The 230686-nt window shown below is 35.9% G+C and carries 214 protein-coding genes, 1 other RNA gene and 1 riboswitch (2 of these 216 running past the window's edge); of the genes, 139 read left to right on the forward strand and 76 right to left on the reverse strand.

Annotation, left to right across the window (positions count from 1 at the left end; translation table 11 throughout):
• From BMX24_RS05230 to BMX24_RS05240, 3 genes are all read right to left on the reverse strand, one after another.
• Positions 1 to 425, reverse strand: the 5' portion of a protein-coding gene (locus BMX24_RS05230) for a hypothetical protein (RefSeq protein ID WP_089790997.1). Its footprint begins 19 nt before the window's first position; 425 of the gene's 444 nt are visible here — the first part of the coding sequence; it begins with the start codon at positions 423 to 425; the stop codon falls past the left edge of the window.
• A gap of 2210 nt (positions 426 to 2635) precedes the next feature.
• Positions 2636 to 3463, reverse strand: coding sequence for a twin-arginine translocase subunit TatC (gene tatC / locus BMX24_RS05235; RefSeq protein ID WP_170835663.1), 828 nt, complete (start codon positions 3461 to 3463; stop codon positions 2636 to 2638).
• 392 nt (positions 3464 to 3855) lie between these two features.
• The gene (locus BMX24_RS05240; protein WP_089790998.1) at positions 3856 to 4815 is read right to left on the reverse strand and encodes a KpsF/GutQ family sugar-phosphate isomerase; all 960 of its coding nucleotides are present in this window, start codon (positions 4813 to 4815) and stop codon (positions 3856 to 3858) included.
• 158 nt (positions 4816 to 4973) lie between these two features.
• Between BMX24_RS05240 and recQ the strand changes: the two genes are divergently transcribed.
• From recQ to BMX24_RS05270, 6 genes are all read left to right on the forward strand, one after another.
• Positions 4974 to 7178, forward strand: a complete 2205-nt coding sequence (gene recQ, locus BMX24_RS05245) for a DNA helicase RecQ (protein ID WP_089790999.1) — start codon at positions 4974 to 4976, stop codon at positions 7176 to 7178.
• Between the two features lie 412 nt (positions 7179 to 7590).
• Positions 7591 to 8673: a glycosyltransferase gene (locus tag BMX24_RS05250; protein WP_089791000.1), complete on the forward strand. Its 1083-nt coding sequence runs from the start codon at positions 7591 to 7593 to the stop codon at positions 8671 to 8673.
• A 77-nt stretch (positions 8674 to 8750) separates the two neighbouring features.
• Positions 8751 to 9101: a hypothetical protein gene (locus BMX24_RS05255; protein WP_089791001.1), complete on the forward strand. Its 351-nt coding sequence runs from the start codon at positions 8751 to 8753 to the stop codon at positions 9099 to 9101.
• A gap of 227 nt (positions 9102 to 9328) precedes the next feature.
• Positions 9329 to 10732, forward strand: coding sequence for a dihydrolipoyl dehydrogenase (lpdA, locus tag BMX24_RS05260; protein ID WP_089791002.1), 1404 nt, complete (start codon positions 9329 to 9331; stop codon positions 10730 to 10732).
• Positions 10733 to 10826: 94 nt separating this feature from the next.
• Complete coding sequence (locus BMX24_RS05265; RefSeq protein WP_170835664.1) at positions 10827 to 11675, forward strand: DUF4476 domain-containing protein; 849 nt, start codon at positions 10827 to 10829, stop codon at positions 11673 to 11675.
• 327 nt (positions 11676 to 12002) lie between these two features.
• The gene (locus BMX24_RS05270; RefSeq protein ID WP_089791004.1) at positions 12003 to 12827 is read left to right on the forward strand and encodes a CvfB family protein; all 825 of its coding nucleotides are present in this window, start codon (positions 12003 to 12005) and stop codon (positions 12825 to 12827) included.
• 36 nt (positions 12828 to 12863) lie between these two features.
• Here BMX24_RS05270 and BMX24_RS05275 read toward each other — a convergent pair whose 3' ends face one another.
• Positions 12864 to 16784 carry a DUF7948 domain-containing protein gene (locus BMX24_RS05275; RefSeq protein WP_089791005.1) on the reverse strand — a complete coding sequence of 1307 codons (3921 nt, stop codon included), beginning with the start codon at positions 16782 to 16784 and terminating at the stop codon, positions 12864 to 12866.
• Positions 16785 to 16966: 182 nt separating this feature from the next.
• Here BMX24_RS05275 and BMX24_RS05280 point away from each other — a divergent pair, with 182 nt between their 5' ends.
• The 4 genes from BMX24_RS05280 to BMX24_RS05295 all read left to right on the forward strand — a co-directional run bounded on the left by BMX24_RS05280 (position 16967) and on the right by BMX24_RS05295 (position 23906).
• Positions 16967 to 17560, forward strand: coding sequence for a TetR/AcrR family transcriptional regulator (locus BMX24_RS05280; protein WP_089791006.1), 594 nt, complete (start codon positions 16967 to 16969; stop codon positions 17558 to 17560).
• Between the two features lie 96 nt (positions 17561 to 17656).
• Positions 17657 to 19006, forward strand: a complete 1350-nt coding sequence (locus BMX24_RS05285; RefSeq protein ID WP_089791007.1) for a TolC family protein — start codon at positions 17657 to 17659, stop codon at positions 19004 to 19006.
• A gap of 43 nt (positions 19007 to 19049) precedes the next feature.
• The gene (locus BMX24_RS05290) at positions 19050 to 20303 is read left to right on the forward strand and encodes an efflux RND transporter periplasmic adaptor subunit (protein WP_089791008.1); all 1254 of its coding nucleotides are present in this window, start codon (positions 19050 to 19052) and stop codon (positions 20301 to 20303) included.
• A gap of 30 nt (positions 20304 to 20333) precedes the next feature.
• Entirely contained in the window at positions 20334 to 23906 is a 3573-nt protein-coding gene (locus tag BMX24_RS05295) for an efflux RND transporter permease subunit (protein WP_089791009.1), read from the forward strand.
• A 288-nt stretch (positions 23907 to 24194) separates the two neighbouring features.
• On the opposite strand, the gene BMX24_RS05300 is transcribed toward BMX24_RS05295, so the two are convergent.
• The 11 genes from BMX24_RS05300 to BMX24_RS05350 form a co-directional block, all read right to left on the reverse strand.
• Positions 24195 to 24641, reverse strand: a complete 447-nt coding sequence (locus BMX24_RS05300) for a KTSC domain-containing protein (protein ID WP_089791010.1) — start codon at positions 24639 to 24641, stop codon at positions 24195 to 24197.
• A gap of 115 nt (positions 24642 to 24756) precedes the next feature.
• Positions 24757 to 26754, reverse strand: coding sequence for a tetratricopeptide repeat protein (locus tag BMX24_RS05305; RefSeq protein WP_089791011.1), 1998 nt, complete (start codon positions 26752 to 26754; stop codon positions 24757 to 24759).
• A 117-nt stretch (positions 26755 to 26871) separates the two neighbouring features.
• Positions 26872 to 29196 (reverse strand): 5-methyltetrahydropteroyltriglutamate--homocysteine S-methyltransferase, encoded by a 2325-nt coding sequence (gene metE / locus BMX24_RS05310; RefSeq protein WP_089791012.1) that lies wholly within the window; start codon positions 29194 to 29196, stop codon positions 26872 to 26874.
• Positions 29197 to 29600: 404 nt separating this feature from the next.
• Positions 29601 to 29785, reverse strand: a riboswitch (cobalamin riboswitch).
• Between the two features lie 71 nt (positions 29786 to 29856).
• Positions 29857 to 30279, reverse strand: coding sequence for a hypothetical protein (locus BMX24_RS05315; RefSeq protein ID WP_089791013.1), 423 nt, complete (start codon positions 30277 to 30279; stop codon positions 29857 to 29859).
• 107 nt (positions 30280 to 30386) lie between these two features.
• The gene (locus BMX24_RS05320; RefSeq protein WP_089791014.1) at positions 30387 to 31187 is read right to left on the reverse strand and encodes a hypothetical protein; all 801 of its coding nucleotides are present in this window, start codon (positions 31185 to 31187) and stop codon (positions 30387 to 30389) included.
• Between the two features lie 23 nt (positions 31188 to 31210).
• Positions 31211 to 31789 carry a hypothetical protein gene (locus BMX24_RS05325; RefSeq protein ID WP_089791015.1) on the reverse strand — a complete coding sequence of 193 codons (579 nt, stop codon included), beginning with the start codon at positions 31787 to 31789 and terminating at the stop codon, positions 31211 to 31213.
• 88 nt (positions 31790 to 31877) lie between these two features.
• A complete protein-coding gene (gene nudK / locus BMX24_RS05330) occupies positions 31878 to 32459 on the reverse strand; it encodes a GDP-mannose pyrophosphatase NudK (protein ID WP_089791016.1) in 582 nt (193 codons plus the stop codon).
• Positions 32460 to 32504: 45 nt separating this feature from the next.
• Positions 32505 to 33413 (reverse strand): TIGR01777 family oxidoreductase, encoded by a 909-nt coding sequence (locus BMX24_RS05335; RefSeq protein ID WP_089791017.1) that lies wholly within the window; start codon positions 33411 to 33413, stop codon positions 32505 to 32507.
• A gap of 26 nt (positions 33414 to 33439) precedes the next feature.
• Entirely contained in the window at positions 33440 to 33784 is a 345-nt protein-coding gene (locus BMX24_RS05340) for a hypothetical protein (RefSeq protein WP_089791018.1), read from the reverse strand.
• Between the two features lie 6 nt (positions 33785 to 33790).
• Positions 33791 to 34393, reverse strand: a complete 603-nt coding sequence (locus BMX24_RS05345; RefSeq protein ID WP_089791019.1) for an HPP family protein — start codon at positions 34391 to 34393, stop codon at positions 33791 to 33793.
• A 3-nt stretch (positions 34394 to 34396) separates the two neighbouring features.
• Positions 34397 to 35299: an arginase family protein gene (locus tag BMX24_RS05350; protein WP_089791020.1), complete on the reverse strand. Its 903-nt coding sequence runs from the start codon at positions 35297 to 35299 to the stop codon at positions 34397 to 34399.
• 170 nt (positions 35300 to 35469) lie between these two features.
• Here BMX24_RS05350 and BMX24_RS05355 point away from each other — a divergent pair, with 170 nt between their 5' ends.
• The 7 genes from BMX24_RS05355 to BMX24_RS05385 all read left to right on the forward strand — a co-directional run bounded on the left by BMX24_RS05355 (position 35470) and on the right by BMX24_RS05385 (position 41011).
• Entirely contained in the window at positions 35470 to 35802 is a 333-nt protein-coding gene (locus BMX24_RS05355) for a single-stranded DNA-binding protein (protein ID WP_089791021.1), read from the forward strand.
• A gap of 14 nt (positions 35803 to 35816) precedes the next feature.
• A complete protein-coding gene (locus tag BMX24_RS05360; RefSeq protein WP_228404698.1) occupies positions 35817 to 36272 on the forward strand; it encodes an HRDC domain-containing protein in 456 nt (151 codons plus the stop codon).
• A 146-nt stretch (positions 36273 to 36418) separates the two neighbouring features.
• Positions 36419 to 37771, forward strand: a complete 1353-nt coding sequence (gene hisS / locus BMX24_RS05365; RefSeq protein ID WP_089791023.1) for a histidine--tRNA ligase — start codon at positions 36419 to 36421, stop codon at positions 37769 to 37771.
• A gap of 26 nt (positions 37772 to 37797) precedes the next feature.
• Positions 37798 to 38928, forward strand: a complete 1131-nt coding sequence (chrA, locus tag BMX24_RS05370; RefSeq protein WP_089791024.1) for a chromate efflux transporter — start codon at positions 37798 to 37800, stop codon at positions 38926 to 38928.
• A 27-nt stretch (positions 38929 to 38955) separates the two neighbouring features.
• Positions 38956 to 39597 carry a GNAT family N-acetyltransferase gene (locus tag BMX24_RS05375; RefSeq protein WP_089791025.1) on the forward strand — a complete coding sequence of 214 codons (642 nt, stop codon included), beginning with the start codon at positions 38956 to 38958 and terminating at the stop codon, positions 39595 to 39597.
• A 64-nt stretch (positions 39598 to 39661) separates the two neighbouring features.
• Entirely contained in the window at positions 39662 to 40198 is a 537-nt protein-coding gene (locus tag BMX24_RS05380; RefSeq protein WP_089791026.1) for a PH domain-containing protein, read from the forward strand.
• 15 nt (positions 40199 to 40213) lie between these two features.
• Positions 40214 to 41011, forward strand: a complete 798-nt coding sequence (locus BMX24_RS05385) for a class I SAM-dependent methyltransferase (protein WP_089791027.1) — start codon at positions 40214 to 40216, stop codon at positions 41009 to 41011.
• A gap of 45 nt (positions 41012 to 41056) precedes the next feature.
• On the opposite strand, the gene BMX24_RS05390 is transcribed toward BMX24_RS05385, so the two are convergent.
• From BMX24_RS05390 to BMX24_RS05400, 3 genes are all read right to left on the reverse strand, one after another.
• Positions 41057 to 41299 carry a YtxH domain-containing protein gene (locus BMX24_RS05390; protein WP_089791028.1) on the reverse strand — a complete coding sequence of 81 codons (243 nt, stop codon included), beginning with the start codon at positions 41297 to 41299 and terminating at the stop codon, positions 41057 to 41059.
• 99 nt (positions 41300 to 41398) lie between these two features.
• Positions 41399 to 42241 carry an isoaspartyl peptidase/L-asparaginase gene (locus BMX24_RS05395; RefSeq protein WP_089791029.1) on the reverse strand — a complete coding sequence of 281 codons (843 nt, stop codon included), beginning with the start codon at positions 42239 to 42241 and terminating at the stop codon, positions 41399 to 41401.
• Between the two features lie 271 nt (positions 42242 to 42512).
• Positions 42513 to 43400 (reverse strand): cyanophycinase, encoded by an 888-nt coding sequence (locus tag BMX24_RS05400; RefSeq protein ID WP_089792763.1) that lies wholly within the window; start codon positions 43398 to 43400, stop codon positions 42513 to 42515.
• A gap of 201 nt (positions 43401 to 43601) precedes the next feature.
• Here BMX24_RS05400 and cphA point away from each other — a divergent pair, with 201 nt between their 5' ends.
• Complete coding sequence (gene cphA / locus BMX24_RS05405; protein ID WP_089791030.1) at positions 43602 to 46229, forward strand: cyanophycin synthetase; 2628 nt, start codon at positions 43602 to 43604, stop codon at positions 46227 to 46229.
• A gap of 236 nt (positions 46230 to 46465) precedes the next feature.
• Here cphA and BMX24_RS05410 read toward each other — a convergent pair whose 3' ends face one another.
• The 8 genes from BMX24_RS05410 to BMX24_RS05445 all read right to left on the reverse strand — a co-directional run bounded on the left by BMX24_RS05410 (position 46466) and on the right by BMX24_RS05445 (position 55590).
• A complete protein-coding gene (locus BMX24_RS05410; protein WP_089792765.1) occupies positions 46466 to 47650 on the reverse strand; it encodes an ATP-grasp domain-containing protein in 1185 nt (394 codons plus the stop codon).
• Between the two features lie 219 nt (positions 47651 to 47869).
• The gene (locus BMX24_RS05415) at positions 47870 to 48703 is read right to left on the reverse strand and encodes a type 1 glutamine amidotransferase (protein ID WP_089791031.1); all 834 of its coding nucleotides are present in this window, start codon (positions 48701 to 48703) and stop codon (positions 47870 to 47872) included.
• Positions 48704 to 48737: 34 nt separating this feature from the next.
• On the reverse strand, positions 48738 to 49856 hold the full coding sequence (locus BMX24_RS05420) for a carboxylate-amine ligase (protein WP_089791032.1): 1119 nt from the start codon (positions 49854 to 49856) through the stop codon (positions 48738 to 48740).
• A 27-nt stretch (positions 49857 to 49883) separates the two neighbouring features.
• Positions 49884 to 50837, reverse strand: a complete 954-nt coding sequence (locus BMX24_RS05425; RefSeq protein ID WP_089791033.1) for an ATP-grasp domain-containing protein — start codon at positions 50835 to 50837, stop codon at positions 49884 to 49886.
• A gap of 48 nt (positions 50838 to 50885) precedes the next feature.
• Positions 50886 to 51599, reverse strand: coding sequence for an alpha/beta hydrolase-fold protein (locus tag BMX24_RS05430; RefSeq protein ID WP_089791034.1), 714 nt, complete (start codon positions 51597 to 51599; stop codon positions 50886 to 50888).
• A 95-nt stretch (positions 51600 to 51694) separates the two neighbouring features.
• Positions 51695 to 52906, reverse strand: coding sequence for an ATP-grasp domain-containing protein (locus BMX24_RS05435; RefSeq protein WP_089791035.1), 1212 nt, complete (start codon positions 52904 to 52906; stop codon positions 51695 to 51697).
• Between the two features lie 142 nt (positions 52907 to 53048).
• On the reverse strand, positions 53049 to 54464 hold the full coding sequence (locus BMX24_RS05440) for a leucyl aminopeptidase family protein (RefSeq protein ID WP_089791036.1): 1416 nt from the start codon (positions 54462 to 54464) through the stop codon (positions 53049 to 53051).
• Between the two features lie 4 nt (positions 54465 to 54468).
• Positions 54469 to 55590 carry an alpha/beta hydrolase-fold protein gene (locus tag BMX24_RS05445; RefSeq protein ID WP_089792768.1) on the reverse strand — a complete coding sequence of 374 codons (1122 nt, stop codon included), beginning with the start codon at positions 55588 to 55590 and terminating at the stop codon, positions 54469 to 54471.
• Between the two features lie 219 nt (positions 55591 to 55809).
• On the opposite strand from BMX24_RS05445, the gene glgB reads away from it, so the two are divergent.
• The 9 genes from glgB (at position 55810) to apaG (ending at position 67964) form a co-directional block, all read left to right on the forward strand.
• Positions 55810 to 57756, forward strand: coding sequence for a 1,4-alpha-glucan branching protein GlgB (gene glgB, locus BMX24_RS05450; RefSeq protein ID WP_170835665.1), 1947 nt, complete (start codon positions 55810 to 55812; stop codon positions 57754 to 57756).
• Positions 57757 to 57763: 7 nt separating this feature from the next.
• Positions 57764 to 59170 carry a glycogen synthase gene (locus tag BMX24_RS05455; RefSeq protein WP_089791038.1) on the forward strand — a complete coding sequence of 469 codons (1407 nt, stop codon included), beginning with the start codon at positions 57764 to 57766 and terminating at the stop codon, positions 59168 to 59170.
• Between the two features lies 1 nt (position 59171).
• Complete coding sequence (locus BMX24_RS05460) at positions 59172 to 59717, forward strand: FEKKY domain-containing protein (RefSeq protein ID WP_089791039.1); 546 nt, start codon at positions 59172 to 59174, stop codon at positions 59715 to 59717.
• Between the two features lie 3 nt (positions 59718 to 59720).
• Positions 59721 to 60989, forward strand: a complete 1269-nt coding sequence (locus tag BMX24_RS05465) for a glucose-1-phosphate adenylyltransferase (RefSeq protein ID WP_089791040.1) — start codon at positions 59721 to 59723, stop codon at positions 60987 to 60989.
• An 84-nt stretch (positions 60990 to 61073) separates the two neighbouring features.
• Positions 61074 to 62054, forward strand: coding sequence for a hypothetical protein (locus BMX24_RS05470; protein ID WP_089791041.1), 981 nt, complete (start codon positions 61074 to 61076; stop codon positions 62052 to 62054).
• Between the two features lie 59 nt (positions 62055 to 62113).
• Positions 62114 to 63154: an SRPBCC domain-containing protein gene (locus BMX24_RS05475; RefSeq protein WP_089791042.1), complete on the forward strand. Its 1041-nt coding sequence runs from the start codon at positions 62114 to 62116 to the stop codon at positions 63152 to 63154.
• 124 nt (positions 63155 to 63278) lie between these two features.
• Complete coding sequence (locus BMX24_RS05480; RefSeq protein ID WP_089791043.1) at positions 63279 to 66095, forward strand: 2-oxoglutarate dehydrogenase E1 component; 2817 nt, start codon at positions 63279 to 63281, stop codon at positions 66093 to 66095.
• Positions 66096 to 66217: 122 nt separating this feature from the next.
• Positions 66218 to 67483 carry a 2-oxoglutarate dehydrogenase complex dihydrolipoyllysine-residue succinyltransferase gene (odhB, locus tag BMX24_RS05485; RefSeq protein WP_089791044.1) on the forward strand — a complete coding sequence of 422 codons (1266 nt, stop codon included), beginning with the start codon at positions 66218 to 66220 and terminating at the stop codon, positions 67481 to 67483.
• A 106-nt stretch (positions 67484 to 67589) separates the two neighbouring features.
• Complete coding sequence (gene apaG, locus BMX24_RS05490) at positions 67590 to 67964, forward strand: Co2+/Mg2+ efflux protein ApaG (RefSeq protein ID WP_228404700.1); 375 nt, start codon at positions 67590 to 67592, stop codon at positions 67962 to 67964.
• Between the two features lie 42 nt (positions 67965 to 68006).
• Here apaG and BMX24_RS05495 read toward each other — a convergent pair whose 3' ends face one another.
• The 3 genes from BMX24_RS05495 to BMX24_RS05505 form a co-directional block, all read right to left on the reverse strand.
• Positions 68007 to 68561, reverse strand: a complete 555-nt coding sequence (locus tag BMX24_RS05495) for a 3'-5' exonuclease (protein WP_089791046.1) — start codon at positions 68559 to 68561, stop codon at positions 68007 to 68009.
• Positions 68562 to 68678: 117 nt separating this feature from the next.
• Entirely contained in the window at positions 68679 to 69653 is a 975-nt protein-coding gene (locus BMX24_RS05500) for a glycosyltransferase family 2 protein (RefSeq protein ID WP_089791047.1), read from the reverse strand.
• Between the two features lie 6 nt (positions 69654 to 69659).
• Complete coding sequence (locus BMX24_RS05505) at positions 69660 to 70544, reverse strand: lysophospholipid acyltransferase family protein (RefSeq protein ID WP_089791048.1); 885 nt, start codon at positions 70542 to 70544, stop codon at positions 69660 to 69662.
• Between the two features lie 79 nt (positions 70545 to 70623).
• Here BMX24_RS05505 and BMX24_RS05510 point away from each other — a divergent pair, with 79 nt between their 5' ends.
• Positions 70624 to 71193 carry a thioredoxin family protein gene (locus BMX24_RS05510; protein ID WP_089791049.1) on the forward strand — a complete coding sequence of 190 codons (570 nt, stop codon included), beginning with the start codon at positions 70624 to 70626 and terminating at the stop codon, positions 71191 to 71193.
• An 83-nt stretch (positions 71194 to 71276) separates the two neighbouring features.
• On the opposite strand, the gene rplI is transcribed toward BMX24_RS05510, so the two are convergent.
• From rplI to BMX24_RS05545, 7 genes are all read right to left on the reverse strand, one after another.
• Positions 71277 to 71777: a 50S ribosomal protein L9 gene (rplI, locus tag BMX24_RS05515; protein WP_089791050.1), complete on the reverse strand. Its 501-nt coding sequence runs from the start codon at positions 71775 to 71777 to the stop codon at positions 71277 to 71279.
• 129 nt (positions 71778 to 71906) lie between these two features.
• Complete coding sequence (gene rpsR, locus BMX24_RS05520; protein ID WP_007844708.1) at positions 71907 to 72209, reverse strand: 30S ribosomal protein S18; 303 nt, start codon at positions 72207 to 72209, stop codon at positions 71907 to 71909.
• A gap of 31 nt (positions 72210 to 72240) precedes the next feature.
• Positions 72241 to 72582, reverse strand: coding sequence for a 30S ribosomal protein S6 (gene rpsF / locus BMX24_RS05525; protein WP_089791051.1), 342 nt, complete (start codon positions 72580 to 72582; stop codon positions 72241 to 72243).
• 209 nt (positions 72583 to 72791) lie between these two features.
• Positions 72792 to 74144, reverse strand: a complete 1353-nt coding sequence (locus BMX24_RS05530; RefSeq protein WP_089791052.1) for a chloride channel protein — start codon at positions 74142 to 74144, stop codon at positions 72792 to 72794.
• A gap of 42 nt (positions 74145 to 74186) precedes the next feature.
• A complete protein-coding gene (locus BMX24_RS05535; RefSeq protein ID WP_089791053.1) occupies positions 74187 to 74807 on the reverse strand; it encodes a hypothetical protein in 621 nt (206 codons plus the stop codon).
• 206 nt (positions 74808 to 75013) lie between these two features.
• The gene (locus tag BMX24_RS05540; protein WP_089791054.1) at positions 75014 to 76330 is read right to left on the reverse strand and encodes a dihydrolipoamide acetyltransferase family protein; all 1317 of its coding nucleotides are present in this window, start codon (positions 76328 to 76330) and stop codon (positions 75014 to 75016) included.
• Positions 76331 to 76393: 63 nt separating this feature from the next.
• Positions 76394 to 77221 (reverse strand): SAM hydrolase/SAM-dependent halogenase family protein, encoded by an 828-nt coding sequence (locus tag BMX24_RS05545; RefSeq protein WP_089791055.1) that lies wholly within the window; start codon positions 77219 to 77221, stop codon positions 76394 to 76396.
• A gap of 134 nt (positions 77222 to 77355) precedes the next feature.
• Between BMX24_RS05545 and BMX24_RS05550 the strand changes: the two genes are divergently transcribed.
• The 7 genes from BMX24_RS05550 (at position 77356) to BMX24_RS05580 (ending at position 82736) form a co-directional block, all read left to right on the forward strand.
• The gene (locus BMX24_RS05550; RefSeq protein WP_089791056.1) at positions 77356 to 78315 is read left to right on the forward strand and encodes a PhoH family protein; all 960 of its coding nucleotides are present in this window, start codon (positions 77356 to 77358) and stop codon (positions 78313 to 78315) included.
• 143 nt (positions 78316 to 78458) lie between these two features.
• Positions 78459 to 79121: a porin family protein gene (locus BMX24_RS05555; RefSeq protein WP_089791057.1), complete on the forward strand. Its 663-nt coding sequence runs from the start codon at positions 78459 to 78461 to the stop codon at positions 79119 to 79121.
• 141 nt (positions 79122 to 79262) lie between these two features.
• The gene (locus BMX24_RS05560) at positions 79263 to 79772 is read left to right on the forward strand and encodes a hypothetical protein (RefSeq protein WP_089791058.1); all 510 of its coding nucleotides are present in this window, start codon (positions 79263 to 79265) and stop codon (positions 79770 to 79772) included.
• Positions 79773 to 79985: 213 nt separating this feature from the next.
• Positions 79986 to 80642 carry an outer membrane protein gene (locus BMX24_RS05565; RefSeq protein WP_089791059.1) on the forward strand — a complete coding sequence of 219 codons (657 nt, stop codon included), beginning with the start codon at positions 79986 to 79988 and terminating at the stop codon, positions 80640 to 80642.
• Between the two features lie 72 nt (positions 80643 to 80714).
• Positions 80715 to 81383 (forward strand): outer membrane beta-barrel protein, encoded by a 669-nt coding sequence (locus tag BMX24_RS05570; RefSeq protein WP_089791060.1) that lies wholly within the window; start codon positions 80715 to 80717, stop codon positions 81381 to 81383.
• Between the two features lie 39 nt (positions 81384 to 81422).
• The gene (locus BMX24_RS05575; protein WP_089791061.1) at positions 81423 to 82052 is read left to right on the forward strand and encodes an outer membrane protein; all 630 of its coding nucleotides are present in this window, start codon (positions 81423 to 81425) and stop codon (positions 82050 to 82052) included.
• 30 nt (positions 82053 to 82082) lie between these two features.
• Positions 82083 to 82736: a porin family protein gene (locus BMX24_RS05580; protein ID WP_089791062.1), complete on the forward strand. Its 654-nt coding sequence runs from the start codon at positions 82083 to 82085 to the stop codon at positions 82734 to 82736.
• 46 nt (positions 82737 to 82782) lie between these two features.
• Here the strand turns inward: BMX24_RS05580 and ffh are convergent, their stop codons facing one another.
• Positions 82783 to 84144, reverse strand: a complete 1362-nt coding sequence (gene ffh / locus BMX24_RS05585; protein WP_089791063.1) for a signal recognition particle protein — start codon at positions 84142 to 84144, stop codon at positions 82783 to 82785.
• A gap of 496 nt (positions 84145 to 84640) precedes the next feature.
• On the opposite strand from ffh, the gene BMX24_RS05590 reads away from it, so the two are divergent.
• The 36 genes from BMX24_RS05590 (at position 84641) to BMX24_RS05765 (ending at position 121140) form a co-directional block, all read left to right on the forward strand.
• A complete protein-coding gene (locus tag BMX24_RS05590; protein WP_139176745.1) occupies positions 84641 to 85012 on the forward strand; it encodes a hypothetical protein in 372 nt (123 codons plus the stop codon).
• Positions 85013 to 85071: 59 nt separating this feature from the next.
• A complete protein-coding gene (atpB, locus tag BMX24_RS05595) occupies positions 85072 to 86169 on the forward strand; it encodes a F0F1 ATP synthase subunit A (RefSeq protein ID WP_089791065.1) in 1098 nt (365 codons plus the stop codon).
• 49 nt (positions 86170 to 86218) lie between these two features.
• Positions 86219 to 86413 carry an ATP synthase F0 subunit C gene (gene atpE, locus BMX24_RS05600; protein ID WP_002979108.1) on the forward strand — a complete coding sequence of 65 codons (195 nt, stop codon included), beginning with the start codon at positions 86219 to 86221 and terminating at the stop codon, positions 86411 to 86413.
• 87 nt (positions 86414 to 86500) lie between these two features.
• Positions 86501 to 86998, forward strand: coding sequence for a F0F1 ATP synthase subunit B (locus BMX24_RS05605; RefSeq protein ID WP_089791066.1), 498 nt, complete (start codon positions 86501 to 86503; stop codon positions 86996 to 86998).
• Positions 86999 to 87000: 2 nt separating this feature from the next.
• Positions 87001 to 87540 carry an ATP synthase F1 subunit delta gene (atpH, locus tag BMX24_RS05610; RefSeq protein ID WP_089791067.1) on the forward strand — a complete coding sequence of 180 codons (540 nt, stop codon included), beginning with the start codon at positions 87001 to 87003 and terminating at the stop codon, positions 87538 to 87540.
• A gap of 18 nt (positions 87541 to 87558) precedes the next feature.
• The gene (gene atpA / locus BMX24_RS05615; protein ID WP_089791068.1) at positions 87559 to 89136 is read left to right on the forward strand and encodes a F0F1 ATP synthase subunit alpha; all 1578 of its coding nucleotides are present in this window, start codon (positions 87559 to 87561) and stop codon (positions 89134 to 89136) included.
• Positions 89137 to 89221: 85 nt separating this feature from the next.
• Positions 89222 to 90085 carry an ATP synthase F1 subunit gamma gene (gene atpG, locus BMX24_RS05620; protein ID WP_089791069.1) on the forward strand — a complete coding sequence of 288 codons (864 nt, stop codon included), beginning with the start codon at positions 89222 to 89224 and terminating at the stop codon, positions 90083 to 90085.
• A 266-nt stretch (positions 90086 to 90351) separates the two neighbouring features.
• A complete protein-coding gene (locus BMX24_RS05625; protein ID WP_089791070.1) occupies positions 90352 to 91710 on the forward strand; it encodes a hemolysin family protein in 1359 nt (452 codons plus the stop codon).
• A gap of 4 nt (positions 91711 to 91714) precedes the next feature.
• The gene (locus BMX24_RS05630; RefSeq protein ID WP_089791071.1) at positions 91715 to 92020 is read left to right on the forward strand and encodes an ATP-dependent Clp protease adaptor ClpS; all 306 of its coding nucleotides are present in this window, start codon (positions 91715 to 91717) and stop codon (positions 92018 to 92020) included.
• A 117-nt stretch (positions 92021 to 92137) separates the two neighbouring features.
• The gene (locus BMX24_RS05635) at positions 92138 to 93988 is read left to right on the forward strand and encodes a T9SS type A sorting domain-containing protein (protein ID WP_089791072.1); all 1851 of its coding nucleotides are present in this window, start codon (positions 92138 to 92140) and stop codon (positions 93986 to 93988) included.
• Between the two features lie 128 nt (positions 93989 to 94116).
• Positions 94117 to 94731, forward strand: a complete 615-nt coding sequence (udk, locus tag BMX24_RS05640) for a uridine kinase (protein WP_089791073.1) — start codon at positions 94117 to 94119, stop codon at positions 94729 to 94731.
• Between the two features lie 2 nt (positions 94732 to 94733).
• Positions 94734 to 95090, forward strand: a complete 357-nt coding sequence (locus tag BMX24_RS05645; protein ID WP_089791074.1) for an FtsB family cell division protein — start codon at positions 94734 to 94736, stop codon at positions 95088 to 95090.
• A 107-nt stretch (positions 95091 to 95197) separates the two neighbouring features.
• Positions 95198 to 96349, forward strand: coding sequence for a methylmalonyl-CoA mutase family protein (locus tag BMX24_RS05650; protein ID WP_089791075.1), 1152 nt, complete (start codon positions 95198 to 95200; stop codon positions 96347 to 96349).
• Positions 96349 to 96789 (forward strand): DinB family protein, encoded by a 441-nt coding sequence (locus BMX24_RS05655; RefSeq protein ID WP_089791076.1) that lies wholly within the window; start codon positions 96349 to 96351, stop codon positions 96787 to 96789. Before BMX24_RS05650 ends, BMX24_RS05655 begins: the two co-directional genes overlap by 1 nt.
• 91 nt (positions 96790 to 96880) lie before the next feature.
• Positions 96881 to 98074, forward strand: a complete 1194-nt coding sequence (locus BMX24_RS05660) for a class I SAM-dependent methyltransferase (RefSeq protein ID WP_089791077.1) — start codon at positions 96881 to 96883, stop codon at positions 98072 to 98074.
• A gap of 135 nt (positions 98075 to 98209) precedes the next feature.
• Positions 98210 to 98494 carry a hypothetical protein gene (locus BMX24_RS05665; RefSeq protein ID WP_089791078.1) on the forward strand — a complete coding sequence of 95 codons (285 nt, stop codon included), beginning with the start codon at positions 98210 to 98212 and terminating at the stop codon, positions 98492 to 98494.
• A gap of 558 nt (positions 98495 to 99052) precedes the next feature.
• The gene (locus BMX24_RS05670) at positions 99053 to 100432 is read left to right on the forward strand and encodes a dipeptidase (protein WP_089791079.1); all 1380 of its coding nucleotides are present in this window, start codon (positions 99053 to 99055) and stop codon (positions 100430 to 100432) included.
• An 80-nt stretch (positions 100433 to 100512) separates the two neighbouring features.
• Positions 100513 to 101415 carry a T9SS type A sorting domain-containing protein gene (locus BMX24_RS05675; RefSeq protein WP_089791080.1) on the forward strand — a complete coding sequence of 301 codons (903 nt, stop codon included), beginning with the start codon at positions 100513 to 100515 and terminating at the stop codon, positions 101413 to 101415.
• 197 nt (positions 101416 to 101612) lie between these two features.
• The gene (locus BMX24_RS05680) at positions 101613 to 102410 is read left to right on the forward strand and encodes a T9SS-dependent choice-of-anchor J family protein (RefSeq protein WP_089791081.1); all 798 of its coding nucleotides are present in this window, start codon (positions 101613 to 101615) and stop codon (positions 102408 to 102410) included.
• Between the two features lie 217 nt (positions 102411 to 102627).
• A complete protein-coding gene (locus BMX24_RS05685; protein WP_139176748.1) occupies positions 102628 to 103542 on the forward strand; it encodes a T9SS type A sorting domain-containing protein in 915 nt (304 codons plus the stop codon).
• Positions 103543 to 103622: 80 nt separating this feature from the next.
• Positions 103623 to 104327, forward strand: a complete 705-nt coding sequence (locus BMX24_RS05690; protein WP_170835666.1) for an SDR family oxidoreductase — start codon at positions 103623 to 103625, stop codon at positions 104325 to 104327.
• 150 nt (positions 104328 to 104477) lie between these two features.
• Positions 104478 to 105224, forward strand: a complete 747-nt coding sequence (locus BMX24_RS05695) for an electron transfer flavoprotein subunit beta/FixA family protein (protein WP_089791084.1) — start codon at positions 104478 to 104480, stop codon at positions 105222 to 105224.
• Between the two features lie 135 nt (positions 105225 to 105359).
• Positions 105360 to 106307, forward strand: coding sequence for an electron transfer flavoprotein subunit alpha/FixB family protein (locus BMX24_RS05700; RefSeq protein WP_089791085.1), 948 nt, complete (start codon positions 105360 to 105362; stop codon positions 106305 to 106307).
• Positions 106308 to 106606: 299 nt separating this feature from the next.
• Positions 106607 to 107206 (forward strand): bifunctional nuclease family protein, encoded by a 600-nt coding sequence (locus BMX24_RS05705; RefSeq protein ID WP_089791086.1) that lies wholly within the window; start codon positions 106607 to 106609, stop codon positions 107204 to 107206.
• A 21-nt stretch (positions 107207 to 107227) separates the two neighbouring features.
• Entirely contained in the window at positions 107228 to 108610 is a 1383-nt protein-coding gene (locus BMX24_RS05710; protein ID WP_089791087.1) for a nucleoside permease, read from the forward strand.
• 114 nt (positions 108611 to 108724) lie between these two features.
• Entirely contained in the window at positions 108725 to 109279 is a 555-nt protein-coding gene (locus tag BMX24_RS05715) for an RNA polymerase sigma factor (RefSeq protein WP_089791088.1), read from the forward strand.
• Positions 109245 to 109967 (forward strand): hypothetical protein, encoded by a 723-nt coding sequence (locus tag BMX24_RS05720; protein WP_089791089.1) that lies wholly within the window; start codon positions 109245 to 109247, stop codon positions 109965 to 109967. Before BMX24_RS05715 ends, BMX24_RS05720 begins: the two co-directional genes overlap by 35 nt.
• An 80-nt stretch (positions 109968 to 110047) precedes the next feature.
• Entirely contained in the window at positions 110048 to 111127 is a 1080-nt protein-coding gene (locus BMX24_RS05725; protein WP_089791090.1) for a hypothetical protein, read from the forward strand.
• Between the two features lie 148 nt (positions 111128 to 111275).
• Positions 111276 to 111659 carry a hypothetical protein gene (locus BMX24_RS05730; RefSeq protein WP_089791091.1) on the forward strand — a complete coding sequence of 128 codons (384 nt, stop codon included), beginning with the start codon at positions 111276 to 111278 and terminating at the stop codon, positions 111657 to 111659.
• An 11-nt stretch (positions 111660 to 111670) separates the two neighbouring features.
• Positions 111671 to 112126 carry a hypothetical protein gene (locus BMX24_RS05735; protein ID WP_089791092.1) on the forward strand — a complete coding sequence of 152 codons (456 nt, stop codon included), beginning with the start codon at positions 111671 to 111673 and terminating at the stop codon, positions 112124 to 112126.
• Positions 112127 to 112173: 47 nt separating this feature from the next.
• Positions 112174 to 113352, forward strand: coding sequence for an acetyl-CoA C-acyltransferase (locus BMX24_RS05740; RefSeq protein ID WP_089791093.1), 1179 nt, complete (start codon positions 112174 to 112176; stop codon positions 113350 to 113352).
• Between the two features lie 630 nt (positions 113353 to 113982).
• The gene (locus tag BMX24_RS05745; protein WP_089791094.1) at positions 113983 to 115473 is read left to right on the forward strand and encodes an MFS transporter; all 1491 of its coding nucleotides are present in this window, start codon (positions 113983 to 113985) and stop codon (positions 115471 to 115473) included.
• Between the two features lie 195 nt (positions 115474 to 115668).
• The gene (locus BMX24_RS05750) at positions 115669 to 117840 is read left to right on the forward strand and encodes a T9SS type A sorting domain-containing protein (RefSeq protein WP_089791095.1); all 2172 of its coding nucleotides are present in this window, start codon (positions 115669 to 115671) and stop codon (positions 117838 to 117840) included.
• A gap of 198 nt (positions 117841 to 118038) precedes the next feature.
• Positions 118039 to 118965 (forward strand): mevalonate kinase family protein, encoded by a 927-nt coding sequence (locus BMX24_RS05755; RefSeq protein WP_089791096.1) that lies wholly within the window; start codon positions 118039 to 118041, stop codon positions 118963 to 118965.
• Between the two features lie 10 nt (positions 118966 to 118975).
• Positions 118976 to 119905, forward strand: a complete 930-nt coding sequence (locus BMX24_RS05760) for a UbiA family prenyltransferase (protein ID WP_089791097.1) — start codon at positions 118976 to 118978, stop codon at positions 119903 to 119905.
• Between the two features lie 65 nt (positions 119906 to 119970).
• On the forward strand, positions 119971 to 121140 hold the full coding sequence (locus BMX24_RS05765) for a proline dehydrogenase family protein (RefSeq protein WP_089791098.1): 1170 nt from the start codon (positions 119971 to 119973) through the stop codon (positions 121138 to 121140).
• A gap of 375 nt (positions 121141 to 121515) precedes the next feature.
• On the opposite strand, the gene BMX24_RS05770 is transcribed toward BMX24_RS05765, so the two are convergent.
• The gene (locus tag BMX24_RS05770; RefSeq protein ID WP_089791099.1) at positions 121516 to 122064 is read right to left on the reverse strand and encodes a helix-turn-helix domain-containing protein; all 549 of its coding nucleotides are present in this window, start codon (positions 122062 to 122064) and stop codon (positions 121516 to 121518) included.
• Positions 122065 to 122916: 852 nt separating this feature from the next.
• Here BMX24_RS05770 and BMX24_RS05775 point away from each other — a divergent pair.
• Positions 122917 to 124026 carry a M14 family zinc carboxypeptidase gene (locus tag BMX24_RS05775; protein WP_089792770.1) on the forward strand — a complete coding sequence of 370 codons (1110 nt, stop codon included), beginning with the start codon at positions 122917 to 122919 and terminating at the stop codon, positions 124024 to 124026.
• Positions 124027 to 124233: 207 nt separating this feature from the next.
• Here BMX24_RS05775 and BMX24_RS05780 read toward each other — a convergent pair whose 3' ends face one another.
• The gene (locus BMX24_RS05780; protein WP_089791100.1) at positions 124234 to 124743 is read right to left on the reverse strand and encodes a DUF4920 domain-containing protein; all 510 of its coding nucleotides are present in this window, start codon (positions 124741 to 124743) and stop codon (positions 124234 to 124236) included.
• Between the two features lie 712 nt (positions 124744 to 125455).
• Here BMX24_RS05780 and BMX24_RS05785 point away from each other — a divergent pair.
• From BMX24_RS05785 to BMX24_RS05815, 7 genes are all read left to right on the forward strand, one after another.
• On the forward strand, positions 125456 to 126871 hold the full coding sequence (locus BMX24_RS05785; RefSeq protein ID WP_089791101.1) for an APC family permease: 1416 nt from the start codon (positions 125456 to 125458) through the stop codon (positions 126869 to 126871).
• Positions 126872 to 127035: 164 nt separating this feature from the next.
• A complete protein-coding gene (locus BMX24_RS05790; RefSeq protein ID WP_089791102.1) occupies positions 127036 to 127476 on the forward strand; it encodes a GPW/gp25 family protein in 441 nt (146 codons plus the stop codon).
• 23 nt (positions 127477 to 127499) lie between these two features.
• Complete coding sequence (locus BMX24_RS05795) at positions 127500 to 129383, forward strand: type VI secretion system baseplate subunit TssF (protein WP_089791103.1); 1884 nt, start codon at positions 127500 to 127502, stop codon at positions 129381 to 129383.
• 431 nt (positions 129384 to 129814) lie between these two features.
• Positions 129815 to 132646 carry an excinuclease ABC subunit UvrA gene (gene uvrA, locus BMX24_RS05800; protein WP_089791104.1) on the forward strand — a complete coding sequence of 944 codons (2832 nt, stop codon included), beginning with the start codon at positions 129815 to 129817 and terminating at the stop codon, positions 132644 to 132646.
• Between the two features lie 11 nt (positions 132647 to 132657).
• Positions 132658 to 133257, forward strand: coding sequence for a hypothetical protein (locus tag BMX24_RS05805; protein WP_089791105.1), 600 nt, complete (start codon positions 132658 to 132660; stop codon positions 133255 to 133257).
• Positions 133258 to 133486: 229 nt separating this feature from the next.
• Positions 133487 to 133888, forward strand: a complete 402-nt coding sequence (locus BMX24_RS05810) for a hypothetical protein (RefSeq protein ID WP_089791106.1) — start codon at positions 133487 to 133489, stop codon at positions 133886 to 133888.
• A 145-nt stretch (positions 133889 to 134033) separates the two neighbouring features.
• Positions 134034 to 134168, forward strand: coding sequence for a bacteriocin-like protein (locus BMX24_RS05815; RefSeq protein ID WP_089791107.1), 135 nt, complete (start codon positions 134034 to 134036; stop codon positions 134166 to 134168).
• Between the two features lie 41 nt (positions 134169 to 134209).
• Here BMX24_RS05815 and BMX24_RS05820 read toward each other — a convergent pair whose 3' ends face one another.
• Positions 134210 to 134737: a hypothetical protein gene (locus BMX24_RS05820; RefSeq protein ID WP_089791108.1), complete on the reverse strand. Its 528-nt coding sequence runs from the start codon at positions 134735 to 134737 to the stop codon at positions 134210 to 134212.
• 127 nt (positions 134738 to 134864) lie between these two features.
• Here BMX24_RS05820 and BMX24_RS05825 point away from each other — a divergent pair, with 127 nt between their 5' ends.
• From BMX24_RS05825 to BMX24_RS05835, 4 genes are all read left to right on the forward strand, one after another.
• A complete protein-coding gene (locus BMX24_RS05825) occupies positions 134865 to 135377 on the forward strand; it encodes a DUF421 domain-containing protein (RefSeq protein ID WP_089791109.1) in 513 nt (170 codons plus the stop codon).
• 6 nt (positions 135378 to 135383) lie between these two features.
• Entirely contained in the window at positions 135384 to 135878 is a 495-nt protein-coding gene (locus BMX24_RS05830; RefSeq protein WP_089791110.1) for a GNAT family N-acetyltransferase, read from the forward strand.
• Between the two features lie 108 nt (positions 135879 to 135986).
• Entirely contained in the window at positions 135987 to 136259 is a 273-nt protein-coding gene (locus BMX24_RS21000; RefSeq protein ID WP_139176751.1) for a hypothetical protein, read from the forward strand.
• Positions 136260 to 136415: 156 nt separating this feature from the next.
• Positions 136416 to 136601 (forward strand): hypothetical protein, encoded by a 186-nt coding sequence (locus BMX24_RS05835; protein WP_089791111.1) that lies wholly within the window; start codon positions 136416 to 136418, stop codon positions 136599 to 136601.
• 236 nt (positions 136602 to 136837) lie between these two features.
• On the opposite strand, the gene BMX24_RS05840 is transcribed toward BMX24_RS05835, so the two are convergent.
• The gene (locus tag BMX24_RS05840) at positions 136838 to 137152 is read right to left on the reverse strand and encodes a DUF4286 family protein (protein ID WP_089791112.1); all 315 of its coding nucleotides are present in this window, start codon (positions 137150 to 137152) and stop codon (positions 136838 to 136840) included.
• Positions 137153 to 137300: 148 nt separating this feature from the next.
• Here BMX24_RS05840 and gyrA point away from each other — a divergent pair, with 148 nt between their 5' ends.
• Together gyrA and BMX24_RS05850 are read left to right on the forward strand one after the other, a co-directional pair.
• The gene (gene gyrA / locus BMX24_RS05845; RefSeq protein WP_089791113.1) at positions 137301 to 139889 is read left to right on the forward strand and encodes a DNA gyrase subunit A; all 2589 of its coding nucleotides are present in this window, start codon (positions 137301 to 137303) and stop codon (positions 139887 to 139889) included.
• Positions 139890 to 139918: 29 nt separating this feature from the next.
• Complete coding sequence (locus BMX24_RS05850) at positions 139919 to 140950, forward strand: tetratricopeptide repeat protein (protein ID WP_089791114.1); 1032 nt, start codon at positions 139919 to 139921, stop codon at positions 140948 to 140950.
• Positions 140951 to 141255: 305 nt separating this feature from the next.
• Here the strand turns inward: BMX24_RS05850 and BMX24_RS05855 are convergent, their stop codons facing one another.
• Positions 141256 to 141471, reverse strand: a complete 216-nt coding sequence (locus tag BMX24_RS05855; protein ID WP_139176754.1) for a hypothetical protein — start codon at positions 141469 to 141471, stop codon at positions 141256 to 141258.
• A gap of 31 nt (positions 141472 to 141502) precedes the next feature.
• Between BMX24_RS05855 and BMX24_RS05860 the strand changes: the two genes are divergently transcribed.
• From BMX24_RS05860 to BMX24_RS05875, 4 genes are all read left to right on the forward strand, one after another.
• Entirely contained in the window at positions 141503 to 142339 is an 837-nt protein-coding gene (locus tag BMX24_RS05860; RefSeq protein WP_089791116.1) for a 1,4-dihydroxy-2-naphthoyl-CoA synthase, read from the forward strand.
• Between the two features lie 88 nt (positions 142340 to 142427).
• Positions 142428 to 143357: a 1,4-dihydroxy-2-naphthoate octaprenyltransferase gene (gene menA / locus BMX24_RS05865; RefSeq protein ID WP_089791117.1), complete on the forward strand. Its 930-nt coding sequence runs from the start codon at positions 142428 to 142430 to the stop codon at positions 143355 to 143357.
• Between the two features lie 12 nt (positions 143358 to 143369).
• Positions 143370 to 143816, forward strand: coding sequence for an SRPBCC family protein (locus tag BMX24_RS05870; protein ID WP_089791118.1), 447 nt, complete (start codon positions 143370 to 143372; stop codon positions 143814 to 143816).
• A gap of 226 nt (positions 143817 to 144042) precedes the next feature.
• Positions 144043 to 144729 carry a metal-dependent hydrolase gene (locus tag BMX24_RS05875; RefSeq protein WP_089791119.1) on the forward strand — a complete coding sequence of 229 codons (687 nt, stop codon included), beginning with the start codon at positions 144043 to 144045 and terminating at the stop codon, positions 144727 to 144729.
• Positions 144730 to 144836: 107 nt separating this feature from the next.
• Here BMX24_RS05875 and ffs read toward each other — a convergent pair.
• Positions 144837 to 144934: signal recognition particle sRNA small type (gene ffs / locus BMX24_RS05880), an RNA gene on the reverse strand.
• Positions 144935 to 145065: 131 nt separating this feature from the next.
• Between ffs and BMX24_RS05885 the strand changes: the two genes are divergently transcribed.
• From BMX24_RS05885 to BMX24_RS05940, 12 genes are all read left to right on the forward strand, one after another.
• Complete coding sequence (locus tag BMX24_RS05885) at positions 145066 to 145665, forward strand: DUF4199 domain-containing protein (RefSeq protein ID WP_089791120.1); 600 nt, start codon at positions 145066 to 145068, stop codon at positions 145663 to 145665.
• Between the two features lie 15 nt (positions 145666 to 145680).
• A complete protein-coding gene (locus tag BMX24_RS05890; protein WP_089791121.1) occupies positions 145681 to 146631 on the forward strand; it encodes a glycosyltransferase family 2 protein in 951 nt (316 codons plus the stop codon).
• A 1-nt stretch (position 146632) separates the two neighbouring features.
• Positions 146633 to 147025 carry a hypothetical protein gene (locus tag BMX24_RS05895; protein ID WP_089791122.1) on the forward strand — a complete coding sequence of 131 codons (393 nt, stop codon included), beginning with the start codon at positions 146633 to 146635 and terminating at the stop codon, positions 147023 to 147025.
• 19 nt (positions 147026 to 147044) lie between these two features.
• On the forward strand, positions 147045 to 147773 hold the full coding sequence (locus BMX24_RS05900) for a DUF3667 domain-containing protein (protein ID WP_089791123.1): 729 nt from the start codon (positions 147045 to 147047) through the stop codon (positions 147771 to 147773).
• A 7-nt stretch (positions 147774 to 147780) separates the two neighbouring features.
• Entirely contained in the window at positions 147781 to 148482 is a 702-nt protein-coding gene (locus BMX24_RS05905; protein ID WP_089791124.1) for a GIN domain-containing protein, read from the forward strand.
• A gap of 3 nt (positions 148483 to 148485) precedes the next feature.
• On the forward strand, positions 148486 to 149094 hold the full coding sequence (locus tag BMX24_RS05910; RefSeq protein WP_139176757.1) for a DNA topoisomerase subunit B: 609 nt from the start codon (positions 148486 to 148488) through the stop codon (positions 149092 to 149094).
• 158 nt (positions 149095 to 149252) lie between these two features.
• Positions 149253 to 150968 carry a phospho-sugar mutase gene (locus BMX24_RS05915; protein ID WP_089791126.1) on the forward strand — a complete coding sequence of 572 codons (1716 nt, stop codon included), beginning with the start codon at positions 149253 to 149255 and terminating at the stop codon, positions 150966 to 150968.
• 95 nt (positions 150969 to 151063) lie between these two features.
• Positions 151064 to 152317, forward strand: a complete 1254-nt coding sequence (locus BMX24_RS05920) for a pyridoxal phosphate-dependent aminotransferase (protein ID WP_089791127.1) — start codon at positions 151064 to 151066, stop codon at positions 152315 to 152317.
• 33 nt (positions 152318 to 152350) lie between these two features.
• Positions 152351 to 152713 carry a four helix bundle protein gene (locus BMX24_RS05925; protein WP_089791128.1) on the forward strand — a complete coding sequence of 121 codons (363 nt, stop codon included), beginning with the start codon at positions 152351 to 152353 and terminating at the stop codon, positions 152711 to 152713.
• Between the two features lie 25 nt (positions 152714 to 152738).
• Entirely contained in the window at positions 152739 to 153467 is a 729-nt protein-coding gene (gene kdsB / locus BMX24_RS05930; protein WP_089791129.1) for a 3-deoxy-manno-octulosonate cytidylyltransferase, read from the forward strand.
• A gap of 71 nt (positions 153468 to 153538) precedes the next feature.
• Positions 153539 to 154201, forward strand: coding sequence for a histidine kinase (locus tag BMX24_RS05935; protein ID WP_089791130.1), 663 nt, complete (start codon positions 153539 to 153541; stop codon positions 154199 to 154201).
• Positions 154202 to 154231: 30 nt separating this feature from the next.
• Positions 154232 to 154810 carry a glutathione peroxidase gene (locus BMX24_RS05940; RefSeq protein ID WP_089791131.1) on the forward strand — a complete coding sequence of 193 codons (579 nt, stop codon included), beginning with the start codon at positions 154232 to 154234 and terminating at the stop codon, positions 154808 to 154810.
• 80 nt (positions 154811 to 154890) lie between these two features.
• Here BMX24_RS05940 and BMX24_RS05945 read toward each other — a convergent pair whose 3' ends face one another.
• On the reverse strand, positions 154891 to 155547 hold the full coding sequence (locus tag BMX24_RS05945) for an NAD(P)H-binding protein (RefSeq protein WP_089791132.1): 657 nt from the start codon (positions 155545 to 155547) through the stop codon (positions 154891 to 154893).
• A 97-nt stretch (positions 155548 to 155644) separates the two neighbouring features.
• Between BMX24_RS05945 and BMX24_RS05950 the strand changes: the two genes are divergently transcribed.
• Together BMX24_RS05950 and BMX24_RS05955 are read left to right on the forward strand one after the other, a co-directional pair.
• Entirely contained in the window at positions 155645 to 155998 is a 354-nt protein-coding gene (locus tag BMX24_RS05950) for an MmcQ/YjbR family DNA-binding protein (RefSeq protein ID WP_089791133.1), read from the forward strand.
• A gap of 19 nt (positions 155999 to 156017) precedes the next feature.
• Positions 156018 to 159770, forward strand: coding sequence for a DUF3857 domain-containing protein (locus BMX24_RS05955; protein ID WP_089791134.1), 3753 nt, complete (start codon positions 156018 to 156020; stop codon positions 159768 to 159770).
• Between the two features lie 66 nt (positions 159771 to 159836).
• On the opposite strand, the gene BMX24_RS05960 is transcribed toward BMX24_RS05955, so the two are convergent.
• Positions 159837 to 160757 (reverse strand): bifunctional riboflavin kinase/FAD synthetase, encoded by a 921-nt coding sequence (locus tag BMX24_RS05960; protein WP_089791135.1) that lies wholly within the window; start codon positions 160755 to 160757, stop codon positions 159837 to 159839.
• Positions 160758 to 160997: 240 nt separating this feature from the next.
• Between BMX24_RS05960 and atpD the strand changes: the two genes are divergently transcribed.
• The 3 genes from atpD (at position 160998) to BMX24_RS05975 (ending at position 163738) form a co-directional block, all read left to right on the forward strand.
• Positions 160998 to 162506 carry a F0F1 ATP synthase subunit beta gene (gene atpD, locus BMX24_RS05965; RefSeq protein WP_089791136.1) on the forward strand — a complete coding sequence of 503 codons (1509 nt, stop codon included), beginning with the start codon at positions 160998 to 161000 and terminating at the stop codon, positions 162504 to 162506.
• Positions 162507 to 162554: 48 nt separating this feature from the next.
• Positions 162555 to 162836, forward strand: a complete 282-nt coding sequence (locus BMX24_RS05970; protein WP_089791137.1) for a FoF1 ATP synthase subunit delta/epsilon — start codon at positions 162555 to 162557, stop codon at positions 162834 to 162836.
• 80 nt (positions 162837 to 162916) lie between these two features.
• Positions 162917 to 163738, forward strand: a complete 822-nt coding sequence (locus BMX24_RS05975) for a hypothetical protein (RefSeq protein WP_089791138.1) — start codon at positions 162917 to 162919, stop codon at positions 163736 to 163738.
• A 230-nt stretch (positions 163739 to 163968) separates the two neighbouring features.
• On the opposite strand, the gene BMX24_RS05980 is transcribed toward BMX24_RS05975, so the two are convergent.
• The 4 genes from BMX24_RS05980 to BMX24_RS05995 all read right to left on the reverse strand — a co-directional run bounded on the left by BMX24_RS05980 (position 163969) and on the right by BMX24_RS05995 (position 169541).
• Positions 163969 to 166164, reverse strand: coding sequence for a B12-binding domain-containing radical SAM protein (locus BMX24_RS05980; RefSeq protein ID WP_089791139.1), 2196 nt, complete (start codon positions 166162 to 166164; stop codon positions 163969 to 163971).
• 40 nt (positions 166165 to 166204) lie between these two features.
• A complete protein-coding gene (locus BMX24_RS05985) occupies positions 166205 to 167083 on the reverse strand; it encodes a DMT family transporter (RefSeq protein WP_089791140.1) in 879 nt (292 codons plus the stop codon).
• A 69-nt stretch (positions 167084 to 167152) separates the two neighbouring features.
• A complete protein-coding gene (locus BMX24_RS05990) occupies positions 167153 to 168424 on the reverse strand; it encodes an aminotransferase class I/II-fold pyridoxal phosphate-dependent enzyme (RefSeq protein WP_170835694.1) in 1272 nt (423 codons plus the stop codon).
• Between the two features lie 79 nt (positions 168425 to 168503).
• Positions 168504 to 169541: a PLP-dependent cysteine synthase family protein gene (locus BMX24_RS05995; RefSeq protein WP_089791142.1), complete on the reverse strand. Its 1038-nt coding sequence runs from the start codon at positions 169539 to 169541 to the stop codon at positions 168504 to 168506.
• Between the two features lie 221 nt (positions 169542 to 169762).
• On the opposite strand from BMX24_RS05995, the gene BMX24_RS06000 reads away from it, so the two are divergent.
• The 9 genes from BMX24_RS06000 (at position 169763) to BMX24_RS06040 (ending at position 183770) form a co-directional block, all read left to right on the forward strand.
• Positions 169763 to 173248 carry a glycosyltransferase family 117 protein gene (locus BMX24_RS06000; protein WP_089791143.1) on the forward strand — a complete coding sequence of 1162 codons (3486 nt, stop codon included), beginning with the start codon at positions 169763 to 169765 and terminating at the stop codon, positions 173246 to 173248.
• Positions 173249 to 173342: 94 nt separating this feature from the next.
• Positions 173343 to 174830 carry a hypothetical protein gene (locus BMX24_RS06005; protein ID WP_089791144.1) on the forward strand — a complete coding sequence of 496 codons (1488 nt, stop codon included), beginning with the start codon at positions 173343 to 173345 and terminating at the stop codon, positions 174828 to 174830.
• Between the two features lie 98 nt (positions 174831 to 174928).
• Positions 174929 to 175453, forward strand: coding sequence for a DUF1697 domain-containing protein (locus BMX24_RS06010; protein WP_089791145.1), 525 nt, complete (start codon positions 174929 to 174931; stop codon positions 175451 to 175453).
• Entirely contained in the window at positions 175453 to 176319 is an 867-nt protein-coding gene (locus tag BMX24_RS06015) for a hypothetical protein (protein WP_089791146.1), read from the forward strand. The genes BMX24_RS06010 and BMX24_RS06015 overlap by 1 nt, the downstream gene beginning before the upstream one ends.
• A gap of 96 nt (positions 176320 to 176415) precedes the next feature.
• Entirely contained in the window at positions 176416 to 177225 is an 810-nt protein-coding gene (gene kdsA / locus BMX24_RS06020; RefSeq protein ID WP_089791147.1) for a 3-deoxy-8-phosphooctulonate synthase, read from the forward strand.
• A 148-nt stretch (positions 177226 to 177373) separates the two neighbouring features.
• Positions 177374 to 179596 (forward strand): TonB-dependent receptor plug domain-containing protein, encoded by a 2223-nt coding sequence (locus tag BMX24_RS06025; protein WP_089791148.1) that lies wholly within the window; start codon positions 177374 to 177376, stop codon positions 179594 to 179596.
• A 192-nt stretch (positions 179597 to 179788) separates the two neighbouring features.
• On the forward strand, positions 179789 to 180166 hold the full coding sequence (locus BMX24_RS06030; RefSeq protein WP_228404702.1) for an HYC_CC_PP family protein: 378 nt from the start codon (positions 179789 to 179791) through the stop codon (positions 180164 to 180166).
• A 111-nt stretch (positions 180167 to 180277) separates the two neighbouring features.
• Positions 180278 to 180751 carry a DUF3347 domain-containing protein gene (locus BMX24_RS06035; RefSeq protein WP_089791149.1) on the forward strand — a complete coding sequence of 158 codons (474 nt, stop codon included), beginning with the start codon at positions 180278 to 180280 and terminating at the stop codon, positions 180749 to 180751.
• Positions 180752 to 180977: 226 nt separating this feature from the next.
• Positions 180978 to 183770, forward strand: coding sequence for a multicopper oxidase domain-containing protein (locus BMX24_RS06040; RefSeq protein ID WP_089791150.1), 2793 nt, complete (start codon positions 180978 to 180980; stop codon positions 183768 to 183770).
• Positions 183771 to 183865: 95 nt separating this feature from the next.
• On the opposite strand, the gene BMX24_RS06045 is transcribed toward BMX24_RS06040, so the two are convergent.
• From BMX24_RS06045 to BMX24_RS06055, 3 genes are all read right to left on the reverse strand, one after another.
• Positions 183866 to 184297 (reverse strand): hypothetical protein, encoded by a 432-nt coding sequence (locus BMX24_RS06045; protein WP_089791151.1) that lies wholly within the window; start codon positions 184295 to 184297, stop codon positions 183866 to 183868.
• Between the two features lie 65 nt (positions 184298 to 184362).
• Positions 184363 to 185229, reverse strand: coding sequence for a sigma-70 family RNA polymerase sigma factor (locus tag BMX24_RS06050; protein WP_002979276.1), 867 nt, complete (start codon positions 185227 to 185229; stop codon positions 184363 to 184365).
• 770 nt (positions 185230 to 185999) lie between these two features.
• Positions 186000 to 186791 (reverse strand): S1/P1 nuclease, encoded by a 792-nt coding sequence (locus BMX24_RS06055; RefSeq protein ID WP_089791152.1) that lies wholly within the window; start codon positions 186789 to 186791, stop codon positions 186000 to 186002.
• Positions 186792 to 187224: 433 nt separating this feature from the next.
• Between BMX24_RS06055 and BMX24_RS06060 the strand changes: the two genes are divergently transcribed.
• From BMX24_RS06060 to BMX24_RS06075, 4 genes are all read left to right on the forward strand, one after another.
• On the forward strand, positions 187225 to 188166 hold the full coding sequence (locus tag BMX24_RS06060; protein ID WP_089791153.1) for a type VI secretion system baseplate subunit TssG: 942 nt from the start codon (positions 187225 to 187227) through the stop codon (positions 188164 to 188166).
• Positions 188167 to 188220: 54 nt separating this feature from the next.
• On the forward strand, positions 188221 to 189135 hold the full coding sequence (locus BMX24_RS06065) for a TssN family type VI secretion system protein (protein ID WP_089791154.1): 915 nt from the start codon (positions 188221 to 188223) through the stop codon (positions 189133 to 189135).
• Between the two features lie 12 nt (positions 189136 to 189147).
• A complete protein-coding gene (locus BMX24_RS06070; RefSeq protein ID WP_089791155.1) occupies positions 189148 to 190287 on the forward strand; it encodes a hypothetical protein in 1140 nt (379 codons plus the stop codon).
• Between the two features lie 216 nt (positions 190288 to 190503).
• Positions 190504 to 191682, forward strand: a complete 1179-nt coding sequence (locus BMX24_RS06075) for an aminotransferase class V-fold PLP-dependent enzyme (protein ID WP_089791156.1) — start codon at positions 190504 to 190506, stop codon at positions 191680 to 191682.
• A gap of 122 nt (positions 191683 to 191804) precedes the next feature.
• Here the strand turns inward: BMX24_RS06075 and BMX24_RS06080 are convergent, their stop codons facing one another.
• Positions 191805 to 192458, reverse strand: coding sequence for a metal-dependent transcriptional regulator (locus tag BMX24_RS06080; protein ID WP_089791157.1), 654 nt, complete (start codon positions 192456 to 192458; stop codon positions 191805 to 191807).
• Positions 192459 to 192543: 85 nt separating this feature from the next.
• Here BMX24_RS06080 and BMX24_RS06085 point away from each other — a divergent pair, with 85 nt between their 5' ends.
• Positions 192544 to 193575, forward strand: a complete 1032-nt coding sequence (locus BMX24_RS06085) for a threonine aldolase family protein (protein WP_089791158.1) — start codon at positions 192544 to 192546, stop codon at positions 193573 to 193575.
• A 61-nt stretch (positions 193576 to 193636) separates the two neighbouring features.
• Here the strand turns inward: BMX24_RS06085 and BMX24_RS06090 are convergent, their stop codons facing one another.
• The 7 genes from BMX24_RS06090 to BMX24_RS06120 form a co-directional block, all read right to left on the reverse strand.
• A complete protein-coding gene (locus BMX24_RS06090) occupies positions 193637 to 194140 on the reverse strand; it encodes a hypothetical protein (RefSeq protein ID WP_089791159.1) in 504 nt (167 codons plus the stop codon).
• A 296-nt stretch (positions 194141 to 194436) separates the two neighbouring features.
• Positions 194437 to 194994, reverse strand: coding sequence for a DUF4256 domain-containing protein (locus BMX24_RS06095; protein ID WP_089791160.1), 558 nt, complete (start codon positions 194992 to 194994; stop codon positions 194437 to 194439).
• Positions 194995 to 195005: 11 nt separating this feature from the next.
• A complete protein-coding gene (locus BMX24_RS06100; protein WP_089792774.1) occupies positions 195006 to 195410 on the reverse strand; it encodes a DoxX family protein in 405 nt (134 codons plus the stop codon).
• Between the two features lie 19 nt (positions 195411 to 195429).
• Entirely contained in the window at positions 195430 to 196008 is a 579-nt protein-coding gene (locus BMX24_RS06105) for a YdeI/OmpD-associated family protein (RefSeq protein ID WP_089791161.1), read from the reverse strand.
• A 17-nt stretch (positions 196009 to 196025) separates the two neighbouring features.
• A complete protein-coding gene (locus BMX24_RS06110; protein WP_089791162.1) occupies positions 196026 to 196499 on the reverse strand; it encodes an SRPBCC family protein in 474 nt (157 codons plus the stop codon).
• Entirely contained in the window at positions 196489 to 196827 is a 339-nt protein-coding gene (locus BMX24_RS06115) for an ArsR/SmtB family transcription factor (RefSeq protein WP_089791163.1), read from the reverse strand. Before BMX24_RS06115 ends, BMX24_RS06110 begins: the two co-directional genes overlap by 11 nt.
• 946 nt (positions 196828 to 197773) lie before the next feature.
• Entirely contained in the window at positions 197774 to 198205 is a 432-nt protein-coding gene (locus BMX24_RS06120; protein ID WP_089791164.1) for an Hsp20/alpha crystallin family protein, read from the reverse strand.
• Between the two features lie 340 nt (positions 198206 to 198545).
• Here BMX24_RS06120 and BMX24_RS06130 point away from each other — a divergent pair, with 340 nt between their 5' ends.
• The 10 genes from BMX24_RS06130 (at position 198546) to BMX24_RS06175 (ending at position 207677) form a co-directional block, all read left to right on the forward strand.
• Positions 198546 to 199592, forward strand: a complete 1047-nt coding sequence (locus tag BMX24_RS06130) for a glycoside hydrolase family 130 protein (protein WP_089791166.1) — start codon at positions 198546 to 198548, stop codon at positions 199590 to 199592.
• Complete coding sequence (locus BMX24_RS06135) at positions 199582 to 201903, forward strand: glycosyltransferase (RefSeq protein WP_089791167.1); 2322 nt, start codon at positions 199582 to 199584, stop codon at positions 201901 to 201903. The genes BMX24_RS06130 and BMX24_RS06135 overlap by 11 nt, the downstream gene beginning before the upstream one ends.
• A gap of 50 nt (positions 201904 to 201953) precedes the next feature.
• Positions 201954 to 202616 carry a BON domain-containing protein gene (locus BMX24_RS06140; protein WP_089791168.1) on the forward strand — a complete coding sequence of 221 codons (663 nt, stop codon included), beginning with the start codon at positions 201954 to 201956 and terminating at the stop codon, positions 202614 to 202616.
• A gap of 112 nt (positions 202617 to 202728) precedes the next feature.
• Complete coding sequence (locus BMX24_RS06145) at positions 202729 to 203118, forward strand: hypothetical protein (RefSeq protein ID WP_089791169.1); 390 nt, start codon at positions 202729 to 202731, stop codon at positions 203116 to 203118.
• A gap of 113 nt (positions 203119 to 203231) precedes the next feature.
• Positions 203232 to 203678, forward strand: a complete 447-nt coding sequence (locus tag BMX24_RS06150) for a thioredoxin family protein (RefSeq protein WP_089791170.1) — start codon at positions 203232 to 203234, stop codon at positions 203676 to 203678.
• A gap of 4 nt (positions 203679 to 203682) precedes the next feature.
• A complete protein-coding gene (locus BMX24_RS06155) occupies positions 203683 to 204609 on the forward strand; it encodes an FAD:protein FMN transferase (protein ID WP_089791171.1) in 927 nt (308 codons plus the stop codon).
• On the forward strand, positions 204606 to 204971 hold the full coding sequence (locus BMX24_RS21500; protein ID WP_394332533.1) for a DUF4266 domain-containing protein: 366 nt from the start codon (positions 204606 to 204608) through the stop codon (positions 204969 to 204971). The genes BMX24_RS06155 and BMX24_RS21500 overlap by 4 nt, the downstream gene beginning before the upstream one ends.
• Before the next feature lie 21 nt (positions 204972 to 204992).
• Positions 204993 to 206183, forward strand: a complete 1191-nt coding sequence (locus tag BMX24_RS06165; RefSeq protein ID WP_089791172.1) for a DUF3570 domain-containing protein — start codon at positions 204993 to 204995, stop codon at positions 206181 to 206183.
• A gap of 5 nt (positions 206184 to 206188) precedes the next feature.
• The gene (locus BMX24_RS06170) at positions 206189 to 206959 is read left to right on the forward strand and encodes a phosphatase PAP2 family protein (protein ID WP_089791173.1); all 771 of its coding nucleotides are present in this window, start codon (positions 206189 to 206191) and stop codon (positions 206957 to 206959) included.
• Positions 206960 to 206981: 22 nt separating this feature from the next.
• Positions 206982 to 207677, forward strand: coding sequence for a VIT1/CCC1 transporter family protein (locus tag BMX24_RS06175; protein ID WP_089791174.1), 696 nt, complete (start codon positions 206982 to 206984; stop codon positions 207675 to 207677).
• A 12-nt stretch (positions 207678 to 207689) separates the two neighbouring features.
• Here BMX24_RS06175 and BMX24_RS06180 read toward each other — a convergent pair whose 3' ends face one another.
• The 7 genes from BMX24_RS06180 to BMX24_RS06210 all read right to left on the reverse strand — a co-directional run bounded on the left by BMX24_RS06180 (position 207690) and on the right by BMX24_RS06210 (position 214666).
• Complete coding sequence (locus tag BMX24_RS06180) at positions 207690 to 208148, reverse strand: NUDIX hydrolase (RefSeq protein ID WP_089791175.1); 459 nt, start codon at positions 208146 to 208148, stop codon at positions 207690 to 207692.
• Between the two features lie 20 nt (positions 208149 to 208168).
• On the reverse strand, positions 208169 to 209539 hold the full coding sequence (locus BMX24_RS06185) for an MBL fold metallo-hydrolase RNA specificity domain-containing protein (protein ID WP_089791176.1): 1371 nt from the start codon (positions 209537 to 209539) through the stop codon (positions 208169 to 208171).
• Between the two features lie 62 nt (positions 209540 to 209601).
• On the reverse strand, positions 209602 to 209976 hold the full coding sequence (locus BMX24_RS06190; protein ID WP_089791177.1) for a Rossmann-fold NAD(P)-binding domain-containing protein: 375 nt from the start codon (positions 209974 to 209976) through the stop codon (positions 209602 to 209604).
• A gap of 79 nt (positions 209977 to 210055) precedes the next feature.
• Positions 210056 to 211108 (reverse strand): response regulator, encoded by a 1053-nt coding sequence (locus BMX24_RS06195; RefSeq protein WP_089791178.1) that lies wholly within the window; start codon positions 211106 to 211108, stop codon positions 210056 to 210058.
• Positions 211109 to 211117: 9 nt separating this feature from the next.
• Positions 211118 to 212308, reverse strand: coding sequence for a PAS domain-containing sensor histidine kinase (locus tag BMX24_RS06200; RefSeq protein ID WP_089791179.1), 1191 nt, complete (start codon positions 212306 to 212308; stop codon positions 211118 to 211120).
• Between the two features lie 107 nt (positions 212309 to 212415).
• A complete protein-coding gene (locus tag BMX24_RS06205; RefSeq protein WP_089792777.1) occupies positions 212416 to 213291 on the reverse strand; it encodes a universal stress protein in 876 nt (291 codons plus the stop codon).
• 4 nt (positions 213292 to 213295) lie between these two features.
• Positions 213296 to 214666, reverse strand: a complete 1371-nt coding sequence (locus BMX24_RS06210; RefSeq protein ID WP_089791180.1) for a L,D-transpeptidase family protein — start codon at positions 214664 to 214666, stop codon at positions 213296 to 213298.
• A 326-nt stretch (positions 214667 to 214992) separates the two neighbouring features.
• On the opposite strand from BMX24_RS06210, the gene BMX24_RS06215 reads away from it, so the two are divergent.
• From BMX24_RS06215 to BMX24_RS06240, 6 genes are read left to right on the forward strand one after another with little or no spacing between them, the layout of a single operon-like run.
• Positions 214993 to 215610, forward strand: coding sequence for a hypothetical protein (locus tag BMX24_RS06215; RefSeq protein ID WP_089791181.1), 618 nt, complete (start codon positions 214993 to 214995; stop codon positions 215608 to 215610).
• 18 nt (positions 215611 to 215628) lie between these two features.
• Positions 215629 to 216291, forward strand: coding sequence for a BON domain-containing protein (locus BMX24_RS06220; RefSeq protein WP_089791182.1), 663 nt, complete (start codon positions 215629 to 215631; stop codon positions 216289 to 216291).
• 30 nt (positions 216292 to 216321) lie between these two features.
• The gene (locus BMX24_RS06225) at positions 216322 to 217086 is read left to right on the forward strand and encodes an MlaE family ABC transporter permease (RefSeq protein ID WP_089791183.1); all 765 of its coding nucleotides are present in this window, start codon (positions 216322 to 216324) and stop codon (positions 217084 to 217086) included.
• Positions 217086 to 217865, forward strand: coding sequence for an ABC transporter ATP-binding protein (locus tag BMX24_RS06230; RefSeq protein WP_089791184.1), 780 nt, complete (start codon positions 217086 to 217088; stop codon positions 217863 to 217865). The genes BMX24_RS06225 and BMX24_RS06230 overlap by 1 nt, the downstream gene beginning before the upstream one ends.
• A 12-nt stretch (positions 217866 to 217877) precedes the next feature.
• On the forward strand, positions 217878 to 218936 hold the full coding sequence (locus BMX24_RS06235) for an MlaD family protein (protein ID WP_089791185.1): 1059 nt from the start codon (positions 217878 to 217880) through the stop codon (positions 218934 to 218936).
• Positions 218937 to 218986: 50 nt separating this feature from the next.
• Positions 218987 to 220450 carry an SLC13 family permease gene (locus tag BMX24_RS06240; RefSeq protein ID WP_089791186.1) on the forward strand — a complete coding sequence of 488 codons (1464 nt, stop codon included), beginning with the start codon at positions 218987 to 218989 and terminating at the stop codon, positions 220448 to 220450.
• 11 nt (positions 220451 to 220461) lie between these two features.
• Here BMX24_RS06240 and BMX24_RS06245 read toward each other — a convergent pair whose 3' ends face one another.
• Positions 220462 to 222966 (reverse strand): cation-translocating P-type ATPase, encoded by a 2505-nt coding sequence (locus BMX24_RS06245; protein WP_089791187.1) that lies wholly within the window; start codon positions 222964 to 222966, stop codon positions 220462 to 220464.
• 283 nt (positions 222967 to 223249) lie between these two features.
• Between BMX24_RS06245 and BMX24_RS21005 the strand changes: the two genes are divergently transcribed.
• Entirely contained in the window at positions 223250 to 223468 is a 219-nt protein-coding gene (locus tag BMX24_RS21005) for a hypothetical protein (RefSeq protein ID WP_139176759.1), read from the forward strand.
• Here BMX24_RS21005 and xth read toward each other — a convergent pair whose 3' ends face one another.
• Positions 223469 to 224242: an exodeoxyribonuclease III gene (xth, locus tag BMX24_RS06250; protein WP_089791188.1), complete on the reverse strand. Its 774-nt coding sequence runs from the start codon at positions 224240 to 224242 to the stop codon at positions 223469 to 223471.
• Between the two features lie 149 nt (positions 224243 to 224391).
• On the opposite strand from xth, the gene BMX24_RS06255 reads away from it, so the two are divergent.
• Both BMX24_RS06255 and BMX24_RS06260 read left to right on the forward strand, forming a co-directional pair.
• A complete protein-coding gene (locus tag BMX24_RS06255; RefSeq protein WP_089791189.1) occupies positions 224392 to 224619 on the forward strand; it encodes a hypothetical protein in 228 nt (75 codons plus the stop codon).
• Positions 224620 to 224765: 146 nt separating this feature from the next.
• On the forward strand, positions 224766 to 225350 hold the full coding sequence (locus BMX24_RS06260; RefSeq protein WP_089791190.1) for a YciE/YciF ferroxidase family protein: 585 nt from the start codon (positions 224766 to 224768) through the stop codon (positions 225348 to 225350).
• Positions 225351 to 225412: 62 nt separating this feature from the next.
• Here BMX24_RS06260 and BMX24_RS06265 read toward each other — a convergent pair whose 3' ends face one another.
• From BMX24_RS06265 to BMX24_RS06295, 7 genes are all read right to left on the reverse strand, one after another.
• A complete protein-coding gene (locus BMX24_RS06265) occupies positions 225413 to 226462 on the reverse strand; it encodes an alpha/beta hydrolase (RefSeq protein ID WP_170835667.1) in 1050 nt (349 codons plus the stop codon).
• Positions 226463 to 226633: 171 nt separating this feature from the next.
• Complete coding sequence (locus tag BMX24_RS06270) at positions 226634 to 226858, reverse strand: DUF2798 domain-containing protein (RefSeq protein ID WP_089791191.1); 225 nt, start codon at positions 226856 to 226858, stop codon at positions 226634 to 226636.
• Between the two features lie 26 nt (positions 226859 to 226884).
• Complete coding sequence (locus BMX24_RS06275) at positions 226885 to 227295, reverse strand: cupin domain-containing protein (protein ID WP_089791192.1); 411 nt, start codon at positions 227293 to 227295, stop codon at positions 226885 to 226887.
• Positions 227296 to 227359: 64 nt separating this feature from the next.
• Positions 227360 to 228646: an epoxide hydrolase family protein gene (locus BMX24_RS06280; RefSeq protein ID WP_089791193.1), complete on the reverse strand. Its 1287-nt coding sequence runs from the start codon at positions 228644 to 228646 to the stop codon at positions 227360 to 227362.
• A gap of 33 nt (positions 228647 to 228679) precedes the next feature.
• Positions 228680 to 229663, reverse strand: a complete 984-nt coding sequence (locus tag BMX24_RS06285) for a nitrilase-related carbon-nitrogen hydrolase (RefSeq protein ID WP_089791194.1) — start codon at positions 229661 to 229663, stop codon at positions 228680 to 228682.
• 64 nt (positions 229664 to 229727) lie between these two features.
• Positions 229728 to 230315 carry a TetR/AcrR family transcriptional regulator gene (locus tag BMX24_RS06290; RefSeq protein WP_089791195.1) on the reverse strand — a complete coding sequence of 196 codons (588 nt, stop codon included), beginning with the start codon at positions 230313 to 230315 and terminating at the stop codon, positions 229728 to 229730.
• A gap of 70 nt (positions 230316 to 230385) precedes the next feature.
• On the reverse strand, positions 230386 to 230686 hold the 3' portion of the coding sequence (locus BMX24_RS06295) for an Ohr family peroxiredoxin (RefSeq protein WP_089791196.1). It continues 128 nt past the right edge of the window; only the last 301 of its 429 coding nucleotides appear in the window; its start codon lies beyond the right edge, outside the window — the gene reads right to left on this strand; it ends in the stop codon at positions 230386 to 230388.

A 230686-nucleotide genomic window follows, 5' to 3' on the forward strand; every position in this document is an offset into this window, starting at 1 on the left:
GTGTTTCTTTTTTCGCTTGCTTCTGCATAACTGCCAAATACAAACATTTCTTTCTTTTTGACCCTGCCATTACGGATTTGCGCATCGGGTGAACTGAGATAGTTTGAAATTATCAGGTCTTCCATCTGTGCTTTTTCATCCTCGCTCAAATCGTGGGTTATATCTTGGATTCCTGAGACAAAGTTGGCTCGTCTTGTATCCATTCCATAATCTTCCTCAACAAGCAACCGAACGAATATGTATTGTTTTTGAGCTTTAGCGTGTGCTTCTAGCTTACGGTCAATCTCTTCAAACTGAATCCTTTCATTGGCTTTCATACGTGCCTGAATAGAATCTATGTACGGGTCGGGTTCTCTGGTGGGTTTGGATTTTTCACATGACAGTAATACTGTGAATAGCAGTGAAGAAAGCAGAATCTTTTTCATAGGCGGATGTTTTTTTATTCACCCGCCCTCCTAAAGTGATGTTGTTATTAAATGCAAAAAGCGTGAAGGACTAAACTCAATTTGCTATAGGAGGTTCTGGTAAACCATACATCACAAACAAGTTTTTGCCCAACACGCCATAAGCGAGGGCATCAACTGTTTATTCTGTGATGTATTTGAAATGTACCAGATTTCCTATAACAGAATAAAAGCTAACGCTTTATATTTTTTCGATAAAATTTGAGGTGCTAAGATAAGAATTTTTCCTTTTAGCTGGATTTAAAATGTTAGTACCATGGTCGGGCAGTAAAATTACCCCACTATAATACTATTATAAAGTACTATTTTATAGGGTATGATTATATTGGGGTAATTTTGCCTTACCTGAAACACCTCCCTACAAACGCATAAAGCACTCAAATTTCGATTGTCTTTATTTTGTAGTGTAGTGTTTGAAAATACAAAAACAAGTTAAAAAAGCCTTATTTTAGTTTTTGTATAATAGCAAAGCAGCAAGCAGGCTCGTACGACGCCATAAGATAGTCAAATTTTGACTTTCTTCCTGTTTTGGTGTTATCCCTTCGTAAGGCATAATAACGGTTTAAATGAACTTTGTTTAACGTTTGGATTTAAATCTGAGTAACAGTTTGTGTATGATGTTTCGATATGCGCGTTTTAAATAGCCAAATATCGACTTTCTTTCTGTTTTAGTATGTTGTAGGTTGTTTTGTGGATAAAATGCTCAAATTAACCTTATTTGAGGTTTTGTTATTATGTCTAGTTTTTTTTTGCGCGAAATCCGCTATCGCCCTGATACAAGATGTTTACAAAGATTCTACTAACATATAATGATATATAATAATACGGTATGTTGGTACGTTATCTTCCTTTGTACTCCCTGATAAGCTGGTAGTTAGTGAGATTAGAGAGTGTTTTTCGGGTTGGTGTGGGCAGAGCGCAGAATCTTTTTTCTGTGAGGCAGCTGTTAAAGATAACTACACTGCGATGTGTGGGTCTCTTTGGTTGGTTCGGGGCGTAGAAAAAATAGATTTTTAGCAGACATGATTTTTGTCAATATATATATCTACCTATTTACCCCAAAATGAAAAAGTCTTCCAATGAAGGAAGACCGTAAAAACACAAATGATGAAAAAAAAAATTATTTTTCGTTAAGACAAATATATCACAAATTTTCGACTTTTCAAAATATGTAAACAAAAACCATGCTGTACAGTTACAGCATGGCAAATATGAATAGTGAAAAGTGATTTCAGTAAAAGACCCCATTCTTTCTCATCATTACATTTTAAAAATAAGTGGGAACTGTCATTTGGGGTCTGTAATTAGGAATTTCAAACTTGTTTATTTCCCAACTTGTTCATATATATAGAGTGTTATTAGTGGATAGTGTAAATGTAATAAATCATTTTTATTAAACAATATTAATTTTATGTTATTGTATATTTAATTAAATGCGTAGCATAACGATTTTAATATAGTAAATTATCAATATGTTTAATAATGTGAAAAACAAAGGTAAACAGTTTGGAGAATTTGAATAGATTAATGTTTTTGCCTATGGATTTTGAATGCAGCTATATAATACTTGGGTCACTATTTACACCACCCGTCAAATTTGATGTAAAAAGTACACCCCCTATACCAAATCTCAAAATTTTCATATAGGCATCCCGACAATCCCTACTATACAAAGAGTGGATATAGGTCGATACGTTTTTTTCCAACCGCCCCTACCAACGATTTTAGGTTTTTTGACGGCTGTTTTTGATTTCCTGCGCTCCGAGTGGTTAAAAAAGTTTTTAATAGTTGATATTTTGGTTAAAAACTGCTGTGAATACTTGTATTTATGGGCTTTTTGTTGTATATTACACTACAGTGCTGACAGTGACAGCATGGATATTATTTCCCTGCATAGATTCTCTTTGATTAAAGTAAGTTCAAATAGATTAAAATATTTAGAGTCGGGAATTAATTCGGGAGCAAATATTTTTAATCAACTATAAATAAATAGATTAAATAATATTATACTAGCCCCGATTGGAACGACATCCTTTTGGGTTGCGGTCGGAGTGAAGCGGAGACCGTAACCCAAAAGATACAGTGGAAAGCGGGAAAAAGCTCCAAAAAAAATCCCGCAGAATCAATCTACGGGAATATATTTTAAATTTTAAAAAGTTTTTAACCGAAAATTATTTCTGTACAGCCGGTAAATTCCCCGCCGCTTTCTGAACTTTTTTATACGTGTAAGAACACATCAAAATACTGAATTCATACAATAAAAGCAACGGAAAAGCCGCCATCATCATACTCAAAACATCGGCAGGAGTGATGATTGCAGCTACAACCATGATTAAAACAATCGCATGACGACGGTATGTTCTCATAAACATTGGCGTCAAAATCCCGATTGTTGTCAGGAAATAAATAAGGATCGGAAAAAGGAAAATGACTCCCATACCCAAAACGACCTGTAAAAATAATGTTGTATAATCGCTCAAATCGTAAAGCGGAATGATAATGTCTGAAATTTTAAAAATAACTCCAAAATTAACGGCAAAAGGAAGGATTAAAAAATATCCGCATAAAACTCCTGTCATGAATAAAATCCAAACAGAATTGATAATAAAGATTGAATTTTTTCTTTCTTTTGGATGCAAAGCCGGGCTGATAAATCTCCACAATTCCCAAACAAGATAAGGAAAAGCAGCTACAATACCACCGAAAATGGAAACCGCCATCATCACATTAAACTGCTGATACAGTTTACTCGCCCTTACCGGAAAATCCTTCGGAAGATGAATGCTGTTTTCTCCCAAAACCATTCTGGAAAAGTGATTGACAAGCTCGAAAGTCGGAAAATCGTTTCTCGTGGGACCAAAAAAAATATGATCCATAATCCAGTTGATATTAAAACCAATAGCAACAGCCGCAATTATAATAGCAATAATCGAGCGGATGAGGTGACCTCTTAATTCCCCAATATGTCCCCAAAAAGACATGTCTTTACCTTCACTCACAGGATGAAATTTTTAAGGCTCAAATTTATGAAAAAAGTTTCAGTAAAGTGGTTTAAAGTTTTTTTGGTTTTGGGTTTAAAGTTTTGAGTTTAGGGTTTTGAGTTTGAAGTTTAGAGTTTAAGTTATAATTAAACAGATGCTTCGACGGAGCTCAGCATGACATCTCTAATACTAACTGTTTTATTTTAACAGCCAGTGTCATGCTAGGGTTCTCGAAACATTTATATATATTATTAAAGAACTTTCAGCCTCACAGTGAAATTTATCAGTACAACATATCTACTAACTGTTTTATTTTAACAGCCAATTTGTAGCGGTGTCATGCTGAGCTCCGTCGAAGCATTTATACATAATTATTAAAAACCTCCAGCTCCCAGCTTCATCCTTCCAGCCTAATTTATCCCCTCATCCAACAACTTATGCAGGTCGATAATTCCGAAATATTTTCCGTCTTCCGTTACGACAAGCTGTCCGATGTTATTTTCTTTTAAAATTTTCATGGCTTCTTTTGCCAGAGCGGTTCTTTCAATCGTTTTCGGACGTGCAGACATGATGTCTTTTGCCAGTACTTTTGATATATCATCGCCTTTCATCAGCATTCTTCTTAAATCTCCGTCGGTGATAACGCCGATAATTTCATCTTCATTCGTCACGACCGTGATTCCGTGTCTTGAACCGCTGATGGAGATAATTACGTCTTTAACGGTGTCATTTTCAGTTACCTGAGGCTTTTGAGAAGAAAGGAAGTCGTCAACTTTAGAAATTAAATTTTTGCCCAAGCTTCCACCCGGATGGAATTTCGCAAAATCATTGGCTTTAAAATCATTCATTTCCATCAGAGTTACCGCCAAAGCATCTCCCAGAGCCATCTGTAAGGTTGTTGAGCTTGTAGGAGCGAGTTTGTTCGGGCACGCTTCCATATCGACATGAGTATCTAAAATAACTTCTGAAAATTCGGCAAGTTTGCTGTTTTTATTTCCGGTCATTCCGATCAAAGCTGAAGAATAATCTTTCAGATAAGGAACGAGGTTTACAATTTCCGGCGAGTTTCCCGAATTTGAAATGCACAGCACTACATCCTGTCTCTGGATCACCCCCAAATCTCCGTGAATGGCTTCTGAAGCGTGAAGGAATTGAGATGGCGTACCTGTTGAGTTCAACGTTGCTACGATTTTATTAGCGACATGAGCAGATTTTCCGATTCCTACAACAATTAATTTTCCTTTTGCGGAATGTATAATTTCTACAGCCTTTACAAATTGGTCGTCAAGTCTGTTTTTTAGCTTTTCAAGTTCTGAAATCTCTATTTCTAAGGTAGTTTTCGCGATTGAAATGATGTTGGCTCTTTCCATTTTACTTTTATAGGCTATACAAAAAATCTCTTAAATAATGTTATATTTTAAAAAGAATATTTAATATAAATTTTATTTTTAATAAATTCGTTCGCTTTTATTATAAGCAAAAATTTTATAACTTTGGATAAGATGCAAATTTAGCAATAGAAAATTAGATGAGCGCAAAAAAAGCCAATTTATCAGGCGAATTGAAAAAATATTTCGGGTTTTCTACTTTCAAGGGTCAGCAAGAGCAAATCATAGAAAACCTGTTAGAAGGAAAGGATATATTTGTCTTGATGCCGACTGGAGGAGGTAAATCCCTATGCTATCAGCTTCCGGCACTTATATCCGAAGGGACAGCAATCGTAGTTTCGCCTTTAATAGCGTTAATGAAGAATCAGGTAGATGCGGTAAACGGTCTTTCATCTGATGACGGGGTGGCACACGTTTTAAATTCATCATTAAATAAAACACAGACAAAACAGGTTTTCGACGACATCAAAAGCGGGAAAACAAAGCTTCTCTATGTAGCTCCGGAATCATTGATTAAGGATGATTATTTAGAGTTTTTAAAGGAAGTGAAAATTTCTTTCTTTGCGATTGACGAGGCACACTGTATTTCAGAATGGGGTCACGATTTCCGGCCGGAATACAGGAATCTGAAATTAATTATTGATAAAATTGCCGATGTTCCGGTGATTGCCTTAACGGCTACCGCGACTCCTAAAGTTCAGGATGATATCCAGAAAACTCTGGGGATGGCCAATGCTTTGGTTTTTAAAGAAAGTTTCAACAGACCGAATCTCTATTATGAGGTACGTCCGAAAGTGAATGTAGATAAGGAGATTGTTAAATTTATCAATCAACATAAAACTAAATCAGGAATTGTTTACTGTTTAAGCCGAAGAAAGGTTGAAGAATTTGCTCAGCTTTTACAGGTGAACGGAATTAATGCTTTACCTTATCACGCAGGTCTTGACCAAAAAGTAAGGATCACAAACCAGGACAAATTTCTAATGGAGGAAGTGGATGTCATTGTAGCAACCATCGCCTTCGGAATGGGAATTGACAAACCGGATGTCCGTTTTGTGATTCACTACGATTTCCCGAAATCTCTGGAAAGTTATTACCAGGAAACAGGTCGTGCAGGCCGTGATGGCGGAGAAGGGCATTGTCTGGCTTTCTACGATCCGAAAGATATTGAAAAATTAGAAAAATTCCTGGCTCAAAAACCTGTTTCCGAAAGAGAAATCGGGTTGCAGCTTTTAAATGAAGTGGTAGGATATGCCGAAACTTCGATGAGCAGAAGGCAGTATATTTTGTATTATTTCGGTGAAAATTTTGACCCGGTCAATGGAGATGGAGCGAAGATGTGCGACAATTCTTCGAATCCTCCAAAACTGAAAGATGCCACCGATGATCTTAAAAAAGTGTTGGAGCTGATTAAAGATACAGGAGAAAAATTCAAGTCTAAAGATCTGATTTCGGTGATTGCGGGAAAAGAAAACGCAGTGACGAAGTCTTATAAACTCGAACAAAGCTCTTATTTCGGTTTCGGAAAAGAGGAAAAAGATAACCACTGGAAAACGATCTTAAGACAGGCAACCGTGCAGAATTTCTTACAAAAAGATATTGAAACATATGGTGTTTTAAAGATCGCTGAAAAGGGTAAATTGGTATTGGATGGTAAGCTTGAACATTCGTTTTTAATTGCTGAAGACAGAGAATTTGACCTGACTCAGACCAAAGCCGAAAGTGATCAGATTCAGATGCAGTCGGCGGGCGGTTTAGACCAGAATTTATTTACTTTATTAAAGGATTTACGTAAAAAAGTTGCCAAAAAACACGGCATTCCTCCTTACACGGTCTTTATGGATCCGAGTTTGGAAGATATGACGGTTCAGTATCCCATTACGGTAGATGAAATCACAAAAATCTATGGCGTTGGAGAAGGAAAAGCAAAAAAATACGGTAAAGAATTCGCCGATTTTATCCATAAATATGTAGAAGATAACAATATCGAACGTACTCAGGATATGGTTTTGAAGCAGGTAGCGAACAAATCCAGTCATAAAGTTTTCATCATTCAGAGTACCGATAAAAAAATTGATCTTGAAGACATTGCAAGAGCCAAAAATCTTTCGATGGATGAATTGTTGAAGGAAATGGAAAGTATTGTTTATCAAGGAACTAAATTGAATATTGATTATTATATTGAAGATAATTTCGACGAAGACATCGTTGATGGTTTCATGGAATTCATGACAGAATCTGAAAGCGACAGCATGAAAGTATTGCTGGATGAATTCGGTGACGAACTTTCGGATGAAGAAGTAAGAATGTTGAGAATAAAATTCATTAGTGACGTTGCAAACTAAGAGATGAAAAAATATTTGAAGTATACATTTTATACTGCTTTATTCTTTATAGGATGTTACGTTATGATATTTTATGTTTTTAATTTTTTAGTTCAATGGTTTGTACAAGGACGGAAATAAAATAACTTTAAAAGAAATTCTTCCTAAGAGAGTTTCTTTTTTTATTAATTAATTTAACTCTAAGTAATTCTTAATTTAAAAAATAACCATAAAGTTTGTCATGCTGAAAGCATCCCAACCCAACATTTCAGGTATGTTTAGATCCTTCCAGGATGACAAACATAGTGTTAATAATAAAGTGTTCGATTTTTAATTTAAATGAAAATTTTGATCATATTTAATTGTAAGTTAAAAATCATTAATTGTAAATAGAGATTAAAGGTTAATAAAACTTTTTACTAACTTTACAGTGATGAAAAAGATTTCTGTAATTTTTATTCTGCCGGATTTGGAAACCGGAGGCGCAGAAAGGATTGTAACTACGATTGCGAATCACCTCTCCCGAGATCGATTTGAACCTAAGATTTTGCTTTTACGGAAGAAAGGAGGCTATCTCAATTTCCTTAAAAAAGATGTTGAAATTATTGACATCAATACGGAAAGAATCAGGCACTCTTTGAAGCCTATTTTAGGTGAAATCTATCGCCGGAAACCCGATATTGTCTTTTCCGGGTTTGGTGAAGTGAATGCATATTTGTCCTTATTTATCAAGCTTTTCCCAAGAACGAAATTTATTGCCCGCGAAACCAATGTCGTTTCCCAGCATGTCACACGAAAGGAAATCAAATTTTTCTATAATTTTTACAATAATTACGATAAAATCATTGCTCAGAGTGATGATATGATGCGTGATCTGACGAGAAATTTTAAGATTAAATCAGATAAAATTATCAAAATCAATAATCCAGTAGATTTCGATTTTATTGAAGAAAAAATGGCATTTTCCCCTAAGCCCGAATGTTTTAAATATAATTATAAAAATGTAGTAGCCATCGGAAACTTATCGGCCAGAAAAGGGTTTGATAATTTGTTGAAAGTTTTTGCAAGGCTTAAAAATGAAAATATTTTACTCCATATTTTAGGAGACGGAAAAGATCGTGAGGTACTGCATCAGATGAAAGATTTTTTAGGGTTAAAAAATATCGTTTTTCATGGAAGGCAGGAAAATCCGTATCAGTTTTTGAAGTACGCCGATTTATTCATTCTTTCTTCGAGGTATGAAGGGTTTCCGAACGTTTTACTGGAAGCCGGAGCCTGCGGAACATATTCGTTAGCCAACAATTGTCCGGGCGGAATCAATGAAATCATTCAGAATAATATCAACGGCGAGATTTCGGATATCGATAATCCCGAAGATTTTTCCCAGAAAATTATGAGAATTCTTCATGGAAGTTATGATAAAGATTCAATAAAAAATTCTATTAAATCACGATTTTCAAAGAATATTATTTTGGATAGATATGAGAAGGTTTTGTTGGATTTAATGAAAAAATAATGACTGAATTTGCGTTATGGACTCTTATTTTTTTACATTTGACCTTCATTAATTTTATTTAAAATCAATATTTATCAGTGAAGAAAATTCCTCAAATCGGATGTGCCTGCGAAAAGCCTTCCTCGCACTATACTGAATATAGAAGTTCTGAATTGGGCATAGATCATACCAATGGAAGATATGCGGAAGTAACTATTCAGCAATGCAAGCTTTGCCAAAGAATTTGGATTCATTATTTTGTTGAGTTTGAAAGTTTTTCCAAATCCGGAAGATGGTACAAAGGAATCGTTTCTAAAAAAGACCGTCCTAACATAACTCCTGAAAATGCTGTAGAATATTTGGAAGGCCTTGAATGGTATGTTTACGGTGGTTCTTATTTTGAAAGTACGGGAACTATTGGGCAGGGTAAAGTGAATGTTGATTTATAAATTGGCTGGAAGTCTGAAGCTGGAGGTTGGAAGATAATGTATGAATAATTAGACTTAGTGTAAATTTTTAAATTAAAATCAAAATATTCGCAATACTTTAAACTTCCATCACCCATCATCTGTCTTCCATCTCAAAAATTTGACAAATCTCACTTTCTCACGTGGTAATTAATCGTTAAATTTGTAAGAATAAAGAAAGTTAATAATAAACAAATTCATAAAATAACATGAGTCAATTCGATGTTACCGTAATCGGTTCTGGTCCTGGTGGTTATGTTGCTGCAATCCGTGCTGCACAATTAGGTTTCACAACAGCAATTATTGAAAAATATCCAACTTTGGGAGGAACTTGTCTTAACGTGGGATGTATTCCGTCAAAAGCGCTTTTGGACAGCTCTGAACATTTTGAAAACGCAAAACACAATTTTGCAGGTCACGGAATCATTATCAATGAGCCGCAAGCTGACATCGCAAGAATGATTGAGCGTAAAAACGAAGTGGTAAAACAAAATACAGATGGTATCAATTACCTGATGAACAAAAACAAAATCACTGTTTTTGAAGGAGTTGGAAGCTTCGAATCTGCTACTCAGATAAAAGTTACTAAAAACGACGGTTCTACGGAAACGATCGAATCAAAATATACCATCATCGCTACAGGTTCTAAGCCATCTTCTTTACCTTTCATCACATTGGATAAAGAAAGAGTGATCACTTCTACGGAAGCTTTGAATCTTAAAGAAATCCCTAAACATTTGGTAGTAATCGGAGGTGGAGTTATCGGTCTGGAATTAGGTTCTGTTTACCTAAGACTAGGCGCTCAGGTAACTGTTGTTGAGTTTATGGATAAAATCATTCCTACTATGGACGGAGCTTTAAGTAAAGAATTAACTAAAGTTTTGAAAAAACAAGGAATGAAATTCATGCTTTCTACGGCTGTTTCTGCAGTGGAACGAAATGGAGATTCTGTAAAAATCACAGCTAAAGATAAAAAAGGTGAAGAGGTAGTTGTAGAAGGAGATTACTGTTTGGTTTCTGTAGGGAGAAGACCTTACACAGACGGTCTTGGACTGGAAAAAGCTGGTGTAGAGCTTGATGAAAGAGGAAGAGTAAAAACAAACGATCACTTACAGACCAACGTTGCCAATATCTACGCGATCGGAGACGTGATCAAAGGTGCGATGCTGGCTCACAAAGCGGAGGAAGAAGGCGTTTTCGTTGCTGAAACTTTGGCTGGTCAAAAACCTCACATCAACTATAACTTGATTCCTGGTGTTGTGTACACTTGGCCTGAAGTTGCGGGAGTTGGTAAAACTGAAGAACAATTGAAAGAGGAAGGAGTAGCTTACAAAGTAGGTTCTTTCCCGATGAGAGCTTTGGGAAGAAGCCGTGCAAGTGGTGATGTAGATGGTTTGGTTAAAATCATTGCAGACGAAAAAACAGATGAAGTTTTAGGAATGCATATCGTAGGAGCAAGAGCTGCCGACCTTATCGCAGAAGGAGTTATCGCTATGGAATTCCGTGCAAGTGCGGAAGATATCGCAAGAAGTTCTCACGCACACCCAACGTATGCAGAAGCGATCAAAGAAGCGGCATTGGATGCTACGGCGAAAAGACCGATTCATATGTAATATTTGATTAAATATTTTAATTATATAAAAGGAAATCATTTTTGATTTCCTTTTTTTTGGCATAAAAATGGGAAGCGTAATGATAAATTGTATTATGAAGAATATTTTTATCAGTTTGTTCTTTTTTGTAGGAATAAATTCGTTTGCTCAAGAAGCGGGAAGTGTAGGTGAACTTTTGAAAAACGAAGCCTCAAAAACGGAAATGCAATCTCCGAAATCTGGCAATAACAGAAATAATAATTCTAATAATTCTGGTTTTAGAAATCCTAACAAGCAACCGGATATGGGAAGAAACCCCAATTATCAATGGAATCAAAGAAATGGCTATGCTGAAGTTTTTCTGAGAATCCCCGAATATGGCTTTTTTACTGTAGAGCTGGGAGATCAATCTATTTCAAACAGTTCTGGTAAATATAGGTTTTTTGATTTACAGTCAGGAAGAATTCCCATCGCTATTTACAATGATGGATTTTTAGTTTACAGAACAACTCTGATGGTTCAAAATAATAACAGATTGGTTTTAGATTTCTTTACCAATAAAGGGTTGTTTCTGCTGGATTCCTATCCGGTAAAGAATCAATCTTACGGATTTAATGATTGGGATGATGTCTGGAATAATTTTTATGGAAACCCATCTGGAAATTATTTCAATGTGATGGATGATAATACTTTCCGTCAGTTTTTTGAAATGTTGAACAAAAATGCAAAATTTGATGATAATAGACTTTCATTAATCAACCAACAGATGCGCAGTTCAATGTTTACTTCTAAACAAGTATATGAATTGGTAAAATTGATGAGTTTTGATAAAAACAAACTGCAGTTGGCAAAATCTATGTATTCCAGATGTGTAGATAAAGATAGGTATTTTATCGTGTATGATGCCTTTGATTTTGAATCCAGCAGAAGAGATCTTTCAGAATTTATCACAAAAACAAGATAATAAAATTAGAGGCATTTTTGCCTCTTTTTTTTGATTATAATACATTAGTTTGAATCTTAGAAAGCCTACAAAAGGTTAAAATCAAAGATTTTTTTAAACTTATGTATTCTTACTTTGCGGTGTAATAATGAACTTAAATACTCATGTACTAATCTTTTGTATCTTTTGTGGTTAAAATAAAAAGTTTAAACAGACTTTTAAATAAATCTTGCGTTTAAACATTTATAAACCAGCTTTTTTATTACTCAAACTCTAAAACTCTCAAACCCACTCACCCAAAAACTTGCAATTATTTTCCGTACCTTTGTCAGCTAATTCTATCATTACATGCTACTCGGAAAAACTCAGACTTTAAAAATTTCAGAAAAAAACAGTTCAGGATGGATCTTGACGGATGAATCAGGTGAAAAAGCATTTTTACCTAAAATTTTTGCTCAGGATGAAAAAGAAATTGGTGATGAAATTGAAGTTTTCGTGTATCAGGATGATAATAAATTGAAGGCAACAACAGAAATTCCCTTGGCGGAAGTTGGCGAATTTGCGGTGATGAGTTGTGTTCAGAGTCTTCCAAGCGGGGCTTTTATGGATTGGGGAATTATTAAAGATTTATTCATTCCTTACAAACAGCAGAAAACCAAGATCATTGAAGGCAAAAGATACCTCGTTCATATTTATATAGACGACGAACTGGAATTGATCACCGGAACCACAAAATTCAAAAGAAACCCCCAATATCAGGATTTACCCTTCAAAAAAGGAGATAAAGTAGATCTGATTATGATGAATGAAAGCGAATTGGGCTGGAATGTCGTGATTAATAAAAAATACATCGGATTAATTTACACTTCTGATGTTTTCAAAAAATTATATCCTTTATCTGAAGAATCAGGCTATATCAAAGCGATCCGTGAAGATGGAAAAATCGACGTTTCCCTTCAGCCGGAAGGTTTTGAAAATATTGATGAATTCAAACAGAAGATTCTCGATAAACTGGAAGAAAACTACGGTTTGCTTTATCTTTCAGACAAATCTTCCCCCGAAGAAATCAAGGATGAAGTTCAGATGAGTAAGAAAAACTTCAAAAAAGCGATCGGCGGACTTTATAAAGATAAGATCATCGATATTTCAGAAGATAAAATCAAATTATTATAAAAATAAAAAGGAGCAGAATTTTCTGCTCCTTTTTTGTTACTCTCTATTTTTTATCAGTAACCAACCGGTATAAACCCTGCCGTCGGAAACTTTTATCGTGTACCAATAATTACCGGTAGGAATTGGAGTTCCATTTAATTTTCCATCCCATTCCATTGGTTTTTTAGATATGATTTGTTTGAAAACCGGAAGACCTCTTCTGTCGTACACATTCACTTCAGTTCCGGGATAATTTTCAAGACCTGCAATCTTCCATTTATCATTAAATCCGTCTCCGTTTGGCGTAATGGCATTCGGAATATTAAAGATGGAAAACGGCTTCTGACCGATGATGCAGCCTCCTTTTGTTCTTACATAAACGATGTATTCTCCGATATTTAAATTAGTGAAAATATTAGAATCCTGCCACGTAAAATTATCCAGTGAATATTCGAAATTTCCTGTTCCCGAAAGAATAACCGTAGCAGAATTATTATTAATATGTACAGCAACAATCTCGGGCAAAACAGTATAGCTTACCTCTGTATTATCTGTATTTTGACATCCAAAACTATTCGTGACGGTCACAGAATAATTCCCCGGTGTTGAAATTGTGATCGACTGCGTTGTCTCCCCTGTACTCCATACATATGATGAATAACCACTTCCAGCATCCAAAGTTACTGTTTTACCTTTACAGAAATCAATTTTTTCAGGAAGGCTGAATTCCGGTTTCGGATTTAATGTTAAACTTAATCTTATTATTTTAAAACATCCGTCCGGCGTTAAAACTTTTACATGAATCACCGTTGATCCCACATTCAAAGTATAGTTCGAAGGATTGGGAATCGGGTTTCCAAGATCGTCTGTGTAAACGAATGTATAACTTCCGGGATTGGCAATGATATTACTTTGATAGGATGTTAAATTTACGATCATTGAACCTCCTGTTGTGGCATTACATAATGTTGTAGAATAATCATTGGCAGGAACATTATTTGTAGAAAGTGTGACAGCAATAGCCAGTTTTTCTGACTCACAATTATTTAAAGTCTGAGTAACAAAATATGTCACTCCATGAACCAGAGGAGTTGTTAATGGCAGAACATTACCTGCAGCATCATAAAATATTAATGATGTTCCCGTAACAACCAGGTTAGCTAAAGTCGGGCTTGAAGATGCACAAAAATCCTGAGCCGAATTTCCTGTTGGTTTAGGTGTTTCGTTAATGGTTACCTGAATGGCTGTTTTATTACTTTCACAACCATTAATTGTTTGTGAAGCATAGTAAGTCTGTCCGTTTACAAGCGCTGTTGTCGGCGCCAGGATATTTCCCGCTGCGTCGTACCATTTTATATTTTGCCCTGTGATTTGGATATTTGAAACGGTTGGGTGATTGCTTGCGCAGAAGATTTGCTGCGGGTTTGCTGTAGTTGGCAAAGCTGGAGCTGTTACAATTACATTTTGGTTTTGTGTCGAAACATTTCCGTTTCCATCATTGTATGTCCAGTGAATGACATAAGTTCCCGGAAGAGAGTAGGAAAGAGGATCGGTGGTTGTCGCTGTAATCGTTCCTGCGCAATTGTCTGTAGCTGTAGGAATCGTTGAAACAACCGTGTGACAATCTCCAGTAATGTCAGCAAGTGTGGCTATATTAGGGACTGGTGCAACATTGTCACCTACGACTACGTTTACAGTGAAAGTACCATCACAAGCACCAGAACCAGCAACCTGGCAAGCATATGTTCCGGCATTGGCAGCTGTTGCATTCGGGATTGTTGGATTTTGCTGTGTTGAGGTAAATCCGTTTGGTCCTGTCCAATTATAAGTTGCCCCTCCTGTAGCATTAAGTTGAATCGTTGAATTAATACAAACCGGAGAATTTGATGAAACTACAGCAGAAGAAGTACAATCTTGAAATTTTGCAATAAATATATCATTTGATGGATGACCTCCTTGTTGCTGAAAGGTTCCGGGAGTAGCAATTCCTGTAGTATTGTTACTGGACATACCTGTAAAATATATATAACCTTCGTTGTCTTTTGTCACATATCCTAGCTGTGTACCTCCGTTTCCTCCATAAAAAGTTCCCCACTGTTTTACAATATTAGAATCATACTTTATCATGAAGGTCTTTAGATACGGTCCCGTATCTTCCATGTAAGCATTAGGTGTTGCAATATCTGTCTGATGAAGATGATGACATAATCCGGCAAAAAATACATTACCTGTGCTGTCAATATGCGCCGTTAATTGAACCTGATATTGAAAAGGCAAATTAGTTTTAGTCACAGCATTGGTATTTAAATCTATTTTCCATATTCCGGCAGGTCCATAGACAGGTCCCGTGAGATCAGGGAATTCCCCTGCAAGTATTAAGGTGTTGTTTATGATCCTTGCTTCCCACACATAATCCTGAATAGAATTTCCAAAATAACTTGATCTGAGCAAAGTACCAGTAGTTTTTGAAAATTTTAAATACAATCCATCGGTTACTCCAGCAAAAGTAGACTGAAAAGGATTTACCATCGGAATATTGGGAGATCGTGTTGCACCAATAACTTCCAGATCACCTGTTGAAGAGAAAATATTAAAAATTGAAGTTGAATGATCTGCTACTCCAAAAAATGTGGATCGCAATGTATTGCCAGTTAAAGCGTCTACTGTCGTAATAAATCCATCTGTATACCCATTCGGACTAAGTTTCGCAGGTTGTGGAGCATTCAAACTTGGAAAATCCGCACTCATTGTTTGTCCACCAAGAAAAACCTGATTGTTGTTATATGAAATTGTATAGAAATCTTCCGGAGAGTTTCCTATAAAATCTTTTTGATAAAGAAGTACGCCGTTGGTATCAAATTTTACCAGTACAACATCTTGGTTGCTTGCTTGTCTTAAAATCTCACCTCCTGCATAAATATTAAAATTTTCGTCAAATGCAACATCATTAAATGAATCATCTTTTATTGTTCCAAAATAAGTACTCCATAGCTTTTGTCCATTTTTTGTAATTTTCATTAAAAAAGCATCAAAACCGCCAGTAAGATTTTGCTGATAAGCTCCGGAAGTAGAAATATTTGTTGGACTTGCTGTAGCACCAAAAATATATCCTGTACTTTGAGAATCCGTTTTTATTTTTCCATAATCTTCTCCAAAACCTCCTGCATAACTTCCCCAAACTCTCGTGGGAACGGGATCGATTACAATAGTTTTATTAGAAGAATTGATAGGAGCATTAAAACCAAAAGTCTGATCACCTAAATCTCTAAAAGAAACATCAATATTTTCCTTTTTACTTCCCAAAATCCAGCTGTTTGGGATGTTTTCATACATTTCCCCAAAACGGACTTTCATTAAAAGTTTGTTATCTTTTATAGAAGTTGCAGCTCCGTTAAATTTCATTTTAATATCAGAAATTCTTCCGCCGGGATTGATGATGAAGTTATATTCAATGGGTTTTAAAGTATCTTTTGGTTTAAAAAAAACTAAATCAATATTCGGATAAATATTTTTATATAAAACTTTTTGAAAGCGATGAACATTGGTAATCCCTTTTGATTTGTTCGGAATATTATAATAGTTATCGTAATCTGAGGATTTTCCCTCTGCAATAATTGACACATTTTTATTTGAATTTAATAATTCAATATCAATTCGATGAAACTGATTTTCATATAAAAATTCATCTTTAAAGTATGTTTTTGCATTAAGAGATTGATCTTTTTTAAATTTTGAAGAATTCGGATTTACAGTTTTTTTTATTTCATAAACATCATATGAAAATCCATTTTTCTTCAGCTGGACATTCAATCCTGCAGAGTGAAAAAGATACTTTACATCAAGGTTTTCCTTTCCGTCCTGATCTATGATCTGTCCTTTGTTTTCGTAGAAAAAATACTCATTGTTTTGAGAAAGCTTTTTCTGAGAAAAGAAAAATCCACAGCACAATACTGTGAAAAGGAAGAATATTTTTCGCATTGGTTACCAATTTTCCGGCAAAGATATAAAAACACCTTATTCTATTGAGATTAAGAAATATTAATGTCCTGGTTAAATTCAAAAAACTGATGCAAATCATAATAATTCTATTAATTATTTTGTTTAACAATTTTGTCAAAACAGATGATTGATTTATATTTGCACAAATTTGTTTAACAAAAATGTCAAATCAAGCAAAAAAAGACCAAACACAAGAATTGATCAAGGAGACAGCAAAGAATTTGTTCTTTGTGAAAGGTAAGTTTGACGCTACTACCCAAGAGATTGCAGATGCAGCAGGAGTCAACAGAACACTTATAAACTACTACTTCCGCTCGAGAGATAATCTCATCCAGATTATTTTTGACGAAGCCCAGAAAGTAGAACACGAAAAATCTGAAATCATTATGAATTCGGATCTGCCTTTTAAGGAAAAAATAGGACAGTTCATAGAAGGAAGTTTGTCTACAAGTCTGCAGTATCCGTATCTGGAAACCTACATCGTTTCGCAGATCAACAAAGGAAACTGCCACAAAAAAGATATTGAAGAAGGTGAATTAAAAAAACTTTACACCGATATAGAAGCAGAAATGGAATTGGGAAAAATTGAAAAAATGAAACCCATCCAGTTTGTTCTGAATATGGTTTCTCTTTTGGTTTTCCCAAGTGCGGTAAGGCCTTTATTGATGGAGAATCTTATGATCAATGAAGAGGAATTTGATAAGATTATTTCCGAGAGGAAAGACATCATTCTGAACATGTTGTTTAAAAATTAAATAAAATGTTAAAGTATTTTAAGAAATGATTCGTCCTTTAGAAATAAAAACATTCAAGACAGAGATTAAATTAAAAAAATAAACGAAGTATAAATTATGGAAAGACAACGTATAACTGCAAAGCTGAAAATTGGGATAGCTGCCGCATTTATGATTTCCGGCTTTTTACAGGCTCAGCAAAGCTTTACAGTGGAGCAGAGTTTAGACTATGCTATTAATAACAATGTCGATGTAAAAAAGGCCAGAATAGATCAGATAAAAGCATCCCAAAAAGTGAAGGAGACTACCGGGATCGGGCTTCCTCAGATCAGTGCACAAGGTACTTACAACTATTATTTGAAAATTCCTGTACAACTTTTGCCAGCAGAAATTGCAGGAGGAACTCCCGGAACTTACATTCCTGTACAATTTGGATTAAAGCAAACGGTAGGAGCAGGAATTACCTTAAAACAATTGCTTTTTAATGGCTCCTATTTAGTTGGATTGCAATCTGCAAAAGCTTATAAAGAAACTTCAGCATTAGCGGAAGAAAAAACGGAAATAAGCATAAAAGAAGGCATTATGGTGTCCTATGCAGCGATAATCTCCACAGATGAGAACATCAAAACACTGGAAGATAATATGCGAATTGCCGAAAAAACCCTGAATGATACAAAAGAAACGTATAAAGTTGGTTTAACGGAAGAGCAGAATGTAGAACAATTGGAATACAGCTACAAAAACCTGCAAACCAATAAAGAAAACCTTAAGAGGACAAGAACAAAGCTTCTGATGGCTCTTAAATATTTAATGGGTTACCCTTTAGATCAGGAAATGGAGCTTTCTACAACACTTGATGAAATGGTTCAGAAAAATCAGGTTTTGGTTGATCAGAATAAAGATATTGACATCAGCAACCATATCGATTTGAGGTTGAAAAATAACGCATTAAAAGTTTCTGAATTACAATTGAAATATCAGAAATCGTTGTCTTTACCGTCATTATCAGGTTTTGCAAGTACAAATTACAACGGAAACAGCAATAGCTTTACTTTTTTTGATAAAGATCAGCAATGGTTTAATACTTCTATCGTAGGTCTGCAGTTGGATATTCCTATTTTCAGTGGGTTGCAGAGACATTGGCAGACACAGCAGGCCAAACTTGATGTAACGAAAGCACAATTGGATAAAGAAAATACAGAAAGAAGCCTGAAAAATGAGTATTATGGAAAATCCGTAGACTACAACAACGCCTTTGAAAGCTACAAAACCGCGCAGGATCAGATAAAATTGTCTTCAAGCATCTATCGTAAAGAACAGATAAAATTCAAAGAAGGTCTGGGAAGCAGTTTTGATCTTCAAAATAGTGAAACACAACTTTATAATTCTCAATCACAGCTTTATGAATCTGCCATTAATTTGATTCAGGCTAAAGTAGCTTTGGATAAAGCCAAAGGAGAATTATAATTTCCCAATCTTTTAATCATTCAAATAAAAAATAATATTCCACATGAAAAAAATATTTCTTCCACTAGCATTATTACTTACCCTTGCTGCCTGCAAGAAGGAAGGTGCTACACAAGATAAAACTTTAGAAGCTCTTATCAAAACCAAAGATGTAAAAGGGCTGCAAGCATATAAAGACCGTCAGAAAGCAAAAATGGACAGTCTGAACAATATCATGTCCGAGGTTGATAAAAACCTTACGGCATTAGGAGTAAGCCAGACTTTAGGATATGTTTCCGTACAGAAACTGGAGCTTACCTCATTTTCGCACAATGTTGAGATACAAGGAAATGTGACTACAGATCAGGATGTAAATGTACAGTCTCAGTTCAACGGGACATTAACGCTTTATGTAAAAGAAGGACAAAGAGTAAACAAAGGACAGGTGATAGGTAGAATTGCAGATGGAGGTCTTAACGATCAGCATAAGCAGGCTTTAATCCAGGTTTCTGCAGCCAACTCACAGCTTCAGCAGGTAAAATCTCAGGCTAATTTGTCGAGAATTACTTATGAAAAGCAAAGTGCCCTTTGGAAACAAAAAATCGGTTCAGAATACCAATATCTTCAGGCAAAAACCAATTACGAATCTGCTCAGAAACAGATTGCCGCTGCTCAAAGTCAGGTTGCTGCTACACAAAAAGCTGCTGATGCGATAAGAGCAAACTTGGTGAAAACTACGATCGTTGCTCCGTTTAGTGGGGTGATTGATAAAGTAATTACTCAGAACGGACAGGCTGTATCTGCTGCTCCGGCTACAGATATCGTAAAATTGATCAGCCTTGGAATCATGCGTGTAGAAGCCAAAGTTCCTGAAACTTATCTGGCAAACGTAAAACCGGGTACGAGCGTAGATATCAATTTCCCTGCACTTAACAAATCTGTTAAATCTAGTGTAAGATTGGTTGGAAACTATATTGATCCGGCAACAAGAACTTTCCTTATCCAGATTCCAGTTTCAAACGACGGAGGTTATATCAAACCAAATTTATTGGCTCAGATAAAGATTCAGGATTATGTAAACCCTTCTGCATTACAGATTCCGGCTCAGTATATTTATGAAGATGCAGCGCATAAAAGCTATGTTTTCATTGCTACCAACGTGAATGGTGAAAATGCAATTGCCAGAAAAGTATACATAGAAACAGGGCAGAAGTCTGAAAACAGTGTAGAAATTACAAAAGGTCTGAAAGCTGGAGATACCGTGATTACCGATGGTTCTAAAAATCTTACAGAAGGACAGAAAATTAAAATTTCTTAAAAATAAACTCATTGAAATAAATAAATAATTATGGGCGAAAATAAACACCACGAAAAAGAATCTTTCTTTTCAAGTTGGGCGGTAGACAATAGAACCACAGTATATGTACTTACATTTATCATTGTAATTCTGGGGATCTTTGCTTACACGTCTATGCCAAGAGAAAGCTTTCCGGAAGTGGTAGAAAATAAGATATATATTTCTTCTATATATCCGGGAAACTCGGCGGAAGATGTTGAAAAGCTTATCACCAAGGAGCTTGAAGATAAATTTAAGAACGTTTCGGGAGTAGATAAGGTAACCTCAAATTCATTTCAGGATTACTGTCTGATTACCGTAGAATTTGACGAAAAAGTACCTTTACCGGAAGCAAAGCAAAGAATTAAAGATAAAGTAGACGAAGCAAAAGGAGATCAGGATTGGCCTACGGTGGACTCCGGTTCGAAAGTGGAGCCAAGCGTTTTTGATCTTAATATTTCTGAGGAAATTCCAATTCTGAATATTAATTTAAAAGGAAATTATCCAAAATTTACGCTAAGACAATTTGCGGATGATATCAAAGATGACCTTGAAGACATTCCTGAAGTAAAGGAAGCTACCGTTTTAGGGGTTGATGATAATGAAGTGGAAGTTGCGCTGGATATCTTCAAGATGAATGCAGCGGGAGTAAGTTTTGATCAGGTGATTAATGCCATCAGAAACGAAAATATTACCATTTCCGGGGGTAATCTGATCACCGAAGGAAACCGTGAAAACGTCAGAATCAAAGGACAGATTTCCAATCCTAGCGACGTTAATAACTTCGTAGTAAAACCAGGTGTAAAGATCATGGATATTGCGAAAGTAGAGTTTAAAGAAAAAGAAAAAACTACCTACGCAAGAGAATCCGGAAAAGATGTGGTGATGATCAACCTTAAGAAAAGATCAGGAACCAACATGATTGCGGCGATCGAGCAGGCAAAAGAAAAAATCAAAAAAGCTCAGGAAACATACCTTCCGAAAGATCTTGATATTTCTTTGACATCCGACCAGTCTACAGACGTTGAGCATCAGGTAAACGAATTGGCAAACCATATTCTTATTGGTATCCTTTTGGTAATGTGTGTGTTGAGTTTTTCAATGGGACTTAAAAATGCATTATTCGTTGGAACCGCGATTCCGCTTTCGATGTTGATTGCCTTTGCGGTATTGAGCGCTTTTGGAGTTACCTTAAACACCATGGTACTTTTCGCGATGGTAATGGGACTCGGGATGCTGGTAGATGACGGGATTGTGGTGGTAGACAACGTGTACGCCAATATGGAGAAAGGGTACAAAAGGAGAGAAGCATCAAAATACGGTATCGGTGAGATCGCTTTCCCGGTAATTACTTCTACATTGACGACCGTTTGTGCCTTTTTACCAATGTTGATGTGGCCGGGAATTATGGGAGAGTTTATGAAATATTTCCCAATCACAATTAGTGTTACCCTTTTAGCATCACTTTTTGTAGCATTGGTTATTAATGCTTCCATGACAGGTGGGGGAATGACATTAGACAATAAAAACATTACGCCTTCACAAGCTAAGAAATACACCATTATTTTTGCCATTTTGGCGGTAGTTTTTGGAGTTTTAAGATTGGTAACGGGTATTGAGTTCTTCCTGGCAATCGTAACACTGTCTGTATTGGCAATTGCTGCGATATGGCTGTATAAAGGATTTTTCCATGATAGAATTGAGCATTTCCAGTATACTTTCTTCCCGAATCTGGCTAAAAAGTATCAGAAATTCTTAAGAAATTTATTACAGGGTAAAAAACCTAGATATTGGTTCCTGGGAGTGATCGGGGTTCTTATTTTCTCATTCTTCCTTTATGGAGTGATGATGGGAATCGGACGTTCCAAAGTTCTTTTCTTCCCGGAAAATATTCCTAAGCAGGTAATTGTTTATATGGAATATCCTCAGGGAACAGATATTGCCAAGACAAATACGGCTACAAAACAGGTAGAAGCGAGAATTTTAAATGTTTTAAAACAATATAAAGATAAGAAAACCGGAGAGAACTTCCTGGTAGAATCTATGGTGACCCAAGTCGGAAAAGGAGCTATCAATCCACAGGTTGATGCCGGTTCTGAAGCGGATACGCCATTTAAATCAAAAACGACGATCACTTTCGTAGAATTTGCGAAACGTCACGGTGTAGATACCGGTGAGGTGATGGAACAGATCAGAAAAGCGATTCCTAATATTCCGGGATTCACCTTTACGGTAGAAAAAGATGCAAACGGCCCGCCGGTTGGTTATCCGGTTTCTATCGAGCTTAAAGGAGACGACTACGATCAGTTGCTGACGGAAGCCAAGAATATGATCACTTATGTTAATAAACAGGGAATTTCGGGAATCGAAAAACTTCAGTCTGATATTAATAAAGAAAGTCCGGAGCTTATCATCGATATCGACAGAGAAGCGGCAGGAAATATGGGTGTAACGACGGCTTATACAGGAATTACGCTTCGTAGAGCTTTGTTCGGGCAGGATATTTCTACCTTTAAAGATGTTAAAGATGATTATGATATTTCGGTAAGATTGCAGCAGGATCAGAGAAGAAATACGAGTTTGCTGTTTAACCAGCCGATTACGCTTCAGGGGCAGACTGGTCCGATTCTGGTTCCGATGTCCACTTTCTCGACTATGAAAGAAGAAAATACTTTCAACAAAATCAAGAGAAAGGATAATACCAGAACGATCATGGTTTATTCAAACGTATTGAAAGGATATAATGCGAATGAAATCGTTCAGAAAATTCAGGCATCATTGAAAAACTATAAAACTCCGGAAGGAATTACCTATAGTTTCGGCGGTGAGCAGGAAGAGCAGGGCAAAAACATGAATTTCCTATTGTTTGCATTGTTCCTGGCAATGGCGTTGGTAACATCGATTATTGTATTCCAGTTCAACTCGCTTTCAAAAACTTTGATTATCATGACTACGATTTTCTTAAGTTTTGCCGGAGTATTCTTAGGATTGGCGATTTTCGGAATGGATTTCGTAATTCTGATGACCATGATGGGGATCATCTCATTGGCAGGGGTTGTAGTGAAGAACGGTATCGTATTGATGGACTTCTTCGTTCTTAAGCTCGACGAGATGGTTCATAAAAAAGGGGTGGAAACCCACGACGACCTTGAATTGGAAGAAGTGAAGGAAATCATCATCGAATCAGGAAAAGAGCGTTTAAGACCGGTATTATTGACGGCTACAACGGCTATCTTAGGTTTGATTCCGTTGGCTGTAGGTCTAAACTTTGACGTATTTTCTTTCCTTACAACATTGAATCCGCACTTCTCGGTAGGAGGGGACAACGTAATGTTCTGGGGACCATTGGCATGGACGATCATTTTCGGACTATCATTTGCTACCTTCCTTACATTGATCATCGTTCCGGTAATGTTCTACATTATCTCTAAACGTAAGATCAACAGCAGAAGAAAGTATGTTGCAAAACATGCTCACGATGCAGAAAGAGAAGCAGAAGAACAGGAAAGACTGAAAAAGCTGTATCCTCAGGAATTTGAAGAATACCACAAGAAAAAAGAAGATGATCTAGGTTTAGAATCATAAATATAACAACCTTTAATTAACCGAAAAGCGTGTCAGAAATGATGCGCTTTTTTTATTAATCACAAAGACGTAAAGTTTTTACTCTAACCATTTCTAAGGCGCAAGAAAACTAATTTTTCAGCAAGTTGTGCGGTCTTAAATTTTATCACAGATAAAATCTTTGCGCCTTAATACAATACTTTAATTTTAAATTTTGCGCCTTTGCATTTCACCAACAAAATCAACAAAAAACAAAAAAAGACTTCCAGAATTACCTGAAAGCCTTCATTTATTTTAATAGGGAAAATTTTATTCCGCCATCACCTCCCCGGCTTTTCTGTAGACAAAACTTCCATAGATATGTCTTCTTGCAAAACGGCTCGGAGAATCTGCATTCACCATTTTGATATAGGTGTTTCTTGGAACTCCGATGTATTCGTATATATTTCCGTTCAAATGCTGAACCGTAAGAACCGATTTCTCCAGATAAAAATCCTGAATATTAGATTTTGTAACGGTTTCGGTATATTCTTCCTTATATTTTTCCTGCGTTTCAGGATTAATGCTTACCAAAAAATGATAGGCTTCAATGACAGATTTGCTCTTTTCTTCCGCTTCCAGTTTTCCGGCTTCATCATTGATAAATTTATCAGGATGCGTATCTTTCATCGTATTCCTGTAAATGGTTTTCAGCTCCTTTAGAGTCACGGTTTTATCAACTTCAAGAAGCTTTCTGTATTCGCCTAATTTTTTCATAATGGATAATCCTTATTTCGGGGTGCAAAATTAAGGTTTTTAATTGAGAATGTGTAAGTTTTTGATTGTTAATTTATTTTGATAGTCAATAGTATGAAATATTACTGTCTAAAAATTATTTTTCTGATAATAAATGTAATTTACTATTCGCTACTTTTATAATACTTTCAATAATTTCATCACTAAACTTTTCTGGCATTAAATCTTCAACCCCAATTTTTGTTAAACCGAAAGATCCACATAAAAATCCATGTTGTCTTGAAATTTCTCTGAATAAAATCATTTTATATTCGATAATTGTTTGAGATAATATATTAATCTTTTCTTCTTTACTAAAAGTAGGGTGAGATAAAGGAATTAAAATATTAATAAGATTAATACTTTTTAGTAGTTCTTTATGAAGAATTTTGATAACATTTTTATTTTCAGAATTCTCGTTATTTAAAATATAATCTAATGCTTCACAATATGAAAAAGCAAATGTTAATTCCAATAAAGGTAAAAAAGATTCATTAATTTTAAATTGATCATAATCTAAATGTTCATAATAACTAAAAATAGAACATTTACTTCTATATTCTTGATAGTAGGAATAATATTTTAAAAAAGATAAATTTTCTTTTAAAGATATTTTACTGTCTTCAAGATTATCAAGGGTAATAAACCTAAAGATGTAAATATATTTTTGAAGCAATTGTAAGATTTGGTTGTCAGAATAATTATTAATAAGAGTAATATAGTATATTGCCCTTATATCCTCAAATCTTAGTAGTAATTCGAAAAATTTGTTTAAATATGACTCTTCAATTATTTTTTCATTTATTTTAGAATCAATTATGTCAAGTTTTAAATTGATTAAATATCCATCGTTCGGTATTGCATCAAGTCCTTTATCAATAAATTTTAAAGCTTCGGAAATATTATTAAGCCTGTAATTAACTAAACTTAAAGCATAATACCCTCTAGGGAAGTTTTTTATTAATGATTCTTCTCCTGACTCTATTGATTTATACATTAACTCCTTTGCTGAGGTGTAATCTTTAAAAATATTTAATAATGTTACACCTTTACTAAACAAAGCTTCGACTAAATTTGGGTTTATTTCCAGAGCTTTGTCGTAGCAAACAAGTTCTTCTTCATGATTTCCTAAATAATAATATGCTGTACCAAGATTTTTCCAAGCTTCAGCATAATTAGGATTTAATTTTAAAGATAATTTATAATGCTTGATAGCTTCTTCAAATTCTTGTAAGTTTGAAAGAGTGTTAGCATAATTATAGTGATAAGTAAATTTATTATTAGTATTTAAAATATTTCTGAAAATTTCTTTAGCATCAAGTAATTTATGTTGATTTGAAGTTGAAATACCTTGTTCCGCAAGTATGCAGGCTTTTGTTAAAAATAAGTTTTCAGATTCCTCAATTTCTAAACATTGATTAATATACAGAAGTGCTTCTTCATAATTATACATACTATAAAGGCTTTGTGATAATGCGTGTAAAATAGAAGCCTTATCTTGTAAATTTTCTATCTTTAATGCTTTTTTGAAATAAAATATTGCATCAGAGAAATTTTGCGTAAGATAATTTTTCCAAGCAATAATCTCAATTTTATCTAATGATTCATATTCAAGTTTAGTGAATGATTCAAATAAACTTTTTATACCAAAATGTTTTTGAACTTTAGATATTATATCATTCCAATTGATTTCTGTCAGTTTATTTTCTTTTGAAACTTTTAAGTAAATATTTTCCTTATTTTCTAAATCCTCATGATTAAATTCAATATCTTCAAACCATTGCCAATATGCTTCAATGTCTTGTTTTACGTAGACTATTATCATTACGGGCTCAAGCCTTGCTCTAAAAAAATTTAATGTAGATGTTTTAAATTGAATATTAACAGTATTTTTATTAGTGTCAATTTCTTTTGATTTTAGTTGTACTGAAAAATTTAATCCTGTAACTTCATTATTGACTACTATATTAGTAATATAGTCAATTCCATAGTCATTTTCTGGCTTATCAATAAACCAGTCTTCAGGAAGAGAGTTGTTGAAAAATTTGTTAGATAAATTTTCGAGAATATGGTTATTATGTCTTAAAGGTTTCAAATTATAGAATTAGATTATTCGTGATTTTATTAATTGTAATAAAGTTACTAAATTTTTTGTCAAATGGAAGGAGATAAATTTTTATAAACAAAACAGGAGCCTCTCGGCTCCCATCATCTAATATTTCAATTTTTCTTTCTTCAAAAACTCCTCACTCGCTTCCCTCGAAGCCTCCACCATCGCAATCAGTGCCTTTTCCGTTTCATCCCAATGACGAGTTTTCAAGCCACAGTCAGGGTTTACCCAAAGTTGCTGTGCAGGAATTACGGCTTGCGCTTTTTTCAGCAATTCCACCATTTCCTCTTTCGACGGAACTCTCGGCGAGTGAATATCGTAAACTCCCGGTCCAATCTCGTTCGGATATTTGAAATCTGCAAAAGCATTCAACAGTTCCATCTGGCTTCTGGAGCATTCAATCGTAATTACGTCGGCATCCATATCGGCGATGTTTTGGATGATGTCATTAAATTCAGAATAACACATGTGCGTATGAATCTGCGTCGCATCTTCCACACCGCTTGCCGAAATTCTAAAGGCTTCAACCGCCCATTTCAGATAATTCTGCCAGTCAGATTTTCTCAACGGAAGACCTTCACGAATCGCAGGTTCATCAATCTGGATGATTCTGATTCCCACTTTTTCCAAATCATTCACCTCATCACGAATCGCTAGTGCAATTTGTTTACAAGTCAATGAACGAGGTTGATCATCCCGCACAAAAGACCATTGAAGAATCGTTACAGGTCCCGTCAACATTCCTTTTACCCATTTTTGAGTTAAAGATTGCGCATATTTCGACCAATACACCGTCATCGGATTCGGTCTGTGAACATCTCCGAAAATCACAGGAGGTTTCACGCAGCGGCTTCCGTAACTTTGAACCCAGCCGTTTTGTGTAAATGCAAATCCAGCCAATTGTTCCCCGAAATATTCCACCATGTCGTTTCGCTCAAATTCTCCGTGAACCAAGACATCGATCCCAATTTCTTCTTGCCAGCGAATCGTTCTTTCGGTTTCCTGTTTCAATAAAGTATCGTATTGTTCGGCATTCAGTTCTCTTTTTTTGAATTTTGCCCGCCAGTTTCTCACCTCTTTAGTCTGCGGAAACGAACCAATCGTGGTCGTCGGAAATAAAGGAAGCTTCAATACTTCCTGCTGCGTTTGTTTTCTTATCGTAAATGGAGAGTTTCTTTGTGCATCTTCCTCAGTTGTTACATCAACACGGTTTTTTACGTCCTGATTGTGAATTAATGTTGAGGTTTTACGGTTTTCAATTGCTTTTTTATTTTCTGCTAAAGCCTGTAACGCGTTATAATCCGGATTTTCTGAAGCTAATTTTTTTAAATCAACAATCTCATATACTTTCTGTTTCGCAAAAGCCATCCATTGCTTGATTTCAGGAGATAAAATGTCTTCATTTTTCTCAGAATCCAGGTCAAAAGGAGCGTGCAGCAATGAACAGGACGGAGCAATGAAAATTCTCTCCGAACCAATTCTTTGAACTGCTTTTTCAATAAAATGTAATGATTTTTGAAAGTCGTTTTTCCAGATATTTCTTCCGTCGACGATTCCTAAAGAAAGGCTCAATGTTTCAGGAATAGTTTTTAAAACTTCATCCAATTGTTCAGGACAACGAACCAGATCAATATGCAAAACATCGATCGGAAGGGAAGTTGCCAGTGAAAGATTGTCTTTTAATCCTTCAAAATAAGTCGTCACAATAAATTTAAGTTTCGGAAACTGCTTTCTGATTTCAGCATAAATAAACTGATACGTTTCTTTCGCTTTTTCATTTAAATCTAAAGCTAAAAACGGCTCATCAAACTGAATATATTCCGCACCATGATTTTCAAGCTCTTTCAAGATTTGAATATAAACCGGCAGCAAATTTTGCGCTAAATCCAGTTTATCAAAACCTTCTTCTTTTTCTTTTCCTAATAATAAATACGTCAGCAAGCCAATAATTACAGGTTTTGCATTGATTCCCGCCTGTTTTGCATTGATGAATTCTTTAATAATTTTATTGGAAAATAATGTAAACTCCTGATTTTTTTGAAATTCAGGAACGATGTAATGGTAATTGGTATCAAACCATTTCGTCATTTCCATCGCAGTGATGTCCAAACCTTCTTTCTGGAAACCTCTTGCCATCGCAAAATAAAGATCGGTCTCAGATTTTTTGAAAGCGATTTCCTGATAACGTTCCGGAATGGCTCCAACCGTCAAAGTCATGTCCAAAACCTGGTCATAATACGAAAAATCGTTGCAGGGGATAAGATCGATTCCTACTTCCTGCTGCAGTTTCCAGTTGTTTTGAGTGATGGTTTTTCCTACTTCCAAAAGGTCGTTTACATCGATTTTGCCCGTCCAATATTGCTCGCAGGCTTTTTTGAGTTCTCTGTTGCTACCAATACGCGGATAGCCAAGAATGTGCGTTTGCATTTTCTTAAAACTTTTAAATTAAACAATGATTTTAAAAGCTCTTCAGATGCTTCGCAATGCAGTTGTAGAAAGAAATTTTGTGGAATAGAGTAGATACAATGAGGACGTAATTTTTCCTTTAATAAAAGGATTGGCTTAAATTTTTTATTTTTTTGACGCAAAATTTAATTAAAAACCCTTCAATATTCAAGAAGGCAAAGAAGAATCAATTCATTGATTTTAAGAAGCGGACGTATAAGAAACATTAGCTTCATCAGCGACAAAGTCGCAATTCTTTGCTCTCTAAAAATAAGAAGCTATAACAAAAAAATCTTTGCGTTTAAAAAATTAAGATTAAAATTTTAAACCAAAATACGTTCAAAAAGTATCATCTGTATGACCAAAAAGCTTCAAACCGCGAAAGCATTGTCAATTCGGAACAGGCAGGTCTCCTGACTTGTAACAGTCTTTGTCATCCTTCCCGTTTGCACAGTGGATATTCTTGGACAAAAACTTTTGGTATGTTACTTACAGTTGCGCGACAGCTCGTGATTCTCACACGATTCCCTATTAATCTACGTTATGTAAAACCTTTTCCGTTTGATGAAGTATGTTAAAGAACTGTTTTCGGGGCAAATGTAGGGAATATTTGTTTGAGTTTTTAAAATTTTGGATTTTAAATTAAATAAATGCCGCTCCTGTTAGCCAATCAAGTTTATTTAAAATGTTATAAATTTCACTAGGACACTTTTTGCAAATAGTAATAAATCTAAAATCTTTTTCTTTGATTAAAGTATCGAAAGTTGTAAGTTTTGTATTGCAAACAGTACAATTTCCATCTTCGCTAATAATATTAATAGATTCTAATTTTTCAATTTCAGTATTTAAATCATTAATTAAAAGAGAAATGCTAATAAAATTTTCTTTAAAATGGATTTCTGAGAACTCCTGTAATATCAAACCTTCAATTTTCATATCCTGAAAAGTGATTTTTCTTTCTTCAAATGTTTCTAAAATATATTTCCTGCAATAATTCCTAATTCTATCTGTGAATGTTCCTGCCTGAAAGATAAATTCAGATTCAGGATGATTTATGTCTATCATTTATAAGAAATTTCATATTTCAACTAAATTCAAATCGGGATTTCTAAAATACGCAGATTTTACCTTCTCTAAAGTCCAGATTCTCTCAACAACTGATAATATTGATACTATTTGTGAAAAGTATTTGTGAGATTAGTGTTTAATTCAATTCTGTCAAAAGGAATAATCTTGTCTTCAATCAATTTATTTTTTAGACGATCCGCATATTGATGTGCAAATTTTTCTTTTTCAACTTTAGGAATACTCATATAATAATCATCACGAGCTTCTTTTTCCTCATAATCCTCATCTTCATTTCCAGGTCGTTCCACAACTTCCAGATAATGAACGTAATGTCCGAATTCATGAAGTAAAGTTCTATAAAGTTGAGTATTTCTTGAAGAATATAATTTTAATTCAGCAATAAAATTCCGTGTATTTTCTTCAAAAATATAACCATCTTCTTTTAATCGTATAAATTCTTTTTGATCTTCAACAGTCAGTTTTTTAGACCAAATTAATTTTTTATTTAAATCAATAGAATCTAAAATGATAGCAGGAAAATATTCTTTTTCAATTTCAAAACTATAGATCAATCTTCCCCAAACCGGTGAGATTATCTCCTCTTTTCTTTTGGGTTGACGTAGAATAATAAATTTTAAATCTCCATAATCTTCTTTTGGAATATGTTCAATTATTTTTTCTAAATCCTCAACTGAACAGGAATGAAAGGAATTCTCACGCGTTTCTTCAATAACAAATAAAAACTCATGGTCATTAATGATTCTTACTTCTTTTTGATATTTTTCAATCCTTTCGTAGAAAGATTTTAACGTTCCGTAAGGTGTTGAGATTTTCAGTCTGTTATTTTGACCAAAGCCCTGATTTTCGGTTCCCATATTTCTGTTTCTTCTGGTCGGATTATACATGAAATCTTCGTTTTAAAATTTTTTTACTCCGTCTTCTGGTAAATATAAGTCAATTTAGAATTTTTAATAAACTCTTCAAGCGGAGTTTTGTCTGTTGCATTTTTATCGGTCAGTTCAAAATAATAGACCATGATATTTGGGAATTTAGGGTCTTTGCAGGAAATTTTAAATCTTTTTACTTTTACGTCTGAACTTAAAAATAATAACTCAGAAGCGTTGCTTAGCTTAATATTATTTACTTCGAAAGAATCTTTCCAGTTTTTCTGAAGGCGTACAAATCTTTTCTGGGTTCTGTCGCTGTCCTCATTTTCAAATTTATCAATCTGAAAATCAGTGAGAAGTTGAGGATAAACCAAACCTTCCTGTAAGATTAATTTTGTGATTTTATCAGATTTATCATAGTAAATAATCTTAGTGTCAAACAACACCTGATTGTCTTTTACACTGATATTTCCGCTAAATTTTTTATAATTTTTCTTTTTGTAATCATTCTTAAAATGTTCTATTGCAGCTTTATCTTTTGATGTAGGTTTTTCAGTTTTTTGCCCAAAAACATTGATAGACAGCAGTAAAGAAAGACTCAAAGAAAATAGAAGTTTCATAAGGATATTGATTTAATATAATTTTCCAGCAAAGCACTTGCCAATCGTGGTAAAATAAAGTGCTTTAACATAAATAGGTTTAAGAGTTTTATAAAATATTTTTAATTCGGATGTATTGAAGCAGCATAATGGTTTTTGCATCTTTAATGTCACCTTTGTCGATCATTGAAAGCGCCTCATCGAAAGGAAGTTCCAGAACTTCAATGTTTTCGCCTTCTTCTGCGAGTCCGCCGCCATTTGCGACTTTCATTTCCGTAGAATATTCTGCGATGAAAAAGTGAAGAATTTCCGTCACAGAGCCCGGCGACATATAGGCTTCAAAAATCTTTTCAACCTTCGAAATTTTGTATCCGGTTTCTTCTTCCGTTTCCCTTTTGATGCACTCTTCGGGGTTGTCGTTGTCGAGTAATCCGGCACAGGCTTCGATCATCATTCCGCTTGGATTTCCGTTGATGAAAGTCGGTAACCGGAATTGGCGGGTCAAAATTACTGTATTGGAAGTGGTGTTATAAAGTAAAATGACGGCTCCATTTCCTCTGTCATAAGCTTCACGGCTTTGTTTTTCGGTCGTTCCGTCTTTTTTTATGAGGTTAAAAGTTACTTTTTTTAAGGTATACCAATTGTCTGATAAGATTTCGGTATTTAATATATCTATTTTGGGATTTTGCATTATAAATTTTTATTTAAATAATATGGTGGAGTAAATCATTAATCATTAATTGTTTTTAAGTAAATCTTCCAACGCCATTTCCAGACGGGGAAATTCAAACTGAAAACCCGCATCCTGAATTTTCTGTGAAGAAGCTCTTGACCCTTCCAGCAACGCATCTGCCAACTCTCCAAAGATAAGCTTTAAAACAAATCGTGGAACATTAGGCATAAATAAAGGTTTCCTTAGTATTTTCGCAATATTTTTCGTTAAATCTTCATTAGTAATATGCTCTGGAGCCGTAGCATTATAAGCTCCATCCAAGTCTGAATTTTTTAAAGCAAATTCGTAAATCGAACAAATATCTTTAATATGAACCCACGGCATAAACTGTTTTCCGCTTCCCAATGGAGAACCAATTCCCATTTTTATGGTCGGAATCATTTTTTTTAATGCGCCGTCTTTTTCCGAAAGCACGACTGCAGTTCGGATTTTTACCACTCGTTCTGCCAGATTCTGTTCTTTAAAATTATCGGCGGCTCTTTCCCAAAGAACAACCACTTCACTCAAAAAATCATTTCCCGGAGCGTCTTTTTCGGTAAAAATTGTATCAGTTGTTTTAGTTCCATAGTAATTTATTCCTGATGCTGTAATGAACGATTTTAACTTAATTTTCTTTTTACGTAAAGTTTTTAAAATCAATTGAGCCGAATCTACACGACTTGAAATCAGTTCCTCTTTTCGCTCTGTTGTCCAGCGTTTTTCAGAGATATTGGCTCCTGCAAGATGAATGACATGGGAAACATTTTCTAAAACTGCTTCGTCAATTGTTCCTTTTCTGACATCCCATTCAAACTCGTTGCTGTGCTGTTTTTTTCGGGTCAGAAACCGTACAGTATAGTCTTTTTCAAGCCTTTTGGAGAGCTCCCGGGCAATCATTCCACCAGCGCCGGTGATCAGGACAATTTCTTTCATGTGAATAGTTTTAAGTATTTGTGTTTTTATGCTTTATTTTTTACAATCAAAACAAAATCGTCATCCAACATTTTATAACCGTAATCATAAATAAATTTGTATTCAGATCCGTTTTTATAAACTTTCAGATTTGTAAAGAAATCAAAATCAAAACCTAAACCATCCAGCTTGGATTTTGCAATTTTCGTTTTACCGTCGATGTTTACTTCTACCAGAATTCTGTAGTTTTTGCGAAGTTTGTTGTTGATATTTCGCATCAGATTGTTAGAATCCTTATTCTGCTTATTGTTGTAGGCGTTTCGGCAGGCATCGTTGCAGAATTTTTTATCTGACCTGCCCATAATTTTTTCGCCACATTCGAGACAATTCATAATTTTTTACTTTTTCATTTTGTGCGGATGTGCATGTTTTTTCTTCAATAATCTTTTCAACCTGTTATGGGTAGGATAACTTCTGTTTGAGGTAATATTGTTGAAAAATAATGCAGCAATTAAAAGGATGATACATCCGGTGAGAACTGGCGAAACAACGTACCAGTAACCCAGCTCCGGGATTTTCCCTGTTGAGCTCACTGCAATCAGAGCGGTTGCGCCGCCGGGAGGGTGTAAAGTTTTCGTGTATTGCATTAAAACAATAGAAAAAGCTACAGCTAAAGGCGCAGAAAGCCAAATAATATCAGGGACAATTTTATAAACGGTAACTCCCACCAATGCTGAAATTACGTGTCCTCCCACCAAATTTCGGGGTTGTGCCAGCGGACTTTGGATGGCTCCGTAGATCAACACACTTGAGGCTCCAAAAGAACCGATCAGAAAGATATTTTCTGTTGCAGAAAGCGTATGAGACTGGATAAAAGCAATGATTCCGATTCCGAAAAACGCTCCCAGAAACGACCAGAAATGTTCTTTATAATCTACCAGTGTTTCCTTGTAAATTACATATTTAGAAACCCTGAACGTTCTTTTTAATGTCTTCTTCATGTATTAATCTTCGTTGTTTATAATTTTAATTAAATTTTCTATAAAAGGTAAAGTATATTCACCATTTGGGTCATAATCCGGATCAAGGATAGTGATTTCAATTCCGAAACATTTTTCGTTATGAATCAAAGGTTGTAGAATTTCTTTCAGATTGTCATAATCGATTCCATCCTCCATTCGGCTGTCGACACAGGGCATTATTTTATCATTTAAAACATCGACATCAAAATGGATAAAGAAGCCGTCTAAATTTTTTTCGTTAATTAATGCTAAAAAGTCTTCTGAAGTTTTTCTAAAACCATTTTTTCTTACTTTATATAAATCAAAATAATTGATTTTAGAATTAATAATTTCTCCGACATATTCTTCATCATCAGTTTCCGCATTGCCTACGCAGAAAACATTTTCTGCCAGGAAATAAGGTTTTTGATTGTCAATATTCGTCAGTTTTTCATGTCCCAATCCACAGACAATGGCGAGATCCATTCCGGCAGCACCGCCACTGGGCGAAAGTCTGGCTGGAATATAATCGGTGTGCCCGTCAAGATAAAAAAGTCCGAAACTTCCCAGTTTTTTCAATGCAATTGCTGTGCCTATAAGAATACTGCAATCGCCACCGAGAATAATGTTGAAAGTATTTTTATCTGAATTTTTAAGGATAAGTTCAGATTGTTTTTTGGCATATTCAACAATTTGCTCCGGATTTTTTACACCTGTTTCTTGATCAAAATTCATTGCATAAGCGGGAGATTCCAGCCTGTAAATATGTTCAGGAGAAATTCTTTCGTGAAATCCTAATTTCTTGAGCCAGTCTGGAAGCTTTCTTACGCCCGGCTCTATCTCGTGCTCTTTTTTTGTGAGTCCCAGATTAAACGGAAATTCAAATAATGTAATTTTCCCTTTCATATTTATCTTTTACCAAAGATACAAAATTATCCGTTTGCAAACGACTACAAATGAATTTAAATAGTTTTATACCGACTTGTGTTTTCGTTTTCAACAATCTTTGCAACAGAGATTTGAGAAAACAGTGAGCGTCTCTTATCTAATATTATTAATCTTTAAAAAATAAAATTATGTCACTAAGAAACAAAGTAACATTAATCGGTTACACAGGAAAAGAAGTAGAAATGATGAGCTTCGAAAGCGGAAACGTAAAAGCAAGCGTATCTTTGGCAACGAGCGATCACTACACCAATGCTAAAGGCGAGAAAGTAGAGGAAACACAATGGCACAATCTGGTGGCTTTTGGGAAAACGGCGGAGATTTTTCAAAAATATGTAACAAAAGGAAAAGAAATTGCTGTCGAAGGGAAATTAACATACAGATCGTACGATGACAAAGATGGCGTGAAAAGATATATCACAGAGATTCGAGTGGATGAAATTCTGCTTTTGGGAAGTAAATAATTCTAAAAACACAAATGATGAAAGTAAAAGTTTTTAAAATAAGATTACCTGAGGAATTTCTTTATGAAGATCAAAAAACGCTGGATTCTTTCCTGGAATCGAACGATATTATAAAAGTGGAAACCGCTTTTGTACAGGATGAAAATTACTGGTCTGTAGTCTTGTATTTTGATGAGTTGAAAATTGTGCAAAACACAGTGAAAGATCCGAAAACAGCAAAATATTCTGCAGAAATTGAGACACTAAATGCCGATGAAGAAAAGATTTTATATGCACTAAAGGAATGGAGATCAGAGAAAGCTAAAGAACAGAATTTACCGTCGTATTTTATCGCAACCAATAAAGAACTGATGTCTGTGGCAAAATATAAACCTGCAAAAAAGGAAGAATTGCGTGATATTAAAGGTTTCGGAAAACACAAAATTGAAAATTATGGCGAAGAGATTCTAGAAATTCTGGATAGTATTTGATTTTTCATGAATAAACACAAATAATGAATAAAAATCCTAAGCTGGAGAAAGATTGCTTCTTCAGCTTTTTGATTTAACGGAAAAGTCCGTTCAATTCCTTATTTTTGCAAGACTTATAATATTAATCATCATTTATCAATTATAAAATGAAGCCAAGTTTAGCAAAAGGGACGAGAGATTTTACAGCACTGGAAGTTGCAAGAAGAAGATATATCATCAATACTTTACAGAAAAATTTCGAGTTATTCGGATTCCAGCCATTGGAAACACCGAGCTTTGAAAACCTTTCGACATTGACAGGGAAGTACGGAGAAGAAGGAGATCGCTTGATTTTTAAGATTTTAAATTCAGGAGATTATACTTCAAAAGTAAATCAGGAAGACTGGGAAAATAAAAATCATCAGAAATTGACTTCCCAGATTTCAGATAAAGCCCTTCGTTATGACCTTACCGTGCCTTTTGCAAGATTTGTAGCGATGAATCATGGCCAATTGACTTTTCCTTACAAACGTTACCAAATTCAGCCGGTTTGGAGAGCAGATCGTCCTCAGAAAGGGAGATTCAGAGAGTTTTATCAATGTGATGCAGATGTTGTAGGAAGCGAAAGTCTTCTGCAGGAAGTCGAACTGATTCAATTATATCTAAAATCATTTTCAGATTTAAAAGTTTCCGTGACGATTCACATCAACAACAGAAAAATTCTTTCAGGTTTGGCAGAGTATGCGGGAATTACAGATAAATTGATTGATTTTACAGTTGCTCTTGACAAATTAGACAAAATAGGGAAAGACGGTGTTGTAAAAGAACTTCTGGAAAGAGGAATTTCCCAGGAATCAATCGATAAGCTGGATTTCTTATTTACTCAATCTGACGATGCTTTGGAAAATCTTCTTCAGTTAAAAGAGAAATTTACAGGAAACGAAATCGGCTTAAAAGGAGTTGAGGAACTGGAATTCGTTATTACCCAATCTTTGAATTTGGGGGTTGATATCCAGAATCTTGTTTTCGACATTACATTGGCGAGAGGACTTGATTATTATACCGGAGCGATTTTCGAGGTAAAAGCTGATGAAGTTCAGATGGGTTCCATCGGCGGTGGCGGCAGATATGACAACCTTACGGAAGTTTTCGGGGTAAAAAATATTCCTGGAATCGGTATTTCTTTCGGTCTGGACAGAATTTATCTTGTCATTGAAGAATTAGGACTTTTCCCTGAAGAAGCGACTTCAAAAGTAGAATATTTATTTGCCAATTTTGGAGGTGATGAAATGCTGGAAGCTTTAAAATTAATTAAACAATTAAGGGAAAAAGGGATTTCCGCAGAAATTTATCCTGAAAATGCAAAGTTGGGAAAACAGTTCACCTACGCAGAGAAAAAAGGAATTAAAAACCTTGTTTTCTTGGGAGAAGAAGAAATAAAAAACAAAAAAGTAACTTACAAAGACCTTGAAGCCGGAGAACAGAAAACGGTTTCTCTGGAAGAATTTTTGAATAACTAAATACATGCTAGGAATTCTGTAATACCATGAAGAATACAGAAGACTTGAAAGAAATTGCCAGGCTTTTTCTCAAACTGGGAATCATAGGTTTTGGAGGTCCTGCCGCACATATTTCTATGATGCAGGAGGAGGTTGTTACCAAAAGAAAATGGCTGACTCAACAACATTTTCTTGACTTAATCGGAGCTACTAACCTGATTCCCGGACCCAACAGTACCGAAATGGCCATCCATATCGGACGTGAAAAAGCAGGCTGGAAAGGATTATTAATTGCAGGAATTTGTTTTATTTTTCCTGCAGTTTTTATTACAGGTATTTTTGCGTGGCTGTATAAAGAATATGGTTTGTTGCCGGAGGTTCAGCCATTTATATATGGTATTAAACCTGCCATTATCGCCGTTATTCTTGGAGCTATTTTTCCTTTAGCTAAAAAATCGGTAAAGTCTGTAAAACTGGCAATATTGGGAATAATAGTATTGGTAGGCTTATTATTACAGTACAATGAAATTTTTCTGCTTTTTGGAACAGGAATTCTGGCGGTTTTGATATTTTTTATACAAAATAAAAATTCAGAGGGTTTAAAGAATTTAATTCCTGTCATTAGTTTGCAGCATTCGGGAAACGATATTTTATCAGCCGCAAATATCAAGCTTTTCCTGATTTTCCTTAAAGTTGGTGCAATTTTGTATGGAAGTGGATACGTATTGTTTGCATTTTTGGATGCAGAACTAGTGTCTGAAGGATTAATCTCAAGAAAACAGCTGATTGATGCTATCGCAGTCGGACAATTTACACCCGGACCTGTTTTTTCTTCGGTGACTTTTATTGGATATCAAATCAACGGATTTACAGGCGCTGTAGTATCAACTATCGGAATTTTCTTGCCGTCATTTCTGTTTGTGGCATTGTTGAATCCTTTGGTGAAAAAAATGAGGAATTCAAAAATATTTTCAATTTTTTTGGATGCTGTCAATGTTGCTTCCGTTGCCATTATTATAGCCGTTTGCATCCACATGGGGATGGATACCATTACAGATTGGCGCACAAGTCTTATTGCTGTTGTTTGCATTGTTCTAAGTTTTGGATACAAAAAAATAAATAGTGCATTAATTGTTTTGGCGGGCTCAGGAATGGGATATTTATTGACTTTTCTATAGCTGAATGATTTTCTAAGTTATTAAAAAATGAGTAAAAATATTTCCAAAGATATTATTGAAAAGTGGCTGAAAGGCTGGTCTTTATCAAGGAATCTTCCTTTACCGGTTACTTACAAATCAGGCTTTAAAGTTGATGTCGGTGACGAAAAACAAAAATCACGTTATATTTTTGCAGAAGCTAATACAGATTTTTTTCAATTGGCACAATCAATTCATGAGCCTTGGGTTTTCCTGAAAGTCTGCACTTCTTTTGATGATCTTAAAAATAAAATACCTGAAAGATGGCAACTTCAACCGCAAGGTTACATGATGTCCTGTTTTCATCGGATGAACATTATCGAAGTTACTTTACATAAGGGATATAAAATGGAATTTGAGAATTATAATTCTACTTTTGTTATTAAAATTCTTACTGAAAATGGAGAGCCTGCATCCATTGGACGGGTAGTTCTTGTCGATAACCTTGCCATCTATGATAGAATTTCAACGGAAGCCGATCACAGGAGAAAAGGGCTGGCTACATTTTTAATGAAAGAACTTGAAAAAATTGCTTTATCAAAAGGTATTACACACAACTTTCTGGTAGCAACAGAAGATGGTAAAGCATTATACCAGTCGTTGGGCTGGAATGTGTACAGCCTGTATACTTCGATCGTCATTCCGTCTTAAAATTTTTAAAATTGAATTAAATTATTCGTGAAGAAATAGTAATTTAGGCTCATAAACGATTACGATGAGCGAAAAATCAAGACTTGACGAAATAAAAGACGAACTGGAAAAACTAGATATTAATCCCACAATTTTTGCCAGAAAGGAAATTCGTGCCCTGCCGGAAGTCCTTTCCGAAGACGAAAAAATTGTGTATCTGGTCGAGGGGAGGAATAAACTTACCAATCATCATATTATTTTGGTGGCCACCGACAGAAGGTTGATTTTTGTTGATAAAGAGTTCTTTTACGGACTAAAAGTTGAAGATTTTTCTTACGATAAAATAAGCTCTATCCAATACGAAAAAGAGCTGATGTTGGCATCGATAGACATCCAGACGTCGGATAATATTGTTGAAATCGACGGAGTAGGGAAATATTATGCCGAATTATTTTGTGAAAAAACAAGAGATTTCATGTCTCGTCCCAAAGAATATTTTCAGGCAGCAAAAGAGCCAACCGTTTTAGATCAGTTGGAACAATTGGGAAGATTGAAAGAAAGCGGAATTCTGACCGAAGAAGAATTTTCTGAACAGAAGAAGAAACTGCTTGAAAAACTTTAATTAAACTAAAAACTAATGGAAAATTATTTAGAAATAAACAAGAATTCCTGGAATGCCAAAGTAGAGCCGCACCTGAAGTCGGATTTCTATTTTGTGGATGAGTTTCTAAAAGGAAGAACTTCTCTCAACTCTATTGAATTGGAGCTTTTGGGAGATGTAAAAGATAAAACTATTCTGCATTTGCAGTGTCATTTTGGTCAGGATTCGATCTCACTGTCGAGGTTAGGAGCCAAAGTCACCGGAATTGATTTGTCTGATAAAGCGATTGAAACCGCGAGAGATTTAGCTCTAAAAACAGGAACAGATACTCAATTTATTTGTACGGATCTCTATAATCTTCCGAATGTTTTGGATGAAAAATTTGACGTAGTTTTTACAAGTTACGGAACTATAGGCTGGCTTCCGGATCTTAATGAATGGGCGAAAATTATCAATCATTTTCTTAAACCCGATGGAAAATTTATCATGGCAGAATTTCACCCTGTTGTCTGGATGTTTGATGATGATTTTGAAGAAGTGAAGTACAATTATTTTAACGAAAAACCAATTGTAGAAACCTACGAAGGAACTTATGCCGATACATCTGCAGACATTGTTCAGGACTATGTAATGTGGAATCATTCTTTGGAAGAGGTTCTTCAGAATTTAATTGAAAATGATATTTGTATAGAAAAATTTAAAGAATACAATTGGTCGCCGTATCCATGCTTTAAACATGTGGAAGAATTTGAAAAAGGAAAATGGAGAATTCCGAAATTCGGCAACAAAATACCCCTTGTTTTTGCCCTGGAAACACAAAAAAAGTCATCGTAGTTTCATATTACGATGACTTTTTTTATATATGAATGCTAAAATAAACTAGTTCTGATTAACCGTTTCCTCTGCTTTTTCCTTCATTCCGTCTACTTTTTCCTGAACCTGGGAAGCAACATTATTGGCTTTATCTTTCAGATCATTTCCCCATTTATTCAGATTATCTTTTGCATTGTTGATCTTGTCTTTTACAGCTTGTTGTTCCTCAGGAGAAGAATTTTTATATTTCCAATATGCCAAAGCTCCTAATCCTAGTAGTGCTAATAAGCCTTTCGTTTTATTTCCCATGATTTCTATTTTTTAAGTGATTAATATTAAAGTTCTATAGTAGTAATCATGTAAAATGTGTGCCAAAAAATTGAATGGAATTATAAATTAATGTTAAAATTAATTGAAAACTTCAAAATTTTCTCCATCAAAACTTGCGAAAACCATAGTAGGATACGAATCCTGATGATAAATATTTCCATTTTTATCAATGGCAATGGCACCTGCGAACCCGTCGATTGTTTTTAATTCTTCAAAAGTTTTGGTGAAAGCTTTTTCAAGAGACATTCCGTCGGTGACTCTTGTGACGATTTTTGTTGCAGTGGCATTGCTTACAATATCTTCACCAACGCCTGTGCAGCTTACGGCACAAAAAGAATTGGCATAATTTCCGGCTACGGTGGCAGAATCAGAGATTCTTCCCGGAATTTCAAAACCTTTTCCTCCGGTGGAAGTAGCAACGGCCAGTTTGCTATTTTTATCAATCGCTACACAGCCAACAGTTCCTTTTCCGCCATTATTCAATTTTGCTTCATACTCTTTTCTTCTTTGAGGGATTTCAGTTGAAAAATTTTCAAAACCATGCTCATTTGCATATTTTTTTGCTCCATTTCCGCCCAAGACCCTGTCATCTTCTTTCATCAGCTCTTTCGCAACGAAAATCGGATTTTTCACATCCTGAATATTGATGACTCCACTCAACTTCTGAGTTTCACCATCCATAATGGCAGCGCTCATCCTGATCACTCCGTCACTTTGGATCTGCGAACCGATACCGGCATTGTACAATTCATCATTTTCCAACAAAGAAACGGCATACGCAACCGTGTCAAAAGCTGAATTATTTTGTAAATATTCAAACGCTTTTTGGGCGATATTTTTTAAAGAATTTTGTTTGGCAACTTTTACTTCGTGGCTCTGATCGCTTTCCGAGAAAAATCCGCCGTGGATGATTACTTTCATAATGTTGTATTTGTCAATGGTGACTTGTCAATGTGGTAATTTTTAAAATTAATATAAAAATTAAGCTAGACAAAACTTAAGACTTAATTTTCGCTTTTTTTTCGTTCGTATAAGTTTATTCACCACAAAGTTTGTCATCCTGCAAGGATTTAAGCACGAATCTTTACATACGACTCTCTAACACTATGCCTAGATCCTTGCAGGATGACAAACTTTGTGGATATTTATTCAATCGTTAAAACTGGAAATCCGAAACTCGTATCCACAACCCCTATCTATCCTGCGGAATCGGATTAAATTGTGAATTTTCAATCGTTAATGTCTTGGTAATTAAATCATAATGATCATTCATCGACATTACATGAACCGTTAAATTATCAATCGAAATCGGCTCGCCCAAATTGATATTGGTAAGATTGGTGTCTTTGATAAACCTTCCATCCACCAAAATAACAAGCCCGGAACCGACAGCCGTCATCACATCATTGTGGATGAAAAGTCCGGTATCTTCTCCCAAACCGATTCCCAGCGTCCTCGGATTGTTGACAACGGCCTGAAAAAGCCTCCCGATTCTGCCTCTCTGAACGAAGTGAGTATCGATAATGACATTGTCGATTAATCCTAAACCTTGTGTGGTTTTTATTTCACCCTTCAGCAAGGCTTCAGAGCTGCTTCCCTGATAAATCATATTTTCAGAAGCGGCAGCGGCGCCCGCAGAAGTTCCGGAGTAGATAAAATCCTGCTCCTGATATTTTAATAAAATGGTATCGTGAAATCTTGTTCCGCCAAGAATTGATGTTAATCTCAACTGATCACCACCTGTAAACATCACTACATCTGCGGCATTGGCTCTGGCAACCATAGCGTCAGAATTAGCTTCTTCACGGTTGTGAATATCCAAAATATTGACATTTTTGGCACCAAGAAATTCGAATGCTTTTTTGTATTCTGTACCTACAATTTGTGGGATTTGCGAGGCTGTTGTGATAATTTCGATCACAGAATCTTCTTTATTTTTGGATTCGTTGATGATCTTTCTTAAAATTCCTCTTTCAAAAAAGTTGAGATTTTTCTCTATATTCTGGTCAAAATCGGTTTCCGTAAAACTACCTTTGTTTACGGCTCCCCCGATTACAATTAATTTTCCAACGGGTTTCATCATATGTGCAAATTTAAAAAATAATTAACATTTGGCGAAATTCATGCCACATTTTAATTGATTTTGAGCTTTTTAGATTTGTTAATTAATTTTATCTCTTTTTTGACAAATCTTTAAGTGTGGTATAGTATTGTTTAGGGTTTTACATTATCTTTGATTTTAAATGGAGTTATTTTTGACTGTTAAAAATACAAATAGACTATGAAAATTGAGAAGATACAGGCATTACGCGGCCCGAATATTTGGAGTATCAGACGAAAGAAGCTGATTCAGATGAGATTGGATCTTGAAGAGATGGAAAACTTTCCTACCAATAAAATTGAGGGGTTCCGGGAAAGAATAGAAAAACTCATTCCTTCCTTATATACTCACAGATGTTCAGAAGGCGTAGAAGGAGGATTTTTCCACCGTGTAGAAACAGGAACGTGGATGGGACATGTCATCGAGCATATTGCCTTGGAAATTCAGACTTTAGCAGGGATGGATGTAGGTTTTGGGAGAACACGCGAAACAAAAACTCCGGGAATTTATAATGTAGTATTTAATTATATCGAAGAAAATGCAGGAATTTACGCCGCAGAACAAGCCGTAAAAATCGCAGAAGCACTTACGAATGGAGAAGAATATGACTTGAATGCCTGTATTCAGAAATTAAAAGAAATCAGAGAAAAGGTACGTTTAGGGCCTTCAACGGGAAGTATTGTTGAGGAAGCGGTTTCCAGAAAAATCCCATGGATAAGATTGGGAACGAACTCTTTGGTTCAGCTTGGTTATGGCGTGAATCAGCAGAGATTTCAGGCGACGATTACAGGGAAAACGAGCTCAATTGCGGTAGATATTGCCTGTAATAAAGAATTAACCAAGAGAATGCTGCATGACGCCGCCATTCCTGTTCCGATCGGAGAATTAATTACTGAAGAAGAAGAGTTGGATAAAGTCATCAAAAAAATTGGTTACCCGATTGTTTTAAAGCCTTTGGACGGAAATCATGGGAAAGGTTCGTCAATTAATGTAAATGACTGGGAAGCAGCAAAAATAGGTTTCCATCATGCTCAGAAATATTCCAGAAAAGTTATCATTGAGAAATTTATTACGGGATATGATTTCAGGGTTTTGGTGATTAATAATAAAATGGTGGCAGCAGCGAGAAGAGTTCCTGCCCATGTTGTCGGTGATGGCGAACTGAGCCTTCAGCAATTAATTGAAAAAGAAAATAAAGATCCGAGAAGAGGGTACGGACATGAAAATGTTTTAACTGAAATAGAAATCGATAAAGATACCACAGAACTTCTCGAAAAACTTCACTATACTTTAGAAACGGTTCCTCAAAAAGGGGAAGTTGTTTATTTAAAATCAACGGCCAATCTTTCAACGGGAGGTACTTCCATCGACGTTACAGACATGGTTCACCCGGAAAATATCACGATGGCCGAAAGGATTTCGAAAATCATCGGTCTCGATGTTTGCGGAATTGATATCATGGCGGAAAATTTAACCCAGCCTTTAAAAGAAAGTGGAGGTGCCATCATTGAAGTGAATGCAGCTCCCGGTTTCAGAATGCACTTGGCTCCGAGTGAAGGATTGCCTAGAAACGTAGCCGCTCCGGTAGTAGATATGCTATATCCTCCAGGAAAACCTTTCACCATTCCGATCATCGCTGTTACAGGGACAAACGGAAAAACAACCACGACAAGATTAATTTCCCATATCGTTAAAAGCAACGGTTACCGAGTAGGTTTCACCACTTCAGACGGAATTTATATCCAGAATACGATGCTGACAAAAGGGGACACCACAGGACCGCTTTCTGCGGAGTTTATTCTTAAAGACCCAACGGTAGAGTTTGCCGTTCTGGAAACGGCAAGAGGTGGAATTCTTCGCTCTGGACTTGGTTTTTCACAATGTGATATCGGTGTTTTAACGAATATTGAAGAAGATCATCTGGGAATGAATGATATTCACAGTTTGAAAGATCTTACGCGCGTAAAAAGGGTAATTCTCGACAGTGTAAAGAAAAACGGCTGGAGTGTCTTGAATGCTGACAATGAATATTCAATGAAAATTGTAAATGATCTTGACAGCAATGTTGCGATTTTCAGTATGAATGAAAACAATCCTCACATGCTGAAGTTTGCGAAAGAGGGAAAAATTACCTGTGTATACGAAGAAGGTTTTGTCACGATTAAAAAAGGAGACTGGAAGATAAGAATCGGGAAGGCAAAAGATTTTCCGATCACCATGGAAGGGAAGGCTAAGTTTATGATTGAAAATGTCTTAGCGGCGAGTTTGGCTTCTTATCTGTATGGTTTTGGAATTGAAGATATTTCAAATTCTCTGCGAACATTCATTCCAAGTGCTCAGCTGACTCCGGGAAGGCTGAATGTTTTTAAGTTTAAAAATTTCAAGGTGTTAATTGATTTTGCACACAATCCATCGGGTTACGAAGCGATTGAAGATTATCTGAAAAACGTAGAAGCCAATAAGAAAATCGGGATTATTTCCGGCGTTGGTGACAGACGTGACAGCGATATCCGGGAATGCGGGAAAATTGCAGGAAGGATGTTCGATCACATCATCATCAGGAATGAGAAACATCTTCGTGGAAGAAAAGAAGAAGAAATTAACGGATTAATCATCGAAGGACTGCAATCTGCCGGAAAAGACGTAAGCTATGAGATTATTCCTAAAGAAATCGAAGCCCTGAAGCATGCGATGGGAATGGCGGAAGAAGGAACTTTCATCACGGCTTTAAGTGACGTAATTTCCAATGCTATTGATCTTGTTCAGGAATATCAGGCGAGGGAATTGCTTGAGGATGATAAAGTGTAAAGATATAATGTTTAAAGTTTTCGGCGGCATCGAAGATGCCGCCGAAAACTCATTCAAAATAAAAACCTTCGGAATTTTTCGAAGGTTTTGTTTTATATTCCAATCCAGTTTGAGATGCTTCGACGGAGCTCAGCATGACAACGCTACAAATTAACCGCTAACTAATAAAACAGTTAGTATTAGAGATGTCATGCTGAGCGGAGTCGAAGCATCCATTTATTATGTTTTTTTTAAAATCACTCCTCCACAAAAAACGCATTAGAACTTCCAATCCAGATCGCATCTTTCTTGTTAAAATCTACATTTACCATTGCGGCTTTCGTCATTCTTCCAAGATTTTCGAGTAGGATAGGGCGTTCATCATTTTCGCGCCAAATATATAACAAACGGATCTCTGCTTTTGAAAATTCTCCATTAATATCTTCAAAAATCGGTTCGTAATTGACTTTCCTTTGTAAAATATAATTTTCCTTGTCCTCAATTGCATCAGTAATTTCTTTGGTAGGATTTAGATTAACTCCGCTTCCTGCAAAAGAAAACAAAGGTTTCAAAACAAAATTTTCGAGGTTTTCACTGTCCGGAAATTCGTGTAGAAAATAGCTTTTCGGAACAAACTGATGTTGCAAAAGAGGCAATAAAAATTTAGAAATTTTAAAAAACCAATTCGGATGCGTAATCCATTTTACGTCAATATCTTCACGGAAATCGAGCTCAGTTTTAAGATCCGGAATCCGGTCGAGCTCATCGAAAATGACACGGTTATAAATCCTTTTAATCTCCGTTAATTTTCCATTATTTTCATAGAACAATTTTTTGCCTTCTTTTTTAATTTTTGTCAGACAAACCGTTTTTATACCCAATAACTTTTCAGTTAGAATAAAATCAATGACTGTTTTTTGTTTTTCGGGATAAATTTCCAACAAAATAACGTTTTCGAGATTTTCATTACCGATAATCAGTTCTTTCATGTAATTTTTAAACTCTTCATGAGGCATTTTATTCTTAATCTCCGTTAAGAAAGGGTAGATTTCACAGAATGTATCTTCAAAAACCTTTTGAAAAGCATACAGCGAGGGAAAGGCCTGCAATTCGATAAGTTGAGGTTCTATTTCGCCGTTTTCATTTTTACATACTCCGAAATCTATCGTGAAAAAATGAGGTTTGCCGGTATCATTCGGAACCCGGCAATTGTCCGGGATGGCTTTTTGTAAGGTTTCTGCAGGCAAAGCTTTGATCTGATCGATAATACTTTCGCTTGCATCAAGCAGTTTATGTTCGAATTCTTTGGATAAAAAAAGAGGACTTTCAGAAATTCTGAATGCTGGTTCAAGACCGCTTTTTTCTTTTAAAATTTCTTTGAAACGTTCATATTTTTCCTGTGAAAATTCCTGATTAAACTGCTTTCTGTATTTTGAAATCATATTCTTTTTCTTTTTTGTGATTTTAAAAAATCGGACAATTGTTGCCCGATTTTCTGTATTACTATTTTTCTTTTTAAATATTTTGAGATGGTTTCTGGTCAAGATGCTTCGATGGAGCTCAGCATGACATCTCAAATACTAACTGTTTTATTAGCGGTCAATTTATAACGTTCTCACGCTGAGTCTAGAGTTGTATTCTGGAAGAGCATCTATGTTATTTTAAACCATCGCCTCTACCTGCTTCAAAACGTTTTTTTTTGCAAACCTTAAAAATCTTGGCAGAATCTGAGCCTGAGTCAAAATAATTTTGTCTTCATCATCCATTCTATCAACGGTTTCAAGATATTTTTCCATACCATAATTTTCAATCATGGCTGTTTTATATTTTTCGTCTTTCAAGCTCTCAACCATCCCCGCAGGATTGGCTTCAGGATGGAATTGTGTTCCGAAAATCTCTTCCGAAAAACGGATGGCCATCACCGCTCTTTCCAAATTAATATGTGGACGGAACTTTTCAATCGCTACGATTTTCATTCCCAATTCTTCAAAACGATCATGGTTAGGCTCAATAAACTGATAAGCCCTGGAATCTACGGCATAGAAGGGATCCGGAAGATTTTTAAACAAGAATTCCTGTTCGCCTTCTTCTGTTTTGTGGATCGGCATCACTCCGAAAGAATAAGATTTTCTTTTGCAGATATTTCCCAATTCCCAATGAATACTCGCCAATTGGAAAGAATGGCAGATGAGAAACAAATATTTTTTATCTTCATTATACTTGTTGTGCTCAAAAACCTGATCCAAAAAACCTGCAAATTTATCTTCCCACTCATGACCTTCCCTGTGCGGATTTCCCGGCCCTCCCGAAGAAATAAAAATATCAAAATCTTCGATATTGGGCATTTCATTTTTATATCTTACATCAAAAGTTTTGATGCTTACATTTTCTTCAGAGCTTTGTTGGAAGGCTTCGGAAATTTCTTTAATATTTTTAAAACCTTGATTTACCTGATTGTTGTTCATATCCAACAAAGCGATTCGAATATCTTTCATACTACATTATATTTTTTGCAAAGTTACCAAAATATTACGAAGTGAGTTCACCGTGCGTTATTCCATATTCGGTCTCTGAGATCATATAATCAACTACTTTCGTAAGATCGCCGGTTTCTTTGAAGATCTGAAGCTGTCTGTCTGCGCCGGTTCCGTTTTCTAGAATTTTCCAGGCATATTCGACTTCCGTTCTGCATCCTAAGTCATCTACAACATCATCGATAAACTCAAGAAGTTCTTTTAACAGATGAGGATAAGGAACAGATTCTTCTTTACCAAAATCAATCAGATGGGCTTCAATTCCGCTTTTGGAAGCTCTCCATTTATTTTCATTTAATAATAATCTTCTGTAGCTTCTGAAACTTAAATTTTGTTGATGAAGTTTATAGATTTTCGCCACCAAAGCCTGCATAATTGCAGCCAGACAAACCGTTTCATCAATTCTCAGAGGCATATCACAGATTCTGAATTCAATCGTAGGGTAGAATGGGTGAACTCTCAAATCCCACCAGATTTTCTTGGCGTTGTCGATGGTTCCTGTTTTCACCAAAAGATCAACATAGCTGTCAAATTCCGCCAAAGAATTGAAATAACTCGGAATCCCTGTTCTTGGGAATTTCACGAAAATCTCCTGTCTGTAAGATTTAAAACCGGTATATCTTCCGATCCAGAAAGGTGAGTTTGTAGATAGCGCATATACGTGAGGAAGGAAATATCTCATCACATTCTGGATTCTAACGCCTTCTTCACGATTCGGAATTCCGATGTGAACGTGCAGCCCGAAAATTAGATTTTCGCGTGCTACATCTCCCATATCATCAACGATTTTGATGTATCTTTCTCCCTGTGTGATCGTATTTGCAGACCAGTGCGAGAACGGGTGAGTACCTCCTCCCGAAACACGAAGGTTCTGGTCATGAGCTGTTTTGATAAGGTGTCTCCTAAGATTGGTAAGCTCAGCTCTGGCTTCCTGGATATTCTGGCAGATGCCCGTTTCCATTTCGATCATGGATTCGTGCATTTCGTGTTTTAAATTTTCGCTTAAAACCGCTTTTCCGCCTTCAATGATTTTCGAAACATGAGAGATCAGATCTCTGCTCTCAACATCAATAATTTGATATTCTTCTTCGATTCCAATAGTAAATTGATGCATTTTTTTTCGTGCTTTTATTTTTATGTTTTATTTTACAGAATCCTTTACGAAAGTTCCCCAGGAAATATTTGGTTTTCCGGGAACATATTCTTTAGCTTTTTCTATGGCTAATTTTGCGGCGTGCTCTACAATCCACGCGAAATTTTCTTCACCCACAGAGTTTCTGTCGGCATCCGGAGCGGGATTACAAAAGTCAATAGCATAAGGAATTCCGTCTCTTACGGCAAATTCGACAGTATTGAAATCATAGCCCAACGCTTCATTCATGGTAATGGTATAATCGTGAATGGTTTTTAATAATTTTTCCAATTCCTCACCTTGTGTCTGGTGCGTCGTTGCATATCTCAGATGATGTGCATTTCTCGGCTCATAAGGCATGATATGAACATATTTTTTACCTAAACAATAGACTCTGTAATAATCGTCGAAAATAATTTCTTCCTGAACCATCATTACCAGCTGCTCTGTTTCTCCCAGTTTATTCCACAAATCTTCAGGATTTTCTACTCTGTACACGTTTCTCCAGCCTCCTCCGTCGTGAGGTTTCATGTAGGCCGGAAATCCGACATAGTTAAAAATATAATCCCAGTCATGCGGAAATCTGAGGTTTCTGAAAGATGTTTCCGAAGTATTGGTCGGTCTTTCGTGTGATGGAAGCAAAACGGTTTTAGGAAGAGGAATTCCCAGTTTTGACATCAAAGCATTATTGAAAAACTTCTCATCTGCACTCCACCAAAATGGATTGTTGATTACATACGTCCCATTTAAAGCAGCATTTTTAAGATAAGCTCTGTAGAAAGGAACATCCTGCGAAATTCTGTCGATAATCACTGCATAACCGTAATCTGTTCCTTGTTCCAGTTTGTCGATCGTTACCGGTTCAGCGATGATTTCTCCACCGCCCAGCTCGTTTACTTTATCGATAAATGCCCAAGGGAACGTATCTTCCATACCGAATAGAATTCCTACTTTTTTTGCCATAATTGTATTTTTAAATGTTTTTATATTATTATTTTGTTTTAATTAAATTTAAGAAAAGAATGCTCCGATAAACGTCGGGAAAACCATCCTCCAAAGCGGCCAGTCGTGGTTGATCCACTTTCTTTCGTCGTACCAGAAATCAATTCCTTTTGAGCTTAAAATATCCGCCATTTCCAGGTTTTTGTCTCTGCAGATGTCCTGATCTGAGGTGCTTAAAACAATGTGCATATGTTTGTACTTCCAGGCTTCATCATTTTTTACGAATTCTCTCGGACAATTAAAATACACCAGTTCATCAGAATATCCGTCCATAAAATTTCTTATGCTGAAAGCTCCCGAAAGACAAAATAAATGCGAAACCACATCCGGAAACCTGAAAGCGAAATTCGCTGCATGATATCCTCCGAAACTCGCTCCAGCAACTGCCACACGATGCGTATCATGTAGTTTCTGGATATATGGAATAAATTCTTTAATCAAAAACTGAACATACAATTCATAATTTTTAATTCTTTGCTGCGGAGAAATTTTTTCATCATAAAAACTCCAGCTGTCAATCGTTTGTATATTATATAATTTGACTTTTCCCTGTTCTATAAACCAATTGATGCTTCCATTCAGGTGAAAGTCATGGTTTTGGGTATATTGCCCTTGTGAAGTGGGAAACATAACGATTGGGTAACCGTAATGTCCCGTAACCTCTACTTTAAGGCTTGTTCCTAAAATATGTGAGTAATAATCTGTGTGTTCTATCTGAGGCATTTTTTAATTATAATTGATGAATAATAAATAATAATCGATTTAGATTATAAGTTATTTCGCTAACTTCTAACTTCTAACTTCTAACTTCTAACTTTTCAGCTTGTCGGTTTACTTTTTGGAGGAAGAATATTCAGCATATCCGAATGTATTTTTGCTGCAGCATAATCCAGCCGATCCTGCACAACCGAAGAGTCATTCGATTTGTAAACAATACCAACGTGGTAATCGATCGGAAGGAATTTCACGACTTCTTCACATTCAAATTGATTATAATCCGGTTCTTTATCTTTAATTAAAGCGACAATCAGTCCCGAATAATATCCGGTAGGTTTGGCAACTTCATATTTCTTCTGTTTAAGTAGGGCATCTTCAATCTTTGCCCATTCTCTCCAGATGTTGATATTGCTGGAAGCTTCCACCAGATCAGGAATGTGCGCACCGCCCACCCGGGAAGAGGTTTCCAGGAAATACCATTTTCCGTCTTCTTTTCCGCGTATGAATTCTGTATGGGTCGCTCCGTTGATTAAGCCAAAACTTGACAACACTTTAGCATTCGCCTCTTCAAGCGCTTTGAATTCATCGGAATATCGCCCCAGTGTTTTAGATCTGAAAACACCTCCCTCATGCGAAACCTGCATCGGAGGAGCAAGATATTTTGAAGCGGATGTGAAAACTATTTCTTTGTTAAATGTCAAGCTGTCAACGTGATACACATCTCCCGGCTTGAAGCTTTCCAGTAAAAACAAATGTCGTTCTTCTCCCAGAGCGTTCAAAGCGTCCCAAAGTTCATCTTTAGACTTCAGTTTTTTAATTCCCGAAGCCGAAGCTTCCGAACGCGGTTTTAAAACCCATGGAGCGGGAATGTGCTCAACGAAACGATTAACCTCATCATTATTAAAAACAGCGGTAAACTCAGGAACGCTAATTCCAGAATCTTTTGCTTTTTGCCGCATAGCCAACTTATCCCTGAAATATCTGTGCGTCGTTTGTCCCATTCCCGGAATACGGAATGTTTCCCGGATAAGAGCTGCTTTTTCCACATCATAATCGTCCAGAGCTACGACTGCGTCTACTTTTCTGGTTTGCATTAGATGAGAAAATCCCTGGATAAGATGTTCCAGATTCCAGACAGACGGCTGTAATTCGGGCATATAAAATACCTCGTCGATGGCGTGCCAAGGCCAGTTTTTTTCTTTAAGATTTTCGGATGTGACTAAGATTATTTTATTACCGAGCTTCTTCATTTCGTCCATGAAATCATAGCCCTTGTAATAGCACGAAATACATACTATAATTTTCTCCTCCATACAATGTTTTTTTAATATTGGTGAATTATCAAAAATAAAAGCATTTTAATATTAATTAAAATAATATTAAAACTCGAAATAATATGCGTTTTTGAGAATTCTTATATCAATTATACAGAGAATTTTTGTAATAAACTAATTTTTAGTGATAATTTTCGATTAAATCTGCCAATAATTGCACTCCAAAGCCGGTTGCAGCCTTTTCTTTGGCATATCCCACGCTTCCGAAAGCAACTCCTGCAATATCCAAATGTGCCCATTTTGGATGGCTTTCAATAAATTGTTCCAAAAATTTTGCCGCAACAATGCAATCTCCGATCGGTTTCATGGAAATATTCTTCAGATCTGCCACATCAGACTGAATATCATCTTTCCAGACATCCCAAAGCGGTAAATTCCAGAGTCTTTGATTGGTTTTGTCTCCGGTTTTTATTAAAAGATTTTTTAATTCTTCATTATTGGAAAACAAAGCGCCGCAGGTATCGCCGAACATTCTTACGGAACTTCCGGTTAATGTTGCAAGGTCGATCAGGAAATCAGTTTTAAAGTTTTTTGCCATGTAGGAAAGTCCGTCTGCCAGGATCATTCTGCCCTCTGCATCGGTGTTCAGAACTTCGATAGTTTTTCCGTTGTAGGCTGTAATGACGTCGCTCGGAAGGAAGGCATTTTCAGAAATGGCATTGTCGGTGATGGGTAAAATGGCCACAATATTTACAGGAAGCTGCATTTCTGCGGCATAGATTAAAGTTCCCAAAACCGCCGTCGCTCCGCCCATATCCGACTTCATATAGTGCATATTCGTGTGATCTTTTAAAGAAATTCCGCCTGTGTCAAACAATACACATTTTCCCACAAGACCGAAAGTGGCAGCGTTTTTCACTGTTGTTTTATATTCCAAAATCGTGAAAGCGGCATCGTAAGCGCTTCCCTGATTCACAGAAAGATAAGCTCCCAAGCCTAATTCTTCACATTTTTTTCTGTTAAAAGAAGTGTATTTTAAGCTGTGTTTTTTTGCTAAATTTTTAAGATATGTACTGAAAATATCTGGCTTTTTAAGATTGGCAGGTTTGTTCAGCCAGTCCTGACAGGCAATTTGTCCGTTAGTTAATGCTAAAGCTTTCTGATTGATATAATCTAATTTTTTCTGACTTAAATTTTCAAAATGAAGCTCAAATTTGGCGTTCCAAAATGAATGCGTTTTTTCGAAAGGGTAGTTGTAAGTCCCGATCAAAAGCCCTTTTACAAATTCTTCAAATTGTTTTTCGTTCATAAAATCAGCCAAAACCAAAGTCGGAACCGCCTGCAGATTTTTTTTCTGAGTCTGCGAAAATTTATTAGCAACCTGCTGAATTTCAAAATTTTGTAACATTGATTTTCCTAAACCAATAAAATAAGCAATGCCTTCTTCCTGGGCATTCACAAAAACCTCATTTTTTTTTCCAGTGAAAAAGGTGGAAATATTTTTATTGAAATTTTTACTGGTTTTCGTCCATTCTTCTTCAGTGAACACATGGAAAACCTGAGTGTAATTTTTATTTTTTTTGTTGACTAGCTTCATAAGTTTAATTTTTAATACTGTTTTGTTGGGGTTTTACTTCCACCGGATTTTCACGGTTGTTGTAGAACAGCCATTCAATCGCTCTCGGGAATTCCTGTGACCAGTAGAATTCGCTGTGTGTTCCTTCCGGATTAATGCTTGTTTTAAATTCAAAATCAAATAGATTTTTCTTTTCCCAGCGTTTTAAATATTCTTCAAAAATGCGGATTCTTTTTACCATTTTAGAACCTTCCTGAGCGCCGCCGTACAGATAAATTTTTGTTTTGTAAGGTACTCTGAAATTCATTATCGGAAAATTATTGTTGGGCTCCACCCAAAGTGAGGGGGAGAAAATCAACAATTTAGAATAGACTTCAGGATAAAGAAAACCACTATAAATACTGATGAGAGCGCCTAGAGAACTTCCTCCGATTCCTGTATTTTCCCGGTCTCTTTTTGTACGGTAATTTTCGTCTACATAAGGTTTTAACGTATCTGTAATGAAACGGATGTATTTTTTTCCTTCGGATCCGTTGGCCACATTATCATTATCGAAAATATATTCTTTAATTCTCTCTTCGCTGCCATGTTCTATGGCAATGACGATCACATCTCCACGTCCGTATTCGACGAGAATAGAGAGTTTTTTGTCGATTTCCCAATTTCCGTATCCGCTTCCTTCATTGAACAGGTTTTGTGCGTCCTGAAGATACAAAACAGGGTACGTTTTCTCAGAAACATAATAGTCGTAAGGCAACAGAGCCCAGACTTTTCGGTAGCGGTCGAGCTGAGGAATATAAAATTCCTCTGAAATGATCTCTGCAATTGGGAAAAATTCCTTTTTGAAGGGTCCCCAGTTTAATCTCCATTTTTCGACAGTATCAGCAGTTTTTCCGGCAGCTTTTGAAGCTTTCCTGTTGGGCGTGATATTTCCGTATATATCAAGCTCTACGTTTTCCCATCCGCCTTTTGTGAATTTATATTCGATAACATCAGGCAGGATTTCATCATTAATTTCAATATAATAGTTGTTCGGATCCAGCCGTTTAAGTTGAAAGTTGTAATCTTTCGGGTTCCAGTTATTGAAATTTCCGGTAATGTACACCGTTCTGTCGTCGATTTCTTCACTATAAAGTTCAAACCTCATCATGTGTGTTTAATAAATTTTAAAGGCTAAATTTATAAAAAATCTTTTTATAGAGATAATTTTAAAAAATTCATTAGTGAGTGAAAGAAAAAATGATATATTTGGTACAAACCAATGATGGAGAATGATTAACATAATAATTATTTCAACGATAATTAACGGTTTTTGTTGATATTTTTCGTAGTTTCAAACAAAATATAAAATTAAATCAAAACCGTGATGAATTCGGTTAAAACATATACGCTTTTTACAGACCATGATATTTACCTTTTTAAAGAGGGTAAACATTATAAGCTGTTTGACAAATTCGGTGCACATTCTGTAGAAAAAGACGGCGTAAAAGGTGTTTATTTTTCGGTTTGGGCGCCAAATGCAAAAAAAGTTTCCGTTATAGGAAATTTCAATAACTGGAATCATACAGATCATATTTTGTTTCCCCGCTGGGACGAATCGGGTATTTGGGAAGGTTTTATTGCAGGTCTTACCTGGGGAACACTCTATAAATATGCGGTTGAAACAGCGAGAGGCGAAATTCTTGAAAAAAGTGATCCTTATGCTTTAAGCTGGGAACAAAATCTTCAGGCAGCATCGATGGTTTCTACAACCTGGTATGAATGGGACGATAAAGAATGGCTCGAAAATCGCTGGAAAAAAAATACCCTGAATGCTCCGATTTCCGTATATGAAATGCATCTGGCATCTTGGGTACGGGAAGGCGATGATCCCAAAAGATTTTTAAATTATCGTGATATTGCTAAAAAGCTTGTTCCATATATTAAAGAAATGAGCTTCACCCATGTGGAATTCATGCCGGTGATGGAATATCCTTATGATCCAAGCTGGGGATATCAGATTACGGGATTTTACGCGGCGACCTCGCGTTTCGGTTCACCGCAGGATTTGATGTTTTTAATTAATGAACTTCATAAAAACGGAATCGGCGTTATTTTAGACTGGGTTCCATCTCATTTTCCCGGTGATGCCAATGGCTTACACAGGTTTGACGGTTCTTATCTGTACGAGCATGAAGATCCGAGAAAAGGTTTTCATCCCGACTGGAAATCCTATATTTTCAACTACGGACGAAATGAAGTGAAGTCTTTTTTAATTTCAAATGCAATGTTCTGGCTGGGAAGGTATCATGCAGACGGATTACGCGTAGATGCGGTCACGTCGATGCTTCATCTCGATTATTCCAGGAACGAAGGTGAGTGGGAACCCAATATTTACGGAGGAAATGTAAATCTTGAAGCCCAAACTTTTTTGCAGGAATTTAATACGGCTGTTTACAAAGAATTTGGAGACAATATCATAACGATTGCAGAAGAAAGTTCAGATTTTCCGATGCTGACAAAGCCTGTGCACGACGGGGGCGTGGGATTTGGAATGAAATGGATGATGGGCTGGATGCACGATACATTGGATTATTTTAAAGAAGATCCCATTAACAGGAAATTTTTTCATCATAAGTTGACATTCGCATCCATGTATATGTATAATGAAAACTATATGATGCCTTTGTCCCACGATGAAGTAGTACACGGAAAAGCAAGTCTTATCTATAAAATGACAGGCGATGAATGGCAGAAATTTGCCAATCTTCGTGCCTTGTATGTGTATATGTTTACGCATCCGGGAGCAAAGCTGTTGTTTATGGGCGATGAATTTGGGCAGACCAGCGAATGGAATTTTACCCAAAGTTTAGACTGGCATTTATTAGAATATCCTGTACATAAAGGTCTGCAGACGTTGGTGAAAGATTTAAATCATCTCTATAGAAATGAAACCGCTTTATATGAAAATCAGTTTAATCCTGATGGTTTTGAATGGATAGAAGCCGATGATATCGAAAATTCGGTATATATTTATTTAAGGAAAGGAAAAAAGAAGGATGATGTTTTTATGGTTATTTTAAATTTAACTCCAAGAGTGATTGATTATAAAATCGGAGTGAATGCAGGAACACATTGGGAAGTTGTTCTTAATTCGGATGACAAAAGATATGCAGGAAGCGGAGTGAATGCTGATATTTTCAGTGAACAATTTGAAGAGTATAAAAATCATCCCAAATCTATAAGTATAAATTTACCGCCATTGGCAGGAATTATTTTAAAAAGAAAAGACAGAAACTACAAGCAAAATAGAATTAAACAACACAAAAGATAAAGTTAAAATGATAGTTTATCATCTCAGTACGGAGTGTTATCCGGTGGCAAAAGTAGGAGGTTTGGCAGATGTTGTAGGAGCTTTACCGAAATATCAGAATAAAATAAAAGGTGTTGATGCTAAGGTTGTAATGCCCTGGTACAACAAATCTTTTATTTACGATCATGAGTTTGACATAGTTTTTGATGGTTTTATTCATCAGGGGCCAAATATGCTTCAGGTTCAGGTCATGAAGGAGAATACCAATGCGTTGGGATTTGAATTGTATATGGTAAAAATCCCAGGACTTTTGGATCGTGATAATCCTTATGGCTATCAGGATGAGAGTTTCCAGTTTTTGGCTTTTCAGCATGGGGTTTTGCATTGGCTGAGCGCGATGAAAATTCGTCCGGATATTTTGCATTGCCATGATTATCATACGGGATTGGTCCCTTTTATGATAGAATATTGCCCGGAATTTTCGTTCCTGAAAGGTGTAAAAACGATCGGAACAATTCACAACGGCGAATATCAGGGAATGATGAGCTGGGAAATGGCCAATTATATGCCTGCTTTTGATGCTTATAAATGGGGAATGATGGACTGGAACGGACTGATAAATCCGTTGGCAAGCATGATAAAGTGCGCTACTGCTTTTACAACCGTTTCGCAAGGCTATCTTGAAGAGCTCTATATCAGCTTCAGAGGATTGGAAAGCCTAGTTCGTGATGAGTTTGGAAAAGCCTATGGAATTATCAACGGAATCGATGCTGAAGTCTGGAATCCGGAAACCGATCCGATGCTTGATTTTAATTTTAATAGTAAAAATGCGGTTGCCCAAAAGAAAAAAAATAAGGAAAAGCTCTGCAAAGAATATGGTTTAAAACCTGAGCTTCCATTGTTTGCTTTTATCGGGAGATTTGCAACGGAAAAAGGCGCCGATCTGCTTCCGGATATTGTCTGGAGAAGCATTAAACAAAGCTATGGAGCTTTAAATATCATGATTTTAGGTTCAGGGAATTCTTATATTGAAAATAAACTGAAAGAATACGATTATACCTATTCTAATTTCGCTTTGGATTTGGGATATAAAGAACATCTTTCACATAAAATATATGCTTCGGCAGATTTTTTACTGATGCCTTCCCGGGTTGAGCCCTGCGGATTGAATCAGATGTATTCGATGAGATACGGAACGATACCTATTGTAAGATATACAGGAGGTTTAAGAGATACTGTAGAAGACATTTCAACAGGCGGAGCGGGGATTAATTTTACTTATCCCGGAGCAGATGATGTCATCCATGCGATGAACAGGGCAATGAGTATTTACAACGAAAAAGATGTCATGGAAAACCTGATTCATGCCAATATGAGTTTTGATTTTGCATGGGAGAAATCGGCGGAGAAGTATATTGCTTTATATAATAATTAAGATGTTGAAAAAATTTTCTTTTCTGTTTTTATTAATAATGATTTTTTCTTGTAAAAAAGAAGAAGGAAATTATGTGGGAGGCTATTACTGGATTTATAGTTATGGACTAAAAGACATGCGAGCCGCAGAAGCAACTGAAGGTATTTCTGAAAAGTGGAAAATAAAATACGCTGATGTAGGAGGTTGTGTGGTTGGCTATGACATACAGAAAAAAGCAGATGCTTCAAATAAGAAGACTTACGCAGCTATTGCAAAGAGATATGGAAAAGATTGGAAAAAAAAATATAATAAAGATCTCGAAGATTTCATGATGAAAAAAGTCGATGTCATGGATGTTTTAATCACCAATAAACTATTCAGAGATGAGCTTAAAAAATATTATATAGAAATTGATGATGTAGACAAAGATGTAAAGGAAATAAATGAGAATCTCTATAAAGTTGTAGTTTATAATCAAAAGATGAAAGCTGAAAACAAAGAATGTTTTGCAGTAAACGTAAATACTGAAGATAGAACAGTAAAATTAATAGATAAAAACGCAAGATAATTTATGAAACGTAATGTAATTTCCATTGTTTTAGGAGGAGGTAGAGGAACGAGATTGTTTCCTTTAACGTATTCAAGGTCAAAACCGGCTGTGCCGATCGCGGGGAAATACAGATTGGTTGATATTCCTATTTCAAATTGTTTAAACTCAGGATTGAACAAAATTCTTGTTTTAACCCAGTTTAATTCAGCTTCTTTAAATTCACACATCAAAAACTCTTATCACTTTGATATTTTCAGCAAAGGTTTTGTGGATATTTTGGCTGCAGAACAGAATGTTGAAAACGACAATTGGTATCAGGGAACGGCAGATGCAGTTCGCCAGTCGATGAAGCATTTGGAAAAGTATGATTATGATTATATTTTAATTCTTTCCGGAGATCAGCTTTATCAGATGGATTTCAGGGAAATGCTGGACTTCCATATTGAAAAAGGAGGAGATGTAACGATCGCAACGATCCCGGTGAATGCTAAAGATGCAACAGGTTTCGGAATTTTAAGCTCCGACGATGAAGGCAATATCACCTCTTTCGTTGAAAAACCAAGCTACGAAATGCTGGAAGGTCTGAAATCTGAAGTTTCCGAAAATAACAAACATAAAGGAAAAGAATATCTTGCCTCGATGGGGATTTATATTTTCACGAAAAGTATTCTTAAAAAAATGTTTGATGAAGGAGCCGGAGACGATTTCGGAAAAGACATTATTCCAAGCTCCATCGGGAAATATACGACATTAAGCTACCAGTTTGAAGGCTATTGGACAGACATCGGTACCATCGAATCTTTCTACGAAGCCAATATTGATCTGTGTCAGGACTTTCCACAGTTTAATCTTTTCTCTTCATCACCGATTTATACGAGAGCGAGAATGCTTCCGCCTTCAAAAATCAACGGTTCTTATGTAAGTAAGGCGGTTTTCGGGGATGGATGTATCATTATGGCCGATAAAATCGAAAATTCGGTGATCGGAAACAGAACCCGGATCGACAAGGGAAGTACGATCGTAAATTCTTACGTAATGGGAGCAGATTTCTATCAAAATACTGCAGAAATTGTAATTAATGATCAAAAAGGCCTGCCAAACATGGGAATCGGAAAATATTGCTATATCGAAAAAGCCATTTTAGATAAAAACTGCTATATCGGAGACAATGTCAGAATTATCGGCGGAAAACATTTGGCAGACGGAGATTACGGAACACACTCGGTTCAGGACGGAATTGTTGTCGTGAAAAAAGGGGCGGTTCTTACTCCGGGGACTCATATTGGGTGAGAGGCTCTTATCTGTCTTTAGAAAAAAAATTAATCCTTAGTAAAATAAAGCCTCTGTAAAAAGGGGCTTTTACAATGATGAAACATGAGTAAATTATTTTATAAAATATTTTTAATCTCAATTATTTTTATAAGCACATTTTATAAATCTCAAATAGTCACTGTTCGAGGGGTTGTAAAAGATTCTTTAAATATCAATAACTTTATATCAATTAGTGTCAATGATACAATAAACAAGTTTAGAGACAAAGTATTTAAGGATGAAACATTTAAAAATAAGAACTGGAATAAGTATGATGAATTAGTAAAAAAATTTAGCACTTTCCCTGATTATCCTGATGGAAATTATAATATAACAGCAAAGCTAACCGATACATTGTATTTCCATAAGAGAGATTATATCACACAGAAATATAAAGTTGCGGATATAATCAATAAAAATATAAAAGTTATTTTAAAACCAAGACCTTGCATTCCTTACAAAAAATGTGACCAAAAAGTTCCTTCAAGACTTTATGCTTTTGTTGGTAAGAAAATAGACGTTTCTTATGTGGATCAATCCAAGTATTGCGGAATATCGTTAGATAGTGAATATAAGGCAGAATATGAAATAGAACAAGAGCTGAATGAACATTATCCTAACTCAAAAATTATTTTTACCGCATATGATCATAATAGTATGTATGAATACGATTTTAGTAATTACGATAATGTATTACTTTTTATTGAAGAATATTGTGATGAATTGGTTAAAGATCATTTTTTTCCGGTCTATAAAACTACAGACGGGAGGTGGGCAAGCCCGATAAAACTTAGAGATGAGCATTATTATAATTCTGATAAATTTAAGCCTATAAATATCAATTTTGAAAAATCAGTTAGTTTTGATTTATTAACAACTAACAGTAACCCATCTGAAGAACAAATTGCTCAGTTAAAACAATTCAAATTTCCAGAAAAGTATTACAAAATAGAAAATGGAAAAGCAATTCCAATCGCAGGAAGATATGTTGAAGATTTGGTGGAACTTTGGAAAGAGATTTCGGAGAAAAATAAAACAAAATAAATTCTCATCAAAACAATCAACATATTGGTCACTCTTGTTATTTTCTATACATTTGTGCGATGCGTTTTTTTAAAATCATAGCGGTAATTATTGTATTGTTGGTGGGAGCCTATGCTGCTTCCATGTACTATTTTGTGGATGAAAGTAAAAACTTTAAGATCGAAAAGGAGATCGATTATCCTGTCGAGAAAGTTTTTAACCAGTTCAATAATCTGCAGAATTTCACACGTTGGAACAATTTCTTTACCAGTTCCCAATCGGTTGATATTGATTATTATACGCCTTACGAAGGGCAGGGAAGTTCCATCAGTTATGCAGATCAGAAAAACGATACGGATGGGGAAATGTTCATTCGTTACGAAAATCCGAACAAAACATTAAGGTATCAGCTTTTTGAGGAAAGAAACGAAAATCCTACGGTTGTAGATGTACAGTTTAAGCCTGTTTCTGCTACCAGAACAAAAATCACCTGGGTTGTTCATACTCCAAAATTGTCTGTTTTAAGAAGAGTTGAAAATTTTTGGACAGAAGACCGTTTTGCCGAAAATATTGATAAGAGTATGGCAAATCTTAAAAATGTTTTAAGCAATAAGGTGGAAAAGGATAATCAGATGGCGGCGATTAAATACGACAGCCTGATGGTGGAAAATGAAGAATCAAAACTTTTATTGGGAATTAATGTCAGTACGTCAAATAAAAAAGATGCACTTTACAAAAATATTGTGATGAATTATAATAAAGTCTACAATTATGTAACGATGGATCTTGGCAAAAGGGAAGACGAAATCGGCTTCACGACACTCATCACCGATGCCGACAATTACAAGGATAAAGAAGTGTCATACTATCTGGGAATTCCTTTGTCTAAAAAGTTTGGTGTTACAGATAACAACTTTAGTTTCAGAACGATAAATGCTTCTCAGGTCTATGTGATGTATTACAAAGGAACATACGAAGGCAGAATAAAAGCAGTTCAGCAGCTGATCCAAAAAGCAAAAAAAGATGAAATGCGTTTTGGGGATATCGGCCAGACTTTCCTCGAACGTCCTATGGAAGGTCAGCCCGTCAATATGAAGCTCTCCTTGTCGGTGTATAAGTAGATTCCTGAAAATTATTTCTTTCATAGTTATTTTTAATGATTTAAGGCTGTTCCACCTCGGTTTTTTTTATTAAATTTGAAGATTAATTCTACAAACAAAATTTAATAATAGATAAACTGTAATAATGGACAGATTTTCATTCCTAAACGCAGCTCATTCTCAATTAATTGAGGATTTATACCAACAGTACTTAAAATACCCGGATTCTTTAGAACCATCATGGAAAGCCTTCTTTCAAGGCTTCGATTTTGCTTTGGAGAACTATGGTGACGACGAAAACATCCAATATATCCAGGCACCAGCCAACGTTGTTCCCGCTGTACAGCAAGCTACTCAGGCAGCAGCAAACGGAGAGGTTCCGGAGCACATCAAGAAAGAATTTAAAGTAGTAAACCTTATCGAGGCTTACAGAACGAGAGGTCACTTGTTTACTAAAACAAACCCTGTCAGAGAAAGAAGACACTATACTCCTACGCTGGATATCGAAAATTTCGGTCTTAGCAAGGAAGATTTAAATACAAAATTCAACTGCGCCGTTGAAACAGGAATGAAAGAGCCTGCAACATTACAGGAGCTTATCACTCACCTGGAGAACATTTACTGTGATTCTATCGGGGTTGAATATACGTACATCAACAATGTTGAAGAGAAAGATTTCATCAAAAAATGGCTTCAGGTAAATGAAAACCATCCTAATCTTTCAGCGAACGAAAAAACTGAAATTTTATTAAAGTTAAATCAGGCTGTAGCATTTGAAAATTATCTTCACACAAAATTTGTCGGACAAAAAAGATTCTCACTGGAAGGTGGTGAAACATTGATTCCTGCATTGGATCAGCTGATCTCAAGATCTTCTCAGTTGGGCGTAGATGAGGTTGTTCTAGGGATGGCTCACAGAGGGAGACTGAATGTACTTACAAACATTTTCGGAAAGTCTTACAAGCAGATTTTCTCAGAATTTGAAGGAAAAGAATTTGAAGAAGACGTATTCTCTGGTGACGTGAAATATCACTTGGGTTCATCCAAAAAAATAAAAACAGCTTCAGGAGAAGAAGTTTCTATTAACCTTACTCCGAATCCATCTCACCTTGAGACGGTTGCTGCCCTTGTAGAAGGTATCTGCCGCGCAAAAGTAGATGATAAATATAAAGGAGATTATTCTAAAATTTTACCGATCGTCATTCATGGTGATGGGGCTATCGCTGGTCAGGGTATTGCTTACGAAGTTGCTCAGATGATGACTTTGGAAGGGTACAGAACGGGTGGTACGGTGCATATCGTTGTGAATAACCAGGTTTCGTTTACTACCAATTATATGGATGCAAGATCTTCTACCTATTGTACAGATATTGCAAAAGTAACGGAATCTCCTGTAATGCACGTAAATGCTGATGATGCAGAAGCAGTGGTTCATGCGATCCATTTTGCTGCAGATTTCAGAGCTAAATTCGGTAAAGACGTTTATATCGACTTATTAGGATACAGAAAATATGGTCACAACGAAGGTGATGAACCAAGATTTACACAGCCTAATTTATATAAAACAATTTCTAAACATCCGAATCCGAGAGAGATTTATAAAGATAAATTAATCAACGACAGCGTTATTTCAAACGATGTTCTTAAGACAATGGAAACAGACTTCAAAGCACTTTTGGATAAAGACTTTGATGCTTCCAAAGAAATCGAGAAAAACGTGATGGATCTGTTTATGGCAGAAGACTGGACAAACTATCCGATCGGAAAAAGAGGAGCAGTTCAATTGCCTGTTGACACAAAATATGACTTGGCTAAGTTGAAAGAATTGGCAATTAAAATGTCAACACTTCCGGCTGATAAGAAGTTCATTAATAAAATTACAAGACTTTTCGAAAACCGTATCAAGGCGATCGAAGGAAACTCATTAGATTGGGCACTAGGAGAGTGGTTGGCGTATGCTACATTGCTTACTGAAGGTCACAACATAAGAATTTCCGGAGAAGATGTGGAAAGAGGAACATTCTCTCACAGACATGCCGTAGTGAAAACGGAAGATACGGAAGAAGAATATATCCCGTTAAGACATGTTTCTGAAAATAGATTTGATGTTTACAATTCTCACCTTTCAGAATATGGTGTTTTAGGTTTCGATTACGGATATGCGATGGCTTCTCCGAATACATTGACAGTCTGGGAAGCTCAGTTTGGTGACTTCGTAAATGGTGCTCAGATTATTGTTGACCAATATTTGGCTGCTGCAGAAGAAAAATGGAAAATTCAGGATGGTTTGGTAATGTTGTTGCCTCACGGTTCGGAAGGACAGGGTGCAGAACACTCTTCAGCAAGACTGGAAAGATTCTTAACACTTTGTGCCAATGAAAACATGGTGGTAGCAAACATCACTTCACCGGCCAACTATTTCCACTTGTTGAGAAGACAGTTGAAATGGGCTTTCAGAAAGCCGCTAGTGGTGATGAGTCCAAAATCTTTATTGAGACATCCAAAAGTGGTTTCTCCTCTTGAAGATTTCGCAAACGGTTCGTTCCAGCCAATCTTAGATGATCCGGCTGCAGATCCTAAAAAAGTAGAAAAATTAGTTCTTTGTTCAGGTAAATTATACTTCGAATTATTAGCTAAAAAAGAAGAATTAAATGCTGAGAATATTGCATTGGTAAGATTTGAGCAGCTATACCCTCTTCAGACAGATGCTATTGAAGCGATTTTCAATAAATATGAAAACAGAAAAGAACTTGTTTGGGCTCAGGAAGAACCTGAAAATATGGGCGCTTGGTCTTATATCCTGAGAAACTTCAGAGATACAGGAATCCAGGTAATTGCTCCGGTTCCAAGTGGTGCTCCAGCTCCTGGTAGCCACAAAATGTTTGAGAAAAACCAAAATGCAGTGATCAACAGAGTATTCGACAGAAACGATGCTCCTATAAAAAGACCTGTAACAGCTTAATTAAAATAGAAGTTAGAAATTAGAGATTAGAAGTTAGAATTTTAAAAGTCTTTTTGTCTTTTATCTATTTTCTTAAAATCTAAAAAAGAAATAATAATCAATAAAAAAATAAAAAATACGATATGTCAGTTTTAGAAATGAAAGTTCCTTCACCGGGCGAATCAATTACGGAAGTTGAAATCGCAACTTGGCTTGTAAAAGATGGTGATTATGTAGAAAAAGATCAACCTATCGCTGAAGTAGATTCAGACAAAGCTACTCTTGAATTGCCAGCTGAACAAAGTGGAATTATTACTTTAAAAGCAGAAGAAGGTGACGTGGTACAAGTAGGTCAGGTAGTTTGTTTAATTGATATGGATGCTCCAAAACCTGCAGGTGGAAGTGCTCCTGCTGCTGAAGCTCCTAAAAAGGAAGAGGCTCCGAAAGCGGCTGAACCAGCTAAACAAGAAGCTCCAAAACCAGCGGCTCAACCTGTTGCAGCTGCGGCGACTCAAACGTATGCAACCGGAGCTCCATCTCCTGCTGCAAAGAAAATTCTTGACGAAAAAGGTATCGATGCCGGACAGGTTTCCGGAAGTGGAAGAGACGGAAGAATCACTAAAACTGACGCTGAATTGGCTGCTGTTCCTGCAATGGGAGGAAGCGCGCTTTCAGCTACTGGTTCCAGATCTACTACTACGACTAAACTTTCTGTTCTTAGAAGAAAAGTAGCGCAAAGATTAGTTTCTGTAAAGAATGAAACAGCGATGTTAACGACTTTCAATGAAGTTGACATGTCTGAAATCTTCAGAATCAGAAAACAATATAAAGATGAATTTGCTCAAAAACACGGAATCGGACTTGGTTTCATGTCTTTCTTCACAAAAGCGGTTACAAGAGCATTACAGATGTATCCGGATGTGAATGCATCGATCGACGGAGATTTCAAAATTAATTACGATTTCTGCGATATTTCGGTAGCGGTTTCTGGGCCTAAAGGATTAATGGTTCCGGTATTGAGAAATGCTGAGAATATGACTTTCAGAGGAGTTGAAGCAAACATCAAAAATCTTGCAGAAAGAGTAAGAGACGGAAAAATCACTGTTGACGAAATGACAGGTGGTACATTCACAATTACAAATGGTGGTGTATTCGGGTCTATGTTGTCTACACCGATTATCAACCCTCCTCAATCTGCGATCTTAGGAATGCACAATATCATCCAAAGACCGGTAGCGGTTGACGGGCAGGTGGTAATCCGTCCAATGATGTATGTAGCAATGTCTTACGACCACAGAATTATCGACGGAAGAGAGTCTGTAGGATTCCTTGTTGCGGTAAAAGAAGGTATCGACAACCCTGTTGAAATCTTAATGGGAGGTGACGAAAGAAAAGCCCTTGAATTATAAAAAATTATAGCTTTTAAGCAATTTATAATATAAAATTCTAATCTCGTCTTGAAAAAGGCGAGATTTTTGTATATATTTAGAAAATACTAAGATGATGTTCTCAAAAATGACTTCAAATATCAAAGTTTCAGTAATACCTGAATATGATAGCAAAAATAGTTATCCATCTGAAAACAGATATGTTTTTAAGTATAACATTACCATTGAAAATGACGGAAGTTTTCCTATAAAAATTCTTAAAAGAAAGTGGTTGATTTTCGATGTTGGGTTTGGATACACAGAGATTATTGGTGACGGAGTGATCGGTTTGACACCGGAAATTCCGAGTGGTGAAAATTTTGCTTATTTTTCCAATGTAATGCTTCGCTCCGGAGTAGGGAATATGAGTGGAAAATACCTCGTAAAAAACATGGAAACACAGGAAAATTTCGAAATAGATATTCCTAAGTTTAATCTATTGTCTGAAGTTTTAAGTAATTAATGTATGACCAAAAAGCTCGAATCTCGCAGCTCGTATCATAAACTAAAGCTTTTTAATCTTCGGCTTCATATAATCAGCAACTTCTTCATTGCTGGTGAGAAATAATTTTTCAAAAGCCAGCAAAGAAATTTTAGCACAAACTTCTGCATCGTCGCCCGCTCTGTGATGGTTAAACTTAATTTGGTGATATTCAGCCAAATGTTTCAATCCGTATTTGGGTAGGTAATTCCATGTTTTTTTGGCTAATTGGATGCTGCATAAATAATTCAGTTTCGGCGTAAACATTCCGTAGTGATTCAGGCAGCCTCGTAAAACGCCTGCGTCAAAACCTGCATTATGAGCAATCATTAATGTTCCGTACATCATTTCCTCCACCTCATACCAGATTTCATCGAAAGTAGGGGCATCCTTCACATGATCCGGTAAAATGCCGTGAACATCTACATTAAAAGGATTAAAATAAGGAAAGCTGGGAGGTTTTATCAACCATGTTTTGGTCTCAACAATTTTAGAATCCTGTACAATACAAATGCCCAACTCACACGCCGAATTCCTCTCGTGTGTAGCTGTTTCGAAATCTAATGCACAAAAATCCATTTAAAATTGTTTAAATTATTGTTCAATGTTTAAAGTTTTGGGTTCAATGCTTTGAGTTTAATGTTCTTTACTCACCATTCCGATCTCAACACGGAACTCAAAACCCGAAACTCGGATCTACCTCTTTAAAAAATGTTTAAATATCAACCATTTCGACTGATAGAACACTTCTTTTTGATAATTCTGACGACGTCTCCATGTTTCTGCAGCCTGACCATAGAATGCAAAGTGCGCTCTTACAACAGCCCAAAGATGCGGAAACCCTTGTTTTAAACCAAAATAAATCCCTGCGATACCATCTAAGCATAATCTGAAAAATATCAACACAATAAGCTTTGGGAAAGGTAAATTTTTCAATAGCATGGAAAGATTGTTCCTGATATTTAAATATGTTTTTTGGGCGCTTTGCTTATTTAAAGTTCCTCCGCCTACGTGATACACTTTAGATTTTCCGGTATAAAAAATTTTCTTTCCTGAGTTTATCAATCTCCAGCAAAGATCGATTTCTTCCTGATGGGCAAAAAAACGTTCATCAAATCCTTTCTGTTCCCAAAAATCTTTAGACCTGATAAAAAAACAACACCCCGATGCCCAGAAGATTTCTGTCTCGTCGTTGTATTGACCTTTATCTTCTTCAAGATCGTCAAAAATACGACCTCTGCAATAAGGATAACCGAGATTGTCGATAAGACCTCCTGCAGCTCCTGCAAATTCGAAATATTTTTTATTGTTAAAAGATAAAATTTTAGGCTGAATCGCGGATATAGCTGAATCTTTTTCAAATAAACTCAGAATAGATTCAATCCAGTTTTCAGTAACTTCAACATCTGAATTTAAAAGACAGTAAAATTCATGATCAATCTGTTTTAAACCTTCATTGTAGCCTCCTGCAAACCCGTAATTTTTATCGTTCTCAATGATTTTCACCGATGGAAAATTATTCTGCAAAAAAGCAACGGAATCGTCTGTTGACAGGTTATCGATGACATAAATATCTGCATCCTGAGAAAACCGAATTACTCCCGGAAGAAATTTTTCAAGCCAGCTTTTTCCGTTCCAGTTTAATATGACAACTGCTAATTTTTTCGACATGAAAATCTATATTTTTTGAGAATCAAAATTTTTAATAGAATCCTGATATTTCCACTTTCTGTGCGACCAAAGATAGTTGTCCGGTCTTTTGTGTAAAGTATTTTCCAATAGTTTATGGAATTTTTTCACCACTTCATGTTCCACGAATTTCTCACCATCCGGATAGATCCTGTGATAGTTTACCTGATAATATCCGCGTTTTACTTTCTTCATTTCACAATAAATGAAAGCCAGATCCATTCTTGTAGCTAATCTGTCATACCCCGTAAATACAGGTGTTCTTTGATTTAAAAACTCTAATCCGTAAGTAATATGTGCAAAATGCGGGGTCTGGTCTGCCACAAACATGTAAGCTGAACTTCCGTCATTTTTTGATCTTACAATATTCAAAATAACTTCTTTAGCTTCTAGAGCTTCATTTCCGAATTTGTTTCGTACTTTCTTCATCTGATTTTCCCAAAAATCACTGTTTACCTTTCTGTAAACGGGGTGACAATGGTCTTGCGGAATAATCCTCGCCAATGCATTGATCCATTCCCAATTAAAAACGTGTCCGGCCAGTAAAATGATATTTTTCCCTTCTGCTTTGGCTTCATGAAAAACTTCCTGATTAATATGCTGCATCCTCACCCTGGATTCTGTCTCGGAAATACTGAAGGATTTGATGGTTTCCACTAAATAATCGGAGAAATTGAGGTAGAATTTTTTTCTGATTTTTGCTATTTCTGCATCAGATTTTTCAGGAAACGAGTTTTTTAAATTCTGTGTGATTACATTCTTTCTATATCCTACGATGTAGTAGTTTAAAAAGAAGATAATATCTGAAAAAATGTATAAAATTTTCAGCGGTAATTTTGAAATTAAAAATAATATTTTGATCAGGAAATTCATAAAACACGCAAATTTACGGATAATAAAATTATGGTTCTATTTTTGCTTGCAATAAGTATTATTTTTTTATTTTTATGTTATGAAAAAATTACTATTAACAGCATTTCTTGGACTAGGTTTTTTCGCTTTTTCTCAGGAATTGAAAGATAAACCCGATGTAAGAGAGAAAGATAAAGCTTTGTTGGTGAAAACTGACCATGCAGAGCTGGATGCAAAGAAGAAAGCAGCCGAGGAAAAGGCAAAACTGCCTAAACCTTACAATCCGAAGGCTGATGCAGGAAAAGATATTCAGAACCTGATTGCAAAGGCTAAAAAGGAAAAGAAGAATATTATGATCCAGGCGGGAGGAAACTGGTGTATCTGGTGTTTAAGATTCAATCAGTTTGTACAGACGACTCCTGAACTGAAAGCCATTGTTGATAAGAACTACGTATATTATCATTTGAATTACTCACCGGATAATAAAAATGAAAAGATTTTCGCGGAATACGGAAACCCGGGAGATAAATTTGGCTATCCTGTTTTCATTATTTTAGATAAAAACGGGAAAATGATTCATGTACAGCAAAGTGATGTGTTGGAAGAAGGAAAAGGGTATAGCTTACAAAAAGTAAAAGACTTTTTTAATCAGTGGACTCCGAAATCATAACCGGTATAACTGATAATAATACATAAAAGAAAAACCACTTCATTTGAAGTGGTTTTTTATGATGAGAAAATCTCGTTTTTAGATTAAGCTTCTTCAGATTTTGCTTCTTCTTTTTTAGCAGGAGCAGCTTCAACAGGAGCGTCAGATACGATATCGAAATCGAAATTGTATTCTACGTTTCTGTGTAATCTGATGTTTGCAGTTATTCTACCAGTTCTCTTGATCGTGTTTCCTGGGATTTTGATATATTTCTTCTCTACAGAAACTCCAGCTTTTTCTAGAGCAGCAGAAAGATCTGCATTGTTGATAGATCCGAATAATTTGTCACCAGAACCTACTTTTGCAGGGATTGTGATAGAAGTTTTCTTCAATTGCTCAACTACAGCGTTTGCAGCAGCGATTAATTTAGCTTCTTCTTCTTTTCTAGCTTCAAGAGTAGCTTCTAAAGCCGCTTTATTTTTAGGTGTAGCTAAAAGTGCAATTCCTTGAGGAATTAAGAAGTTTCTAGCATAACCAGGCTTTACATTTACAGTATCAAACTCAAGTCCTAAGTTTTCTACGTCTTTTTTTAGGATAATTTCCATTGTTGTTGTCCGTTTTAGAGATCCGAGTTCCTGGATTTGAGTTCCGGGCTTCTCTTCACTTCGTTAGAATTTATTAATTAATTCAGCAACAAAAGAAGAGATTGCTCTCTTCCTTTATTTATTTTTGTCTTATTTCAATAAGTCAGCTACGTACGGCATCAAAGCAAGGTGTCTTGCTCTTTTGATTGCTGCAGAAACTTTTCTTTGGTACTTCAAAGAAGTTCCAGTGTATCTTCTAGGTAAGATTTTACCTTGTTCGTTCACGAATTGTAATAAGAAATCAGCATCTTTGTAATCAACGTGCTTAATTCCGAATTTTTTGAATCTACAATATTTCTTTTCAGATTTTGTATTGATATCAAGTGGAGTAAGGAACTTTACTTCAGATTCTCCTCCAGCTGAGGCTTGTTTAGCCATTTCGTCTATTGCCATGTCTTTGTCTTTTAAAAAATAGGGTTAATAATTAAGCTTTAGCTGATTTTACTTTTGTTCTTCTTGTTACAGCATACTCGATAGCGTGCTTGTCAAGTTTTGTTGTAAGATAACGGATTACTCTTTCGTCACGTTTGAATGCTAATTCTAAATCAGCAACGATAGTTCCTTCACCTTTAAACTCGATTAAAGTATAGAATCCGTTCTTTTTCAATTGGATCGGATAAGCTAATTTTTTTAATCCCCAGTTTTCTTTAGCAACGATTTCGCAGTTCTTTTCTTTTAAAAGATCTTCAAATTTTTTCACTGCTTCCTCCACCTGTGCGTCAGATAGAACGGGAGTTAAAATGAAAACAGTTTCGTAATTGTTCATAATGTTAAATGAATTTGTTAATTATTTCGAGGTGCAAAAGTAGGAAATATATTTGTAATATACAATATGAAAGTACATTTTCTTCGATTTTGAATAGCAAATAAAGTCAATGATAAATGTAAATAAAATCAAAAAAAACAAAATCAACAACCCACTCATCTCGTCACTCAAAAACCCGCAACCCGAATCCCGCAACTCAAAACTCGCAATTACTTCTCCGACCGTATTTCCTCCAGCAGATTCACCTTTATCACATCATATAAAGAATGTCTGCTCACCAAAATAGAAGCGATGGAAGAAACCATTCCGGCTAACATCAGGTGGAAGATCAATGAATGTCTGTCCGTCATTTCAAGGACGACAATGGCTGATGTAAAGGGCGCTCTGGTGATTCCTGTAAGAAAAGCCACCATCCCGGCAAGAACCACAACGTTGGTCTCATTGGGACTTAAATGAATTGCTCCTGAAATTACAGAACCAATGCTGGCTCCGGCTGTGAGGGCAGGGGCAAAAATTCCTCCGGCGCCACCGGAAGTAAATGAAAGGGCAGGCCCCAACATTCTTAAGATCGGAACATACCAGTCTTCATGTTTATCGTTTGTAAAAAGAATACGCTCCATGATTTCCTTTCCTGAACCTAAAATTTCCCGGTTGATAAAGAATGCAATGGAAGCTATAATTAAAGCGGAAATAACCAAAAAAAGGACGTTGGCTTTATCTGTTTTTAATTTTCTTTTTTTCCAGTCGGTGATTTTAAGCATGGTTACAGAAAGCTGACTAGCCAGAATTCCTGCGGTACCTGCGACTAAAATAATCGGAAACATTACCATTAATGAAACATCATTGGTTTTGGGATATCCCAGATATAAATAAGAACCCGCCAACGTCTGAGCCGTTAAACCGGCAATAATAACCGCGGTGAATAAAGCTGTTTTAAAGTAATTAATATGCGTTTTTGAAAGCTCTTCAACAGCAAATACAATTCCGCCGAGAGGAGTGTTGAAAGCGGCTGCAAGTCCGGCCGCAGCTCCTGTCATGATCATATTTTTCTTGGAAATTTTTGGCCACCATTCGGGAAGATATTCATTTACCTTCCTGAAAACCGAGCCCGCAATCTGAATAGTAGGTCCTTCACGACCAATAGCGCCACCTCCGATTACCAAAACGACTGAGGAAATGATTTTAAAAACAATAATTTTTAAACTTAATAAACTCCTGATTTTCCTGTGTTCTTTAGGGTTGGCAAGCTCTACAGCTGCCATTACCTGCGGGATTCCGCTTCCTTTTGCATTGGGTGCAAATTCTTTCACGAGCCACCATGAAACAACAAAACCAATCGGTGCGATAATGAAAATCATCCATGCATGCCAGTTGATGATGAAGTGCAAAAGGTTTTCACCCCAGGCGAAAAGTTTGGCATACATTACCGCAAAGAAGCCTGTAATCACCGAACCTATCCAAAAGGGGATGGCCTGAAGCAGATTGTACTTCAATTGTTCGTTTCGGATGTTGTCAAAGGATTTTTTTAGAGATCGTCGAATGAGATTGAAAAATTTCAGCATTTGGTAATTTTGATATGTAAAAATACAGGAATTTTGTGAATTTTACATTTCTTTTAAAAATTTTGAGATTTGTAAAGCGCGACTATTTGTAAGTTCTTTCTGTAATCCAAAGCTTAAAATGTTGTTTTTAACTTCAAGTTTAAAATCTTCATCAGGGAATTTTTTGATTAATTCTTTTCTTCTTTTTGAGTTTAAAAATTGCAGCGTTTTATTTTTGTTTTTTCCCAGAATACAAAACTTTTTATCGAATTCTGAATCATCTTTTGTATGAATATCAAAAATATTAAAAAAACCTACAATATGATCTGCAAAAGTTTTCTTGTAAATGGAGATGTTCTCGTAATTCTCATCCAGCTCTTTTAATCCCCAGATTTCCAGGACTTCTATTTCGGTATTTCCATATTTTTTATGATATGTAATAAGTCTGGTTACAATATACAGGTAAAAGACAGAACCTCCTTCACTTTCAATTAAATAACAAATTTCAGGGACGAATTTCTTATTTTCTACAATTGGCTTAAATTGAAATAAGGGTGAATCTTTTATATCAATTACAGAAACTTTATAAAATTCACAAAGTTTATCATAAAGCTTAAAAATTTGTTTTTTTTGTTCTTCTGAAAATCTAAATAATTTAACATTAAGTTCTTCTCCAAAATCCATGTATGCAAAATTGTTTTTTTAAAGATAAAAATTATTTATTTAAGTCAAACGTAATAGGTTTCCAAAACCTGTTAGGTTTATCGTCCACAAGATTCCTGATGACAGATTTTGACTTTGTTTTAGAATAACAAAAAAACCTCCGAAAAAAATCGGAGGTTTTATATTTTAAACCGGTAAAAAATTACTCATTACCAATTATTCATTATTTATATTTCCGTATTCAGATCCCAGTTTTCAAGGTAATCGTGAACGTGTTTCAGCATCATTCCACCTAAAGATCCGTCTACCACTCTGTGATCGTAAGAGTGTGACATAAACATTAAGTTTCTGATCGCGATTACATCACCGTCAGCCGTTTCAAGAACTGCAGGTTTTTTCACAATCGCTCCGATTGCTAAAATAGCAACCTGCGGTTGAGGAATGATCGGTGTTCCCATCAGGTTTCCGAAGCTTCCTACATTTGAAATTGTATATGTGGCACCTTGAGTATCTTCAGGTCTTAATTTTTTATTTCTTGCTCTGTAAGCCAAATCATTGATAGCTTTTGCAAGACCTGAAAGTGATAACTGGTCTGCATTTTTAATGACAGGAACGATAAGGTTTCCGTCCGGTAAAGCAGTTGCCATACCGATATTGATATTTTTCTTTTTGATGATATTGTCACCATTGATAGAAACATTGATCATTGGGAAATCCTGGATAGCTTTCACGACAGCTTTCACGAAAATCGGCATGAAAGTCAGTTTTTCGCCTTCTCTTTTTTCGAAAACAGCTTTGTTTTTATTTCTCCATTTTACAACGTTGGTAACGTCTGTTTCGATGAAAGAAGTAACGTGAGGAGCAATTTGCTTCGCTTTTACCATGTTTTCAGCGATGATTTTTCTCATTCTGTCCATAGGAATGATCTCGTCACCTGCTGCAACAGAGATTGTAGAAGCTGGCGCAGAAGTTGCCACCGGCTGTGGAGCAGAAACCACCTGTTGTACCGGAGCAGCTTGCGGAGCTGGCTGGTTTCCTCTGTTGTTTACGTATGCTAAAATATCTTCTTTGGTAATTCTTCCTTCTAAACCGCTTCCTTTAATGGTTTTCAGTTCAGTTTCAGAAATATTTTCCTGTTGTGCGATTGATTTTACAAGTGGAGATAAATAAAGATCTCCGGAGAATTCTTGTGTTGAAGCAGCTACTTTTAGAGGCTCTTCAATAGTTTTTAATGTGTCTGTATCAGGAGCTGCAGCCGGAGTTTCCGTTTTTACTTCTTCTGAAGCCGTGTTTCCGCCTTCTCCTTCAATTTCTAAAATAGCAATGGCTTCACCCACTTTTGCAACTTCGTCTTTCTGTTTCAAAATCTTTACGATTTTCCCCGAAACCGGTGTCGGAACGTCTGAATCTACCTTATCTGTTGCAATTTCTACTACGGAATCATCCTCTTTTACATTATCACCTTCGTTGAACAACCAAGTGATAATTGTCGCTTCCATAACACCTTCTCCCATGGAAGGAAGCAATAATTTGTACTCTGCCATTTTTAATTTTTAGATTTTGACAAATATATAAAAAAAATCGATTTTTTTATGAAATATTAAATTCTAGGAAAATTCGATGTAAATATTTTCGCCTACGTTCAGTCCGAACAAAGATTTTGCACCGTTTTTCTTACTTCCCTTATAGATGGTTAACTCCAAAAGCTGACTGTCATTGAAAATTGCTGCAGACTGCCCATGAAATTCCGTTTCCCTTGCCCAGTCGGAAACCACTTCCGTATGGCTCGAAAATACTCTCGAAAGGCTTAGATTTCTGAATTTTATAGTGAAATTTTCGTTTCCACGGCCTGTACTTTCAAAGAAATCTTTGCTGATATTTGAAATTATATTTCCGAAATTATCAATATACATCACTTCACCGATAATCATTTTTTCGGACTCGTTGTACACCGGTTTCGGGAAGAGCAGTTCTTTGGTATGTTTGATCTTTCTGCCGATCACTTCAGGAAGTCCACCATTCGCCAAATGTACGGCTGCAGGAACAAAAACATCCGTTGAAGTGAAGTTTACGATATCATCAAATCTGTTATTTAAAGTGATTTCATACATGGCTTCAGGTTTAATATCAAAAAAAATTAAACTCAAAAGACCGTTATCAGCAGCCAAAAAATAATGTCCGTTGGCTTTATATAAGATATTTTTCCTCGATTTATGATGAAAACTGTCTACGGAAAGGATATGAATGGTGCCTTTCGGAAAATATTTATAAGCATTCCTTACAATATAAGAAGTCTGTATAAGATTGAATGCCTGGATCTCGTGGGTAATATCTACAACATTCACTTCAGGATTAAGAGACAGGATTTTGCCTTTCACAGCAGAAACTCTGTAATCTAAATTTCCGAAATCCGAAGTAAGGGTAATAATTGACATTGAATAGTTATAGAAATGATCGTTCTGCAAATTTATTTAAAAATAAAGGAAAGCCCGAAGATTGTGGAAAAGAATTTGAGATAAATTTGAAAAAAAGGTTTAAATTTAAAATCTAAAATAAATAAAAATACTGCATGTTTGAATTAACATATGATTTGGAAGATGTAGATGTAAAAATCTTCTATGGCGTTAATAACCAATATTTCAATTTAATAAAATCAAGCTTTCCGACTCTGAAAATCACAGGAAGAGACCACTTTATTTTTGCGATGGGAAATCAGGAAGCGTTAGATATACTTAAACAAAAACTTGATGACATTGTAAAATTCATTTCAAAAAACAATTCTATAGAGCTTAAAGATGTTGAAAATATCCTTAATCTTAAAGATGAAAACGAAAAACAGCTTGTTTTTGACCAGGATATTATTGTAAAAGGCGTAAACGGTAAAATAATTAAAGCTAAAACCACCAATCTTAAAAAATTAGTAAAAGAAACTGAGAAAAAAGATATGGTTTTTGCGATCGGACCTGCGGGAACGGGTAAAACATATACGAGTGTAGCTCTGGCGGCGAAAGCTTTGCGGGATAAAGAAGTAAAAAGAATTGTCCTCACAAGACCTGCGGTAGAAGCAGGGGAGAGTCTGGGGTTTTTGCCGGGTGACCTTAAAGAAAAGCTGGATCCGTACTTACAGCCTTTGTATGACGCACTTCGTGATATGATTCCTCACGAAAAACTGGAAGGTTTTATCGAGAAAAAAGTGATCGAGGTGGCTCCGTTGGCTTTCATGAGAGGGCGAACGCTGGATGATGCCTTTGTAATTCTGGATGAAGCCCAAAATACAACGCACTCTCAGATGAAAATGTTTTTAACCAGAATGGGAATGAATGCGAAATTCATTATCACTGGTGACCCGAGTCAGGTAGATTTGCCACCAAAACAACAATCCGGGTTGAAAGAGGCTATGAGAATTTTGCATGGGGTAAAAGAAATCGGATTTGTACATTTAACAGAGGAAGATGTTGTGAGACACCCAGTTGTAAGGAAAATTATATTGGCGTACAACGATGAAGAGAAAAGATTAAGAAACGAATAAGTTTTAATTAATAAAATAAAAGCAGGGTAGTTGAAAAATTATCCTGTTTTTTTTGTTTTAAAAAATAAAATATACCATAAAATTATAAGAGTTAAAATAAATTCCTATTTTTGCCACCGAATTAATTAAAAAAACTATTAATCATGAAGAAAATTTTACTTCTTGCAGCGGTCGCTGTAATGGGAATGAGCATAAATGCTCAGGAATTTAGATTTGGACCTAAAGTAGGTTTCGCGATGTCAACAATTAAGGTTGATGATAAGCAAGATGATCTTTACGAAAGAAAAATGGATCCTAAATATACGTTCTATGTAGGAGGTATGGCAGAATACAAAATCAGTGATAAGTTTGGTATTCAGGGGGAAGTTTTATATTCGCCGCTTGGAGGAAAAGAAAGAATCGAGGAAAGTGAAGGAGATGTTTACGTAGGTGAGCAGACGAAAGTAACTTTCGGTACTTTATCCATTCCTGTTTCTGCAAAATACTTTATTACTGAAGGATTTTCTGTGTCTGCTGGGATGAACTTCGGAATCATTCTTACTGCAAAACAAAAAACTGTAATCGGAACCAACCTTCCTATTGATATAGAAATCGATGGTGGTGAAGGAGAGCATGACATCAAAGACGATGTAAAATCTTTAAACCTTGCTCCATTCGTAGGCGTGGAATATATGTTTGAGAACGGATTCTTCATCGATGGAAGATACAATCTAGGGGTATCAAACCTTTCTAATGACGGAAGCGGTGGAAAAATTACCAACAGCTTTGCTCAAATAGGCGTAGGATTCAAATTCGGAGGTAACTAAGATTTTACCGGAATTAAAAATAACAGGCGGGACAAAATTTTGTTCCGCTTTTTGTTTTGGGTGAAGAATGTCATAAGTTAATTTTACATTAACAAAGAAAATAATTAGTAATTTTGTTTCAGAAAATTTAAAATTATTAAAATGAAAAAACTATTATTACTAGGTGCTTTTGCACTTTTAGGAGGTATGGCACAGGCTCAGGAAGGCTTCAGATTGGGTGGTCATGTTGGTGCACCGCTAGGAGATGCTTCTGATGCAGCAAGTGTTACAATAGGTATCGATGCTGCTTATATGTGGCATATTACTAAAGGATTGGACATTGGTGCTACTACTGGATATTCTCATTTTTTTGGAAAAGACAATGTAGATGATTTTGGATTTGTTCCTATCGCTGCTTCCGGAAAATATACATTTTCTAAGGTTCCTCTTTTTGTAGGATTGGATCTTGGAGCTGCTATTTCTACAAGAGATTACATCAACAGTGGTTTGTATGTTGCGCCGAGAGTAGGCTATCAGATGAAAAATATAGAATTGTATCTGGGCTTCCAGACGATCAGCAGCAAATATAAGGATCATGGCCCGTATTGGTATGATAACGGAAGACATAACTTCGGTGCCGTGAACTTCGGGGTCAATTTTTTCCTGAAATAAAAAATTAGAAAAATCAAATAATTTTCACTCCAATTGCAGAATTGGAGTTTTTTTATTCAAAATTTTGTGAAAAAAGCAAAATGCTTTATTTAGTACGCTTTATTTTCGAAAATTGCTAATATTTATCAATGATATTAATCACATTAACAAATTTTAATTTTAGCAGATACCACTGTAAATTTGCCCTCAGAAAGTATTAAAATTTTTGAAAAAATGAAAAAAGTATTATTAGCTGGTGCTATTGCACTTTTCGGTTTATCTAATGCTCAAATCGCTAAAGGAACAGCTTATTTATCAGGATCTGTAGGGTATTCTCAAGAAGAAACTAACAGCGGTAACAATAAAACAGAAAACTTCAACGTAATCCCAACATTCGGATATTTCGTAGGAACTAACTTAGCAGTAGGTTTAGGAGTAGGTTACCAGACTCAGAAAGAAACAAACATTGCAACTACACAATTGCCAGGTGCTACTATCGTAAGTACTAACGAGGTGAAGGAACCAGCTTTCGTTGTTGCTCCTTTCGTAAGAAAATATTGGAATTTGTCTGATAAATTATACATCTTCGGACAATTGGCAGTGCCAATGCAGTTTGGAAAAACTGAAATCGATAACACTTCTGTAACTACAGCAGGTTCTTCAACTACTACAACTACAACTTCTTCTGAGGCTAAATATACTCAGGTTGGTGTTACTGTAAAACCAGGTTTAGATTATTTCCTAAACAAAAACTGGTCTATCGAAGCTACTATCGGTGAGTTTGGTTACAACAACTACAAACCAAAAGATGGTGAAGCTACAAACAACTATAACTTCGGATTGAACTTATCTTCAGTTACTTTCGGTGTTAAGTATGTTTTCGCTAAATAATTTAAGCTAAAAGCATTAAAAATAAAGTCCTAAGTTTTCTTAGGGCTTTTTTCGCATAATAAAAACTATAGCATGAAAAAACTATTACTAGCCGGTGCAATTACACTTTTCGGACTTTCTAATGCTCAGATTAAAAAAGGAACGGTTTACATTTCCGGACAGGTGAATTATACTCAGGAAGAAGATAAAAACAGAGACTTTACCGAGAAAAATTTTAAAATAATTCCGACGGCGGGTATATTTATAGCTCCAAATTTAGCTGTAGGAACAGGTTTAGGGTATACAAACAAAAAGACAGAATACCACGATATTTATTCTGACGGCTTTTTCACTAGTTCATTCGAGTCTACAGGAAAAACAGATGCCATTGTGGTTGCTCCTTTCATAAGAAAATACTGGACTTTATCGGATAAATTATATTTCTTCGGACAGTTGGAAATCCCAATGGAATTCGGGAAAATAAATCAGGATGCTTCGGTGACATACATCGACGGCATGTCCGGATTTATAGCTCAACAGACATTTTCCGTTGAAAGAAAATATACTTCAATCGGGGTGAATGTAAAACCGGGACTGGATTATTTCTTAAATAAAAACTGGTCTATCGAAGCAACAATAGGAGAATTCGGATACCAAAATTTCAAGTATAAAAACGAGACAGATACAGACCTTAAAAACTATAATTTCGGTCTCAACTTATCATCAATCTCTTTCGGAGTAAAGTATGTTTTTGCTAAATAATCAATTTAAATATAAACTAATTTTTAAAAATTAAATAAAATGAAAAAACTATTACTAGCTGGTGCAGTAGCACTTTTCGGACTTTCAAACGCACAGATGACTAAAGGTGACTGGGTAATCAGCGGAAACACTGGTGCTGGTTTCAACAATGTAACGACTACAATTAAAGCTAATGGTCAGTCTGTAGACGGTCCTAAAGTAAGCACATTTTCTGTAACGCCGTCTGTTGGATATTTTGTAATTGACAAATTAGCTGTAGGAATCGACTTAGGTTTTTTAACAGCTACTACAAAGTATGAAGGTTTAAAATCTACTACAACTAGCTTTTCTGTAATGCCGACTGCAACTTATTATTTCACTAATTCAAGCAAATTGGTTCCTTTCTTAGGTGCAGGAATAGGGTACGCTTCTGCTAAAAACAAAGGTGAAGCAGATTTTATGGGAATTTCTGATGAAACAACTACTGACGGTCTTGCTTGGAAAGTAAAAGGTGGAGTAACTTATATGGCGACTCAATCTTTAGGGATCAACTTGGGAGTTTCTTATGATCAGTTCTCAAACAAAGAAACGATTATGAACACTGACGTTAAAACAAACGTAAAAACTTTCGGTGTAAATGTTGGTTTCTCTTATTTCATCAAAGGTAAAGCTCAGAAATCTGATAAATAATTAGACGATCAAACAAATTAAACTAACATCATGAAAAAAATTTTATTCGCATCGGCTTTAGCATTATTTACAGTAGCTAATGCACAGACAACTTTTGGATTGAAAGGCGGATTTGCATTATCTAAATTAACATCCAATGAAGATCTTGACGCCTTCGAAGGAGTAAACGGAGGGCTGAAATCAAAGGCAGGCTTTTATGTAGGCGCTTTGGTTGAGCATAAATTTAATAATAAATTTGCTGTACAGGGAGAAGTTCAATACGCCAATCTTGGAGGTAAAGCTGAAGTTTCAATGTCAGGTATCACAGTTACGGAGAATTTCAATTTAAACAGAATTGTAATTCCTGTATCTGCAAGATATTATGCAACACCTGATCTTGCAGTATATGCAGGGCCTTTTGTAAGCATTAAAACAGGTACTAAAGTGAACATTGATGTATCTGGAGGTATGGCAGATCCGCAATTGCTGAATGAAGCGGAAAACTTCCTGGAAGAATCATTTGATAATGGTTTGAAGTCTGCTGAGTTCGGATTATTTTTAGGTGCGGATTATAACGTATACAAGGGACTTTTTGTAGATGCACGTTATAGCTTCGGATTATCTAACATGATTAAAGATCCTGTTGCCGACGAAAAAATGAAGATGAATTTCTTCCAGATAGGAATAGGATACAAATTCAAATAATAAAAAACTCTCAGAATTTTCTGAGAGTTTTATTTTTTATCTGTTTTTATTTTCCAAACATACCACCCATTCCAGGCATATTCGGCATTTTGCTCATCATCTGCATCATTTGTTTTCCCTGAGGTCCCTGCATCATCTTCATCATTTTACCCATTTGGTCAAACTGCTTCATCAATTGGTTTACATCTTCAATTTTTCTTCCGGCACCTTTTGCAATTCTGTTTTTTCTCTGAGTATTAATAATAGAAGGTCTTCTTCTTTCTTCAGGAGTCATAGAATAGATGATCGCTTCGATATGTTTAAAGGCATCATCGCTGATTTCCACATCCTTGATCGCCTTTCCAACTCCCGGAATCATCCCCATCAAATCCTTCATATTACCCATTTTCTTGATCTGATTAATTTGTTTTAAGAAATCATCAAAACCAAACTCATTTTTAGCGATTTTCTTGTGAAGTTTTTTCGCTTCCTCTTCATCAAACTGCTCCTGAGCTCTTTCTACTAACGAAACAACGTCTCCCATTCCCAGGATTCTGTCTGCCATCCTTTCCGGGTAGAAAAGATCCAAAGCTTCCATTTTCTCACCTGTAGAGATGAATTTGATAGGCTTTTCTACAACCGAACGAATCGTCAACGCAGCTCCACCACGTGTATCACCGTCTAATTTTGTTAAAACAACTCCGTCAAAATTCAAAGTATCATTGAAGGCTTTTGCCGTGTTCACAGCATCCTGACCCGTCATGGAATCCACAACGAATAATGTTTCGTTTGGTTTAATAGTAGAATGAACTGTTTTGATTTCGTTCATCATCTGCTCATCAATTGCCAAACGACCTGCGGTATCGACAATTACGATATCATGACCATTAGATTTAGCAAAATTGATCGCGTTTTCAGCAATAGTAGAAGGGTTTGTAGAACCTTCCTCCGTGAAAACAGGAACCCCAATCTGACCTCCCAAAACTTTCAGCTGGTCGATCGCAGCCGGACGGTAAACGTCACAAGCTACCAAAAGAGGTTTTTTATTTCTTTTTGTTTTTAAATAATTAGCCAATTTTCCGGAGAAAGTCGTCTTACCGGAACCCTGAAGACCTGCAATAAGGATTACAGACGGCTTCCCTGAAAGGTTGATTCCTTCCTGAGAACCTCCCATTAGATCTACCAATTCATCATGAACAATCTTTGTCATCAGCTGTCCCGGAGTAAGCGAAGTAAGAACGTTTTGTCCCAGCGCTTTATCCTGAACTCTTTTCGTAAGATCTTTGGCAACTTTATAATTAACATCGGCGTCTACCAATGCTCTACGAATCTCTTTTACGGTTTCCGCAACATTGATTTCCGTAATTTTTCCTCTTCCGGAAATATTATGAAGCGCTTTGTCTAATTTATCCTGTAAACTATTAAACATATGTATTCTAAATTATAGGTCTGCAAAAATAAGGAATTTTTAGCATATCTAAAGACTTCGACACGTAATATTATATATACAATATTTTCAAACACAAAGTTTAAGGTTAAATATAAATCCTTCGACTGTTTTGCGCTCGGAATGACATCATAAAAATTTACATATATAATAATAAACAATTAGTATTAGCAACCTGTCATCCTGAGCGCGAAGCAGTCGAAGGACTCTTCACTCCATATAAAAAATAGTTTATCTTAAAAAATCCTTCAACTTCGTTCAGGAAGACACTGGCAAATTATTGTGTATAAGTAAACTGTTAATATTAGCAACCTGTCATCCTCAGCGGAGTCGAAGAATCTACAGAATATTTCATGGTATTAAAATATAAACAGGTTGTATGATAAAAATCAAATCATACCATAATCCGATAGAAAAAGTCTATTTTTGCGATAAATTAAAACTGACCTAATAAATGTTAGGTAAAAACAAATTTGAAATGAAAGCTAATCCCAATATTCTGGTAACGGTATTATTCTTTTTGACTTTCCTGATTCATTTCTCTTTGTGGAAATTTGTTTTTCATCTGGATGAGATTGTAATCGTGAAATTTTATTTATTCCTGAGTGTGATGTTTATGCTGATGATTACCCTGATTGTTTTAATCAACAAAGTGGTACCGGAATTTTTAGGACTGTCTGTGATCGGGTTGATCTTATTAAAATTCGCTTTAATGTATCTGATTCGGAAAAAATTAAACTTTGAAGTGATTCCGGGGTATAAATTTCATTTTATCATACCCTATTTTGTCCTGACGACGCTCCTTACGTACTATGCGATTAAGCTAATTAATCATGACAAAAAACAGTAAAATTATTTATTGAAACTAGAAAAATTATTATATTTTTGCACAACGAAAAAAACCTATCAATGTTTAAGAAATTCGCAGTTTTATTCTACAGTATTTTTGTATTAAACTTAGTGTCTGCACAGCACGGTGAGGCTACTGCTGAGGCGGCTCCAGCTACAGAGCTTTCGGAAAAAGACAAAGTAAGTAAAGAAAACAAAGAGTTCATCGCCCATCACTTGTTGGACGCTCACGACTTTACATTGATGGTAGACAAAGAAGGTCACCATATCGGTTTTCCTCTTCCTGTTATTTTTTATGACAATGGGATCCACGCTTTCATGAGCAACAAAGAAGGATTCATGCACGGAGAGCCAACTGAGGTAGACGGAAATTTCTACAAACTACACCACGAAAAAATTTATAAAACAGACGCAAACGGGACTCTGGAAATTGATGAAGAAGGTCACCCGAAAGCTGAAAAAGTTTTAGACTTATCCATTACGAAGAGTGTACTTATCATTATCATGGTTTCGATCTTCATGTTGGTATTGTTCACAGGAATGGCAAGATCTTACAAAAAGTCTCAGGTTCCTACAGGAGCAGCAAGATTTTTAGAACCATTGGTAATTTTCGTAAGAGACGAAATTGCTATCCCGAATATCGGACATAAATATAAGAGATTCATCGGATATTTACTGACTGTATTTTTCTTCATCTTATTTTTGAACGTATTAGGATTAATGCCTTTCGGAATCAATGTTACCGGTAATATTACCATGACATTCTTATTGGCGATCCTTACTTATTTAATTACTACATTTTCTGCAAATAAAGATTATTGGAAACACATCTTCTGGATGCCGGGAGTACCTGTACCCATGAAAATCATCATGTTGCCAATCGAATTGTTAGGAACAATCACAAAGCCTTTCGCATTGATGATCCGACTTTTTGCAAACATGACTGCAGGACACATCGTGGTAATGAGTTTGATCGGATTGATCTATGTATTCAAGAACTTTGTAGCAGGTGTTGCATTCCCGTTCCTTACATTGGTAATCTATCTTTTGGAAGTATTGGTAGCATTCTTACAGGCTTATATCTTTACGATGTTATCAGCTTTGTTCATCGGAATGGCGGTGCAGGAGCACGAGCACGAACACCACGCTGCTCACTAATTGAAAATTAAAATAATAAAAAGAAACAAATTTTTTAAAATTATATATTATGGAAATCCCTAAAATTGTAGGTGCTGGTATCGTAGTACTAGGTGTAGGTATCGGTCTTGGTAAAATCGGAGCTGCTGCTCTTGAAGCTATCGCTAGACAACCTGAACAATCTGGAAAAATCCAAACAGCTATGCTTATCGCAGCTGCACTTGTAGAAGGTGTTGCGTTTGCTGCTCTATTCGCAGTAAACTAATTAAAACTAAAGCCACTATCCGTAACGGTTGGTTACAGATAGTGGTTATTTAAGAAAAAAAGTAATAATTATTTATACATTAATATAATGGAATTAATTCATCAGTTTTCATCAGGATTATTTATTATCCAATCTGTTATTTTTCTAGCATTGTTATTTTTGTTAGGTAAATTCGCTTGGAAACCTATTTTAAAGTCTATCAATGACAGAGAAACTTCTATCGTTGATGCTCTTAATCAAGCTACACTAGCAAGAAAAGAAATGGAAACTTTAAAAGAGGATAACGAAAGAATCATTCGTGAAGCTAAAATCGAAAGAGATGCTATCCTTAAAGAAGCCAGAGAGATTAAAGATAGAATCGTAGGTGAGGCTAAAGATGCTGCTAAAGCTGAAGGAGACAAATTGATCGAAGCTGCTAAACAAACTATCAACGCTGAGAAAAACGCTGCAATGGCAGATATCAAAACTCAGATCGGTACTTTATCAGTGAACATCGCAGAGTCTATCTTGAAACAAAAATTAGACAACAGCGAAGCTCAAAACGAATTAGTTCAAAATTATTTAAACAAATCTAACCTTAACTAATAATGCTTACATCTAAAGTAGCTAAAAGATACGCACAAGGTTTACTTGATTTTACAAACGAATCAGGGCAAACGGCTACTGTATTTTCAGAAATGAAAGATGTAGTGAAGATTATGAATGAATCTCAGGATTTAAACAAATTCTTCCACACACCATACATCGATTCTAAAAAGAAAATAGAAGTAGCAAAGGAGATTTTCAAAAGTTTATCGGTTTCTTCTCAAAATATGATCACTTTGGTAATCAGACAGGGAAGAGAAAATCAACTGAAAAATATCGCTCAGGAATTCATCAATAAAGTTGAGGATATCAATGGCGTACAGAGAATTACTCTTACGACAGCGACTGAGATTTCAAAAGAGAATATCAATCAGATCTTAAGATCTACCAACTTGGTAAAAGCTGATTCGAATTTTGATTTGAAACTAAATGTAAACCCGAAAATCCTTGGAGGTTATATATTAAGAGTAGGAGACCAGTTAGTAGATGCTTCTGTGAAGTCTAAGCTTAATCAAATTAAAAAAGATTTTCAATTAAATTAAGAAAAAAACAACCATACAATGGCAGAAATAAATCCGGCAGAAGTATCTGCGATCTTAAAACAGCAATTGGCCAACTTCGATACTCAATCAAACGTTGAGGAAGTAGGTACAGTTTTAACCATCGGTGATGGTATTGCTCGTGTATACGGGTTAGAAAACGTACAATACGGAGAGTTGGTGAAATTTTCTAGTGATGTAGAAGGTATTGTACTAAACCTTGAAGAAGACAACGTAGGTGTTGCTCTACTTGGTGAAAGTAAATTAGTAAAAGAAGGTGATACAGTAAGAAGAACAAACAGAATCTCTTCTATCAAAGTAGGAGAAGGCATGTTGGGAAGAGTAGTAGATACTCTTGGTAACCCTATCGATGGTAAAGGTCCTATTACTGGGGATTTATACGAAATGCCATTGGAAAGAAAGGCTCCTGGAGTTATCTTCAGACAGCCGGTAACTGAGCCTTTACAGACAGGTATCGTTGCAATCGACTCTATGATCCCTGTAGGAAGAGGGCAGAGAGAGCTTATCATCGGTGACAGACAGACAGGTAAAACTACTGTTGCGATCGATACGATCATCAACCAAAAAGAATTCTATGATGCAGGGAAGCCTGTATATTGTATATATGTTGCTATCGGACAAAAAGCGTCTACTGTAGCACAAATCGTGAAAACGCTTTCTGATAAAGGAGCTTTAGCTTATACGGTAATCGTTGCGGCTAACGCATCAGATCCGGTTCCAATGCAGGTATATTCTGCAATGGCAGGTGCTTCTATCGGTGAGTTCTTCAGAGACACTGGTAGACCAGCTTTGATCGTTTATGATGATTTATCAAAACAAGCGGTAGCTTACCGTGAGCTTTCTCTACTATTGAGAAGACCACCGGGACGTGAGGCTTATCCTGGAGACGTTTTCTATCTTCACTCAAGATTGTTGGAAAGAGCAGCAAAAGTAATCGCTGATGACAAAATTGCAAGCCAAATGAATGATTTACCTGAGTCTTTAAGACCAATCGTGAAAGGTGGTGGTTCATTAACGGCACTTCCAATCATCGAAACTCAGGCGGGTGACGTTTCTGCGTATATCCCAACGAACGTAATCTCTATTACAGACGGACAGATCTTCTTGGAGTCTGATCTATTCAACTCAGGGGTACGTCCTGCGATCAACGTGGGTATCTCTGTATCGAGAGTAGGAGGTAACGCTCAGATCAAATCAATGAAAAAAGTTTCTGGTACGCTTAAATTAGACCAGGCTCAATATAAAGAATTAGAAGCGTTTGCTAAATTCGGTTCAGACCTTGATGCTTCTACTTTAGCAGTTATCTCTAAAGGGGAAAGAAACGTTGAGATCCTTAAGCAGCCGGTAAACTCTCCACTTCCTGTAGATAGCCAAGTTGCTATGATCTACGCTGGAACTGAGAACTTACTAAGAAACGTTCCTATCAGAAAAGTAAAAGAATTCCAAATCGAATATATCGAGTTCCTAAGATCTAAGCATCCTGATACAATGGCTGCTATCAAAGCTGGGAAAATCGATGATTCAATCACAGGTGTTCTTAAGCAGGCTGCTAATGATTTAGCTTCTAAATATAACTAAAAATTAGTTGATGGTTTTTGGTTGATAGTTGACAGAATTTTCTAAAACTAGCAACCAACAACCGACAACCAACAACTAACCAAATATGGCAAACTTAAAAGAAATACGAGGCAGAATTACTTCAATTTCATCTACGATGCAAATTACACGTGCTATGAAAATGGTTTCGGCAGCGAAACTTAAAAAAGCACAGGATGCAATCGTAATGTTAAGACCTTATTCTGAGAAATTACAGGAGCTTATCCAGAATGTAAATTCCAGCTCGGATCCTGATCAAATTTCTGTTTACGCTCAAAAAAGAGAGGTAAAGAGAGTGCTTTTTATCGCTATTACTTCAAACAGAGGTCTTGCGGGAGCTTTCAATTCATCTATCGTTAAAGAGCTTAATGCACAGTTTCAGAATAAATCTCAATACGAGGTTGAAGTTCTTTCTATTGGTAAAAAAGCTTTCGATGCTGTAAGAAAAACTCGTACGGTATATTCTAATGAAAGCGCGGTTTATGATAATCTGAACTTCGATACAGTGGCTAATGTTTCTGAAGCGGTAATGACAAGCTTTAGAGAAGGGAAATTTGATGAAGTTTATTTAATTTATAATAAATTCGTTAATGCTGCTACTCAGGAAGTGACAACGGAACAATTGCTTCCGATTTCTATGCCTGAAACTACAGAACCTCAGATAGAGACAGATTATATTTTTGAACCAAACAGAACAGAAATCTTAGATAATTTGATTCCTAAGTCTATCAAAACTCAGGTTTTCAAAGCTGTCCTGGATTCTGTAGCATCTGAGCACGGAGCGAGAATGACTGCTATGCACAAGGCAACAGACAACGCTCAGGCTTTGAAGAATGATTTGGTAATCTTCTACAACAAAGCAAGACAGGCTGCCATTACAAACGAAATCCTAGAAATCGTTTCCGGAGCTGAAGCTTTGAAAAATTCGTAAGAATTATTTTAACATACAAACAAAAGCATCGATTTATCGGTGCTTTTTTGTTTTATTTGGCTGGAGGCTTGATGTTGGGAGTCAGAAGTTCCTATTCGTCTGTTGATTTTTAGATTAAATTAAAATTAATTTTAAATATAAATTCCCGCTGCAGTACCTCCATCTTCCATCTTCCAGCCTCCATTCTTAAGGAAATATCTTTTTCATCAATTCAGGTTATTTTTATTTTATATATCTTTGTATCAATAAATTTATATAATCTCTAAATGGACTCGGACATAGTCAGGCTCTTGTTGGCCTTATTACTTGTTTTACTTAATGGCTTTTTCGTAGCCGCAGAATTTTCAATAGTTAAGGTTCGTTACTCACAGATCCAGTTAAAAGCTGCAGAAGGAAATTCTATGGCAAAACAGGCGGAGCACATTATCAAGCATCTTGATGAGTATTTATCGGCAACACAGTTGGGGATTACTTTGGCTTCCCTTGCATTAGGTTGGGTCGGAGAAAGTGCATTGCATCACGTTATTGAAAATATTTTCAATTATTTAGGTTTCAGTATGAGCGAAGCGACTGTCACTTCAGTCTCAGTAATCATAAGTTTTGTATTAATTACCGTTATGCATATTGTTTTTGGTGAGCTTATTCCAAAATCAATCGCGATCAGAAAATCAGAAGCTACCACGATGGCTACTGCAATTCCACTGAGGGTTTTCTATACTGTTTTTAAACCATTCATTTGGTTAATGAATCTGATGTCGAATACTTTCCTGAGATTGGTAAAAATACACCCTGCTTCTGAGCACGAGATTCACTCTACGGAAGAATTACAGCTTTTGGTGAAACAAAGTGCAGACAGTGGGGAAATTGAAGAAGAAAACTATGAGATCATTAAAAATGCCTTTGATTTTACAGATCATTCGGCAAAACAGATCATGGTTCCCCGTCAGAATATTACATCAATTGATTTTGAAGAAGATCTCAACGAAATTATCAATAAAATTATGGACAGCGGATATTCCCGTATTCCTGTGTATGTAGATTCTATTGATAATGTGATTGGTGTTCTTTATACAAAAGAAATCATAAGAGAATTTGTAAAAAGAAAAGGAGAACTGAATCACGAAGATCTGAAAGAGCTGATGCGTGATGCCTTTTTCGTGGTGGGAAGTAAGAAAATCTCAGATTTGTTGAAAATTTTCCAACAGAAAAAGCAGCATTTGGCCATTGTAATCGACGAATTCGGAGGTACGGAAGGTATCATTACCCTTGAAGATATTTTAGAGGAATTGGTAGGTGAAATCCAGGATGAGGAAGATGATGAAGATAAGATCGTAGATAAAATCGGCGACAATACCTATTGGGTGCAGGCAACACAGCCTTTGGACGAAATCAACGAATTTTTACCTAAAAAGCTGCCTCTTCCCGAAGAAAGCGAATACAATACATTAGCCGGATTTATCCTTCATGCATTAGAAGATATCCCGGAAGAAAACCAGGAATTTGACCTTGAAAATTATCATTTCAAAATTTTGAAAATGAATAATAAGAGTGTAGAACTCGTGGAATTGGTTTACGAAGAACCAAATATCGTAAATGATCTTGCAGAAAGAATAGGAGAAGTTTAATACAATGAATTTTTATAACAGTATAAAAGATTATGAAGATCCAAAACGCCAGTACGAAGAAGAAGTTCTGGTTTTGGATGATACTGATGAAATCTATAAGTTGGTTTTGCATAATGACGATGTTCATACCTTCGACTACGTCATTGACTGTCTGATCGAGATTTGCAAACACACATTGGAGCAGGCCGAACAGTGCACGATTCTCGTCCATTTTAAAGGCAAATGCACGGTAAAAACAGGATCAATGGATGTGTTGAAACCCATGCATGAAAAACTGCTTTCAAGAGAATTAACAAGCGAAATAGTATAATGAAAAGCTCCGACATTTGTTGGAGCTTTTTATTTTTAAATGTTTTAAGTTTTTTTTAATAAAAGTTAATATTTCAGGAATATTTATTAAATTGCTTTATTAACTCAAAACATTTATATGAAAATTAAAATTAATTCGTTAATTCTTGGCTGTGTATTGTCATGTTCGGCATTGATGGGTCAGGAATCATCTTTAGAAGCACCCGCAAGAAGGTGGATTACAGAAAACTCCAGAAGCTTAGGAGTACAAAATTTCAGTCAGCTTAAATTAAATTACGTAAGAAAAGGAAACACAGGGGAAACGCTGCGTTTTCAGCAGATGATTAAAAACGTACCGGTTTTTCAGTCTGAAATTGTTGTTCATTTTAACAAAGAAGGAAAAATTACCTACACTTCTACAGAAAGTTTAAGGAAAAATGTACAGGATATCAATACGGTTCCTACTTTTCAGGCTTCGGAAGCCATTAAAAAAGCCCATACAGCATCTCATTCAAAAGGAGATATTACGTATGAAGAAAGTAAATTATATGTGTATGTTACAGAACAGGGCGATACCAAATTGGTTCATCGTGTCTTAACCAATTCTTACGAAAATCCGGGAAGCTGGGAAACGATTGTCGATGCACAAACGGGCGATATCATCAGTGTTAAAGACATTTCCTTACATCATAAAGATAAAGATTCTGAAAAGGAAAAAAAGAATAAAAAGAAAAAGGAAGCTAAAAAGAATGTTTTGGTAACCGGATCTGCATATATTTTTGATCCCGATCCACTTTCCAAAATGCATGTAGCCTACGGCGGCCAGTATGTAGATGGAAGCGATGCGACTAATGCAAGTTTAGATGGAGCAAGAACTTTAGTGACCATTCCAGAATTGGAATTAACGGCAGGAGTGTATAAACTAAAAGGTACATATGTCGAGATCAAAGAGCTTGAAGCCCCAAATAAAGGACTATTTACCCAGGCAAGCAATCAATTCTTATTTAACAGAAATAATGACGGATTTGAGGCTGCTAATGCTTACTGGCATCTTGATAACAATCTTCGTTATATCAATCTTACTTTAGGAATTCCTTGCGTTCCCAGTGTGAATGGCGGAATTCTGGCATTTGACCCTCACGGAGAAAATGGCGCAGATAACTCCCACTATGATCCGAATATTCAGGTTTTGGTTTTCGGTGAAGGCGGAGTGGATGATGCAGAAGATGCAGATGTTGTATTGCACGAATTAGGACACGGCGTTCATGATTGGATTACCGGTGGAAATGGCTCACAGGTACAAGGCTTAGGAGAAGGTTCAGGAGATTACTGGGCACAATCTTACAGCAGAAGCTTAAACCAGTGGCAATCTACAGATGCTGCTTATCATTGGATGTTCAGTTGGGACGGTCACAACCCGTTCTGGGCGGGAAGAGTAACAAATTATGCCGCAGCTTATCCTTCAGGATTAACGGGAGCCATTCACACAGACGGACAGATTTGGGCATCTGCATTAATGAGAATTTACAACAAAATCGGAAAAGAAAAAACCGACAGAGTATTTCTTGAAGGATTAAGCATGACGGGCTCAAGCACCAACCAGCAAAACGCAGCAATTGCCGTAAGACAGGCTGCCATCGATATGTTGGGAACTTTCGGGTTTACGTGTAGCGATATTACGGATATTACAACAGAATTTACGGCTACAGGCTATGTATTACCGGCTTATAACTGTCAGTTGAGTGTAGATGATGTTTCTAAAAAAGAAATAATTGCCATCTATCCGAATCCGGTTTCTGATGTGCTAAATATTTCCATGAAAATAAGCAAAGAAGAAAAAGTAGAAATCTTCAATATGGAAGGAAGAAGAGTATTGGAAACAACGATTGGTAACGGAAGAAATGCAATTAATGTTTCTCATCTGCAGGTCGGAGATTATATTGTAAAAATAAAAGGCTTAGAATTATCAACGAAATTCATTAAAAAATAAAAATAAAATCCGGTGTCAAAAGCATCGGATTTTTTATTTCAATGAAATACGTTCATCATCCCGCATCCCTCTTCCAGCTTTTAAATAAAATAGTATATTTGTAAAAACTATAAAGAAACAAAAAAAGAATGCTTGTAATAGGAATTGCAGGAGGTACAGGATCCGGCAAAACTACGGTTGTTGACAAGATACTTCAGCAGCTTGATATTGAAGGAATGAATATCCTTTCACAGGATAATTATTATCATGATAATCATAATCTTACATTGACGGAGAGAGAAGCCCTGAACTACGATCATCCCAAATCCATCGATTTTGATTTATTGATACAGCACGTAAAAGCTTTAAAGAATCATGAGCCTATCGAGCAGCCGATTTATAGCTTTGTGACCCATTCCAGAACCGGAGATCATGTAACTGTAGAACCTAAAAATGTATTGGTGGTAGAAGGAATTCTCGTTCTTACCAACAAAGAATTGTTAAAGGAGTTTGATTTAAAAGTGTTTGTACATGCAGATTCAGACGAAAGACTCATCAGGAGGATCCGAAGAGATACTCAGGAAAGGGGAAGAGATCTGGGGGAAGTATTGCACCGTTATCAGACGACTTTAAAGCCAATGCATCAGGAATTTATTGAGCCTTCAAAAAATGAAGCGGATCTTATTATCCCGAATATGAGGCAGAATTCCGTAGCGATTGATTTTTTAACTACCGTTATTAAAAACTCGTTGAGAAAACATTAAAAATGAAAGAAAATAAACTTATTAAAGACATTCAGCCAAAGTCTGAGACCTTCAAACTTATTCAGAAATATCTGTTGAATAAATATACCATTACCATCTGTATGTTTCTGGTTTGGATGATTTTCTTTGATAAAACTTCGTTTTTGGTAATTAATGAACTGAATGGTGAAATCAACAAATACGAAGACCAACTTCAATATTATAAAACAGAATACGAAAAAAACGACGCGTTTTATAAAAAATTGATGAATAATAAATCTGAAAAAGAAAAATATGCAAGAGAAAACTATTTCATGAAAAAACCGAATGAAGAGATTTTTATTCTGGTCGTAGATAGTACAAACGTTGCGAAAAAATAATTAAAAAAGTGAATTGTCAATTGTGAGTTTTGCTTCGCAAGTGAATTGTTAAAAATTGACAAGCAAAGCAGATTGACCATTCATCATTCACCAATAATCTATACTCAATGTCAAATACAGCCTGGGAAAATTTAGTAAAAAAACAACTTAAAACAGAAGATATTGATTCGGTTCTCACCAGAGAAAATTTAGAAGGAATAGATGTAAAACCTTTCTATGACGCGGTGAAAAGACCATTGGTAAATCTGCCGAAAATCGAAGAAAGTACCCATTTGGTAGCAAGATATCATGAAAGCCTGGAAGAGGATGTATTCGCGTTTATTCTGGATCATAATGTTGAAAATCTTGAGCAGAAAACTATTTTTATAGATAATGTTGACTTGGCAGGACACATCAGTCCGAAAGAAGAAGATCAATATTTTTCGCTAATTGATGTTTTTGATGAAAAAGAAGCCATGATTAATGATCAGTTGGTTAAAGAATTACTGGCAAAAGAGTTCAGAAGAAACATTTGTATAGATATTTCACTTCATCAGAATGCGGGAGCTGCGATCTATCAGCAATTGGGAATTGCATTGGCAAAAACGAAAGAACTGGTAGAAGTTTATGGCTCTGAAATTTTAAATAAATTGATTTTCAGAATTGCTGTCGGAGGAAATTATTTCTTTGAAATGGCGAAACTGAGAGCTTTTAAAATGGTTTTCAACCAACTTTCCAAAGAATATAATTTAGACGAAATTCCATATATTTTTGCGGAAACTTCGTTAAGAAATAAGGCTATTTCTGATAGTGAAAATAACCTGATCCGCTCAACTCTGGAGCTTGCTTCTGCGATGATTGGTGGTGCTGATGCCGTTTTCAGTAATAATTATCTGGTTGACAGAAGTACGGAAAATTCAGAAGAAATCTCTTTCAAGCAACAGATCGTTTTGGCGTACGAAAGTATCATTAATGTCTTTGAAGATGCTTCAAACGGCAGCTATTATGTGGAAGATATCACCCAGCAGATTGCTGAAAAATCATGGAATTTATTCATTGAAATTGAAGAAGCGGGAGGATATCTCGAACTGTTAAAACAGGGAATCGTCCAAAAGAAAATCTACGATCACGCAATTGAAGAGCAAAAATGGGTGGAAGAAGGTAAAATTAAGCTGATCGGAGTGAATTTATATCCAAAATTAGACGTTAAAAAGTCTGCGGAGGAATTATATAATGAAAAAGAAATAAAAACTGTTCGTTGGGCTGAAATGTTTGAATAATGAAAGAAAAGCTGGTTGATTTATTCGAATACACCTACCATTTCAACAAAGAAATGATAAAAATTATTTCTGAAAATCTTGAAAAGGTTGATGAAAAAACGATGAGTTTAATCAATCATACGTTAAATGCCCAGCAAATCTGGAATGCAAGGATTTTGGGTGAAAAGACTTTTGAGGTTTGGCAAATCAATCCTTTTGAAAGCCTGGAAGGTATTAATGATCAGAACTTTAAAACAAGTGTTCAGATTGTTGGAAATTCCGATCTAGACCAGAGAATCAACTATCAAAATTCAAGAGGAACCAAGTTTGAGAACAGCATTTTTGAGATGCTTTTTCATGCGGTGAATCATTCAACCTATCACAGAGGGCAGATCAATTCATTACTGAAGCAAAACGGAATTGAGCCGATTTTGACGGATTATATTTTTTATAAAAGGTAAATTTCTAATAAATAATGTGATGCTTCGACGAAGCTCAGCATGACAACTCTAATACTAGCCGTTTTTTTAACAGTATATTTGTAGCGATGTCATGCTGAGCCCCGTCGAAGCATCCCACACAAGAAAAAAATCTGTGGGACATAAAACAATATTAAACAAAGAAATTCAAAAATACATCAATGCAAATCTAAACACAGACTTGCATTCTTTGCTGTTAAAAAAATCTCCATTTCCTGAGGTTTCCATGCAGGAAATCGTTCAGCAGATCAAAGGAAAACAAGTTGCGCAGAAAAAATTTCCATTTTTATTAAAAGATGAAATTATTTTCCCGCCACAATTGAACTTAGAACAATCTTCATCTGAGAAAACAGCGCTTTATAAATCCGGAATTGTAAAAGGAAAGAAATTCATTGATCTCACCAGCGGTTTCGGAATAGATGCCTATTATTTATCTCAAAATTTTGAAGAAATTACGCTTGTCGAGCAAAACCTGGAACTGTTGGAAATTGTCGAGCATAACTGGAATATTTTAGGCAAAAAAGCAACATTCATCAATCAAAAACTGGAAGATTTTTTAGAAGAAAATCAGGAAAAATTTGATGTGGTTTATCTCGATCCGGCGCGAAGAGACGATCATAAAAACAAAGTTTTTCTTTTGGAAGACTTGTCGCCCAATATTATTGAAATTCAGGAAAAATTGTTGTCAATTTCCAATGAAGTGGTGATAAAATTGTCTCCTTTAATCGATTTAAAATACCTCATTTCCGTCTTACCGAACGTTTTCAGGATTGATATTATCGCCTTAAAAAACGATGTAAAAGAAGTTGTTGTCTTTCTTTCCAATGAAAATTCAGGAGAAATTATCTGCAATTGTCTGAATCTTGAAAGTGGTGAATCAATATTTACATTTACATTCGGAGAAGAAGAAAAAGCAGTGGCTGCATATTCTGAACCTGAAAAATTTATATATATTCCCAATCATTCCATTTTGAAAGCGGGAGTTTTTAATTTAATTTCAGAAAAATTTTCATTAAAAAAGCTTCATCCGAATACCCATCTTTACACCTCGGAAGAAAAACTTGATGATTTTCCGGGTAGAATTTTAGAGATGGAAGTTATTGATGCTAAACATATTAAAAATAAAAGTCAGTTTAATATTATTTCAAAAAATTATCCTTTAAAACCTGAAGAAATCAAAAAGAAATACAGCCTGAAAGATGGCGGAGAAAGCTACCTTATTTTTACACAATCCAAAAAAGGAAAAATAATATTAAAATCAGTATAAAAATGTTGCCGAAAAAAATAGGAATCCTTAATTTTGGGCAATCAAAAAATTGAGCATGAAATCGCTTGCCGGTAAATAATTATAATTGGCTGAAATAATGCGATTCATATGACCTTTAAAAAATAAATCTTACATATGAAAAAATTAGTTATATGTTTAGCCCTTGCGACTGTTGCTGTAAGCTGCAAAAAAATTCAGGCTGGCGGAAATAAGAATGTTATAAAGCTTGAAGAAGGAGCAGACAGATATTCTGAAGATGTACAAGGTGGTGGTGAAGCTCACGGGCATGGTCACGAAACTGCTGCAGAACACACAGAAAAAGCAACTGCTGAAAAACATGAGGCTGAAGCTCCAAAAACGGACAGTGCAACTGCAACTGCAAAACCTGCTGAAGCTCAGACTCCTAAAGCTGAACACTAATTATCAGTACACCATATAAAGAATGTCCCGCAGAAATGTGGGACATTTTTTTGGAGCTTTATCCCGCTTTCCGCACTCGCTATTTTTTTTGTTTCGCTGCGGTCTCGTCGAAGACGAGACCGCAGCGAAACAAAAAAAATGAGCTCAAACAAATGCTGCAATCGGGGCTAAGGTGGCAGTCGTTACTTTCAAGAGTCAAAGCCTTGACAAACCTTACGATTTCAACACTCTGTTTGTCATCCTGAAAGGATCTCAACTATAGTATTAGAAAGAAACTTTGGTCATTGTGAACGTAGTTCAGGGAGGGACAAAGAAATCTCATTGTCTTATTTAGTTAAATGATTAATGTTTCGACTGTTGAGATCCTTACAGGATGACAAACTTTGCGGAAATTAGGATAAAAATACAAAATAGCTAAAGCAAAATCAAATCAAAGGACGTGATGATTACATCTACAACGAGCTTAAAATCAAGATAATCATAACCTGAGGAAATTTATATGTTTTTGTTTGTTACTGCATCGCATTTTTTTTACTTTTAGCAAAACAAAATTTTACAATGCAAGAGACATTAAATTACATTAACGAAAACAAACAACGTTTCGTGGATGAATTATTTGAGTTATTGAGAATTCCTTCTATTTCAGCTGATCCTGCGTACAAAAATGATGTGTTGAAATGTGCAGATGTTGTCGCAGAACACCTTAAAAATGCAGGAGCCGATCATGTTGAAGTTTGCCAGACAAAAGGATATCCTATTGTTTTCGGGGAGAAAATTTTAGATAAAAATTTACCTACAGTTTTGGTATACGGTCACTACGATGTACAGCCGGCTGATCCTTTGGAATTATGGACAAAACCACCATTCGAACCTTATATCGAGAAAACCGAACTTCACCCTGAAGGAGCTATTTTTGCAAGAGGTTCTGCAGATGACAAAGGTCAGTTTTTCATGCATCTGAAAGCTTTTGAAGCAATGATGAAAACAAATGCTCTTCCTTGTAATGTGAAATTTATTTTGGAAGGAGAAGAAGAAGTAGGGTCAGTAAGCTTAGGTGATTTCGTTAATGAAAATAAAGAAAAATTATCTTGCGACTGTATTTTAATTTCTGATACTCATATCTATAGCAACGAACAACCGACTGTTACGACAGGTTTAAGAGGATTAAGCTATGTAGAGGTTGAAGTTGAAGGACCAAACAGAGATTTACACTCAGGTCTTTATGGAGGTGCCGTTCCAAACCCGATTCATGTGCTTTCAAGAATGATCGCAAAATTAATCGATGAAGACGGACACATCACAATCGACGGGTTCTATGATAACGTAGAAACGGTTTCTGATGCCGATAGAGCCGACATGAATAAATTAAAGGATAACCCTGAAGAATTCAAAAAATCCATCGGATTGAGCGGAGTAGAAGGTGAAAAAGGCTATACAACCCTTGAAAGAACGTCTATCCGTCCGACATTAGACTGCAACGGAATTTGGGGCGGTTACACAGGAGAAGGTGCCAAAACAGTGATTCCTTCAAAGGCTTTTGCTAAAATTTCAATGCGTTTGGTTCCTTATCAGACTCCGGAAGAAATTACAGAAAAATTTACAGCATATTTTAAGAAAATTGCTCCTGCGAATGTAAAAGTGAAAGTAACCCCACATCATGGAGGTATGCCTTACGTTTTGCCTACAGATACTAAAGAGTTTTTAGCAGCAAAACAGGCTATGGAATCTGCCTTTGGAAAAGAAGTTCTTCCTTACAGAGGTGGTGGAAGTATTCCCATTACAGCAATGTTTGAACAGGTTTTAGGTGCTAAATCTGTATTAATGGGATTCGGATTGGATTCGGATGCGATTCATTCTCCTAACGAGCATTATGGCTTATTTAATTTCTATAAGGGAATTGAAAGTATTCCTTTATTCTTTGAAAATTACGCTAAATAATTTTTTTATAAAAAAAAATTAATCCCTAAGGTGTTTCTTAGGGATTTTTTTTTATATTTACCTCAAAATAAATAATTATCATGAAAAAACTTTTACTCTCTCTAGGGTTGTTTACCTTCCTTATAGGTAACGCTCAAATGAACTATAGCTTCGAATCTTCACAAGGATATACTCTTGGAAACATTTCTGGACAAAACAGTTGGGGTGCTACGGCTGCTGCAAATATTGCGGTAGTTTCTGCTGAACAGGCAAATCCTGGTACACAATCTTTAAAAATTACAGGAAATAACGGCACTAATCACGCTGTAGCAGGGCCTATTAGTCCTACAACAACGGTAAATGGGCCAATAGTTACGGTTCTTTTTAATGCATACTTTACACCTTCAGTTCCTGCAGGAGATGAGTGTGACTTCTTTTTTTCACCGCAATCACCTTCTCAGAGTACTATCAATGCAAGAATGAGATTTGACTTTCAAAATAATATTCTTGTTGTTGACATGGATCCAACTACTCTTCAACTTGGATATATAGATACAGGCGCAAACTTTACAAGAAGTGCCTGGAATACTTATAAAATACAATTAGATTTTGCTAATAATGAAGCAAAATATTATCAAAACGGTACACTAATCTATACCGGAGAAGTTGTAGGAGGAACAATGGTAGGTAATTTAGCAATTACGAATGATAACTACAACAGCTCTGCATATTTTGATGGAATTCAGGTAATAAGCGGAGTTCTTGGAACTTCAGATGTGAAAAAACTATCGTATAAAATGTATCCTAACCCAACTTCTGACTTTGCAATCATCGAAACACCGGACAAAATAAACTCTATTGAAGTTTATGATTTCTCAGGTAAAAAACTAGATGCGCCTTTTGTTAATAATAAGGTAGATCTTAGAGGATTGGCTGCAGGGGTTTATATTTTGAACATTAATACTCCTAAAGGTAAAGTAACCGATAGAATCGTTAAAAAATAAGAATTAAAATAATATTATATAAAACCGCTTTATTTAAAGCGGTTTTTTTATTTTCTATTCAAAAAAAAGAAGATGTAAAAAAGTAATGTATAATTGTTTATTGTTGTAAATTTTCAACAAATATCACTTTTTAATGAAATAATATTTTGTTTTATTCTTAAATACTATTACATTTGATAATTGCACAAAATACTATTATGAAAACATTTTTACTAATCGGAGCATTCGTGGGTATCAACTCACAGATGAATGCACAAACTACTATTTTTAACGAAACTTTTGAAACCAATTCTCCAACTGTCAATGATTGGTCATTTCTTGATAACGACGGCGATTCCCAAAACTGGACTATAGACGATGAACCTGCAAATACGGATCCGTGGGGATATACGGGTAGGATTTATGTTTCCCTTTCTGCAGGAACAACACCTGACAATGTGTTGATTTCTCCCGTCATAAACCTTCCGGCAGGAGCTACAACACTGTCCTATCAGGTCGGCGGTTTTTTTCCTTCGCTGCCTGAGGAGCATTATGCAGTGTATGTTTTACCATCAAATGCTGTGTTTACGGGTAGCGAAGCTCCTGTTTTTGAGGAGACACTTACTGCAGCTGAAGCAAGTATGGCAGCCACAAGAACTGCAGATATTTCTGCGATAGCAGGGCAGGATGTGAAAATATATTTCAGACATTATGGAACTAATAACCAGCTTGCTATTATTTTAGACAATGTTAAAATTACACAGAATGTTTTGGCAACTTCGGAGGTTTCCCATGCTGAAAAAATAGGACTATATCCCAATCCTGTGTCAGATTTTATCAATTTAAAAACTCAGTCTAAAATCATATATTCGGAAGTTTATGATATGTCAGGAAGAAAAATAAATATTGAATTAAATGATAATAAACTAGATGTAAGAAACCTGCAATCCGGAAACTATATCATTAAGATTGGAACGAAAGAAGGAATTACTTCCCAAAAGTTTATCAAAAAATAAATAAATAAATAAATAAATTAAAAGATATATAGACAAAACGCTTCGATTTCGAAGCGTTTTTCTTTTCATAAAATTTTTAAAATAGAGAAAATTTTTAAAAGATTTTCTTCATAATTATCAATTTTGCGCTCAATTCACATCTTTTGGAATTAGAAATTTGTTTTTATTTTTTGATGAAATAAATTTACTGCCAATAATTATTTTAATAAAAAAACTTATGAAAAAAATTTTATTTCTTACCGCTTTGTTGGGTATTTTACAGTTAAAAGCACAGACTGTTGTTTTTTCACAGACATCTTCAGGTACTACAGGGATAATTTCTGATGCCATTGCCAATGGCAGTTTTGTTGCATCTGCAGATGATTTTACCCTTACAAATCAGACGACAGTTACAAAAGTGAAAGTGGAAGGATTTCAAAATGCAGGTACTCTAGCAGCTATTGAAGCCACGGGATTAATGATGTACATTTATGCTGATAATGCAGGAAAACCTGCAGGAATTCCTAACAACCCTGCGGTGGCTCCAATTGCACAGATTGATATTGCCAAAGGGGCACCGGGTTATAGTTTAGTAAAGTCAGGAACATATAATTTTACTTTTTCTGTTGATGTGACAGCTGCTTTATCAAGTCCTTTGGTTTTGCAGCCAGGGACAGTGTATTGGTTGGTATTCATCGCTAAAACCAATTTATCAGATTTTACTTCTTCTGCCTCTACAAGATTCAACTGGTTTGCAGGACAGGCGAATGGAAATATGGCTAAATTGGTGGATCCAGGTAATGCCTTTGGAGTTGGTGCTACCTCATGGAGCACTATATCAACCTTAACCAACCAGCCTGCCTATAATGGTTTAGCATTTTCTATCGAAGGTAATAATGCGGTGTTGGGAACAACCGAAGTATTTAGCAATATAAAAGAAATTGCTGTTTCACCAAACCCAACTTCAGACTATTTGTTTATAAAGGCTAAATCTAAAGTGAATAAAATTGAAGTTTTTGATTTTGCCGGAAGAAAAATGAATGTGAGCAGCAATGAAGAGAGAGTAGATGTAAGAGGCCTTCAGACCGGAAATTATATTATTAAAGTTGAAACGAAAGAAGGAATTACTTCTCAAAAATTTATCAAGAAATAATTAATGATAAATGTTAGTATTAATAAAACGCTCTAATTGGGGCGTTTTTGTTATTTTTAAGAACTTAAATCCATGATATCATGATAGAAAATAAAGTTGCTTATATAACGGGCGGAACCAAAGGTATAGGTTTGGGAATTGCCAAAATTTTACTTGAAAATGGAGTTTCGGTTGCATTTTCGGGGCGAAAAAGAGATGATGTGGAAAAAGCTGAACAAGATTTAAAGCAATATTCCGCAAATGTTTTAGGAATTGTTTCCGATGTCCGAAGTCTGGAAAGTGAAGAGGAGGCCGTAAAATATATTAAAGAAAAATTCGGAAGATTGGATTTTGTTATTGCCAATGCAGGAGTGGGAATTTTTAAGCCCGTAGATCAGCTGACAGCCGATGACTGGAATGATATGATCGAAACGAATTTAACGGGAGTTTTCTATACATTAAAAGCGTCAGTCGAAGAATTAAAAAAGACAGAAGGCTATTATATCACCATCTCAAGTCTGGCAGGAGCCAATTTCTTTGAAAACGGAGCCGGCTACAATGCTTCAAAGTTTGGAGTGGTGGGCTTTACGCAGGCTGCAATGATTGATTTAAGAAAATATAATATCAAATCAACGGTAATCATGCCGGGTTCGGTGGCGACAAATTTCAACGGAAATATTCCTTCAGAAAAAGATGCATGGAAGATCCAGCCCGAAGATATGGGAAATCTGGTTTTGGATATTTTAAAAATGAATCCAAGGGTTTTGCCTAGTAAGATCGAATTTAGGGCAACAAAACCAGCATGATAAAGAGGTTTAATGCATTGAATAGTAAATTAATAAGTACTATGCATGCATAATATATTTTTTATTTATATTAGCAAAATTAATTAAAAACAAAATCTCGTATAAAAATCCCTAAGTTTTATACATAAGAGAAACAATAAAATAGTACACATGAAAATATTAGTTTGTATAAGTAGTGTTCCGGATACTACTTCCAAAATTAACTTTACGGCAGACAAATCTGCTTTCGACAAAAACGGAATTCAATGGGTAATCAACCCGTTAGATGAGTTTGCGTTAACAAAAGCAGTTAAACTTCAGGAATCTCAAGGTGCTACGGTTACGGTAATCAACGTTGGTGATGCTACTACAGAGCCTGTAATCAGAAAAGCTTTGGCAATCGGTGCAAATGATGCGGTAAGAGTAAATCTTGATCCAAAAGATAGCTACTCTACGGCAAAAGAAATCGCAGCAGTTGCTCAAAATGGTGGTTACGACCTGATCCTTTGCGGTAAAGAATCTATCGATTATAATGGTGGTTCTGTTCCGGGAATGGTGGCTCAGTTACTGGGTAAGCCTTTCGTAAACGCGTCTGTAGGTTTAGATGTAAACGGAAGCGAAGCTACTGCAGTAAGAGAAATTGAAGGAGGTAAAGAAACTATTTCTGTAAAATTACCTGCTGTCATTGCTGGTCAGAAAGGATTAGTAGACGAAAAAGATTTGATCATTCCAAACATGAGAGGAATTATGTCTGCAAGAACAAAGCCTTTGCAGGTGGTAGAACCTACTTCTTCTGAAGTAAAAGTTCAGGGAGTTTCTTATGACAGTGTTCCGCCAAGAGCTGCTGTGAAATTGGTTTCTCCTGATAATTTGGATGAATTGGTAAGATTACTTCACGAAGAAGCGAAAGTAATTTAATAAGAACCAAGTAAAAAGTAAAAAGATTCAGGATAGAATTGATGTTTTCAAAATTTGAAAGTATTCAATTTCATTAAATATACAATACAATTGGCAACCTTGAATCTTGAACGTTAAACCTTAAACAAATTTAAAATGGCAGTATTCGTATACGCAGAAAATATAAACGGAGTTTACAAGAAAGCGGCTTTTGAAGCAGTGGCTTATGCTAAAGCAATTGCAGATCAGGCTGGTGAAACAGTAACGGCAATTTCTGTAAACCCAACAGATTCTTCAGATTTATTATACAAATATGGAGCATCAAACGTTATCAATATTAAAGACGAAGGTCTTAAAAGTTTCTCAGCTAAAGCTTATGCTCAGGCTGTAAGTGAAGTGGCAAACGGAAATATCATCGTTTTCCCCCACACAACAGATGCTTCTTCCATCGCTCCGATGTTGGCGGTGATGAACGGACATTCGTTAATTACCAATGCATTAGCAGCTCCGGAAAGCCTTTCTCCGTTCCAGGTGAAAAGAAAAGCATTCTCAGGAAAAGGTTTTATGCATGCAAAAGCTGAAGGTGCAGGAGTAATCATTACGGTTTCTCAAAATGCTTTTGGTGTTAAAGAAAATCCGGTATCTGGTTCAGAAGAAGTGAAAAATTTATCTGTTGCCAATGAAGATACTAAAGTGATCTCTCACGAGCAAAGTTCAGGAAAATTAGATCTTAAAGAAGCTGAAATCGTAGTTTCTGCAGGGAGAGGAATGAAAGGTCCTGAAAACTGGGGAATGATCGAAGAATTAGCCAACGTTTTAGGCGCTGCTACAGCTTGTTCTAAGCCTGTTTCCGATATCGGATGGAGACCTCACACAGAACACGTAGGACAGACTGGTAAAGCGATTTCGCCAAACCTATATATTGCAGTGGGTATTTCAGGAGCAATTCAGCACCTGGCTGGAGTAAACTCTTCTAAAACAATCGTAGTAATCAACAATGATGCTGAAGCTCCGTTCTTCAAATCAGCTGATTATGGTGTTGTAGGAGATGCTTTCCAGATTATTCCTGCTTTAACGGAGAAAATTAAAGCGATCAAAGGATAAGAAAGGTTAATTGGGAATGGTCAATTCACTTCGTTTGTCAATTTTAATATGACGAACCTGGCTGAATGAAACGCTTTTGCAAATGAAAAAAAGAATAGTATTGGAAAAGATTTTAGTGTCTTTTGTTAAAATTAATACTATTTAAATTAAAAAATTCACTTGCAAAGCAAAATTGACTTATAAAATAAAATTCACAATTCACCAATCATTACAATTCACATATAAAAGCCCCTTTCCGGGCTTTTATTTTTGTCTAAAAAAGTGAAAACACAATTAAAAATTAATCTATATTTGTAGTTATGGATTATAAACAGTTAATTATTCGCGGAATATCGTACAGCCAGACACAATCCGGGGCGTACGCATTGTTATTGGAACATGAAGAGACACATATTAAATTACCTGTTGTTATAGGAAATTTCGAGGCTCAATCCATTTCTTTAGGTCTGGAGAAAGACATCCATCCGCCGCGACCTCTTACCCACGATTTATTTACAAAATTTATAGTTTCTGCCAATTATGAGCTGGTTTCTGTTATCATTTACCAGATTGTAGACGGAGTTTTCTTCTCTAATATCAACTTTAAAAATAAAAGTAATGATGAAGAACTCATTCTTGATGCCAGAACATCGGATGCAGTGGCAATGGCAGTGAGATTTGATGCTCCTATCTTCACGACTCAGCAGGTCCTGAACGAAGCCGGAATTCTCCTGGAACTGGAAGATGTTTCCAAGGAAGAACAGCCGTTTTCAGAGACCGTTCCTGCAGAAGATAACCTGAAATCGCTTTCTATGGAAGAACTTCAAAAATTGCTGGAAGATGCTGTAAAAGAAGAAGACTATGATACTGCTCTGGAGATTCAGGAAGAAATCAAAAGGAGAAAAAAGAATATTGATTAAAAGAGATATCTTATACTAATTATGAATTTAAAACTACGACTTACCATCCTGAGTTTTCTTCAGTTCTTCGTTTGGGGAGCCTGGCTGATTACGATGGCTAATTTTTGGTTCGGTACGAAACACTGGGACGGGGCACAGTTTGGAGCCGTTTTCGGAACGATGGGGATTGCCTCCATTTTTATGCCGACCCTTACCGGAATTATCGCCGACCGCTGGGTAAATGCAGAACGGATTTTCTCTGTTTTACAGATTTTATATGGGATCGTATTGTTCTTTTTACCACATACTTCGAGTCCCGGCTCTTTTTATTATGTCATGCTTGTGGCCATGTGCTTTTATATGCCGACGATTGCGTTGGCCAACTCTATTTCCTATACTGTTTTAAAAAATAGCAATCTTGATGTCGTTAAAGATTTTCCTCCCATTCGTGTATGGGGAACCATCGGTTTCATTGTAGCGATGTGGGTGACCAATCTTACAGGAAATAAAGCGACGGAAGGACAGTTTTATATCGGAGGAATTGCAGCCGTTGTTCTGGGGATTTATGCATTGACTTTACCGAAATGCCCACCACAGAGATTGATAGATAAAAATGCACCTTTGGTTGAGCAGTTGGGTCTGAATGCATTCAAGCTGTTTGGTAATTACAAAATGGCTTTATTCTTCGGGTTTTCAATGCTTTTGGGTGCTGCGTTGCAGTTGACGAATGCCTATGGAGATGTTTTCCTGAGCGAGTTTTCTCATTTTCCCAAATATGCAGAGTCTTTTGTAGTTCAGAGATCAACGATTGTAATGTCGATATCGCAGGTTTCCGAGACATTATTTATCTTGGCAATTCCTTTCTTTTTAAAACGATACGGAATTAAAAAAGTGATGCTGATTTCAATGTTTGCATGGGTTTTAAGATTCGGATTCTTTGCTTATGGCAGCCCGGAAGGTTATGGAGTATCATTAATTATTTTATCTTGTATTGTCTACGGAATGGCTTTCGATTTCTTCAATATTTCAGGATCGCTTTTCGTGGAAACTACGACGGATAAAAAGATCCGTTCTTCTGCACAAGGGCTGTTCATGATGATGACGAATGGTTTTGGAGCCTATTTCGGAAGTAATATTGCAGGTTGGGCTATTGATAAATTCTTTACTCACAAATTTACAAATGCTGCGCAATTATCAGCTTATCTGGATACGACACCCAACAATCCTACCTTTCTTGAGATTCTAAAAAATACATTCAATTCTGCGATAAATGCAGATGGAACTTTGTCATCAGCAGTATTGTTGAGAGACTGGCCAAATATCTGGATCGCTTTTGCGGCGTATGCCTTAATTCTTGCCGTTCTTTTTGCCATTTTGTTTAAACATAAGCATGATCCAAAAGAATTAGCAGACATAAAACATTAAAATTATATCATTGATATTTAAAATATTAAATTGCATTTTGAAAAAAAATGCAATTTTTTTGTTTTTCAGGCAACCATTTGAAAAATATCCCGTCTTATACATAGAAACTAGAACATGAGGAACTTAGAAGAGAATTTTAAGCTGGCAAAAAAACAGGATCGGAGAGGGCAGAAAGCGCTTTACGACATGTTCTCCGCGAGGATGCTTGCCATCGCAAATTCTTATACAAACAACCTTCATGATGCGGAAGATATTCTGATGAATGCCTTTATGAAATGTTTCTCAAGAATTGATGAATGCAGAGAATGGAAAAGTTTCCCTTTCTGGCTCAGGAAGATTGTTGTGAACGACGCGATAAGTTTTATCCGGAAGAATAAAAATCTTCTCTATGTAGACGTCGAAATTGCGGACGATTATTCTGAAGATGATTTTGGGGAAAATCTTGAGGAAATAAACATCGAAGAAATTTTTTCTAAAATACCGGACGGATATAGAGTGATTTTTAATCTGTATGTATTTGAAGAGAAAAAACATCAGGAGATTGCAGAAATCCTCAATATTTCGGAGGGGACAAGCAAAAGTCAGCTTAGTAAAGCTAAAAAATGGATCGCTGATTATTTAAAAACAAAAGAAAATGAAAAAAGAAATACTGAATCAATTAAAATCTGACTACGATAAGCGCGAAATAAAGCCTTCCGCTGATCTGTGGGATAGAATCGAACAGGGAATGGATAAAGCACCTGTTTTGAGCCCTAAAAAGTCATTTGAATGGATAAAATATGCTGCTGTGATACTTCTTTTGGTTTCTTTTGGAGTAGTTTTTTATTTTAATTCAAATTCAACAGAAAAAAACAGAAATACATTCGCTGAAAAGCATCAATTGGAGAAAAATATTGAAAAGGAAAATCTAGATATTGAAATCATTAATTCAACGATAAATAAAACTGAAAATAATATTGCTGTTTCTCATGAAATTAATAAACAACAAACCCAACCTGAGAATACAATAAAAATTGTTCATGAAAATAGTCTTCCGGAGACAAATCATTATCAGTCATTATCAAAAGAGGAAAATCAAATAATTAATAAGGATAATTTTAATACAAATCCGGTTGCTCAGGAGAAAATTATTACTCAAAATATCGAAAGGCCTTTTGTTGCCGAAAGGAAAAAGACAAATTATATAAAAGCTGACGAATTGCTTTTGGGAAGGGAATTTGATAAAACCCGTGAAGAAAGCCAGGATCATCACAAAACTTTCGGAGTGGTAGATATGGGAAAAATTAAAATCAAAAGCCCAAATTCATTTAAAATACTAGGAATGACCGTCTTTTCCGATTCTTTGGAGTCTAAATAAATCATTAAACTTTTACATAAAAAATACTGTTCCGAAAACGAACAGAGGTAAAATATTGTCTAATAATAAAATTTAAAAATATGAAAAAGAAAATTGCTCTAATGACTGCTGTAATGGCTTTTTCTTACACTTTTGCACAGGAAAATCCGCATTTGAAATCGTATTCTGAAAAGATCGACAGCATTGTAGTTTCCGAAAAATCTAAAATGAATGCCGAATTGGACGATGTGGACAGAAATTTTAAAGATAAAAAAATCACAGCAGAAGAAAAACAAAAGCAGAGAGCCGATATCGCTTCCAGATATGAAGAAATGATCAACGAGAAAGTGGATGCCCAACAATCTGAACTTGAAAATGCCACAAAATCAATGGTGAGAAGTGCTGTCTTAGGGAAAAAAGATTCTCTGTATCACGGTAAAAATCAATTGGAGCTGGGACTTGGCGGGGTGAAAATGAAGATCAATAAAGATAAGACTCCTAAAGATTATCTGCGTACTTGGGAGCTTGCGGTAAGCCTTACGGGCGCGAATCTCACTGAAAAAAATGAATTCTTCAAATTTTACAACAAAGAATCGGATGTAAGAAGTACGATCATCAATTCCTCGCAATTTGTGTTGAGGTATGAAAACCAGCTAGGAGGCTTCACGAGTCCGGTATTTTACCGTATTGGTTTGGGAGTGAGATCCGACAGATATGTTCCAAAATATGGCAAAGCTTTCATGCAGCAGGACAAAACTTTATTTGTGGACGAATTTACCAGAGGAAATTTAAAAAGGACCTACCTGGGCAATGCCTATATCTTTGTTCCTGTAGATTTGAAGTTTGTTTTAAACCCAAAATATGTGGTACATGAAGGGGTGAAATATTTAGATAACAAAAAGAGTCAGTTGAACATCGTCGCAGGTATTTATGGAGGGGTGAGAACACAAAGTGTAATATATAACAAATATTCTACTGAAGACTCTAAAAGAATTGTAGAAAAGGAAAGAGTAATGCAAGGTGTAAATAATTTTGTTTTTGGAGGAAAATTTGGAATCGGATATGGTGGAATCAATTTATTTATTCAAAAAGATTTTACTCCGTTATTCAATAATGATGCTCAGCTGAAGAAGAAATACGGGCTTCAGATTGGTATCGAAATAGCCAATGTTAATTTTTAATTTGATAATGTTACTGGATTTATTTTACGAAATATTTAAATTTATTCTTAGAATTTTACTATTTATAATTAATTGATATAAAATATCTATTTTTAAAACACACTTATTTTAAGTGTGTTTTTTTTCGTATTTTGGCACTTTAAGAAATATGAAAAATATTCAGTTATTAGGATTGATATTGGTGGTTGTAGGAAGTTTCCTGCCGCTGGTTCATGTTCCTGTCATAGGCAACTGGAGCTATTGGAAACTCGATCATTATTTAGCGATCGCATGTTGGGTTTTGTCTGCCGGCGCACTGTTCGCAATTGTGAACAACAGTGGAAAAATGGCAAGAATTTTTGCGATTCTGCTAATCCTTTTATTCCTTTTCACCTTATTTGCCGTGAAGGTTCAGGCTTTGCAGTATTTCAGTTTTATGCCTTTTAAATCATGGCAGGAAAAACTGGCAGGCATTGTAAAACTGAGATGGGGCTGGATCGTAGAATTTTTAGGTGCTTTTATCATAATTTTTGCGAAAAATAATAATAAATAACAGACACAGATATGAACTTTTTGAAGATATTTTCAGCAGCAGTATTGGTTTTAGGAGCTTCTCAGATGAATGCCCAGAAAAAAGGAACAGCTACTCCGAAAAAAGAAGTCCCTCAACAAAAAAAACAGGTGGACAACCCTACAAAGTGCAGTAATATTAAAGAAGGAACATTTTTGCGAACCAACTATCCAAAAAATCTTTGGTATATGACGGTGAAAGATAATGTTCAGACAGAATATTACAATGGCGGAAAAGATTATGTCAAATCAAGCATGGTTTTCCTTGACGATTGCAATTATAAGCTTATTGTTCTTGAAAAAACGGAAAAAAACAATCCTATTAAAGTTGATGATGTCTTTACAAATAAAGTTGTTGCAACTCAAGATAATTACATTAAAATAGAATCTAAAATTGCAGGAGATAAGTATGATCTGATTTTAATAAAACTAAAGGAAAATATAAAATAAAAAATTGAAAGGCTTTTATTAGCTAAATTTAAAAATAGAAATATAACATGAAAGAAGTATTCATCGTTTCCGCAGTAAGAACTCCGATGGGAAGTTTTATGGGAAGTTTATCAACGGTTCCTGCCACAAAGTTGGGATCTGTTGCAGTAAAAGGAGCATTAGATAAAATCGGTCTGGATCCTAAACAGGTTCAGGAAATCTACATGGGAAACGTTTTACAGGCGGGAGAAGGTCAGGCGCCGGCTCGTCAGGTTGCTTTAGGAGCTGGTCTTTCAAACGAAACACCTTCTACTACGGTAAATAAAGTTTGTGCTTCGGGAATGAAGGCTGTTACGATGGCTGCACAGGCAATCAAAGCTGGTGATGCAGACGTTATCGTTGCCGGAGGTATGGAAAACATGTCTTCAGTTCCTCACTATTATAATGCAAGAAACGCTACCAAATTAGGTGACGTAAAAATGCTTGACGGAATGGTTTTAGACGGTCTTACAGACGTTTACAACAAAGTTCATATGGGAGTTTGCGCAGAAAAATGTGCAACAGACTACAGCATTTCAAGAGAAGATCAGGACAATTTTGCGATCGAATCTTACAAAAGATCAGCAAAAGCTTGGAGCGAAGGAAAATTCGCAGAAGAGGTGGTTCCGGTATCAATTCCTCAAAGAAAAGGAGATCCTGTCGTTTTCGCTGAAGACGAAGAATATAAAGCGGTAAATTTTGATAGAATTCCTACACTTCCTACAGTTTTCAAAAAAGAAGAAGGAACGGTAACGGCTGCAAATGCGTCAACTCTTAATGACGGAGCTTCCGCGTTGATCCTTGTTTCTAAAGAGAAAATGGAAGAATTAGGTCTTAAACCATTGGCAAGAATCGTTTCTTATGCTGATGCTGCTCAGGCTCCGGAAGATTTCACGACTGCACCTTCAAAAGCGTTGCCAATTGCTCTTAAAAAAGCAGGTTTATCGCTTACAGACATCGATTTCTTCGAATTCAACGAAGCGTTTTCTGTGGTAGGTTTAGCCAATAACAAAATCTTAGGATTAGACGCTTCTAAAGTGAACGTAAATGGTGGAGCAGTGGCGATCGGTCACCCACTTGGAAGCTCAGGTTCCAGAATTATCGTTACTTTGATCAACGTTTTAAAACAAAATAACGGAAAATATGGTGCTGCAGCGATCTGTAACGGTGGTGGCGGTGCTTCTGCTATTGTTATTGAAAATATGTAATCATTATTTTAAAATAATATTCAAAATCTGGAAGTTAAGGCTTTCGGATTTTTTGTTTTTAATGAAATCTGGTTTAATTTTTTTTTTGAAGCTTAATCCCGCTTTCCGCACTCGCTATTTTTTTGTTTAGGGGCGGCCTCGTCAAAGACGAGGCCGCCCCTAAACAAAAAAATGAGCTCAAACAAATGCTGCAATCGGGGCTAGGGTCGCAGTCCCTGAAAGCAATCTCTTGAAATAAAACATATCTGGTAAGGATCTTGATACAACAAAATGTACAGCAATTAGTATTAGCGATGTCATGTTGAGTGCGAAGTAGTCGAAACATCTGTTAATACATTTCAGACATTACGTAACTTTATTCCCAAAACACCTTAAGACCATCAGAACGCTTTAATGAAAATATAAAAATAGATTCTTACTTCGTCAGAAAGACAAACAGGATACAAATAATCATACACAAAGCCTTAGCGAACGAAAAATCAACAATATCATTTTCAAAAAAAACTTTGCGTCCTTTGCGTTAAAAAAGATTTTCAAATTAACCAAATAATAAAATTTCGCCGAAAGAAAATAAAAACCACCGAATATTCAATGGTTTTTTTATTTTTGTGCTACTAATATTTATTTGAAATGTCTGAAATTGAGAATCAACAACCTCAAAATATAAAGAATAATCCAAAGATTATGAAAGCTTGGGCAGTGTACGACTGGGCAAACTCCGTTTATTCTTTGGTAATTACTTCTACTATTTTCCCGATTTATTATTCCATTCTTACCACAGCTTACGAAAAGAAAGAATATGTGGCGGAAACAAAATCATGGATCGATGTTCCTGTGAGGCACCTGATTAAGATTTTCGGAAAAGAATATCAACCCGATGCAGTTTATGGTTATTCACTCACGATATCGTTCTTTATTGTGGTTTTGCTGTCTCCGTTTTTATCTTCTTTGGCAGATACGATTGGAAACAAAAAATCTTTCCTGCAGTTCTTCTGTTATTTGGGAGCGACTTCATGTATGGGGTTGGCGATGTTTACGGGGATGCACAACGTCTTTTTAGGCCTTCTTTTCAGCATTACGGCGAGTGTCGGCTTCTGGGGAAGTTTGGTATTTTATAACTCGTTTTTACCCGATATTGCAACGCGGGATAAGCAGGATGCATTGTCTGCGAGAGGTTATGTCTACGGATATATCGGTTCTGTAGTGTTGGTGATCATTTGTTTGGTATTAATCCAGGTTGTAGGGAAAGGAAATCCGGAAAAGCAATTGCTGTTTACAAGAATCAGTTTTCTGTTGACAGGAGCTTGGTGGTTCGGATTTTCACAATATACTTTCAAGCATTTGCCTCAATTTGGTGATGTGAAAGAAAAATTACCGAAAGATTTAGTATTATTAAATTATAAAAACATCTTCAAAAAACACGAAGAGCAAGGTGGTTTCTTTGAGGTTTTAAAAGATAATTTAAGCTTCTATAAAGACATTGCAAAGGAAAGTTTCCACGAGCTGTTTAAAGTAGGAAATGAATTGTTTAAAGATAAAAACTTAAAATTTTTCCTTTCAAGTTTCTTCTTTTACAGTGTCGGGATGCAGACGATTTTCCTGATGGCGACCTTGTTTGGAAAAAGTGAAATCAATCTGGCTCAGGATAAACTGATTGCAACACTTCTGGTAATTCAGATTGAAGCCATTATCGGAGCGGTGATTTTCTCAAGATTATCTAGGAAAATCGGTAACAAAAACGTGATTTCCATTGCCGTTGTTTTATGGATCGTTGCGTGTATTTGGGCCTATTTCTTAAACAAGGAAAACCCTACCGTAGAATATCAGTTTTATGGTGTAGCAGCGGTTGTGGGGCTTGTAATGGGTGGTCTTCAGGCGATGTCAAGATCTACTTACTCAAAGCTTCTGCCGGAAGATTCTATGGAAAATACTACATTTTTCAGTTTCTACGATGTTTTGGAGAAGATTGCCATTATCATCGGAACCTTTATTTTTGCCACTCTTATTGAGCAGTTCAACAATATGCGTTTTGCGGCACTTTCCATGACGCTTTTTTTCGGAGCAGGATTAATTCTTATACGATTTGTGAAAATTAGCATACAAAAAGAAAAAAAAGACTAATAAAATTAAAAGCGCTGTTTTAAAGCGCTTTTTTTATTTTCATCATTTATTGAATTAAACATAATATTACATAGTTCTAGTAGTTTTTTTACTTTTTATTTAATACTAAGTTTTAAATTGTGTGAAAATTATATCAAGTTCTCACTAAGTTTAGATTTTTTTTGTTTATTTGCAAACTGTAATAAAATAGTAGCAATGATAAAAAAACTTCTAATTCTTTCCATTTTGCAATGTGGGATATTCGGTTTTGCCCAAAACATGAGACCCATTGCCCAAAAGGTTTCAGAATTCCATACCCAGAAGAAAAATTTTGAAAAGTATGATGTATTTGAAGTCAACAAAACATCTGAAAAATTAGCTGAATACAAAAGAGCAGCAACAGACATCACAGTCATTAATGTTGATTCGAAACAGCTTAAAAAAATTGTACACGACAAACCGGAATTTCTTGAAATTTCTTTCCCTTTCGATGGTAAGGAAATTACTCTTGAACTTTATAAAAATCAGATCTTTACGAATGATTTTAAGGTAACAACCAATAAAGGTGAAATCGTAAATTATACGCCCGGAGCTTATTATCAGGGAATTGTGAAAGGTGACAACCAATCTGTTGTAGCCTTCAGTTTCTTTAATGATGATATCGTTGGGGTAGCTTCAACATTGGAATTAGGGAATATTATTGTAGGAAAAGTTAAGAATTCTACAGATTTCGTAAGTTATTCCGACTCAAAACTGACAGGGATTAATCCTTTCGTATGTGGAGTGGATGAACTGGCGGAAAACCAAAAACAAAAAATTTCTTTTGATCCTAATACTCAAAAAAATGCAGGTAAAGTAGCGACACAGAATTGTGTAAGAATTTACTACGAAATTTGCTATACACCTTATCTCAATAATGGTTCGGATACAACAGTTACAACCAACTGGCTGACTGCCATTCACAATAATATCTCAACACTTTACATGAATGATGATATTAGAATTGCTTTAAATGAAGTATATATCTGGACAACCCAGGATCCTTATACAGGAACTCCAAATGCGAATTTAGCAAGTTTTAGAACAAACAGACAGACTTTTAACGGAGATTTGGCGCACTTAGTAAACCAACCTTCCACAACGAGTGTTGCTTACATAAATTCACTTTGTACAACAAGCAGACATGCTTATTCTGGAGCTTCTCAGACATATAATAACGTTCCAGTTTATTCATGGACGATCGAAGCAATGACGCACGAAATGGGGCACAGTTTAGGTTCTCCGCATACCCACGCTTGTGCATGGAATGGAAATTCTACCGCAATCGACGGTTGTGGGACTCAGGCTGGTTATCCGGAAGGAACGTGTCCGATAGGTCCAATTCCTTCTTCTACAGTAAAAGGAACGATCATGAGTTACTGCCATTTACTTTCAGGAGTTGGAATTAGTTTTGCCAATGGTTTTGGTCCTCAACCAGCCGCTTTGATCAGAAATACAGTTGATTCTAAAGCTTGTCTGGGAACAAACTGTACAACGGCTTGTTCTACCACGATTAGCGGATTGTCTGTTTCCAATATCACACAAAGTTCTGCAAGTGCTTCATTTACGGACGCAACTTCAACTTCATGGAAGTATAAACTGACAAAATTTGACGGAACTTCGGTTACAACAGGAAATACAACGACCCAATCATTTAATTTCTCCAATCTGCAGCCAGCAACCTATTATCTTTTATCTGTAGGAACGGACTGTTCAGCGGGATATCAGAGAACACAGCTGTTCCTTACCGATGCAGACTGGTGCAGCGGAACATTATTTACCGATACAGGGGGTACAACTGAAAATTATGGTGATAACCAAACTATCGTGAAAACGTTCTACCCAAGTTCAGGAGCCCTGACAATGAATTTCACGGAATTTGCGATGGAGCAGGATTACGATTTCATGTATATCTACAATGGTCCGTCTACAAGCTCTCCGATGTTTGCTAATGGAAATGCTTTAACGGGAAGTACTTTACCGGGATCATTCACTTCTACACACCCTTCAGGAGCGATTACAGTGAGATTTGTTTCCGATCCGGCAGTAAATGAAAGCGGTTGGAAAGCAAATTTCTCTTGTGCAGTATTAGCTGTTGAAGATGTAAATACAAAAGATAATTCGGTAAGCATCTATCCGAACCCGGCAAGAAATCTTATCACAATTTCGTCAAAAGAGGCGTTAAAATCGTTTAAAATCTATGACGAGGCCGGAAGGTTAATCAAATCGGAATCGTCTTTAAAAGGGACTAAATTTGAGGTTAATATTTCTTCCATGCAGACTGGAAATTATGTGGTAACGGTAGAGACAGAAAAACAGAAAGTTACAAAGAAATTAATTAAACAATAATTTATTGATATTTTATAAAAAAAGCCTGATTATTCAGGCTTTTTTTGTTATCTTTAATACTAGAAACACGAATTTTAAGATTTATTTAAAAATCTAAGCGAGGTTCGCTGTTAAAATATGTTAGAATTCGGCGCGAATTTTGCTTATATTCAGCGGAATAATTTTAAATTTGCAAAAAAAATTTATTTTAATTAAAAAATGACAAACCCTTTATTTTACGCAAAAATCATTTTGTTTGGAGAATACGGCATGATCGAGGATTCTCAAGGGCTTGTAGTTCCCTACAGCTTCTATAAAGGAGCTTTAAAATTTTCAGATCTTGATTCTGAATTCGAAAAAAAATCAAACCAGCATCTTCACAAATATGCAGATTTCCTTTCGGTACTTGACCTGTCTGATGATTTTAAACTTGATATAGAAAGTTTTAAAAATGATATTAGAAACGGACTTTTCTTTGATTCCAATATTCCGCAGGGATATGGTGTGGGAAGTTCGGGAGCTCTTGTAGCTGCTATTTTTGAAAAATATTCTGTGAATAAGCTTAATCCTGAAAATATTTCCAAAGATAATCTGAAGCATTTAAAAGCTGTTTTCGGAGAAATGGAAAGCTATTTTCACGGTAAAAGCTCAGGAATGGATCCTTTGATCTGTTACATGAATCTGCCGATTCTTATCGAAAACAGAGAGAATTTAGACAAAGTGGCAATTCCCGAAGGTGAGGAAGGCAAAGGCGCTATTTTCCTGATCGATTCAGGAATTACAGGCGAAACCGGACCGATGATTCAGATTTTTTTCGAAAAAATGAAAACCGAAGGTTTCCGTAAAACATTGAAAGAAGAATTTATCCGCTACAACAACGCTTGTATCGATTCTTTCCTAAAGAAAGATATGAACCCATTCTTCAGAAATCTGAAAAAACTTTCACATTGGGCTTATGAACATTTCCGCCCGATGATCCCGGAAAGTATTTTTAATATCTGGAAAAAAGGTCTGGATTCTAATGCGTATTACCTGAAACTGTGCGGAAGCGGCGGTGGCGGCTATATTTTAGGTTTCACTAAAGACTACGAAAAAGCTGAAAAAATGCTTGACGGCTTCCATAAAGAAGTGATTTACAGATTCTAAATACGTTGGAATGAATTCTGAAAAAGAACCTTTCCAGCAGAAAAATTATATTCAAAAATCTTTTTTTTACAGATTTTCACAATTTGTGGGCTTTCTTTTGGGAGCTCGCTTTTTTGTTGCTATTTTGCTCACTTTTGCGTTGTATGTATCAACGTTTTTCCTTTTTAATCAAGATGAAACATTCAGAAAATTTGTCTTTGATTTCAAAGTTCACGGCATTATTTTTTGTACGGTTCTTACGATTTTAGCGGGCGGAATTATCAATCAGTTTTATGATTTTGAGAAAGATCATATCGTAAAACCCTTTAGAACAAGGATCCAGAGCTTTATTAAACAAAAATATTTTCTGTATGCATATCTGTTTTTAAGCATACTTTCTTTGGGAGTTGCCTGGACAATTTCGCACAGGGTTTTTGTATTCTTCGTTGTCTATCAGTTTTTTATGTGGTTTTACAGTCATAAACTGAGTCGGATTTTAATCTTAAATAATCTCACATTCGTAAGCCTTACTTTATACCCGTTTTTTGGGATGATGGTGTATTATGAAACTTTTTCCAAGAAGGTTTTATTAATGGCAATCTTTCTGTTTTTAATTCTTTTATGTATTGATATTGTGAAAGATACATTAACGAAAAGCGTAGATAAGGCTTTCGGCTATATTACCATTCCGAATTATTTTAAAAATAAAAATACCAAAATTATTATCGTTTCTTTATTAATGATTACGATGGGTGTTTCCATGAAACTTATCCTCAGAACAGGGATTTCGGGGTTTATGGCGTATTATTTTGCGGGAGGGTTATTTGTCTTTATCTTATGCATCTATCTTCTTCTGAATGACTCGAGAAGAAGTAAATTCATAACCCTCAATATTCTAAGATTTTGGGTGTTCGTCGGCATCATCGCCATGCTTTTAAATGGACTGGAAGGTAAATTATAGAAAATTTTCTCGAAAAAACCTTACATTTTCTTATCTTCGCAAAACCTTAAATTTATATAAAAGTAATGCCCATTTTTAACGATACTAAAGTTGCATTTGCAGATAAATCCGATGCACAGTTAAAGAAAGCGTACTGGATGTTCAAACTGATTGAACAGCCGGCTCTTACAAGTCTTGGAACTTCTGTTCTTAATTTCACGATTCATAATAATTTTCCTTTCGTTACCGGAATTGTAAAGAACACTTTGTTTGAACAGTTTTGCGGTGGTGAAACGCGTGAAGAAAGTATGAAAGTCGTGAAACAGCTTTTCAAAAGAGGAGTTGGAAGTATTTTCGACTATTCCATTGAAGGAAAGGAAGATGAAGCCACGTTTGATGCTGTGTGCCAAGAGATTAAAGATATCGTTAGATTTTCTGTGGGAAATCCTGCGATTCCTTTTATTGTTTTCAAACCGACTGCTTTTGGTAGAATTGACCTGTACGAAGCTGTTGGGAAAAATGCAGAACTTACTTCGAGCCAGAAGGAAGAATGGGAAAGAGTGGTAAAAAGGTTTGATGAAGTGTGTAAACTTTGCCATGAAAATGACAAAAAAGTAATGGTAGATGCAGAAGAAACGTGGATGCAGGACGCTGCAGACCATCTTTGCGAAGAGATGATGGAGAAGTACAACCAGGAAAAGCCGATTGTTTGGAATACCATCCAGATGTACAGAACAGGCCGATTGGAATATATGGAAGAACATCTTCAGAGAGCGAGGGAAAAAGGCTATTTCATTGGTTATAAGATCGTTCGTGGAGCTTATATGGAAAAAGAACGAGCGAGAGCCACAGAAAAAGGCTATGCCGATCCGATCCAGCCGACCAAAGATGCATCTGATAAAAACTATAATGCAGGAATTGATTTTGTGATGAATCATCTGGATAAAGTTTCAGCGTTTTTTGGGACGCACAACGAAATTTCTTCAGAATTGGTGATGGATAAAATGAAGGCTGCAGGACTGCAGAATGACAATCCTCATGTATATTTCGGGCAGCTTTACGGAATGAGTGACAATATCACTTTCTATTTGTCTGATAAAGGCTATAACGTAGCAAAATACCTTCCGTACGGACCTGTAAAAGATGTGGTTCCGTATCTTACCAGAAGAGCACAGGAAAATACGTCTGTGGCAGGACAAACAGGAAGAGAACTTGGCCTGATTAAAAAAGAACTGGAAAGAAGAAAAAACAGATAAATAATTTTCATTATTAATAATATTGAAGCCTTGCATAATAGTGTGAGGCTTTTTTTATTGTTAAATTGATAAAAATTATAATAACGATTAATTTTATTGATAAATTTTTAAAAGAAGAAATGTTTTATTATTGATTTTATTCATATATTTGATATACATTGAAAAACTAAAATACATGAAACGCGACTTACTGCTTTGCTAATATTCTGTAGCAATTTTGCAAAATCATTTAAAAAAAATTCGTACTTATTTCTATTGAAAAAATATTTATAAGCAAAGAGTAAATTAAGTTGTAACGATAAAAACTGTAAAGCAATAGCTTTAGTTTTCTTCTTCAAATATTTTTAACCTGATCATTTTCTGTGATCAGGTTTTTTATGGCTCAAAACTTTCGAATTTTCCGTTTTCGTAGAAGAGCACAATACGTTTTATCTTACTTGTTTGATTTCCAATGACTTGATTGATTATTTGATCATTAGATTTTTCTAATCGCTGAGAATCGATTATTTTTTCTTGGGCTGTACTTTGATGTGGTATAAACGATTCTCGGGGACTTATTTTCGCGGGCTCAACTTTAGTTTCTTCAGCTCCGAAATCTTCATCATCGTTCATCATCGTAAAAAGATCGGGAAGTGAAGTTGGCTTCAATTTTTCCTCCTCAGAAATTTCGGCAATTTCATCAATGGGTTTTACCGTTTCCGGTAATTCTGATTTTAGCATTTCGCCGTCACCATTTACCAGCCAATCCCAGAGAATTTCAGGGAAGCGGGATTTTATTTTAATGATAAATTCAAGTGAAGGTTTGTTTCTTCCGGAGGTAATGTGGGAGATAGAAGATCGCTGCACATCAATTTCATCTGCAAATTCTGACGGCGTCAATTTTGAATACTCAATTACCTTGGAAATTCTTTCATTTAAACTCATATTATAAGCTTTTTATCAATTTACAAATGTAAAAATAAAGTTTACAAATGCAAAATACAAAAGTAAACAATTGTAAAATATTTTAAGATACAATTGTAAACTATATATTTAATTGATTAACAGTTATTTATATAGATAAACTATTATATTCAAAATATTTATGCAATTTTTATTCAACAATTTTTCCGCAATATTCGTTTTTCCTGTTTTGACTTAAAGTAAAAGATGAAGTAAACGCTGTATATATTAATTTCAATTCTAGCATTACTGCTAAACCTCTTGTCAATGGTGCTTCTAGCCGTTTTTAAGCCCTAAATTTCGATAGAAAAGAGTAGAAGAGTATAAATAGCTGATTATGTATAATAATGGCTATAAATTCATGCGTAAAAGATATTTTAATTTCAGTAAACAGCCATTATAAAGTTGTTTTAACATTTAATTATGAACTGTCTTTTTTCATTATATCTGGATAAATTTCTTTTTAGCTACAATCTTAAATCTCACCAAAAATCAACTAAAAATTGAAGTTTAAAGTTCTAAATTATCAACAATTTACAATTGTATATTATAATTCATTTTCAATTTTCCACAGTTGTACATGTTTAAGAGAATTACACCCAAATGTTGAAAAACAAGGATTTATTCACTTAAAGTAAAGTTCAATCTTATATTTAGATATAAATTTTAAATAACTGAATTTAAGTTAGTTAAAATATTTATATTAAATTATATGTAATCCACAATTTTATCCACAGTCATCTTGTCAATTTACATCGTTTAATTTAATTACAAATGTTAATTTTATTTTTTCCTCAAAAATGGTTAAATTTGACTCTTGTAAACTATTACACAATGAATTTTCAACAGATTTATCAGCCCAATCCTGATTTCCCAAATCGTTATATTTCCCCTGAAAAATTATTTTCTTACCTACAGACCAATCTCAGCGATTATATTCAGGAGATCGGAAAGTCGTATTTAGAAAAACCTATTTATAAACTTAGTGTCGGAACCGGAAACATCAATGTCCTAGCCTGGTCGCAAATGCACGGAAACGAATCCAATGCAACGCACGCAATGCTCGATTTATTAATGACCTTGGATAAAGCTCCTGAACTAAAAGAAGAATTGTTTAGTAAAATCACCCTCGATTTTATTTTTATGTTAAATCCAGACGGTTCTGAAAGATGGACAAGATTAAATGCCATAGACATCGATCTAAACCGCGATTTTCATAATGAAAACAGTAAGGAAATCAAATTCCTGAAAAGTATGGCAGCTTCTAAAAAATACGACTATGCTTTAAATCTTCATGAGCAAAGGACGATTTTTACAACAGACGGAGTTCACCCAGCGACACTTTCTTTTTTGGCGCCGTCCGAAAATGTGGAACGTACTGTTACGGATAACAGAAAGAAATGTATGGCAGTCATTGCCAATGTTTATCATCATCTGAAAGAAATGATTCCCAATCAGATCGGAAGATATTCTGATGAATTTTACCCGACTTCCACAGGTGATAATTTCATCAAAGCAGGGATGCCGACGATTTTATTTGAAGGCGGACATTTTGTTGACGATTATACAAGAAAAGGAACGAGAAAATATTATACGATTGCGCTGTATTATGCTTTAAAAGCGATCAGTGAATTAAACTCCGGAATTGATGGGTGGGAAACTTACCTGGATATTCCCGAAAACCGGGAAACGCATTACGACATCGTTTACAGGAACGTAAAACTGAATACGGATCATGAGTGCATTTTGGATGTAGCCGTTCAGTACAGGGAAATTAAGGAGGAAGGAAAAGATGAGATCTCGTTTGTTCCCTTTGTAATGGAAGTGGGAGAAGTAAAACAGCGAAAAGGCTGGCTGGAAATCGACTGTACCGGAAAGAAGTTTGTTTCGGCCAATAAATATCCAAAACTCGACGCAGAAGTAAATTTTACAATAGAAGACTAAAAAAGCGGAACAATTTTGTTCCGCTTTTGTTTTATTTATTTTTAACGCAAAGGTCAAGTTTTTGCGTACAATTTTAAGTGAGCTAAGATCAATCAACAAGTTGATTTCATTAAGCGAGCGCTTCATCAGACAAATTTATTTGTCCAGTCTTTGCTCACTAAGTAAAGTTGAGTTCAATAAAATCTTTGCGTTTGAAAAACTGCAATTTTAGTTCACAACTTTAATTCCATTCGCTACAAATCTGATCTCTTCTTTCGGAGTTGTAATCGCATCGATTTCAGCTTGAGGCTTTTTCGCGTCTTCAGCGTAGTGTTTCTGCTCATCCACAGAAGTTACTTTTCTTTCTGCAGTACCATCTAAAACCACCGTTTTACCTTTCAAAGCAGTAGGAACGAAGAATGCATAATCTTTCATTTTCACGAAAAACTGAGAATTATCTTCAGTCTGGATTGTTAACCAGCACCCTTTTTTCTCACAAACGTCTGTAACTTTTCCTTTTACGGCAACGTTTTCTACTTTTTTATTCTCTTTTTTAAGCTTTTTACTTAATTTATCAACAGAGATTGCTTTAGATTCTACCTTTGTAGCTACTCCGCCTCCGTAAGTATCGCCTACCAACGCATTTCCTGCTGGAGGACCAAATTTTTTAGCCTCTTGTGCAAAAGCAAATGTTGAAACACTCACGGCAGCTGCAAATAATATCGCTTTGAATTTCATTTTTAATATTTTTTTCAAAAATACTAATAAAATTTGAATCAGAAAGCTTCAAAAACTTGATAAAAAACAGATGGAATTGTACTGTTTGTGTTTAAATTGATTTTAAATAGAAACTTGTTTAATATTTTTTATTGAGAGCTATTTCCCGCTATCCACTCTTACTCCTCACGCCACCGCTCCCCAACACCAAACCCTCCAACTCCCCAACATCGTTGCGGGGTAACCGTTCCTATCGGGGCTAGGGTCGCAGTCATTTTTTCACAATTCGTCATAGTGAGCAAAGCGAAGCAATCTCAAATAAGTTTGTCCTTCTGAAAGGATCTAAACATAGTATTAGAAAACAGTACGGAAAAATTCGTGCTTAGATCCTTTCAGGATGACAGTGGAAAATTATTATGTATAAGTAAACAATTAGTATTAGCGACCTGTCATCCTGAGCGCGAAGCAGTCGAAGGACTCTGCATTTCACATTAAAAAAATTAGTTTATATTAAAAAGTCCTTCGATTCTGATTGGATGACAAACTTTGAGATTGCTTCGCTTTGCTCACTATGACGAATCGTGAAAAAAATAAAAATCATTAATTACAAAAAAGCCTTGCGAACCTTGCGTTAAAAGAAATATTCAATACATTTTATTTCAACTTAGCTTAATTTCAAACAAAATCAAAAAACAATCTGATATTTATTTATATTTGACGCCTATACTCAACTATGCAAAAAAAACTAAAACTTTGGGACGCCATTATGCTGGTAATGGGTTCTATGATCGGAAGCGGAATCTTCATCGTAAGCGCTGATATGATGCGAAATCTCGGCTCAGGATTCTGGCTGATAATCGTTTGGGTGATTACGGGAATCATGACGGTGGCTGCAGCGATCAGCTATGGAGAGCTTTCGGCGATTTTCCCAAAAGCTGGCGGACAGTACACTTATCTAAAAGAAATTTTTGGAAAACGAATGGGATTTCTTTACGGTTGGGGATTGTTTACGGTCATTCAGACAGGGACAATTGCTGCGGTTGCCATGGCTTTCGGGAAATTTACCGCTTATCTGGTTCCGGCTCTTAATGATGCGGCTCCGATTTTTCAAAGTGGTGAGTTTAAAATTACGTGGATCCAAATTTTAGCCATAGGGACTATAATTTTATTGACCTATTTTAATACAAGAGGGGTAGAAAGCGGTAAAATTTTACAAAATATTTTTACAGGATCGAAAATTATCGCTTTGGTGGGCTTAATTGCTGCCGGATTTATTTTAGTTGATATTTCTCATTTGGCGGAAAATTTTAGCTTAGGATACGATTCTTTTAATAATCTTAAAAAAGACGCACTTGGTAATTTCCTGAAAGAAGGCTGGGAACCGATCGGTGGAATGACCTTATTGGGCGGAATTGCAGCAGCAATGGTAGGTTCCGTATTCAGTTCTGTGGCATGGGAAAGTGTGACTTTCGTTTCGGGTGAAATAGAAAACCCCAAAAAAAATGTGGTAAAATCAATGATTTACGGAACAACAGCCGTGATGATTTTATATATTGCTGTTAATTATGTATATCTTAATGCTTTAGACAGAGATTCAATCGCTTTTGCAGAAAACGACAGGGTAGCGGTTGCGGCGTCTCATTTTATTTTCGGAAGTGCGGGAACGGCGATTATTGCTGTTTTGGTAATGGTTTCGACTTTCGGCTGCAACAACGGACTGATCTTAGCTGGCGCAAGAGTTTTTCAAACCATGGCCAAAGACGGAATGTTTTTCAAGCAGGCAGAAAAGAACAACCAAAATGATGTTCCTGCCAATGCACTTTGGATGCAGGGAATTTGGGCTTCTATCCTTTGTTTAAGCGGTCAATATGGGAATCTTTTGGATATGATTTCTTTCGTAATTGTATTATTTTATATGATTACGGTTTTTGGGGTAATTTACTTAAGATTCAAACAGCCGAATTTGGAAAGACCCTATAAGACGTGGTTATATCCGCTTACGCCGGTTATTTATTTATTGATCGGGACAGGTTTCTGTATTTTATTATTAATTTACAAACAGCAATACACCTGGCCGGGATTCCTGATGGTTCTCCTCGGACTTCCCGTCTATTATTTTATTAATCGAAATAAGAAGATTCAAGAATAAATTTCAAAAGCTGTCTGACTGGTTCGGGCAGCTTTTTTATTGCTCATTATAATTTCCATCAATTTTAAAATCTTATAATATTCTATTTCGTGAAAAATGTTTAATTTGGTATTTCTTTTCAAGTAAACGAGAATTATGAAGTAAAAAATTAAGAAGTTGAAATCATGGACACACCAAATTACAGAATGCCTTTTGTACCGTCGACCTTAATGACGGAGGGAGGAAGTATTGATACCTGCGACATGGGAGAAAGTATTGCCCACAATATCATGTTGCTGATCACTACCAAAAAAGGCGAAAACAGATATGATGAAAATTACGGAAACGACGTTTGGAATCTGGAATTCGATAATGGAGTCACAAGTGCCGTCTGGGAAACTGTTTTCATAAAAAGCTTAAAAAGACAGATACAGGAATACGAACCCCGGATCGTTCAGCCGCAGATTGATGCGCATATTCAGTTTGTAGAGCACAGCTACGATACAAAAGAACACACCGAAATCAAAAAGAAAGTAAAGATCGCCATCAATGCAAAAATGGAAGCAACCGGAGAGCGTTTCAGCTTTTCCACAGAATTGTTTCTGAGCCCGATGTCAATTGATTAAATATTGAAACTGTAACCAGAATTATGAACTTAGACCAAAATATTTATTCCAAAGAATCCGTAAAAGCGAGAATGCTTCAGAACGCGACCAAAGTTTGGGGATTGAAAAGTCCGCAGTCTCTGGATCCTTTCGTGAAATTACTGATTGATGCTTTCAGTACTGAAATATTTAAAGCCAATAACGAAATACAAACGGTAAACGCCAGAATTTTAGAAAAACTGGCGAAATTATTGACGCCGTCCATTTATACACACCCGATTCCTGCTCACGCGATTGCTTTTACGCAGCCTTATGAATCTTCTGAGGTTTTGCTGGAACACACCGAGTTTTTCTTCAGAAAACAGATGACTTCCACAGTAAAATCGGAGTCTGATAAGCAGATTAATATTCCTTTTACTCCGGTAGGAAATATTAGAATTAATAGAGCGCAAACCTCCATTATGTTTGTCGGAAATACCTGCTACAGCGTGGATGACAGGTTAAATAAAATTCCGATTGCAAGATTTCAGGGGAAACCGGAAGATTACAGAAAAGTAACAATTGGTATTAATGTTTCAAAGTATGATAATGAAAATTTTCCTAAATATATAAGCATTTACTGTTCAAATCCTGCTTTTGAGCATCTGGATTTTGTCTATAAATTATTACCGTACATCACCGTTTCCAGCAGCGGAAATCCTTTATTTGTAAAAGAGGGGCTTACTTACCTTAAAAATAACCAAACCGACGGATATGAGCAGATGTTTCGTGAACAGTCGATTCAAAATAAGTTGATTGAAGATGTTAAAAGCATTTATCATCATAAATTTATAGAGATTTCGGGACTTTCAGACTCGTTATTTTCCGAACCGGGAAAACTTCCTGAGAATTTGGATTTTGTTGATTATAAAGACGAAATCACCAAACATATCGACGGAAAACGTTATTTGTGGCTTACTTTCGAATTTCCGCCACAGTTTTCGGCAGAAATTCTTGATAATTTTTCTTTTGTACTCAATGCATTTCCTATTTACAACCGCGGTTGGAAAAAAACAGAATACAGTTTGGATATTATGGGGAATAATATTCCGTTGGTTACCGATGAAGGTGAACATTTTTTATATGTTGATGAAGTTCAGGACGGCGACGGAAGAAGATATACAGAAATCCCTTTCACTCCGAGTGATGATCTCAGAAAAGGCTTATACACCGTAAGAAAGGGCGGAATGGAGCGTTTCACCAACAGGAATGCCGTCGATATGATAGCCAATGTCCTGGAACTGACAAGAGATGAAATTGCAGCTTTTTCTTTATTAAACAGAGATAATGTGAAGGGCGTTTTAAGTGAAATGTCCGACAAGATGAAATCGATGGTGCAGAAAGTGAACAATGCAAAAAGAAGCATCAAACAGGAACTGAACTACGTCATTATGGAACCTGTAGATAAAACAGATCATACCTACGCTTCGTTTTGGGTGACTCATTCTACGCTGGCCAATCACATGCGTCCGGGAACTGAGCTTTCAAACCAGTTAAAATCTCAAACCCTGATCCTTCTTACAGAAACCATCGGCGGCGCGGAAGAACAGAAAGGAACAGACAGCATCCAGGCGTACAAATATGCTTTGACGACGAGAGATAAGATCATTTCCCTGGAAGACGTGAAAAACTATTGCAGAATGGTGCTGAAAGATGAGGTAAAAGACGTAAGGGTAAAACGGGGTACAATGATCAGCAATAAGCCGAAAGAAGGATTTATCCGAACGGTTGAGGTAGAAATTGTTCCGCAAAATTACTCTTTTTATGGAAGAGCATATTGGGAAAATATGGCGAATATTCTACGAAACCAGATCATTTCAAAAGCGATTGACGGGATTGAATATCTTGTGAAAATCACAAATGAAGATACCGACTTTTATGAAAATTAAATAATAAGGAACCGATGAAGTTTTCGTCGGTTTTTTATTTGGATTATATTAAAAAACCCTTCGACTGCTTCGCGCTCAGGATGACATCGCTAATACAAACTGTTTACTTATACACAATAATTTGCCAGTGTCACCCTGAGCGCGAAGCAGTCGAAGGGTTTTTGAGTTGCATTGTTGAGATCCTTTCAGGATGACAGAACTCTAATACTAGATGTTACATTCTCTACAGAAGATTTTGCACCGTTATCCTGAGCGCAAAGCAGTCGAAGGATCTCAAACGCTGATAATCTTATAAAATTTAAAACCGAACTCAAAACCCCCAAAACTTTATCCTTTTGAGGTTAATTAATCTAACATTTTTTAACACAAAAAATTCCATAAAATTCCGTAATTTTGCACATCGTGATTTTCAGGTAAAGTCACACCAAATTATGAGTAAATCAACAGAATATATAGAAGTTTACGGTGCACGTGAGCATAATCTTAAAAACATTAACGTAAAAATTCCGCGCAACGAATTGGTCGTTATTACAGGGCTTTCGGGAAGCGGAAAATCGTCATTGGCTTTTGATACTATTTTTGCCGAAGGGCAGCGCCGTTATATCGAAACGTTTTCTGCGTATGCAAGACAGTTTTTGGGAGGCCTGGAACGTCCTGATGTCGATAAAATCGAAGGATTGTCACCCGTAATTGCCATCGAGCAGAAAACCACCAACAAAAACCCGCGTTCTACCGTAGGAACCGTGACAGAACTGTACGATTTCCTTCGTCTTTTGTTCGCAAGGGTTTCAGATGCGTATTCTCAGACAACGGGGAAGAAGCTGGTAAGCTACACCGAAGATCAAATCCTTGATACGATTAAGGAAAATTATAAAGGCGAGAAAATCATGTTGATGGCGCCGGTTGTACGTTCCAGAAAAGGGCATTATCACGAGCTTTTTGTGCAGATGGCGAAGAAAGGATACGGACAGGCGAGAATTGACGGTGAATTGCAGGATATTGAATATGATTTAAAGCTCGACCGTTACAAAACCCACGACATCGACATCGTTATCGACCGTTGGATTATCGGGGAAACAGCTTCAGAAAGCAGAATGGAAAAATCGCTCAGGACAGCGATGGAAATGGGAGAAGGACTTATCGGAATTCAAAAGCTGGGAAGCACGGATATCGAATATTTTTCTAAAAATCTGATGGATGCTGAAACAGGTCATTCATTGGCGTTGCCGGAGCCGAATACTTTTTCGTTCAACTCACCGAAAGGAAGCTGTCCGAACTGTAAAGGTCTGGGAACGATTAAAAAAATCAACACCGATTATTTTGTAGAAAACCCGAAATTATCCATTAACCAGGGTGGTTTGCTGCCTTTGGAAGATATTAAATCAAACAAATGGATTTTATCTCAGATTAAAAATATTCTCGAAATTTTCGGATTAGGATTTACAACACCTCTTCAGGATATCCCGGAAGAAGCGTTGGATTATATCTACAACGGCTGTCACAAAGAATTTAATAAAGACTTAAAATACGCAGGAATTACCAAAAAAATTAAAATCAGTTTTGATGGTCTGATTCCTTTCATGGAGGAAATTATTGAAGAAAGGGAATCCTACGAAGCTATTTTGCTGGAAAGACATTTCACGACAGAAGAAACCTGCCCGGAATGCGGTGGAACCCGACTTCAGCCTTCAAGTTTAAGCTTTAAAATTGACGGAAAAAATATTGCTGAGGTGAACGGATTGAGCTTATCAGACTTGAAAGAATGGTTGGCCGACGTTAAAGATAAATTCTCAGAAAAAAATGCCATTATCGCTCATGAAATTTTAAAGGAAATTGAAACGAGACTGCAGTTTCTGCTGGATGTCGGTTTAGATTATTTAAGTTTGAGCAGAAGTTCGAAAACGCTTTCAGGAGGGGAATCTCAGAGAATTCGTCTGGCAACACAGATCGGTTCACAGTTGGTAAACGTTCTTTATATCTTGGATGAGCCAAGTATCGGACTTCACCAAAGGGACAACGAAAGATTAATTGCTTCCTTAAAAAATCTTCGCGATATCGGAAACTCTGTGTTGGTGGTAGAGCACGACAAAGATATGATTCTGGAAGCCGATGAGGTCTTGGATATCGGTCCGAGAGCCGGAAAATTCGGGGGAGAAATTCTTTGGCAGGGAAAACCTAAAGATTTGCTGAAAGCGGATACGATTACCGCTCAATATATTAACGGAAAAAGAAAAATTGCCATTCCGGAAAAGAGAAGAGAAGGAAATGGTAAAAATATACTGTTAAAAGGCGCTACAGGAAACAACCTTAAAAATGTAACGCTTGATATTCCTTTGGGAAAATTGGTTGTGGTTTCAGGGATTTCGGGAAGCGGAAAATCTTCTTTGATTAACGGAACTTTGTATCCGATTCTGAACAAACACTTCTACAGAGCCGTTCAGGAACCTTTACCTTACAAAAAAATAGAAGGACTTGATAATATTGATAAAATTGTAGACGTAGACCAAACGCCAATCGGAAGAACGCCTCGTTCGAATCCTGCGACTTATACAGGAATGTTTACAGATATCAGAAATCTTTTTGCCGAATTGCCGGAAAGTAAGATTCGTGGCTACAAACCGGGAAGATTCTCTTTCAACGTAAAGGGCGGAAGATGCGAAACCTGTCAGGGAGGCGGTTTGAAGGTTATTGAAATGAATTTCTTGCCGGATGTTTACGTTCACTGTGAAACCTGCAACGGAAAGCGTTTCAACAGAGAAACTCTGGAGGTTCGTTATAAAGGAAAATCGATTTCCGATGTGTTGGATATGACGATCGATGAAGCGGTAGAGTTTTTCCAGCCGATTCCTAAAATTTTTGCCAGAGTAAAGACTTTACAGGATGTTGGTTTGGGATATATCACATTGGGACAACAGTCGACAACGCTTTCGGGTGGAGAAGCTCAGCGTATTAAATTAGCAACAGAATTAGCAAAAAGACAAACCGGAAATACCTTATACATTCTCGATGAACCGACAACCGGACTTCACTTTGAAGACGTGAAAATCCTGATGGATGCCATCAATAAACTGGTCGAACTGGGAAATTCATTCATCATTATCGAACATAATATGGATGTGATAAAACTGGCCGATCACATCATCGACGTCGGTCCCGAAGGAGGAAAACACGGAGGACAGATCATAGCGCAGGGAACTCCTGAGGAAATTGTGAAGTCTAAGAAGAGCTTGACGGGGAAGTTTTTGAAGAGGGAATTGGAGTAAATTTTTAATATATGAACACATTAGCACAAAAAGATGGAAGAAATTCAAAATATTTTGAAATTCAGGAAGATGGAGTTTTTGTAAAAAACAATTTTGCAAAAGAAATAAATGAGTATAAAGTTTATTTTCAAGATATTCAGTATGATGAAACTGTATTTAGAAAAAAGAAAGATCCTGTATTAATTGGAATAGTTATTTCTATGATATTTAATTCGATATTGTTTACAATCGTTATTAACGAAAGTTATGAGCTTTCTTATTCATTAGGAATGATCGTTTTTGTCATTGCACTGATTCCTTCCTTAATTGTAACTGCTTTATGTAATAATGAGTTCAAAAGGGAAAATTCTAAAAGTCTTACAGCTTCTAAACCACTTGTTTTTTCTTATGCGAAAAAAGAGATGAAAGAAGTTGATGATTTTATTTCAAATATAAAGGAAAGTAAAAAGCAATTTTTTTTAAAAGCTTATTATAAAGTTGATAATTTAATTCCGGTTCATGTACAAATCAGTAGAATTCATTGGCTTTATGAAAGTAATTATATCAATGAAAGTGATGCGAAATTTATTATTGATGAATTAGAAAGCAAAAGAATTATCGAAGGTTTATAATTTAAAATACGCGGCTAAACTTAAATAGTTTAGCCTTTTTTATGCCCAATTTCCACTTCCAATGTTAAATTTTCAAAAATTTTAAAATTTTATCTATCTGAAAATCAATAGTTTGAATTCCAATGTTAACTCAATGTTAACTGTATGTAAAATTATTGTAAATTATTTTATATATCTTTGGTAAAGAAATAGTAAATAAGTTTAATATAACATTTAAAACCAAAGAGTTATGAAAAATAAAGTTCAAATATTTATCGCTTCAATTTTCGTTTGTGGATGTATGGCTGTTGTGAATACTGCTAAAGCACAAACTTCAAATAATATGATTCAGGAAGTTCAGTTGAATAAAAATGATGCTTTCAATGAAATCAGAAATTTATTAATGGCTAACTTCGATTTCACCAATTCAGATTACAAACAAGGTGTTGTAAACTCGGAAGTGAAATTTGATATTGCAGAAAACGGAAAGATCGTAAACGTTCATTCTAAAGGCGACTGCAAAAATGTAAGTAAAGAAATTGAAAAAGTATTAAGCAGCCTTCAATACAGAGTAGACAGCAAAAAAATCAACCAGAATATGATTGCTTCTACCTATGTAATGCCCGTAAGAGTGGATATCAACAACAGATAATATTCATAAAATCTTTTATATCAAAACCATGCAGATTTCTGTGTGGTTTTTTATTAAAAGTGTAAATCGTGAAAAAATTAAATGTAAAATTGTAATAATTGATAATGATTTTCGTTTTAAATTTAATCAGCAAAATTAAAACGATATGAAAAACTTAAAAAAACTTAACAAAGAGGAACTGAAGGCAGTAAACGGAGGTGCTCCGAAAAAATACTGCGTGTATTGCGAATGGATGAATGCTGTCGTATGCAGCGAAATTCCAATTTCTCAATGTCCTTAAAAAAGTAAAGCCGCTTCAGTGAGCGGCTTTTTTTATTTCTTTTAATTACTTTCTTTCGAATATTTAATAAAACTTTCAAGAGTAGATTTGAGGTTTGAATCTTTATTATAAATTACATTTTCAATCTTCCATCCGTCTTTATTAATTAAAGTTATTTTAACATGCTGTGTTAATTTGGGATCATTTTCATAATAAAACTCTGTAAATACTTCCGCGGTACTACCGTTTACGTTTATTTTTTTTATTTTGAATTCCGTAGCTGTATCTTGCAGGTTTGTCATCAGATAAGAAACCAACATTCGGGGCATATCTGTAGGATGATCACTCTTCTTTATTTTTTCGGTATCGGCAATTGTTATTTTTGTGCATTCATTAAGCAGTTTCTCCAATTCAGTTGAAAACAAATCTTTTGGAGGAGTGTATCGGTCATTGGATCTATCCAAAGTATACAATGCATTTACTTTTTTTGTGATTTCTGCTTTTGCTTCCTGATCTTTAGGGCGGTTTTGGTTTTTTATACAACCCGTAAAAAGTAAAAATACACTTAGCAGGAGAAATAAATTTTTCATAAAATGTGTTGTTTTAATGTTCAGGTGTAGATTGTCAAAACGTATGCCAGAACTTAATCTTTTCAGACATAAATAATTATTCGTGCAAAATAAAAATTTAATACATTTGATAGTATAAAAAACTCTTGTGAATCCGATTCTTGATGTAGTGCTCCGCTCACTTTGCGTTTATCTTTTTATGGTGATTGCTATTCGTATTTTTGGTAAAAACCAGCTTTCCCAGCTCAATGCAGGGGATGTGGTTTTGTTGTTGCTGATTTCAAATGCGGTTCAGAACGCCATGGTTGGTCCCGATACATCGCTTCAAGGCGGTTTGATCGCGGCTTTGGTTCTTTTTATCGCCAATTTTATTGTTAAAAGATTTATGTTTTCCAATCGTAAATTCGAAACCCTTCTTGAAGATGACCCTGTTATTTTAGTGAGAGACGGAAAAGTGGATGAAATGGCTTTAGATAAAGTTAAAATCAGTAAAAACGAACTGGAAGAAGCCATCCGGGAACATGGGGTCGACAGTATCGAAAATGTAAAATTATCCATTCTTGAAGTAGATGGAAATATAAGCGTGATTTCTGAAGACGAAAATAATAAGCAAACGCATTATTCCAGAATTAAAAGAAAGTACAAACGAAAATATCATTAAAATACAATGAATTACGAACTTAGAGAAATGCTTCCCGGTGATGAAACCAGGGTTTTAGAAATTTACAGACAGGGTGTAGATGGCGGAATGGCTACTTTCGAAACAACAATTCCCACCGCCGAAGCCTGGAATATGGAATATTTCAACGACTGCCGCTGGATTCTGGAAAACGAAAACAATGAGGTCGTTGGCTGGTGCGCACTGAAACCCGTAAGCAAAAGAGAATGCTATAAAGGAGTGGCAGAAGTGAGCATTTATTTTGATAATAATTATCAGGGTAAGGGTTTGGGTTCGGTTTTACTTAAAAAGATGATTTTGGATAGCGAAAACCACGGATTCTGGACTTTACAGGCAAATATATTCATGGAAAACGAAGTATCGCTGAAATTTCATCAGAAAAACGGTTTCAGAACGGTAGGAATTCGGAAAAAATTAGCCAAACTCAACGGACAGTGGAAAGATATTATTTTACTTGAAAAAAGAAGCGAAATGATTTCCTGAAATCAGAAAAAATAATAAAATTTCTTAAAAATTTCTAAGAGTTTAAGAATAAAGCATTATTGGCATTAGTATTGTAATTTTTTGTACTTAATTGAAATTTATTTGAGTATGAAAATTCTAACTAAAGTAATAGGACTTTTCTTAATGGTCTTTTCCTTTGCTTATTCTCAGGCGGCACCTATTCAAAAACACCATCATCATGGTCCGAAACATCATTATCACAGATCGCACAGACCCCACTACAGAGAGGTTTATAGCTATCACAGACCTGTAAAACATTATTACAAAAGACATTATTACAGACCTGTAAGACATCGATATTATGCTCACAGACCCTACCGTGTTTATCATAGCAGACCGGTAGTTATTGTAAATTTATAAAGTAAGGCACTGAGATTTTCAGTGCTTTTTTATTTTTAATTCAATAACCTTAAACACAAACTTTTAAACCCAATGCCTCAAAAATTGTCAAACTCTCTAATTCATTTTGGCATTAACATTGATATTTTACACAATGAAATTTGAAAAAGAGAAAAAATGAAAGGTTTGATGAAAATTGTCGGAGTCACGACGGTAATGTTGATGCTGACTTCATGTATTGTCCATGAGCATCACGGAAGAAGAGGATTACCTCCGGGACATGCGAAAAGAGTGTATATCTATGAGAAAAGAGGACATGGCCACGGCCACGGACATCATAGAGGTCACGGACATCACAGATGAAATTGAGAAAAAAAATAAAAAGCCCTGAAAAATACAGGGCTTTTGTCTTATATTTTTTTAATGAAAATGACACCAATATTTTCAAAAATAAAAGCATCAAATTATTATAAAAATCAAGAAAAAACATCCCAAGCGAAGCAAAACAAGCCTTAGCCTAAAACCCGAAACCCAGAACTCCAAACCCAGAACCTAAAACTCCAAACCTCGAATCCCGCATCCCGAACCTCGAATCCCCCTTACATCCTCGACCTCTTCGGATTTAAATACGTATTGAAGATCATCACGTCTTGTCCGAATTTCTTTTCAATCCGTTCGGCGATATTTAGCATTTCGCTTTTGATGAAATCTTCTCTCAGCTCATCATTATCAAAAATTAAAAGAAGGTTATAGTTTTTTCCTTCTTCAATATAATCGCTGTGAACTTCAGAAAGGATATATTTGTTGACATCCATTAAATTTTCAGTCATTAAAACCAATGTTTCGTCAATATAATTTTCCCATTCTTCAATATTATTTTTCGTGCAGTGGAAAGTTATACTTAATACGCTCATATTTTATGATTTTTTAAGATTTTGTGGATAAATTGTACCACAAAAATCGGCAAATTTTTCGTAAATTAGCCCGTTAATAAAATTTCGAAAAGAATAATTTTCAGACATACAGCTAAGGGTCTGACTATCATTATAATAAAATTTGTTTATGCAAAAAGAAGGAGAAAGACTGATTCCTATCAACATTGTTGATGAAATGAAGTCATCTTATATCGATTATTCGATGTCGGTTATCGTTTCAAGGGCGTTACCTGATGTAAGAGATGGCTTGAAACCCGTTCATAGAAGAGTGCTTTATGGTATGTATGGATTAGGGGTTTTTTCTAATAGAAAATATTTAAAATCTGCGAGAATTGTTGGAGACGTTTTAGGTAAGTACCACCCGCACGGAGACTCCTCTGTATATGATGCAATGGTGAGAATGGCTCAGGACTGGAGCTTGCGTTATCCACAGGTCGACGGCCAGGGTAACTTTGGTTCTATGGACGGTGACCCGCCTGCAGCAATGCGTTACACCGAAGCAAGATTGAAAAAAATCTCTGATGAGGTGCTTTCAGACTTAGACAAAGAAACGGTAGATTTCCAGAATAACTTCGACGACAGCTTAACTGAACCAACGGTTTTACCTTCAAAAATTCCGAATCTTTTAGTAAACGGAACTTCCGGTATCGCGGTAGGGATGGCAACAAACATGGCTCCTCACAACCTGACGGAATCTGTAAATGCAATCTGTGCCTACATCGACAACAGAGAAATCACCATTGATGAATTAATGCATCACATCATCGCTCCGGATTTCCCTACAGGTGGGATTATCTACGGATATGATGGAGTAAGAGATGCTTTCCACACAGGTAGAGGAAGGGTAGTTCTTAGAGCTAAAGTTGCTTTTGAGGAAATCGGAAACAGAAATGCAATTATCGTTACAGAAATTCCTTACCAGGTAAACAAAGCTGAAATGATCGCCAGAACAGCTGAGTTGGTAAAAGATGAAAAAATCACAGGAATTTACGAAATTAGAGATGAGTCAGACAGAAGAGGTCTTCGTATCGTTTATGAATTGAAAAATGATGCGATTCCTAATGTTGTTTTAAACTTATTATATAAATATACTTCGCTTCAGACATCTTTTAGTGTTAATAATATTGCTTTGGTACACGGTAGACCGGAACAGTTAAACTTAAAAGATATCATCCACCATTTCGTGGAGCACAGACATGAAGTTATTGTAAGAAGAACTCAGTTTGAGCTTAGAAAAGCGAAAGAAAGAGCTCACATCTTAGAAGGTTTCATGAAAGTGATCGGAACGCAGGATGCTTTAGATAAAGCGATTTCCATCATCCGTCACTCTGCAAATCCACAAGCGGCAAAAGAAGGATTAATCACAGAATTCGAACTTTCTGAAATTCAGGCTCAGGCGATTCTTGATCTGCGTCTTGCTCGTTTGACAGGAATGGAGCTTGATAAGATCCGTGATGAGTACGATACAATCATGAAAGAAATTGCCGACTTGGAAGATATCTTGGCTAACGAACCTAGAAGATTCCAGATCATTAAGGATGAATTAATTGAAGTTAAAGAAAAATACGGCGACGAAAGAAGAACTGAAATCGATTATTCAGGTGGTGAAATGTCAATTGAAGACATCATTCCTAATGAATCTGTAGTTCTTACGATTTCTCACGCAGGATATATCAAGAGAACTTCACTTTCAGAATACAAAATCCAAAGTAGAGGTGGTGTAGGAAACAGAGCGGCAACGACAAGGGATGAAGACTTCCTAGAATATATCGTTTCTGCAACCAATCACCAATATATGTTGTTCTTCACGGAAAAAGGAAGATGTTACTGGTTAAGAGTATTCGAAATTCCTGAAGGTTCTAAAACGGCAAAAGGAAGAGCGGTACAAAACTTAATTAATATTGAACCGGACGATAAGATTAAAGCATATATCAGAACCAACAACTTAAAAGATTCTGAATACGTAAATCAAATGAGCGTTGTGATGGTAACGAAAAACGGTACGATCAAGAAAACATCATTGGAAGCTTATTCAAGACCGAGAGTGAATGGGGTAAATGCCATCGAAATCAGGGATAATGACCAATTATTAAGCGCTTATCTTACAAACGGAACTTCTCAGATCATGATTGCTACCAAAAATGGTAAATGTATCCGTTTCCCTGAGGAAAAAGTAAGAGAAGTGGGTAGAGGTTCTATCGGGGTTCGTGGTATCGCGATGGAAGATAATGACGAGGTAATTGGTATGATTGTTGTGAACGATGTAGAAAACGAAACGGTTCTTGTGGTATCTGAAAAAGGATACGGTAAGAGGACTGCAGTAGAAGACTACAGAATCACCAACAGAGGAGGAAAAGGAGTTATCACCCTTAATATTACCGAAAAAACAGGAAATCTGATTGCCATCCAAAACGTAACAGACGAAGACGGATTGATGATTATCAACAAATCCGGTGTTGCGATCCGTATGAATATGGATGAGATGAGAGTGATGGGTAGAAATACACAAGGGGTAAGAATGATTAACCTTAAGAAAAATGACGAAATTGCAGCCATCGCAAAAGTAGAAATGGATAAAGATGTAGAAGATGATTCTGAAGAAAATGCAGAAGGAACAGAAACTGTAACTGATAACCAGGAAAACAATACAGAAGCACCTCAAACGGAAAACGAAAACTCGACTGAGGAAACTGAGAACTCTGATTCGGAAGAATAATATTGTACAATTAATATAAAATAGTGATTATGAAAAAGCTAATTTTAGGTATGGCTATCGTAGCATCGGCTTTTGCTTTCGGACAGAAAGGTGATGTGAACGCTCAGCTACAAGAAGCTAACAAAGCGGCAATGGACGCATATAATGCAAAAAACTATGCTGTGGCGGGTCCTAAGTTCATGGAAGTGTATAACTTACTGAAAACAAACGGGCAGGATAATAAAGTATATATGTATTATGCGGGTCTTAATTATGCTTTGGCAAATAATATCGATCAGGCCACTAAAATATATACAGATTTGATCAACTCAGGATACACCGGTGTTGAAACAAATTATACTGCTAAAGACAAAAAAACAGGTCAGGTTGCAAGCTATGACAAAGCAACTTGGGAATTGTTGAAAAAGTCGGGTGGAGATTATTCAGATTTTAAAACTGAACAGACGCCAAGTGTAGAATCGGATTTGTATGAAACATTGTCAACATTATTGTTAAATGCTAAGAAAAACGACGAAGCTTTAGCAATCATCGAAAAAGGATTGGCAAAATTCCCGAACAATGCCAAACTTAAAGAATATCAGGGAACTGCATTGTATGCCTCTGGAAACACAGACAAATTTATGCAGAATCTGAAAGAGCAGTTAGCTAAAAACCCTAATGATGCTACCAACTGGTACAATTTAGGAGTTCTTCAGTCTAAAAATCCTGCAACGGCAAACGAGGCAATGGCTTCTTTCCAGAAAGCGATTGAGCTGAAACCGGATTTCTCCAATGCTTATCAGAACTTAGTGTACACAGCAATCGGTGACGATGAAAAAGCAGTAAGCGAAATCAATACACTTAGAAAAACTAAGCCGGATGATGCTACAAAATTAATCGATGCCAGAAAAGAAAGATTCAACAAAGCTTTACCTTTGGCTGAAAAATGGTATCAGGCTGTACCGAATGACATCAATGCTGTTCAGATGTTAAAAGAAATCTACAGTATTACAAAAAATACAGCTAAGTTTAATGAAATGAAAGCTAAAGAAGCTGAACTTCAGGCAAAACAACCAAAATAATTTCAAGCAATTGAATTACCTATAAAACCGGAACAAATTTGTTTCGGTTTTTTTATTCAATAGAAACGGGGCTTTAGCCTGTTTTTATCCACAGCCTTGTCAAGGTTTAAAACCTTGACAAGGCTCATTATGTTTGCCATCCTGAAAGGATCTAAATGAAGTTTTCAGTTTTATTTTACAAAATCCAATTCGGCCACGACATATTAAATATTCCTCAATCATCTGCGTAATCAGCAAGAAAAAAAACTTAATAGATAGCTTTAATATTGAAGGTTACGAACGTAGTTCAAAAGCTTGTAAATAATTTATTTTATTGCAAGCCCCTCCGTCCCAATAACAAATCCAGCGTTTTCTTTGCTGAATGAAATACCTTTGCGAACGAAAAATATTCTCAATAATTTTAAAAAAATCTTTGCAAACTTTGCGTTAAAATTAATTTCATCCGAAATAATTTCAAACCAAAAACCCCCACAAACTTTCCAAGATTTATCATCAAAAATCGATGTTAAAATTCTCTGCAATTCCGTATCTTTGAGAAAAATTTTTACAAAAATGATTGAGTGGAAAACCGCCAAAGAATACGAAGATATTACATACAAAAAATGTAATGGTGTAGCGAGAATCGCTTTCAACAGACCGGAAATTCGCAACGCTTTCAGACCAAAAACTACTTCAGAATTATATGACGCTTTTTATGACGCTTACGAAGATTCTTCGATAGGTGTTGTATTGCTTTCAGGAGAAGGGCCAAGTCCAAAAGACGGAGGATGGGCTTTCTGCAGCGGGGGCGACCAAAAGGCGAGAGGGCATCAGGGATATGTAGGTGAAGATGGAAGACACCGTTTGAATATTCTGGAAGTTCAGCGTTTGATTCGTTTTATGCCGAAAGTAGTGATTGCAGTGGTTCCGGGATGGGCAGTTGGTGGAGGTCACTCTCTTCATGTGGTTTGTGATTTGACGTTAGCGAGTGAAGAACACGCTATTTTCAAGCAGACTGATGCCGATGTTACCAGCTTCGACGGAGGGTATGGTTCGGCATATTTAGCAAAAATGGTCGGACAGAAAAAAGCCCGTGAAATTTTCTTTTTAGGTAGAAATTATTCAGCTCAGGAAGCTTTCGAAATGGGAATGGTAAACAAAGTTGTTCCTCATGCAGAATTGGAAGATACGGCTTACGAATGGGCTCAGGAAATTTTAGCAAAATCTCCGACATCCATCAGAATGCTGAAATTTGCGATGAACCTTACAGACGACGGAATGGTTGGTCAGCAGGTTTTTGCGGGTGAAGCAACTCGTTTGGCCTATATGACGGAAGAAGCAAAAGAAGGAAGAAATGCATTCCTTGAAAAAAGAAAGCCGGACTTCGGAGAAAATCAATGGATATCGTAATTAGTTATTAGTTTCTGGTTGCTGGTTGATACAATGTACCGGCAACTATAAACTAGCAACCATCAACTATAAACAATCAACTAAAATTATGTCGGATTGGATAAAAGCCGCAAGGCTTAGAACATTACCGCTTTCATTGAGCGGAATTATTATGGGAGCTTTCATCGCAAAATGGAGACTTTACGGAGAAGGTGGAACTTGGGACTGGAAAATCTTTGCTTTGGCACTTTTGGTGACTTTGCTATATCAGATCCTTTCAAATTATGCAAATGATTACGGAGACGGAATAAAGGGAACAGACGCGAAAAGAGCAACAGAAGCAGAAGCGAGAGCGGTAGCATCAGGAAAAATTACGGCAAAACAAATGAGAAATGCAGTAATTCTTTTCTCGATTTTATCTCTAGTCGCAACAGTTGCCTTGTTGTATGTTGCTTTCTTCCCGAAATATATGAATGAATTTTACATTTTCATAGGATTGGGAGTGGCATGTATTTTAGCAGCAATCGGATATACAGTAGGTAAAAAACCTTACGGATACATGGGATTGGGAGATCTTTTTGTATTTATTTTTTTCGGATTGGTTTCTGTTTGCGGAAGTTATTTCCTGTTTACAAAATCATTCAGCTGGGATATGTTATTGCCGGGAACAGCGATCGGAATGATGAGTATGGCTGTTTTGAATCTGAATAATATGAGAGACATTGAAAGCGACAGATTATCAGGGAAAAACAGTTTTGCGTTAAGAATCGGATTCAAAAATGCGATGATTTATGAAATGGTTTTGTTGCAGCTTCCATTGATTTTAATTTTAATGTTTTTAGGAGTCAACGGGTTTTTCCAAACCCAGAATTATTACGTTTTTATTGTAATGATTTTATTGCTTCCATTAATGAAATTGAGAAGAAAAATCATGGCTGTAAAAGAGCCGAAAGAGCTTGATCCGTTCCTGAAACAGGTAGGAATCATGACTTTCATGATAGCTGTTCTTACCGCTTTTGGACTTAATTTTTTTAACTAAAATATTTCTATCATGAGTTCGAATGTTTACGTTGAAGCTCAAATGCTTATCAGAAAACCGATTGAAGATGTTTTTAATGCATTCATCAATCCTGAAGTGACGACTAATTTCTGGTTCACAAAATCTACAGGAAAATTAGAAGAAGGTAAAACCGTGACTTGGGAATGGGAAATGTACGGCGTAAAAACCGATGTTAAGGTTCTTCAGGTTGTTCAAAATCAGTTGATAAAAACAAAATGGGGCAATCCTTCAACGAATGTAGACTACGAATTCAAAGAAATAGAAAAAGGAACTTTAGTGATCATTAAAAGTTACGGATTTTCTCAAACCGGAGAAGATTTGTTAAAGATAATTAATGACAATACAGGAGGTTTTACAACAGTTTTAGACGGCTGCAAAGCCTATCTGGAACACGGAATTAATTTGAGATTAATTGAGGATAAATTTCCATCTAATTGAAACACGAATTACACAAATAGTTTCACAAATTTTCACTAATATTTTTAATCGTGTTATTAGTGAAAAAATTCGTGCCATTAGCATTTAAAAAACAACAGTTAGTATTAGCGTTGTCATGCTGAGCCTGTCGAAGCATTCATCAAATTTTCATTAAAAAATTAGTGAAAAAATTCGTGCCATTAGTGTTTAAATAAAGTAAATAAAAATTCAAAAAATAAAATTAAAAATGAAAATACAATATCTGGGACAAAACTGTTTTTTGTTCACCTACAAAAACAAAAATATACTCAGCGACCCTTTCTACAACTACAAAAAGGCAGAGTCGGGATTTGATATTTCAGCTCAGAAAATCGATTATATTTTATTGACGCACGCTCACGGCGATCATATTGCTGATGTAGAAGAAGTATTGCAATATCATCCGGAAGCTACTATTATTGCGGTTCCTGAAATCTGCGGATATTTCAAAAATGCAAAAAATACAGATGATGTAAACTTAGGAGGGTCGGCGAAAATCGAGGATCTTAAAATTTCCATGGTTCCGGCTCACCACACGAGTTCTTTTCCTGACGGAAGCTATGGAGGCGTTCCTGTAGGCTATATTTTCAGACTTCCTGAAGGCAAAAACCTTTATTTAGCGGGAGATACAGGCGTAATGGCTGATATGGAATTATTCCCAAGACTTTTCGGAAAGATCGATTTGTCGATTCTTCCGATCGGAAGCCACTACACAATGTGTCCTAGGAAAGCGGCTTTCGCAGCAGCAGAATTATTGAAAACTCCAAAAGTAATCGGATGTCATTTTGATACGTTCCCTGCGATTGAAATTAATCATGAAAGTGCATTGAAGCATTTTGCAGACAAAAATGTAGAGCTTGTTTTACCAAAACTAGGTGAGGCGTTCGAATTTTAAATAAAAAATTGAAAAGGTAATTTGAAAATCAGAATGGAAATGTTGAAAAGTTTAGAAACAAAAAAAGATAATTTTCAAATTACCTCTCTTCAACTTAAACCAATAAAAAATGGCAAGCTACCTAAATCACACCGCTACGACCAATTACCTTTGCTGCGTTCCCACCCTGGAGGATTCTCAGGAGCTGGTTGTTTAGGACTTGCCGGTGCAAAGATAGGAATATTTTATAAACTTGAAAACATTATTAAAGAAAAATAGTCGAAAAAATACCGCAACAAAGCTAAACTGTTGAAATGTAAAGGAATAATTTTTCAACTTTTTTCTAAAAAATTAAATATGACGAAAAGTCCATCAACATTAGGAATTATACTTTTTATCGCTACAATGATCGTTTTTTTTGTAGTGTATTATTTTTTCTCGGGAATCAATTATTTTGATATCTCTTTGAAAGCCAATGCTTTCGTATTGCCTGTTTTGTATGCAGGAACAGCGTTCTGGTCGGTGAAATCTTACTGGAACAATCATAGAGTGGTAAGTTTTAAGCAGGCTTTCAAAAGAGCTTTTGTACCGATGTTTGTCGGGGGAATTCTTTCGATTTTCAGCATTTACGCTTACCTGAATTTTGTGGATACGGATGCAAAAAAATTGCTGAATTACCAGTATGTCACAAGACAAAAAGCTGAATTAGACAAAGAATACACTTCTGCAAGAAAGATTTTAAAACATCAAAAAGATATCGACGAGCTGGATCAGAAATACAAGGAAAGACTTCAAAGTTTCACGCCCGAAGCGGTGAAAGGAAAAGATATGCTTACGGCAAGTCATTTTTCAGGATATTTTGCGGCAATTCTTATATTTTACGTAGTTTTGTCATTGTTTTTCGGAGCGTTTTTCAGAACGAAAACGATTTACCAAGAAACAGAAAATCAAGAATAATTTTATTAAAATTACATGAATTTATCTATAGTTATTCCGTTATTAAACGAAGAAGCTTCATTGGAAGAGCTTTTTTCAAGGATTGATAATGTTTGTAAATCAAACAATTTATCATACGAAATCTGGTTTGTGGATGACGGAAGTACAGATTTATCCTGGAGCATTATTGAAAATCTGAAGGTTCAGCATCCTCAGATCCACGGAATAAAATTTTCCAAAAATTACGGGAAATCGCAGGCTCTTCACGCAGCTTTTGAAAGAACAAACGGAGACGTTATCATTACCATGGATGCTGATTTACAGGATTTTCCGGAAGAAATTCCTGAGCTTTACAATATGGTTATCAATGATAATTATGACATTGTTTCGGGCTGGAAAAAGAAGCGTTTTGATAATGTGATGACGAAAAATGTTCCGTCAAAATTGTTCAATGCGGCGGCGAGAAAAGTGTCGGGAGTTTATCTGCACGATTTCAATTGTGGACTGAAAGCATACAAAAAACAGGTTGTAAAAACAATCGATGTCTACGGAGATATGCACAGATACATTCCGGTTTTGGCTGCCAATGCAGGTTTCAGAAAAATTACTGAAAAAGAGGTTCAGCATCAGGCGAGACCTTACGGAACTTCAAAATTTGGAACGGAGCGATTCATCAGAGGTTTCCTGGATTTGGTAACACTTTGGTTTGTAAGCCGTTTCGGAGGCAGACCGATGCATTTCTTTGGAGCAGTGGGAACCTTAATGTTTATTTTTGGTTTTCTTTCTGCACTTTGGCTGGGAATTTCAAAATTAATTGATGTTTCCAGAGGAATTTATGGACATTTGATTACCAACAATCCTTGGTTTTTCATTGCTTTAACGATGATGATCATGGGAACTTTGCTTTTCATAGCCGGATTTTTAGGTGAAATGATCATCAGAACCAATAGAGAGCATAAAAACTACAATATCGACGAAGTGATTTAACATGGAAGATAATTTACCCAAAATTTATTCTAAAAAAACGATTTTAGGTTTTTCTATTTTTCTTTCCACTCTTTTTGGAGGGGTGTTGCTTTATCAAAACTTAATTGATGCTAAAAAGAAAAAAGAAGCTTATATTGTTTTAGGAATTTCTATTTTGTTAACAATCATTACAATAGCTATTGTAAATATTCCTGAAGAACCCAAAAGCTCACTTGCTTATTTGTGTGGTTTGGGAGGGGGAAGTTTATTATCCTATTATTTTGTACCAAAATATTTTCCAAATGAAGAAGAATATCCAAAGAAGCCAATTTGGAAACCACTAATTATAGCTTTAATAATTGTTGTAATTTTTGTTACTTTAATTGTTTACGGAGCATCAATAGAAAATGGTTAAAATGATGTAATAATTCAGAATGAATACAAAAAGTTGTTTGAACTGCGGTCATTCAATATCCGATGAGTTTTGCCCTCATTGCGGACAGAAAGCCGACACAGCAAGAATAACTCCCTATTCGCTTATAAAAAATGATATTCTCGGTTCAATTTGGCATGTGGAAGCCAAGTTTTTCCAAACTTTAAAAGATATTATTATCAGACCCGGTAAAACGGCGATGGATTATATTTCAGGAAAAAGAATCAGGTACAACAATTTTATTTCGTTGTTGCTGATTCTTTTTGGTTTTAATGTGTTGGGGCTCCATTTTTATGAAAAATTTGCTCCTCAGGAAGATGTTGCAGAGTTTTCAGATTTAAGAGCTTTTTTTTCAAAATATTCGAAAACGATCCTGTTTATCATCATTCCGGTGTTAGGAATCAACGCATATTTTCTTTTTAAAAGATTAAAATTAAATATTGCGGAACATTTTATCATTGCAACTGTTAGTCTTTTAGGAATTTTAATCATATTTTTGTTGGATGATATTGTAAGTTTGATAGGGCTATGGAAACCTGTATCAGGCATTTTCAATATTATCGATAAAATTATATTCGGTCTTTTTATTCTCTTCCCGGCAATTACTTATTGGAATGCTTTTAAAAATTTGTACTCAAAATCAGGTCTACTGTGGAGAGTATCGGTTCTTTATGTTTTGATGGGAATAGAAAGCTTTACTATAATTATCATTTTATATAAAATATTTTAAATTAAATATGAAAAATATATTATACGCATTAATGCTGGTGGCATTGGTTTCCTGCGGAAAAGTTTCTCCGAAAGGAAATATTGAAAGAAAAGACGTAGATGTGTCAGAATTTGTCAACCTTGATCTGGATGGGAAGTTCCGGGTATTTTATGGAAGGGGAACCAAAAATTTTGTTGAAATAGAAACGTATCCGAATGTTGCTGATAATCTGGATGTTGATGTGAAAGATAAAACATTATCCATCAAGGAAAAAAGAGGAACAAAAGGCGTTGACTTCTATAACATAACCATTTATTCAAAGTATAATCTTGAAAAAGTTGCCATTTCAGATTCTGTGGAAATGAATATTTCGAGTGAAATTAAGACCGATAATTTTAGGCTTAATTTAAAAAATAACGCTACTTTTATGGGTTCGGTAAACACAAGGAGAGCGGAAGTTGAAATGCAGAACCGAAGCAGAGCCAATTTTTTGGGACAGACCAAAGATGCTGTGATAAAGATCTCTGACACAGCAAGTTTGATCGCTCCATATTGGAAAATAGACAACCTGAAAATCGATTCTAAAAATGGAAATTATGCAGAAGTAAATGTAAAAGATTCATTAAAAGGTCATGTTCAGAATACCGCGAAATTTATTTATTATAATGACCCGATTCGTGCATTTAAAATAGATAAAGATACACGAGTAGAAAATAAAAAACTGGATTAAGAGTTGGAAGAGAAAAAATATACAGCGAGTAGCATTCAGACTTTGGAAGAAATGGAACATGTAAGGCTTCGTCCTCAAATGTATTTTGAAGATTGTTTTAAAGAAAACAATTTAAATTCTCTTGTATTCGGAGCCCTTTGCCACGCCATTGATGAATATTTTGACAATAATTGTAATGAAATCATTATTAATGCTGATGGAAATTCATTTAATGTAAAATATAATGCAGGAATGTCTTTAGAAAAATCTTGGGATTTGACTAAGGCAGAATGTATTATGACAAAAATTGGAGCTTGTAGTAATGAGAAAAAACATTTGGAAGTCGGAGATGAATTTTGTAGAGTTGGAATGACTACAATAAATGGAGTTTCAGAAAAATGTGAATTAAAAACAATCTGGAACAAGCAAAAAGCTCATTTTATTTTCGAAAAAGGAAAAACGGTTTTTAAAGAAATTTCCAAAACGGATATTTTCGAAGATGCAACAACAATCAGTTTTGAGATAGATAAAGAAATCTTTGGAAATTTTGTTTTTGAATTAAATGATCTTCAGCTGAAAATAAATTCATTAAAAGAAAAACTGCCAAATTTAAAAATTGAACTTTTAAATTAAAACAACCTTCTGTCATTCAGAACGGAGCGAAAGCGAAGTGAAGAATCTAAAAAAAAATAGATTTCTCCTTTCGTCGAAATAACAGATTATTGAAATGATAAAGAAAAAATTAAATTAAACTTAAAATTTACAAATCATAAAAAGACCAAAATACAAATATGACAACATTAGAAAAAGCAAAACTTTGGTTAAGCGATACATTTGATAAAGAAACGAGAGATGCTGTTCAACTTTTAATTGACAGCAATTCGCCTGATCTGGAAGACTCTTTTTACAGAGAGCTCGAATTCGGAACAGGAGGGATGAGAGGAATTATGGGTGTCGGAACCAATCGTTTAAATAAATATACATTAGGTCAAGCTACACAGGGACTTGCGAATTATATGTTAAAGCAATTTAAAGGAGAAGAAATTAGTGTGGCGATTGCTTATGATGTAAGAAATAATTCAAGAGAATTCGGAAAATTGGTGGCAGATGTTTTGACGGCAAACGGAATTAAAGTATTGCTTTTCAAAAATCACAGACCGACTCCGGAATTGTCTTTCACGGTGCGTGACAAAAAATGTAACGGAGGAATTGTATTAACAGCTTCTCATAATCCGCCTGAATATAACGGTTATAAAGTATATTGGAATGATGGCGCACAAATCGTTCCGCCACATGATGAAGCCATCATTAATGAAGTATATTCCGTGAAATTTGATGAGATTAAATTTAACGGAAACGATGATCTGATCGAATGGATTGGAGAGGAGCAGGATGAAGTGTATATCGACGCTTGTATCGAAAACTCTACGTATCAGGATGTTGGTAAGGGAAATTTAAATATTGTTTTCACATCCATCCACGGAACGACGTATACAACGGTTCCGAAAGCCTTAGAGAAAGCAGGTTTCAAGAAAATTGATCTGGTAAGGGAGCAGATGATTCCGAGTGGAAATTTCCCGACGGTGGATTCTCCCAATCCTGAAGAACCGGCAGCGTTGGAAATGGCGATGGATCTTGCAAAAATCACAAATGCTGATATCGTGATCGGAACAGATCCGGATGGCGACAGACTGGGTATTGCCGTAAGAAATCTGGATGGAGAAATTCAGTTACTGAATGGAAATCAGACCAATACGATTCTTACCTACTATATTTTAAATGAATGGAGAAAACAGGAAAGAATTACCGGAAAGGAATTCATCGGTTCTACGATCGTTACTTCTGATATTTTCTTCGATATTGCCCAGAGATTCGGTGTCGACTGCAAAGTAGGACTTACCGGATTCAAATGGATCGGAAAAATGATCCGTGATTTTGAAGGAAAAGAGAAATTCATTTGCGGTGGTGAAGAAAGTTTCGGATTCATGACGGGAGATTTTGTTCGTGATAAAGATTCTTGCGGAAGTATCGTTTTGGCTTGCGAAATTGCAGCCTGGTGTAAAGCCAACGGAAGAACGATGTATCAGTACCTGATCGAGATTTACCAGGAGCTGGGAATGTATTATGAAGGATTGGTAAACCTTGTCAGAAAAGGGAAAGACGGAGCAGAAGAAATTGAAAATATGATGAAAAACTTCCGCGAAAATCCTCCGAAAGAATTGGCGGGTTCACCAGTGGAAGAAGTGAAAGATTTTAAGGAACAGACCAATTTCATTGTTTCACAAAATGATAAAAAAGTAATGAATGACATTCCAAAATCGAATGTTTTGATCTACTATACTCAGGATGGAACGAAAGTTTGCGTAAGACCTTCAGGAACAGAACCCAAAATTAAATTTTACATCTCAGTAAAAGATTCCATTACTTCTGAAGCAGATTTCAGAGATAAACTGAACTCTTTGGATGAGAAAATTAATCAGGTAAAAAAAGATTTACAACTAACATAAATTAAATGCAGCAATGTATCAGTCTGGCAATATACCAATTATTGTTACCTGTTGCATTGTTATTGTTACATTAAAATAATTAAATAAAAAATAAAGTGAAAGTTTCAAAATTAGCGGCGAACCTGATCGGTTCTGAAATTGTAAAAATTGGTAACGAAGTAAATGATTTAAAAGCAAAGGGAGCGGAAATTGCTAATCTTACGATTGGTGATTTGAATTCTAATATCTATCCGATTCCTGCAAAGTTGAAGGAAGAAATTCAGAAGGCTTATCAGAACAACCTGACAAATTATCCGCCTGCTAACGGACTTTTATCTTTAAGAAAAGAGGTTTCTAAAGACCTAAAAACCAGATGGAATCTTGATTATTCCCCGGAAGATATTTTAATCACGGCTGGTTCAAGACCTTTGATTTACGCGGTGTACAAAACGATCGTCGACGAAGGTGATAAAGTAGTTTATCCGATCCCGTCTTGGAACAACAACCATTATGCCTACCTTACTTCAGCTGATGCGGTAGAAGTGAAGACGACCCCTGAAAACAATTTCCTTCCGACTGCGGATGACTTAAGACCTCACTTGTCGGGAGCAGTTCTGGTAGCGCTTTGCTCGCCTTTGAACCCGACTGGGACGATGTTTACAAAAGAGCAGCTTTCTGAAATTTGTGAATTGATTCTAGAAGAAAATAAAAAAAGAAGCGAGAATGAAAAACCGTTGTACCTGATGTATGACCAAATTTATTCAAACCTTACTTTTGGAGCAGAACACGTTGATCCTGTATCGCTTTTCCCTGAAATGAAGGAATATACAATTTATATCGATGGGATCTCAAAATGCCTTGCTGCGACGGGAGTACGTGTAGGTTGGGGATTTGGTCCGTCTCATATTTTAGACAAAATGAAAGCTCTTTTAACGCACGTTGGAGCTTGGGCGCCAAAACCGGAACAGGAAGCTACTGCAAAATATTATGAAAATCCGGAAGAAGTAAATGCTTTCGTAGAAGATTTCAAAGAAAAATTGGAAACGAGCTTAAAAGTTCTTCACAGCGGAATTCAGGATCTGAAAGGAAAAGGTCTTGCAGTTGACAGTATCGAACCGATGGGAGCGCTTTACCTGACAATCAAATTAGATTATATCGGAAAAACAAAACCGGACGGAACAGTGATCGAAAACTCTTCTGATTTGGTATTTTATTTAATCAATGAAGCCGGAGTTGCTTTGGTTCCTTTCTCAGCTTTTGGGGAAGAAAAGTCTGAGCCTTGGTTCAGAGCTTCTGTTGGTGGTTTAGCGATCGGTGAGATCACAGCCATGATGCCGAAATTAGAAACTGCTTTGAATAATTTAAAATAATACACTTAAGTTATAAGTTATTAATTATGAGTTATGAGTGAAAGTATTGTTGGGAAAAAAACTTTTGAATTTGCAATACAGATTGTCAATTTTTATAAAAAGTTTAGTATTGAAAAGAAAGAATACATTTTATCCAAACAAATCTTACGCTCAGAAACTTCTGTTGGAGCTAATGTCAGAGAAGCTTTAAACGCTCAAAGTAAAATGGATTTTATTCACAAATTATCTATTTCTCAAAAAGAATGTGATGAAACAATTTATTGGCTTGAACTTTTATTCGCAACTGAATATATTTCAAAAGAAGAATTTGAAAGTTTAAAAGGACAGGCACAAGAAATACTAAAAATTATCCGGAGTATAATAATAACCACAAAGAATAAGACTCATAACTCATAATTAATAACTTATAACTCTTTAACTTATGAAAATAATCGCAGTTATTCCCGCACGCTACGAAGCAAGTCGTTTTCCTGCAAAGCTGATGCAGATGTTGGGTGAGAAAACAGTGATCACGACGACCTACCAGAATGTTGTGGAAACAGGTTTATTCGATGAAGTTTTTGTGGCGACGGATTCCGAAATTATTTTTGATGAAATTGTAAAAAATGGCGGAAAAGCAGTTATGACCGGTCAGCATGAAACCGGAAGCGACAGAATTGCAGAAGCCGTACAAAATATTGATTGTGATATAGTTATCAATGTTCAGGGTGACGAGCCTTTCCTTAAACTAGAACCTCTACAACAGTTAATTGAAGTTTTTCATAACGATGAAAATCAGGAAATTTCTTTAGCTTCATTAAAAATAAAACTGACTGAAAAAGAGGAAATTGAAAACCCAAACAACGTAAAAGTGATTACGGATAATAATGGTTTTGCCCTGTATTTCAGCCGTTCTGTGATTCCTTTTCATCGTGAGATTTCTTATGATGTAAGCTATTTTAAGCATATCGGTGTCTACGCTTTCAGAAAACATGCTTTGATTCAGTTTTCAAAACTGGAGATGAAACCTTTGGAAATTTCCGAAAAGATCGAATGCATCCGTTATCTGGAATATGGCATGAAAATCAAGATGATAGAAACCAATTTCATCGGAGTAGGAATCGATACCCCGGAAGACCTGGAAAAAGCCAGAAAAATAATATCAGAATAATTGGTAAATTACCAGATTAATACATTGGTAAATTATTTAAAGCCTTATATTTGAATTTATAAATTGAATTAATGAAGAAATTAGTTTTAGTATTCGTCCTGATATTCTCGCAGTCAATTTTTGCACAAACAGCAAAGGAAATCATTGATAAAAATATTGAATTATCCGGAGGATTAACGAATTGGAAGCTGTTAAATTCTGTATTACTTCAAGGAAAAGTAATCTTGGGAGTAAAAGATGAATACCCGATAAAAATCTATCAGCAGCGTCCGAATCTTACTAAAACACTCATTACCATCAACGGAAAAGATACCGCAGTGGAAGGCTACGACGGAACGAGAGGATATGCCATGAACTATGCCACCAACAAACTTCAGGAATATCCGGGATATGTGCCGGAAAGCTTCGATAATGATTTTATCGACTGGGAAAATAAAGGTTTTGAAGCTAAATATTTAGGAAAAGAAAAAATCGGAAATATTTATTGTCATAAGGTTGAATTAACGAAAAACGTAAACAAAAATATCTATTATTTCGACACAAAAAATTACATGCTTTTAAGAGAAATCAAGAAAGATGAAACATTGGATTATTTCGATTATAAAAAAGTAGGAAATCTGAGTATGCCCTTCAGAATTGAGTCATCATCGACAAAAAAAGACGGAGATTATGTAATGTTGATTAATAAAATCGATATTAATAAAGTTTTTCCTGCTAATACTTTTAGATTTTAATTTTAATTAAAAAAGAATAAAATTTTAGTTATGAAAAAGATATTTTTACTGGCACTTTCCTTCGTAGCATTTTTACAAAGCTGCATGAATCAGAAAAGTGAAGTTTCTAAAGCTAAAACCACAGAACTTATGGGAAAATCAATATATGATTTCAAAGTTGATGCACTGGAAGAAGGCAAACAAATCAACTTTGCAGATTTTAAAGGAAAGAAAATCCTTATTGTAAACACGGCTTCAGAATGCGGTTTTACACCACAATACGCTGATTTGGAGAAAGTTTCAGAAGAGTATAAGGATAAATTAGTAGTGATCGGCTTCCCTGCAAACAATTTCGGTGGTCAGGAACCCGGATCGAATAAGGAAATCGGTGCTTTCTGCCAGAAAAATTACGGAGTAACGTTCCCGATGGCTGCGAAAGTTTCTGTAAAAGGTGATGATACCGCTCCGATCTTTAAATATTTAACTGAAAAAGATTTAAACGGAGTAAAAAATACAACCATCCTTTGGAACTTTACAAAATTCTTAGTCGACGAAAACGGAAAACTAATCGATTCTTTTGTAAGTACTACAAAACCAACGGATGAGGCGATTACGAAGTATTTGAAATAAATTATTAATGTAACAATGTAGCAATATAACAGTTTACCAATTGTTAGACTGTTATATTGCTACATTGTTACATTAATTTATCACTCATTCGTTTTCTCCGCAAAACAAAAAATATTCCCCAGCTTTATGCTTGAATAGCCGTTGCTCTTTATTTTTGAAGATTTAATCATGGCTTTGGCTAAAATATCGGTGGGCAAAGGTTTCTGACTTTCCAAAAGACCTAATTTATTAGCAAATTTTATAATTCGGCTTCCCAAAACTTCTCCCGATCTGTCAGAATCTTTTCTTTCGAGCATTCCGGGTTTGAAGATGGTGATTTTGTTGAAATGTAACTGTTTTACGGCTTCTTCAAGCTCGCCTTTCATTTTAGAATAGAAAATTTTAGATTTCGGATCGGCTCCGTAAGCGGAAACCAAAATATAATCTTCCACATTATTTTCTTTGGCTGCTTTTGCAAATTCGTACTGATAATCAAAATCCACTTTCCTTTGTGCTTCCTTGCTTCCCGCTGTTTTTAGAGTCGTTCCGAGACATGAAAAAGCAACATCACCTTTCACCATATTTTTCCACTCGTCAGGATTTTCAAAATTTACGACATGTACTTTCAATTTATTATTCTGAATATCAAGAGGTTTTCTCACAAAAACGTCGATTTCTTCAAAGTCTTTATCAGTAAGCAATTGATTGACTAAATCTTTTCCTGTGGCACCCGTAGCACCAATTACCAAAGCTTTCATATTAATTATGGTTTATTGTGATGATGTTTTCCTTCTTAAATTTACTAAATTTGGCGTAAAGTAAAAAATATTAACCATTACTAATTATTCATTGAATATGGATGCCAACGAAATCTTAGATTATTGTCTCGCGAAAAAAGGAGTTACAGAAAGTTTTCCGTTTGATAGTGAAACACTTGTATTGAAAGTAGGAACGAAAATGTTTCTCCTTATGAGCCTCGAAAAGCAGCCTTTAGGAATCAATGTAAAAACAGATCCTGAATGGAGCAGTGAGCTTAGGGAACAGTATCCACAAATTACCGGGGCATATCACATGAACAAAACACATTGGAATTCTGTAATGGTAGACGGCTTGAAGCGGGATTTGACCTTAAAAATGATCGATCAGTCGTATGAGCTGGTATTTAAATCTTTAACCAAGAAAATTCAAAACGAAATTAATAATTCATAAATAAAACTGTAAATTAAACATGAGGAAAGTACTAATTTCCGCAATCTATTTTTTATCAATAGGTGCAATTGCACAAACGAAGGAAGAAACTAAAACCTGGGAACTTTTACTCAACAATAAACGAACAGAAGCCCGAAATTTTTACGATAAAAATTTAAAAGACAAGAAGTTAAACGGTTTCGAGTCTTTGTTTCTCGATGCCCTGATTGATGAGGAAATGGGTGAAATGATTTTTGATGAAACATTTCTCAAAAACTTTGTTAATCTAAAGGAAGACGAATCTCTTTTATACCCGATTTTCAAGAAGAGCTTTGTGCTGTCGGACAACGAAAATTCGTCGATGGATGACAACACTTACAAAAAAGTAGATTTTCTGGCACAGGATCCTATTTACGGACAAAATATCTCTATTCTCGAATATAAAGCTACGCTTGACAGGGTGAGAAATAATCCCAAATCTGCGGATGATTATTTAGCCAAAATTAAAAGAATTGATAAGTGGCAGTTTGCCGGAGTATTTGAAAATCTCAACGGGAGCGGACTTTATAATGAATACGAGCCTGAGACTCATGCCAATAACGATAAACTTTTTAATGCCAATAGTTTTGGAAATATAGGCTGGTACAACAGGAAATTTCCTTCCAATGATGCTTTCGAATTTTTCATGAACGAAAGTGAGTATGGAAGAGGGATTATGTATGCTCAAAGTTTCATTGAAAATCCGGCGGAAAGAAAAATTTTATTTGAAGTCGATACTAACACGGAATTCAGGTTATTTTTAAATGATGTTGAAGTTCTGTCCAGTACAAGCGACGGATATTCGAATCTGGGAGCCCATATGGTGGAAGTGAATCTGCCAAAAGGAATGAACAGGCTTTTGCTGAAATTTGACATGAAGGAGTCTAAAAATGCTTTCATGGTCATCCCTTTTGACACGAATTTCCAGAAAATCTCCGATCTGAAATATTTTGATACTTACCAAAATTATCAGAAAAGTTCTTTGACACAGCTGCAGGCAAAAGAATTACCTCTAAAATTTGAAAGATTATTAAAGGAAAAAGTAGCCCAGAATCCGAACAGTTTCTTTTACAAATACTTATTGGCAGCGGGTTATCTTAATAATTATCAAAACGATCAGGCAAAAGAGATCATCGACGAATTGTTGAAAACCTATCCAAAAGCATCATTGGTTCAGGGACTTTTATCATCCTATTATACCAATCTTGATGATAAGGAAAAAATTAATGAAGTATTTAAAAATATAGAATTAAATGATGCTGAATATTTTCTCGTTCCGGTTTTGAAAATGACCAACAGTGATGGCTTTCAGGACATGTCTATCCAGGATCTTGAGAAAAACAGAGACATTCTTCTGAAGACCAAAGCTAAAGCTCTTGGCGGGTTTTTCGATATGATGATTGCCCTGAGAAACAGAGATATGGATAAGGCTAAAATGCATATTGCCAATCTTAAAAAAGGTTTTGCCAATAACGAAAAATTTTTCGTTGTTTTCACCGCTTTGGAGGATATGGATAAAAAAGATCAGTCTTCCACGATCAAAAAGTTTGAAGAATTTTATGCTCAGAAAAGCAGTCCGGATGTGATGTCGGGCTTGTACAGCCTTTATCAGAAGTCAAACAGGGTAGAAGATCAGAAGAAAATACTGAAAAAATATATGGAAATGTTTCCGTCTGTGAATTCTTTCAGATCACAATATCTTGATCTTCTGGATGATAATGTTCAGAATCCGGAATATGGGACAGAGCTGGAAAATGCTTTAGGAAACTATCCGTATTCTTATTCTTTACTGGCTGCAAAAGCTGAATATCTGGCCAAGCAAAATAAAAAAGCGGAAGCCGTAAAATTTGCAAAACTTTCCCTTTCCCACAACACGGAAAACGAAACGATGCACAAGCTTGTAAGGGACATTGACAATACACAGGATGAGATAAGCCTGGTGGCGGTAAAAGATCTTTACAAAATCGCTTCCGAAAGAAAAAATAAAGCTCCGAAAGGTAAAAAAGGCGTAACTACACTTTTGGATGAGTACATCGTAAATGTCTATCCTGAAGGAGGTTTCAAAAAAAGAAGCACCTATCTTTACGAAATAACTTCCGAGAAAGGGATCGAGGAAATGAAAGAATATTATGTCAATTATTATGATGATGTCATAAAATCCGAGATCGTAAAACCGAACGGAAGTATCGTTCCCGGAGAAAAGTCTGAGGATCAGATCGTATTTACAAATCTTGCGGTGGGAGATATTGTTGTCATTCAGAAAGAGAGCCTGGAAAGAAGCGGCGGAAGATTTTATAAGGATTTTAATTTAAGTTCTTATTTTAATTCGGAATATCCTGTTGTGGAATCCATTTTCACGGTAATCACGCCGGAATCAATGAATTATCAGGTGAAAAGCAATAATAAAGAAGTGCCTTCAACCAAGAAAAAAATCGGTGATAAAGTATTCCAGACCTGGAAACTGACCGATCTTCCGGAAGTCAACCTTGATGAATATTTTGGACCGAGTTTTTACGATGCAACTATTTCTGTAACAGCAAATTCTATTAAGACCTGGCAGGAAATTTCAAGCTGGTACGCGGATCTGACGAGAAAAAGTCTGGTTTCTGATAAAGTGGTCGAAAAAGCATTTAAAGAAATTTTCCCAAGCGGAGTTTCAGGAATGAATGACACTCAAAAAGCAGAAAAAATTTACAATTATATTGAGAAAAATGTCACGTATAGTTCGGTAGACTTCCGCCAGAGTGGATATATTCCGCAAAAACCATCCAAAACTTTGGTAACAAAACTGGGGGATTGTAAAGACCTTTCGACGCTTTTCGTGATCCTTGGAAATCAAGCCGGATTAAAATCAAATCTGGTTTTGGTTCAGACTAATGATAATTCTGTGCAGCGCCTGATTTTGCCGAATTTAAGTTTCAATCATTGTATTGTAAAAGTAAATCTCGACGGAAAAGAAACCTTTTTGGAAATGACGGATAAATATTTACCGTTTAATTCAGTTGTTAAAGGAAATTATAAAGCAAAAGGACTTGTCATTTATACAGATAAATCTGCTTCGGGAAATTCGGATTTAATTGATATTTCTATTGATAATAATACGAAAACGTCTTTTAAAACAATAAGTGAAGTCAATATCAATGGGGATTTGCAGAACTTTTCCACAAAACAGTTTGTAATGGGAGAAACGAAAAGTTATTACAACGATTTTTTCCAGGATTCGCAGACGGAAGATTTCCGCAAAAAGAATCTGGAAGAGGAATTCGGATCTGTTTTAGATAAAGTGATCAGCGTAAAATCTGTGAAACTTCTTGACGGGAAAGATCTTACGGCAAAACCGCTGTCGTATGAAGTGCAGTTTAATATTAATGATAAGCCACAATCTGTCGGAAGTTTGAAAATCATGAAAATTCCTTTTGTGACAAAGCCTTTTACGAAAGAAGTGGTGGCCACTGAAAACAGATCTACAGATATTCAATACACGAAATATGAGAAACAGAACGATTATTTTGAAGAAGTGTATCTGAATATTCCTGAAGGTATGAAATTCATTGAAATTCCTGAAAATAAAACATTGGCTTACAATGGATTTAATTATTCCATCAATTATAATCTGGAAAAAAACAATAGATTAAAAATTACCAGAAAAGCAGATACACCTTGGGATAATATCAAGAAAGAACAATATCCTGAGTTTAAAAAATTCGTGGAAGATGCCATTAATGCAGAAAACCAGATTTTAGGTTATAAATAATTTTAACCACAAAAATAATTCAATACAAAAAAGAAAATGCTTACAAATTTGTAAGCATTTTTTATTTTAAAAATTAAATTCTTCAGTTAATCTTTTGTCTTCGTCTAATCTTTCAATGAGTTTTTCGAGTCCTTCGAATTTTATTTCGTCGTGAAGAAAATCTCTGAATTTCACAGTAATTTTTTCATCGTAGATATCACCTTCAAAATCAAGAATATATACTTCTACGGTTAATTTTTCTCCGTTTACAGTCGGATTGGTTCCAATGCTTAGCATTCCTTTATATTGCTGGTTTTTTACAAAAACTTCAACGATATAAGCGCCTTTTTTAGGTAAAAGTTTAATGGAATCTGTTTCAATATTGGCTGTCGGATAGCCGATTGTTCTTCCGATTTTCTTCCCGTGAGCCACCGTCCCGGAAACAGAGTAGGAATACCCCAGCATTTCATTGGCATCCTTGATGTTTCCTGCTAAAAGCGCATTTCGGATTTTGGTAGAACTGATATTATTTTCATGAATATTAATCGCTTCCATCTGCTCAACTTCAAAATCCAGTTCTTTTGACAATTTTTGAAGCAATTCAAAGTTTCCGCTTTTATTTTTTCCGAAAGAATGGTCGTAGCCTATAATTAAATACTTTACATTTAATCTTTCAATTAAAATCTGACGTACAAATTCTTCACCTGTCAGGTTTCGGAACTCTTCATCGAATTCTTTTAAAAACAGATTATCAATGCCATACTTTTCCATCAGGAATTTCTTTTCCTCTAAAGTATTCAGCAGTTTTAAATCTTCATTAGGATTAAAAACAAACCTCGGATGTGGCCAAAAAGTGAGCACTGCAGTCTCTAAATTGTTCTCTGCACCTACCTTTGTCAACTCATCGATAATACTTTTATGACCAAGATGTACCCCGTCGAACATACCTAAAGACAAGGCTAATGGCTTTTGAGAGGAATAATCTGTGAAATTCTTGAAAACTTTCAAAACGGAAAAAAATTTGACTGCAAATATAGGAAATAATGTACCAAATTAATGTAACAATATAACAATGTAGCATTTTAGCAATACATAATATATAACCTGATTCTGTTATCCGCGATTTGACTGGGGAACTCATAAATTATTATCTTGCTACACCAGCAAAAAAGTATGATAAAAATCTGTTTTTTACCAATTGCGGGTTAATGAAGAATCATTATATTTGCACCAAGAAAAAATTTAGCAATGGCAAACCAAATTAAAGGTAAAATTTCTCAAATTATTGGTCCGGTAATCGACGTTGTCTTTACTGATGTGGAAGCAGTTCCAAGCATTTATGACGCGTTAGAAATTACAAAAGAAAACGGTGAAAAAGTAGTTTTAGAGGTAGAGCAACATATTGGCGAAGATACAGTAAGATGTATCGCAATGGACGCTACTGATGGTCTTAAAAGAGGGCAGGAAGTAATCGGATACGGAAATCCTATTACGATGCCAATCGGAGAGGCTGTAAACGGAAGACTATTCAACGTTGTTGGTGATGCTATCGACGGACTTCAAAATATATCTAAGGAAGGTGGTCTGCCAATTCACAGACCAGCTCCAAAATTTGATCAACTTTCAACTTCTGCTGAAGTTTTATTTACAGGTATTAAAGTAATCGACCTTATCGAGCCTTATGCAAAAGGAGGTAAAATCGGTTTGTTCGGTGGTGCCGGTGTAGGTAAAACGGTATTGATCCAGGAGTTGATTAATAATATTGCAAAAGGACACGGAGGTCTTTCGGTTTTCGCCGGAGTAGGTGAAAGAACGAGAGAAGGAAATGACCTTTTGAGAGAGATGTTGGAATCAGGTATTATTAAATACGGTGAAGATTTCATGCACTCTATGGAAAACGGAGGTTGGGATCTTTCTAAAGTAGATTTAGAAGCAATGAAAGATTCTAAAGCAGCTTTCGTTTTCGGACAGATGAACGAGCCACCTGGTGCAAGAGCGAGAGTAGCACTTTCTGGTCTTACATTAGCTGAATATTACAGAGATGGAGGTGAAAGCGGACAAGGTAGAGACGTACTTTTCTTCGTAGACAATATCTTCCGTTTTACACAGGCTGGTTCTGAGGTATCTGCACTTCTTGGTCGTATGCCATCTGCGGTAGGTTACCAACCAACGCTAGCTTCTGAAATGGGTGCGATGCAGGAAAGAATTACTTCAACTAAAAATGGTTCAATTACTTCAGTACAGGCGGTTTACGTACCTGCGGATGACTTGACTGACCCTGCTCCTGCAACTACATTTGCCCACTTGGATGCAACTACGGTACTAGACAGAAAGATCGCTTCATTAGGTATCTATCCTGCGGTAGATCCATTGGCTTCTACTTCAAGAATCTTGGCTCCTGAAATTATCGGTGAAGAACATTACAACTGTGCTCAGAGAGTAAAAGAAATTCTTCAGAGATATAAAGCACTTCAGGATATCATCGCGATTCTTGGTATGGAAGAACTTTCTGAAGAAGATAAATTAGTAGTTTACCGTGCTAGAAAAGTTCAGAGATTCCTTTCTCAGCCTTTCCACGTAGCAGAACAGTTTACAGGTATTCCTGGATCATTGGTAGATATCAAAGATACCATCAAAGGATTCAACATGATCATGGATGGTGAATTGGATCACTTACCGGAAGCTGCTTTCAACTTGAAAGGAACTATCGAAGAAGCTATCGAAGCTGGACAAAAAATGTTAGCTGATAACGCTTAATTTTTGAACGCTTTATGCCTAAAGCTTAAAGCCTAAAGCCTAAAAAATATGAATATAAAAATTTTAACACCAGAATACGTAGTTTTTGAAGGGGAAGTAGATTCTGTATTGTTGCCGGGTAAAAATGGAGAATTCCATATTATGCAAAATCACGCAGGAATCGTTTCTTCTCTAGTAGGTGGTAAAGTAAAATTATATGCTAAGTCTGTGGATGAAGCATATACGAAATATTTTACTAAAGAAAATGAAAAAGATTCAGTTTTCTCTTATCCTATCAAAAGCGGTGTTGTAGAATTTAATCATAATAAAGGAATTATCCTTTGTGAATAATTAAATGAAAAGCTAAATATATTTTCAAGAAAGTGTAACTTTGGTTACACTTTTTTTATGTCTTGTAAAAATCTGATTGTATGAAGAAATATTTAATCATTTTATTTACAGTTTTGGGTATGCTGTTCAATGCTCAAAATATAAAAACAAAAAGAGGAATTGTAACGATTGACGGAATTCACGTTGCAAAAATCTCCAACAAATCGGATGAATATATTTTCATGGATTTGAAGGAAACTCCGATTTATACTATAGAATTTGTAGACAAAAGTATAGTTGATTCTGTACGAGACAGTTACATCAAATTAAATAGGATTTATAATAAAGATAAAACCTTAGAATTAGATTACATTTCTCCATCGGCATTTTCCGGTGAAGAAAAATCGGCAGTCTATACTTCGGTTAAAAGTCTGAAAATTATTGATAATAAAGGAATTAATATCAAAAATCTGGACGACTTATTTTCTAAAACTCCCAAAAGAAATTTAGATGCCAAAACCAAGGAAGCATATTCCGTAAGAAGTAAAATTGATAAACTGAATATCACGGTGAACAATGTCGGTGAAATTTTAAGTAACGGAAGACCCGTTGGATATTTTACCAATCTACCCGTGAGTTTTGGTTCGGAAGACACGGTCATGGATAAAACTTTTGTTGATATAGAAATCTACGACGCCAACAGTAAATATATCGGAAGATATATCACAACAACGAAGCAATTGAAAACTGCCGGCGGAAAAACTTTCACCATGTACAGGGAAATGTCCGGTCGGGCTTCGATTCTGAAATTTCCGACTTACAAAGCGATTGCAGAAAGACTCGCCATCATGGATCCGAATTTTATTAAACCTCAGGGAAAAGTTGTCGCTGGTCCCGTTTTGAAAGATGGTATAGAAAAATAAATAAAAATAGGACGGGCTTTAGCCCGTTTGCACAAAAAATACATTCAACTGGCTTTAGCCAAAATTAAAAAAACTCCTGAAAATTATTTTTCAGGAGTTATATTTTAAACTTAGCTTGTCATTCTGTAGGAATCTAAACATGGTTTTGCTAAAAATTGGAACCTGAATTCCTACGACAAAGTTGATGTATATTTTATTTATAAAAGTTACGAAAGAAAAAAATTCAAAAATTACAAACTCAAAATCACTCCATTTTCTTTCAACTGCTGCATGGGTTTTGAAAACCAAAACAATTCAAAATCTTCAAAATTTTCTTCAAAATTTGTCTTAACTTGTTGAAGGGTAATCTTTTTAGGGTTTTCAGGAGAGTTTTCTTCAAACATTTTCATCAGCCATTCTGCCTGTTCCTGCTCCAAATCGATGCTGACAATATTGGTTTTTAAATGGACTGTAATTTTCGTATACGGATAAACATATTGTTTTTTTGTTTTTACGCGATTCTCAGCGATTACATTTTTCGTCAGAAAAACGATTTTTGAATTTCCTTTAAATTTAAAATCTTCATCTTCCAATAAACAGTCATGAATATAATCGGGATGAATGGTTGTTCTCGGAATTTTAAAATCAAACCATTCCTGAAGCGAAAGGTCAAAATTAATTTCGTGCATATAATTGAACAAAGATTTTTTTAATCCAAAACTAAATTTCCCATGATCGATTCCGGTTTTATCTTTAAAATCGACATCGTTGTTGGCAAACAAAATTTCCTGTTTGATCGGAATCACTCCAAACTCTTCAGGATTCAAACCGACAGGTGAGTGGGCAGTCATGGCAAACTGATGCCAAAATCCACTTTGCAGAATTCCCATTTCAAACATCTGTCGAACCATTTCTAAAGAATCGACCGTTTCCTGAATTGTCTGGGTAGGATAGCCATACATCAGATAAGCATGGATCATGATCCCGGCTTCGGTAAAATTTCTTGTCACCTGTGCAACCTGTTCCACAGAAATTCCTTTGTCGATTAATTGTAGCAACCGATCACTGGCCACTTCAAGGCCACCCGAAACGGCAACGCAACCTGAAAGTTTTAACAAAAAACATAAATCCTTAGTAAAACTTTTTTCAAATCGAATATTGGTCCACCAGGTGACTACAAGATTTCTTCGCAAAATTTCCAGCGCAACTTCCCGCATCAGAGCCGGAGGAGCGGCTTCGTCTACAAAATGAAATCCGGTTTCCCCTGTTGTTTGGATCAACTCTTCCATTCTGTCAACGAGAATTTTTGCAGAAATGGGCTCGTAAATTTTGATATAATCCAAAGAAATATCACAAAAAGTACATTTTCCCCAGTAGCAGCCGTGCGCCATTGTCAGTTTATTCCACCTTCCGTCGCTCCATAAACTGTGCATCGGGTTGGCGATTTCAATCACTGAAATATATTTATCTAGTTGTAAATCAATGTAATCGGGAGTGCCGATGTCAACTTGTTTATAATCGTGTCTTTTAGAATTATTTTTATAGGTAACCTTTTGGTTTTCAATGAGAAAGGTTCTTTTAAATTCAGGTTCTTCACTCGGTTCAGAATGACAAATATGTTCGTAAAGCAGTTCAATAGGAAGCTCGCCATCATCCAAAGTAATGAAATCAAAAAATTCAAAAACTCTCGTGTCTTTTACTTCCCGTAATTCTGTATTCGGGAAACCGCCACCCATCGCGATTTTGATGTGAGGATAATTTTCTTTAATAAACTTTGCACATCGAAAAGCTGAATATAAATTTCCGGGAAAAGGTATCGAAAAACACACAAGCTTTGGTTGTACAATATCAATTTTTTCTTTAAGAATTTTTAAAGTAAAATCATCAATAAAAGTCTGATTCTCTGATAGTTTTAAATATAATTCATCAAAGGAATTGGCACTTTTTCCCAATTTTTCTGCATACCTGCTGAACCCAAAATCTGAATCGATATTTTCAATAATATAATCAGATAAATCTTCTAAATATAAGGTAGCCAAATGTTTAGCTTTATCCTGCAAACCCATGTTCCCGAAAGCAAATTCCATATCATCAAGTTGGTTGAATCTGGAAGCTTCCGGCAAAAAATTCATGGAGCAGATCTGTCTCGCCAGTGTCGGAGTTTTGCCCTGAAGAAAAGAAATTACCTGATCGATGGTTTTGATGTATTCATCTCTTAAGGCAAAAATTCTTTGCGCATTTTCTGAAACATTTTGAATATCAATCTTTTTGTCGAAAATTCTCTGAATTCCGTCTTTTGAAAATAAATCCAAAATCACTTCAATTCCCAAATCGATCTGATAGCTTGAAATATTTTTAGTATTTAAAAAACCTTTGATATAAGCCGTCGCAGGATATGGAGTATTGAGTTGGGTAAAAGGCGGAGTGATAAGAAGCAGATCTTTCAACAGTAAAATTTTTGCAAAGTTATTTTAAATTTTTGAATTTTTAAGAATGAACATTTTTTTTACTTCCGGCCAAAACATTTAAAATTACTCCGACCAATATCAAAGTGATTCCAAGAAATAAATTGAAAGTAAATTTTTCATTAAAAATAAGTACACTCACCAATACTGCGACTACAGGTTCCAGTGCTCCCAAGATTGCTGCCGGAGTTGAACCAATACTTTTGATGGCAAAAACCAGACACAATGTTGAAACTACAGTCGTTAAAAATGCAAAAACTACAAAACTAAAAAATAAAGTTATTGACGGAATAGCGAATGATTCTTTTCCTAGTAGAGCTTTAATCATAAAAAAACCTGAAGTAAAAAGCATGGAATAGAAGGAAAGCTTAAACCCTGAAACCTTTATATTGGATTTATTAACGATGATAATATAAAGTGCATAAAAAAGTGAGCTCAGCATTACAATTCCCAATCCTATGTAATTAATTTCCAGACCTTTTCCTTTTAGGCATAAAACAATTACTCCAGCAAAAGCGAGAAGTAATGATAAGATAGAAATGAAATTTAGCTTTTCTTTATAAAAGAAAAACATGATCAGAGCAACAATAACAGGGTAGATAAAAAGCACGGTTGATGCGATTCCCGCGGTGAGGAAATCATATCCTAAAAATAAAAATTCTGAAGAAAGGGCATAACACATTCCGAGTACTGCTAAAATTAATCCTTCTTTTTTATTAATAGAAAAACTTTCTTTGGAATAAAGTAAATAACCACCAATCATTAAGGCAGAAAATAAAAATCTATAAAATAAAGTAATATCTAATGAAAAATGTGCCTGCTTTACAGGTACGATAAAAATCGGAATCAGACCATATGAAACCGCTGAAATAATTCCTAAAGCATATCCTTTTAATTTCATTAAAATTATTCTATAAAAAATTAAAATATTATAAAAAAAACCACTGAATGACTCAGTGGTTTTTTTTTATTAAATAGGTTTGAAACTTAAACCTTGTTCTTGTAACAGTTTCTGTTCCTGCTCTTTATAGTAACCACTTACTAATTTGTCATGAATTGCTTCAAACGCCGCAAGCGTTTCGTTGATTTCTGAATCTGTGTGAGAAGCTGTAGGAATTAATCTTAATAAAATCATTCCCTTTGGAATCACCGGATACACAACCACAGAGGTGAAAATTCTATAGTTTTCTCTTAAATCTTTCACCAAAAGAGTGGCTTCTACAGGGGTTCCCTGCATCATCACCGGAGTTACGCAAGTGTTTGTATCACCAATGTTGAATCCTCTTTCTTTTAATCCGTTTTGCAGTTTATTGGTGTTTTCCCAAAGCTTTGCTTTGATTTCCGGTCTTGTTCTCAACAGCTCCAATCTTTTCAAACCTCCGATTACCATTGGCATTGTCAAAGATTTAGCAAAAATCTGAGATCTTAAATTGAATTTTAAATATCTGATGATCTCTTTATCACCAGCGATGAAAGCTCCGAAACCAGCCATTGACTTGGCAAAAGTAGAGAAGTATACATCAATCTGATCCTGACATTCCTGCTCTTCACCAGCTCCGGCTCCTGTTTTTCCAAGAGTTCCGAATCCGTGAGCATCGTCAACCAGAAGTCTGAATTTATATTTTGATTTCAATTCACAAATTTCTTTCAGTTTACCTTGCTGTCCTCTCATTCCGAAAACACCTTCAGTAATTACTAAAATACCTCCGCCATTTTCCTGAGCTACTTTTGTTGCTCTCTGAAGGTTTTTTTCAAGACTTTCAATATTGTTGTGCTTGTAAGTAAATCTTTTTCCGGCGTGAAGTCTTACACCGTCTACGATACAAGCGTGAGAATCAACATCATAAACGATTACATCATTTCTTCCTACCAAAGCATCGATGGTAGAAACCATTCCCTGATACCCGAAATTCAATAAATACGCAGATTCTTTTTGAACAAAATCAGCCAATTCTCTTTCCAGTTGCAAGTGCTGTTCAGTTTCTCCTGACATTGCTCTTGCTCCCATCGGATAAAACATTCCGTATTCTGCAGCAGCTTTTGCATCAGCTTCTAAAACTTCAGGATGATTACACAGTCCAAGATAATCATTGGCACTCCAGAAAATCACTTCTTTTCCCTGAAACTTCATTCTCGGTCCGATTGGTCCTTCCAATCTGGGAAAAATAAAATATCCTTCTCCGTAATCTGCAAATTGTCCAAGAGGCCCTGGATTATCTTTTATTCTTTCAAAAATATCCAACATTATAGTAATTTTTTAAGTAAAAAAGCCTTTTATGATCTACAAAAAAGGCTCGATTTGTATCGTGAATTAATAATTTTTATTTAATAATCTCTGTTTTGAAGACTTCATCGTAGTTGTGAACACAATTATTTACAAAGCCCTGTTCTGCCATCCATTTGTCGCTGTATACTTTGGTAATATATCTCGAGCCGTGGTCCGGATAGATAAGAACAACCATATCATTTTCCGAAAACTCATGAGATTGTGCATATTGCAGCAATGCCTGAGTTACCGCTCCGGTTGTATAACCTCCCATGATGGCTTCCTTCAATGCAACTTCGCGGGTTCTGTAAGCAGACATTTCATCATTTACTCTTACAAACTCATCCACTTTATCGAAAAGAAGGGCAGAAGGGATCAGGTTTTTACCCATACCTTCGATCTGGTAAGGGTGAACGTCTTCTTTATGAATTTCTCCTGTTTCGTGATAGCTTTTCAAAATAGAGCCATCTGCATCTACACCAATGATTTTGATATCAGGATTTTTTTCTTTCAAAAATTTTGCAGAACCGGATAAAGTTCCGCCTGTTCCCGTACATGCAAAAAGATGCGTTATCTTCCCTTCAGTCTGTTCCCAGATTTCAGGACCAGTGGTTTGATAATGTGCATCAATATTTAGTTCATTAAAATATTGATTAATGTAAACCGAATTAGGCGTTTCTGAAGCTATTCTTTTGGCAACTTCATAATATGATCTGGGATCATCCGCAGGTACGTTCGCAGGGCATACATAAACAGTAGCGCCAAGAGCTTTTAAATAAGCGATTTTTTCAGGTTTTGTTTTATCACTTACAGCCAGAATGCATTTGTATCCTTTGATAATGCAAACCATGGCAAGAGAGAAACCTGTATTTCCTGAAGTAGTTTCTACAACTACAGAATCTTTGTTTAATAAACCTTTTTTCTCAGCGTTTTCTATAATATGAAGTGCGATTCTATCTTTAGTGGAATGTCCAGGATTATATGATTCTAACTTGGCATAAACAGTTGCAGGAATATCTTTCGTCACAGTATTAAGCTTCACCATAGGAGTATTTCCTATTAGGCCAAGTATATTATCGTAAACATTACTCATTATTTGTTATTTTTCAATAAAAATCTGACGGCAAAAATACAAAAAAATAAATTTATTTCTAAACTTTTGTTTGATTTCAACCTCTAAAATAGCTAAAATTTATTTTTCTATCATAATCTAAATACGAAAGTTTTCAAAAAGTGAGCCAAAATCTTTAAATTTTGTTAAAAACAATAGATAATGGTCGAAAAACCTTATTTTCGCGTAATTGATTTAATACTATGAAAAATTGGACTTTTAGGCAATGGAACACCGTTCTCGGATGGGTAGTTTTCGTCATTGCATTTTTCACGTACTTGTCCACCATAGAACCCAATTTCAGTTTTTGGGATTGTGGCGAGTATATTTCTTCTGCTGTAAAACTTGAAGTAACGCACGCTCCCGGAGCTGCTTTATTCCAGATTGTGGGTGCTGTGGCAGCCATTTTTGCTTTAGGGAAAGGTGAAAATTATTCTATCGTGATCAATGCGATGTCTGCATTGTTCAGTGCATTTACGATTTTGTTCCTATTCTGGACGATTACTCATTTCGTAAGAAGACTTTTAAACAAAGATTTTGATGAAATTACAAAACATCAGGAGATTTCTATTCTTTTCGCAGGAGTGGTGGGAGCTTTATGCTTTACATTTTCAGATACATTCTGGTTTTCTGCGGTGGAAGGTGAAGTGTATTCGATGGCGTCTATGTTCATCGCGCTTTTAGTTTGGTTGATCACAAAATGGGAAAACGAGTATGCCGCACCGGATAATGAAAGATGGATTGTGCTTATTTTCTTTATTTTAGGACTTTCTGTCGGGGTTCACATGATGTGTATGCTGGCGATTCCTGCGGTTTGTCTTGTGTATTATGCAAGAAACTACCAATTCACCTGGAAGAATTTTATTTGGGCTAATGTGATCACACTGGTGATTTTAGCTATAGTATTTAAAGGAATTTTCCCGTTGATCATGACACTGTTCGGGAAACTTGAAATTTTCTTCGTAAACGGATTAGGCTTGCCTTTCCACTCAGGAACGATTGTGGCGTTTATTTTAATGGTTGCGATCTGCTACTTCCTGATTTCTTATGCAAGAAAAATGAAGAAAAATGTGTATCAGACGGTTGCTTTATCAGTAGTTTTCATGATGATCGGTTTTTCTTGCTGGATGGTAATTCCTATCAGAGCGAATGCCAATCCTCCGATGAACCTTAATGATCCGGACAACGCTATCGGAATGCTGGATTATTATAACAGAGAACAATACGGTGACTGGCCGACAATTTACGGTCAAAACTATACAGCTTTCTTAGATGCCAACGGAATTGAGAAGAATGAAGACGGAAGTTTTAAAACAACAAAGACGGGAGAAATCTACGAAAAAGACGAAAAAACAGGAACTTACAGAAAAACAGGTGACAGATTCAACTATGTTTTCAATAAGGCTCACGTAGGTTTTATGCCGAGAATGTTTAATGAGGATAAAGATGTAATGGCCAATTACATTTCAATGTACGGAGCACCGGATTTTTCATTCAATTATGGAAATGAAGATGTTGCAGACAGCCCTGAAGCGAAACAGCTTTTTGAAGAATTAAGACAAAAATATCAGGACGGATCGATCACGGCTGCAGATTATTTAAAGGTAAAACCTTATAATTTAATTAATGTTCAGAAACCTTCTTTATCTCAGAATTTAGATTACTTTTTCACGTTCCAGAACGGATATTATTTTGTAAGATACCTGATGTGGAACTTCGTAGGACGCCAGAACGACCTTGAAGGAAACATGGAAAGCACGAGAGGAAACTGGATTTCCGGAATTTCTTTCATCGACGATGCTTTATGGGGAAATCAGGAAAAAATGCCTGCTAAATTTAAAAATGAAAGTACGGTAAAATTCTTCTTTTTACCTTTATTATTAGGGTTAATAGGATTCTTTTTCCAATTAAATAAAGACTTTGGAAGATTCTACGCTTTGTTATCTTTATTTGTGTTAACAAGTCTTGGAATCATCTTCTATACAGGAGTAAAACCTTTCGAACCTAGAGAAAGAGATTATGCAATGGTGGGTTCGTTCTACGCATTTGCGATCTGGATCGGATTGGGAGCGGGAGCCATTCTTTGGTTTTTACAGTCTAAAATAAAATCGAATGCTGCGAATATTGTTGCAGGGGTAATTTTGTTGGGAGTTCCTTTCATGATGGGCTTCCAGAATTATAATGTACACAACAGACACGACAGATATACTTCTTACGACTATGGTTATTCAGTATTAAAATCTTTGCCGAAAAACGATATTCTTTTTGTGTATGGTGATAATGATACGTATCCGGTTTGGGCGATTCAGGAAACTGAAAGATTCAGGGATGATGTGAAAGTGGTGAACTTCACTTTGGCTTCCACTCCTTGGAACATCGACCAGATCAAGAGAAGAACTTACAATGCAGCACCGGTTCCGGGAGTATTGACTCACGATGACTACAGAGATGGGACAAATGACCAGATCTATATGATGAAAAAAGATGATTGGGAGGGTCTTTTCTCAATGCTTAAAGAGCAGGGCGCTCCGGAAACGGAATTTGCAGAATTCAGAAAATATCTTACCCAGGATTCAATGACATTGAAGGAAGCTGTAAATTTCCTTAAATATAAATCTCCTGCAAAAGATGAGCTTCTTAAAATGTATTTTGGAGAAGAGAAATATGAAAAATATAATATCTTACCTGTAACCAAATTTATTTTACCTGTCAACAAAGCCAATGCTTTACAGGCCGGAATCATCAATCAGGCAGATCTTCCGAATACGGTGAACCAGATCATGATCAATTATAAAGGAAATACACTTTACAAAAATAATCTGATCATGCTTGATATCCTTGCCAACTTCGATTGGAAGCGACCGATTAACTTCTCTTCAGGAGGGATCTACGACAGCGAAAATGTTTTCTATCTGGATGAATATCTTCAGTTTGACGGATTCAGTTACAGATTAATTCCGATTCACACACCGCAGACTCCGGATGGAGAATTGGGAAGAGTAGACGCCAATTCTTTATATAATGTTGTGAAAAACTTCAGATGGGGTAATTTCAAAAACCTGAATACTCACTTTGATGAAACCGCAACTTCAAACATCATGAGCTACAGAAGTTCTGCAAGCAGAGCAGCAGCAGCTTTAGCAACGATGGGACAAAAAGGAAAAGCAATCGAATTATTAGATTTAGCTTCAAAAGAAATTCCTGCTGAAAAATACAACGATCCTCGTTCATTAAGTTCAATGGTTTACGGATATATCGTTTCCGGACAGGAGAAAAAAGGATTGCAGCTGGCAGAAGTTCTGAAGAAAGGAATCTTTGAAGAATATGATTATTACATGAGTCTTAGCAAGGCAGACCAAAGCTATCTGAGAAAACAGATCAGAACAAAACCAATGGAATATTCCCTTGTAGTTTCTGCTGTTACGGATGCTTATACGAGAATCGGACAAAAAGAAAAAGCTTACGATTACCTTGTGAGATCCATTGAGCCGATTGATAAGAAATTCAATACTTTCGTTGAAGGTCTTAAAGAAATGGGCAAGGAAAAAGCGATGAGCGAATCTGAAGAAGTTCAAAAGATCACACCGTTCTATCAATATTTATTTGATGTAATGGAACCTTTTGACTCCACTTATTCGAAAGAAAAGGAAAGTCAGATCACCAATGCGATTATCAAGGCAACGCAATAAGAACAAAATTTAAAACGGAACTTCGGTTCCGTTTTTTTTATACTATTGGGATTCAAAAATTTTAAGATTATATTTGCGAAACTAAAGAAGCACAATGGGCGAGACGAAAAATAATAAAATCCCAATTTATGCTGTACTATTTACAGTCGTTTTTAAACTTTTATTCTTACTAACACATTACATTCAGGAAGATGCCTTCATTACCTGGAGAGTGGCACAAAACCTTTTGGATTACGGCGTGATCGGGTTCAACGGGGCTACCAAAATCTCTGCATCTACAACACATCTGTATGTTTTTGTTTCCTATCTTTTTAATTTAATTTTCGGGAAAGAGCATTTCATTATACCGATTCTTATCTTCAATTCAATACTTTTCAGCATAGGAACTTTACTGCTTTCTCATTTGGTTTTAAAAAATATCTGGCACAAAGCAATCTTTATATTTTTAATAGGAATTTTACCTCCAGCGATAAAAATTTCTATTCTGGGAATGGAATACGGAATCCTTTTCTTTTTAGAAATGGCTTTGTTGTACTACGGCTTTAATAAAGGAAAAAAATGGGCGTTCATCATATTGCCGATCTTAATTTTGTTCACCAGAATTGATACGGTAATTTTCCTGGGAATTGTCTTTTTGGTTGATCTATTCTGGACTAAAAAAATAAGATGGAATTATATTTTAGGGGGAATTTTAGGGATTTCAGTGGCGCTGGCTTTCAACTGGTTTTATTTTGGTGAAATTGTGAATAATACGATTATTGCTAAAAAATTAGCCTATGATAAACACTTTACCTTTGCTCAGAACTTAGAATATTTTAAGTTAAATTTTGGAAATTTCTGGGGAATGCTGAAACTTCCGGGAGATTTTAATCCGTTGACGATTTTACTTTTAATTTTCGAATTGTTATGCTTTATTTATTTAATCAGACAAAGGAAAAATAGAAATTATTTTCTTTGGATGATCTTTATTTTCGGATGGGTAAAACAACTGATTTTCCTTTCCCAGAAAAGCCTTTTCGACTGGTACTACTGGGTTCCGCAGATTTTGCTTTTTGTCCCGATCCTGATTTTTGTTTTGGAGCAGAAGGTGAAAAGAAACCTATGGTTATCACTATTAATTATCATTTATATTCTTCCGATGCTGGCTTTCCAGACCATCCATTCCATCGCAACCGGGAACGGTGAATGGAATTACAGAAGAACGATCGGATTATTTTTAAATCAATATGAAAAAGATAAAAACCAGTGGATTTTATTGGAACCGGCAGGATATGTGCCTTATTTTTCAGGTTTAAAAACGATTGATGAAGTGGGGTTGGTGGATAAGGAAGTGCAGGAAGAAATTAAAAAAGACAAACCTAATTTCTGGATCAATACCGTAAAGAAAAGAAAACCGAAATATCTGCTTTCCTACGACGATTTATATCAAAGAAAAGACGCGGAATATTTTAAAGCTCATTATAAATTATTAAAAGAATTCAGGGTAAAAGACCACCTGAAAAGTAACCATAAAATTTTAGAAAAAATATATATATTAAAACCTTCGGGAACAGATTATAATTTGTACGAAAGGATTGATTAATAGGCTGGAAGATGGAAGATGGATGCACGAAGTGTAAATATGATGTTTAAAATCTAAATCTCCCACTCAAAAAACCTCAAACTCTCAAACCCAAAACTATGAAATACTGTGCATTTCTCCGCGGCGTCAACGTAAAAGGAACCAATATGAAAATGGCGGAAGTCTGTCAGGTCTTCAAAGATGCCGGAATGGAGGATGTGGTGTCTATTTTGGCTTCCGGAAATATTGTTTTTTCTTCCGGTAAAAAAGAGGATGAATTAAAGAAAATCCTTGAAAAATCAATGTCTGAGCATTTCTCTTATGAAGCCTATTTATTTGTAAAGTCACAGAAAGAAACAGAAAATTTCTGGAACGGAAATCCATTTGAGAAAAATGAAAATTTACATTCTTATGCTTTCGTTGGAAATGACGGAATTGAAAATATTTTAATGCAGGAATTCCAAAATGCTTCTAAAACAGAAGATGAAGATGCCAAAATAGTGAATAATATTTTCTACTGGCAGGTTCCAAAAGGCAATACGCTGGATTCAACTTTCGGAAAAATTTTAGGCAGGAAAAGCCTTAAAGATCAGTTTACAAGCAGAAATATTAATACTTTTGAGAAAATAATTAAAAAAATGTAATGATGAAAAATTTTTTGTTAATCCCATTGATTGCCTTTAGTTCGTCACTTTTTTCACAGACTGCTTCTGATTTGAAGTTTACAACGACTGTTCCTGATGCTGAAAATCATTGGGTCGTTTTTCAAAAGAGCGAAGAAGCTAATGATTATAATGTAGGTTTTATTTATTTTGATGAATCTGCAGGATATTCTCTAAGAAGTTTGGGAACTCTGGTTGAAGAAAACGGAAAACTAAAATATAGAGAAGATCAAGAAACGAAAAATGCAGTATTTATAAAAAGATTGGAAAATCTGGAGTATCAATATGCAGTAATATCTCCTAAACTCTTAAAGGATTTTAATTTGCCGCCTCAACCGGAATGGTTAAAATCTTATTTGAGCACAGCTTCTAAAAATGAAAAAAATCTCAATAGAGCGAGCATGATGAATGGAGTGGGGTTTTCAAAAATGGCTTTGCCCAGATTGGAAAATTTGTATAAGAGCAATTTTAAAACAGACAAGTTATATTTCGAGCTTGCCTTCGCCTACAATGCTTTGGGAGAATTTTCAAAAGCTGAAAAAATTTGCTCTGAAGCCATCAACAATAAGATTTTTGATGATTTAATTAATAAAGAGTATGTATATTCATTGTTACATCAGGAAAAAGTTTCAGAAGCAGATGTATTTTTGACGAAAAATCTTGATCGGTACAAAAACAAATCCTACAAGTACGAAGCAATGATGAATATGATTGTTGTGAGTGCACAGCTGAAAAATATACCTTTAGCTAAAAAATGGTTGGAATTGTTCAAAAATAGTAATGATCCGGATACTGCTGAGTATATTAAAAAATTTGAAGAGTTAATAGCTGCAAAGGAAAATGGGTAAAAACTATTGCTCTCATAGTCCGTTAAAACCCTCAAATAATTTCGCATTTCCGAACTTTCTCACTATTTTTACTGAACTTTTTAATTTAAAATAAAGATGATTCAGTATTTAGATAATATCCATCACAAAGATTCAAAAAACTTTTTCCTGATTGCCGGACCTTGTATTATTGAAGGGGAAGATATGGCATTGAGAATTGCTGAAAAAGTAGTAGAACTAACAGATAAATACAATATTCCATATATTTTCAAAGGAAGTTTCAAGAAGGCCAACAGAAGCAGAGTAGATTCATTTACGACGATTGGTGAAGAAAAATCTTTGGAAATCCTGAAAAAAGTTGGAGAAACCTTCAACATTCCGACAACAACCGATATTCATGAAAATGAGCATGCGGCTTTGGCGGCTCAATATGTTGATGTTCTGCAGATTCCTGCATTTTTGGTGCGTCAGACTGACCTTTTGGTGGCTGCAGCGAAAACAGGAAAATGTGTAACCTTGAAAAAAGGACAATTTCTTTCTCCGGAATCCATGAAATTTGCGGTTCAGAAAATAACAGATTCTGATAATCAGAAGGTTGCGATTATCGAACGAGGAAATTCTTTCGGATATACCGATCTTATTGTCGATTATAGAGGAATTCCTACCATGAGAGAGTATGCTCCTGTAATTCTGGATGTTACACACTCTTTACAACAGCCGAATCAAAGCTCGGGAGTTACGGGTGGAAGACCGGATTTAATCGAAACTGTTGCCAAGGCAGGAATTGCAGTAGGAGCCGACGGTATTTTCATCGAAACGCATCCGACTCCGGAAACAGCTTTATCAGATGGTGCTAATATGTTAAGATTAGATTTACTGGAAGATTTGTTACAAAAACTGACAAGAATTCGCGAAGCTATTTTATAATCCTTTTAAACACAATAATTGTGACTTATTCAAATAAAAAAATGAACGATTGATATCATTTTACCATTATCGTTTAAATGTTAAATAAAGTTTAAATAAGTTAAAATAAAATTTATATATTCACGTTTGAAATTTTAAAACATTTCTTTTGAAAAAACTAGTTTTACCACTAAGCCTTATGGTTCCCATGTTAGTATTCTCTCAGGCAAGGAAGAAGAAGGATACTACAGCTAAAGTCAATACTATCGAGGAAGTCGTTTTCCAGAAAAAGACAACAGGAAAAACGAATGATATCACCACAGTGAAAATTTCAGCAAAAGACGCTCAGAATGTGGCAAGTATCTCCGGCGGGATTGAAGGAATCATCAAAACGCTGCCTTCTGTAAACTCCAATACAGAGCTTTCTTCACAATATATGGTTCGTGGTGGAAACTATGACGAAAACCTTATCTATATTAATGATATTGAAATTTACAGGCCTTTCCTGATCCGAAATTCTCAGCAGGAAGGTTTAAGTATCATCAATCCGGATATGGTTTCTACAGTGAATTTCTCAGCAGGAGGTTTTGAACCGCGATATGGTGATAAAATGTCTTCTGCTTTAAATATCTATTATCGTGAGCCCGAAAAATTTGAAGTTGACGGGGAAGCGAGCTTGATCGGGGGAAGATTAACAACCGGTTTTGGAGCAGGAAAAGATAGTGATGGTGACAAAAAGTTTACCGCTCTATTTTCAGGAAGATATAGAAATACGAATTTGGTTCTTAATACCTTAAAAGAGGATACGGATTTTAATCCAAAATATATGGATTTCCAGACGTATCTGAATTACCACTTCAGTCCTAAGTTCTCCATGTCATTCATCGGATATTACTCTAAGAATGATTATGAAATGATTCCTAAAGAAAGAAGTGTAGATTTTGGTTCTCTTAATCAGCCTTTGAACCTTACCGTTAATTACGCCGGCCGTGAAGACGATAAGTACAAAAATATGATGGGAACTTATTCCATGAATTTTAAACCATCTGAAAAATGGAGGTTTACTTTGGATGCTTTTGCGTATCAGAATCGTGAAAGAGAATATTATTCCATAGCTTCGGCTTATATTTTACAGACTTTTGATCCGATTACAGGAGCGCCTGTTACTTCGTATGATACTGGAGGACAAATAGAACACGCAAGAAATGATTTATTTGTAAGAACGTATGGAGCACAGTTCAGGACACGTTTTTCACCGAATGTGAATACGGATATCGAATTAGGTTTTAAATATGAAAAAGAAAACCTGAAAGATCTTACCAACGAATGGAAATTGGTAGATTCTGCAGGATACAGCCTTCCGCACGCCGAGTTTGTTGATCCGAGAAATCCCGGTGATCTGGAATTAATGTACAATATTTCAGGGCAAAATCATATTCAGCCAACGAGAATGTCTGCCTATGCACAGTATTCTCAGAAGTTTTTCTGGGGAAGCAGCAAAGTATTTGTAAATGCCGGAGCGAGGGTAGCACACTGGAGTTTTAATAACGAAACTATTTTCTCTCCAAGAGCTCAGTTTGCCTTTAAGCCGGATTGGGATACGGATATGTTGTTCAGACTTTCGGGAGGAGTGTATTATCAGGCTCCTTTTTATAAGGAAATTAAAGATTTAGATGGTAATTTTAATTCAGATATAAAATCTCAGAGGTCAATTCAGGCTATTTTGGCTAATGATTATGAATTTTATTTTGATGACAGACCTTTCAAATTAACGACCGAGCTTTACTATAAAAAAATGAATAACCTGATTCCGTATTATATGGATAATGTGAGAATCCGTTATTCAGGGAAAAATAATGCGTCGGGTTACGCTTACGGGATTGATACCAGATTATTCGGGGAATTTGTTCCTGGTGTTGATTCTTGGTTATCTGCGAGTTATGCCAGAGTTTTCGAAAATATTGATGGAAAAGGTGATATTCCTAGACCAACAGACCAAAGGTTCAGATTTGCCATGTTTTACCAGGATTATATGCCGAGATTTCCTCAAATGCGTGTAAACCTTACTTTGGTATATGCAATGGGATTACCGACGGGGGCTCCGGTTCTTACCGATCCATATCAATACCAGAAAACGTTGCCTTCCTATAAGAGGGTAGATCTAGGACTTTCGTATGCATTTATAGATCCTAAAGAAAAGAAAGGTGGCTATGGATTTTGGGGCAATTTCGATGAGCTGACATTAGGTGTGCAGGTTTTCAATGCCTTCAACATCAGAAATACTGTTTCAAACCAGTGGATTACAGATTCTAATACCAATCTGATGTATCCGGTTCCGGTTCGTCTGACAGGGCGTTTCTTTAATGTGAAACTTGAATTTAAAATTAAATAAACAGAACTTAATGAGTAAAGATTAGATTAAATTAAAAATATTCTCAATCATCTGCTAAATCTGCATCATCTGCGAAAAAATACAAACAAAAAAACTCCTGAAAACCTCAGGAGTTTTTTATTTCCCGAATTTTATAACAAGATTACAAAATTTTATAACATACCTACCACATATATTTTTAACTTTGCTGTAATGAAAAAGATTCTGGCCATATTGTTCTCTGTTTTCTACTTCGGTTTTTCTTCCGGGGCGGTTTTCAGCGTTCATTATTGTATGGAGGAATTCGCTTCTATCAGCCAGAAAGTTGATGATATCTGTAGCAAATGCGGTGTTAAAACCAAAAAAGACTGCTGCAAAACAGAAATTAAAGTTGTAAAAGTTGATGATTCCCAAAAATCAGATTTTCTTAAAATTGATTTTGCAAAACAGATTACAGAAGTTCAGCAGCATGAATTTTTGTTCGTAGACAAATCTTTTTCAGCGACCAAATTCACCCAGATTCAGATCAATGCACCGCCGGAAAATCGGCCGGTTCCCATTTTTATCCATCATTGTAATTTTAGAATTTAGAATTCGTCAGTCATTTGATAACCTTATCATTATGATGACATGACCTGTCGTTTTATGCGATGTTTTTCAACAATTCTTTATTAAAAATTATTAATTCTAAAATTTAAAACAATGAAAAAATATATCATTACAGCAGCATTATCTTTATTTTCAATCATTTCACTTTCAGCACAATCTAAAAAAGATGCACAGGTTTCTAAGCTGTATCAGAATTATATTGCTATAAAATCGGCTTTGGCTTCAGACGATGCAGATAAAACTTCAAAAGCTGCGGTAGAATTCATCAAAACCGCTTCCGCTGTTGATTATAAAGTGGTTTCTGAGGGAAATTTAAACATCCTTAGAAAAGACGCAACAGCTATTTCGGAAGCCAGAAATATTACGGCACAACGAGAAACTTTTTACAATTTATCAGACAACATGATCGGGCTTACAAAGGAATTCAAGCTTTCCGAAAATCCGATTTATGTGCAGTATTGTCCAATGGCAGACGGAAGCTGGCTGAGCGACGAAAAGAAAATTGTAAATCCATACTACGGAAGTTCTATGCTTTCTTGCGGAAGTGTTAAATCAGAGATTAAATAATTTATCTATTTCATTTAAAAATAATAAGTTGTATAGCTTAAGTTAAAGTTTACTTGAAAACGAATTGTTTAAGATTTTTGAGATCTTTGCTAAGTGAAACGCCTTTGTGAACTTAAAAATATTCTCAATAATTTCAAGAAACATTAGCGGACTTCGCGTTCAATCTAAGCAAGCTTAAACAAGCTATACAACTTAAAAATATCGAAATATTATGAAAAAAATAATAATGTTTCTACTGTTTTTATTCTCTGTTTTCACATTTGCGCAAACAACAAAAACGTTTTATACCTGTCCTATGCATCCGGAAGTCGTGTCCTCAAAACCTGGAGACTGCCCGAAATGCGGAATGACTTTAGTTAAAAAAACGGTCATCATAAAACCGAAAGTTGTAGCAAAACCACAGGTGAAACCTTTACCGAAAACAGAAGTAAAATCAACAGAAAGTAAGAATAAGGCTAAAACTAAGGTTAAGGCTAAGATTAAGGTTGAGAAAAAGCCTGATGTTAAAAAAATAAATAAGTCTAAGGAAACGAATATTGTTAAACCAGTTTTAAATTCTAAAAAGCAAAACCAAATTAAATCAGAAATTTCATCTGATTCTAAACCTGAGCCTCAATCTCAACCTCAAAAATACACCTGCCCAATGCATCCGGAAATCATTTCAGATCACCCGGGGAAATGCCCGAAATGCGGAATGGATTTGGTAGAAATTGAAGATCATTCTAAGCATCAAGCTGAACCTGAACCTCAAAATTCTGTTTTAAAAAGAAACTCAGAAAACGGGAAAGTAAGCTTCGGTGGAAAAACGGTTCGCTACGATTTATATGTAAAAGATACGATTGTAAATTTTACAGGAAAAACCCGCCGGGCAATTGCAGTAAACGGAAAATTACAGGCTCCGACTTTATATTTTACAGAAGGAGATACAGCAGAAATTTACCTTCACAATATGCTGAAAGAAAATACAGGTTTTCATTGGCATGGCGTGATTTTACCGAACGAACATGATGGTGTTCCGTATCTTACAACAAAGCCAGTAAAACCGGGAGAAACTCATTTATATAAATTCAGGGTTTCCCAAAACGGGACGTATTGGTATCACTCTCACGAAGCGCTTCAGGAGCAAATCGGGATGAACGGAATTTTAGTTTTTCAAAAGAGGGAAGGAGAACCAAAGGTGAATTATACCAAAGAAATTCCTGTATTGCTGGGAGATTGGAGCGATGAAGATCCGATGCAGATTGCAAGAAGGCTTCACATGGCGAATACGGATTGGTATGCCATTAAGAAAAATGCAGTTCAAAGTTATTGGGAAGCTATAAAATCAGGAAATTTCGGAACAAAAGCCCTCAACGAATGGAAAAGAATGGAGGCGATGGATGTGAGTGATGTTTATTATGATAAATTTCTCATCAACGGACTTCCAAGTTCGGATTATTCACATTTAAAAAAAGGAGATAAAGTCCGGCTGAGAGTAGCCAATGGAGGTTCGTCAACCTATTTCTGGCTGAATTTTGGAGGCGGGAAAATAAAAGTAATTGCCAACGACGGAAATGATGTGGTGCCGGTAGAAGTTGACCGTCTGATAGTCGGGGTTTCCGAGACCTATGATATTGAAGTGACAATTCCTGAGGATAAAAGTTTTGAATTCAGGGCAACTTCAGAAGACAGGATCGGTCATGCATCGCTTTGGTTGGGTTCCGGTGAAAAAATGAATGCTCCGGATTTACCGAGGTTAAAACTTTTTGAAGGGATGAAAATGATGAACGGTATGATGGAAATGAGCGGAAATATGAAGCCCATGAACATGACAATGAGCAATCAGATGATGGATATGAATGAAGTAATGTATCCTGAACTTCCTGAAAGTCAGCGAAAAATGACCATGAAGCACATGAATGAAATGATGGGAATTAAAACTGAAGAAGAAGATCACTCCAATCATTCGGGAATGAATATGACGGAGGAAAAATCCATTAAAAGATTGTCGTATAATATATTGAAGTCCCCGGAAAAAACGATTCTTCCCACCGAAAATGTAAGGGAATTAAAATTTAGACTGGAAGGAAATATGAACCACTATTTGTGGACATTAGACAATAAAACGGTAACCGAGACCGACAAAATTTTAGTAAAAAAAGGTGAAATTCTGAGAATTACGATGTATAATAATTCGATGATGCGCCATCCGATGCACCTTCACGGTCATGATTTTAGGTTAATTAATTCAAAAGGAGAATATTCACCGTTAAAAAATGTGGTTGACATCATGCCGATGGAAACCAACACAATTGAATTTGCTGCCAATCAGGATGGTGACTGGTTTTTCCACTGCCACATTCTCTATCACATGATGGCGGGAATGGGAAGAATTTTTAGTTATGAAAATTCAAAGCCGAATCCACAGCTTCCTGACAGAAAATTAGCATGGAAAAACTTCCTGAAAGATAATAGAATGATCAGTTCGATGGCGATGCTGGATATCAACAGCAACAAAATTCATGCAGAAACAATGACGATGTTCGGGCCAAGATGGGCTAATTTGAATGAATTTCATACCAATTGGGATTTCAATCATTTTGACGGCAATTTCAAGGTGGGAAGATTTTTAGGAAAATTCCAGTGGGCACTTCCTTACGCGGGTTTTAGAATTCAAAAAAATCATGAAATCATGGAAAGACAAATGATGGAAGATATGGGGATGGATTTTCATGGGAAGAAAACCTGGTTCGGTCAGCAAAAAGCATCAAAAACCCGTGGAGCTTTTGTTGTGGGGATGCAATATCTTCTGCCGATGCTGATTACAGCCGATGCAAGTGTAGACCAAAACGGAAAAGTTTTATTGGAATTCAGCAGGGAAGACATTCCACTTTCCAGAAGATTGAGAGGAAATTTTACCGTAAATTCTGATGGTGAATTCAATACAGGATTGCGATACATATTGCAAAAATGGCTTTCTGTTTCCGGAAATTATGATAACGAATTTGGATGGGGAGCCGGAATTACTTTAACGTATTAAAATTAAGGAACTCAAAAGGAGTTCCTTTTTTTTGCAAAATCTAATTATTTAAGTTTGACAATGGCGACACTTGAAGGGTTTGTTAAAGTAAAGTTTTATAAAAATTTATTTAAATATTCTTCCAAATCAAAGTCTTTATTTTTAAAATTTAGATTTGCTTTAAAGCTTTTGTCAAAATTTGCTATTTCAAGCCTGTCCTTTACTTTTCGTTTAGAATAATAGGTGAATTTGTGCATAACGCCGGGAAAAATATCAATGCCTTTTGATAGTTGTATAATGGCTTTATTAAAACTTAATAAAAAAATCTCATCCTCTAAAAAGATAATATCACACTTTCTATAAGTGATTTTTGCACCGATTTTTTGATAGGATTCCGTTTCTGTTTCAACATTTTTTACAATGCTGTATTTTCTGTCTTTGATGAAATTAAAGAAGATTTTGCGGGTATATTTAAAATAAAAATAGAATATGAGGTTGATTAAAATCCAAAATAGGATCACTCCTCCAATCAAAAAATATATTTCCATCGTTCAACAAAAATAAAAAAACGGAGCCTGAAAATCAAGCTCCGCCGTATACATTTACGTTAAAATTATTTACCTAAATAAGATTTCAAAATCTTACTTCTGGTATTATGTTTTAATCTCTTGATCGCTTTTTCTTTGATCTGACGAACCCTCTCTCTTGTTAAATCAAAAGTTTCACCAATTTCTTCCAAAGTCATCGGATGTTTTCCGTTCAGACCGAAGTACAATCTTACCAAGTCAGCCTCTCTCGGCGTCAAAGTATTTAATGCTCTTTCGATCTCGATTTGTAGAGACTCCAGCATCAGATCTTTATCCGGGCTAGGAGATTCTCCTGAACGCAATACATCATAAAGATTAGAATCTTCACCTTCTACCAAAGGTGCATCCATAGACAGGTGTCTACCGGAGTTTTTCATAGATTCCTTGATATCTTCCTCGCTCATGTCAAGAACTTCAGCCAATTCTTCCGGAGAAGGCGGTCTTTCATTTTCCTGCTCAAGGTGAGCGTATGCTTTGTTAATTTTGTTGATTGAACCAATTTTATTTAACGGTAATCTTACAATTCTCGACTGCTCTGCCAATGCCTGTAAGATCGACTGACGAATCCACCAAACCGCGTAAGAGATAAATTTGAAACCTCTGGTCTCATCATATCTTTTTGCAGCTTTCATAAGTCCTAAGTTACCTTCATTGATCAAATCGGGTAAAGAAAGACCTTGGTTTTGGTATTGCTTAGATACAGAAACTACGAAACGAAGGTTGGCTTTGATCAGTTTTTCCAATGCTGCTCTGTCGCCAGCACGGATTCTTTGTGCCAATTCTACTTCTTCGTCTGCAGTAATCAATTCTACTTTACCAATTTCCTGCAAATACTTGTCTAATGAAGCAGTTTCCCTGTTGGTAACCTGCTTAGTAATTTTTAACTGTCTCATCTATTTTTTTCCTCAAAAAAGAGTTACTATACATTATACGTTTGAAAAGGTAAAAAGGTTACACAGGTTTCAATTATTTTTTATTTATTTAAATTAAAATTGAAAAATTAGTTGTAAATTGTCGCTCCCACTAGATAAAACAGTGATTTTTTCATTTCAATACTTAGGAAAGATTTGAAATCTGTATCAAAAAGTATTTAATTCAGCTTTAAACTTGTTGGAAATTTTTATTAGAAGCTATTTCCTGCTTTCCACTATATCTTTTTTGTTACGGGGCTCCTGAACAACGTTCGGAAACTTTCAGTTTATGCTCCGCCCGCAACAAAAAAGGATGCCGTTTCAATCAGGGCTAGGGCTGTAGTCATTTCTTTAAATATTAGGAAATATCCACAAAGTTTGTCATACTGAAAGCATCTAGATAAGAATCTTTCCAAAATATTTTCTAATACTATGTTTAAATGCTTTCAGCCTGACACTGGATAAAACTTACGGATAGTATTAGCGTTGTCAGGCTGAGGCTCTCGAAGCCTTTAAATTTAAATAATAGTTTCTTCTTCGCCAGAATGACACACTTAGAAAATAAATAAAAAAGACGTTGAAAAAAATCAGCATGACAAAATCTGTGGTAAATCAATGTAAAAAATCGTGTCCATTCGTGAAAAATCAGTGTCATTTGTGTTTTAAAAACAAAAAAAGCGAAACCAAAGTTCCGCTCATATATTTTAAAGTTTGACAATCAACAAAAACCATCAACTATTAACTAGCAACCATCAAAACAAATCATTCAACAATTTCGCCAGTCTCAACCCTCCGTAAAGAAGCTGTCTTTCCATAGTATCATTGAATTTATACTGATAATCATAAGACAATTTGGAATCATTGGGTGTTTGCGCGTAGATTTTATTGGCGATTTTATGAGAATCGTACAACCAGTCTTCTAGCGTTCCTGTCTGGATCTGTTTTACTTCATCATTGGTTTTGATATCAAGTAATTTTGCATATTCCGTGTAGCTGTATTTTTGAGAATCTACCAATTTGCTGTCCCAAACAGAGTGCAGATTGGTTTTATCACCAAAATAAGTAACGTTGATTTTATTTCCGCCTAAATCTTCAGCTCTTCCCACATGCAGCGGCTGCGCCAAATCTCCCATGATGTGAATTAAGAAAATTAATGCTATTTTTCTGTCTTTTTCGGAAGTTTTTTCATCTTTGATCTGGCTCGACAATATTTTGATCTGAGTATATAAACTTGGCCCTGCCTGAGCTTTTAAATTTTGTTCAAATGCTTTGAAATCCGTTTGTGGATCGATGTTTACATAATGCCATGATGACGCTTCTTTCCAGACTCCTGTGGTATCGGATTTGACGAAATCCGGCCAGTTTGCCCAGTAAGCAAGGCGTTCTCTCCCCATCATTTTTTTAATCTCTCTTCTTGCCTTTCCGGAAAGGTGGTTTTCTGCAATTTCTGCAATAATTCTGTGTCCCGTTAATCCCCATGCATACGAATAAAGCGAAGATGCCATGAATGCCAGAATCAGAATTTTAGAATACATACTTTTCATTGTAAATAACATTTTCAGGGTGCAAAGATACGGTTAATTTGAGGTTTACATTAATGGTGGACTAATGATTTAAAAAATTAACTAAAACTTAAAATTAACATGAAATTGGAATGAAAAATAAGATAAACCCCTTTAAACGCGACAACCGCAAGGTATAATATAACCAATACTTTTATTTTTTCGTTCGCAAGGGCACTTTGTTCAACAAATGATAGCAGAATGAAACATAATTGTTAAAACTAGATTAAATATCTCCTTTCCAAGCCATAACCTTAATGTCAACCTTAAAATTTCCGTATTTTTACGGTTTATGATTGATATTATTCTTTTTAATGCCAATAAATTAGTATTTTTAGAATAAAATTAATTGGAAAATATTTTTTCAATAATTTGAGATATATTATTTTTACAAGCCAAAATCACAGCAAACACTATGTATGAGAATAATATTGTAGAGATGAATTACAATAAGCTGCAGACAGATTTCAAGGCAGAAGCTGTGGCAGTTAACCTCCTGAAATATCACAGGGCGGTAAGCAATATCTTCATTGAGCGGATCGGGATTAATGATCGTGCTTATTTAAAGGATATTAAGAGTATTTCGAGCAATTATTTAGGATTCGACGAAGAAGTTTTTACCATAGAAACGTACAGGGAAGGGATTTACGATTATCTTCCGGAAGGGTTGTTTCATCCGCCGTCGCTGGGTGCTTCAAGGAAAAATGTAGAAAGTGTTGTACGGGAAATCCGCAAACAGAAAAGGGTAGAAGAGGACGCCAGAAAATTTTTCCGGCCGTTCGAATTGGAAATATTTTTCACCGAAATCAGTGCTTTGCTTAAAGAATCTGATTTTGAAATCTCGAGCGATACCGACGCGCTTCTTGATACCGTAAGCGAACTTTGGCCGTTGATCAATATGCTGGACAAGCAGAATGCCTATATTTTCATTTATATTTTACCGTTTTTTCACCAGATAAGAGGCGATAAAAAATGGTTTGAAAGATGCATGACGGCTTTTTTGCATGTTCCTGTAGAAGTTACTTTTTTACCTAATATTATTGATGGAATCGAAGAAAATGATGATTCGATGCTGTTGGGAAATTCCAGGTTAGGGGTTACTTACATTCCGAGCGGGAGACATATGGACGGACAGAGAAACTGGGTGGTGAATATCGGCCCGATTCCTTATTCGGATATGAAAAAATATATCGACGGAAATCCGTTCCGGAAAGTTTTACAGGCTTTGTATGATTATTTTTTACCTATAAGCGTAGATGTGGTGGAAAATTTTATCACAGAAAAAAAAGAATATTCTTTTGCTCTGGAAGATGATGAAAGAAATGCAAACCGGCTTGGTTACTCTACATTCCTGTGAAAATTTTTAACTATATTTACATTCACCAATAAAAATATTAATTAGAGAAAGACAATGGAAGTTTCTTCAGTAAAAGGGATCTTTTTAAGGTATATTTTAATGCCTTTATTTGCGGTAATTATGATGGTTATTTTAGGCGCCATCAGAAGAAATAAGCCTGCAATCAAGATCAAGACCATTATTATATATGTTCTGTTGTGCAGTTTATGTCTTGCCATTCCGGGAGTTTTCGGTTTTGCAGGCAATCTTTTTAATCCTTATTGGTATCTTATTGCACAGATTGTTTACCTTATTTTAGGGATCATTCATGTGAATTTATCAGATAAATATTTTAAAAAGCATTTAAATTCTTTAACGAAAAGTATTCTTTTTGAATCGATACTTTCATTGACGTGTATTGGTTTCGGAGGTTATCTTTTTTACCTGATTTTCAATTGGATGAGCAAAGGAACGGGATATCCGATCATGGCGGCAACGAGTATGTTTATTTTTATTGTGCCGTTGGTTTTCCATTACTGTTACATTCAGCTGATCAGTATTCCTGTTGATATTTATAAAACATGGAGATATTCGCCGGATCAGAAACTTCCGGATTTTGAAGGTGCTGATTTCGACAGGTTAATGGTTTTAAATGTGGAATTAAGCAAGAATCTTGAAGATGCCAACAGATTCAGAATCAAGGCTAAAACTTTACCGACAGGTGTTACCTTCGGAGATTGGTTCTACAGGGTTGTGGATGATTACAACCACAAAAATCCGAATTCGATCATTCATCTTTCGGATCAGGCGAGAGAGCCTTATTACTGGATTTTTTATACGAAAAAGTCGTTTTTCAGTTTCAGAAAATATATAGATTTTGACCAGGATATTATGGAAAACAGCATCGCCGAAAATGATGTCGTGATCTGTAAAAGAGTGATCCAACACGAGGAAGAAGGAATAAGAAAACCACAATCACACACAGTTTAAAAAATATTGAATATGATACAGCCTATTAAGCATTTTGCAATCAATTGGGTTGACGGGATGAAGGTTTCCCAGAGACATCTGAATGATCAGGATAATTTTTTAATTGATACCATCAGAGATTCCAACTCATTGGCAATCACTACATATAACTATGGGCTTTTGCCTATCTCCAACGAATTTACGGACAGAACGATTTTTGATGTTCATAATACAGCTACCAACGATGTGCAGCTCGTAATCAAGCATTGCAGTGCTATCACAATGGCCGGTTACAGAATTGAACTCAACGACAGGAGAGTAAGCGTAAAATCGTTGGCCAAATCAATGAACGAAGAGCAGGCCGATGGTGAATATTATATCTTAATTTCTGTTAATCCGTTTGATAAAGTTCCGTTTGGAGATATCGATCCGGAGGAAATTCCGCCGCGTCACCCGAATACCCAATCGAACCACCATATCGAATTACTTCCCGTAACTTCCCTGAACAGCAGTTACTCAGGAGGAAATTATTTAATCATCGGGAAAGTGGATTTAAAAGGAAATATTGCTCAGGTAGATTCTAATTTTATTCCGCCGTGTACATCGATTCAGAGCCATCCTGCATTGTTGGATTACTATAATAATTATGCAAAATCTATTGGAAATTTACAGCAATATGCTTTTAAAATTATCCAAAAAACTTCGCATAAAAATCAGAATACGGCATTAGCACAAAATGTTAAGTTCCTGTGTAATACGATGATAAATACATTTGGAGATATGTATTTCCAGTTCAGAAATATTACGCCGTACCAACCGCCTGTATTTTTGATCGAATCTTTTGCCAAGCTTGCGCTTCGTTTATACAATGCGACTCAGGTGCTGGTTCCTGCAGAATTGGAAGAAATGCTGAATTATAGCTTAGAATGGAGTGAGATTGCTCCTCATACTTTACTAAACCAGCTATCCATCGTAGCTGAAACAAATTATGACCACCACAATTGCGGAGAACCATTACTTTATATCCAGCAAATGTTGAGAAGCCTGGAAACAATTTTCTCTAAACTGAGCGAACTTGATTATATCGGTCAGAGAAAAGAAAATATCATTGTTAATGAACAGGAAGTTTCAAACAACAACAATCCGAAAAGAGGTTGGAGTGTTTTAGATTAATCTAAATTCTATTTAAAATATAATAAATCCCGTTATTTGAAATTTCGGGATTTTTTGTGTATAGTTGTTTTTTTTAGTCTCGCAGATGATTATGTTTAATTAATTATTTAAGAATAAAAAAATCTGCTAAATCTGCGAGAAAATGAAAATAATAGATTCTTCCTTCGTAAAAATGACAGAATATTGTATTAGGATAAATAAAATAAGAATTAAAAAATGAACACAGATAAAATAAGACAAGACATAAAAGGATTATCAGACGGAAAAATATTCTTAAATAATGCAGGTTCTTCTTTAATGCCTCAAGTAGTTTTAGATTCCATGATTAATTATTTACATCAGGAAGAACAATTCGGAGGATATGAAGTTGCAAACAGAAATGCGGAATTATTAGAGCAATTTTACGATGAAACAGCAAAACTGATCAACTGCAAATCTTCTAATGTTGCATTTGCTACAAGTGCTACAGATGCTTATGCCAAGGCGTTGTCGAGCATTGTTTTTAAAGAACGGGATGTTATTATCACCACCGTTGATGATTATATTTCCAATCAGATCGTATTTATTTCACTACAGAAAAAATTAAATGTAAAAGTCATAAGAACGAAAAATCTTTCAGATAATGAATTGGATCTGGAGGATTTGGAACATTTAATCAAAGAATATCGTCCGAAATTGGTTGCGGTTACTCATATACCGACAAATTCCGGCTTGATTCAAAATGTGGAAAGTGTAGGTAAAATCTGTCGTCAGTATGATGTTTTGTATTTGGTTGATGCCTGTCAGTCTGTGGGTCAATTGGAGGTAGACGTTGAAAAAATTGGCTGTGATTTTCTGACGGCAACCGGAAGGAAATTCATGCGGGGTCCCAGAGGAACAGGGTTTTTATATGTTTCGGATAAGGTTTTAGAGCAAAATTACGCCCCATTATTGTTGGATATGAGAGGGGCAAATTGGTCGGAATTCGATGATTATGAATTATTTAAAACAGCCAAAAGATTCGAGCACTGGGAAATTTCTTATGCATCTTTATTAGGATTAATGGAAGCTACAAAATATGCGAATGCTGTAGGAATGCAGGAAATTGAAAATTACAACAGAAAATTATCAGAAAAATTAAGGCAAAACCTTAAAAATAGTAGGTTTAACGTTTGGGATTGGGGCAATAATCTGAGCAGTATCGTGACTTTTTCCGGTCCGGACGGAGATCTTGAAAATATTCAAAAAGTCTTGAAAGAAAATAATGTTTTCTTTTCTGTGACTTATAAAAATTCTGCATTAATTGATTTTACAAATAAAAATATCAATGGAATTGTGCGATTGTCACCACATTATTTCAATACTGTGGATGAAATTGAAAAAGTTTCTGAGATTTTGAAAAATAGCTTAAAATAATTCGAAATGCAGATGCTTCGACAAGTTCAACATAAGATCACTACAAAATGACGGTTAGTATTAGGAATGTCATGCTGAGCCTGTCGAAGCATTTTAAGTAAACCATTTTACTGGCTCACAAATTACTTTTTCACCAAAATTTTATCTGTAGCCTTCAGGCTTAAAATTTCCTGTTTTCCGTCAACTTCAACGGTAATCGACTGGTCAAAATTCTCAATTTTAATGATCTTGATTTTCTTGTTCAGGAGTAATTTACGCTCCGTAAGATAATTCAGAAAAGCATCATCTGAGAGTGTGACAGACGCAAAAATCACAGTTTCACCGATTTCACAATTGCTTAATTTCTGTAAATCCTGTGCGATAATGTTTCCGTCTTTATCGGGGATAGGTTCTCCGTGCGGATCAAACTTGGGATGATCAAGAATTTCATCCATTTTATCAAAAAAAATCGTAGAATGTACGTGCTCGAGCTGTTCTGCAATTTCGTGTACATTTTCCCAGCCGAAATTCATTTTTTTCACCAAAAACATTTCCGTAAGCCTGTGCTTTCTTACAACCAAAGCAGCTTCACGCCTTCCTTTTTCTGTGACAATCAGTGGTTTATAGGTTTCGTAGATCACCCAGCTTTTCTCTGCAAACTTCTTCATCATATTGTTCACGCTCGGCATTTTTACGGACAAAAATTTGCTGAGCTCATTGATTGTAACCTTATTTTCATTGTCAACCAGATGAAATAAAGCCTTCAGGTAGTTTTCTTCCGTAAGTGTTGTTTTCAAAATGTTAGATGTTTTTCATTACAAATCTAACAAAATATTATTAATTATTTGTGCTTGTTCGTGTTACTTTTTTTAATTTTACTCTATGAAATTTTCATTTAAAAACGACTATTCAGAAGGTTGTCATCCAAATATTTTACAAGCACTTTTACGCCACAACCTCGATCAGCAGGCAGGATACGGAGAAGATGAATATTCTTTGCAAGCCAAAGAATTAATTAAGGAAAAAATTAAAAAATCCGATTCGGACATCTATTTTGTTTCCGGGGGAACGCAGGCGAATTTAATTGTTATTTCCTCTGTTTTAAGGCCCTATCAATGTGCAGTTTCGGCATCTACAGGACATATTTTAAACAACGAAACCGGAGCCATAGAAGCAACCGGACACAAGATTTTAAGTATTGAAAAAGAAGACGGAAAACTCACTGCCGAAGATATTATTCCGGTATTGGAAAGCCATAAAAATGTACCACATCAGGTGATGCCGAAATTGGTGTATATCTCCAATTCTACGGAGCTGGGAACGATTTATACTTTAAAAGAACTTGAGAAATTATCTGCTTTTTGCAAAGAAAATGATCTGTATCTGTTTATGGACGGCGCGAGGATGGGGCACGGTCTTACCTCGGAAATCAGCGATTTGACGTTGGAAAAAGTTGCCGAACTTACAGATGTTTTTTATTTGGGCGGAACCAAAAACGGAGCTTTGATCGGAGAGGCGATTGTTATTAATAATCAGGAACTTCAGCCGGATTTTGCTTTTAATATTAAACAAAAAGGAGCTTTGCTGGCGAAAGGAAGATTGTTGGGAATCCAGTTTTTGGAACTGATGAAAAATGATCTGTATTTTGAGTTGGCCAAACATGCGAATCAGCAGGCAATGAAAATCAAAAATGCAATGAAAGAAAGGGGAGTAGAGTTCCTTTCTGATACCTACACCAATCAGATTTTCCCGATTTTAAGGAACGATTTAATTCAAAAATTATCGGAAAAGTTTGAATTTTACGTTTGGAAGAAAATTGATGAAAATTTTTCAGCAATCCGTCTCATTACATCATGGAATACGGAAGATGAACCCGTCAATGATTTTATCGAAATTTTAAAAAGTGAATTATAAAAAAACAGCCTGATTTTCAGGCTGTTTTTTATTTAAAGTTTGTCATTAAATGAGTTGAAAATTATTTCAAAGCTTTCGCAACTGTATTACAATCAGCTACTTTCAGACTTCTTCCGCCTTCGTATTTGATTTTCTTTTCGTTGGCATATTTTGTTCCGGTTTCGGCATCTCTTTCACCGATTCCTTCATTCAGACCGTCCTTTGTCTGGATAAAATAGATGTCATTTTTGTTGCCTGTTTTTCCCTCGGAAGCAAATTCGTACGTAAGTTTAAGGGTGTCCCCGGATTTAAAACCTGTTAAATCCCCTTTGTTACTGTCTTTTTCACTGTTTTTGGTTGCCATTTTTCCGGTAATCGTTCCCAAATTGTCATCAATGGTCACATACACCGTATCTTTCCCCGTCACGCCCATGTAGCAGAAGGATTTTGCACCTAAAGTATCCACCACAGGTTGTGTAGCCATGGTAGTATCAGCGGGAGCTTTATCTGTAGATGAAACCTCCTTTTTTTTATTACAATTCAGCAAAAATACTGATAATGAACTTAATAAGATTAATTTTTTCATATCCTTGTTTGTTATAGTTAAGTCAAATTTCGATAATGCTAAATTAGTAATACTATTTCTATATGAGAGCAGATTAGGTATAAATAAAAAATTAATTTTCAATTTAATTAAAAATTTAAAGATTGAACTTGTAAAGACTTTTTTATTTTAACCACAAAAGTGACAAAAGATTAATTTTCTATTTAATTAAAAACAAGAACACATAAGTTTTAAAAATATTTGATCTTATTTAAGCTAAGAAAATGAGTCACAAAAACTCATAACTCATTAACTTATAATTTATAACTTATAACTTTTTACACTTTAAGGCATCCCCGAAAACCTCTGGCGGCGTAATAAGAATCTGCGCCGTTGTGATAGGTGAAAATAGTATTATAGCGGCGGTCACAGAAAATGGCACCTCCCAATTCACGAATATTTGCGGGAGTTTTTACCCAACTTGAAGTTTTTAAATCAAATTTTCCCAGTTCCTGAAGCTGTCGGTATTGGTCTTCTGTCAACAATTCAATGCCCATTTCTGCGGCTTTGTCGATGACGTTACTTTCCGGTTTATTGGCTTTTCTCGCTTCCCAGGCCTGATAATCGTAGCAAAGGCTTCTTCGTTTCGGGCTTTCCGGTGAGCAGTCGAAGAAAATATATTCGTCTGTTTTTTTGTCATAGCCAACTACATCGGGATCGCCTTCAGTTTCTTCCATTTCGTTTAATGACCAAAGTTTTTCGGGGCTTTTCTCCAGTTTTGCCTGAATTTTATCCCAGTTTAGCCCTTGATGACGGCTCATATTTTTCTCAAAACGTGTTTTCAGAACCTTCAAAAGCTCTTCGTTTTGTTCTGCAGTTAGTTTCTTTTTGCTCATATCAAATGTTGTTAAGTGGTTTGAATATTTGAAATTTTTCTGTCAGCAGGTCTAAAATACCAGGAAATTAACACTAAAACAAGCAGTAAAAACGGAGGAAATGTTTTTCCGATCGGATCTCCGACAATGATGTGCGAAGCAACGGCGCCCGACATCAGGAAGAAAAACCCGGCATAAGCCCATTCCTTTAATAATGGTGTTTTCGGGATTAATGTAGCGATCACGCCTAATATTTTCCAGACTCCGATGATGGTCATGAGATAAGCAGGGTAGCCAAGATTGGTGAAATTGGCGAGTTCATCTTTGTTTTTCATGAGCTGGACAATGGCGGTTGAAATCATTCCCAGCGACATCCAAAGGGTGAAAATCCAATAGATGATTTTGTTTCTTTTTTGTGATTTGTTTGGTGTTTCCATTTTTTTATAGTTTAAATTTTTAATCATTTAATCCTTTCCCATTAAGAATTTCCGGAATGTATTTTTCAATTCTTGATTCTCTGGTTTTGGATTGTTTTGCGGAAGAAAAATGGAGTAGATAAGCTCTTTGTCTTCCGGGTGTTAAAGCTTCAAATGCTTCTTTTAGTTCATGATTTTCATCCAGTTTCTTTTGAAATTCATCCGGCATTTCAAATTCTCTGGTTTTCTTCATTTCAACTTTTGCTCCTGATTCTTCAATTTCAGCAGCTTCAAACATATAGTCTTTAAGAACTTTCTTTAAATCAATGATTTGCTTTACATCGGTGAAACGGATTTGTCTTGCAGCCTGCACATTTTCAGTCTGTTGAATTAAAATATTTTCAGGATCTTTCATCAAAGCACCTTTGAAAAACAGGAGTGCACAATATTCTTTAAAACCGTGAATTAAGAAAATATTTTTCCCCTGATAGGTATAGCATGGGCATCCCCATTTCAAATCTTCCTCAAGTTCGGTATCGAGGGCAATGGTTCTTAATTTTTCAAATTCTTTTTGCCATTGTTTGGCTTTATCAAAGAAGAAATCAACTTTTGGATTCATGATGATGAATAAATTAATTAACTTTTAACTTCCTTAGAAACAACTTCCTGTAAACGGTTGTGCGCCATGTTGATACCCTGTGCAAAAGGAAGTTTCAGCATCTGGTCTCTGAAATCAACGGATTTGTAGATGGTGTGAATGGTGATTTTGCTGGTATCATCCGAAAGTTTTTCAAATTCTATATAGTCAAATTGAACGGGAAAAGGAGTGTTTTCCATCTGGAAAGTCCTGGTAATATTCTGATTATGAATGACTTCGTGAATTGTTCCGTTTGCTCTGAAAACCACGTCACCATGCTGATTTGAAGTTTCAAACTGGTAGCTGCCGTGCTGCTTATTTTCTAGCTTTAAAACCTTTGTTCCCATCCATTGTTCAACGATTTCGGCATCTGTATAGGCTTTAAAAAGAAGGTCTACAGGTAAGTCAAACTCCCTGGTAATGAAGATTTCCTGTTTTCCGTCTTCGGCGTGAATTTTTGTTTTAAGTTCCATATTTGTTATTTTTTGTTTGATAATTTTTCATAATATTTTCCAGCGCATTGAATCTGTCGTCCCACATTTTGCGGAAAGGTTCTATAAAATCGGCAATTTCTTTCATTTTATTTGGATTTAGGTGATAAATGATTTCACGACCGTTTTGTTCGGGCTTCAACAATTCACATTCTGTAAGGATCTGGAGATGCTTTGAAACGGTAGGTCTTGCGGTATCAAAATTGGAAGCAATAGCACCGGCAGTCATCGATTGTGTCGCGACCAGCATCAGGATTGATCTTCGTGTCGGATCGGCTATGGCCTGAAATACATCTCGTCTTAAATTCATTATGTAGCTATTTGACTACAAATTTATATGAAGTTATTTAACTACGCAAGTTTTATTTTAAAAATTTTTGATTTAAAATATTCGGATATGGTTTTAATTTTAAAATATATAAGATTATCGGTGAAATAAAATTGTACAGCGGATTTTCAGCGATTAGGAATTATGAGGTTTGTATATAATAGGAACGGGCTTTAGCCCGTTTTCAAAAGATTAAAACGAATTCGGCTTTAGCCGAAACCTGAAATTATAAGTTTTGTTTAAAGTCAGCCGTAATATTTCAAACTGAAAAATTAAATATTCAAACAATTTTAAAAAATAAAATTTTAAAAGATTCTCAACAGTTAAAAATTTAAAATATAAAAAAAGTATGATTATAAGAGATTATAAAAGATTATTATAAAAAGGAAATTATATAATCGATTCTCAGCAATTTGAAAACACAGAAATGGGTCATATTTTAAACCTCTCTTATATCGGATAAATAAAGATCCTATAATTTATATTATGTTAAATTGAATATGTTTCCGGTTTGTTATATTGCTTGTAATTCGTGTATTTATCTTGTATCAAATTAAGTTGATAAATTATGGCTATAAATTAAATCCGGACAAAACGAATATCTAAGTTGAAACTTCCATTTATTACAATATTTTCATTAGAGTTTAAATTCAAAAAAAAATTCTACACTATAATCTTGTGTAGAATTTCAACCAAATGAACATCTAAAAAGTAAGAAATCTGTTTCTATGGAATTTATTCGTTCTCAGCTTAAATAATATTTTAAGTGAAAATGTCATGCAGAATGAATCCAGAAATTTGAATTAATAAAAAAAGGGAGCCGACAAAAGAACTATCAATTTTGTCAAACTCCCAGAAAAAGGATGATACTTTGCCTAATTTATTGGTAAATTACTTCCTTTGTTCAATTGCAGATGTACATAACTTATCAGTCAATTTTAATTTCTTTTACCTCTCCTTTTTGCGGGTTTGCTTTCGTCAGACTGATGTTTAGCAATCCATCCTGATACGTAGCTTTGATCTGATCCTCAGAAATATTATCTGGCAAACGGAAACTTCGTGAAAATGAAGATGTGGAGAATTCTTTTCTTAAATAATTTTCTTTTTCTTCGGTATGTTCACTGCTTTTTTTCGCACTTATTGTAAGCAATCCGTTTTCATTGGCTACTTTAAAATCTTCTTTTTTAAAGCCCGGAGCAGAAACTTTTAATTCGTAGGCTTTATCTTTGTCAATAATATTAACAGTCGGATACATACTTTTTGAAAAAAGTGGCTGGCTCAGGAATCCATCAGTATTCCAGAAATCTTCTACGATTGATTTTAGTGACGGAAATGTGTTGATTTTTTCTAAGGTTTTCATAATAAAATTATTTTAGATTAGTTGTCCAAAATTAGGACGACAATAACTTTTGAACGATGACAATAATTACAATTTGAAATGATCTTCATCACCCTTCCCTTTCCTGTCTCCCATCCTATTTGTTTTCGATTAAAAACAAAAATTAAATCCCTTTTTTTGAGAATTGGAAAAAATGAGGCTAGCTCAATCTGGTTATTATAAGCTTTCTGTAGATTAATTTTATTTAGCTGACTAGCATCACATTTCGGTGTGATGATCATCATTTTTTTCTTTATGTGGTTTGATGAACTTTGGTGTGCTTAATTATTGATAATTAAATATTTATTAAAAGTATACTGCCATGATCAAGGTAAAAAAAGAAGGTGTCATCCTGGAAAAAACCAACCACGGATTTGAAAGTTCAGGAGTTTCAAACCCGGCGATTTTGAGTGAAAATGGTACGGTTCATATGTTTTACAGGGCGGTGAGTAAAGATAACTACTCTAGCATCGGCCATTGCAGATTAAAAAAGCAAGTAACCGTTGAAGACCGAAAGGAAATTCCAATTCTTTTTCCACAATACGAATATGAAAAGAAAGGCATAGAAGATCCCCGTATTGTAAAAATTGAAGATACATATTATCTTACCTACACTGCTTACGATGGCATAAATGCATTAGGCGCATTGGCGACATCGAAAGATCTGGTGACCTGGGAAAAGCGAGGGCTTATTGTGCCGCAATATTCTTACGAAGAGTTTAGATATTTAGCAGAATCTCAAGGAGAATTAAATGAAAAATATTTCCGGTTCAACGGGAAATATATTGTCCCAAAAAAGTTTGGAAAAAAAGTGCTCCTTTGGGACAAGAATGTGATACTTTTTCCGAGACGTATTAATGGAAAGTTTTATTTCTTACATCGGATAAAGCCGGATATCCAGATTGTTTTTGTAGAAGATCTGAGTGAGCTTACCCATAATTTTTGGGATAATTTTTTCCTTATGTTTAGTGATCATCTTCTGATTTCTCCAAAATATGATCATGAAGTAAGCTATCTGGGCGGAGGCTGCCCTCCTGTAGAAACCACAGAAGGCTGGCTGCTGATTTATCATGGAGTTCATGATACCGTAGATGGCTATGTATACTGTGTTTGTGCCGCATTATTAGATCTGGAAGATCCTACACATGAGATAGCCCGTTTACCCTATCCTCTTTTCAAACCGGAATATGATTATGAACGGTGCGGATTAACGAATAATATCTGTTTTCCCAGCGGTGCTCTGGTTTGTGAAGATACGCTTTATATATACTATGGTGCTGCTGATGAACGCGTTGCCTGTGCTTCAGTTTGTCTTTCTGAATTGTTAAAAGAACTAATTACTTATAAAAACTTGCCAAATGAAAAATAGATTAAATATGAAAAAAAGATTACGAGACGCATCCTTTGCGAATGCCGTGCTAAAAAAGAAAGTGCCACAGTGGTTGATGATTACCACATTTCCTCCCAGAGAATGCGGCATTGCAACGTATACACAGGATTTAATCAAAGCCATCAATGATAAATTCACAGAATCTTTTGATATCAAAATATGTGCATTGGAAAACGAAGCACATGAATATAACGGAGATGTCAATTATATCCTAGAAACAGCCAATCCTGAATCATATCGTGAACTGACCGAAAATATCAATTTGTCTGATCAAATCGAATTGGTAATCCTGCAGCATGAGTTTGGTTTATTCAGAAATAATGAAAAAGAATTATTACAATTTTTAAACTCTGTAAACAAAGCTTTGGCTGTGGTATTTCACACCGTTTTACCAAAACCGGAGAAAGAAATAAAACAGTATATCCAAACTATTGCGGCACTTGCAGATAAATTAATAGTAATGACTAATTCTGCCAGGGAAATACTAGAAAACGATTATGAGATTGCAAAAGATAAAATTACAGTCATTTCGCACGGCACCCACCTGGTAGAACATATCAATAAAAATACTTTAAAGAAAAAATACGGTTACCAGAACCGAAAAATACTTTCAACATTTGGTCTTCTGAGTTCCGGGAAAAGTATTGAAACAACACTTCATGCATTACCCTCGATAGTTGAGCAACATCCTGATGTTTTGTTTCTTATTATCGGAAAAACACATCCCTGCGTAGTCCAGCACGAAGGTGAAAAATACAGACAGAGTCTGGAGTTGCTGGTGGATAACTTGCAATTAAATTCAAACGTTGCCTTTGTCAACGAATATTTACCGCTTGAAGCATTATTAGAGTATTTACAGCTTACGGATGTTTACCTGTTTACTTCAAAAGATCCCAATCAGGCTGTGAGCGGTACTTTTTCCTATGCAATAAGCTGCGGATGCCCTATCATCTCCACTCCTATTCCGCACGCCCTCGAAGTGCTGCAAAACGGAACCGGAATTATTATAGACTTTGAAAATCCTTTACAGCTTTCCCAACAGGTAAATAAATTATTAAATGATGAAGAGTTGAGAAATAATATTTCCTTAAACGGCTTACACCAAATGGCTCCTACTGCTTGGGAAAATTCGGCAATTGCTCATGTACAGCAGTTTAGAAAAATTTTAGATTTTAATGTAAAGCTGCAGTATAAAATACCGGAAATCAATCTGAATCATATCAAAAAAATGACGACCAGCTTCGGAATCATTCAGTTTTCGGTTATAAATCATCCGGATAAAGATTCGGGATACACTGTAGATGACAATGCCAGAGCGTTAATAGCTATGTGTCAACATTATAAAATCTTCGGAACAGCAAGTGACCTAAAGTATATCACGATTTATTTTAATTTTATTTCCTATAGTTTTCAGGAAGGATGCTTTTTAAATTATATTAATTTCCAAAAGGAGTTTACAGCACAAAATAGCGATTGCAATCTGGAAGACTCTTTTGGAAGGGCTATATGGGCTTTGGGATATTTGCTTTCTCTTCAAGACATGATCCCGGAAGACTTGATCAGGAAGGCACAGGTGTTATTTAACAAAGCTGTTTTGCAGGCTTCCGACATTCATTCTACACGAGCTATGGCATTCATTATCAAAGGACTTTATTATGCTGGCCTGAAAAATAATTCTTTACAGAACAGGCTTGCCATTGAAGAATTGGCAGACCGCCTTGTGCAGATGTACAGACACGAAACCGATGACACGTGGCAATGGTACGAAAGTTACTTAACTTATGCTAACAGTGTAATACCGGAGGCTATGCTAATGGCCTGGCTTACGATCAGGAAATCAGTATACCGATCAATTGCAACAGCTTCGTTTGATTTTCTGATATCAAAAATATTTTCCCAGGACGCGATCAAAGTAATTTCTAATAAGGGCTGGATGCATAATAACAGGGAAATTGATGCAGCTCATAAAGGCGGGGAACAGCCTATTGATGTAGCTTATACTATTATAGCATTAAATGAATTTTATACTGTATTCAAAATTGAAAATTACAAGCAGAAAATGTTTGTTGCGTTTGAATGGTTTTTAGGCAATAACCATTTAAACCAAATCGTATACAATCCTTGTACCGGCGGATGTTATGATGGTGTTGAAGATACTTACATCAACTTAAACCAGGGTGCAGAATCTACCATCAGTTATTTAATGGCCCGGCTGGTTATGGAAAAATATGCTGTACCGGTAAAAAGCTATGCAGCAAAACGCAATAAGACAGAAAGAGCTTTTCATTAAAACATAATCTTAACCTTTAAACATTTATTAACCTCAAAAAATTTATTAAAATGAAAACAAATGCAGAACTACAAAGAGATGTTCAGAAAGCACTTCAATGGGAACCATTGTTGCATTCAGCAGAGATAGGTGTGACTGCCAAAGATGGTATTGTTTCCTTAACGGGTGTGGTAGACAGCTACGCAAAAAAGATGGAAGCAGAAAATGCCGCCAAAAGAGTATCCGGACTGAAGGCTTTGGTAGAAAATATCGAAGTGAAATTCCCAAACTCACTGTATAAAACCGATGCCGAAGTGGCAAAAGAAGTTCTTAATGCTTTGAAAGCAAATTATTCTATTCCGGATGACAATATCAAAGTAAAAGTTGAAGACGGCAAGGTTACCTTAGAAGGCGAGCTTCCTTGGAATTATCAGAAAGAAGAAGCAGGACAAGCCATAAAATACCTTATCGGTGTAAAAGGTGTGATCAATAACATTAAAATTAAATCTGAAGTAGATGATGAAATTCAGAAAAAAGATATTGAAGATGCCCTCAGAAGAAGTACCATTGACGATAGTGAAATTAAAGTATCCGTATCAGGAACGACGGTAACGTTAACAGGAACCGCCAATTCATGGTATCAAAAAGAAGAAGCGGGACGTATCGCCTGGAAAACTCCGGGAATTTGGAATGTGAGAAACGAATTGGAAATCGATTACGAATATTTCTTATAATTAAATTTTATCATTAAGTTAATTAAATGACCTGTGGAGCTTTTCGCAGGTCATTAAAAAATACCACTTATTTAAAATCATTCTTAATGAAACATTTCATAATTTTGATGTAGTGAAAAAGTTGATTTCCATACTGTTGTTGTCTTTATATTTGGTTTCTACAACCGAATTGTATCAGTTGTTAAAAATTCCGACACTGATAGAACATTATTGGGAACACAAAGCCTTAAACCCGGAAATGACACTCACTGCATTTCTGAAAACACACTACGATCACCCGGTAAAAGACAAAGATTACAGTAAAGATCAAAAATTGCCTTTTATTATTCATTCGGCACCTCTTGCACTAGTTTTTACGATGAGTCAGGGGTTTCATTTTGAAGCCGGAAATGAACAGTTTAGGCAAATAAAGTCTCACAAAATCCCATCTTATGACGAAGATTTTTGTTACAGAGGTTTTCTAAATTCTGTCTGGGAACCGCCGAGACATACATTTTCATAGTAAATTTCATCTTATTTGATTACCGTAATCAAACAACTTTTCCTATACTGAACTTATTTTCAGTGTATGGATATTTATAAAAATTAATTTAAATCATTATAAATTTTTAGATAATGAAAACAATACTTTCAGCCATATTGATGGTTGTGTTTTCTATTGGTATTCAGGCGCAGAGCCGTTTAGAAAATGCCAAAAAGCAGGCAGCAGAAAACAATGAGCTTATTTTGCTCAATTTTTCCGGGTCAGACTGGTGCATTCCGTGCATCAAGCTTCATAAAAATATCATTGAAACAGAAGATTTCAAAAAGCTGGAAACGGAAAACGTGATCGTTTACATCAATGCAGATTTTCCCAGAAATAAAAAGAATCAGCTTTCTCCTGATCTGAAAAAAGAAAATGCATCTCTTGCCGATCAGTACAACCCGAAAGGGCTATTTCCCTACACGCTCCTCCTGAGTCCGGAGGGGAAAATCCTGAAAAGCTGGGAAGGGCTTCCTTCTGAAAATGTACTGGCTTTCAGCAAAGAAATCAGGGATATAAAAGATCATCAAAAACAATAAAAAAATGTTGAGAGAATTCAAAAGACCTCAGAAACTGATGGGGAACGCTTTTGAAATTACCGTCGTAAGTGATGATGAAAAAGCCGCGAATCAGCACATTGATGATGCCATTCAGGAAATCCGGAGAATCGAAAAATTGCTGACGACTTTTAATGAAGAAAGTCAGACCTGCCTTATTAATCAGAATGCAGGAATTCAGCCTGTAAAAGTAGATCGGGAGGTATTTGACCTGATAGACCGGAGCATCAGAATCAGCAGTATTACAGACGGATATTTCGATATTTCCTATGGCGGAATCGACAAAAGTTTCTGGAATTTCGATCGCGAAATGAAGCATCTCCCCGATCCCGCGCTGGTAAAAGAACACTTAAAATTGGTCAATTACAAAAATATTCTCCTCGATCGCGAAAATCAGACCGTTTTCCTCAAAGAAAAAGGTATGAGAATCGGTTTTGGAGGCATCGGGAAAGGCTATGCCGCCGAAATGGCCAAAAGGCTGCTTCAGGAAAAAGGAGTAAGTTCCGGCATTGTAAATGCTTCCGGAGACCTTACCACCTGGGGAAATCAGGCGAACGGAAAACCCTGGACCATCGGAATTGCCGATCCCGACAATGCAAAACTGCCATTTTCTTATATGAATATCACGGATATGGCTGTGGCAACTTCAGGAAACTACGAAAAGTTTGTCATCATCGATGGCAAAAAATATTCGCATACCATCAACCCGAAAACAGGAATGCCCGTTTCAGGAATAAAAAGTGTCACCATTTTTTGCCCGAACGCCGAAATTGCCGATGCTATGGCAACTCCCGTGGGTATCATGGGAACCGACGCTGCATTGCATCTCATCAATCAGATCAATCATCTGGAATGCATCATTATCGATGATCAGGACAACATTTATTCATCTCAAAACATCAATTTAAAATGAAAAATTCAACAAAAAATAATAGCGTTATTCAATATGTATTTGGGCAGCTTTATCCGTCTTCCACTCCCGCTTTTTTGCTCGTTCCTCGCAAAAAGAGCTCCGTTCAAGCCGGGCTGCAACGTAGCGCCACATCAGGAATATTTAGTATTAAAACAATGGCGGTTGTATCTGCAATCATGATCATTCCGTTTTTACATTCCTGTACCGTGGTAAAAGAATACGAAAAAAATAAATTAAACGATGCCGAAATGGTACTCGGAAACAGAACCATCGAAAAAACCGAACTGAGCTTTCAGTCATACAGAGAAGGATCTTCAGGAGCCAATGCCGGAAAAGTTGGCGGCGGATGCGGATGTAATTAAAAATTAATTGATTAGAAAAAAATGAAAAAAATCATCATAAGTATCCTTGCCCTTTTCGGATTTCTCAACGCAGAAGCGCAGGAAAATACAAATAACGAACAGCCTAAAAAGCTTAGCCTAGATGAAGCCAATCTGGTATCAAGCTATTACCGTCAGGACGGAAACAATTCTGCCGTTACAGGAGGAATCGGGTCTGAGAAGCTTACAGACATTTCCAACACCATCGATGTAACCATGGTGAAATACGATAAAAAGGAACGAAAAAACAAATTCAATTTCAGTGTAGGAATAGATCATTATACATCAGCATCTTCGGATATGATCGATCTTAAAGCCAATTCATCAGCCTCTCACGCAGACAACAGAATTTATCCCGCACTAAGCTGGAGCCGCGAAAATGAAAGCAAAGGAACCACCCTGATGGCGGGCGTTTCGTTTTCTACAGAATACGATTACCAGTCTTACGGTGCCAATATCGGTTTTGCCCAAAAAACAGCCAACAGGATGGGAGAATTTACGGCCAAATTTCAAGCTTATATCGACCAGGTAAAGCTAATTGCACCTATCGAACTGCGTCAAGGAGGAGTCACAGATGGCGAACACGAAAGCTACGGAACAAGCGGAAGAAATACATTTGCCCTTTCATTATCATACACTCAGATCATTAATCAGAATTTTCAGGTGGAGTTTCTGGCAGACGGAGTTCAGCAAACCGGCTATTTAAGCCTGCCTTTCCACAGGGTTTATTTTGCGGATAATTCTGTGCATCAGGAAACGTTGCCGGATAGAAGATTTAAACTTCCTTTGGGAGCCAGAGCCAATTATTTTCTGGGTGATAGAGTGATTCTGAGAGCATATTACCGGTATTACACCGATGATTGGGGACTGAAATCAAATACCTTCAGCCTGGAAACTCCTGTGAAGATCTCACCTTTTATTTCGGTAAGTCCGTTTTACAGGTATTATTCGCAGACTTCAGCCAAATATTTTGCTCCATATCAGCAACATACAGCGTTTGATGACTATTACACCAGTAATTATGACCTTTCTAAATTTGACAGCCATTTTTACGGAGCCGGAATCCGTTTCAGTCCGAAGAACGGTTTGTTTGGCATAGAACGTCTCAATATGCTGGAAATCCGATACGGACATTATACAAAATCTGTGGGAATGAAATCTGATATTATTTCATTAAATTTAAGATTTAAATAAATTGTATGAAATTATTAACCATGATTTTAACTGCTTTAATCTGTTCAAATGTTTTTTATGGACAGATTAAGGCAGATTCTTCAGTTTCCGAAGATCACATTTCTGAATACAAGGATAATATTTACAAACCCAATTATAAAAAACTGATCGTACCGACCGTTTTTATTGGATATGGCGTCATAAGTTTAACCTCAGACGCACTGAAAGACCTCAACAGATCCACAAAATATGAGATCGGAGAACATCAGCCAAAAAAGATTAAACTGGACAATTATACCCAATATTTACCTGCAGCAATGGTGTATGGCTATAATCTCACGGGAATAAAAGGAAAGCACAATTTTAAAGAAAGAACAATCATTTATGGGACTTCCCAATTGATTTCCGCGGCGTTTGTACTGCCTTTGAAGCACATTATAAAAGAAGAGCGACCTGATGGATCGAATTCTCTGTCATTTCCTTCGGGCCATACTGCTACAGCTTTTTCATCCGCACATTTTCTTTTCAGGGAATATCAGGATGAAAACTTCTGGATGGCAATTTCAGGATATCCTGTCGCTGTTTTTACGGGCGTCTACAGAACATTGAATGATAAACACTGGGTGGGAGATGTAGTTGCCGGAGCCGGATTCGGAATTCTGAGCACAGAGCTGGCATATTGGCTGTTTCCCATTATTAATAGGATGTTTAATAAAAAAGATGCTAAAAGTTTTGCCCTCATATATCCTGTTGCGGAACCTAAAAACTTTGGAGCTGGGTTTGTTTTAAATTTTTAATAATTTAATAAAAACTGTAATTATGTATCATCAATTAGAAAAACATTACGTAAACCGGGTTGGCTGGCTTCGTGCCGCTGTTTTGGGAGCTAATGACGGATTGCTTTCCACAACCAGTATTGTGATCGGTGTGGCAGCAGCTAATACTGAGCGAAATACCATTATTCTGGCTGCTTTGGCCGGAATGATAGCCGGTGCAATGTCTATGGCTGCCGGAGAATATGTTTCCGTAAGTTCCCAGGAAGATACCGAAAAAGCTGATCTTTTAAGAGAAAAAAGAGAGCTCGAGGAAATACCGGAAATCGAACTGAAAGAACTTGCTAAAATTTATGAAAAAAGAGGCGTAAGCAAAGAAACGGCATTGCAAGTTGCTACCGAGCTTACGGAGCATGATGCTTTGGGGGCGCATGCTCACGACGAATTAGGAATCAATGAGATCACTCAGGCAAAACCTTTTTTGGCTGCCATTGCCTCATTTGGTTCGTTTGCTCTCGGTGCTTTGCTTCCTTTTGCGGTTTCTTTGCTGGCTCCGATTAAGCAGATGGTATACTTTCAATACGGATTTTCTATTATTTTCTTAATGATTCTTGGCGCAATTTCAGCAAGAACGGGAGGTTCCAAAACCGGAATTGCAGTGCTGAGAATTTGTTTCTGGGGAACAGTAGCTATGGGAATAACCGCTTTGATAGGACATTTTTTTGGTGTCACGGTTGCTTAATTTTAGTTTTTATTAATTATTTAAAAGCTTTTCCAATTCATCTATAAATCCTGCCTGTGCGGGATTTATTCTTTTTTTGGCTTCCTCCGAACTGAACCATTCCCACGCGTCTACTTCCGGGATTTCAAGCATCTTCCCTGCTTTGGGTGGCCATTCTATCATGATGGTGTTGCTTTGGAGATCAGACATTTCTATTTCTCCTTCCACAGCCCAGGCATAGATTTTTTTTCCGCTTTTTTGTTTTACAGGCGATAATTCTATGAATTTTCCCTCGATTGTTTTTCCTGTTTCTTCTTTAAACTCAGTTAAGGCTCTTTCCAAGAGGTTTTCATCGGGCAAAGCTTCTCCTTTGGGGATCGACCAGGCGCCTTCATCCTTATTTTTCCAGAAAGGACCGCCGGGATGAACCAGAAAATAGAGATTATCATTCTTTTCTTTTTTAAATACTAAAATGCCCGCGCTTATTTTCATTAGCTTTAATTTAGCTCTAACTAAAATAAAGTAATTTCCTCATCTTTCCTCATAATTTTCACAGGGATTTGTAATTCTGACTGAATTTTCACCCGTAATGCTTCCAACGGAGATGGTTCGCCATGTACAAGCATGATCTGTTTGGGCGGATTTTGATATTTTTTGATCCAATCTATAAGTTCCGATTGGTCTGCGTGGGCAGATAATCCTGTGATTTCAACGATATTGGCTTTTACGCGGTAATATTTACCATGCATTTTAAGCTCATACGACTTATTGAGTAACGCTCTTCCACGCGTACCTTCTGCCTGAAAACCTACGATGAAAACCGTGTTTTTGCTGTTTCCTATATCATGTTTAAGATATTCGAGCACTCTCCCACCGGTGATCATTCCGCTGCCTGCAATGATGATCTTGCTTTGTTTATCATGCACTATTACTTCTGTTTGTTCATAATCCCGGTTGATGGTGATGGTGTCGAGAATCTCAATCCATTTTTGTTGGTCTATATTGGTGTAATCTGCATATTCAAGCACGATATCTGTCGCCGCTGCGGCCATCGGACTATCGAGTATGATCGGAAGATTTTTAGGTATTCTGTTTTGTTCTTTCAGCTGATAAAGGATATAGATGATTTCCTGTGCCCTTCCTACCGCAAAGCTTGGAATGATGATATTTCCTTTGTTTTTTACAGTTAAATTAATCCAGTGTTCCAGCTCATCGTAAAGGTTGGCGCTATCATGAAGCCTGTCTCCGTAAGTGGATTCCATGACCAGAAAATCGGCCTGGGTGAAAAAATCCGGGGCAGGTAAAACAAAGCTGTGATTTCTCCCGATATCTCCTGAAAAAATAATTATTTTATCATAACAGGTAACCTCAACGGAACAGGCTCCTAAGATATGTCCGCATTGTTTAAATCTGATATGAATATGATTGCTTAATTTAATTTCCCTGTTTTCTGCAACGGTAAAAAACTGTCTGAAAGATTTTTCCGCATCATTGATGGTGTATAACGGTTTTGCAGGATGATGCTTTGAGTAATGGTGTCTATTGGCCTTTTCGGCATCTTCTTCCTGTAATTTGGCGCTGTCTAATAAGATAAGTTTGGTTAATTCCCGGGTGGGCTCGGTCATGTAGATTTTACCTTTAAAACCATTTTTTACTATAAGGGGAATATAGCCGCAATGATCCAGATGAGCATGGGTAAGGATAATGGCATCTATCTCTGAAACGTCTGTATTTAAGTTTTCCCAATTCTGTTCCCGTAAAAATTTTGTTCCCTGAAACAATCCGCAATCAATGAGTACGGTAAGTTTTGGTGTTTTTAAAAGATGTTTGGATCCGGTTACGGTTTCTGCACCGCCCAATGATTTTAAACTAATAGATTCCATAATGAAAGTGTTTAGATTATGAATTCAAAGTTAAAATTGAAATAATTTTCAAGCGATGATCTTCATTTCCTTTCAGAATGATCCTTATCACTTTTTTCCCATTCATCAAGGATGTCAATAATTTGAAAAGCCTTTGGTTTTTGATCAGAATTTTTAATTTGAATAAATGTAAACCCCTTGTTTTTAATTAATGAAGTTTCGGCTGGAGACAGTTCATCAGAATCAAATAGTAAATATTTTATATTGAGGGAGCTTAATAGTTCAATGATTTCGGGTGAAATATGGTCTGTAAGGATCACAACGTCTTTCGAATCAGCGAAATAAACAGTCGTTTCATCCAAAGGCGATGTGATAATCGTAATTTTATGTTTTTTACGATTAGCCAGGGCGAGAAGCTTTTTATCTTCCTGATTGATATTGTAAATAATTACTTTCATACCTTCTGTTCATCGATCAAATGTACTGAACAAAACAGAGGCAGCGAATGTGTAAGATCACGATAAAAAATGATAGAAATTAGTTTTTTAATTTTTGAAGGCGGGTCATATCAAGAATGATTATTTTACTCGCATTTCTGTCTATTAATCCCTCTTCTTTAAAATCGCTCAGAATTCTGCTTACTGTTTCAATAGCCATTCCGGCCATCGAAGCAAGATTTTCTCTGGAGATCTCAAAACCTTGATTATCGGGATGTTTCGTATGTAATTTAATGAGTACTTCTGCCATACGTTTTCTTACGGAAAAATAGGCAAGCTGCAGGAGCTGTTCTTCATGATTGACGATATTTTGGGCGAGAATTTTAATGAATTTATTAGCCACATCAGGATATTTATACAACAGCTGGTCGATGACTTCTCTCGGTACGGAGCATAAGGTGGCATCTTCCAATACTTCAGCCGTTTCCTTGTATTCCCTACCGGTAAATAAAGAAGTGATCCCGAAATAATCTTCCGCCTGGAAAACCCCTGTCATCAGCTCTTTTCCTTCGTCCGTCATTTTGGTGGTTTTTACCGAACCCGATAGTATCAGATAGATTGCATTGGCCGTATCTCCTTCATAATAAATGACCTGCTTTTTTTTCATTAATTTAATTTTCCTTTCATCAAATGATTTTTTCAGTTCATCAAGCCCGTGGGAATCTTGGAACAAATTAGTCATTTGAGTGAGGTTTTCGCTATAAATTTTTGTCTGGCGTTCCTTTTTTTTCAGTCTGCTTTCTATGGCATTTAAAAGTTCTATATCATCGAAAGGTTTGGTAAGATAATCATCAGCACCCATTTCAATGCCTTTTCTTATCTCGGCTCTGTCGGTTTTTGCTGTAATGAAAATAAAGGGAATTAATGCTGTGTCGTCCCGTTTGCTCAGAAGGTGCAAAACGCCGTACCCATCGAGTTCGGGCATCATGATATCACATAATATAATATCCGGAATATGTTTGATGGCAAGTTCTATTCCCTGTTTCCCATTCAATGCCTGAAATACCTCATAATTGGCAAGTCCGAGAATTTCTGCGGTGCTTTCACGGATGTCGTCATTATCTTCAATGATCAGGATGCGTATTTTTTCCATCTGAGTTTTTTAAAATTTTTTGTTAAATAATAAAGTAAAAGTAGTACCGACGTTGGATTTGCTTTCAAAACTTACTTTCCCGTCCATTAAGTTTACATATCGAAGTACGATATTAAGACCGAGTCCCGTTCCCGGAATATTTCCGGTATTGTGGGCTCTGAAAAAAGGCTGGAAAAGTGCAGCATGGTCCTGTTCGGGAATTCCTATTCCGTTGTCTTTTACTGTAAACAGGTAATATTTTTCATTTATTTCTGTGGAAAATTCGATCAGGGTGTTTTCTCCGGAATATTTTATGGCATTGCTTATCAGGTTCATCAGGCAGTTTCTCAATAAGTTCTGATCGAGATTTATTTCAGATTCGGAGCCGGTGTGCTGATAAATGATGATCTGATCATCTTTGGTAATAAGCTGCAGTTCTTCAGTCAGTTCTTCGGAAAATTTTATCACATCAAATACTCCGAAATTAGGAGCTATAATTCCGGCTTCAAGTTTTTCTAAAGAAAGGAAATCGTTGAGAATGCCATTTAAACTCGCAATAGCATTTTTAATTTTTTGGAGATGTTTAAGAATCTGCGTATTGTCTGAGATCTGAAGATACTTTTCGATGAGTACCACCGAAAGCTGCATAGAGCTGAGGGGCGTACGGAACTCATGTGACGCCATGGAGACGAAACGGCTTTTCATCTTGTTGAGGTGTTTCTCTTTTTCCAGCGAGATATTGGCTTCTTCTTTTGCTTCTTCCAACTCATAAAGCATTTGTTTGAGGGATCTTGTACGATGTTCTACAAGTTCTTCCAGTTCGCTCGCGTATTTTTTTAAAAATTCTTCTGCTTCTTTTTCTTTGGAAAGGTCGTGGATAAATCCAGTGTATATTATTCTGTCCTCATATTGTACTTCACTTACAGCCAGCCTGAAAGGGAACTGAGATCCATCCTTCTTCAGTCCTCTTACTTCTCTCCCCTTTCCTATTATTTTTTTTTCACCCGTATCCTGATAACGGTGCAGATAGCCATCATGTCGGCTTTTGTCCGGTTCCGGCATCAGCACGGAAATGTTTTTTCCGATCAGTTCCTCTTCTTTGTACCCGAATATTTTTAGAGCAGACGGATTCAGGCTTTCTATTTTGCCTTTGCTATCTATAGTAATAATACCGTCAATAGCTGTTTCTATGATGGCACGTAACAGTTTAGCACTTTCCATACTTAAATTAATAACCCAAATTAAAGGTAAGAATTTTAAAGGATTAATGATAAAAAATGTTACATAAACTTATAGTAAGCTATCAACGGCATTAAAAAACCACAAAATCAAAAATATATGTGTCCTCCTTCCGGAAGGATGAGTAAAGGAATTTCCATATGAGCGGCCTGCTTTTCGGCATGGCTGCGGGTTGTTATCCTGCTGAAAAAGCCCTGGTGATGATGTCCCAGAGCCATCATATCAATATCTTTATCTTTCAGGATATCTAAACCGTAATCTATATTTTCGCTGTAGATACAGTTGTAGCAGATTTTCCCGTCGAGATCTTTTAAGAATAATTCTTTTTTATGCTCATATTCTTTGTCCTGCAGCACTTCATTGGTACTTTGGATGATATGCGTAATCAAAACTTCTGCATCGAAGTATCTTGCTAATTTCAATAGAGATTGAGCTGTTTTTATATCTTTTTTATCCAGATCGGTGGCAAAAGCAATTTTTTCAGGTTTCTTATATTCAAATCCGTCCGGGATGATGAGCAAGGGATGTTTGGTGAATTCAATCATTTTCAACGTATTGCTACCGAAAATAAAACGGGTAAACATTCCGGCGCCCTGCATTCCCATTACGATCATTAAAGTCTGGTTTTTTTCTGCAGTGTTGTTAATGATATTAATGGCGTCTCCTGCCTCACACGTATAAGATATCGCGGGATGAAAAGGGAAAGCTTCATCTCCCCACAGTGTTTTTTCTTTTTTCTCTAATTTTTTTACGAGTTTTTTTAATCCTTCACTGTTTTCTTCCTGTAATGCAGGATATTCGTACAAAGCCCATGCAGTCTGCCCAAGCATAGGGTTTTCAAAAGGAAGGCTAAAGGCATGGCAGAGTTCTATATTGGCTTTTAAAGCATTAGCCACATGAAGGGCATAATAAGCAGCATTCTTTGCCGGCTTCGAATAATCGGTGGGTACTAAAATCGATCTCATTGTATTATTGTTTATTAAGATTAAATTTATTTTCCAGATCTGCATCAAGATGGTAGATGTCATTGTAGAACACAGGTTTACCGTCTTTTATCATGCAGGTGAGATAGGCAATATTTATGGGTACAGGTTGTTTTAAAACAAAGTCTTTATGATCATATTTCTGCATGGCAGTTTGCAATGCGGGAATTTTATCTTCTGCTCCATCATTTTTCAAAAGTAATGAAGCCAGCTCCTGAGCTTTTTCTACGCGGATACAACCGTGACTCAAGGCTCTTTCTGTTTTATTAAACAATTGTTTCTGAGAGGTATCGTGGAGATAAACCCCATACGAATTTGGAAAACGGAAAACAACGGAACCAAGGGCATTATCACAGCCGGAAGACTGTCTTACACTGTATTTGTAAGGATTTCTTCTGATTTCTCTCAGCTTAGACGGAGTGATGGTCACCATACCGCCGAATTGGTTGTACACCGCATAGTGGTGATTTTCGAGATATTTGCTGTCGCTTATGATTTTTGGAAGCATTTCTTTTACGAATATACTTTGGGGAACTTTCCAGTCGGGTGCGGTGGTGAAATAATTAATATCACTTACCAAAACCGGACTTTTGGTGGAGGGTTTTCCTACAATCACCTTAGACTCGAATTTTTTGTTCTTACTATAAAATTCCAACGTATAAGAAGGAATATTGACCAAAATATAAGATTCATTTTCCGTGTTCAACCAGCGAAGGCGTTCCATATTGATGAGAATCTTTTTTATTTCTTCTGTATGGTTTTCAGGATTGTTGGCATAAAGCTTATTCAAATAATTTTGAAAATCGGTATAAGCCTGTATTTTAGGGCGGGCCTGAAGGATTGCTTTAATAAAATCATTTTGTCCCCGTGCGTAAGATAATGCTTCAACAGAATAAAATCCATTAATGAAACCTTTATCAAACTGTGACGCGGTGTAAAAAGGATTGTATTTTCCGAAATGCAGATTATTAATAAGGCTGATGAGCGCATCTGTAATCAGAATATCCTGCATGGCTTTATCTTTGGGAGAAATATTTTCCGGCGGATGTTTTAATACTCCAAGATTTTCAAATGATAAATTTTGCAAATGGTAGTCTGAAGAAGACAATCCTAGTTGATAGGCACAATCGAGCAAAAGCATGGCTGTCCATGTTTGTTCTGCTCTGGAAGGCATTATCCAGGCATAATCTGATTGATTTTGGCTATAAAACCTCACAACAGATTTTGGATAATGTAATTTTTCAAGGGTTACTTTATCGTTCAATAAAGAAGTGATTTCTGTGTTCGTTTTCAGATCCTGCCCTTTCAGCATAAGGATACAGAAAAAAATACTTATATAATTCAGTAAGGCTTTCATGACTCGTGATTTTAATGATGTAAAATTGTGAATAACCCTTCAGGTAGAGAATGACTGTTATCACTTAAAAAAATGATCTAATCATATTGTTTCCTGTAAAACCCTCAAAAAAGCCCTGATAATGCACGATCTGCGAAATAATTGTATTTTGTTTTGCTTAAAAAATAGTCGTTGCTATGCTTTTCATCGAAGAATGGAGAGCTTTTTTAAGCTGATCAACATCATATTTGATCGTGATGGCTGTCATCTTCTTTCAGGTGAAGTTTAATGAACTTTGAAGTCGGAATTTCTATCAATTTAGTTTAACAATTTAATACTTCAATGTCATGAAAAAGTTACAACATATCCTTTTGATCTTTTTATTGTTGTTGGTTACCTCTTGCGGTTCTACTCAGATTGTAAACAGCTGGCGCGATCCGGATAAACATATCCATCCGGGAGACTGGAAAAAAGTACTGGTGGTAGCCTTATTGAAAAATGAAACGAACCGCCGTAAAGCTGAAGATGAAATGGTAAAATATCTTCATGGAAAAGGTATTCCTTCTTATCAGTATCTGGATGGAAAAATTAATCAGTATGATGAAGAAGCATTAAGGAATACAATAAAAAAAGATGGTTTTGATGCTGCTATTACCGTACGTTTGATAGATGTGGATAAAGAGAAAGTATTTATTCCCGAACAGCATTATATGTATCCTTTGTACTATGATGATTTCAGCAAATATTATTTCAGAAACAGGTTGTTTTTTTATACGCCGGGCTATTACACGGTGACAAAGAAATTTATTATAGAAACGGTGATCTATTCTATTCAGGATGATAAAATAATATGGTCCGGAATTACGGAAACCTACGATCCTCATGGTGTAAAACGATTAACTGATGATATCGCCGAAACCATCCGCAAAAAAATGTTGAAAGAAGGATTTATTGAAGAAAAATAACGATAAAAATATCATATCATGAAAACAAATGCAGAATTACAAAAAGACGTTCAGGATGCCATCAAATGGGAACCCCTGCTACATTCAGAAGAAATAGGAGTTGCAGCAAAAGACGGTGTCGTTTCTCTTACCGGAACGGTAGACAGCTATGCCAAAAAAGTACAGGCAGAGAAAGCTGCTTCCAATGTTTCCGGAGTAAAGGTTCTGGTAGAAAATATTAAAGTGAAATTTCCCGATCCCAGATCAAAAACAGATAATGAAATTGCCCGCGAAATTGTAGCCGCATTCGAATCCAACACCGTAATTCCCGAAGAAAAAATACATGTGAAAGTTGAGGATGGATGGGTAGATCTTGATGGCGAGCTGGCCTGGGATTATTTAAGGGAAATTACCGAAAATTCAATACAGTTTCTTCCGGGTGTTAAAGGTATTTTCAACAATATTACGATCAAGTCTGATATTCAAAATACAATTGAAAAAAAAGATGTGGAAGAAGCCCTCCGCCGAAGCTCGATCGACAGTAAAGAGATTAATGTTTCGGTATCCGGAACAACAGTGACGCTTACAGGAGCAGTACACTCCTGGAGCCAGAAAAAAGAAGCCGAACGCATTGCCTGGAAAACACCAGGCATCGAACATGTAAACAACGAATTGGCAGTTGATTTTGAGTATGATTTTTAGCTCTCCTACTCTTTAAAAATAATTAACATCATGGAAACCTTTTTTAAAAAAAACTTTACTCTGGTAGGTAAGATTGCTTCATTTTCTGCCCGGTTTTTCAAAGAGATTTTTAGATCGGGTTTTGAATATAAAGAGTTTATAAGACAATGTTTTGTGGTTGGGTATCAGTCTTTGCCGCTAGTCACTATTACTGGTTTTATTATGGGACTTGTCCTTACGATACAATCTCGTCCCGCGATGTCCAGATTCGGAGCCGAATCGCTGATCCCAAGTATGGTTTCATTATCGCTGATAAGAGAAATCGCACCTGTGATCACCGCCTTGATCTGTGCCGGAAGAGTATCCTCCGGTATAGGAGCAGAACTAGGCTCCATGAAAGTAACCGAACAGATCGATGCGATGGAAGTTTCTGCCATTAATCCTTACCGGTATCTTGTGGTAACGAGAACGTTGGCAACAATGCTGATGATTCCTGTTTTGGCCATTTATGCAGATCTGATAGGAATTGCAGGCGGATTTGTCGGCGTAAATATTCATAATGACCACAATATCCAGTATTACTTCTCCCATGTATTTGAATCACTGGAATACGTAGATCTTCTACCGGCCACTGTGAAAACATTCTTTTTCGGATTTTTTATCGGAATTATCGGCTGTTATGAAGGATTCAATGCATCGGGAGGAACAAAAAGTGTAGGGAAAGCTGCCAATTCCGCCGTAGTTTCCGCCTCGCTCATCATATTTATAATTGATCTGATAGCAGTACAGCTTACCGATCTGTTTTTTGAATTGTAATGAAAACTATTGAACAAAATATTACTCCGGGATACCAGAATCCATTAGATAAATCATTCATAGAATTTAAGAATGTGTACAAAGCTTATGGTGATAATAAAGTTCTGAATGGCATTAGCTTTACCATTAAAAAAGGTGAAAATCTGGTTATACTCGGAAGATCCGGCTCTGGTAAATCCGTCGCAGTAAAGTGTCTGGTAGGACTTACTAAAGTGGATCAGGGTGAAATAATAATATCAGGGGAAGATATTACAAAACTGAATGAAGAAGGGCTAAACCGCATCAGGATGAAAATCGGGTTTCTTTTTCAGAACGGTGCTTTATACGATTCTATGACGGTAAGACAGAATTTAGCCTTTACCCTACAGCATAATAATAAAAGCCTGAACGAAAATGAAGTGGAAGCAGCCATCAAAGAGGCACTGCAGAATGTAGGACTGGAAGAAGCGATCGATAAAATGCCAGCAGAATTATCCGGTGGAATGCGCAAAAGAATAGGATTGGCCAGAGCATTGATCATTAAGCCACAAATCATCATCTATGACGAACCTACAGGAGGTTTGGATACGATCACAGCCCGCGAAATTATTGAACTGATACGCAGCATCAAGCTTAAATATAATGCAACCTCGATCATCATTACGCATGATCTTACCTGCGCAAAATATACGGGTGACAGAATCATCATCTTAAAAGACGGAGTGATAAAGGCAGAAGGAAGCTATAAAGATATTGAAAACAGTGAAGACGACTGGGTAAAATCATTTTTTGAACAGTAAACAAAATAAATCATGAAAAACGAGTCATCAAACCAATGGAAATTGGGCATTTTTGTTGCAACAGGCATTATTCTTTTTATAGTAGCCATTTATTTCATTGGTGTCAACAGAAATTTGTTTGGTTCTAATTTCGTTTTGCGTTCAGAATTCGAAAATGTAAGCGGACTAAAACAAGGAAGCAACGTACGCCTCTCCGGAATTAATGTAGGAACGGTAGGCAAAATAGATTTTATCTCAGACTCATTGGTTGTAGTGAAGCTGATCATCAAAAAGGATGTACAGAAATATATTAAAACCGATGCTGTCGCCAGCATAGCAACAGATGGTTTGGTAGGTGATAAAGTGCTTATTATTTCTCCGGGGAATAGCTCCGGAACGGTCGTGAAAGAAAATGACATCATTGCTTCTTATAAAGCTCCGGAAATAGAAGATGTTTTGTCCAGCATTAAAAAAAGTGCCGATAATACCAAGATAATTACGGATGAGCTCGTTACTTTCAGCCGGAAAATGAATAATAAAGATGGTCTTTTAATGAAAATACTTACGAATAAAGATTTTGCCTTACGTATAGACAGAACGCTGGAAAATCTGCAGATGAGTTCTGAAGATCTGGCCCGTTTCACCCCTGTTTTAAACAATAGAAACGGAACTATCGCCAAAATATTTACAGATAAAAAAATGGCAGATAATATCTCGAACAGTATTAATGATTTACAAAAAACTTCCGGAGAGCTGAGTGCTTTTGCCGCCAAAATCAATAATAAAAATAATGTGCTTTCCAAAATAGTGTCCGATGATTCTTTAGCTGTTTCACTGGAAAAAACACTTCTTCATCTTGAAAAAAGCTCCAATGACCTGAATGCTTTTACTTCAAAAATAAATAATGATGAAAATGTCGTATCCAAGCTTATCAACAACCCTGAGCTGGGAAGATCTGTAGATTCTACACTCATTAATATCGAAAAAGGTGTTGCCGAACTGAGAGAAATAGAAAAAGCAGCAAAGAATAATTTTTTATTAAGAGGTTATTTTAATAAAGAAAAAAGAAAAGCGAAAAAACTAAAACAATGATTGTTGAGTTAAGAATCATTGCAAGAATAATCTCATTATTTTAAAATGCCATGCCAACCTACTTTCAGATTCATAAAAAAGAAATTAGCCTGTTCAGCGGTCTTTTTCTGAGTTTATCGGGATTTATTATTAATCCTTTCAGTTTGTCGTATCAGGCAAATCAGGTGCTTTCTGTGGCTATTCTGATGATTATCTGGTGGGTTTTTGAGGCTGTTCCTATGGCGATTACGGCATTATTACCGATCATTTTATTTCCTGCTTTCGGCATCGTATCCCTTAAAAAAGTGGCTGAAAACTACGCCGATCCTATTGTTTTCCTTTTTATGGGAGGATTTTTCATTGCACTTGCCATCGAAAAATGGAACCTTCACAAAAGAATAGCGCTCGGTATCATCAGGCTTACGGGAACCAACGGCAACCGTATCATTCTCGGTTTTATTATAGCAACAGGATTTCTCAGTTTGTGGCTGAGTAATACAGCAACTACGATGATGATGTATCCTTTGGCTGTTTCGGTGATACAGGTTGTTGAGAATCACAATAAAAATGTAAAAAATATTAAAAACTTTTCTCTGGCATTAATGCTTTCCATTGCGTATGCTTCCAATTTTGCACTGGGCACTGTAATTGCGACTCCGCCTAATGTTGCTTATGTAGGATATATCAAAGACAGGTTCAATTTTACGATCAGCTTTTCCGACTGGATGATGCTGTTTCTGCCGCTTACTTTATTGTTATTATTCATGTTGTATGGATTATTAGTAAAAATATTGTACCCTAATAACATTAAACACAGCAATGAAGCATCGAACGCTATTAAAAAAGCACAGCTTCGGTTAGGAGTAATGAACAGGGCGGAAATGAGAGTTTTATCTATTTTTGGTCTTACCGTTTTATTATGGATTACGAAAGATCTCATTAATGATTGGCAACATTATATCCTTTTAGATGATACGGCTATTGCGGTATTGGGTGCATCCCTGCTGTTTTTGCTACCATCTGGTCAGAAAACAGGCAATAAATCTGAAAGATTAATGGCATGGTCCGATACCCGAAAAATGGCGTGGGATATATTGCTGCTTTTTGGAGGAGGAATCGCGTTGGCTAATGCACTTGAAGCATCCCATCTGGTACAGGAATTTGCTTCCGGTTTAAGTACAGTTACTACCACGAATTTGTTTTTACTTATACTGATCGTGTCGGCTGTCTCCATATTTTTAAGTGAAGTTATCAGCAACCTGGCTTTGGTATTGATCCTTTCACCGGTAATTACTTCTCTGGCATTATCTTTAGGTATCAATCCTCTTCTACTGGGTATTCCTATGACACTCAGCGCCAGTTGTGCGAGTATGCTTCCGATGGGTACTCCTCCCAATGCGATAATTTTTGCTAAAGGTGATGTGAAAATTCAATACATGATGAGAACGGGACTTATTCTTAATGTACTTTGTGTGATCGTCATTTCCTTATTGTGCTGGCTGTTTATTCCCATGATGGAAGGTCTGAAATTATAAGATTTTCCTTCTTATTTTTCTTGATTAAATTTTATTCTCTTAATTAATTTTACCATTTCATACCAAATTACAGACAGAAAACCAACTGAGCAGCAGGTCAATAGTTGAGAAGAATGTAATGGTTCAAAACCGAAAAACGCAGCCAAAGGTTCAATATAGATCATAACAGCTACGATGAGGATGGTAACTGAAATAATAAGTGGAACAAGATTGTTTCTGTATTTTAAGGTTGTGATTATGGAATAATAAAAAGAACGGTTAATTAAAGTAAGAAATATATTAGCCGTGATAAGGGTACTGAAAACCATTGTTCTTACTATATTTTCATTAAACCCTTCCGCCACTGCATATTGGTAAATAAACAAAACTCCGGCTGTAATGCACAATCCCTGTATGATGCTTGTTATTAATTCTTTAGCATTAAAAAAAGTTGTGGTGAAAGGTCTTGGTTTTTGACGCATTATATTCTTTTCCACGGGTTCGTTTTCATAGATAATGGAGCAGGTAGGTCCCATGATCAGTTCGAGGAAAATGACATGAAGGGGTGTCAGAATATTGGGATAAATCCAGCCGAAAGTCAATGGAATAAAAACCGTCAGAATAATCGGGATATGGATTGAAATAATATATTGTATTGCTTTTTTCAGATTAGAATATATTTTTCTTCCCATCGATATGGCAAGGGTCATTTTAGCGAGATCATCGTCTACTAAGATCAGGGAGGCGGCTTGTTTGGCAATTTCGGTGCCTTTTTTTCCCATGGCGATACCGATGTGGGCGGCTTTCAGAGCGGGGCCGTCGTTGACACCATCGCCGGTCATTGCTACGATTTCTTTTTCTGCTTTCAGGGCTTTTATGATTCTGAGTTTAGCTTCCGGAAACATTCTGGTAAAAATATTGATCTTCTTTACACAATCCTGAAACTCAGCATCCTGCATTTTCATCAGTTCTTCTCCCGTAATGCTTTTTTCATGCCCCTGAAATCCTATTTGGCGGGCTATTGCCATAGTAGTATCTGAGTTGTCCCCTGTTATTATTTTCACAGAAATTCCTGCCTGGTAAAAGTCTTTCAGCACCTCCTGCATATTCTTCTTTGGAGGATCGTAGAATGCAACAAGACCTTTATAATCAAATATAAATTCCTGCTGATGCTCAGGAAAATTGTTCCCTGAAAAATCTGCAACTCCTACTCCCAATACCCTGTAACCTTGGGTTGTGAAATGTTTGATAGCCGTTCTTATATTTTCTTTTTCTTCAGGGTTAAGGTTAGAAATCTCCATAAATGCTTCCGGAGCACCTTTGGCCGCAATGATTCTTTTTCCGGTCTGATCTTCAAAAATATGGGTCATCATCGGTGGTTTGCCATCGAGGGGATATTCATGAATCATTTTAAAATAAGGACGCATATCTTCGGAAAAATGTTTTCCATAAGTTTCATGCAAAGCTTTTTCCATCGGGTCAAAAGGAATCGGTTCACTCGCCCACATTGCGATCTCCAACAGTTTTTTTTCTTCTGCAGTGGATATCTCATCCGGTTGCAGTTCTTTTTGGGTAGAAATCACGAAAAGATTGGCCAAAGTCATTTCATTTTCGGTAAGAGTTCCGGTTTTATCTGTACAGATAATGCTGGCGCTACCGAGTGTTTCTATGGTTTTCATTTGTTTTACAATGATTCCCATTTTCATCAGGCGCCACGATCCCAGTGCCATGAATGTTGTAAACGCCACGGGAATTTCTTCGGGCAGGATACTCATGGCCAGTGTGAGAGCTTTTAACAGACTGTCTATTACTTCATGAGATCGTAAATAATTCATGACCCAGACTGCTGCGAAAACGACAGACCCTACAATCACCATTTTTTTCACAAAATCATTGATCTGTACTTCTAAAGGGCTTTTTTCATCCTTAATATTTTCAAGGCTTTTTCCTATTTTTCCGAGTTTGGTTTTGTTGCCGATTTCTGTTACCGTTGCTATAGCCAGTCCGCTTGCGACGATGGTTCCGGAATAGACGAGATGGTCTTCGGAGTTTTTATCTTTGTATACTGAAAAAGATTCTCCGGTAAGTATCGATTCATTAACTGAAAAATCGTTGGAATGCACAATGATTCCATCTGCAGTGATGAGGTCTCCTTCTTCTATCATGATGCTGTCTCCTACCACCACATCTTCTGTTTTGATCTGTTGTACATCACCATTTCGGATCACTTTGCAGCTCGGCTGGGTAAATGTTTTCAGCTTTTCAAGGGCGTTGCGGCTTCTGGATTCCTGATATAATGAAATGGCAGAAACCAGGATAATGGCAAAGGCAAGAAATAACCCGTCATCGAATTGATTATTAATAAAATATAAAAAAGAGGCTACCAGTAGTAAAATCACCATCGGTTCTTTGATAATTCCTTTCAGGGAACGAAAAAAAGGATTTTCCTTTTTGTATTCGAGCCTGTTGTATCCATATTCTTTTCTTGAAGAAATTACCTGCTGGTCTGTGAGTCCGGATATCTTGAAATCATGCATATGTATTATTTTAGAGGGAACTTGCGCTGTATAGTAAAGTTACTGCAATTAAATAATAATCGTATCATTTTCAAATGATTTAAATTAACTTTCCGTATGATCCTGGTCATATGAGTATCAGTATTTTAGGCATAGCTTTAATGCTTCAAAGACTTATCTTAAAATATTGGAACCGAAAAATGTATATTGTGGAAAACTTAATGTTAAAATTGTGTAATAAAAAATATATTGGTAACTAAATTGCATAAGTCTTATTAATTAAACTATTAAAAATTAAAAAGCTATGAATATTTCTTACTATGATTTTAAAAATCTACCCAATCAGGAGCAATGCAATGTTGTCATGAATGAAGGACGTGTGATGAACGAAACAATTTCCGATACTTTAAAATATGTATTGTATGAAGTTTCTTATTTTACCGTTGAAATCATTTATAACATGAAAAACAATAAAATCGAGGGAATGAATGTGTTTCAGAATAAATCTGCTTATTCTAATTGATTATTTAAGCAGTTCTATCCAGACAGGAGCATGATCACTACTCTTTTCCCAACCTCGCACATGTTTATCCACGCCGCCCGATTTCAGACGGGAAGTGAGATATGGGCTTAATAAAATATGATCCAGCCTTATGCCTGCATTTCGGTCATAGGCTTTGTATAAGTAATCCCAGAAGGTATAGATAACTTCGTCCGGATATAAAGTTCGGAGAGAATCCAGCCAGCCTTTTTTCATGAGATCCTCATACGCTTTTCTTACTTCAATCCTGTACAACGCATCATTTTCCCAACGTTCGGGTTTATAGACATCCATCGCAGTCGGAATAATATTAAAATCACCGATAATAATCGCCGGAAGCTCCATTTTTATCAGTTCATCAGTTCGTTTTTTTAATCTTTTGATCCAGCTTAATTTATAATCGAATTTCGGCCCCGGATACGGATTTCCATTGGGAAGATAAAGGCAGCAAATCACCATCTGATCGATAATGGCTTCGATGTATCGGCTCTGGACATCTTCATCATCTCCGGGTAAAGTATTCTGAACTTCCACAATCTCATGATTTTTTGAAAGAATCGCAACTCCATTCCAGCTTTTTTGTCCCTTCCAGATAGCCTGATAACCGGCATCATTGATTTCCTTTATTGGAAAACGTTCCTGCGGGGCTTTCAGTTCCTGAAGACAAACGATATCCGGCTCTGCTTCCTTTAGCCATTGAAGTAAAACCGGCAGCCGCCCATTCACTCCGTTTACATTATAAGTTGCTATTTTCATGACTATTCCTGTTTATTTTCAAAAGGCAATAATTATTCCATGTGATGAATAAAAGATGATGTGAAATTTTTACTATTAATTAAAACTTTGTGGCATAATTTATTCATTAACAAGATAAGAAAGATTTAGTTAAAATTTAAATTCACTTTATGAACTATAACGAAGCCCAACAATATAAAAAAGAAGCATTGCAAAAAGCAGATGAATCTGTACTGCAGAATTTCCATATCATCATCACCCCCGCTATCACAGACGAAAGCGCAAAATATATTGAAGATTTCTTAAAAAATCCTGATAAGTTTAATGATGAAAGCTGCAAAAAATACAGCTCCGACGGAGAGTTTGAAGTGGTAAGTTTTAAAAAAGAAAATGAATAAAAAAGCCATCAAAAGAGTTGATGACTTTTAATGATATTGAATAGAATGATGAAACTTTAGATACCACATTTTTCTATTTATGTCTAAGATGGTCTTATAGTTGTAGATTATTCACCAATCAAAACAATCACTAAAATATATTCATTATGGAAACGAAAACACCAACCAAAAATGCGACTGCAAAGAAACCTGCAGCGACAAAAACAGCATCCAAAGCAACGGCAAAGACTCCGGCTAAAAAGAATGCTGCCAAAGAATTGAAAGACCTGTTTGAAGATTCGCTGAAAGACATCTATTGGGCAGAAAAAGCCTTGGTAAAAGCTTTACCGACAATGATGAAAAACGCTACTGACGCCAAACTGAAAGCTGCCATTGAAAAACATATCGCAGAAACAGAAACACACGTTCAGAGACTGGAGCAATGCTTCAGTGCATTGGGGAAAAAAGCGCAGGCAAAAAAATGCGATGCTATGCAGGGATTATTGGATGAAGGGAAAAGTATCATGCAGGAAACAGAACCGGGAGCTGTAAGAGATGTAGGAATTATCGCTGCGGCGCAGAAAGTAGAACATTACGAAATCGCTACTTATGGGACATTGGCGGCATATGCAAAGGTTTTAAAAGAAGATGAATGTCTCAAAAACCTTCTCGCTACGCTAAATGAAGAGAAAAAATGCGATGAATCATTAACAAAAGTTGCCGACACCGCGCTGAACACTCAGGCGATGTAAACAACGATTTGATACGAAAAAAGAGACCGATGAGGTCTCTTTTTTATTTTATGATGTCTAAATTATTTAGAAAATAATGCTCTTTTTAAGGTTGATGCGGCATCCAGAACAGATTCTTTTACAGCAGGGATGTGAGCCAGCGGATTCAGCATTCCGTAGTCGTGGATGAATCCTTTGTATTCTGTAACGGTTGTCGGTACTCCCGCTTCATCCAGTTTTCTGCCGTAGGCTACACCTTCATCATGCAAAATATCATTTTCTGCAACCTGAACCAAAGCCGGAGGTAAGTCTTTCAATTCTTCCAAAGACGCCTGTAAAGGGGATGCATATTTGTTTTTGCGTTCATTAAGGTCGGGTAAATAATTGTCCCACATCCATTTCATCAACGGTGTTGTAAGAAATCTTTCCTGAGCAAATTTTGTATAGGATTCTCTGCTGAAATCAGCATCTGTAACCGGCCATAGAAGAATTTGCTGTGATATTTTCGGTCCGTTTTTATCTTTAGCGATCAAAGCGACTACAGCAGCCATATTTCCGCCAACGCTGTTTCCTACTACTGCGAGTTTGCTTGCGTTCACTCCTATTTCTTTGCCGTTCTGGGCTACCCATTTTGTTGCGGCGTAAGCCTGATTGATCGCTACAGGAAATCTCGCTTCAGGTGATGGTGTATAATCAGGAAAAACTGCTACAGCACCACTGTTGACCACCAAATCTCTTACTAATCTTTTATGAGTAGGATAATCTCCTAGAACCCAGCCTCCACCGTGGAAAAACATGAATACCGGAAGTCCTGCTTTGGCACCTTTTGGTTTTACAATGTGGATTTTTATGGTTTGTCCGTCCTGGGTGATCGTTCTTTCTGATTCTTCAATATCTGAATAGTCAAAATTGACAGATTTTTGTGCTCCTACCAAAACTAATCTTGCATCTTTCGGAGATAAGGTTTCTAATGGTTTTCCGTCTCCGCTGTTTAAGACTTTTAAAAATGCTCTGATTTCTTTGGAAATGTTAGGGTCTTGGGATGCAGGATTTTGTTGAGCAAATGCATTTGAATTTAAGCTAAAAAATGTCATTGCTGATAATGCGATACCTTTAATAAATGTTGTTCTCATAATAAATAGATTTTTAATTATTTTTTGTTGATTTCTATGAGACAAAGGTATGGCGTATTGCAATCCGATATAAAGCATAAAAGTGCTTTATTGTTGTACTTTTTTCCTTTTTTGGTTAAGTTTTTAATGAGTTTAAATAAACTTTTTAAATAAATAATAATTATTGAATTTCTACTGCTGATTATTTTTCCTGAAAAGATACGCTACGAACTGCTGTACCTTAGGACCTATGAAAAAGATCACAGGAATGATAATAATGTAAGCCATTGCCCATGATTTTAGCCATTTTTCAAAGAAATTTTCGATATATCCTACATTAATGCTGATTAACGTAAATGAAATAATACCTGTCGTGATGAAGCCCATGATGAACGCTCCGGCTATTCTCTGTTTCATAACTTTTTAATAATAAAATTTTAATGCTATTTCTTCATGACAAGCAGCTGCTTTCCTTTCTGTACAATATATGTTGCGAGTTCGCTGGCTTTGCTGTTGCCTATATTTTTAGCAGAATGATTTTTTCCTGCCGGAATAAAAAGGACTTCTCCTCCTTTCAGAATGACAGGTTTTTCACCTTCGATCTGATATTCAAAAGTTCCTTCCAGCACATAGATTACCTCTTCACCCGGATGCGAATGCATTCCGAAGGAAGTGCCTGTTTCAAAATCAATTCTTGCCTGAATGGTTTCATATCCTGAAGCCTGTAAGTCATATCTCTGAAGATTTGTTCGTGTAATTCCCGTTTGTTGCGAGAAACTTTTTACAGGGATAAAATAGATAGCTATACAAAGAATGTAAATCGCTTTAATGATTAATTTGTTTAAAAATTTCATTTCTTCTTTATTAAGGTTAAAAAAAATAAGGGCAGCAGCAATATCCGTTGCCCTTTTATTGGTATTATCGTACTGATTTGAAAGCGGCTCTCAATTCTTCTGAGAAAAGCTGAGGGTGTTCCCAAGCTGCGAAGTGACCGCCTCTGTCCACTTCATGGAAATAAACCAGATTTTTATATGCTCGTTTTGCCCAGCTCTCCGGAGATGCATATACATCTTTCGGGAAGGTTGTCACGGCAACCGGAATCGTGATTTTGTCAGACTGCATCATTCCTGCACTGATGATGCTGATATTTCTGTTTTCCCAATAGATCTGAGCTGCGGAAGAAGCAGAATTTGTCAACCAGTATAATGAGATATCATCCAAAACCTGATCTCTTGTCGGCAACTGTTTCGGATCTTTTCCGAAAGACCATTCATCGAAGCCCGGGTGTAGGAAGATCCATCCTGCAAGTCCAACAGGAGAGTCTGAGATAGAATAGCTTACGCCCTGCGGTCTTCCTTCCATTGTTGTTTTGTAGATAAAGCCCCCTGTTTTGATGGCATTGTTTAATTGTTCAAAAGCGGCACGTTCTTTTTGCGAAAAGCTTTCCGGTACTGTATTTCCACCTAGAGCCATTCCCGCTTCGTTGGGTAATGTCGCAGGAAGATTGCTGTGAATTGCCAATAATCCCTGAGGAGCCTGTAAAGCCATTGAGTGAACAATTCCCGCACCCCAGTCACCGCCTTGTGCTACATAATTTTTATAGCCCAGACGTTTCATTAAGACAATCCATGCTTTTGCAATACGGTCGTTGCCCCAACCTTCTACCGCAGGTTTACCCGAAAACCCAAAACCGGGCAATGAAGGGATCACAATATCAAATGCATCTTCGGCTTTTCCTCCGTAGGCCGTAGGATTTGTTAATGGTTCTATCACTCCCATGAATTCGAATACAGATCCCGGCCAGCCATGACTTAGAATCAGTGGCATCGCGTTTTTATGTTTTGATTTTACGTGGATAAAGTGAATGTCTATTCCGTCTATTTTAGTTTTAAACTGAGGGTACGAATTTAATCTTGCTTCAGCTTTTTTCCAGTCGTAGCTTGTTCCCCAATATTGGGCGAGTTCCTGCATTTTGGCAAGTTTTGCCCCTTGCTTTTCATCATTTACCAATTCTTTGGAAGGCCATCTTGTCTGTAAAATGCGCTGGCGAAGGTCTTTCACTTCAGCATCTGAAATATTTACTTTAAATGGCCGGATGGTTTCATCATTTTTTAATTCTGTTTTATTTTGAGCTGAAGCAATGGCAAATTGTACCATTAATGCTCCTGTGAATAATAATCGGGAGAGATTGTTTATTGTTTTCATTTTGTTTGTTTAAATAATTTTGATTTTTAAATATTATTCTGAAATAATTTGTGCCGATGCAGAAATCTGCCCGTCGATACTGATATCATGTACCTGAGAAGCCGGAGTGCGGTCGATCACAAGACTTACCAGTTCGGGACGGCTGTAGTGGCCTTTTGCATCCATAAGACGCTTGCGGGAATCTATTTTAGATAAATCGATATCGGCGATCACTTCTCCTTCTCCGGATTTGATAGGTTCTCCGATGATCTGACCTTCAGGATTAATAATCGCAGTGAAACATCCTCCTGAAATGGGACCGATTGGCCCTCCTGTATCCTGAGCGATCTGCTTCTGCTGTTCTTCATCCAGCCAGCCTGTAGCACAAACTACGAAACAGGCAGATTCCATGGCGTGCTGACGAACGTTGATTTCTGTTTGTTCACTATGCAAAGGGCCAAGGAATGATCCTGGATACATCGCCGAATGAATCTGTTCACCATCTGCAATCATCGCATATCGGAATAATGGATTGTAGTGTTCCCAGCAAGCCAACTGCCCTATTCTTCCCACTGCGCTGTCTACGGCTCTGAGACCTGAAGCATCTCCTTGTCCCCAAACCATTCTTTCGTGGTAAGTTGGTGTTAGTTTTCTTCTGCGCTGGATCAATGTTCCATCTGAATCGAAAAGAAGCTGTGTATTATAGATGGTTCCGCCATCACGTTCGTTCACTCCGATGGAAACGACCATATTGGCTTCCTTAGCGGCTTTCCCGATCGCATCTGTATCCGCAGAAGGGACAACGATGGATTCTTCCAACAGTTTCAAGTGTTCCTGTGCCATCGCATAAGGCGCCTGAATAAAAGAGAAATAAGGATAATAAGGAATAATGGTTTCCGGGAAAGTGGCGAATTCCACTCCTTTTTCTCCCAATTCAAGAATTTTATTAATTATTTTATCAATAGTTCCCTGTTTGCTGTATAATACAGGGCTGATCTGCACGGCGGCAACTTTTACGGTTTTGTTTGAGTTCTTCATAATAATGTGTGTTTTAAGGGTTTTGATAAAAACGACCGATCGGTCATTTTTTAAGTAAAAAAATTTATAACAGATTTTCTTCAACTTCCATTTTCAGGAGTTTTTCGATAGTTTTCATCTGTTTTGCACTACCTGTGATTTTTTTCATCATGATAGCTCCTTCGATCATGGCATAGGCTTTTATGGCAAATTCTTCGGCATTCCATTCATTACTGAATTCTTCGCTGTCTATACCTTCCTGAATAGTTGTTCTTATTTTTTTATGGATAGTATCTATTGTTTTTTTGATCTTTCTTCTCGATACGTCATTGGTGTCATCTACTTCCATTCCTAAGTTTAAGAAAGGACAACCTCCCTCAAAAGGCGGAATCTCCGGGTTTAGAAAGACTTCAAAATAATCAAAGAGTCTCTTCTTTACACTTCCGCTGCCTGCTAAAGCAGCATCCATAAGTTTCAGTTGCTTGTCGATATAGTATTCTACAACGGCATGGGAAATGGCTTCTTTATTTTCAAAGTGCACGTACAAACTACCTTTGGCCAGCTTTGTGACTTCGAGAATGTCGCTGAGGCTTGTTCCTGCGATTCCTTTTTTGTTAAATAGTAAAGCCGACTTTTCAATAATCAGTTGCTTTGTCTTTTCTGCTTTTCCCATAGAATTTTTAATTATTAATTATAAATCAGATTGCTTTGATGATAGATACTATCCAAAAATGATCCTGTGATTAAAGGATAATGGTTTCTACTTTTATGTTACCTTTTACCATTTTAGAATAAGGGCATAAAGAGTGTGCAGCTTCTGCGACAGATTTTGCCGTTTCGTTGTCAATTCCCGGAAGGCTGATGTTGAGACGAGCCTTTAAAGAATATCCGTCTGTTTCTGATAAAACCAGGTCTACTTCTGCATGTACGGTTGCATCTGCAGGGAATTTAATGTCTTTAGCAGCGGCAGCTTTCCCCATCGCTCCGATAAAACACGCAGACCAACCTGCTGCAAACAGTTGTTCAGGGTTTGTACCTTCTCCG

Source organism: Chryseobacterium wanjuense (assembly GCF_900111495.1).
In the GTDB taxonomy this organism is placed as follows: Bacteria; Bacteroidota; Bacteroidia; order Flavobacteriales; family Weeksellaceae; genus Chryseobacterium; species Chryseobacterium wanjuense.

Excerpts from the sequence above, each read along its gene's own strand:
- BMX24_RS05240 (WP_089790998.1), bottom strand. The coding sequence starts at position 4,815 with ATGGAAAGAGCCAACATCATTTCAATCGCGAAAACTACCTTAGAAATA.
- recQ (WP_089790999.1), top strand. The coding sequence starts at position 4,974 with ATGAGCGCAAAAAAAGCCAATTTATCAGGCGAATTGAAAAAATATTTC.
- BMX24_RS05250 (WP_089791000.1), top strand. The coding sequence starts at position 7,591 with ATGAAAAAGATTTCTGTAATTTTTATTCTGCCGGATTTGGAAACCGGA.
- lpdA (WP_089791002.1), top strand. The coding sequence starts at position 9,329 with ATGAGTCAATTCGATGTTACCGTAATCGGTTCTGGTCCTGGTGGTTAT.
- BMX24_RS05265 (WP_170835664.1), top strand. The coding sequence starts at position 10,827 with ATGAAGAATATTTTTATCAGTTTGTTCTTTTTTGTAGGAATAAATTCG.
- BMX24_RS05270 (WP_089791004.1), top strand. The coding sequence starts at position 12,003 with ATGCTACTCGGAAAAACTCAGACTTTAAAAATTTCAGAAAAAAACAGT.
- BMX24_RS05275 (WP_089791005.1), bottom strand. The coding sequence starts at position 16,784 with ATGCGAAAAATATTCTTCCTTTTCACAGTATTGTGCTGTGGATTTTTC.
- BMX24_RS05280 (WP_089791006.1), top strand. The coding sequence starts at position 16,967 with ATGTCAAATCAAGCAAAAAAAGACCAAACACAAGAATTGATCAAGGAG.
- BMX24_RS05285 (WP_089791007.1), top strand. The coding sequence starts at position 17,657 with ATGGAAAGACAACGTATAACTGCAAAGCTGAAAATTGGGATAGCTGCC.
- BMX24_RS05290 (WP_089791008.1), top strand. The coding sequence starts at position 19,050 with ATGAAAAAAATATTTCTTCCACTAGCATTATTACTTACCCTTGCTGCC.
- BMX24_RS05295 (WP_089791009.1), top strand. The coding sequence starts at position 20,334 with ATGGGCGAAAATAAACACCACGAAAAAGAATCTTTCTTTTCAAGTTGG.
- BMX24_RS05300 (WP_089791010.1), bottom strand. The coding sequence starts at position 24,641 with ATGAAAAAATTAGGCGAATACAGAAAGCTTCTTGAAGTTGATAAAACC.
- metE (WP_089791012.1), bottom strand. The coding sequence starts at position 29,196 with ATGCAAACGCACATTCTTGGCTATCCGCGTATTGGTAGCAACAGAGAA.
- BMX24_RS05315 (WP_089791013.1), bottom strand. The coding sequence starts at position 30,279 with ATGATAGACATAAATCATCCTGAATCTGAATTTATCTTTCAGGCAGGA.
- BMX24_RS05320 (WP_089791014.1), bottom strand. The coding sequence starts at position 31,187 with ATGTATAATCCGACCAGAAGAAACAGAAATATGGGAACCGAAAATCAG.
- BMX24_RS05325 (WP_089791015.1), bottom strand. The coding sequence starts at position 31,789 with ATGAAACTTCTATTTTCTTTGAGTCTTTCTTTACTGCTGTCTATCAAT.
- nudK (WP_089791016.1), bottom strand. The coding sequence starts at position 32,459 with ATGCAAAATCCCAAAATAGATATATTAAATACCGAAATCTTATCAGAC.
- BMX24_RS05335 (WP_089791017.1), bottom strand. The coding sequence starts at position 33,413 with ATGAAAGAAATTGTCCTGATCACCGGCGCTGGTGGAATGATTGCCCGG.
- BMX24_RS05340 (WP_089791018.1), bottom strand. The coding sequence starts at position 33,784 with ATGAATTGTCTCGAATGTGGCGAAAAAATTATGGGCAGGTCAGATAAA.
- BMX24_RS05345 (WP_089791019.1), bottom strand. The coding sequence starts at position 34,393 with ATGAAGAAGACATTAAAAAGAACGTTCAGGGTTTCTAAATATGTAATT.
- BMX24_RS05350 (WP_089791020.1), bottom strand. The coding sequence starts at position 35,299 with ATGAAAGGGAAAATTACATTATTTGAATTTCCGTTTAATCTGGGACTC.
- BMX24_RS05355 (WP_089791021.1), top strand. The coding sequence starts at position 35,470 with ATGTCACTAAGAAACAAAGTAACATTAATCGGTTACACAGGAAAAGAA.
- BMX24_RS05360 (WP_228404698.1), top strand. The coding sequence starts at position 35,817 with ATGATGAAAGTAAAAGTTTTTAAAATAAGATTACCTGAGGAATTTCTT.
- hisS (WP_089791023.1), top strand. The coding sequence starts at position 36,419 with ATGAAGCCAAGTTTAGCAAAAGGGACGAGAGATTTTACAGCACTGGAA.
- chrA (WP_089791024.1), top strand. The coding sequence starts at position 37,798 with ATGAAGAATACAGAAGACTTGAAAGAAATTGCCAGGCTTTTTCTCAAA.
- BMX24_RS05375 (WP_089791025.1), top strand. The coding sequence starts at position 38,956 with ATGAGTAAAAATATTTCCAAAGATATTATTGAAAAGTGGCTGAAAGGC.
- BMX24_RS05380 (WP_089791026.1), top strand. The coding sequence starts at position 39,662 with ATGAGCGAAAAATCAAGACTTGACGAAATAAAAGACGAACTGGAAAAA.
- BMX24_RS05385 (WP_089791027.1), top strand. The coding sequence starts at position 40,214 with ATGGAAAATTATTTAGAAATAAACAAGAATTCCTGGAATGCCAAAGTA.
- BMX24_RS05390 (WP_089791028.1), bottom strand. The coding sequence starts at position 41,299 with ATGGGAAATAAAACGAAAGGCTTATTAGCACTACTAGGATTAGGAGCT.
- BMX24_RS05395 (WP_089791029.1), bottom strand. The coding sequence starts at position 42,241 with ATGAAAGTAATCATCCACGGCGGATTTTTCTCGGAAAGCGATCAGAGC.
- BMX24_RS05400 (WP_089792763.1), bottom strand. The coding sequence starts at position 43,400 with ATGAAACCCGTTGGAAAATTAATTGTAATCGGGGGAGCCGTAAACAAA.
- cphA (WP_089791030.1), top strand. The coding sequence starts at position 43,602 with ATGAAAATTGAGAAGATACAGGCATTACGCGGCCCGAATATTTGGAGT.
- BMX24_RS05410 (WP_089792765.1), bottom strand. The coding sequence starts at position 47,650 with ATGATTTCAAAATACAGAAAGCAGTTTAATCAGGAATTTTCACAGGAA.
- BMX24_RS05415 (WP_089791031.1), bottom strand. The coding sequence starts at position 48,703 with ATGAAAGATATTCGAATCGCTTTGTTGGATATGAACAACAATCAGGTA.
- BMX24_RS05420 (WP_089791032.1), bottom strand. The coding sequence starts at position 49,856 with ATGCATCAATTTACTATTGGAATCGAAGAAGAATATCAAATTATTGAT.
- BMX24_RS05425 (WP_089791033.1), bottom strand. The coding sequence starts at position 50,837 with ATGGCAAAAAAAGTAGGAATTCTATTCGGTATGGAAGATACGTTCCCT.
- BMX24_RS05430 (WP_089791034.1), bottom strand. The coding sequence starts at position 51,599 with ATGCCTCAGATAGAACACACAGATTATTACTCACATATTTTAGGAACA.
- BMX24_RS05435 (WP_089791035.1), bottom strand. The coding sequence starts at position 52,906 with ATGGAGGAGAAAATTATAGTATGTATTTCGTGCTATTACAAGGGCTAT.
- BMX24_RS05440 (WP_089791036.1), bottom strand. The coding sequence starts at position 54,464 with ATGAAGCTAGTCAACAAAAAAAATAAAAATTACACTCAGGTTTTCCAT.
- BMX24_RS05445 (WP_089792768.1), bottom strand. The coding sequence starts at position 55,590 with ATGAGGTTTGAACTTTATAGTGAAGAAATCGACGACAGAACGGTGTAC.
- glgB (WP_170835665.1), top strand. The coding sequence starts at position 55,810 with ATGAATTCGGTTAAAACATATACGCTTTTTACAGACCATGATATTTAC.
- BMX24_RS05455 (WP_089791038.1), top strand. The coding sequence starts at position 57,764 with ATGATAGTTTATCATCTCAGTACGGAGTGTTATCCGGTGGCAAAAGTA.
- BMX24_RS05460 (WP_089791039.1), top strand. The coding sequence starts at position 59,172 with ATGTTGAAAAAATTTTCTTTTCTGTTTTTATTAATAATGATTTTTTCT.
- BMX24_RS05465 (WP_089791040.1), top strand. The coding sequence starts at position 59,721 with ATGAAACGTAATGTAATTTCCATTGTTTTAGGAGGAGGTAGAGGAACG.
- BMX24_RS05470 (WP_089791041.1), top strand. The coding sequence starts at position 61,074 with ATGAGTAAATTATTTTATAAAATATTTTTAATCTCAATTATTTTTATA.
- BMX24_RS05475 (WP_089791042.1), top strand. The coding sequence starts at position 62,114 with ATGCGTTTTTTTAAAATCATAGCGGTAATTATTGTATTGTTGGTGGGA.
- BMX24_RS05480 (WP_089791043.1), top strand. The coding sequence starts at position 63,279 with ATGGACAGATTTTCATTCCTAAACGCAGCTCATTCTCAATTAATTGAG.
- odhB (WP_089791044.1), top strand. The coding sequence starts at position 66,218 with ATGTCAGTTTTAGAAATGAAAGTTCCTTCACCGGGCGAATCAATTACG.
- apaG (WP_228404700.1), top strand. The coding sequence starts at position 67,590 with ATGACTTCAAATATCAAAGTTTCAGTAATACCTGAATATGATAGCAAA.
- BMX24_RS05495 (WP_089791046.1), bottom strand. The coding sequence starts at position 68,561 with ATGGATTTTTGTGCATTAGATTTCGAAACAGCTACACACGAGAGGAAT.
- BMX24_RS05500 (WP_089791047.1), bottom strand. The coding sequence starts at position 69,653 with ATGTCGAAAAAATTAGCAGTTGTCATATTAAACTGGAACGGAAAAAGC.
- BMX24_RS05505 (WP_089791048.1), bottom strand. The coding sequence starts at position 70,544 with ATGAATTTCCTGATCAAAATATTATTTTTAATTTCAAAATTACCGCTG.
- BMX24_RS05510 (WP_089791049.1), top strand. The coding sequence starts at position 70,624 with ATGAAAAAATTACTATTAACAGCATTTCTTGGACTAGGTTTTTTCGCT.
- rplI (WP_089791050.1), bottom strand. The coding sequence starts at position 71,777 with ATGGAAATTATCCTAAAAAAAGACGTAGAAAACTTAGGACTTGAGTTT.
- rpsR (WP_007844708.1), bottom strand. The coding sequence starts at position 72,209 with ATGGCAATAGACGAAATGGCTAAACAAGCCTCAGCTGGAGGAGAATCT.
- rpsF (WP_089791051.1), bottom strand. The coding sequence starts at position 72,582 with ATGAACAATTACGAAACTGTTTTCATTTTAACTCCCGTTCTATCTGAC.
- BMX24_RS05530 (WP_089791052.1), bottom strand. The coding sequence starts at position 74,144 with ATGCTGAAATTTTTCAATCTCATTCGACGATCTCTAAAAAAATCCTTT.
- BMX24_RS05535 (WP_089791053.1), bottom strand. The coding sequence starts at position 74,807 with ATGGATTTTGGAGAAGAACTTAATGTTAAATTATTTAGATTTTCAGAA.
- BMX24_RS05540 (WP_089791054.1), bottom strand. The coding sequence starts at position 76,330 with ATGGCAGAGTACAAATTATTGCTTCCTTCCATGGGAGAAGGTGTTATG.
- BMX24_RS05545 (WP_089791055.1), bottom strand. The coding sequence starts at position 77,221 with ATGTCAATTATTACCCTTACTTCGGATTTCGGAAATTTAGATTACAGA.
- BMX24_RS05550 (WP_089791056.1), top strand. The coding sequence starts at position 77,356 with ATGTTTGAATTAACATATGATTTGGAAGATGTAGATGTAAAAATCTTC.
- BMX24_RS05555 (WP_089791057.1), top strand. The coding sequence starts at position 78,459 with ATGAAGAAAATTTTACTTCTTGCAGCGGTCGCTGTAATGGGAATGAGC.
- BMX24_RS05560 (WP_089791058.1), top strand. The coding sequence starts at position 79,263 with ATGAAAAAACTATTATTACTAGGTGCTTTTGCACTTTTAGGAGGTATG.
- BMX24_RS05565 (WP_089791059.1), top strand. The coding sequence starts at position 79,986 with ATGAAAAAAGTATTATTAGCTGGTGCTATTGCACTTTTCGGTTTATCT.
- BMX24_RS05570 (WP_089791060.1), top strand. The coding sequence starts at position 80,715 with ATGAAAAAACTATTACTAGCCGGTGCAATTACACTTTTCGGACTTTCT.
- BMX24_RS05575 (WP_089791061.1), top strand. The coding sequence starts at position 81,423 with ATGAAAAAACTATTACTAGCTGGTGCAGTAGCACTTTTCGGACTTTCA.
- BMX24_RS05580 (WP_089791062.1), top strand. The coding sequence starts at position 82,083 with ATGAAAAAAATTTTATTCGCATCGGCTTTAGCATTATTTACAGTAGCT.
- ffh (WP_089791063.1), bottom strand. The coding sequence starts at position 84,144 with ATGTTTAATAGTTTACAGGATAAATTAGACAAAGCGCTTCATAATATT.
- BMX24_RS05590 (WP_139176745.1), top strand. The coding sequence starts at position 84,641 with ATGAAAGCTAATCCCAATATTCTGGTAACGGTATTATTCTTTTTGACT.
- atpB (WP_089791065.1), top strand. The coding sequence starts at position 85,072 with ATGTTTAAGAAATTCGCAGTTTTATTCTACAGTATTTTTGTATTAAAC.
- atpE (WP_002979108.1), top strand. The coding sequence starts at position 86,219 with ATGGAAATCCCTAAAATTGTAGGTGCTGGTATCGTAGTACTAGGTGTA.
- BMX24_RS05605 (WP_089791066.1), top strand. The coding sequence starts at position 86,501 with ATGGAATTAATTCATCAGTTTTCATCAGGATTATTTATTATCCAATCT.
- atpH (WP_089791067.1), top strand. The coding sequence starts at position 87,001 with ATGCTTACATCTAAAGTAGCTAAAAGATACGCACAAGGTTTACTTGAT.
- atpA (WP_089791068.1), top strand. The coding sequence starts at position 87,559 with ATGGCAGAAATAAATCCGGCAGAAGTATCTGCGATCTTAAAACAGCAA.
- atpG (WP_089791069.1), top strand. The coding sequence starts at position 89,222 with ATGGCAAACTTAAAAGAAATACGAGGCAGAATTACTTCAATTTCATCT.
- BMX24_RS05625 (WP_089791070.1), top strand. The coding sequence starts at position 90,352 with ATGGACTCGGACATAGTCAGGCTCTTGTTGGCCTTATTACTTGTTTTA.
- BMX24_RS05630 (WP_089791071.1), top strand. The coding sequence starts at position 91,715 with ATGAATTTTTATAACAGTATAAAAGATTATGAAGATCCAAAACGCCAG.
- BMX24_RS05635 (WP_089791072.1), top strand. The coding sequence starts at position 92,138 with ATGAAAATTAAAATTAATTCGTTAATTCTTGGCTGTGTATTGTCATGT.
- udk (WP_089791073.1), top strand. The coding sequence starts at position 94,117 with ATGCTTGTAATAGGAATTGCAGGAGGTACAGGATCCGGCAAAACTACG.
- BMX24_RS05645 (WP_089791074.1), top strand. The coding sequence starts at position 94,734 with ATGAAAGAAAATAAACTTATTAAAGACATTCAGCCAAAGTCTGAGACC.
- BMX24_RS05650 (WP_089791075.1), top strand. The coding sequence starts at position 95,198 with ATGTCAAATACAGCCTGGGAAAATTTAGTAAAAAAACAACTTAAAACA.
- BMX24_RS05655 (WP_089791076.1), top strand. The coding sequence starts at position 96,349 with ATGAAAGAAAAGCTGGTTGATTTATTCGAATACACCTACCATTTCAAC.
- BMX24_RS05660 (WP_089791077.1), top strand. The coding sequence starts at position 96,881 with ATGCTGAGCCCCGTCGAAGCATCCCACACAAGAAAAAAATCTGTGGGA.
- BMX24_RS05665 (WP_089791078.1), top strand. The coding sequence starts at position 98,210 with ATGAAAAAATTAGTTATATGTTTAGCCCTTGCGACTGTTGCTGTAAGC.
- BMX24_RS05670 (WP_089791079.1), top strand. The coding sequence starts at position 99,053 with ATGCAAGAGACATTAAATTACATTAACGAAAACAAACAACGTTTCGTG.
- BMX24_RS05675 (WP_089791080.1), top strand. The coding sequence starts at position 100,513 with ATGAAAAAACTTTTACTCTCTCTAGGGTTGTTTACCTTCCTTATAGGT.
- BMX24_RS05680 (WP_089791081.1), top strand. The coding sequence starts at position 101,613 with ATGAAAACATTTTTACTAATCGGAGCATTCGTGGGTATCAACTCACAG.
- BMX24_RS05685 (WP_139176748.1), top strand. The coding sequence starts at position 102,628 with ATGAAAAAAATTTTATTTCTTACCGCTTTGTTGGGTATTTTACAGTTA.
- BMX24_RS05690 (WP_170835666.1), top strand. The coding sequence starts at position 103,623 with ATGATAGAAAATAAAGTTGCTTATATAACGGGCGGAACCAAAGGTATA.
- BMX24_RS05695 (WP_089791084.1), top strand. The coding sequence starts at position 104,478 with ATGAAAATATTAGTTTGTATAAGTAGTGTTCCGGATACTACTTCCAAA.
- BMX24_RS05700 (WP_089791085.1), top strand. The coding sequence starts at position 105,360 with ATGGCAGTATTCGTATACGCAGAAAATATAAACGGAGTTTACAAGAAA.
- BMX24_RS05705 (WP_089791086.1), top strand. The coding sequence starts at position 106,607 with ATGGATTATAAACAGTTAATTATTCGCGGAATATCGTACAGCCAGACA.
- BMX24_RS05710 (WP_089791087.1), top strand. The coding sequence starts at position 107,228 with ATGAATTTAAAACTACGACTTACCATCCTGAGTTTTCTTCAGTTCTTC.
- BMX24_RS05715 (WP_089791088.1), top strand. The coding sequence starts at position 108,725 with ATGAGGAACTTAGAAGAGAATTTTAAGCTGGCAAAAAAACAGGATCGG.
- BMX24_RS05720 (WP_089791089.1), top strand. The coding sequence starts at position 109,245 with ATGAAAAAAGAAATACTGAATCAATTAAAATCTGACTACGATAAGCGC.
- BMX24_RS05725 (WP_089791090.1), top strand. The coding sequence starts at position 110,048 with ATGAAAAAGAAAATTGCTCTAATGACTGCTGTAATGGCTTTTTCTTAC.
- BMX24_RS05730 (WP_089791091.1), top strand. The coding sequence starts at position 111,276 with ATGAAAAATATTCAGTTATTAGGATTGATATTGGTGGTTGTAGGAAGT.
- BMX24_RS05735 (WP_089791092.1), top strand. The coding sequence starts at position 111,671 with ATGAACTTTTTGAAGATATTTTCAGCAGCAGTATTGGTTTTAGGAGCT.
- BMX24_RS05740 (WP_089791093.1), top strand. The coding sequence starts at position 112,174 with ATGAAAGAAGTATTCATCGTTTCCGCAGTAAGAACTCCGATGGGAAGT.
- BMX24_RS05745 (WP_089791094.1), top strand. The coding sequence starts at position 113,983 with ATGTCTGAAATTGAGAATCAACAACCTCAAAATATAAAGAATAATCCA.
- BMX24_RS05750 (WP_089791095.1), top strand. The coding sequence starts at position 115,669 with ATGATAAAAAAACTTCTAATTCTTTCCATTTTGCAATGTGGGATATTC.
- BMX24_RS05755 (WP_089791096.1), top strand. The coding sequence starts at position 118,039 with ATGACAAACCCTTTATTTTACGCAAAAATCATTTTGTTTGGAGAATAC.
- BMX24_RS05760 (WP_089791097.1), top strand. The coding sequence starts at position 118,976 with ATGAATTCTGAAAAAGAACCTTTCCAGCAGAAAAATTATATTCAAAAA.
- BMX24_RS05765 (WP_089791098.1), top strand. The coding sequence starts at position 119,971 with ATGCCCATTTTTAACGATACTAAAGTTGCATTTGCAGATAAATCCGAT.
- BMX24_RS05770 (WP_089791099.1), bottom strand. The coding sequence starts at position 122,064 with ATGAGTTTAAATGAAAGAATTTCCAAGGTAATTGAGTATTCAAAATTG.
- BMX24_RS05775 (WP_089792770.1), top strand. The coding sequence starts at position 122,917 with ATGAATTTTCAACAGATTTATCAGCCCAATCCTGATTTCCCAAATCGT.
- BMX24_RS05780 (WP_089791100.1), bottom strand. The coding sequence starts at position 124,743 with ATGAAATTCAAAGCGATATTATTTGCAGCTGCCGTGAGTGTTTCAACA.
- BMX24_RS05785 (WP_089791101.1), top strand. The coding sequence starts at position 125,456 with ATGCAAAAAAAACTAAAACTTTGGGACGCCATTATGCTGGTAATGGGT.
- BMX24_RS05790 (WP_089791102.1), top strand. The coding sequence starts at position 127,036 with ATGGACACACCAAATTACAGAATGCCTTTTGTACCGTCGACCTTAATG.
- BMX24_RS05795 (WP_089791103.1), top strand. The coding sequence starts at position 127,500 with ATGAACTTAGACCAAAATATTTATTCCAAAGAATCCGTAAAAGCGAGA.
- uvrA (WP_089791104.1), top strand. The coding sequence starts at position 129,815 with ATGAGTAAATCAACAGAATATATAGAAGTTTACGGTGCACGTGAGCAT.
- BMX24_RS05805 (WP_089791105.1), top strand. The coding sequence starts at position 132,658 with ATGAACACATTAGCACAAAAAGATGGAAGAAATTCAAAATATTTTGAA.
- BMX24_RS05810 (WP_089791106.1), top strand. The coding sequence starts at position 133,487 with ATGAAAAATAAAGTTCAAATATTTATCGCTTCAATTTTCGTTTGTGGA.
- BMX24_RS05815 (WP_089791107.1), top strand. The coding sequence starts at position 134,034 with ATGAAAAACTTAAAAAAACTTAACAAAGAGGAACTGAAGGCAGTAAAC.
- BMX24_RS05820 (WP_089791108.1), bottom strand. The coding sequence starts at position 134,737 with ATGAAAAATTTATTTCTCCTGCTAAGTGTATTTTTACTTTTTACGGGT.
- BMX24_RS05830 (WP_089791110.1), top strand. The coding sequence starts at position 135,384 with ATGAATTACGAACTTAGAGAAATGCTTCCCGGTGATGAAACCAGGGTT.
- BMX24_RS21000 (WP_139176751.1), top strand. The coding sequence starts at position 135,987 with ATGAAAATTCTAACTAAAGTAATAGGACTTTTCTTAATGGTCTTTTCC.
- BMX24_RS05835 (WP_089791111.1), top strand. The coding sequence starts at position 136,416 with ATGAAAGGTTTGATGAAAATTGTCGGAGTCACGACGGTAATGTTGATG.
- BMX24_RS05840 (WP_089791112.1), bottom strand. The coding sequence starts at position 137,152 with ATGAGCGTATTAAGTATAACTTTCCACTGCACGAAAAATAATATTGAA.
- gyrA (WP_089791113.1), top strand. The coding sequence starts at position 137,301 with ATGCAAAAAGAAGGAGAAAGACTGATTCCTATCAACATTGTTGATGAA.
- BMX24_RS05850 (WP_089791114.1), top strand. The coding sequence starts at position 139,919 with ATGAAAAAGCTAATTTTAGGTATGGCTATCGTAGCATCGGCTTTTGCT.
- BMX24_RS05860 (WP_089791116.1), top strand. The coding sequence starts at position 141,503 with ATGATTGAGTGGAAAACCGCCAAAGAATACGAAGATATTACATACAAA.
- menA (WP_089791117.1), top strand. The coding sequence starts at position 142,428 with ATGTCGGATTGGATAAAAGCCGCAAGGCTTAGAACATTACCGCTTTCA.
- BMX24_RS05870 (WP_089791118.1), top strand. The coding sequence starts at position 143,370 with ATGAGTTCGAATGTTTACGTTGAAGCTCAAATGCTTATCAGAAAACCG.
- BMX24_RS05875 (WP_089791119.1), top strand. The coding sequence starts at position 144,043 with ATGAAAATACAATATCTGGGACAAAACTGTTTTTTGTTCACCTACAAA.
- BMX24_RS05885 (WP_089791120.1), top strand. The coding sequence starts at position 145,066 with ATGACGAAAAGTCCATCAACATTAGGAATTATACTTTTTATCGCTACA.
- BMX24_RS05890 (WP_089791121.1), top strand. The coding sequence starts at position 145,681 with ATGAATTTATCTATAGTTATTCCGTTATTAAACGAAGAAGCTTCATTG.
- BMX24_RS05895 (WP_089791122.1), top strand. The coding sequence starts at position 146,633 with ATGGAAGATAATTTACCCAAAATTTATTCTAAAAAAACGATTTTAGGT.
- BMX24_RS05900 (WP_089791123.1), top strand. The coding sequence starts at position 147,045 with ATGAATACAAAAAGTTGTTTGAACTGCGGTCATTCAATATCCGATGAG.
- BMX24_RS05905 (WP_089791124.1), top strand. The coding sequence starts at position 147,781 with ATGAAAAATATATTATACGCATTAATGCTGGTGGCATTGGTTTCCTGC.
- BMX24_RS05915 (WP_089791126.1), top strand. The coding sequence starts at position 149,253 with ATGACAACATTAGAAAAAGCAAAACTTTGGTTAAGCGATACATTTGAT.
- BMX24_RS05925 (WP_089791128.1), top strand. The coding sequence starts at position 152,351 with ATGAGTGAAAGTATTGTTGGGAAAAAAACTTTTGAATTTGCAATACAG.
- kdsB (WP_089791129.1), top strand. The coding sequence starts at position 152,739 with ATGAAAATAATCGCAGTTATTCCCGCACGCTACGAAGCAAGTCGTTTT.
- BMX24_RS05935 (WP_089791130.1), top strand. The coding sequence starts at position 153,539 with ATGAAGAAATTAGTTTTAGTATTCGTCCTGATATTCTCGCAGTCAATT.
- BMX24_RS05940 (WP_089791131.1), top strand. The coding sequence starts at position 154,232 with ATGAAAAAGATATTTTTACTGGCACTTTCCTTCGTAGCATTTTTACAA.
- BMX24_RS05945 (WP_089791132.1), bottom strand. The coding sequence starts at position 155,547 with ATGAAAGCTTTGGTAATTGGTGCTACGGGTGCCACAGGAAAAGATTTA.
- BMX24_RS05950 (WP_089791133.1), top strand. The coding sequence starts at position 155,645 with ATGGATGCCAACGAAATCTTAGATTATTGTCTCGCGAAAAAAGGAGTT.
- BMX24_RS05955 (WP_089791134.1), top strand. The coding sequence starts at position 156,018 with ATGAGGAAAGTACTAATTTCCGCAATCTATTTTTTATCAATAGGTGCA.
- atpD (WP_089791136.1), top strand. The coding sequence starts at position 160,998 with ATGGCAAACCAAATTAAAGGTAAAATTTCTCAAATTATTGGTCCGGTA.
- BMX24_RS05970 (WP_089791137.1), top strand. The coding sequence starts at position 162,555 with ATGAATATAAAAATTTTAACACCAGAATACGTAGTTTTTGAAGGGGAA.
- BMX24_RS05975 (WP_089791138.1), top strand. The coding sequence starts at position 162,917 with ATGAAGAAATATTTAATCATTTTATTTACAGTTTTGGGTATGCTGTTC.
- BMX24_RS05985 (WP_089791140.1), bottom strand. The coding sequence starts at position 167,083 with ATGAAATTAAAAGGATATGCTTTAGGAATTATTTCAGCGGTTTCATAT.
- BMX24_RS05995 (WP_089791142.1), bottom strand. The coding sequence starts at position 169,541 with ATGAGTAATGTTTACGATAATATACTTGGCCTAATAGGAAATACTCCT.
- BMX24_RS06000 (WP_089791143.1), top strand. The coding sequence starts at position 169,763 with ATGAAAAATTGGACTTTTAGGCAATGGAACACCGTTCTCGGATGGGTA.
- BMX24_RS06005 (WP_089791144.1), top strand. The coding sequence starts at position 173,343 with ATGGGCGAGACGAAAAATAATAAAATCCCAATTTATGCTGTACTATTT.
- BMX24_RS06010 (WP_089791145.1), top strand. The coding sequence starts at position 174,929 with ATGAAATACTGTGCATTTCTCCGCGGCGTCAACGTAAAAGGAACCAAT.
- BMX24_RS06015 (WP_089791146.1), top strand. The coding sequence starts at position 175,453 with ATGATGAAAAATTTTTTGTTAATCCCATTGATTGCCTTTAGTTCGTCA.
- kdsA (WP_089791147.1), top strand. The coding sequence starts at position 176,416 with ATGATTCAGTATTTAGATAATATCCATCACAAAGATTCAAAAAACTTT.
- BMX24_RS06030 (WP_228404702.1), top strand. The coding sequence starts at position 179,789 with ATGAAAAAGATTCTGGCCATATTGTTCTCTGTTTTCTACTTCGGTTTT.
- BMX24_RS06035 (WP_089791149.1), top strand. The coding sequence starts at position 180,278 with ATGAAAAAATATATCATTACAGCAGCATTATCTTTATTTTCAATCATT.
- BMX24_RS06040 (WP_089791150.1), top strand. The coding sequence starts at position 180,978 with ATGTTTCTACTGTTTTTATTCTCTGTTTTCACATTTGCGCAAACAACA.
- BMX24_RS06045 (WP_089791151.1), bottom strand. The coding sequence starts at position 184,297 with ATGGAAATATATTTTTTGATTGGAGGAGTGATCCTATTTTGGATTTTA.
- BMX24_RS06050 (WP_002979276.1), bottom strand. The coding sequence starts at position 185,229 with ATGAGACAGTTAAAAATTACTAAGCAGGTTACCAACAGGGAAACTGCT.
- BMX24_RS06055 (WP_089791152.1), bottom strand. The coding sequence starts at position 186,791 with ATGAAAAGTATGTATTCTAAAATTCTGATTCTGGCATTCATGGCATCT.
- BMX24_RS06060 (WP_089791153.1), top strand. The coding sequence starts at position 187,225 with ATGTATGAGAATAATATTGTAGAGATGAATTACAATAAGCTGCAGACA.
- BMX24_RS06065 (WP_089791154.1), top strand. The coding sequence starts at position 188,221 with ATGGAAGTTTCTTCAGTAAAAGGGATCTTTTTAAGGTATATTTTAATG.
- BMX24_RS06070 (WP_089791155.1), top strand. The coding sequence starts at position 189,148 with ATGATACAGCCTATTAAGCATTTTGCAATCAATTGGGTTGACGGGATG.
- BMX24_RS06075 (WP_089791156.1), top strand. The coding sequence starts at position 190,504 with ATGAACACAGATAAAATAAGACAAGACATAAAAGGATTATCAGACGGA.
- BMX24_RS06085 (WP_089791158.1), top strand. The coding sequence starts at position 192,544 with ATGAAATTTTCATTTAAAAACGACTATTCAGAAGGTTGTCATCCAAAT.
- BMX24_RS06090 (WP_089791159.1), bottom strand. The coding sequence starts at position 194,140 with ATGAAAAAATTAATCTTATTAAGTTCATTATCAGTATTTTTGCTGAAT.
- BMX24_RS06095 (WP_089791160.1), bottom strand. The coding sequence starts at position 194,994 with ATGAGCAAAAAGAAACTAACTGCAGAACAAAACGAAGAGCTTTTGAAG.
- BMX24_RS06100 (WP_089792774.1), bottom strand. The coding sequence starts at position 195,410 with ATGGAAACACCAAACAAATCACAAAAAAGAAACAAAATCATCTATTGG.
- BMX24_RS06105 (WP_089791161.1), bottom strand. The coding sequence starts at position 196,008 with ATGAATCCAAAAGTTGATTTCTTCTTTGATAAAGCCAAACAATGGCAA.
- BMX24_RS06110 (WP_089791162.1), bottom strand. The coding sequence starts at position 196,499 with ATGGAACTTAAAACAAAAATTCACGCCGAAGACGGAAAACAGGAAATC.
- BMX24_RS06115 (WP_089791163.1), bottom strand. The coding sequence starts at position 196,827 with ATGAATTTAAGACGAGATGTATTTCAGGCCATAGCCGATCCGACACGA.
- BMX24_RS06120 (WP_089791164.1), bottom strand. The coding sequence starts at position 198,205 with ATGAAAACCTTAGAAAAAATCAACACATTTCCGTCACTAAAATCAATC.
- BMX24_RS06130 (WP_089791166.1), top strand. The coding sequence starts at position 198,546 with ATGATCAAGGTAAAAAAAGAAGGTGTCATCCTGGAAAAAACCAACCAC.
- BMX24_RS06135 (WP_089791167.1), top strand. The coding sequence starts at position 199,582 with ATGAAAAATAGATTAAATATGAAAAAAAGATTACGAGACGCATCCTTT.
- BMX24_RS06140 (WP_089791168.1), top strand. The coding sequence starts at position 201,954 with ATGAAAACAAATGCAGAACTACAAAGAGATGTTCAGAAAGCACTTCAA.
- BMX24_RS06150 (WP_089791170.1), top strand. The coding sequence starts at position 203,232 with ATGAAAACAATACTTTCAGCCATATTGATGGTTGTGTTTTCTATTGGT.
- BMX24_RS06155 (WP_089791171.1), top strand. The coding sequence starts at position 203,683 with ATGTTGAGAGAATTCAAAAGACCTCAGAAACTGATGGGGAACGCTTTT.
- BMX24_RS21500 (WP_394332533.1), top strand. The coding sequence starts at position 204,606 with ATGAAAAATTCAACAAAAAATAATAGCGTTATTCAATATGTATTTGGG.
- BMX24_RS06165 (WP_089791172.1), top strand. The coding sequence starts at position 204,993 with ATGAAAAAAATCATCATAAGTATCCTTGCCCTTTTCGGATTTCTCAAC.
- BMX24_RS06170 (WP_089791173.1), top strand. The coding sequence starts at position 206,189 with ATGAAATTATTAACCATGATTTTAACTGCTTTAATCTGTTCAAATGTT.
- BMX24_RS06175 (WP_089791174.1), top strand. The coding sequence starts at position 206,982 with ATGTATCATCAATTAGAAAAACATTACGTAAACCGGGTTGGCTGGCTT.
- BMX24_RS06180 (WP_089791175.1), bottom strand. The coding sequence starts at position 208,148 with ATGAAAATAAGCGCGGGCATTTTAGTATTTAAAAAAGAAAAGAATGAT.
- BMX24_RS06185 (WP_089791176.1), bottom strand. The coding sequence starts at position 209,539 with ATGGAATCTATTAGTTTAAAATCATTGGGCGGTGCAGAAACCGTAACC.
- BMX24_RS06190 (WP_089791177.1), bottom strand. The coding sequence starts at position 209,976 with ATGAAAGTAATTATTTACAATATCAATCAGGAAGATAAAAAGCTTCTC.
- BMX24_RS06195 (WP_089791178.1), bottom strand. The coding sequence starts at position 211,108 with ATGGAAAAAATACGCATCCTGATCATTGAAGATAATGACGACATCCGT.
- BMX24_RS06200 (WP_089791179.1), bottom strand. The coding sequence starts at position 212,308 with ATGGAAAGTGCTAAACTGTTACGTGCCATCATAGAAACAGCTATTGAC.
- BMX24_RS06205 (WP_089792777.1), bottom strand. The coding sequence starts at position 213,291 with ATGAGATCGATTTTAGTACCCACCGATTATTCGAAGCCGGCAAAGAAT.
- BMX24_RS06210 (WP_089791180.1), bottom strand. The coding sequence starts at position 214,666 with ATGAAAGCCTTACTGAATTATATAAGTATTTTTTTCTGTATCCTTATG.
- BMX24_RS06215 (WP_089791181.1), top strand. The coding sequence starts at position 214,993 with ATGAAAAAGTTACAACATATCCTTTTGATCTTTTTATTGTTGTTGGTT.
- BMX24_RS06220 (WP_089791182.1), top strand. The coding sequence starts at position 215,629 with ATGAAAACAAATGCAGAATTACAAAAAGACGTTCAGGATGCCATCAAA.
- BMX24_RS06225 (WP_089791183.1), top strand. The coding sequence starts at position 216,322 with ATGGAAACCTTTTTTAAAAAAAACTTTACTCTGGTAGGTAAGATTGCT.
- BMX24_RS06230 (WP_089791184.1), top strand. The coding sequence starts at position 217,086 with ATGAAAACTATTGAACAAAATATTACTCCGGGATACCAGAATCCATTA.
- BMX24_RS06235 (WP_089791185.1), top strand. The coding sequence starts at position 217,878 with ATGAAAAACGAGTCATCAAACCAATGGAAATTGGGCATTTTTGTTGCA.
- BMX24_RS06240 (WP_089791186.1), top strand. The coding sequence starts at position 218,987 with ATGCCAACCTACTTTCAGATTCATAAAAAAGAAATTAGCCTGTTCAGC.
- BMX24_RS06245 (WP_089791187.1), bottom strand. The coding sequence starts at position 222,966 with ATGCATGATTTCAAGATATCCGGACTCACAGACCAGCAGGTAATTTCT.
- BMX24_RS21005 (WP_139176759.1), top strand. The coding sequence starts at position 223,250 with ATGAATATTTCTTACTATGATTTTAAAAATCTACCCAATCAGGAGCAA.
- xth (WP_089791188.1), bottom strand. The coding sequence starts at position 224,242 with ATGAAAATAGCAACTTATAATGTAAACGGAGTGAATGGGCGGCTGCCG.
- BMX24_RS06255 (WP_089791189.1), top strand. The coding sequence starts at position 224,392 with ATGAACTATAACGAAGCCCAACAATATAAAAAAGAAGCATTGCAAAAA.
- BMX24_RS06260 (WP_089791190.1), top strand. The coding sequence starts at position 224,766 with ATGGAAACGAAAACACCAACCAAAAATGCGACTGCAAAGAAACCTGCA.
- BMX24_RS06265 (WP_170835667.1), bottom strand. The coding sequence starts at position 226,462 with ATGAGAACAACATTTATTAAAGGTATCGCATTATCAGCAATGACATTT.
- BMX24_RS06270 (WP_089791191.1), bottom strand. The coding sequence starts at position 226,858 with ATGAAACAGAGAATAGCCGGAGCGTTCATCATGGGCTTCATCACGACA.
- BMX24_RS06275 (WP_089791192.1), bottom strand. The coding sequence starts at position 227,295 with ATGAAATTTTTAAACAAATTAATCATTAAAGCGATTTACATTCTTTGT.
- BMX24_RS06280 (WP_089791193.1), bottom strand. The coding sequence starts at position 228,646 with ATGAAAACAATAAACAATCTCTCCCGATTATTATTCACAGGAGCATTA.
- BMX24_RS06285 (WP_089791194.1), bottom strand. The coding sequence starts at position 229,663 with ATGAAGAACTCAAACAAAACCGTAAAAGTTGCCGCCGTGCAGATCAGC.
- BMX24_RS06290 (WP_089791195.1), bottom strand. The coding sequence starts at position 230,315 with ATGGGAAAAGCAGAAAAGACAAAGCAACTGATTATTGAAAAGTCGGCT.